This is a genomic window from Shewanella sp. ALD9 (assembly GCF_002836315.1).
In the GTDB taxonomy this organism is placed as follows: Bacteria; Pseudomonadota; Gammaproteobacteria; order Enterobacterales; family Shewanellaceae; genus Shewanella.
The window spans coordinates 57,672-257,852 of the sequence record NZ_PJCD01000043.1 but is presented as its reverse complement, the minus strand read 5'-3'; the positions used below and the strand labels follow the sequence as shown (position 1 = coordinate 257,852).

Genomic DNA, 200,181 nt, shown 5'->3' with positions numbered 1-200,181 from the left:
CAACGTTCCCGGTATTGCTTTGCATTCATCCAATCTATTTGGACGGTTGACTCTCAATCAATAGAAAGTGACCCGTCACGCCGGGGGTTTAGGTCCACTCTTATTATCATTGTCTGCTTTGTCATGATATCAAAGTCTCGTCTAACGACGAGGCTTTTTTTGTATCTGAAATTTACGTGTTATACCAATCTCATTAAATATCTGGTCAGTTCAGCGTCTCTCAGGTTTTTCAATTCAAGGCGCATTGATGTAGAAATGGTTGTTGCCTTTTTAATCGATGTAACACAGAAGTGGAATAACTGAGAGACTCCATTCTGGCGGGTTTCAAAGTCCTTTATGCTTTGTTAGATGTTTTCAAAATACGACGGCATGGTATATTTTTTTCCATAAAAAATAAGACATCCCCACCATCCATGGCGGTCAGATGCTGGAGGTAGAGTAACGCAGGAGCTTATTACCGAGAATCACTATTCGATTCAATAATCTGCCTTGCCTACAGCACTTTGAACTCCCGCTGAAAGATCACATATTTAATAGGATTGGTATTAACTCCAAATTGATATACATAGCTAAAAGCTGAGTGTTAGTTAAGTTAGATTAAAAGTTTATCGAGATTGTGTACCATTTATTATTGGGTGTGGATTATAGAGATAATAAAATAGTCTTTGTCGTATGGGCCGCTGGTTCATTGTTTATTGCTGTAGTTAGTTTTAGGGAATACTAATTGTTAACTAATTAAGCAGAGGAAAATGTTTGAATACAGACACTTGCTCGGTATTGGTACTGCAGATAACGAATATGATATTAATAGTTATCCGCAGTTATATACCATGCAGGTTACTTTTATCTGCATGGCATGAGTTTGTTAGTAATCGCTTAGACGTTCTACGATAAAGTCGACAAAACCCGTTCGGTTAATATTAAACAGTACTTTTGCATTGTGCGGTTTACCGGTTAATTGATAGCGATCAACCACTGTCATTCCCTGTGTATATTCCCCCTTAGTTTCAACACCTACCCAACAATCAACCGTAGTAAACAGTGATGGATTAAGTAACCATGCGATGGTGCAAGGGTCATGTAGTGGTGCCCCAGTGAATCCCCATTTAGGGTCGCGGTGATAAATCATAAAGAAGTCGAGTAGTTCCGCAACACATTGCGCGATAGGATTATTAATGGCTCTAATTCGCTCAATATCCTCATCCATAATCTGGGCTTGGTGGGTGACATCTAGTCCGCACATTACGATTGGCAAGCCAGATTTGAATACCATATCTGCAGCTTCAGGGTCGACAAAAATATTAAATTCAGCAGCTGGTGTCCAATTGCCCACACCTGCAGCGCCACCCATCAGAACGATACTATCTATGTTGTGATGTAACTCAGGATGAGCAGCTAGAAACAGCGCAATATTAGTTAACGGTCCAGTTGGAACAAGTGTGACGGGTTGCTTACTGTTACGCACTTTTTCGGCCATCAGTTCAATAGCCGTTTGTTCTACAGGTGCAAAGGCTGGATCGGGCAATTTGGGTCCATCCAGACCACTCTCGCCGTGAACATTATCTGCAATGATTAGATCACGAGCTAATGGCTTAGGGGCGCCACTTGCAACGGGTATATCATGACGACCCAATAGTGTTAGTACACGTAAAGCATTGTTTAAGGTTTTGTCTGGTGTTTGGTTGCCTGCACTGGTGGTGACAGCTAATACATCAAGCTTTGTAGAGCTAAGCGCTAAAATAAGTGAGATGGCATCGTCATGACCGGGATCACAGTCGAGAATTACAGGACGTTTCATGGGTAATTTCCTTATTCTATAAGAGGGTATAATGTACCACTATGACTGTTGTGTGCTTAATGCTTAAGAACTAAAAATGTGATCTAATATACAATGGCATAGTGGTTGAAGAAATGCTCGAGAGTAACTTGCCTTAGCTCGGCGACTATTTCAATTATTCTCGATACCAATAATGTAATTAAACATGTCGTTAAGAGTACATTCTTGTAAAATACAGTGCTTTTTATTTAGTGGGTAAAGTTATGGATTGTCGTTTGGGTTGTGGTGCCTGCTGCATTGCGCCTTCTATCACTAGTGCAATACCAGGCATGCCAATGGGGAAACCTGCTGGGGTGCGTTGTATTCAATTAAATGCCGATAATCTGTGTATGATTTTTGGTCAACCAGAACGTCCAGATGTTTGTGCTGAGTTTAGTGCAAGTATTGATGTGTGCGGCACCACAAATGAACAAGCTTTATGGTTGATCACTGATTTAGAGTCTTCAACATGCTAATCTGCGTTTATTACTTACCTTGGATATTTTAGATCATGCAATTAACCCGATATACAGATTTTGGTATTCGCATTTTGATGTATCTTGCGGTGCAATCTGAACGCGAAAGTTTGTTTCGAATAGCTGAAGTGACTAGTGTGTTTGACCTTTCTTCAAACCATGTAGCCAAGATTATCCATCAATTGGGAAAAAAGGGATATTTGCAGACGGTCAGAGGTAAAAGTGGTGGTTTTAGATTAGCAAAAGCTGCTGATGAGGTGTTAATTGGGCAATTGGTCCGTGATTTAGAGCATTCACTATCACCTATTGATTGTGACTCACCTTATTGCCGATTTACGCCAATATGTCAATTAAAAGGCGTGTTGGGTCAGGCTGTTACAGCTTATCTGGCGGTACTTGATCAATATACCTTAGCTGATATTGTATCCAATAAAACGGAAATTTTATCTACACTACCTGACTTATCTATTTCAGTGTTGCAGTTGGATTAGGCAGACTTGCTGTCGTGACATTCATATCATCAAATAATTGAGACGTTGGTACTAATGTGATGTCATTATCGTTCAAACGAGCTAAATTAGCGTTTAAAAATCGAATGGTCTCTGGGTAAGGATGTGCAATAACAACCAGCTTATCTTGCCGTTTGGATTGCGTAATCATCTGCTGAAACTGACGTTCAAGCGCACGTTCACTAATGTCGTTATCTAAAAATATGTGTCTTCTCAGTGATGGTACTCCAAGCTGCATCGCTTTGTTGCTGGCTTTGGTATATTTAGTGGTAAAACTATCGACAAAAAACAACTGCTGCTGTTTTAAACTCTGCATTACCCATAACATCGGTTCATCCATTTGAGTCAGTAAACTCCCCATATGATTATTAGCCCCTTTAGCAAACGGGATATTAGAGAACGCACTTTGTAACTGTTGTTTAATTTGTGTCTCATTCATATCATTGGTTAGCCCTCCAGGTCCTAAAGCTTTGCCATTTAAGGCTTGCATTGGTAGGTGTAACATTATTTCATGACCTTTATGATAACCATCTTGCGCAAGTTTTTGTCCTAGCGGAGTATGGGGCAACACCGATAAAGTGATCGAATTGGGTAATGACAATGCTGCTTCGTCAGTTAGGCGATAACCAATATCGTCAATGATAATGGCTAATTTAGTCGCTGTAGCGGGCATGATGCTACATAAGCATAGTAGGAGTAATAGTAGGTTTCGCACGAATTTAGCTTATCTGGTTGTGTGAGTTTTATTGTTCAATGATATCTATATAACGGCGTGATTATAGACACAGTTATGCCCGTTGATATAGTGCTAATTAATCGGGCCGTTAACCGCTTTCTTTGGCAAGGCATAATGCTATACCTTGTAATACGTTGAACCATTGAATATTAGCAGTACGTGTTTTGCTATTAACGACAATAATAGGCTGGGTCGACAGCCTTACCTTTATTACGGATTTCGAAATATAACCCTGGTTCGCTTTGCCCACCTGAACGGCCAACAAGCGCAATAGACTCGCCAGTTTTCACCATATCTCCAGGTTGTCTTAATAGTGTTTGGGCGTGACCGTATAGGCTCATATAACCCTTACCATGATCAATAACTAACACCATACCAAAACCACGTAACCAGTCGGCATAAATAACTTTTCCTGATGCCACTGCATTGATATTTTGTCCTTCAGGTGCGGCAAGTACAGTCCCTTTCCAAACAATTTGTCCAGAACGGTTGCTACCAAATCGTTTACTCACTCTGCCGTTAGTTGGCCATTTTAATTTGGCTTTTTGACTGACTAATCCATCCATGGTTGGATTGGCTTTTGCGGCAAGCATTGCTTGTTGCACTATACGTTTTAAACTTGCCTCTTCTATTTGCAGTTGCTCTAATTCCGCACCTTTACTGGATAAGGTTCTTTGTAGTTGAGTCAATGTTTGTTGGCGTTGGCCTTGCTCTTTGGTTAATTGCAGCGCTTGTTGCTTTTGATCTATCACTAAAGCATTGAGTTTTTGCTTTGCTGTTACTTGCTGTTGCTTAACTTTATTAAGATCAATGCTAGTTTGCTTGAGTTGTTGAATAGCTTTTATGCGGGCATTGTTGAGAAATTGATAATACGCCAGCATGCGCTCAACTGTGGCCGGATTTTGCTGATTCAGCATCATCTTAGTGTAATCATGATTACCTGCCAAATAAGCGCTAGATAACTGTTTTGATAAGGTGTCTTGCTGACTTTTTTTAAGCTTGGCTAAATCTATCTGCTGTTTATCCAAGTTGCTAAGTTTGGCGTTAACTTCAGTCAATGAATTTTGTGATTGATTGACTTTTTTAGCTGCTTTTGCAATCGCTTGCTCGTCACTTTTTAGTAACGCAATAAGCTTCTCGCGTTGCCTTGAGGTGTCTTTGAGCGAATTTTGTTGTTGGTTTATTTGTGCTTGAATAGACTTCAAAGCCGACTGGCGTGAAGACAAATCAGCACTATTTGCCGTAAATGAAAAGATTAGAAAGCCAGCAACAATGCTGGCTTTAATAAATAAACGAGTTATCACGAGTTAATGTTTACTCTTTAAGGTCAATGATACAGCGTCCACTCATTTCTTTCGGGATGCTTTGGCCCATTAAGGTTAACATAGTTGGCGCAATATCGCTCAAGCGTCCACCATCTTTTATCACGGCATCACGACCGACATAAACGAACGGTACCAAGTTACTGGTGTGAGCTGTAAATGCTTGTCCGTTAGAAGGATCTTTCATTTTTTCGGCATTACCATGATCGGCAGTAATCAAGCATTCGCCATCAACTTTAGCTAACGCTTCGACGACACGACCAATACATGCATCAACCGCTTCACACGCTTTAACTGCGGCATCAAAGTTACCGCTATGGCCGACCATATCACCATTTGGATAGTTACAAATGATGACATCATATTTTGTAGATTCTATCGCGGCGACCAATTTATCGGTTAATTCTGTCGAGCTCATTTCAGGTTGCAGATCATACGTTGCGACCTTAGGTGACTGAATTAAAATACGATCTTCACCTTCGAATGGCTCTTCTTTACCACCATTGAAAAAGAAAGTCACATGAGCATATTTTTCAGTTTCCGAAATACGCAGCTGGGTCTTACCCTGGTTTTGCAGGGTTTCGCCTAAAGTATTCACTAAATCACTCGATGGATAGGCTACCGGAGCATTAATGTCTGCAGCGTAGTCAGTTAACATCACAAAGTTGATTTTTGGTGTTTTATTACGTTTAAACCCGTCAAAATCTGGATTCACGAAAGTGCGGGTGATTTGGCGAGCACGATCTGCACGGAAATTCATAAATATCAGTGAATCATTATCGCTTAATACGGCAGCTTCGCCTTGCGCATCAACAATGGCAGATGCAGCAACAAACTCATCGTTTTCATCACGAGCATATGCCGCTTCAAGCGCTTCTGGTGCCGAAGCATAAGCGAACTTACCTTTAGCTTCGGTGATTAATTCGTAGGCTTGCGATACGCGATCCCAACGATTATCACGATCCATAGCAAAATATCGACCAATAATTGAGGCTGTACGGCCATGACCTAATTCAGCAAATAGCTCATCAAAATGGACTAAGCTATTTTGAGCGCTACGAGGTGGCGTATCACGGCCATCTAAAAAGGCATGTAAGTACACTTTTGTTGCGCCGCGTTCAACAGCCATACGACACATCGCTTCAATGTGCTCTTCATGGCTGTGTACACCACCGGCAGACAATAGCCCCATAATGTGCACCGCACCATTTGCGGCAATGGCTTTGTCTACTGCATCGCAAAGTGCTGCGTTTTGTTCAAACTCATGGTCTACAATTGCTTTACTGATGCGGGTGAGTTCTTGATAAACAATTCGGCCAGAACCAATATTGATATGGCCAACTTCAGAGTTACCCATTTGACCATCGGGTAATCCGACGTCAATACCAGAACCTGAAATAAGACTGTGAGGGTATTGTGCATTGAGCTTATCTAAGACAGGAGTGTTTGCATGAAAAACCGCGTTATCTTGCGTGTCTTCACTGTAACCCCAACCATCAAGGATAAGTAATGCGAGTGGACGTTTTTTAGCCATTTGCAAGTACCTTATTAAGTTAAAATAGAAGTGTTATAAAATTTCAATTGTATGAATATTACTACTTATCGATAGTGTGCAAAAGGCATATAGGTTTGAAGATATAACTAAAGCAGCTGATAACGAGGGGCGAGTCACGAATAACTCAGCGTAAACCGTTTATTTTAGGTGTTTCTTTAATGAAAACTGCCGAGCAAAACGATATACTCGAGGCCATCTCATCTTAGTCATCGTCAGAGAAATCAGTAATTATGCAAGAATATATGGAATTTTTTAAAGCGAATCCAATGTTAAGCTTAGCGTGGGTCGGCTTGTTTGTAGCACTTGTTGTTAGTGTCATTAAATCTGGTACATCAAAAGTGAAAAATGTCAGTCATCAAGAGCTAACACTCATGGTGAATAAGCAAGATGCCAAACTCGTTGATGTGCGTGGCAAAGAAGAATTTAAGAAAGGCCATATTGTTGATTCACTCAATGTGACCTTATCAGAAATTAAAAATAATCAAGTCACTAGCCTTGAAAAGTTTAAAACTAGCCCCATTATATTAGTATGTAACTCAGGTATGACATCGTCACAAGCAGCTCAACTTCTTACTAAACAAGGATTTGAAAACGTGTTTAACCTTAAAGGTGGCATGGGCGAATGGCAAGGTGCTAATTTACCAGTAGTTAAAAGCAAGCGTTAATATGGTTGCTTAATGGTATTCGGTGTTAACGAATTTGGGTATGAGTTAACACGGTTTATTATCAAGATCTTGTTCGTTATCATTTATCGAGCTGGATCAACTTTACGGGATAGCACTAATGTTAGATTAATTCTTTATGCATTGAGTGTGAAAGCCCAACACAATTAGCTTCACAGAAAAGCTAAATAACATTGATAGGTAGGAAATTATGGCTGAAGTAGCAAACAACGAAGCACAAGCACCACAGTTCAACATTCAGCGTATTTATACAAAGGATTTGTCTTTTGAAACGCCAAACAGCCCTGCTGTTTTCCAGAAAGAATGGAACCCAGAAGTAAAATTAGATTTAGATACTCGCAGCAACAAATTGTCTGACGACACATACGAAGTAATTTTATCACTGACTGTTACCGCTAAAAATGGCGAAGACACCGCATTTTTATGTGAAGTTCAGCAAGCGGGTATTTTCTCGATTGTGGGTTTAACTGAGCAACAACTTGCCCATTCTTTAGGTGCATATTGCCCTAACGTATTGTTCCCATACGCACGTGAATTAGTTGGCAACTTAGTTGGCCGTGGTACTTTCCCACAACTAAACCTTGCTCCAGTGAATTTTGATGCTCTATTTGCTCAGTACGTTCAACAGCGTCAAGCTGCTGCAACTGAAGAAGCAACTGCGTAATTTATGAATAACGCTGCCGAAATTACGGTATTAGGGGCGGGGTCTTATGGCACCGCCCTTGCTATTTCTTTAGCCAGCAATGGCCATAAGACATTGCTTTGGGGTCACGATCCTAAAAGCATGCAAGTATTAGCGGAAGGCCGCAGTAATGAACGTTTTTTGCCTGGCATTCAGTTTCCTGATTGTTTATCCATCGAAGCTGATTTAGGCAAAGCCTTAGCCGCCAGCAAGAATATTTTGGTTGTTGTACCAAGCCATGTATTTGGTGACGTGCTTAAGCAAGCAAAACCATTATTGCGTGACGACGCACGTATTGTGTGGGCGACCAAGGGCTTAGAGCCTGAAACTGGCCGTTTATTACAAGATGTTGCTCGTGAGCAATTAGGTGAACATTATCCACTAGCTGTGTTATCTGGGCCTACCTTTGCCAAAGAATTAGCCGCTGGTTTACCTACCGCTATTTCGGTTGCGGGTACTTGCCCACAGTTTACCCATGACTTAGTCGAATTGCTTCATAGTCCAAAACGCTTGCGTGTATACGCAAATGACGATTTTATCGGCATACAATTAGGCGGAGCGGTTAAAAACGTGATTGCCATTGGTGCAGGTATGTCCGACGGTATTGGCTTTGGTGCAAATGCGCGTACCGCACTCATTACTCGTGGTTTAGTTGAACTGAGCCGTTTAGGTGAAGCTATCGGCGCCGATGCATCAACCTTCATGGGTATGGCGGGTTTAGGTGACTTAGTATTAACGTGTACCGATAATCAGTCGCGTAATCGTCGTTTTGGTTTGGCTTTAGGTCAAGGCAAAGACGTTATCACCGCGCAAGAAGAAATCGGTCAAGTAGTCGAAGGTTATCGAAATACTAAAGAAGTGTTTACCTTAGCCAAGCGCCTAGGGGTAGAAATGCCGATCACCGAGCAAATTTACCAAGTCTTATACCAAGGTAAAGCACCGGTTGAAGCAGCAAAAGAGTTACTTAGTCGAGACAAGAAATCTGAAACGCTGAAAAAATAGTGCAACAGAGCGGCTAAGTTAACCGTGAATAGATACTAAAAAGGATGCTAAAATAGCATCCTTTTTTGCATTTAATATTTATCAATTAAATACAAAACAACCCATTTAAAGTGTGGAGTAAAACGTGAAACATCATGACGTAATTATTATCGGCGCCGGCGCGGCAGGATTAATGTGTGCTGCTACTGCGGGCTATCGAGGTCGTGATGTATTGGTGCTAGACAATGCCAAACAAGCTGGTAAAAAAATTCTTATCAGTGGTGGCGGGCGTTGTAACTTTACCAACCAAAAAGTTGAGCCACATCAGTTTATTTGTGGCAACCCACACTTTGTCAAATCGGCATTAGCTCGCTATCGTTCAAGTGATTTTATTGAGTTGGTTGAGCGTCATGGTATTGAATACCATGAACGTGAGCATGGGCAGTTATTTTGTAATGACTCAGCCAAAGAGATCGTTACCATGTTAATGACTGAATGCGAGTGGGCCGGCGTTAAGGTAAAGCTGCGTACTGAAATGCTATCTGTTACTAAAACGGATACAGGATTTAATTTAACTACCTCAAATGGTGATTTTAGCTGCGAGTCATTAGTGATAGCGACTGGCGGTTTATCCATGCCCAAATTAGGTGCTACGCCTTATGGCTATAAGCTGGCAGAGCAATTTGGTTTAACGGTGTTATCAACCAGTGCTGGTTTAGTTCCATTTACGTGGCATGCCGAACAAAAAGTGCGCTTTGAGCCGTTATCGGGTATTGCCGTGCCAACAACCATTACCGCCCAAGACGGCACTCAATTTAGCGAGGCCTTGTTGTTTACTCATCGTGGTCTATCAGGCCCAGCAGTACTGCAAATTTCTAATTATTGGCAACCAGGTGAAGCTATTTCTATCAATTTATTACCGGGTGAAAACGCGTTAGATAAAATTGAATTTGCACTGAAACATCATCCAAAGCAAAGCCTACGCAACACCTTAAGCCTGTGGTTACCTAAACGCTTGGTTGAAACACTATTTGACGAGTCTCAACTGGATAAAGCATTAAACCAACTCGGCCACGGCGAGCGAGAAAAACTCGCTAACGACTTAAACGACTGGTCTATTACCATGAATGGCACCGAAGGTTACCGCACCGCAGAAGTCACTTTAGGTGGCGTTGACACCAATGAATTGTCATCTAAAACCATGCAAGCGAATAAGGTCTCTGGATTGTACTTTATTGGTGAAGTAATGGACGTAAGTGGTTGGTTAGGCGGGTTTAATTTTCAGTGGGCTTGGAGCTCAGGTGTTGCTGCAGGATTGGCAGTTTAATTGTGTAGAGACAATAAAGTTTGCCCGTAAGCACTAAAGTTTGCCCGTAAGTGCAAATGACCCGTAGTGGCCAACTCATTTTTTAATGATGCTACATGCTGAATTCAGGACGACGTTAAACGAAAAGCTGATTAAAGGGTTTCCTTATGGGTAAACTCTTTTGTCATTATTTCGATCACTAATATTTTTTATTGTTCTGCACAAGATCTACCGCTCAAAAATTACTTAATATCTTATCCTGTAACATACTTTTTCAACTTAATCGTGTAAGTTAATCGTGTAAATTAATTGTGAACTTTTTATTCTTTAGTCAGTAAACTCTCACAATTGTCGTTAGCTTAATAAGGGAATTGTTGAAAATGTTAAAGTTGAACCTTGTTTCTTATTCCGTGCTATTAGCCTTTTTGGCTAGTTACAGTGCAATTGCCAACGAATCAAACTCTCTCGATCTTAGTCTGCAAGAGTTACTGAATGTCGAAGTCACTTCGGTATCAAAACAAAAGCAGCCTTTATCGAATTCACCTGCTGCAATCTATGTCATCACAAGCGAACATATACGTAATTCTGGTGCTACTTCTATCCCGCAAGTACTTCGAGATGTGCCAGGGCTGCATGTAGGGCAGATTGACTCTCAAAAGTGGGCTATCAGCAGCCGTGGTTTTAATGGGCGCTACAACAACAAATTACTGGTATTGATGGATGGCCGAACCCTTTATTCTCCAATATTTTCAGGTGTCTACTGGGAGGTTCAGGATACGCTGATGGCCGATATTGAACGCATAGAAGTTATACGTGGGCCTAGCGCGGCAATGTGGGGCGCCAATGCAGTAAACGGTGTGATTAATATTATTACCAAACACAGTGCAGATACATCTGGTGGTTATGCAGAATTTGGGGCTGGCGATTATGAGCAAGGATTTGCAGGTTTTCGTTATGGTTCCACATTATCAGATAATGCAACATCAAGAGTGTATGTAAAAGGCCATAGCAGAGACTCGCTTGAGTATAATTCGCAAGATCTCGATAGCGGTCTTGCGGAGCAATTAGCCACTGTTGATAAAGACAACGATTGGATGCATCTTCAAGTGGGAGGCCGCGTTGATATGGAGCTTGATACGGGCACAAGCCTTATGTTGAGCAGTGATGTGTACCGCACTGAAATGCAGCAGACCTCTTATTACCCTTCATTAGTTGGTCCGTCATATCGTGATTTTAATAGTAATGACATCAGCAGCGATGGCTTTAATTTATTATCAAAACTCACCAAAGCGTTATCTCCAACCTCTCAATACAGCCTTCAAGCCTACTACGATTATGCAAAAAGAGATGATGATTGGTATGGTTTTAGTAGTGAAACGGTTGATGTTGATTTTCAGCATCAGCTACTTGTTGGACAAAATCATAATATTATCTGGGGACTCGGTTACCGCTTTATTCAAGATGATTTCGACCAAAGCACTATTATTGTAAGTAGCGAGTCAGAATCAACTCGAACCAATTTGTGGAGCGCATTTATTCGTGATGAAATTACGTTAGTTGATGATGAGTTGTGGTTGACGTTAGCATCACGTTTCGAACACTATGACTACACAGGCTTTGAGGTTCAACCGAATGCTCGCCTGATGTGGCAGTTGAATAAAAAAAATAATCTGTGGGCCTCTGTTGCACGCGCAATCAGAACTCCGTCGCGGATAGAAAATAATCTATCGGTGAACTCACAAATCATACCGCCTTCAGTTCAGTCACCATTGGTTAGTATATGGGTGGCTGGTAACGAGGATTATAAATCTGAAGTCATCATTTCGTATGAGGTAGGTTATCGATTTACGCCCGCTAAAAAATGGTCATTTGATTCAACAATTTTTTATAACGATTATGACCAATTGCGCAATGCTCCAGCCGGTGCAACAGATTTCAGCACATTTCCCAATTACATTTCGCAATACTTAACATTCAGTAATGATCTTGATGGATATAACTATGGATTCGAGCTCTCATCTCAGTGGGCTGCAACTGATACTATCCAATTCAAAGTAAATTATAGTTTTACTCAAAATGAATTTGGTGCCAGTCAAAGTCAAAATACTGATGCCCCAGAGCATATGATATCGACAATGATGGATTGGAGCATTAGCGATAATGTTGATTTTAATCTAGTTTGGCGTGTTATTGATGAAGCTTACGTATTGAATATCAATGACCTTAGTACTAAGGAAATTGATAGCTATAGCGGAGTTGATTTAGGACTGCACTGGAAGGTTAAGCCTGATGTCATGTTATCAGCATTCGGGAAAAATTTACTTCATCCTGCAAACCTTGAGTTTGAAGGAGAAAGTTACCAACTCCCTTATCGTGTGGGACCAAGTTATTATATTAAAGCTACTTTGACCTTTTAGGGTAGCAACATTGAAAAACTCAAATTTAAGTCGACAGTTACTGTATTCATTATTGGTCGTGGGAGCTATTTTGCTTCCGCGAGTCTCTATGGCGCAGAACGCATTCGAGTTAAAAGCGGCATTAACCTATAACTTTGCTAAGTTTACTCAGTGGCCTGAAGCGCGTCTTAATACCTCATCTGCATGGAAAATATGTTTTTTCGGAAATCAATATCACGACAGTTTCATGGGACTTTCCGATAAAACGCTGGGAACTCAGTCTGTGATGGCCATTGAGTTATCTGGAATAAGCCAAATCGATCAGTGCGATGTTGTATTTGTAGACACTAACTCTAGGGAGTTAACCCATAGATTGTTAGTGGCTGTCGATAATAAGGCTATTTTAACGGTTTCGGATATCACAGGTTTTGCAATGCAAGGCGGGATGATTGAAATCGTCGAGCAAGATAAGCGATTATATTTTAAAGTTAATATGCAAGTGGTAGCAAAATCTGGATTAACTATCAGCTCTCAAGTATTGAAATTGGCACTTGAGGTTAAGCGATGAAAGTAATGAATTTGTCATCGAAGTTTATCGTTTAACATAATGCTTAGCGATATTATCGCGAGCAATAATCTATCAGCAATTATGTTTAATCCTTTCGAGGTAGTCAAAAGAGGTTAACTTGCTAATGATATTACTGGATTGGCCGATAGTCATATTTATGTCATCAAAAATTAACAGAAGATTAAAATTGAGATGTTTGACGATTCATTCTTGGTAGGTTGTTGATAAAATGTTAATGGATTTACCGTTAAACATACTTTAAACTTAATCGAATAAGTTGTTTGTGTGATATAGATTTTTTGAAAAATAAATTGGCATTGCTATCTTTGGCTTGGTGAAGGAATTATTGAAAATGTTAAAGCTGAAAATGACTTTTTATTCTGCATTATTTGTTTTTTCTGCGAGTTCTACAGCTATAGCCGCTGATTCTGACTCTTTAGATCTCAGTCTACAAGAGTTAATGAATGTTGAAGTGACTTCTGTATCAAAACAAAAGCAGCCTCTATCCAATTCACCCGCTGCAATCTATGTCGTCACCAGCGAAAGTATTCGTCGCTCTGGGGCAACCTCAATCCCACAAGCACTTCGCGATGTGCCAGGGCTGCATGTTGCGCAGATTGATTCACAAAAATGGGCCATCGGTAGCCGTGGTTTTAACGGCCGCTACAATAACAAACTATTGGTATTGATGGATGGTAGAACCCTTTATTCTCCAGCTTTCTCCGGTGTTTATTGGGAAGTACAAGACACACTCATGGCAGATATTGAACGTATCGAAGTCATCCGTGGTCCAAGTGCTGCTTTGTGGGGCGCCAATGCGGTTAATGGTGTGATTAACATTATTACCAAACACAGTGCCGACACATTAGGAGGCTATGCAGAGCTAGGTGCCGGAGATTATGAACAAGGTTTTGCTGGTTTTCGTTATGGTTCGACATTGTCTGACAAGGTCACGTCGAGAGTATATTTAAAAGGCCATGAAAGAGATTCGTTTGAGCTTGACCCAAATGATCTTGAGAGTGATTTACTGGTACCATTTGCTGATGCTGGCAAAGATAATAGCTGGCAGCATCTGCAATTAGGTGGGCGCATTGATATTCAGCTTGAGACAGACACAAGCCTCACGTTAAGCAGCGACTTTTATACGTCGAAGATGCAGCAAGCACCTAATATTGCATCAACAGACGCGCCGCTATACCGAGAGTATTATACTGACGAAGTCAAAAGTGATGGCTTTAATCTGTTATCAAAGTACACCAAAGCATTATCGGCAACCTCTGAATATAGCGTACAAACCTATTACGATTATGCAAATAGAGATGAAAATTTATATGGTTTAAGCAGTGAAACATTTGATGTTGATTTTCAACATCAGTTAATTGTTGGACAAAATCATAATGTTGTTTGGGGATTAGGATATCGTTATATACAAGATGATCTCGGCTCCAGCCCTATTCTAGAAAGTAGTGAGGCTTTCTCGACAAATACTGATTTGTGGAGTGCATTCATCAGTGACGATATTATGTTAGTTAAAGACGAGTTGTGGCTTACTCTGGCTTCGCGCTTTGAACGTAATGATTACACTGGTTTTGAAGTTCAACCCAATATTCGTCTTAGATGGCAGTTAGATGCAAAAAACAGTGTATGGACTTCTATTGCTCGAGCAGTGCGAACCCCGTCAAGATTAGAAAATAATATATCTGTAAATGGCCTGAATATACCGCCTTCTGACGAGGCCCCACTGGTTAAGGTATGGGTGTCGGGTAACGACAACTTTGAATCCGAAGAAATTATCTCATACGAGATGGGGTATCGTTTTATTCCGGCAAGCCAATGGTCTTTTGATACTACCGTGTTTTATAACGATTATGACAAACTGCGCAGTACTTCAATAGCTGCAACAGATTTCAGTACATTTCCTAATTACATTTCGCAACATTACCTATTTGGAAATAGCTTGGACGGATATAACTATGGGGCTGAGTTATCTTCGTTATGGGCTGCAACGGATGCGCTTCAGTTTAGAGTCAATTACAGCTTTATCCAAAGCGAATTTGGTGACAGTTTAAATCAGAATACCGACGCACCAGAGCATATGTTGTCGACCATAATTGATTGGAATATTACCGATGATGTTGATGTTAACTTCGTATGGCGTTTTGTCGATAGCACTAACTTAATAAGCCAAAACGGCACAAGTATAAAGACAATTTCTAGCTATCATAGTGTTGATATTGGAGTGAGTTGGGACATCACGCCTGAGGCTACACTATCGGCCTACGGGAAAAATTTACTTCACCCAGCCCACCTTGAATATGAAGGAGAAAGCTTACAATTCCCTTATCGGGTAGGGCCAAGTTACTTTGTTAAAATGACTTTAACTTTTTAAGGTCGCGACAATGAAAAAAGCTAATTTGAGTCGACAGATATTGTATTCATTATTGATTGTATTTGTGCTGCTTCCGCGTTCATCAATAGCCCAGGACTCGTTTGATTTAAAAGCGGCGTTTACCTATAACTTTGCTAAATTTACTCAGTGGCCTGAATCGCGTCTCCATGAAAAATCGGCGTGGAAAATATGTTTTTTTGGTAATCAATATCGTGACAGTTTTATTGAATTGGCTAATAAAAAACTGGCCGGTCAATCCATTGCAGTCATTCAACTTTCAGAAACAAGTGCTATCGCACAATGTGATGTGGTCTTCATTGATACCAACTCAAGAGATTTAACCCGTCGTTTGTTTTTGGCTGTCGATAATAAACCTATTTTAACGGTTTCGGATATCTCGGGGTTTGCAGTGCAAGGAGGCATGATTGAAATCATCGAGCAGGATAAACGATTATATTTCAATATTAATAGTAAGGTGTTAGAGGCATCAGGCTTAAACATCAGTTCACAGGTATTGAAATTAGCACTTGAGGTAAAGCGATGAAAATAATAAATTTTGCATCAATCCGAACAAAGTTGATTTTTTCAATGCTAGCGATCGCTATTATTGTCATTGTTATTATTTCTTCATCATTAATCACTAAACAATATGCCGTGACAAAAGAGAAGGCCGAACAAGGCTTGGCGGTGTTAAGTGATATTGTTGCGAGCAATAGCCTGTCAGCGGTTATTTTTAATGACCCAACATCAGCAGAAAAAACCTTATCTGCACTTATTGCTCAACCAGATATTATGCATGCGGCAATATATAACCCTACTGGGAGTCTATTTGCTACTTATCAGGGCAATAAGGCTTATCAAAGTAGTATTGATCAGCAAACGTTATTAAATATTATTTCTTCCAAGAAAAAACTGACGCAGTTTAATCAAGATGGCGTGCATTCATATACCCCACTAGTATTTGAAGGTGAGGTGGTGGGATTACTGCATATTACCGATAATATGAACGAATTCACCAAGCAACTAGACGACTATTTAGTACTTGTTTTATCCACCAGCATTTTTGCCATTTTTGCCAGCTTGTTGGTGATGTTTTGGTTGCAATCGTTATTCACCAAGCCACTTAATACCCTGTTAGAAGTGATAGAACATATCTCAAATAATAAAGACTATACGCAACGCGTAAACCTCAAGTCTAATGATGAATTCTCTCAGTTGGCGCACAGCTTTAATGTGATGATCGGCGAGGTTGATGCCCGAGGTAGACAATTAGAAACCATTAACCATGAATTAGAAAATCGAGTATCAGAGCGCACGTTTGAATTACAACAAACCCTTGAGATTGCCAAAAAAGCCAGCCAGGCCAAATCTGAGTTTTTAGCGGTAATGAGCCATGAAATTAGAACGCCACTCAATGGCATTGTTGGTTTTTCAGATCTACTGACCTCTTTTAAATTAAATAAAAATGTGTCCAACACGGTTCAAATGATCAACGACTCAGCACAAACATTGCTGGTGCTGTTGAATGAAGTGCTCGATTTCTCGAAAGCAGACGCCAATAAAATGGATTTAGACATTAAAGAATTTAATTTGCCCGATCTTGTCACTTCTGCATGCCATTCTCATAAAGTGTCGGCAGAGAAAAAGGGCCTTAATTTTGACGTGTTCATATCGCCATTGATCCACGAAAACTATTTGGGTGACTCCGTCAGAGTGCGACAAATTATTAATAACTTTGTCTCAAACGCTATAAAGTTTACACACCAAGGCGCTATTTCGGTACAGATAAGCGAGCACATGGAGGCTTCAGATACCTTTATTACGTTTACAGTTAAAGATACCGGTATTGGCATTGCGACAGCTAAACTAGAGAGTATTTTTACCCCCTTTATGCAGGCTGATAACTCTATTACCCGCGAGTTTGGCGGAACCGGCCTTGGTTTAGCCATTTGCCAACAACTCGTCGTATTGATGAATGGCCGTTACGGTGTAGAAAGCACCTTAAATGAAGGCAGCAACTTCTGGTTTAGCATTCCACTTGTACCACAAGACAACTCATTCATCGCTTCTCCTGCAGTAGTTGAACCGGATAAGAGTGTTCAGGCAACGTATCGATCAACAACCGTGCTTGTTGCTGAAGATAATGTGGTCAATCAGCTGGTGGTAAAAAGTCTGCTAGCGTCTTTGGGGCATCAGTGTGAAATTGTTAATAATGGCCAAGAAGCCATTGTCCGAGCGAGCGAGAAAAAGTTTGATTTAATCTTTATGGATTACCATATGCCAATAGCTGATGGAATAGTTGCAACTAAAGCAATCACTGAGTTAGGTCAGAATTGTATTAATAATGAAACCCCTATCATCGCACTTACTGCAGATATCCAACCAAGTGTTAAAAGGCTATTCCGTAATGCTGGCGCTAAAGACACGTTGTTAAAACCTTTTACCCGCCAGAACCTATCTGAATGTATGAATAAATGGGTGTTTGAACCTGCGAGTCTTTCCGAGGTTGTCGAAGATACTCAGGACGAGGCGTCGTTAGTATTTGTTGATGGACCGCTTGATGACATTCAACAAATTTCGCCAGATGACTCGTACGATCTTGTTAACAGCATAGTGGATTTGTACTTACAAAATGCACCTGAGTTAATTAAAAATATTATAGAAGGCGTAGTCGACAATAATGCCGACCAAGTCTTTAAATCTGCACACTCTTTAAAGTCCAGTTCGGCCAATGTCGGGGCGATAAAAATTCAAATGTTAGCGAGCCAAATAGAGTTGTTTGCACGTTGTGGTGACTTGAGCGATGCCAATCATCTCGCAGACACATTATTGCCCGTGTTTGAACAAACGAAAGAGGCAATATTGCTAAAGTTAGCGAGGTTTGTTTAATGTTATTAAATACACTTCAAGATGTGGTGCTAATCGTTGATGATGACCCTGTCATTCGGATTCTGATGCGTCGAGCATTAAACCAGTCAGTGGGTAGTATTATTGAGGCGAGTAGTGGTGAAGAGGCGATACAGCTTTTTTCTGAGCACTCTCCAGATTTAATATTACTCGATGTGTCGATGGATAACATGGATGGTTTTGAATGCTGTTCAATGATCCGTTCATTACCTGAAGGGGATAATGTCGCCATTATTATGGTGACAGCACTGGATCAGCCGCAAGATATTCAAAAGGCCTTTGATGTAGGTGCAACAGACTTCATGACTAAACCGGTTAAGTGGCCGCTGCTGAGTCACCGCATTCACTATGTGCTGAAAGCTAATAAAACAATCAAAGAGTTAACTAAGAGTAAAAACAAACTCGCCAGAGCACAAAGTATTGCTCACTTGGGCTCGTGGGAATGGGACTTCAAATCTAGTAAGTTAGACTGCTCTGATGAGGTGTATCGCATGCTGGGTATGCAACCTCAAGAGATTGATATTACGTTCTCCAAATTGTTAGAAATCATCCACCCAGATGACCGAGAATTCTTAAAGCTAACCGTTAAAACAGCCTTAAAAACCAGGCAGTCGTATGATATTGAATATCGTGTGTTACATGGTAGTGGAGAGGTGATTACCCTGCATGATAGAACCGATATCACTTACGATTTTGGTGAACCACGGATTAATGGCACTTTGCATGATATTTCTAGTCGGAAAAAGTCAGAGCAAGAAATCGCGTATTATGCCTATTACGATACCTTAACGGACCTGCCGAACAGACGTAAGTTTTTGTTGCAGTTGGACTCTGCGATTGCTCTAGCTAAGCGTCACACAACCAAATTAGCATTGTTGTTTATTGATTTAGATCATTTCAAAAGAATAAACGATACGTTGGGGCATAAAGCGGGAGATGAATTGTTATGCGAAGCAGCCACACGTATTAAAAACTCGGTACGCATGTCAGATGAGCTCAGTGTGGGGAGTCGGGGAGATTATGAAAATGAACACCTTGCCCGTTTGGGCGGGGACGAATTCACCCTACTTTTATGTGAACTAGAAGTGTTCGATAATGTAGCGGTTATTGCTCAGCGAGTGCTAGATGCACTCTCTAAGCCCTATATTATTCAGGGACAGCAAACGTTTATTTCAGCCAGCATAGGTATTTCGTTTTATCCTGATGACGGCGCTACCGGCGATATTTTGTTGCAGCATGCAGACACAGCCATGTACGAAGTGAAAAATAACGGCAAAAACGGTTATCAATTGTTTTCTCATGATATGCATAAGTCGTTAATGGATCGGCTTCAAATAGAAGCTGAACTACGTGAAGCGGTAAGATTAGGCAATCAACTTATGTTGTATTATCAGCCACAAGTTAACTCTGTGAATGGCAATATTATTGGGTACGAAGCATTGCTACGTTGGAATCATCCAACAAGAGGCTTGTTAGCGCCGATAGATTTTCTCGCGATTGCTGAAAGTAGCGGCTTGATTATTCCTATTGGAGAATGGGCTTTGCTTGAAGCTTGTAACAAAGCGAAGAAAATACACATTGCAGATGCGAATTTTCAGCGCATGGCTGTTAATCTATCGGCATTGCAATTCAACCATGCAAATATTTTTGACCACGTTAAGAGTGCACTTGTTGAAACCGGCTTACCACCAAGCTTACTCGAGCTTGAAATTACAGAATCAGCCATCATCAGTAACGTCGATGAGGCAATTGCTTTGCTGTTTATGTTAAAAAAACTAGGTGTGAAGTTAGCCATTGATGATTTTGGAACCGGCTACTCTTCATTAAATTACTTAAAGAGCTTTCCCATTGATACATTGAAAATAGATAAATCGTTTGTAGATGGCATTGTGAGTAATCAAAAAGATGCCGCTATTGCTCGCACAATTGTGCAGTTAGCACTTAATTTAGAGCTCAGTACGATAGCTGAAGGAGTCGAATTCATAGAGCAGCATGAGTTACTTAAGGCTATGGGGTGTACTAATTTACAAGGTTATTTGTATAGTAAACCCTTACCTTCGGAAATGGTTTGATTGTTATGTAATAGGCTCTCCAAATTGACCATTAACGTAAATTGGTGGCAGCAAAAAGGGCATATTTAAATGAGCGCGCCAAGACGCTTTTAATATCATTAATCCTTTAAGCCGATCAATTCATATTGAGTCGGTTTTTTTGTATCTCTACTTGTATATATAAACTTTCATATATACACTTGGTCGTATATTTTTAATTCTTGTTTATCCGTTATGAAAAAGAAAACTGTGTTGTTTCTATGTACTGGCAATTCGGCGCGTTCGCAAATGGCTGAGGCGTTGTTACGCAATAAAGCGGCTGATCAATTTGATGTGTTCAGTGCCGGGACATCGCCAGAGCAAGTCGATGTTCGAACTATTGAGGCTATTACTCGCTTTGGTATTGATGCGGGTGATTTAGTGTCTAAGCACTTGCAGACTTTTGCTGGCAAAGACTTCGATTATGTTATTACCCTTTGCGAAAAAGCTAATAATGAATGTCGTAGTTACCCTGGAGCAGGTAAACAATTGGCATGGGATTTCCCTGATCCTAAAACCCGTACAGGTAATCATCCATTTTCAAGCACCATGACCGAGCTTAACAATCGTTTGTCGATGTTTTTGCTGGTGGAAAATAAAGTCACTTCCAAGGCCTCGAATGAGATTGCCATAGAGACAAAAATCGAAGATCGCAATCAATCTGCCCCAGAACGATTAATCGATTTCGATCCCATTACATTTTATAAATGCCTTACCGATGACATTCGCCTAAAAAGCTTAATGCTGACCCATTACCACGGTGAATTGTGTGTGTGCGAGCTGATGGAAGCGCTGAATGAAGAAAGCCAACCAAAAGTATCGCGTAATTTAGCCTTGTTAAAAAAGGCTGCGATTATTAGCGACAGAAAACACGGTCAGTGGGTGTTTTATCGCATCAATCCTAACTTACCTCTATGGGCCAAATCAGTAATAGCAGAAACCACTGAAAACAACCTTGGGTTGATTATGTCGCCATTAGAGCGGTTAGACATCATGCAAAATAGACCGAACAAGGTGAGTTTTTGTCGTTAATGCTGTGTTGTAAAAAATATTATTAATATTTTTGTGTTGTACCCTCATTGTTTGGAGTCTTGTTATGGGCATGTTTGAACGGTTTTTATCGGTATGGGTTGGTTTAAGTATGTTGGCCGGAGTGTTGTTAGGTTTATGGCAGCCAGATATCTTTCAAGCTATAGCAAACCTTGAAATCGCCCACGTTAACTTGGTTGTTGCGGTATTTATTTGGGTGATGATTTACCCAATGATGGTGCAAATTGATTTTTCGGCAATGAAAGATGTGGGTAAAAACCCTAAGGGATTACTGCTGACCATTGTCATTAATTGGTTAATTAAACCCTTTACCATGGCGGCATTAGGATGGTTGTTTTTTAAGGTGTTGTTTGCCGATTTGGTCGACCCTGCATCTGCACAAGAGTATATCGCAGGGATGATTTTATTAGGTGTTGCGCCATGTACTGCGATGGTTTTTGTGTGGTCACAACTAACCAAAGGAGATGCTAATTACACCTTGGTGCAAGTGTCGGTTAATGATGTGATTATGATTTTTGCCTTTGCGCCAATTACCGCATTATTACTGGGCGTGAGCGATATTCAGGTGCCATGGGAAACCTTGCTTATTTCGGTATTACTGTATGTGTTGTTACCGCTATTGGCCGGAGTGACAACACGTTACTTGCTTAACCGCCGCCATGGATTAGCCGCAGTTAACTCATTTTTGGCTACCTTAAAACCATGGTCGATTATCGGCTTACTGGCCACTGTGGTGTTGTTGTTTGGTTTTCAAGCTGAAGTCATTGTGTCTGATCCGCAAACCATTGGCTTGATAGCTGTGCCTTTGATTATTCAAACTTACGGTATTTTTATTATTGCGTATATAGCCGCTAAATGGCTGAAATTATCCCATAACATTGCCGCTCCAGCTTGTTTAATTGGCACCTCTAACTTTTTTGAACTGGCGGTGGCCGTGGCGATATCGCTATTTGGGCTGCACTCAGGAGCCGCGTTGGCTACAGTGGTTGGGGTATTAGTTGAAGTGCCGGTGATGTTATCGCTAGTAGCCATTATTAATCGAACTCAACATTGGTTTAATCACTGATTTAGTCGCTTTGTGAGTTCAGTTTTATGAGCCAATTTGTTGAAAGCGTTTTTTAAGTTACTTTTTGGAGTTAACCATGCAACCTCATCATTATGATGTTTTAACGTTAGATAATGGCGCCAAACTGATTTTTACTCCGTGCCCTGGTACCAAAGATGAAGCTGTATCTGCGTCAGTTGCTACATTGAAGGCGGCAGGTACAAAAATGCTAGTCACCTTGATGTTCGATGATGAAATCGTACGCAATGCAGCAGAATATTTACCTGCAGAATGTACCAAACAAGCCATTACATGGGTGCAATTGCCCATTGCTGACGATGCCGCGCCAGGGCAAGAGTTTGAAACCCAGTGGTTAGCCCATAAAACCCAGATTATTGAATTGTTAAATAACCAAGGCATTATTGCAGTGCATTGCAAAGGCGGTTCGGGCCGCACTGGATTGGTGATTGGTCTGATATTAGTCAGCTTAGGCTGGCCTAAAGATAAAGTCATTAATGCAGTACAAGCATTGCGGCCCAAGGCGCTAGCTCATCCGGTTCAGCGTGAATATTTTGATGCATTTAATGGTTAGCATGTAGTGATGAACCTTTGAAACGATAACTTAACAATGAGAGCAAGCTCAGGACACCATTATGACGATAAAAATAGGTATTAACGGTTTTGGCCGTATGGGACGTTTATCAATGCGCGCAGCATATGATTGGGACGATGTAGAAATTGTACATATTAACGATCCTGCTGGCGATGCCGCCACGCTGGCACATTTAATGACCTTTGATTCAGTCCATGGCCGCTGGCACCACGAGGCAACACATGACGGTGATGCTATTGTTATTAACGGTAAAGCCATTCCTTGCAGCCGTAATGTTGCTACCCAAGACACTGATTGGTCAAAATGCGATGTGGTGATTGAAGCCTCAGGCAAGATAAAAACCAAAGCCTTGCTACAAGCTTACTTAGATCAAGGTGTAAAACGGGTTGTGGTGACTGCGCCAGTAAAAGAAGACGGCGTGCTCAATATTGTGATGGGCGTTAACGATGATTTATACGACAAAGCCATCCATCCCATCGTGACGGCAGCATCGTGTACCACAAACTGTTTAGCGCCTGTGGTAAAAGTGATTCATGAAAAGATAGGTATTAAGCATGGCTCAATGACTACGATCCACGATATTACCAATACTCAAACTATTCTAGATGCTCCCCACAAAGACTTACGTCGTGCCCGTGCGTGTGGCATTAGTTTGATACCCACTACCACTGGTTCGGCTACCGCAATTACTCATATATTTCCAGAGCTAAAAGGTAAGTTAAATGGTCATGCGATACGGGTACCGTTAGCCAATGCGTCACTGACCGATTGCGTATTTGAAGTGACTCGTGGAACAACGGTTGAAGAAGTAAACCAGCTATTGAAGCAAGCAGCTGATACTGAACTGCAGGGCATTATGGGTTATGAAGAGCGGCCATTAGTGTCGGTTGATTATAAAACCGACCCGCGCTCAAGCATTATCGATGCGTTGTCGACCATGGTGGTGAATGATACCCAAGTGAAACTGTATGTGTGGTACGACAACGAGTGGGGATACGCTAATCGTACCGCTGAGCTCGCCCGCAAAGTCGGCTTAGCAGACAAGGAATAAGCTTCATGGGGCTGGATACATTGCGTACCTTATCACCATCGATAAAACAGTACTTATTGATTACCGGTAATTACTGGGCATTTACCTTAACCGATGGCGCTTTGCGTATGCTGGTGGTGTTGTATTTCCACCAATTGGGTTACAGCCCTTTAAATATTGCGATGTTGTTTTTGTTTTATGAGATTTTTGGTGTCGTGACTAATCTTGTTGGTGGTTGGTTAGGCGCACGGCTTGGCCTAAATAACACTATGAATATTGGCTTAGGCCTACAAATAGTGGCACTAGTTATGCTAACTGTACCTGCTGACATGCTAACCGTCATGTACGTTATGGCTGCTCAGGCGCTGTCGGGCATCGCCAAAGATTTGAATAAAATGAGCGCCAAAAGCGCCATTAAAACCTTAGTGCCCGCAGATGCAGAAGGTAAGCTTTACCAATGGGTTGCGTTGTTAACGGGCTCTAAAAATGCCTTAAAAGGAGTGGGATTCTTTTTAGGTGGTGTGTTACTCACAAGCCTAGGGTTTACAGGCGCCATTATTTTAATGGCCACGTTATTAGGCATTGTATGGTTATGTAGTTTAGTGACCTTAAAAGATGATTTAGGCAAAGCGAAAAACAAACCTAAATTCAAAGATATTTTTTCTAAAAGTCAGGCAATTAATTTATTGTCGGCGGCGCGGATGTTTTTGTTTGGCGCCAGAGATGTATGGTTTGTGGTGGCATTACCGGTATTTTTAGCCACAACTTTTGGCTGGGATCATTGGTGGGTTGGTAGCTTTATGGCTAGCTGGGTGATTGGTTATGGTGTGGTGCAATCCATTGCACCTTATTTCACCGGTAAACGACAGGGAAAAGTGCCGAGCGGCCGAGCTGCTTTTACATGGGCAACTTATTTACTACTCATTCCTGCCGCGATTGCAGTCGCACTACATGCCGATTTTTATGTGCTAGAAAGTGTCGTCATCGGTTTATTAATGTTTGGCGCGGTGTTTGCGATTAACTCATCACTGCATAGCTACTTAATTGTTAGCTATGCTGGCAGTGATGGCGTGTCACTGGATGTGGGCTTTTACTATATGGCCAATGCCATGGGAAGGTTGATTGGAACGATACTGTCAGGTTGGGTCTATCAAGCCTATGGCTTAGAAGCTTGTTTATGGATATCGAGTGGTTTTATAGCTCTTGCTGCCTTAATTTCACTTAAGTTGCCTCATAAAAGGTAAACCATTACTACCACTAAATGCATTTTTGTTTACATATCGATATTTTGTTATCTAACCGTGATAGCCTGAAACTCTTACCGTATCATCGGTAAAAATTGCCTGTTCGCCTATGGCTTCTTCATTATTTTTTTTCTTACCTTAAATTTAAAACGTCTGTAAATCATGGTTTTATAGTTTTTTGTTGAAGTTGGCATGATGCTAGCTTTAACTAATACATAGTCGTGGTGTGAATCGTTAATTTTTACGATAGAGATAAGATATTTGTTTCAATCGTCAGCGTAAATTCAACGCACATCACAATGTAAACCGTACACCAAGGAGGTTTTTATGTTGGGCTGGACATTAATGTTTTTAGTGATAGCCGTTATAGCGGGTCTATTGGGGTTTACTGGTATTGCTGGTGCAGCAGCAGGTATCGCGAAAATTATTTTCTTTATTTTTATTGTGTTGCTAGTGATTTCGTTAGTAGCCAATGCGATTAGAGGCAAAGCTCCCCGAGGATAGTATTAACCCCTTACCTTAATCTAAGTTGAGGCTGCTTAAACAAGTTTATACGATTACAACCATCATCTAGGAGATGAATATGAATTTATTAAAACTACTGACAATGGCAAGTTTAATGGTGTTGTTAACGGCCGGTTTATCAGCATGTTCAGATAACAAAGCTGAAAATGCAGGTGAGAAAGTGGATGAAATGATCCAAGATGCCGGTAATGCAGTTGAAGATACATGTGAAGATGTTAAAGAAGGTATGAAAGCAGAAGATCCAGACTGCTAAGCATTATACCAATCACATTAACTATTTTATTTGTTTAAGTCGTTAAGTTTTACAACTCAAAATGCATTGTTCTAGGTAGAGTAACTCCATTTAAACCAATGTAAGTCGAGGTGGAATGTTTGACTGACAGCGACGAAATAACCAGATAGTTATTAAGATAAGTATTAGCCTAAGCAGCACACATGTGCTGCTTTTTTTACAACAGGAGGACCACAATGCTAACCCGTATTCATATTAAATATTATTATACTGTTGGCGCATTATTGGCTTTGTGCTTATGTGTGGCGCTTCCTTATGTGTTACTTAAGGTTATTTTTGCTTGGGTTGCATTATCTTTGGGGCTGGTGAGTTCAGCTTATTGGTTTAATAGCGCAGGCATTTTCCGAAAAAGCCAAGATGGCAGCATTCCTTGGTATATCAGTTGGAGTTTTGTTCCCTTTTTAATGGGGTGCCAGCTGTATAACGCCTGGGCAAGAAAGCATGACAAAGTGCCCGTAATCCAAAAAATAGATAAGCAGTTGTATTTAGCCTGCCGATTGTTTCCCAGTGATATTGACCGACTTAAGCATGAAAAAATTGATGCAATTTTGGATGTTACTGCCGAATTTGACGCATTAGAGTGGACCTTGTTTGATGAAAATATTGGCTATTTAAATATTCCCATATTAGATCACAGCGTACCGACTGTCGCACAGTTAAATCAAGCCATTAATTGGTTACACACTCAAGTCAGTAATGGTAAAAATGTAGTAGTACATTGCGCGCTAGGCCGGGGGCGTTCGGTGTTGGTATTAGCGGCTTATTTAGTCTGCCGTGAGAGAAATCGTAATGTTAATGATGTGCTTAAATCCATCAATAGTATCCGCCAAACGGCACGGTTAAATAAATGGCAGTTGGCTGCTATAGAAAAAATGCATAGTCAGCAACAAATTAATATTCACAAACGTGCTTGGTTGATTGTTAACCCAGTGTCTGGTGGTGGTAAATGGCATGATGAAGCAGACCATATTACCCAAACCTTGACGGATTACTTTCAGCTTGAAGTGCTGTATACCGCCAAAGATAAGTCTGCAGTGCAATTAGCCAAACAAGCTAAACAAAAGGGCGCAGATATTATAGTTGCCTGTGGTGGCGATGGTACGGTTAACGAGGTGGCATCAGTGATTGTTGATACCGATATTTTCTTAGGTATTATTCCGATGGGAACCACCAATGCACTAAGTCATACTTTGTTTGGCGCCGCCAGTAAATTGGTGCCGGTATCGCAAGCACTTGATATTTTGATTCAAGGTTATTCACAACGTGTTGATACTGCTACATGTAATGATGAGTTGATGTTGTTGCTGGTGGGGCTAGGCTTTGAACAAAAAATGATAGCGAAGGCTGACCGTGACCAAAAAGATGCCCTAGGACAATTAGCCTACCTTAATGGTTTGTGGGAGGCGGTAGGCGAAAACCAGCCATTGTCGATAAGAGTGCAGATCGATGGTGGCGATATTAAAGTGATTAACACCACTAGCCTAGTGATAGCCAATGCTGCGCCATTTACTAGCTTGTTAGCGCTAGGTAATGGCGAGCCCAATATTACCGATGGCTTGTTAGATATTACCTGGATTGAATCGAGTGAGACATCGCCACAACAGTTATTGAGTATGACCGAGTTGCTATTTGCAGGCTTAACTGGAGAACGTGAAGATAATCAACAGAGTCAAATTCATCATGAGCAAGCAAAAAAAATCTACTTAAACACAGATTCGTCTTGCCAATATGTGATCGATGGTGAGTTATTTGAATCAGAAGATTTGTGTATTAAAGTCAAACCCAGGTCATTAAATGTGCTTGTGCCAGAAGCGAGCAAACACGTTTAATGAATGGGCGTTTAATGACGCTATGGTTCGTCTGAACCGGTTTGGTCTTCGTATTTACTGAGTTTGTTGTAAAGGGTTTTGACGCTAATACCTAGCTGTTTGGCAGTATCATTTTTATTGCCCAATGAGTTGTCGAGCGCTTGATAAATAGCTACTTTTTCAAGTTCATCTAAGCGCATACCAGCAGGTATTTGTACGTCGTCAGCTAAAGGCTCAGTTGATGGTTCCAGAGGTGTCACCGTGATATGACTTGGTAAAATAGTATCTTCTGCCAAAATATATGCACGTTCTATTGCGTGTTTTAATTCGCGAACATTTCCGGGCCATTTTTGTTGTTGGATAAGTTTAATCGCATCATCTGAAAAGGTTTTAGTCAGTTTTTCAGCAGTATTTCGGTAGGCTAAAAAATGTTGTGCTAGGCCACTGATGTCATTGCTACGATCGCGTAATGGTGGCACTAGGATAGGGAAATGCGCTAAACGAAAATATAAATCTTCGCGGAAACGCCCAGCATCAATAGCGTCAGCTGGATCGCGATTGGTGGCAGCAACAATGCGAACATTGGCTTTTTTAAGCTGTTGTGAGCCGACAGAGCGATATTCATTGTTTTCGAGTACGCGTAACAATTTTACTTGATGTTCTAGCGGCATTTCGGTGACTTCATCAAGAAATAAGGTACCGCCTTCTGCTTGCTCGAATACACCACGGTGATCACGATGAGCACCGGTAAAAGCGCCTTTTACATGGCCAAACAGCTCACTGTCGACCAGTTCAGGGCTTAATGCACCACAGTTAATGGCGATAAATGGTTGGTTGATTCGGTGACTGGCCAGGTGAATGGTGTTGGCTACAAGCTCTTTACCCGCACCGCTTTCACCGACAATAAGTACGTTGCTTTCGGTTACGGCAACTTTACGAATAGTACGATACAACTTGTGCATTGCCCGCGATGAGCCAACCAACAAACCGTATTGGTCTAGTTCACTAGAAAATGGCTGTTGTTGTTTTGTCGATTGTGACTGCAAGTCTTGGGCAAAGTCTTCTAAGGTGTCGTTGATTGCGTCGGCATCGTAAGGCTGACGAAAATGATAACCAGCGCTTTTTGACATTAAGTAATCTAAGTTAGGATTCGGTTTACCTTCGCTTAAGAAGATGAACTCAATATCAGACATTAACGCACTGTCAGTTAACTCTGCGTATTCTAGTTGGCTTAACTGCGATAATTCAATAATAGCAACGTCTATCGAGTTACTGTGCAGCTGGTCTAACCAGGGCTGGTCAACTGAACTAGCAATCTTATTAAAGTGCTGGCAACTCGGTAAGGCCAGGAGCCGTGCTTCACCTTCTTGACGACGGTGTAAATGATAAAAAAGTGTTGGACGTGGCATACCGATTCACTCCCTGTGGTGTTAAGTCTAATGTTTACCAGTGATGTCGTGTTGACAATCACCAGTGATCATTCCGTGTAATTAGGTAATTAACTCAGACCCGGACAAATTATAATAACTTTAACTATTAGAAGGTTAATTAATTTTTGCCCATGTGCATGGGGTGTTCATGGTTTAGTTTTTGCTTAATAAGGTGTGCTGTACCCGTATATGTTACACAACCCATCCAACAAAGTGCCAGTAAAATTATCCAATGCAGGAGGATTTACGTTGAAATCATTTACTCGAGAAGAACAGGTTGAGTCCGATGTATGGCTATTACATGAGGCAATTGATTTATGCCAAGAAGGACAGCAATTTTATACCCAAGCTACATTAGGAGCTGACGATTACAACATCAAACGGATTTTTATCCGCATGGCCGACATTAGAAAATGCATGCTGGATCGTTTAACTCCTTTGTTTAGCGTGGTGCGAACAAGCCAAGCAAGGCCAATAGACAGTCAAACTTACCATCAACAATCCTCACATCGACACTATGCTAAGGCTGAGCAGGTTATACAGCATAAGCCGTTACCCCAAGCGATAGCGGTATTGGTTGAAACCGAACAACAGGTCTTGGCTCATTTAAAGCAAACGGCTAGAAAAACTAAAAACCAGCGTGTTGCTAGCCAACTTGCCGAAGGTATTGCTTGGCTACAAATGAGCTGTGACACCATGAAAAACCTCTCTTTTGCTCATACTTAGCCATCGGCGACACAAACAGCGTGTTTTAATGGATGTTAATTTGTGACTAGCGTGTGTTTACCTGACTGGCAGCATAATAGTTTTTTTGCCTACGGCATTAGCTATCTGTTCATTCTCTGGAGGGGTCATTTAATGCTAGAGCAGGCTATTCCGCGAATGCAATTGAGAGTCATTAATTCTCATCGCAACGATGAAAAATTTACCTAGCGTCGGTAAAAAAGTCCGATATTGTCATCTATCAGTAAGATGAAAATAACCATGAATACTTGTTAATTCATTATTAACAGATACTTATAACAATTGGCATGGTTCACGCATTGTATTCCTTGAGATTAACAACGGAGGAAAACTTTATGAACAAGACCACATTATCTGTAGTAATGAGCATTATGTTAGGTTCAATGGCATTCGGTGCAAATGCAGCACAAGATTGGCAAGATGATGCAAAAGATGCGTGGATCGATGGTAAAGCTGAAACCACACTTTTGTTAAATGCAAATCTGAACTCATTTGATATTAATACCGACGTGCATGATGGTAACGTGACCCTAACAGGTAAAGTTAACAGCAGTGTTGATAAGTCACTTGCTGGAGAGTTAATTAAAAGCTTAGATGGCGTAAAAGACGTTAACAATGAGCTTTCGGTGATGAAGCAGCACAGTGATAAAGACAGCAAAGATTTAAGTGACTCACTCACAGATTCGAAAGTTGCTACTGTAGTGAAAACCCGATTATTATTCTCTGCTGACGTGTCAGGTTCCGATATTAACGTCGATGTCGCTAATGGCGTAGTGACATTAAAAGGCACAGTGTCGAGTGATGCAGAACGTGATTTAGCTTTAACCATAGCTAAAAATACCGATGACGTAAAAGATGTAGTCGATGAGTTACGTGTAACAGGATAATCTATTCGGTTATACTCAAACCAGCCTTTGGGCTGGTTTTTTTATGCCTAAAAAGCATGTGTAGCACTTAATACCATCTCATTAAATATCTGATCAGTTCAGAGTCTCTCAGGTTTTTTAATTCAAGGCGCATTGATGTAGAAATGGCTGTTCCCTTTTAAATCGATGCAACACAGAAGTGGAATACCTGAGAGACTCCATTCTGGCGGGTTTCAAAGTACTTTATGCTGCGTTAGATGTTTTCAAAATAGAATCACTATTCGCTTCAATCATCTGCCTTGCCTACAGTACTTTGAACTCCCGCTGAAAGATCACATATTTAATAGGATTGGTATAACTTATGGATGCATTTTTCTGTGACAAACCATGTGATAAAACCGCTGTTAAATGTCATGCCGTGGTTGGCTTTGGCTAGTGTGTTACAGCTATCCGGCTGTGGCAATGTGTTGTGCCAAGCGCAAACCGATAAAGAAGTGGATCCCCTCAAGCAATATGAAGCCCAAAAGCGTTGTGAACAGTTGGTAGATAAGCATATGGACAATAGCTATCGTGATGGACGTGATGACAATATGCCGTTATTACAAGAGTCGATAGCCAATAATACCCATAGTGATTAATGCTGTTTCATTCAGAATGGTTCAAGCAATTTCTTACCATCTATTGACGGTCTTATTCGTTCTACTTTGCGTAGGCTTTTTTCTTATCAGAAACCTGACTGATGTTAATTACCTTTATTTTATGTTGAACACTTCTGTGGAGAAAACTGGGTTTAACGCAGCCGTATTAATAGATAATTGTTTGTTTCAAGGCCCGCTTACTGAGCTTAAGTCTTGTCGTAAACATGTTTAGGTTGTGTATATAGATGATGGGTTGATACGGAAATTGATCATTAAATAATTAATTTAGTAGAACAATTTATAGGTAAAAGCACATGTTTTTGTTTGTTCGCAACTAAAGTTAGCCGACTGGTCTATTCTTAGTTATCCTATCACTAAAAAAGGGAGGCTAAATGAATAAAAGTGCAGCGAGTAGACAGTCAATATGCGTCGTAGGTGAAAAGCTTTTTGCGTTACACGGTTATAGTGCAGTGGGGATTAAATTGATTCTCGACGAAGTGGGTATTCCTAAAGGTTCTTTTTATCATTACTTTGCCAGTAAAGAAGCATTTGCCACAGCCGTGGCCGAACATTATTTCCAGCAACGTATTCAACCTATCGCTATCGATTCAAGCGTAAACTTTAAAACCAATTTATCTACTGTGCTAAATGGATATCATCAACTCATTGACGAGCTGTTTAGTGGCAGTGAACCACGCGGCTGCTTGATGGGTAACTTGATGGTAGAGGTCAGTAGTCAGTCGCCGCAACTGCATCAAACCTTGAATCAGCTTTATGATCAATGGATCGGCCTATTGAGTGCACTTATTCAACAAGGGCAGCAACAAGGGCATATTCGTGCGGACTTACCGGCATCAACGTTAGCGAGTGTTTTTTGGTCAAATTGGCAAGGAACTATGCTACGCTGCCAAATTAAAATCGATAAAATGGCAGCTAAACGGGCTTTAGTGCAGTGCATACAAATGATGACTCGTTAACGCTAAGCGGTGCGGCGGTTATTTTTATTGTGTATTGCGGCAAAAATATTTATATTTCGGATGATTTTTCGGGGTTTGGAGTGGGTTGAATTGGCTAAAAGATTATTGTTTAGTTGTTTAGTGCTGTTGTTATCTGCATGTGCGTCTTCGCCTGCTGTGGTTATCGCGTCTAAGCCCGTGGTGGTTCCTCCCATGCTTAAGCCAGAACCACCTAAGTGGAGTGAGTCAAACCTACTGAGTTTTCATAATCAATGGAAAGGCACTCCATATCGTTTAGGTGGCCTGAGTAGAAATGGCGTAGATTGTTCAGGGTTTGTGTATTTGGCCTACTTGAATATTGTTGGCGACAAGTTACCTCGTACAGTGAACTCGCAACGTATTTTAGGTAAAGAAATACCGCGTAATCAGTTAAAAACTGGCGATCTCGTTTTTTTCAAAACCACCCGAACCGTTCGTCATGTCGGTATTTACATGGGCAATGACCGTTTTTTACATGCCTCGACTAAAAAAGGGGTAAAAATTTCGAGTTTGAATAATATCTATTGGAAACCTCGTTTTTGGTTTGCAAAACGCTTAAAAAACCCAACTGTTGAGCAAAATATGTCGATCGCTAGTCTTGTTGATCATGTTCAACAGCAAGACGATTTATAATTTGGCAGCAGTTTAACTAGCTGGTGCCGTTTTTCGCTTAAACGCTAGGCCTGTATCTGAAATGCAGATTTGATTTTCTACCGCCTAGCGTCAGTATATGCATGTTATTTATAGCTATTTTAGGCTAACGCCACGACATAAACGGACCCACTATGCCAGACTCCAAGCATTGGACCTTAAAAAGTATTGCCAAAGAATTAGGTGTGTCGAATGCGACGGTATCTAATGCGTTTAATCGTCCAGATCAGTTGTCGGAAAAACGTCGAATAGACATTCTAGCTGCCTGTAACGAGCTCGGATATTTTGGACCGAATAAAGCAGCGCAATCTTTAAGGCGTGGCAAATTTGATACGGTAGCATTAGTGTTGTCGGACAGTATTGAATACATGGTGTCTGATCCCGTGGCCAGTAAGTTTATGAAAGGCGTTGCGGCAGTTTTTGAGCAACATAAAATTAATTTACTGTTGTTTTCTGGCAGTTCTGACAATGTGAATGGCGTAAATGATTTTGTCGATGGTTTTATTTGTTATGGCCGTCCTCGCAACCGTTTATTGGCCGAGCAATTAAAAAAAATCCGTAAAAAAGTAGTCACTGTCGACTTTAATATTCATCGTAGTGCTTCGGTGAGTATCGATAATAAAGCCGGTGCCTATGAAGTGGCTAAATTGGCAATTCAATCTGAGCAAGATCAGGTCGCAATTCTTGGATTACGCTTGCTCGACACTCACTTAACCTGCCGCGTGTATGATATTCATTCTATGGAAATCGACACTTCAGTAGCACATCAGCGTTTGCAAGGCTATTTGGATGCCATTGGTGATACTGGGGTTAAGCTTGGTGATGATCGCATTTGGAATATTCCTGAAAGTAATGCCGACTTTGCTGCTATAGCAGCCAAAGAAGCGCTTAATTGTGTACCGCGTCCGAATGTATTTTTGTGCATGAGTGACCTAATAGCCTTGAGTTTAATGCGCGAGGCAATCCAACAAGGTTTGCGGATCCCTGAAGATATTCGTGTGGTGGGTTTTGATGGTATTGATGAAGGCTCACGAGCTATCCCGCCGCTGACAACCGTGTTCCAGCATTCAGAGCAAAAAGGCCGTAAAGCCGCAGAAATGTTTATTGCTGATGCCCATCATGCTGAAGTGTTAGGTTATGAACTTTCTCGTGGTGGCAGTTGTTGATGTAATATTGATGACCGGACGAATTTTGATACAAACAGTTTGATACAAACAGTTTGATACAAACAGTTCGATACAAATATATCGAGACAATCAGATCTAGACAATCATATCGAGACAATCAGATCTAGACAATCATATCGATACCAACAAGGCGCCTAATTAGGCGCCTTGTTTACGTTTAAGCTTAAATCAAACGGCAGATTATCCGCGGTGTTTAGCCAGTAAATCAGTCAGTACAATGTGAGTCGATTGCTGGGCTTCAACGATGTTGATATGGGCTTCTTTGCTGGCAAAATTAACGCTTAACTTGGCTGAACTGTCGCCATGCACCCAACAAAGATCTAACTGATTAGCCTGGTTTGTCATGGTGAACTCACCATTAAAGGCATCGACGTTATTACGTAGAGTAATCAGCTCACATAGCGCTTTAACAACCGGTTTTTGCATGGCGGTTTGAATGTCGCTTACCTGTAGATAAGGGCGGTTAATGTCACGACCTACCTGAGTTTGATTCAGCAATTCCATGGCATTAGGCACAGCCAATAAACCGGTGTAATACACCTGCGGAATACCTGGAGCAAAAAATTGCACGCTTCGAGCGATTAAATAATCAATGTCATTTTGGCCAAGTGCATCGTAGTAGGTGCAATTAACTTGGTATAGGTCGACATTGCTGGCTGCTGCGCCCGTTGCTTGCAGGCTTTCACCTTTGCTATTGCTATGGATGCGATTAACTAAGTTATCAATTTCTGCCGCTGTTAATAAACCTGCTTTATTGCCGACCGGGCCAGCGTCAATAATGCCAATGCCGTCATGAGTGTCTAATACCGTGACACAGTTGCGTGGGGCAATGGATAGCCAATGGCTTAATGCACTGGCATCTTGGCTAAATAAGCTGTGGAGAATCAATGGCGGCAGCGCAAAGTCGTACACCATGTCTACGCGCTTAGCAATATCGAGCTGGGTCATGTAATGCGAGTGAATTTCGGCAAGGGTGGTCATGCCTAGGCTGTTGGCTTTTTTGGCTAACTCATCGACAAATTCAAATGATTCTTCAATCATAAAACAGCTAGTGCCTGGTTTTTTAATGGCATAACCCGCAGCGTCAAGACGAATAAGATCGACTTTGCTTTCATGAAAACGCGTTAGCACCTTGTTTAAATGTGCCTGACCTGCAGCGGTATGCACATTAATATCAATTTGATTTGAGGTAAAAGTCGTCCAAAACTCGGCTTGTGTACCGTCGGCGAGTTTATAGGTGGTGAAACAACTCCCCGGACGTGGGCGATAAATTTTAGCTTGGTTTTCTGCACTTAAACCGTCTGGGAATACACTATCTTTGGTTAAAAATAAATCCCAGTAAGCAGAGTTTTTGCCGTTGGCAAGCACGTCTTGAAACTCGGTAGACTCTGCAGACATGTGGTTAACGATTAAGTCGGCCATGATGTCGTACTGTTGGCCAATCTGCTTTACGTCATTCCAATCACCAAGACGTTCATCTACTTTTGCATGGTCTATAGGGTCAAAGCCAGCATCGCTGCCGTCAATCGGATAATAAAAAGGTAACAGATGTACGCCACCAAAGAGATCATGCAGTTCTGTGTCGAGAACCTGTTTGAGTCCTTTTAAGTCTGAGTGCGCTATACGATCTACGTAAGTGATCAGCTGAACATTATTTTTCATGTTGGTGACTCTTAAAGTAAGTATTTAAAAAAAACTTAATCGATTAAGTTGTATATTTAACCAATATGAAACATTATTCAAGGGCTTTGTTTAAATATTGAATTCGTTTTCTGTGGGAGAAGACGAATGTGTCGCCATAAATAGACTGTGTGACCACAAAGAAAACATATAACAATAAGGTGAAAAGTATGGTTAACCATATGAAGAGTAATGAGAATAGTGGTAACACTAGGATAAGAATACTAACATATTTAATGTTTTTTATGTTCGCGATGACTTCTGATGCGGTGGGAGTGATTATTCCTGAGCTGATTAACACATTTGATTTATCGATGTCTCAAGCGAGTGCATTTCATTACATGCCAATGCTATTTATCGCATTAAGTGGGCTATTTTTGGGTTTTCTGGCGGATAAGTTAGGCCGAAAAATAACAATTTTAATTGGCTTACTGCTGTTTGCGCTAGCCAGTTTTATGTTCGCATTAGGTGAGTCATTTTATTATTTTCTATGTTTATTGGCGTTAGTCGGTATTGCTATTGGGGTGTTCAAAACGGGTGCGCTAGGATTAATTGGTGATATTTCAACTAACTCAAAACAACACTCAAGTACCATGAATACCGTCGAAGGCTTTTTTGGTGTGGGTGCCATGGTCGGCCCGGCGATTGTCAGCTATTTATTGATAACAGGGGTGTCGTGGAAGTATCTGTATTTTGGTGCAGGGGTGTTTTGTTTAATATTATGTTGGTTAGCTTATAAGGCTGAATACCCGCAACTTAAGCGCTCATCTACTCAAGATATTAATCTAGCCAGTACGTTTAGCATGATGAGGAACCCTTATGCATTGGGCTACTCTTTAGCGATTGGGCTTTATGTTGCTACTGAAGTGGCCATTTATGTATGGATGCCGACGCTATTACTCAACTATGAAGGTGAGTTGGCATTAATCGCGACGTATGCATTAACAATCTTTTTCACATTACGGGCACTGGGACGTTTCTTAGGTGGCTGGATCCTCAATCGATATAGTTGGCAGCAAGTGATGTTTTGGTTCAGCCTAGCAATTAGCCTATGTTATTTAGGTGCAATGATGTATGGCATTTCTGCGGCGGTTATTTTATTGCCTTTATCAGGCTTGTTTATGTCAATGATGTATCCAACATTAAACTCTAAAGGGATCAGTTGTTTCCCTGTTGACCAGCACGGTTCGGTTGCTGGGGTTATTTTATTCTTTACTGCGCTTTCTGCTGCATTAGGTCCATTGTTGATGGGAGTGGTAGGCGACATATTTGGTCATGTTAAATACGGGTTTTATTTAGCAACTGGCTTTGCATTTATGTTGTGCTTATTAGCAGCCTACAATCTGCTTCGTGATCCGTCAGGACATTTATTGACCGCTGACGCTAAATAATGAACCTCTGCGATTATAAATATTTAATCTAATAAACATCTACTTAGACGATTTTTTAATCCTGTTAACGATAATTGAACATAAATTGTACTTGCAATTTACTGTTTAGTTGCTAACTTGTAACTTAATCGATTAAGTAAAGGCTTGAATTTAACTTTAACCTTAACCTTTTGACTCGCTACTGAGCTAGTTTGGGGGCTTAGTTCGATTGATGAATATATTACTGATGTTGTTATGGGGAGATAAGACAACATCAATACACTCTATGTGGGGACATAAAAATGATAATAAGCACATCTAAAAAATTTGTATTGAGTACGCTAGCGGTGATGGTCAGTTCGAGCTTGTGGGCTGCTGAAGCAGATACTGCGGAAACCAAAAAAGACGCCATTGGCCTTGAGCGCATTGTGGTAACGGGTGTAGCCCGTGGTACACGTGTAATGGACTCGAGCGTGTCGGTGAGCAGTGTGTCGCCAGAAGATTTAGCGATTAGCTCACCTCGTTCATCAGCCGAAGCGTTCCGTATTATTCCGGGCATGAAGGTTGAATCGACTGGTGGTGAAGGTAACGCCAACATTGCGGTACGCGGTTTACCGGTTGCCTCTGGTGGAGCTAAGTTCTTGCAAATTCAAGAAGATGGCTTACCTATTTTACAGTTTGGTGATATTGCATTTGGTAATGCGGATATTTTCTTACGTATTGATTCTACAACACAAACTATTGAATCAATCCGTGGCGGTTCAGCATCAACAGCTGCCAGTAATGCACCAGGCGGTATTATTAACGTCATCAGTAAAACCGGTACCAGTGACGCTGGCAGTATTTCATCTACTGTAGGCCTAGATTACGATACTTTGCGTACTGATTTTGAATACGGCACCAGCATTAATGACTCGATGCGTTTTCACATCGGTGGCTTTGTGCGCACCGGTGATGGTCCGCGAGACCCTGGTTACACCGCAAACAAGGGTGGCCAAATTAAAGCTAACTTAACCAAAGAGTTTGATTCTGGTTATGTGCGTCTATATGTAAAGCACTTAAATGATAAAAGCATTGGTTATTTGCCGATGCCAATGTATTCCGATGGCAGCTCAATACCTGGATTTGATGCTCAATCTGATACGGTTCATTCAGCTAACATGTTATCAACCCTACGCTTGGATGCTAACGGCAATATTAGCCGTGGTGATATGCGTGATGGTATGAATCCGATTGTTAACTCGGTGGGACTAGAAGCCTCATTTGATTTAGGTGACGATTGGTTAGTAGAAAACCGTTTCCGTATCTCGGATGTGAGCGGTAATTTTATGTCGTTAATGCCTGCCGAAGTGGCTAACAGTTCAAGTATTGCTAGCAGTATTGGCGGCGCAGGCTCGACACTTATTTATGCTAACGGTGCTAAAGCAGGCCAAGCCTTTGACAGTGACTTAGCAATGCGGGTGCACAGTTTTGATGTGACCATGAATGACTTTGGCTCTATCGTCAATGACATGAAATTAACCAAGACGTTTGACGATTCTAACGTCACTTTTGGTTTTTATACTGCTACACAAAATATCAATATGACGTGGATGTGGAACTCTTACTTAATGGAAGTGCAAGGTGATAATGCCGCACTTTTAGATGTGGTTGCCGCAGATGGTACGTCTTACTCTGATAATGGTTTATATGCTTATGGCGTGCCTTATTGGGGCAATTGTTGCCAACGTAATTATGATTCAGACTACACCATTAAAGCACCGTATATTGCTGCGTCATCTAAGTTTGGCGATTTATCGTTAGACGGTAGCGTGCGCTATGACTCTGGCGATGCCAGTGGTTACTATGCGGGTAATGTGCAATCACAAGTGGACATGAACCGTGATGGGGTGATTTCTCAGCCTGAGTTAAGTGTGTCGTCAATTGATAATGCTAACCCACAGTTAGTGAATTATGACTGGGGATACTTATCTTACTCATTAGGTGCTAACTACCAAGTGTCTGAAGATTTAGCTGCATTTGGTCGTATCAGTCATGGTGGCCGTGCTAATGCTGACCGTTTATTATTTGGTAAGGTGAGTCCTGATGGTTCAGTTTCTGACGAAGACTCAGTGGATGAAGTAGACCAGTACGAAGTGGGTGTGAAGTATCGTTACGATAATATGTCGGTATTTGCGACAGCATTTTACTCTGAAACCGAAGAGCAAAACTTTGAAGCCACGAGCCAAATATTCTTTGACCGTAAATATGAAGCCAAAGGGATTGAGCTAGAAGGTGCTTACTACGTTGGCGATTTCGACTTCCGCGGTAACGTAACCTGGACCGATGCTGAAATTGTTAAAGATGCCCTTAACCCAGGCGTAATCGGCAACACACCACGTCGCCAAGCAGATTTTATTTACTCTCTAATGGGCCGTTATAACTTTGATAAAGGCTCTGTTGGGGTCAATTTGATTGGTACCACTGAGTCTTATGCTCAAGATAACAATGACCTAAGTTTTGATGGTTACACTCAAGTCAATGCGTTTGCGTCGTACCAGCTAACCGATATGTTATCGGTCGCGCTTAACGTCAATAACTTGTTTGATACTGTCGGTATTACCGAAGCTGAAGAAGGTTCGGTACCCGATAACAATATTATTCGTGCCAGAACCATTAACGGCCGTACAACCAGCGCTACCGTTAAGTACGAGTTTTAATCGTTTATTGTCATTGCCTTAGTTGTAATCAGCTAGTTTTAGTCAGCTAGTTGTAGTCATCTTATTTGCAATGGTATTAGTTGCATTAGTTTTAGAAATCCCTGTTAACAAGCCCATGCAAATGGGCTTTTTTTTGGACGTTTTATATGAGTACATTATTGAGTTTTGGTGAAGTATTAATTGATTTACTGCCAGTGGGCCATTCTGGTTTAGTGCACGAGCCTATCCCTGGCGGCGCGCCTGCCAATGTCGCTGTGGGTTACGCTAAATTAGGCGGTAAGAGCCATTTTGCTGGTGGCATTAGTGCTGACCATTATGGCGTGATGTTGCAAGATGCCTTGGCAGCACAAGGTGTGGATGTCAGTTGTTTAACAGTAGTGCCAGATGCTGCTACTGCCACCGTGTTAGTCAGTTTAGATGCTCAAGGGGAACGGTCGTTTAGCTTTAATCGGCAAAACACTGCCGACATGCTATACCGTGAAGCTGATTTTGATACTATCGATTGGTCTCAAATTGATATTTTTCATCTTTGTTCAAATACATTTACTGAAAAGGCCATTTTCACCGCGAGTCTCTATGGTGCTAAAAAAGCGCATAAAGAACAAACGTTAGTCAGTTTTGATGTCAATTTGCGCTTGTCACTATGGCAAGACACTCGGCTGTTATCGGCTCGAGTAGAGCAATGTTTTGGTTACACACACCTGTTGAAAATGAGTAAAGAAGAAGCACTCTATTTGGCTCTGGAGCGTGGGGTATCATTTGACGATTATTTAGCATTCTGTATTGCGCAAGGGGTGAGGTTAATTTTGGTCACCAATGGTGCTGAGTCCGTTTTATGCCACAGTGCTGAGTTTTCCTTTGAGTTGTCGGTGCCTAAAATTGTTGCCATAGATACTACTGCCGCCGGAGATAGCTTTGTTGCGGGGTTCTTATTTGAACTCGGCCGTGATGAAGGATATTTTACTCCTGGGCCTTTAGTGCAAAAATTGCTTAATCGAGTGAACGTTCAAACTGCTGCCGAGTTTGCAATTAAGTGTGGTGCGATAACGTGTACGACAAAAGGTGCTTTTCCTGCGCTGCCCGTTTTGGCGCAAGTGCAATCGTGAATCAAATTTGTGTAAATGAGTTATTGAGCAATAAAAAAGAGGTCACCTTAGGTGACCTCTTTTTTATCATTGAATCAATAACGCGGTTAATCGTGCGTTATGGCCGATTCGGCTAACTCGGTTTTATTTTTGCCTCGTTTTGCGAGGGCATAATAAAACAGTGGCGTTAAGATAAGGCCAAAAATCGTCACCCCAATCATGCCTGAGAATACTGCAACACCCATTGCTTGACGCATTTCTGAACCAGGTCCGCTAGAAAAAACCATCGGTACCACCCCCATAATGAAGGCTATCGAGGTCATTAAAATAGGCCGTAAACGTAAGCGACCGGCTTCAAGTATGGCCTCCAATGGTTCCATGCCATCATCTTGTAACTCTTTGGCAAACTCAACAATTAGAATGGCATTTTTGGTTGCCAGCCCCACCAGTACAATTAACCCAATCTGGGTAAAGATATTGTTATCTCCACCGTAGATAAGTACCCCTGTTAATGCCGATAACAGTGTCATTGGGATAATCAGAATAATGGCTATTGGTAAGCTTAAACTTTCATATTGCGCGGCTAATACCATAAACACTAACAAGATAATTAATGGGTAAATATAGGCGCCCGCATTGCCTGCCAAAATTTGTTGGTAGGTGATCTCAGTCCACTCGTAGGTCATACCGTTAGGTAAGGTTTCAGCTAAAATCTTTTCAATTGCAGCTTGCGCCTCACCGCTACTAAATCCAGGTGCAGCACCACCATTTAATTCCGCAGTGGTAAAACCGTTGTAATGCATGACTCGGTCTGGACCAGATGAATTGGTGACATTAATAAATGAACCAATAGGCACCATTTCACCTTGGTTGTTACGTACTTTTAGTTGGGCAATTTGTTCAGGCGTTTGTCTAAACTGCTCATCTGCTTGTACGTTCACTTGATAAGTTCGGCCAAACTGGTTGAAGTCGTTGGCGTAAACCGAACCCATGTATCCCTGCAGGGTGGAGAACAATTCGTCTAACGACACCGATTGCTGCTTGGCTTTAGTACGATCGATGTTCACTTCAAGTTGTGGCACATTGACTTGATAACTCGAGAATACTCCCGCTAGCTCTGGCGTTGCCCATGCTTTTTGCATCACTTGCATGGTCACTTTATACAACTCTTCGTAACCGTAGTTAGCACGATCTTGAATTTGTAGTCTAAAGCCACCAATGGTGCCTAAGCCTTGCACTGGCGGTGGCGGGAAAATCGCAATAAATGCGCCATTAATCGAGGCGAATTTTTGATTTAACGCGGCAGCAATAGCACTTGCTGATAATGATGGATCTTTGCGATCGGCAAAGTCATCCAGCGGGGTAAATAAAATGGCGCTGTTAGTACTATTGGTAAAGCCATTAATGCTTAAACCTGGGAAGGCTACAGCATGGGCGACACCAGGTTGCTCAAGTGCAATACGTGACATTTCTTTCACGATAGCTTCAGTGCGATCTAATGATGCAGCATCAGGTAGTTGGGCAAAGGCAATAAGATATTGTTTATCTTGGCCAGGCACATAACCTGTTGGGGTATTGGCAAACTGTAAGCCTGTTAGGCCGACTAAACCGATATACAAAATACCAATGACAGCACCAAAACGAATGATTTTCTTCACTAACCAGCCGTAACCATTAGACATACGCGCAAATAGGCGATTAAACGGATTAAATAACCAACCGCCTAATAACTTATCCATACCGCGGGTAAGTGCGTCTTTTTTCTCGTGATGACCTTTAAGCAATAATGCCGATAAAGCAGGGCTAAGGGTTAACGAGTTAATTGCCGAAATAAAAGTGGAGATGGTAATGGTTAGCGCAAACTGTTTATAAAACTGTCCGGTTAAGCCTGACATAAATGCCGTTGGAATAAATACTGCCGCCAGTACCAATGTGGTGGCAATAATCGGACCGGTCACTTCTTTCATTGCCTTTTGAGTGGCAGCAACGGGCGATAATCCGTCAGAGATATTTCGCTCAACGTTTTCAACTACTACAATCGCATCATCGACCACGATACCAATCGCCAGCACTAAGCCAAACAGTGATAAGGCATTCAGTGAGAAGCCCATTAGGTGCATAAAGGCGAATGTACCCACAAGTGATACTGGAACCGCCACTAATGGAATAATGGATGCGCGCCACGTTTGTAAAAACAACACCACTACTAATACAACCAGCAATAATGCTTCAACCAGTGTTTGTACCACAGCTTTAATTGAGCCACGCACGAACACGGTAGGATCATAGACGATGTCGTAGGTTAAGCCTTCTGGAAATGACTTAGACAACTCAGCCATTTTAGAACGAACATCATCAGATATTTGAATCGCGTTAGAACCCGAGGCCTGGAACACAGGTAATGCAGCCGCGTCTTTATTGTCTAACATTGAGCGTAGGGCGTAAGTCGATGCACCTAATTCAACCCGGGCAACATCTTTTAAACGAGTGATCTGACCTTGATCACCCACTTTAACAATAATGTCTTCGAACTCTTCAACGTTGGATAAACGGCCTTTAACGTTAATCAGTAATTGGAAATCACTGTCGCCGCTAGGCTGCGCGCCTAAACTGCCGGCTGCGGCTTGTTGGTTTTGCTCACGAATAGCGGCAACAATATTGCTCGGTGATAATCCGATTGCCGCTACTTTGTTAGGGTCTAGCCACACACGCATGCTGTAGTCGCCAGCGCCAAACACACGCACAGCACCCACACCAGTAATACGGGCTAATTCATCTTTTACTTTTAATACCGCATAGTTAGACAGATACAACATGTCATAACGATCGTCGGGCGAGGTTAAATGCACCACCATGGTTAAGCTAGGTGATGACTTTTCGGTGACTATGCCTAAGCGTTGTACTTCTTCTGGTAAACGAGGTTTTGCTCGTTCTACCCGGCTTTGGACTTGGGTTTGAGCTAAATCAACATCAGTACCAATCGCAAAGGTGATGGTTAGCGTCATGCGCCCATCGGACGTGGCTTGCGAAGACATGTACAACATGTTTTCTACGCCGTTAATCTCTTGCTCTAGCGGAGATGCAACGGTTTCAGCAATGATTTTAGGGTTAGCACCTGGGTAGTTTGCCGTAACAACTACCGTTGGCGGCACCACTTCAGGGTATTCGGTAATGGGTAATTGCCATACTGCTAGCGCGCCTGAAATAAAGAACAGCAGCGACAGAACAGCGGCAAAAATTGGTCTTTTAATAAAGAATTGAGACAACATTATGTGGTTTCCTTAACCCTGACTTGCGTCATCAGCAACACGTGCTGTTAATGGCTGGTTATCGAGGAGGCGTTGTGCTTGATGTAATGCTTCTAATTTGTCGCTATCGGCCATGTCGGTGAGATTTGGCTCAATAGTGACGTTAGGGCGTACTTTCTGCAGACTGTTTACCACGATGGTATCGTTAGGGGATAAACCGGCAGTAATAATACGTAAACCGTGAAGCTTCTCACCTAGGCTAACGCTACGATACTCAAGGGTGTTTTTGTCATTTACTACCAGAACAAACTTGTTATTTAAGTCAGTAAAAATGGCTTTGTCGTCAATTAAAATACTGTCGTATGACTCGCTACCCGCAATGCTGATGCGGGCAAATAAGCCGGGTAATAATTGATTATCCTGATTGGCAAAGTTTGCTCGAACGCGGATAGTACCTGTTTGTTGATCAACCGAATTATCGACAAAGTCGATCACACCCTGGTGGTTAAAACTGGTTTCATTTGCCAGAGCCATCACCACAGCATTGTTGCCCAAACGTGGATTTTGACGTTTGTTCTCGAACGATAACGCGGAATATTTTAAATACGTTTGCTCATCGATATCAAAATAAGCGTACATATGCGACGTAGAGACTAAGCTGGTGAGATGTGTTTGTCCGGCGGTGACATAGTTACCTGCCGTTTCATTGGCATACGACACTCGACCAGTGATTGGGGCGGTAACATGGGTATATTCAACGTTAAGTTGGGCGCTAGTTAATGCTGCTTTAACTGATGCTACAGCAGCGGCAGTTTGATGCATATTAGAGCGACGAGTATCAATAAGCTCTTCTGAAACCGCTTTTTGATGGAACAGCTTATTGGCTCGTTCATAATCATTTTCAGCAAGTTGGTTAGCTGATATTGCACTGGTTAATTCTGCTTTAAGGCGTTCATATTCAGCAGTAAAAACACTCGAGTCGATGGTAAATAACACATCGCCTTTTTGCACTAACGCGCCTTCTTTAAAGTTAATCGATTCAATATAACCTGACACGCGAGGTACCAAAGTAACCTTTTCTGGTGCTTGTAAGCGTCCAGTAAATTGATCCCACTCGGTAATGCGTTCATAAAGTACGTTAGCAACATCCACCTTAGGCACTGCGGGTGTATTCGCTTGTTGTGCTGGTTGCTTTCCGCACGCCACTAATAGTAATGCCGTTAGGCTTACTAACAAAGTGATTTTAATTGATTTTAACGTCTTCATGGTGCTGTCCTCTAATCCATAGCATTTACGTTATTTAACAAGCTATTGGGTGCGTTACTTTTGTCTTTGGCTATGTTTTTATACCAACTGGTACAAATTGTTCTGTACCGCACGGTAATATATAGATTAAAATACAACTGTCAATTAGTTTTGTACCGATAGGTATTAAATTATTATGACAAGGTGATTAATAATCAACATGATGAAATAGCTTCATGGCATGCAAGCGTAGCTAGTGACGATGAAATAGCGTTAATCAATACTTGAAAAAGATGAAAAAAAGCGCTTAATCTGCTTATTATTAACCCTTTCTATGATTTAGCGTTGTGCTAAGATGTACGAATTATCTACCGTAAATTAGTCAGTTAACGTGATGAGAAATAATGATTCGTTAATATAAGAGGTACTATTGATGACAATAACTAAAGCAGCTTGTGTCGGCCGCCCTCGTGGGTTTGATATCGACTTTGCATTAGAGCAAGCGCTACATGTTTTTTGGCGTAATGGCTATGAAGGTACCTCTATAAGCGAATTAACTGAGGTGATGGGAATTAAAAAACCCAGCCTATATGCCGCATTTGGTAATAAAGAGCAGTTGTTCTTAAAAGCCATTGAGCTTTATGAAAATCGCCCAGATTCACTATTTAATACCGCCTTTAAACATGAGCATATTGCCGATGTTATTCGAGCTTTATTAGTAGGCGCGGCGGCGCAGTTCACCGATTGTAGCCACCCGCAAGGTTGTGCGCTAATCAATAGTGCGTTGTCATGCAATGAAGCAAGCGAAGGGATTAAAGAAGCGGTTCATCTGCTGCAAACTAAACATCAATCTGAATTAATTGATCAGTTTGCTGAGGCTAAACAAAGAGGCGAATTAGCTGATGATTGTCAGCCGAAAGTGTTAGCAACCTTGATCGTGACCTTATTTAAAGGCATGTCTATTCAGGCTGCTGATGGAGCGACACATGATGATTTACGCCATGTTGCTGAAATGGCAGTTACGGGCATTTTAGCCCAACATGTCATAGGGTATTCAGCCGTTAAATAAGCGTTGAAAGACGCTATTTTGCTGTGTTTTTATAACAAGATGCGTCATCTTTCTGTTTTGGTGTTAGCGGCCAAGTTCAAACCAAACAAATTTATGTCTTGCTTCTACAATTAACAGCCGCTGGTGGTTAGGGCATAAAATGTTGGATCAGCCGAAACAGATGAACCTGCCAAATAACGTAAGTTACAGTTTGCAAAAGAAGTGAATCCCTTAGGGTAAATAGATACTGATGGATTCGTGCCAGCATTATAAAAAATAGCCCAGTCAGCGGTAATATCCGTTTTACTTGCGTCAACAACTACCTCAAATGAACCATCAAGTGCTTTGGCTATATTGTCAGCCAGAGGCGTTATGTATCCCACAGTAGTGCTAATATTTACACCATTGAGTGTCACCGAACCTGGGTCGAGCTTTTCTTGACCCGACAATACCGCTTTTGAATAAACCAAGGTATTGGCTGACTTTAATGCCCCCTGGAATCCCTTCAAACTGGCAATAAGCGCATCACTTTTCAGATTAATAAACTTAGGCGCTGCAACTACAGCTAAAATGCCTAAAATAATAATGACTACCACCAATTCAATAAGGGTGAAACCACGTTGTTTGCTTGTATGCATAGAACTCACTCACTTTATGTTGTTACGCTATACCGATTGTTATTAGGTAATACATTATGACGGATCTCATGGCATTCATCGTTTATCGCTGGGCATATTAAATAGCTGCCAAACCAAAACATTAACCCGTATTACTCAGTTCAATTATTTCAGTATGAATACCCCACAGACAGAAGTCATTGTTTGCCTTGGTCAATGGAATCCTAAATCGGTGATCTATCTATCAGTTTAACATTTTGTGAATGTCGATTTTTTTGGTAGATTGTCGGCATATATTTGCATTACTGCTTTTACCCACATAAGGGAAAGATAACCATGAGCAAAGCTAAAATAGGTATCGTTACCGTTAGCGATCGTGCCAGTGCTGGCATATATGAAGATCTGTCTGGTAAGGCGATTATTGATGTATTGAATGAGTATTTAACCTCGGAATGGGAACCTGTTTATAAGGTGATCCCCGATGAGCGTGACGTTATTGAAGCCACATTGATTGATTTAGCTGACAATCAAGACTGCTGTTTAATCGTGACCACTGGTGGCACGGGCCCAGCAAAACGGGACGTAACGCCAGAAGCAACCGAAGCGGTGTGCGATAGAATGATGCCTGGTTTTGGTGAACTAATGCGCGCCGAATCATTAAAGTTTGTACCAACCGCTATTTTGTCTCGTCAAACAGCGGGTCTTCGTGCCGACTCGTTGATTGTTAACCTACCCGGTAAACCTAAGTCTATCCGTGAATGTTTAGACGCTGTATTCCCTGCAATTCCTTATTGCATCGATTTAATGGACGGACCGTTTTTAGTCTGTGATGAAGCGGTGATAAAGCCGTTTAGACCTAAAGCGAAGTAGTTAAAAACATTCAATTTCTGCCATGTTAAAGCGTGTCGTGAGGATAAAAAAATCCATACGATACGTTTTATAACCATTATGAGGTGGAGGTAAAGGTCTTTATATCCTATTTGATAATAGAAAATTAGAGGCATAGGTGTAAAATATAGATCTAAATATTGAAGGACTAAATCGTGAAAGCAAGGATGTTTTATGAGTAATACTTCTGCAATACCAAGTGATCTTGCTATACATATTGTTGAGAAGCGTATGGCGGTCAATGCATTGATCCTTGTGTTATACAACATGCCAACAAAAGAAACCTTTGAACATTTTAAATTTGTTAACTCTCATCTAATCGATGGTTTTGCTAAGCCTGGTCAAATCGTTTTAATTTCTCCTTTAAATACATTTCAGTGCACAATTGAAGAACAAGAGTTTCAAAAGTATGCGTTGGAGATTGATAAAAAGTTGAGGGAACTTGATGAGATTGAAAAAGAAGTTTTGGCTAAGCGGTACGACTTACTCAGTAATGTTGCTAAATATAACGGCTTATTATTAGGCGTAGCTAATAACACTTGGAACTCGCATGTTATCTTTGTAAAGGAGAACTTAAAAAATTTAGAGCAGATGTATATCAAAACTTATAATGTCAAAGGAAACTTGAGATCACCTGAGTTTCAGCATCGAAGAAAGATTATCTTTTCTAATTTAAATAATGCTTTAAGACGTTTTGGTCAGCCGGCGTTTGGTGAAAAATTAATGCCAGGAAATATTCGAACTCAATTAGGTTTAAGTAGCAAAAGTTTGATTAGGCGTTGGGATAAAATGGGCGGATATGCTCAAAATATTCCTGGTTTTGCTGACCATTATAAAACTGTAGCGAATATGGCAAAAAACTTAAAACGAGTTGGATATGTAGGCGTTGTATTAACGGGTGTTGAGGCAACTGCAAATATCCAACGAGCTTGTCTTGAAGGTACAGACCTTGAGTGTACTAAAGCTAAATATGTTGAAACGGGCAAAGGCGCTGGAGCTATTGCCGGTGGAGCTGGCGGTGGTTTTATTGCAAGTTATGGTTTATGTTCAATTGTTTTTGGTCTTCCTAGTGGCGGAACTAGTTTACTATGGTGTGGAATAGTCGCAGGTGGTGTTGGAGGATATTTTGGGGCAAAGCATGGGAGTCATTATATGCGTGATAAAGCAGAACTTCTGTATGAGGTGATAGAAAAATAATGTCAATAACAGATCTTATAGGACTTTTATTAGGTGGCAGCTTTGTATTTTTAGGTTTATTTGTTTTGTTTCCCATGTTGTTATATATATACAATAAACGTATTAAGCTAGTTGAAGATATACTAGAAGATGGGCGTGAGTATTTCTCATTAAATATTTTTTTAACTGGTCATGGAACACTTCATTATGCGAGTGTTTTTATGTTTGATTGGTATGCAAAGCGATATAATTTATTGCACTTGAAAGATAATGTCCCACCTAAAATCACAGGTATTTTTAAAATTTATTATGTCATTTTCATGATTGATATGCTCTGTTTTACTGCTATGATTATTTTAGATTACATATATCCAAATATAAAATAATTTTTATGATAAAGACTTAATATTTAGAATAAAGATTGTCTGAGTGTGATAAGAAGTCAGGTTGTATATAATTTATAAGCTATAAAAATAGTAAATTATTTTATTATGAATATTTTTATAATTTTCATGTCTATTTTCTTATTGCTAATCTGCTATCGGAATTACGTATTGACTAATCTTTAATATCATTGATGTTGTAGACGATAAAGATTTTAGTATTTGCTTTGAATATATTAACTGATTTAAAATTGGTTAATAGTTTATATATTACTAGTTTATTTATTTCAAACGAATGCGCTTCGTTAACAGGAATAGCAGATCACATTCCTTGTATAAAATGTTGGCATTTTAGCGCAAATACTACAGCTGTTTAAACTGCTGCTTTAAATCAAAATCACTGTCAGTTACTAATTTCTCTAATACTTGTACTCGTTCAATCAATGCTTGGTTTTGTGCTTGTAGATCGCTAACACTGCCCGTGTCAGTTTGCTGCTTATGCTTCATATAATACTTAAACATTTCAGATGCAGTGGTGCCAACCACAATAATGAAGACCAGCGCGATAATGGCGATATCATTTTCCATAATGACTCCTAATTAATGCTCTTTTGTTAATAGATTTTTGACTTTCTTATCTGACTTACTCTTATTAAAAGCGCTAGCTAATCTCTCTTGCTAATTACCTCAGCCTTATCTCTACTCGTTAAGGCTGAGGCTCGTCGTTATAAGCTAACGGTTATAAACCAAAGACGACTTTTTCACTTTTAAGCGACTTTTCTAAGCCCGCGGCTAATGCAATGGCAATGATCAGTGTGGTCACAGATGAAATAATTAATTGCATCATTGGAATCTCACGACCTTTAATAAAGTCCATTAATGCTTGTTGCTGGCCAGATACGGGTAACCACTGCAATACGTCTGGGGCGATGTTGTAACTGGCCGCCATTGACAGTGCTAGTGGTACAAATAACACCATGGTTAAGTATGATTGCGCCTCTTTAAAGGTTTTAGCCATAAACGATACATACAGTTGTAAGGTTGCGGCCATCAAGGCGACTGGAATACCCACAAGGAACATTAAGCCCATAAAGTCTGGAGTGATATTGACGGTAAAGCCAATTTCTTGCCACGGTACAAAGGGGTAAGCCACTTTTGATACCAGTAAAATCAAGATTAAGCCGAGCAAAGCAAAACAGGTTACGGCAATAATTTTACCGATGACTAATTCGCGGGTGCTCATTGGGTGGCTTAACAATAGTGCTAGTGAGTTACGCTCACGCTCACCTGCGCTGGTGTCGATAGCGAGGTTCATACCGGAAATAAATACCGAGTACATCATGGTGAAAATAGCGATGCCTAAAATCATCCCACCTTTAGAGTCTGGTGTGGCTTTGTCTTCGATATTGACCTTTAATGGCTGGGTTATCCGTGGATTAATACCGCGGGCAATTAAGCGAATGCTGCCCATTTCTGCACTATATGCTTGCAGTTGACGCTCTAGTCGACGAATTGATTTTTGCAGCTTCTCATCTGAATTGTCGGCTATTAATATCACTTCAGCTTGTTTAGCTTTGGCCATGTTGGCGGCGTAATCGTCACTAATGGTTAAGATTATTTTGTTCGCTTGTTCATCTTCACCGTGGTTGATGCCGTTATTACTTAAGTAGCGCACTAAATCTGGAGCGTTATCGGCATTGTTGATATTGATGTTTAAATCTTCTGGACTAGACAGCTGACCAATTAACACCATAAACATGCCGCACATGATCAACGGCGTACCAATGGCATAATATAAACCTGCCATAACAGATCGTTTATCTCGTGCGGCGTCGATGAGTTCTTTGCGCACCATTGCGAGTATCATTTTCATTATGCTGCAATCCCTTCGTCGGTACCGATAAGTTCGATAAATGCATCTTCTAGTGAGTCTTTACCTGTTTGCTGACACAGTTCGTCAGGGCTACCGATGGCAACCACTTTTCCATTAGCCATCACGATAACGCGATCACACAAGGCGGCGACTTCTTGCATCACGTGGCTTGAAAACAGCACGCAATGACCTTGGTCTTTGAGCTGCAATAAAATATCGCGCAACAAACGGGTACTCATCACATCAAGCCCGCGAGTAGGTTCGTCTAAAATGATGTTACTTGGCTTATGAACAATGGCTTGTGCTAATGCCGTTTTCATCCGCTGACCTTGAGAAAAACCTTTGCAGCGACGGTCACAAATGTCTTCCAGCTTGAGTTGTGCAATCACATCAGCGGTGGCTTTTTTAGCTTGTTTGCGCGACATACCGCTGAGTTCGGCAAAGAAGCTAATGTATTCACGCGGACTAAGGCGTTCATATAAACCAAAAGGGTCGGGGAATAAGCCTAACTGCTTTTTGGCGCCAATTGGATCAACTGCAACATCTATGTTATCAACGGTAGCTGTGCCTGAGTCTGGCTTAAGTAAACCAAATAAGGTGCGTAAACAGGTGGTTTTACCGGCACCATTTGGGCCAAGTAAACCGGTAATTTGGCCATTCTCAGCGCTAAAGCTTAAGTTATCTAAGGCCTGCACATCGCCAATTTTTTTTGTTAAGTTTGCAACAGTAATCATGACTATTCCTTATCCGCAGCGGTATTCGCTGGTGCTGTTGTTTCTATGTCAGTGGGCGTGTCGATAACCGGTAGTGCTTCTACGGTATTGGCATTAAGGTAAAAGCTACGACGGACATCTTTTTGTAAGCATTCACCGTTGATGTCTTTTACTGAACCTTGGTCAACTAACTGGGCGACGAGGTCATTGCCACAGCTTTGGCCTGCCACGCCATGGGTTGCGTAAGGTGCAATGAAGTGCTTTGATTTTGTCAGTTTTTCTTGTGCCAGTGCGCCCCAGTTTGGCGGTGTTGCCGGGTCGAGTTCGCCAGATAACAGTAAGGTGGGTATATCACTGAGAATAGGTTCACTAAAGTTGTCGTCTACTTGTGGTATCGGCCAGGCTTGGCAGGTTTTTTCTAATCCATCTAACATATTACCGCTGATGTACGACTCTTTTGCATCTTTCCGCATTTGATCGGTAATGCGGTGAATGTCTTCGCCACACACAACGGATGCGTGCATGCCCATCGCAATACCTGTGCTATCAGCGGTTAATGTGTAAATACCTAATATTGGTTGGTAGTTTCCCTGCGCTGCCTGATGAATAGCATGTGGGATAAGCGCACGAATATTTGCCATGTACATCGCCATTCTAATAGCGCCGCTAAACTTGCCGCGGGTGAGTAAAAACTCGCTGAGTTCATCTGTTTGTGGGTCACGTACTTGTTGGCTTATCGGAGCGGTTGCGAGCAGTTGATCGACTTTATTGTATTCGTCTGCTAAATCAGGAAATTGTTGCTGGCAAGCAGGGGTACTTATACAGTCGCGCCATAACACATTTAAACCACGTTCTATTGAATCACCAATCGCCACGACACTCTGTTGCATTGGCACCACGCCATCCAGTGTCACGGTTAATAAGGCTTCTGGGTAATGGCGCATATAAAGCTGTGCCATACGTGTTCCATAGGAAATACCGTATAAATGCAGTTTTTGGTAATCCAAATATTCGCGTACTGCTTCGAAGTCTGTTAACGCGGTATTACTACCGTATTGGCTTACATCGGCATCAATTTGACCTAGGCATTTTTCTGTCATGGCAATGATATCGAGATCGTCATCATTCATACTGAGTAATTCAGTGGTGTCATCGTCGCAAGATAAAATGTTCGATTTACCGGTACCACGCTGATCAATCAGTAAAATATCGCGTTGCTGACGAACTTTGGTCAACATGCGATTAAAGAAAGCGGCATTTTCAATGGCTGACTGGCCTGGTCCGCCTGCGATTGCCAGTAACGCTTCATTTGGGTGAGTGTTTTTAATGGCTGGCAAAATAGCAAAATGAATGTCGATTTGCTTACCGTCAGGTAGCTGAGGGTTTTCCAGTACAGTTATTTTACCGCACTGTAATTGCTCGTCTAAACCGTCTAAGTAACAAGCACTGGTTTTAGCGGGTGCTGCCACATTGGTTTGCGATGTGTCAGCATAACTATTGTTGGCGAGTAAAATAGCAATAGCGACCGCGAGCCATCGGCTAGTACGTGTTGCCGATTGGCATAACCCAGAGCGGGTTGACCGCTTGGCTAAGACTGTGTTGATAAACTTCCTGTTGATCATCGGAACGTTTCCTTTTTGCATTTCATGACGATTATGATACCTTAGCACTTAGTGTATGAGTGTATCAATGTATTAATACAGTTGTTAAAGGCTAATGTTAGAATTAATAAATGTCAACCCCAGCAGTGGTGAACCCATCTATCGACAGTTGCACGATCAAATCGTGCGCTTAATTGTCGGCGGGCAATTGCACCCCGAAGATGTTCTGCCTTCGGTGCGCCAACTTGCCGAGCATTTAGCGGTAAACCCGATGACGGTATCACGTGCTATGCAGCAACTAGTCGACCAAGGTTGGGTTGAGCGCCGCCGTGGTCAGCCGTCACGCGTGGCTGCCAGAACCGCGGCCAATAATGATTCTGGCAGCAGTTTGTTGGCACCACAATTAACGGCATTAGTTGAGCAGGCACGGCAGCTAGGGGTCGATTATGACCAGTTACAAGTATTGTTGGAACAATTTTGGAATAAAGAATAGCCACAGTTGAGCTAATTTTTAAGGACATTATCTAGGAAGTCGAAAATGGAATCCGAACAACAGCCCGTTTTACGCTTTAATCATGTGAGCAAAACCTTTGCTGCAAAACACAAGTCTGCAGCAGGTCATGCGGTGTTGGTCGATCTATCGATGACACTCTACCCAGGTATGGTGGTCGGGTTATTAGGCCAAAATGGTGCGGGTAAATCGACGTTAATGCGTTGCGCATTAGGCATTGTGGGCATCGAACAAGGCGACATTTCAACCCTTGGCGAACCGCCTACCGCTTTATCTATTCAAGCAAAAGAACGTATTGGTTACGTACCCCAGCAGCCTTTTGGTTATGAAGGCTTTACTATTGATAAAGCATTAGAGTTGCACCGTAGCTTCTATCCAAATTGGGATATGACACTCGAGCAAGATTGGCTTAAACGTTTTGATTTAGATGTTACGCAAGCGGTGCAAAAATTATCAGTGGGCCAGCGTCAATCATTAGCATTGATCATGGCTATGGCGTATCGGCCAACCTTACTATTACTCGACGAACCCGTTGCCAGCTTAGATCCCATTGCCAGGCGTCAGTTTATGAGCGACTTGTTCGATCTCGCGCTCGATTCAGGTTCAGCAGTGTTATTTTCATCGCATATCACCTCAGATTTAGAACGTGTTGCCAGCCATGTTGCCCTGATTAAAAAAGGCCAACTGATACTGTTTAAAGAAATCGACGCCTTGCGTGAAGAGGTTAAATTACTCAACTTAGCCGAAAACGCTCAGTTACCGTCACATTATAAAATATTGAGCCAAACCGGACAAAGTGTGCTGGTGGATACTCAAGGTAACCCATCGAATATTGCGGGTGTGCAGAGTGAAAAATCACTCAACCTAGAACAGTTATTTATGGAGCTGCATCGATGAATCAGTCGTTGCAAAACAGTCAACTTTCAGCATGGCGTAAACCTTACCGTGGCATGCTGCGGTTGTGGTTATATGACTTAGGCAGTGTCAGTTTTATTGGTACCGCAGGATTAGGCCTAGTGTTAGGGCTGCTGTGTTTTATCAACGGTAAAACCGAGGTTGTTAGCCTCGTTTTTTCCATGGCAACACTGTCTACTGCTGCGGCAATTGCTTGGCAGTTAAATCGCTTAGCAGCAACCGAGGTGACCGGTCTAATACCTGGCTATCAAAAGCACGTGCTCATACAGGCGGCGACCATCGCAGTGGGTATGTTATTGATACAGCTATTAGCCTGTATTGGTTTTGCTGCTTACGATGTCATCCCCAGACTACTGCTAGCCATTGTGGTCAGTTTGCTGTTTGTATGGGCCTGTTTATGGCGCAGTAACAGTTTTCATTTATCGTTTTTATTATTCATAACAGTGCCATTTTCAGATAAGTTCGCACTCACGATACCGACGTGGATGATGTTAATACTGGTTGCTGGGCTATTGTCTTGGGTGATCCATTTATGTCGCCAACTTAGCTGGAATAACGAGGCGCGTGTGGTGTACCTCAACGCCGTGCAAATGGGCTGGATGTGGCTGCCGAGCATAAAAGGATTTACCTGGATTACTCGTGTTGAGCGGTTGTTTCATCCGATGAACTTTTTTATCGGCCCAGTGCTAACGATGATGCTGCTTTGTTTACCGTTGATCACCCTTGGTTTAATACTGCTGTCGTGGCTATTTGATATTGATGTACCAGCATTATTTTTATTGGTGCAATTTACCGTGATCAGTTGTGCCATTGTTCATTGGAGCCGAATTCAGCGTTGGCGCGCGGCAGAAACGCTGTTTTTATTGCCTTGTTATAGCGGCTTGAGTGGATTGCGCGATGCATTTTACCGCAGCCAGTATCGTTTCATCGCTGTGTTAGTGGCTATGGTTAGTGTGCTAGGTTTTACCAATAGCTTGATTGATCCGCAATACGGTGGGCTTTTTGTACTGCATTTAGGCCTAAGTACTTTTTGGGGCTGTGCCATTATGCTGGGAATGGGTTCGGCAAGCCGTAATAGCCTGCAAGCCACAGCAGCAATGCTAATAGTGTTACTCCATTCGATATTGGTGTCGTTGAGCTTTGCAGCAGTGCGAGACGGTGACAGCTTATGGGTATGGTTGCTTATTGATGTACCGCTAATTATTGTTGGTGTTGGCGCATTAATTTGGGGTAAAAAACGTTTGTGGCAACATGGCGTTTTGGCCCCGTAAATCATCGAGCATAACTGACAAACGTGACCGTAAGCTCAAAAATAGAGCAAAAGCTCTTATGGTTTTTAGCGACTTCAGGTAGAATGCAAAAAGCGGAACACTTGTAAGCTAAAAGGCCACTATCATATGTCATTAGATCAATACCACGTAGTTCGACTCCTGCAACAGCAAGGTCAGTCATTAGGCAATAACATTGCCCTTGAAGGCTTTGACATGCCAGCTCCTTGGCATACCGTGACATGGGGCGCATTTGATACGGTTACAGACTCAGTCGCACAGTTGTTAATTGAGTTTGGCTTACAAGTGCAAGACAAAGTGGTGATTTTAGCGCAAAACTGTCCACAGTGGACCTGTGCAGATATTGGCGCCCTTAAGGCTCGTAATGTTGTGGTACCGGTATATCCAACCAGCACCATAGAGCAAGCGGTATTCATTGTTAACGACTCTCAAGCTAAATTAATTTTTGCTGGTAACCAACAGCAATACGACATGGCTTGCACAGTGGCAGCCCAAGCTGAGTGCGTGCAACACATTGTAGTCTTTGATGCTAACGTTACCCTTAATGCCGATAATCATGTGTATTTTGATCAGGTATTAGCGGCGCAATTTAATCCGCTGATTACCAATGAGCTCAATACTAGACTCGCCAATAGCAACCTAGACGACTTATTCACGCTTATTTATACCTCTGGCACCACCGGCAATCCTAAAGGTGTGATGCTCGACTACCGTAATTTTGCCTCGATGATTAAACAGCATGACAGTGAGTTGCCATTTACTGCGGGTGATGTGTCGTTGGCCTTTTTACCGCTTAGCCATGTGTTCGAGCGTGGTTGGAGTATGTATGTATTATGTCGCGGTGGCCACAATGTGTATTTAAACGACACTAATCGCATTAAAGAAGCCCTTATTGCGGTTAAACCACATACCTTGTGTGCTGTGCCGCGATTTTTAGAAAAAATTTACAGCGCTGTGCACGATAAAGTCGGCCAAGCGCCTAAAGCGAGACAAACATTATTTGCTTGGGCGATGCGGGTAGGTAAACGCCAATTTGAAGTTAGCCAAGGTCGTGCTTCAGGAAGTTTGTGGTTAAGTGCACAGTGGACGCTTGCTAACAAGCTGGTTTACAGCAAGTTACAGCAAGTGTTGGGTGGCCGGTTAAAGTTCATGCCCGTGGGCGGTGCCGCACTCGATATTAATGTGGCCAGCTTTTTTCACAGTATAGGTGTACCGGTATTGTGTGGTTATGGCATGACAGAAACCTGCGCTACGGTAACCTGTAATACTTTAGATAATCGTGTACCAGGTTCAAACGGTAAGCCGCTAGAGGCTATGCAAATCAAGCTTGGCAAAGACGATGAAATCTTAGTGCGTGGCGACACTGTGATGCGCGGTTATTACAATCGCCCCCAAGATACCGCCGAAGCCTTTGAAGACGGTTGGTTAAAAACCGGTGATGCAGGGCGTATCGATGAGCAAGGTAACTTGTATATTACCGATCGCATTAAAGAGTTAATGAAAACTTCAAACGGTAAATACATTGCACCACAGCGGGTTGAAGGTAAGGTAGCTTGTTGCCCATTTATCGAACAAGTCGCCATTGTTGCCGATGCACGCAATTATGTGTCAGCCCTAATCGTGCCAGCATTTGAAGCATTAAATACTTGGGCTAAAGCGCAAGGTATTCATGTTGAAAACCCAATTGAGTTGTTACGTCACTCACAAGTGGTGGCTCATTTCGAGCAGCGATTAATCGAGTTGCAACATGAGTTAGCTGGGTTTGAAAAAATCAAAAAATTCACCTTATTACATGAAGCATTTTCGATGGAATCTGGACTCATTACGCCGACATTAAAGCTGCGTCGTAAAATGATTTACAGCAAATATCACAGTGAAATTAATGCCATGTATGGCAAGTAATTAACCATCAATCTTTATACCAAAGGACGCATTAGCGTCCTTTTTCGTAATACTTAGTGATAATTGCCTGTATTTCCAATAGAGGTACAATACTCTATTTTAAAATTAGGCAACATAGAGGGAACTATGGAAATTATCACGGTAAATGGAAAGCCTGTTTTTAGATCTAGCACTCAGTCGTTTTATGACAATCAATTTAGCCAAAAAGTGCTAGCTAGTGGTATTTTTGAAGGGATGAGTGGTACATGATCAACAATCCACAGAGTGAAGATGTTGCTGTTGGGATATTTCCGCCCTTGTTGTCATTTATAACCTTTTTAATTGCTTCTGTGCTGATGACTATATCATTCGGAGTCGGGGCATCTGTTACATTGAATTTTTATTTTGACCCTTCACCAGAAGCGATTTTAGGCGTGTTAGCCGTTTTATCTATCATTTTTTTCTTGGTGAATTACCAAGTTATTCTAGGTTCATTTTTTGCCGTCAAGGTTCTAAAGCTATTCCAATATGCTCTCTTAGTTTTACTGATCCCTATTGTGATAATAGAAGACTTTTCCGTGGAATTATTTATTGTTAAATTGGTTTCAGCAGTTTTAGCGATGAGCTCAATTTTTATTTTAGACAGTAAAAAATATCGAATTTTTGTTCAACATCGATTAAATAGTGTTAAAGACTATAAATCTGTTCTTGCGGAGATAGCTGCTGAAGAAGGCGCTAAATATTAAAACCGCTCTTCGTTGATTAAACTCACTTGTAGATCTGTTTTATTGGTCAAAAAGTGTAATCAGTCCTTGGTCATTACCCGCCTTAATTTACCTGGTGCTTCAGGTAAATTAATAAAATCTATGGCTCGAAAAGGCAACATAAAAAAATATACAGGCAAACAAATTACCCATGCATTTCGTTTACATTTAATGGATGCTATTGGAGCTTCAATGAGCGTTTCTGGTAGCGCATTCAATGGAACAATTGGAACAATTGCTATTGGTATATATGAGGAGCTCGCTGATTAATGAAAAGACAAACTAAACTGAAAAGTGATGACGATATTGTCGGATTATTTCCACCTATGAAGTCTATAGCGGCTTTTTTAGCTGCGACACTATTCATGATGCTTGCCATATCGCTTTTAAATTTTCTCATTTTAGAGTTTTATTTTGGTATAGTTGATATAGGGAGCGAACTTCTGTTTTTATATTTTGCGGCATTAGTAATTATTTTCAGTGGCTTCAATTATGCAATTGTTAGAGGATCTTTCTTTGCTGTAAAAGTCTTAAAATGGTATTTCTGTATTTTATTTATTATATTTTTGCCGACAGTGTTTTTAATCGCAGAACAGGCAACATTTATTTATGCATATCTGTTAGCCGTCATTGTTTTGTTCATGTCACTTTACCTGTTACAGAGTAAATATTATCAAATTTTTGTTGAGTATCAATTTGATGCCTTAGAAGATATCAAAGAGGTTCGTGCTGAAATAGCGGCTGAAGTTGCTGCAGACAAAGCTAAACATGGAAATAAGTTCTAGTTGTTTGGCTTTAGAGTGACAATATTTTAAGCCGAGATTTGATGACATTTGTGCCTGTTTAGTTGATTTTGGCCATCATAGATGAGTACGATACCCAACCGAAAAAATAATTTTATTTAATTTTTTAGATGATTACTGTTTTCTCCCCTAACATACCCCCCCATAATTCCTTCGCAATACAGACTTTTTTGATGACCTTTAGTGAGATGTGTCGTTAGAATGGGCTAATGACATTTGTTCATCGAGCAAAACGTCAATGGACTCAAAATAATAATAAAGGATTCTTTGTGACAGACACTCAATTTAGCATGACCCTCAAACCGCGCTTTTGTGAAACCGATGCGTTAGGACACATTAATAACACGGTTATCCCAGTGTGGTTTGAAGCGGCTCGTGAGCCGATTTTTGAAATCGTAAATCCAGGGCAAGATTTAACCAAGTGGAACATGATCATTGCTGGTTTTACTATCGCGTTCACCGCACCAACGTATTATGGCAAAGAAGTTATCGTTAAAACGCACATTAGTCGTTTAGGCAATAGCAGCTTTGATATATTACAAAGCTGTTGGCAGCACGGTAAAAAAACCGCTGAAGCGACCACCACGATGGTGCATTACAATTACCAAACTGAAAAAAGCGAACCACTTGCTGAGCTTGTTCGTCAGCAATTGGCTGCATTAACCGGTGCAGCTTAGGGCTAACACAAAAGAAGGTGTTAACGTAAAAACTTGGCTACGTAACTGCAACTGGCACTGATGTTAAGTTTTTCTGTTTTCGCCCAAGCCAGTCCAGTTCTGACTAGCTTTTCAGCAATACCTTGGCCGCGTAAAGCGGGTGGTACGAAGGTGCGACTAAAATCAATATTTTGACCATCTAAGTGATATTCAAGTACCGCCTCAACACCTTGAGTGATAACTACAAAACGATATTGGCTAGCTTGGTGGTGCACGGTTACGGTGTCTTGATTGCTCATAGTGTGTTGTCCTATTACTTGTAATGCCGCTTGTTGATGTGGCTATTGATGTTATGACTCATACTGTTACTCATGTTCCAATAAGGCGTTGAGTAATTCTGGCGTGAGTTTAGCTTTTTTGCCGGTTTTAAAGTTAAACATCACCACTTTTGCCCAGCCGATAGTCGTCACTGCTTGCTGTGCTTTGCTGAACACGGTGTAATGCATCACAAAGCGGTCTTCATTGATATCGCTGATCTTTACCCCTACAACAATTGAGTCCGGAAAGGTTACTGGGCGCTTAAAGCGGGCATTGGTTTCGCTTAGTACCGGACCGACACCCGTAGTTTTTAGATCGTCGAGTAGGTTAATTTGGTTAAAGAAATCGAGACGAGCAGTTTCAAAATACTTAAAATACACCGAATTATTTACATGTTGCAGTGCATCCATTTCACCCCATGCTACTTGAATGTCTGTACTGATAGAATGTTGAGCTAAAAAGTCATTCATGGCGGTTCTCTGTTATGAATTAATAAATTAAACGCTTGTTTAAATTCTATCTGTTAATTTAACAGTCTGGACGATGAACAACAAGGGACAGTGGCTATTACAGTGAGTATATCCAGTGAACTTATAAGGATTTTCACCTTGCGAAAAGAGACTTTTTTAACAACATCAAATTTATGGATATCGTCATGTTGGACGGTGTTTAGTAGCCGATTTACTGAATTACAAACCAAACTGAGTTTGCCGCAGAAATTGTATTTGGTGGCGATAGTCTTACTGTTTGCCACAGACTCGGTGGCGTGGGTGGCCATTATCAGCGTGATAGCGATGTCGATTGAGTTCTGGAATGTATTTGAACGTATGTGGCACAGCTTGGCTGGCAAAGCGGTGTTGTTACTGTTTTATGCGATAGTGGCCAATTTTGCCCTGGCTAGCTCAAGTTCAGTGGTTAACGATGTGGTTGGCGTAGCAGCCAGTAGCTTTAATTACACCCATAACTTCGCCATTTTGCTCTACATTCCGGCATGGAGTGTGGTGATGAGCTGTATTGTGCTGTTATTACTACAGCTTATTTTTCCGCTAATGTTCGGTGTGTCTTTTATACTCCGTCCCTTTGGTGTGACCAACTTTCGCTTGATTAATCATGTGCATTTTCATCGTACAACTTTTTGGGTGCGAGTGATTCTTGCGGCAGTGGTGTTGTATCACCTCGCCATGCTGATGGACCTTTATGGTCAGGTTGAAAAAGCGTTGGATGATCCACAAGTGGTGCAATTAGTTGAAGCCGAAACCGAAGCGGAAATACTTGCTGATGATGGCTTGTCGATCATTGTCAAAACAGACCCTGCTAAGAAAGAACCACCCAAGTCTGAACCCAAAACAGCGAAACAAGTTGAACGCGAGCAAGAACTGGACGCCATTGATGAAATCGCCAAGCAGCCTTACAGTCATTTACGTAGCCAGTATTTTACCAGTGTGCGTAAAGCAATTGCGTTGTTTGCGTTTCAGTTGGAGGCTAATGCCAAATCCCGCTGTCAAAAACTACCGTTGTCGCATGTGGTCGAGCTTAATGATTATGAGATCCTTGAAATAACACCCGATATCAATGCGGAATATGGTTATCATTTTGAAGTGAAAAAATGTATTTCACCTGCATTTCCCAGTTAACAGGCACTTTGCAGACATAAAAAAAACGACCTAGATGGTCGTTTTTTTATGTCTAATCAGTCAGTGTTAATCGAACGCTAACTCACTAAAGCTGCTTATTTTTTTGCACGTGGCTTGGCGTTGGTCGGCGAAGCGGATCATTTGGCAAGTTGTCATGCCGGCGGCTTCTGCAGCTTTGAGCTCTTCTGCTACGTCCGATACAAATAAGATCTGCTTTGGTTTCAAGCTAATGGTGTTGCAAATATTACAGTAGGCTTGTTTGTCTAATTTATTGCCTGTGCGAGTATCAAAGTGACCATTGAACGAACCGGTTAAATCGCCTGCTTCGGTGTGGCTAAATAACAGCTTTTGCGCTTCGACAGAACCAGAAGAGAAGCTGTAAATACGAATGCCTTTTTCTTTAATGCGCTCAATGTTATCAATAAAGTCAGGGTAAATGTGGCCAGTAAACTCTACGCGGTTATAACCTTGTTTCCAGATTAATCCTTGTAGGGTTTTAAGTGGTGTTAGTTTACGGTCTTCATCGATCCATTGCTGTAAAATCTCAGTGACTCGTTCGAGTGTCGCGTCTGGTTCTAAGGCAATATCTTTAACATCGCTGATACAGTAATCAACCACAACGTTATGTTGGTTTTGCTCAAGAAATTCAGCCATCGCTTTTCTTGAGTAAGGAAATAACACATCCTGAATAAAGTTAAGATCGGTAGTGGTACCGGCGGTATCAACGATAATAGCTCTAATACTCATAAGATTTGTTACTCCAAAACAATAAATTAACGTAGTGATGATCCTAAGCTTTATTGGCGATTAAGGCTAGTGCTATTCGTGATATTGCACCCTAGTTAGATGACTTTGAATGCAAGATGTGAGCTAAGTTTAGATATTGCTAAATTGCCTTGTGTGATGTGGTCTGGTAGCTTCGGGTTAACTTAACTGTCACGTTTCACCAGGAAGGTACCATGCTTACAATAGGGAAAAAACGTTATTTCAAATGGCCGAGCTTATGGGCTAAAAGCCTGTCTATATGCGCATTATTACTAAGCTTTTTTCATGCTAGTGTGGTGTTTGCTACTGAAATGTTGCCGCCAACGACCGAAACCTTGAGTGTGAAGTCTGCTTTATTTAGCGAGCAAGCCGATTTTTTGGTGACCTTACCAAACAGTTATACCAAGCAAACCGATAAGCGCTACGTGGTGTTATTTGACTTACATCCTCGTAGCCATTTGTATTTAGCGGGTATGCATGACTGGATGAGTCATAATGGCGGCTGGCCGTGGTTAGAAACCATTATTGTTACAGCACCCGATGGCCATCAAGGCTTGGGAAAATTAAAACAGCGTGCGATAGAGCAGCAGGGCGATCAAGCACTATTGGACTTTTTTGAGCACGATTTACTGCCCGCAATTGATAAACGCTATCGCACCAATGGCTTTCGTATTTTTAACGGCTTCACTGGCAATGCAGGTTTAGTGCTATACAGCTTAATTAATCGCCCTAGCTTATTTAATGCCTATATTGCTGCCAGCCCAGTATTATCAACAGACTTTGCTTATGTGCTCAATGATGCGCCTAAAAATCTCAAAAAAATGGACGGCAAACCAAGATTTCTATTTGTTAGCACCAGTGATAGCGACTTTGAACAAAGGCAGCTGGATTCGTTTGCTAAGCTTGAAGATATTATTCAAACCAATGCCAATGCTAAATTGAACTATCAAATAAAGCGTTTTGACGGCAGCTATTATATGACTCAACCTATTTTGGCGACGGCATTAGGTATCGAGAAGATATTTAACGATGTTCACACTGTTCTAGCGGCGGATTCAGAAGTATCGCAACAAGGGACTAAAGCGATTCTAGCCTACTATAAACGGTTGTCTGATGAGGTTTATGGCTTTGATGTGCCAGCAATTGATTCGCTGTTAGCTTTAGGTAATAGTTTAGTTCAAGCAGCACCACAGCAAGCGATTGGGGTTTATCAAGATACGCTGAAAGCCTACCCTAAAGCGCATTCGGCCTACCATGAGTTAGCCAGTGTTTATGCTGCTACAGGCAAAATAACTCAGGCTATTGAAGCTGAACAACAAGCGTTAGCGAGTACCGACCATCCGTTCTATCAAAACAAATACACTAAGCAATTAGCCGCGTTTCAAAACCAAGCTAAATAAAACTGATTTAAGTTAAACCAAGTTGCAAAACGATAAATGACAATAAAGCCACAGCACGAGTATTCGCCCTGTGGCTTTATTGTCTAACCTGCTCAAACACTATTATTCTGAGCGGAAGCTTATTATTTCGAGCTGAGGTTGATTACGCAGCCGTTTCGCTGGCTAACCACTGATTAATTTTTTGCTCCATTAAATCTAATGGCAATGCGCCATTTTCTAATAAGCGATCGTGGAACACTTTAATATCAAACTTATCACCTAAGACTTGCTTGGCTTTGGTACGTAGTTCGATAATTTTCAGCTCACCCAACTTATAGCCGAGTGCTTGGCCTGGCCAAACGGTATAGCGTTCAATTTCGCCGGTGGCTTCCGACAAATGAATCCCTTCAGTTGCCACCGCGTAGTCAATGGCTTGTTCACGGCTCCAGCCTTTGGCGTGCATGCCTGTATCAACCACCAGGCGAACTGCACGATGTAACTCTGACTGCAAACGGCCAATGTTGTCGATAGGGTCATTAGCATAAATGCCCATTTCGGCAGCTAAACGCTCGGCATATAAAGCCCAACCTTCGCCAGCCGCATTGGAGTAAAACACTGTGCTTAGCAGTGGTAATTCATCAGATAAGCCAATAATGGTTTGTAAATGATGACCAGGATTGGTCTCGTGGTAGGTCAAGGTCTGTAATGAATAAGATGGCAGTGATGCCGTGTCATACAAGCTGATCCAGAAGGTGCCTTTACGTGAACCGTCTTGCGAAGGGGCATCGTAAAATGCGCCGCTAGTAGAAGCTGCACGGCTGTCTGGTACCGCTTCAATAGCCACATCTTGATTAGGCAAGCGACCAAACCACTGTGGTAATTTTGCATCAACCAAGGCTAAGTCGGCATCAATATCGGCCATTAGCTGTTGCTTACCTTCAGGGGTATTAGGGTAAAGATATTGTGGGTCGTTGAGTAACACCTGCATGCGCTCACCGACGGTGCCATTAACATAACCGACTTCTTTGAGTAGCCCGTCCATCTCGGCAGTAATCCGGGCTACTTCAGCTAAACCGAGTTGATGAATTTCATCAGCAGTTTTGGTCGAATTGCCTAAATGCTGGATAAGCGTTTGATATAACTTCGCCCCTTGGGGTAAACGCCCAATGCCAGCTTCATGAGTTGCTTTTGGACTTACCGCTTCTAAAGCTGCAATCAATTGGCGGGTGGCGGCATAGTATTTAGTCTCGACCAGTTCCGTAGCAGACTTTACCAATGTATCGCTATCGACCACTTTTGCTGCGTTAAGTTTAGCGTTGAAGCTGGTCACTAAAGGATGGCTGTTTACTGGGCCGCTGATTTGGGCCTGTAACCCACGCAGAGTGTTATCAATGACAAAGTCCGGTGGAATGACGCCTATGTCGGCATCATGGTTAAGCTTATCGATAAGCGTCCCCATCGCTGCAGGGTATATGCTTAAACGGTTTAAATAAGCGTTCGCTTCATCGGTATTGGTAACGGAAAATTTGTCTTCCATGTAACCGGGGAATTCAATTTGCAAACCCGATAAATGGTTTACGGCATAGGGTAAAAACCACACGCCATACTCGCCTAATACCGTGCCATAATTCACTGTTTGAGCAGGTAATAAAGCGCCTTTCACTTCAGACTTTATCGCGTTTAAGCTGATCGTTTCTGAGGGAGTTAAGCTTGTTGCATCAATATCGTTGAGTTGACTCAGTATTGCCTTAAGCCCTTTGCGACGATGGGTTTCACCCGATGGGCTGTAGTCGGTGAGTTTAGACATCACTTTGGCATTGATGCTTGCGTCGCTCACGCCATAATAAGTGGCAATTTCAGGTCTGAGTACAAAATAGTCTTTAGTGATCGACTCTACTTGCTGCTTAAGACTGAGCTTAGTAGCAGACTTTCCCGCTGTTGCGGTGATAGAGTTGGAATTATTTTCAGGTGTTGCTGGATCTGAACATGCGCTGACGAGCAGACTGATGATTAAGACATTGAGAAGTTTTTTCATTGATTACTCATTAAGTTAATAGCGGTATTCAAGTACGAATATAAGCATATCCTAACAGTTATAGCGGTTAAGCTGTTGCAGTTTTTATATGCTTGTTATTGAAAAACATGAGAGTAAGTTTGACGATAAGGTGTAAATATGGTCTAACATTATTAGACATTGACATGAAAAGGAGAGAAGTATGTTAGGTGAAAGCCATGCGTTATTAGTTGATTTCCCTGAGTATCAAGACAAGATTTCATTGTTAACCGCCAATGATACTGAGTTTGCTGAAGATGCGAAGCTGTATCATAAATTAGATACTGAAATTCGTAAGCTGGAGTTACGCAATACTCCAACAAGTGATGACTTTATTGAGCAAGCAAAGCTTGACCGTTTGGTATTAAAAGATAAGTTGTATCAGTTGTTTACCCAAGCTTAATTCGTTTATTCCGCGTTTGTTTTGGCTATGTCAGCATTTAGGTTGTGATGACATGGTCAATTTCTTGCTGCAATCTCAGTAATTCTTATTTGTTTTTATTATCTTTGATTTATGGCCTGCGGCCACTAAGGTCGTGGCGCTTCGCCCACACCAGATTTTCAAACTTCGTTTGAATTAAGATCGCAAGGTTCCACCCTGCACGGGCCAAAAGGGAGATCAACAGCAATCCCCCTCTTGGATCACCCCTGCCGTTCCGGCAACATTTTCGCTTTTTAACCAAACAACAGCAGCGAAAAAATTGCGACGGAAATTGATCCAGCTTTTAACTTCGTTTTAGTGTTCTTCGGCCTTATTCGAAAATGCTAACGCTTCCGATGGGGCGTCCCTTCCCCTCGAAAGCTAGCTGGCCGTCCATGGCCAGCTCACGCTATTTTCTTCAGCGGCCTCAATGCAGTTGTAACACTAATAGATTTAACTGCTTTACATCGAAGATAAAGCAAATGTAGGATGATATTAATCAATAATTTCAGCGGCCAAAGGATTATTAGTGAAATTGTTCCATTTTTTACCAGAGGTTTGGGCGTTAGAGGCAATTAACAAACAAAGGCTTAAAATTTCAAAATATTCGGATTTCAATGACCCATTTGAACTTACCGCTATGTCGTTAGGTGATCGGATTGATCGAAGGCTGATAAATGAGAGCAAAAGAAAGTTGGACGAAAAGTTGAGAGTTCTTTGTTGTAGCGCTAGCTGGAATAGTCCATTGCTTTGGGGGCACTATGGTGATAAACACAAAGGTGTAGCCTTAGAGTTAGAAGTTCCAGATAAAGCTGCTGAAGCAATCTCTTATCGGAAAAGCCGAGAACAGGTTGATCTTGGCGATTTATTTTCACAGCGAGATGAAGAATCTAAACGACGTTTTTTTAAACTTTGTAATACAAAATATATTGAGTGGGGCTATGAAGATGAGTATCGAGTTCAATTCACCCAAGAAGATTTTTACTCTGAGGGTGATCATGACTTTTACGATTTAGGTACTGAAATTAAAATTACAGGTATAGTTCTTGGTGCTTTAAATAAAACTCTAACCAAATCCAAAGTTCATGACGTTTTACCTCAAGGGCACGTGATTTCCGTAACGACGACTAGAACTGCTTTTACATCGTTTAATATTGTTCATAGAAAAGACAAGCCAGTCTATAAAGTGCAAGGTGAGAGCTAACCAGCAAATCAATTAGACCCTCGTAAAAAACAGCCATTTAACTCTGGCGAATTATTTGGGCGTTATACGTATAAAAAGGATTCCTCAGCATGGAGCATAATTTTGAAAAACTTAAAGAGCATATTTTGCCTTTATCCAATGCCACTGATTTCTATCAAGCAAAAAATGAGTGGAAACTCGTAGGTGTTGAAATAAACGAAGGTTGGGATAATTGTCCTTGCGGTCAATCTATCAAAGAGCTTTGTTGAACGAAGCCGCTCTGCGGCAGAAAAGATAAAAGCCCATCTTTCTCACCATCATAAATACTTACTAGACCCTGCCTACCTTGGCATTTATCTAGGAGTATTATCATGAACTCTCATGAACAACAACGCTTTGATTTTCTTTATGAACAACATCTTACCAATTTAACTCTGCAAGGCAAGCGGCCTGCGACTATCGATGCGTACAGTCGCGCCATTAGGCGCATTAGCGCTTATTTTGACTGTTGCCCTGATAACCTTTCAACCGATGACTTAAAGCGTTATTTTGCTGATTTAATTGCCTCTCACTCCTGGAGTACCGTAAAACTCGACCGCAATGGATTACAGTTTTTCTACCGGTATGTCCTTAATCAATCTTGGGAGTGGCTCAACATTGTTAAGCCGCCGCAGGTCAAACGCCTACCGGATATTCTAACCCCTGCCGAAGTCTCAATCGTCATTAGCCTCACCCATAAGCTGCGATATCAAGTGTGCTTTTTAACCTTATACAGTATGGGGTTGCGCCTCGGTGAAGCAATTTCATTACAGGTTGGCGATATCGATTCAGCGTTGATGCAGGTGCATGTTCGTGACGCCAAAGGCGGCAAGGATAGGCTAGTACCTTTACCACAACGCACATTGTTAGCGCTTCGGTATTACTGGCAAACCCATCGCCATCCTCGGCATGTATTTCCCGGTAAAGATGGCAAGCCAGACTCGCTGATGGACCGCGGTGGTATTCAAAAGGCCATGAAAAAAGTGATTTCTGAGTGCAACATTCACAAATCTATCAGTCCACATAATTTACGTCACAGCTATGCGACTCATTTGCTAGAGCAAGGATTAGATTTACGCTCAGTACAACACTTGCTCGGTCACAACAGCCTAAACACCACAGCAAGGTATACACGTCTCACTCATATTACCCGTAAAAACACGGCCTTGTCGGTTAACCAGCTCACTAATAATTTGGTGTTGAAGTGGGAGTGCGAGATATGAAGTTTATCGATATTTTACGTGACCATCTTGATGCGTTTAATCAAGCTTATGATGGCCAAATAACAACATCAATGCGCCATGCCATTAATGCCATGCTGAGCTGTCGCGTTCACACCCAAAGAGCTAGCCACTGGGTTTGTCAGGGGTGTACTCATACAGCAGATTTCCCGCTATCATGTGGTCATCGCAGTTGTCCCCAATGCCAGTACAACACCACAGCAGATTGGTTAGCTAAGCAACAGGCTAAATTGTTATCTGTCGATTACTTTATGGTGACATTTACTTTGCCATATGAGCTGCGTGTGGTTGCTAAATATCAACCGGAAGTACTCTATCCAGCCATGTTTTCAGTGGCTGCCAGTGTGCTCAAAGACTTTGCACTTAACTCACCAAAACTTGCCGGTGATATTGGTTTCACTGGCGTGCTGCATACTCACAGCCGGCGGCGAGATTTACATCCGCATATTCACTTTATTATTCCAGCGGGCAGTTTCAACAAAACCCAACAACACTGGAAAAGAATAAGGGCAAATACCTGTTCAACGCTTTCAATTTAGCTAAAGTGTGGCGCGCACGTTTACTGGAACAGTTGGCAAAACTGAATCTCAAACTGCCAATCTCACTGCCGAAAAAATGGGTGGTTGACTGCCAGCATGTGGGTAAAGGGTTGCCTGCACTGCAATATCTATCACGCTATCTTTATCGTGGTGTACTGCCTGACAAAAACATCAAAAGTGAAGTCGATGGTCTGGTGAGCTTCGAGTATGAAGACAATCAAACCAAATCGAAGAAAATTCGTACTCTACCCGCCACAGAATTTCTCTGGTTGATGCTCCAGCATGTGTTGCCTAAAGGGTTACGACGAGTGAGAGACTATGGATTACTCAGAGGCAATGCCAAAAAACTCAGGCTACAAATACAACTGATGCTGGCGGTTGCTGGGGCTGTATTTCCAATCATTCCCGAGATAAAGCGCAGATTAGCAACGCGCCGTTGCCCCTGTTGTCGGCAACCAATGCGCTTTATGGGCATAGTGAAACGACCGACAAACTTAATACCCTGAACCTAATGTTAAAAATGATAATAAGGATAATGGCTTAACTGAATACCGCGGAGGGTTAATTTAAGATACTGAAATATAGCGAGTTAACTAATTAGCAAAGAGGCTAAGGGAACTGGCTGCCTACTGAAAAGTAGCGAGCTAACAATCACATCAAACAGCGCGTTTTCTCGAGCTGTTAATTACATAATAAAAAGTCACATCTCACGTGTTCGGGCTTGTTCAACACTTAGGATAAGGACGCGGCTTCGCGCGGCCTATCCTTATTAGTTATATTGAAAATCAACTCAACAATCAGAAAACTTATGTAGGCAATGTTTGTATCAATAAATTTATTGGTATTGACACAGGTAATTTGTTTGCTGGGCTTAAGCGAATAGCAAAAGATGACTCAGCTAATGCAAATGAAGATCTAATAAGACATGCTTATAAATTAGGTTATATCTTCGAAAATGAATATAGCTTTCTTATGGAGACTAAGAATAAGCGCAAACTTTCGGAAAAGCAGCTTGCGTGGAAACAAAAAATTAATAACCGTATTACTAATCAAACAGTGGTTAGGGCAAAGCCGTAATGTATGGACATCACATTTGATCCTTCTATCAGTCAATAGAAGATCCTGTCTTATTTGACTGCTTTGCAGACAAATATAAATCAATCAACAAATTCATCTACTTCGTATGTCGGTTAGTTTTTGAATCGCGTACTTTTAATGATACAAACAAATACAGAGGTTCACTTATTGCAATTCTTTTAAATAAAGAGTGATGCCTGATTCTTTGGAATGTAAGGGGCACTTTGGGGCAAATAGATTTAGGAGGTAGAGCTATTTTTAGAGGGAGTTACCTCAGGTGTTTTGTGCGCAGTTAATATGACTCTAGTGAGTTCCCAAGACTTTTGGTTAATTAACTTAAGCTTGCTCTTACATCTGCAATGGTGATGAACAGTTTGTTTTCTGCGTCTTGAAAAGCCTGAAATCCATAGTGTTCGTAGAAGTGTGTTGCGCCATCTTTTGCGTCAACAATGACGACTGGGAATGCTACGCTATCACTTGCCGCTAGCAGTTTTCGTAGTGCATCAATAAGTAACCATTCGCCAAAGCCTTGTCCTTGGTAGCGGTCATCGATGGCTAAGCGGGCTATAAGGCCGCCAGAGGTTGATGATTGATACTTTTTCTGTAGTTTATCCGGCAGAGCCTTTAGGTCAATTGGTGTCATTGTTAAGGTATAAAAGCCAATGATATGCGAGTTATCGTTATCATCTTCTAAAATGAAAGTTCTGCTGTTGTCTTTCGTGGATTGCTGACTCGCCATGACTTTTAGGTAGTGATTAAGAGCGTCAATACCACAGTTGAATCGGTTTCTATCGTGTTTAGCTTTATCTAAAAGTACCGTATTCATTATTGGGTTTTGCTTTCGTAACGTTCCGAAGCCGTTTTGAGTTTTGAGTTTGGTGTTGCTGGACTGTCTAGTGCTTCCATAAGCAACATCGCATCTGTTTGACTTAGTTTTAGTACTTGTTCACGCTCAATGATTTGTTTGGCTTTTTCGATTGCGGCACTGAGTACAAATGAGTTAATGCTCGACATACCAGCGATAGCTGCTGCCTTTGTCAGTAAATCTTGGGTGTCGACATCAACTCTAGCGGTGATGCGAGGTAAAGTAGTCGCCATAATATAATCTCCATATGTGCCAAAATGTCACACAGCTATTATGGTGTTAAAACGTACAATAAGCAATGCCTGTGTCACTTTGGCACACAGGCAAAAACGTTATTAAAACCAATTCCACTTATCTTGTTTATCAATAAACCATACTCAACGCAGTTTACTCTTGTGCAAATACCTTGCGGCCGTTGACCCAGGTGGCGATGACTTTGTTTTGCCAGATCTGTTGTGGTTCGATTGTAAAATAGTCATCTTCGACTAGGATAAAGTCTGCTTTTTTACCGGGTTCTAATGAGCCTAAAAGCTGCTCTTGATGGCCTGCGTAGGCGGCGTCGATGGTGAAGCTTTTGAGTGCTTCGATACGTGATAGTTTTTCAGTAGCGAGCCAGCCGTCGAGTGGTTGGTTAACATGGTCTTGGCGAGTTACGGATGCATGCAATCCAAAAAATGGGTTTGGCGATTCAATAGGGAAGTCTGAACCGTTGGCGATGACGGCATTAGCGTTTAACAGCTTGCGCCATGCATAAGCACCGGCCAAGCGGGCTTTACCTAAACGGTTTTCGGCCATGTTTTTGTCGCTGGTGGCGTGGGTTGCTTGAATCGATGCGATAACCCCAAGTTGGGCAAAACGCGGTATGTCGGCTAAATCGAGAATTTGTGCATGTTCAATGCGATGGCGTAATGCTTTTGAGTCGGTTTCTGCAATGGCGGTTTGGTATTTATCGAGTACCACTTGATTGGCGTTGTCGCCAATGGCGTGGGTATTAACCTGAAAGCCTGCTTTCATCGACTGTAAAATCAGTTTGCCGAGTTGATCGTCTGAATACAGCATTAAGCCTTTATGGCCGGGTTGGTCTGAATATTCTTTGATTAACGCCGCACCACGGCTGCCAAGCGCGCCATCGGCTGATATTTTAACACTGTCGACTTTAAACATGTCATTAGCAGTGGTGATATGGCCTTGTTTTAAAATGCTAGTAAAGCGAGGGTCTTCCACTGACAGCATGCCATTAACCCGCACGCTCATGGCATTGTTCGCTGCTAATTGTTGGTATGCCTTGATGTTGTCGATGTTGATGCCGGCATCGTGCACACTGGTTAGCCCGTATGACGCTAGGCTATCCATCGCTAGGGTTAAGGTTGATTGTAATTGCTGCTGATTGAGATCGGGGACTATGTTAAACACTAAGTTCATCGCATTATCGATTAATACACCAGTAGGATTACCTTGATCGTCTTTGACAATTTCACCGCCTTCTGGTGCCACTGTGGTTGACGAAATTCCCGCGAGTGCTAACGCTTTGCTGTTAACCCAAATGGCATGACCGTCAACTCGGCCAAATGATACCGGATTAGCTTTAAAGGCTTTATCTAGGCTTTCTTTAGTCGGGAATTGTTTGCTGTCCCATAACTCTTGGTTCCAACCTCGGCCCATTAACCATCCATCAGTCGGGTTGTTTTTACTAAATGCTTGCGCGCGTTCAACGGCTTGTTGTTCGCTACTGGTATTGGTCAAGTCTGCGGTTAATAAACTCAAACCATAACCTAGCACATGACCGTGGGCGTCGATTAATCCAGGTAATAAGGTTTTACCTTTGCCATCAACTGAGGTGATATCAATTGCACTAGGTAAGGCTTGATTTAAGGTAAATAGTCGATCAATTTTGTCGTCAGTAAATTGGATAGCATTGAAGGTTTGCAGTTTTCCGTCGACGAGCGTGTAGCCATTAACATGATGCATCAGTGTGGTTTTTGCCATGGTGTTTGCGCTTAAACTAGCCAAACATAATGCCACTGATAGCGCTAAATATTCCTTTCTCATCTGTTTTCCCTTTTTATGACGACGATTAATCAGCATTCATTAAATGTTAATTAATGGTTAATGGCAAGGGGCAGTGCAAGTCGTCTTAAGGGGGGGGAGATTGATGGGGCTATATAGAAGGAAATACTCATTGCTGTGTAAATTTATCGCCCAGCTAATACTGGGCGATAATCGTTAAGGCTAGTTGAACTTAGCTAGGGTGCTGGCTAATTCGTTTACATCCAGTACGTTGTAGTCTGGTTGTGCTGCTAGTGGGAACAACACTTTACCTTGGCGACGAATAAAGGCGGTTTGTAAGCCTGCTTTATCTGCACCGGCAATATCCCAGCCGTGCGCGGCAACCATTAACGCTTCATTTGCATTAACACCTAAATCTTTAATGGCCCATTGGTACGTTTTTAAATGCGGCTTAAATACTCCAACAGACTCTATGCTTAAGTTGGCATCAAAATACTGGCTTAAATTAGCATTTTTAAGCTGTAAGGTTACGCCTTCCAATGATGAATTGGTTAAGGTGACTAGTTTGTAGCCTTGGGCCTTCAATTTAGCTAAACCTTCCGCAACATCTGGGTGAGCGGGTAATGAACGAAGTGGCGTTAAAATGGCGGTTTTAGCTTGTTCTGGTGTAATGGCAATGCCGTTGATTTCGGCGACCATTTGCAGTGACGCAACGCCAATGCTACCAAACGTTTGGTAATCACCTGTAGCTGAAACTACTAAAGAATGATGCAGCATGGTTGAGAACCATAATGGCAGTAAATCTTCACGGCCATTAAGCGCTTTACCCACAGAGGCGCGCATATTTTCAAGATCTAACAAGGTTTCATTCACATCAAAAATAATCACTTTAGGCTTAACTAATGGTGCTTGCACCGCAGTATCTGCTAGATCTTTAGCAAAAGCGCTACTGGTATTAAGCATAAAAAAAGCTGTCGCAAGCGATATTAAAACACGGATTTTCATAAAACCTCTGGCAATGTGATGTTGGTTGAAAAGAACTTATCGAGTATTCATCTCACTATTGTTGTCTGTGATACTGACGATAACAAGTTGAACGATTGTTCATTAATATAGTCAGCCTAAATGAAACTGACCTTAAAATCACGGTTTTATTGCCCAATAGTTTAATAAATCTGAACTCGGGATTTGAGGTGACGTACATAGCAGCGCCACTGGAGATAGACATTATCGCCAGTGGTACTGCTATTAGTAGTGAGTTTTAGTTGACGTTGTGGCTATTTGATTGAGAAAAGTTGAGCCCAATTGTTTAACTGTTTAACTGTTTAACTGTTTAACTGTTTAACTGTTTAACGGTTTAACTGTTTAATTGGGTAGCGCAACTACCTGACCATTTTTTACAACGGTTTTACACAGGTTCACTCCGTAAGCATAAGCTAATTGTGCTGGAGTGGTGATATCCCACAAACAAAAATCAGCTTGTTTACCTACGGTAATACTGCCGACATTATTGTCGATACCAAGTGCTTTTGCAGCATTAATGGTTACACCTTGTAAGGCTTCTTCTGGGGTGAGTTTGAATAAGGTGCAAGCCATATTGAGCATCAATAAAGTGGAGCAAATAGGCGATGACCCCGGATTAAAATCGCTGGCAATAACCATTGGCACCTTATATTGACGCAGTAAGTCGATTGGCGGTAATTGGGTTTCGTGTAAAAAATAAAATGCGCCGGGTAACAAGGTTGCACAGGTACCACTTTCGCTTATGGCTTTAATACCTGCTTCATCTAGAAACTCAATATGATCGACCGATTTAGCCCCAAGCTTGGCTGCTAAGGCGCTGCCGCCCATATTGGTTAATTGCTCAGCATGCAGTTTAATCTGCAGACCTGCCTGTTTAGCCGCAGTTAATACTCGCTCAGTTTGCTCAAGATTAAAGGCGATATTTTCACAAAATACATCGACGGCATCAGCAAGGTTTTCGGCGATTACCGCGGGGAGCATGTCATTAATGACGAGGTCGATATAGACATCTGCATTGTCTTTATATTCTGGCGGAATAGCATGGGCGCCCAAGAAGGTGGTGCTTATATCAATGTGATGATGTTCGCCTAGCTCACGCGCAACGCGCAATAATTTAAGTTCTGTTTCGGTGTTCAAGCCGTAACCAGATTTAATTTCAACCGTGGTGACGCCTTCTCTGGCTAGGGCGTTTAAGCGTTGTCGACCCAGTTCAAATAACTCAGCTTCATCAGCTTCACGACAGGCGTTAACGGTTGAGATAATACCGCCGCCAGCCCGAGCGATATCTTGGTAACTTGCACCTTGTAAGCGTTGTTCAAACTCATTGGCGCGATTACCGGCAAAGACTAAGTGGGTGTGTGCATCGATAAGCCCTGGTGTTATCCAGCCGCCTTTGCCTCTGTAAACTGGGGTTGCCAGTACATCAAATTCAGGTAGTTCACTGCGCGGGCCAACCCAAGCAATTTTGCCATCTTTTATTGCAATAGCCGCTAGAGGTATTACGCCGTAAGCCCCTTGGATATTGGTATCCATGGTGGCCACGTTTACATCAATCCACACTTGATCCCACGACATGAAAATCCCTAAAAATGCATTAATTATTGATTGCTAAACAATACTTGTTTTAGCTTGTATATACAAGGTAGGATGAATGATGTGTTTTTAAACAGCAATGACATTATTGTCTAAAAAACCGAGAGCTGCTGATATGGCCCAAGCAAAGTTTGCCCAGATAAAACAATTCATTTTGAGTCGTATTGAAACGGGCGAATGGCAAGAAAACGACCGAGTGCCGTCTGAAAATCAGTTAACTGAATTGTTCGCCTGTAGCCGTATGACAGCAAGGCGGGCGTTAACTGAGCTGGTGGACTCGGGCGTGTTAGAGCGCACTCAGGGAGTGGGCACGTTTGTTGCGGGATTAAAGTCGCAATCGTCATTACTGGCTATTCGTAATATTGCCGATGAGATAAAAGATCGTGGCCATGGCTACAGTGTTAACCAGCTTGAATTGAGACAAATCGAGGCCAGCACAACAGTGGCTAATGCATTGGGGCTGGAATTGGGCAGCCCTGTATTTTATTCGGTGTTGGTGCATTGCGAGCAAGGCTTGCCATTACAAGTTGAAGAGCGTTATGTAAACCCACAGCTGGTGCCTGATTACCTACAACAAGATTTTAGCTCACATACTCCCCATGAATATTTGTCGGCCGTAGCGCCACTGACAGAGGCCAAGCATACCGTTGAAGCCATTATGGCTAACGAGCTGTTACAACAAAGGTTGTCGATTGCTGCAACGGAACCTTGCTTACAAATTTTACGTCGTACCTGGTCGCGCCAAGGTGTGGTCAGTTTTGCTCGTTTAGTTCATCCGGGTAGCAAATTTAAACTAGGCGGCCATTTAACCTTTGCGCGTTAAAAGGTGGTATCGAAAATGAAAACCGTAAGACATTAAAAATACACAACAAGACCAATAAAAAACCAAACTGAATAAACTCGGTTGAAGAGGAACATATGGATAAACGACACGACCCAAGCCGTCGCATTATTGCGCCACACGGTACCCAATTACAGTGTAAAAGTTGGCTAACCGAAGCCGCGATGCGCATGTTAATGAACAACTTACACCCTGATGTTGCCGAACGCCCAGAAGACTTAGTGGTGTACGGCGGCATTGGCCGCGCCGCGCGCGACTGGCAAAGTTACGACAAAATTATTGAAGTGCTTAAACGCCTTGAAGACGATCAAACCTTATTGGTGCAGTCGGGTAAACCTGTTGGGGTGTTTACCACTCATAGCAATGCGCCACGGGTCATTATTGCTAATTCAAACCTAGTGCCACATTGGGCTAACTGGGAACACTTTAACGAACTGGATAAGAAAGGTTTGGCCATGTATGGCCAAATGACTGCGGGTTCGTGGATTTATATTGGTTCGCAAGGCATTGTGCAAGGTACTTACGAAACGTTTGTCGCCATGGCTAAACAGCACTTTAATGGCTCGTCAGCGGGTAAGTGGATTTTAACCGGCGGTTTAGGCGGCATGGGTGGCGCACAACCACTGGCTGGTACTATGGCGGGTTATTCGGTATTAACCTGTGAAGTAGATGAAACCCGTATCGATTTTCGCATGCGTACTGGTTACGTCGACAAAAAAGCCACTTCATTAGATCAAGCATTAGCGATGATTTACGCAGCAAACCAAAGCGGCAAGCCTGTTTCAGTCGGCTTATTAGCCAATGCTGCCGATGTGTTTACTGAGCTAGTGACCCGCGGCATTGTGCCTGATGTGGTAACCGATCAAACCTCCGCGCACGACCCATTAAACGGCTATTTACCTCAAGGCTGGAGCTTAGAATACGCTGCTAAAATGCGTAAAACTGACGAAGCGGCAGTCGTTAAAGCGGCGAAGCAATCAATGGCGGTGCAAGTTAGAGCAATGTTGGCATTGCAGGCAGCCGGTGCAGCAACCACAGATTATGGTAACAATATTCGCCAAATGGCCTTTGAAGAAGGCGTAACGAATGCGTTCGACTTCCCTGGGTTTGTGCCAGCATATGTGCGGCCGTTATTTTGTGAAGGCATTGGACCATTCCGTTGGGTAGCCTTGTCTGGCGATCCGGAAGATATCTACAAAACAGATGCCAAAGTCAAAGAGCTTATTCCAGATAATCCGCAGTTACACAATTGGCTCGACATGGCGCGTGAGCGTATTGCGTTTCAAGGCTTACCTGCACGTATTTGCTGGGTAGGGCTTAAAGATCGTGCCCGCTTAGCGTTAGCTTTTAATGAAATGGTCAAAAACGGTGAGTTATCGGCACCAATTGTTATCGGTCGTGATCACTTAGATTCTGGCTCAGTTGCCAGCCCAAATCGAGAAACAGAAGCCATGTTAGACGGCTCTGATGCGGTGTCAGATTGGCCATTAATGAATGCCTTACTCAATACGGCTAGTGGTGCAACTTGGGTGTCATTGCATCATGGTGGCGGCGTTGGTATGGGCTTTAGTCAACATTCTGGAGTGGTGATAGTGGCCGACGGAACCGATGAGGCTGCGGTACGTTTAGGCCGAGTATTGTGGAACGACCCTGCTACTGGGGTAATGCGTCATGCAGATGCTGGCTATGACATTGCAAAAAATTGTGCCAAAGAGCAAGGCTTAGACCTGCCAATGTTAGGAGCTTAATCCATGTCGACTTATTCATTTGAACTTATTCCAGGTACGCTGACATTAGCGCAGACTCGTGCGATCAGCCGTAATAGTGTCAAGCTGACCCTTGCGAAAGAAGCGATTAAAGACATTAATCAAAGTGCTGAAATCGTCCAGCAAGTATTACGTGAAGGCCGTACTGTTTACGGTATCAATACTGGCTTTGGCTTGTTAGCCAACACTAAAATTGTTCCAGAAGATCTGCAATTATTGCAACGCTCTATTGTATTGTCCCACGCAGCTGGCATTGGTAAATACATGCAAGATGCTACCGTGCGCTTAATGATGGTGTTAAAAATTAACTCATTAAGCCGCGGTTTTTCAGGTATTCGTTTAGAGGTTATCGAGTTTCTCATTCAGCTAGTGAATGCCGGAGTGTATCCGTGTGTGCCAGAAAAAGGCTCAGTCGGGGCATCGGGTGACTTAGCGCCATTAGCTCACATGTGTTTACCTTTGTTAGGTGAAGGCGAAATGAGCTATCAGGGGCTGATTATCTCAGCAGCGGAAGGTCTTGAGATTGCTGGGCTAAAACCTATTGAATTAGCAGCCAAAGAAGGCTTAGCGTTACTGAATGGTACGCAAGCCTCAACAGCGCTGGCGCTTGAAGGTTTGTTTAATGCAGAAGACTTGTTTGCCGCCAGTTCAATTATTGGCGCCATGAGTGTTGAAGCCGCTATGGGCAGTCGTAGTCCGTTTGATGCGCGTATTCATGCTGCGCGTGGACAAAAAGGCCAAATTGATTCAGCAGCCATTTTCCGTCATTTGCTCACTAATGAATCGGAAATTAGCCTAAGCCATACCAATTGCGAAAAAGTACAAGATCCATACTCACTGCGCTGTCAACCACAGGTCTTAGGTGCGTGCTTAACCCAAATCCGTCAAGCAGCAGAAGTGCTTGGCGCTGAGGCAAACGGTGTTACTGATAATCCATTGGTGTTCCAAGATACGGGCGATATTATTTCGGGCGGTAATTTCCATGCCGAACCCGTTGCGATGGCGGCTGATAACCTCGCGATTGCGATTGCTGAAATGGGCTCTATTTCGGAGCGCAGAATGGCGTTGTTGATTGATTCTAGCTTGTCTAAGTTACCACCATTTTTGGTGGATAACGGTGGGGTGAATTCTGGCTTTATGATTGCCCAGGTCACTGCAGCTGCACTCGCATCGGAAAACAAGACCTATGCGCATCCGGCCTCGGTAGACAGTTTACCGACATCGGCAAACCAAGAAGATCACGTGTCGATGGCGACATTTGCTGCACGACGTTTACGCTACATGAGCGAAAATACCCGTGGAGTATTGGCTATTGAGTTGTTAGCTGCTGCGCAAGGGTTAGATTTTAGAAAGCCGTTGCAACCAAGCGCAGCTGTGGCGCTGGCCAAAGCTGAACTGCGTGAAATAGTGACGTTTTATGATAAAGACCGTTACTTTTCACCTGATATCGAGAACTCGGTCGACTTGTTGTATGGCGCCAGTTTTAACCGATTGCTACCGCAGGGCATGTTACCGAGTTTTTAATTGAGCGAAACTACATGTCATGAACAGGATATGTTTAGAGTAATTTGATAAAGGACCGCAAGGTCCTTTTTTATTATCTTTTATTGCCCACGCGTCAAAGCTAATTTTTGTTTAATCTTGTTTGGGTATACTCACATTCATTGCAACTGTTAACATAATCGTGAAAATAGTAACTTGCATTAAATTTATCATCTTGACCGATAGAGTCGATGTTTCGGTAACGTTATACATCAACACCATGCATAATGAGCACACTGATAAGCCTGTGAATGTTTGCTTGCATTTATGCGGTTTAATTTACGTCTTTTGATTGAGTAAAGGGCAAACGTGGCTAAGGATTTGTTTGTGAATACAGAAGTGCGGATTGAAATTGCGGCTTGGTTAACCCGTTTGGGTATTAATAGCCAACCATCGGATGGTGTCGCAACATCGATATTAATTTTGGCTTGTGTGGTTGTGGCAGGTTTAAGTTATTACATTACCCATCGATTTGTCGTTCACGGTGTGAATGCTGTGATCCGCCGATCCTCGGTGACTTGGGACGATATTTTCATGCGCTTTAATGTGTTTGAACGTCTCGCTATTTTGATCCCCATTTTAATCCTCGATTTATTGATCCCTATTGTGCTCACCGAGCATGAGTTGATTAGCGCTTTTATTGACCGTTTCCTTAGCGCGTTGTTAGTGTTTTTTATGATTCGAGCTGTGTATAGCGGGTTGAATGCGATTGATGAAATTGCTGATATTAATCATGTTAATCGCCGTTTACCGGTAAAAAGTTTTGTGCAGCTGACTAAGTTGTTTTTATTCTTCATTGGTTTAATTGTTGTCTTTGCTATTCTAGCCGACCAGTCGCCTATTTATTTCTTTAGTGGTTTAGGGGTTGCTACCGGTTTGGTTATGTTGGTGTTTCGAGACACAATTCTGGGTTTTGTTGCTGGAATTCAACTTGCTGCTAACCGCATGGTGAGTAAAGGCGATTGGATCCAAATGGATAAATACGCTGCAGACGGCGCCGTTGAAGATGTAACCTTAACCACAGTTAAAGTACGAAACTGGGACAATACCATCACCATGATCCCAGCTTATGCATTAGTGTCTGATGCATTTAAGAACTGGCGCGGCATGTCCGAGTCGGGTGGCCGACGGATTAAGCGCTCAATCAATATCGACGTCAATAGCATTCAGTTTTTGACCGATGAAGAACGTATTCGCTTAGGCAAAGTCAATTATTTGAAAGAGTATTTACCGCAAGTATTCAGTGAAATCAGTGTTGCTAATGCCAACATAAGTGATATTGAGATGAAGGTGAATGGCCGTCATTTAACCAATATCGGAACATTTAGAGCATACTTACAAGAGTATTTACGTCGTCATGACAAAGTACATAAAGACATGACATTGATGGTAAGGCAGCTTGCTCCAACCACTGAGGGCTTGCCGATAGAATTATATATTTTTACCAATGACATTCGTTGGACCTATTATGAAGCGATTCAGGCAGACATTTTTGATCACATTTTTGCCGTGTTACCTGAGTTTGGTTTACGTGCGTTTCAAAGCCCAACAGGTACTGACATTCGCAGCATAAAGCAATGTACCGAACAGCATTGATAAGCCGCCAGATAAGCGATATTTGCAGTGGTTAAATTCCTGGTATTAATATCATTGCTGTTGCTGTGGTGGGCGATGCCCGTGCAAGCTAATTGGTTTAATGATATCAATAGGCAAGTTCGCTCAATAGGCGCTGTAAAACCACTGACAGCCGAGCCATTAACAACCGCAGAGCTAGCTGATTACCCAACAAACTATCAATTTGAACGAGTGATAATACCAAGCCATCAAACTCCGCTGTTTGTGTTACAAGCAGGGCTTGAGCACCGTGACACTGTGGTGCTTATTCACGGTTTAGGTGAGTTAGCCTCTAAAGACTGGTTAACGGTTATTCCCGCGTTAGCAAAGCAGTATCATGTTGTTGCTATCGATTTACCTGGTTTTGGCTTATCGCAAGGTGCGGTATTTACCTATTCACCCAAAGAATATGCCAAGGTGATCGATTGGGTCATTAGCCATTATCGTCATCCAAACGCTCAGGTACATCTTGTAGGACATTCGATGGGGGCGGCGATTAGCTTATATTATGCGAGCCAGTACCCAGGCAAAGTTGAGCAACTCGTACTGGTCGATGCCGCCGGCATTTTGGACCGGACTGCGTATCTAAAACAGATTTCTAAACGAGGTATGGCTAGTAGCGAATTACCACAAGGCTTACGCCGAGTGTTAGCCCGGGTTGATAACTTTGCCGATAAGATACTAGAGAAAACTGGAACCGGGTTAGATCCAACGAAATGGTTAAGTCACAATGAGTCTATTCGTAATATGACCATTGGCGAACAAACCAACACTAATGCGGCATTAGCATTAATGGAACAAAACTTCTCTGTGCTTAATTACCAACAGATGCCTGCGACGCAGTTAATTTGGGGCGCAGATGATCAAGTTGCGCCACTACGGACCGCTCAAGCACTGCTACATGTATTACCCACAGCACAACTGCAGGTTATTGCTGGTGCAGGGCATGTACCGATGAAATCGCATCCACACATCTTTAATCAAATGTTATTAACGGGCCTTGCATCGACTTCTACTTTTCCTTCTAATGCTAATGTTTTGGCTCGTGAGCAACATTCAGAAAATAGCAGTAAGCGTATTGGCAAATGCTATCAAGAAAGCCAACAATATTTTTCTGGGCATTATGATCAGCTCATTATTGAAGACTGTAAATTGGTGTTCATTGACAATGTTGATGTAAACCAGCTCACGATGAGTGACTCGATTGTAACCATCAAGTCTAGTCGCATAGGTATGCAGCAGAAAAAGATGAAGATCGCCCGCAGTACTATTAGTGCCACAGACACTCACTTTTTGGGTGAGATTAACAGTACTCGCAGTCGGTTTGATTTAGCTGGGGTAACCTTTTGGGGTGAGTCTCCGGTGTTCATCTCGCAAGAGTCTACTAGGCTAGTGCTATCTTTAGTGCGGATCCATACGCCAACGCACGTTATACGTTTAGGCGGCAGTTATGTGCTAGCCGCTGAGAGTTTAGAAAGCGTGTTATAAAAACCGCTGAATGCTGTGTAAGACACCTCTTGTATATCCAACACTGTCGCACTTCTGATTAATCAATATAAGCTAATTGAGCGTTAATTATTGCAGTACTATTTCTGCTGATAATCAGGAACCATTTTTGGATGATAACCTTTGATTGAACGGTAAAAATCCATTAACTGATTTATTTCGCGTTCAATATCTCCCGTCGGTCTTAACGGTTTGGCAATCACAACCGCTTTGCGGCCAAAATCTAATCCGATTGGCACTATATCAACATCCGCTTTGGCTGCAATATGGTAAAAACCACTTTTCCAACGAGTTACAGGGCTACGTGTGCCTTCAGGTGCTAAGGCCAGTTTATAAAGTGGATCTTGTTGGAATAACAGCACCACGCCATCAACTAAATTATTGTATTTACGTCTATCGACAGGGCTACCGCCCATGGCGCGAAATAGCCATCCCCAGGGCGGAATAAACAGCTGATGCTTGCCTAAAAAATGAATTTTGGTGCCTAAGGCGCTGCGGGCGATAATGCCAATGATGAAATCCCAATTACTGGTATGCGGGCCAACAATAATGACGCATGGCTTAGTATTATCGAGTTGGCCATCAAATTCCCAACCCAGTATTTTGAGTAATCCTAAGCAAAGTGAACTGAACATAGTGTGACCCCAATCATTGAGCTTTATTAAGCTTCTTGTTATTTCAATTTGTCAGCCAAACTGGTGTGGTTAATTGACGTTAATTTGTTGCTGGCATCTGCTGATGCTTACTTTAGCTGATGTGTTATCAGCATAGCCTGCAATCGTACTCATTTCATGCTTAACCTCAATTCAGCTAAGGCATGAGATAAATGTGATTAGTTAAGTTGCTGCAAACTTGTCATTGGCTAGCCTATTGACGCGTTATTTCATCTTGTTAGCAGAATAAATAACAAGTTTGATAGCGATAGTGACTAAGATTGTGTTTTTTATTATGACCTCCTGAACTCTTATCTCGAGTTCAGGTTAACTAATATGTTGCGCTAATGAGTGGTTGGCTTATCAAACTCGGCTATGTGTTTTGCTTCGTCTAGAATAACCTGTTCTAACTCTGCTTCTGATTTCATCCGCTCAAAATCAAACTTCATCCGTTGTTGTTTTGGTAGCTCATTACGCGCTTCCATGATGGGATGGTTTCTAATCAGCTCATAATGGGTAAACAGGTTAGGGAAGTCTGCCACAACTTGTTCTGACAAGGATAATGCATCAAATAATTTACCTATGCGCATAACGCCTTCAGACAGTTCACAACGATCTTCTAGCATTGCTGCGGCAATGTAACGGATATCAGTCAGTATTTGTTGTCTACGTTCTTCAGCTTTAGCCTTACGTTCAGAAAGTGCTTGTTGATTAGCTTGTGTTGTACGTTTAAGCGTTAACAGTAAGTGTGTTGCGTAGGTAGCAAGGGCTACAATGATGAGTAGAGCAATTACGATGGCGGTTGTAGACACAATTTATCCTTTTTTGAATACAAAACTGGCGCGATTTGCGCCAGTTTTTTGATATCAAACCAAGAAATAGCTTGGTATTACTTTCATCGAACAGATTAATCTTTCTGCTGATAATCTTTAAGCATATCGGCACCTGATTCAAAACGATTTAATAGTTCATCGTCACTCAGTTGCTTTTTAGGACTTTGTGTTGGCGTATCATCGCCTTCAGTTAGGCCTAAGCTCAACATCAGTTGCTCAATTTTGTCTAATTGAATATTCAACCACTTTTGATCAGTGTCAGATAAATCACGACCTTCTTCAAGTTGGTCAAGTAACTGATTTAGTCTTGGATCATCTTCAAGTTTCAGTAACTTCTGTTCGTCAGTCAGTTTAGGCTGTTTAGGCTTAACCACTAATGGCGCGGTAACAGACGTAGGTAAAGTAAGTGCTACCGGCTTTTTGCTGCCATGACGGACATCTTTACTCTTAACCGAAGTGTTACCTGATGCTTGTTTAAGCAACGTTTCATTGTGACGGCTGCCTGATTTACGGCCGGTTTCAGATTTTTTACCATCGACCGCGTTGCGATCAACTTTTTTTACTCTAGGTGCAAACTTAGCGCCGTTTTCGCCGCCTTTGCGAGTTTTTTTACTGCGAGCCATGATGTTCTCGTTAGGTTTTCTAAACACGTCCTTGCAGAGCAATTTCTACAAGGCACTAAATAAGGATGCGCTTTATATCAGATTTTGATGATTTTTGCATCAAAACCAGATCTTTCGATGCAAATAATAGCTCAAAATCACTATTTAATGCTAAATATTCGAATGTCTGCTGCTGGTAAAAGCTTACATGAGTTGGATTGTTTTTGTAATGCCATTTGGCAAAATGGTCTTGATCGGTCAATAAAGGCGTGCCTATTGCTAACCAGCCATTGGGTTTAACCAGTTGATTGAGTAATTTCCATTCACGGTGTGGATGACGAAAGTGTTCGAATACCCGGTAACAACATACAAAATCATAGCTATGTTGCAGTACCGACTGATCTGCAGCAAAGAATGGGTCGTACTGATTAACAAGATGACCAGCATCAACAATGGATTGTCTGCTCTGTTCGTCAAGTAAGCGGCCAAAATTAAGACCAGTTAACGCACCGCTCTGTTGCTGAGATATTTGGGCTAATAGTGGCAGAATAAATTGCGATAATGGTTTCTGACTCGATGACTTTTGCGATCGACCGTAACGCTGACGCTCAACATCTGGCATAAGATGTGATTTTGGGTTAGCAAAGACTAAGCCACACCGTTCGCAGATGTAGAAAGCTCTTTTTTTGTCTTGAACAAAAAAATCAGCACTATGATTACAAAGCGGACATACGTTCATCAAATACAGCATTACCTAAGTATTGACTTAATAAACGATTATATAGCGAATGCGGTTAATTTAAAGTAAGTATTTGAAATGAAGTTGATATTGATGCTATTTGGGCATAAAAAAAAGCGGCAGTATAAACTGCCGCCTCGTAAAATAGTGCCTAACGCACTTTATTCTGATTCCAAGTATCCGTACTTGCTATGTGACTATCCCGGTCAGATCTTTATTTCTTCTGCTTTCCATGCCGTTTTTAATTGTTATTGGTCATCAATGACGCTTTTTTATATTCTGTTGCCGTCCTGACTACAGCTTCCGTAGATGGTCTTCAATGACGCATCATTATCCTAATTGTCTTCAATGACATTAGTTAACCATCCTTGTTACTTTATACCTTCGAGCGATAAAGCTTCCAGCGGGTGCATCCTCAGCAATAAGCTTTGTTTGCCATTATTTGAATCCTTCAAATAATACTCTGGGTTATCAGTCACTCTGTTGTGTAAGGCAGTGCTAAATAGCATGTCGACCAATCGGTCTATTCCTTACAAATTCTGCGACCAGTATTTCAAAATGAAATCTCGACTCATATTATTATTATTAGTGAGTGGTCTTAAATTATTATTATTATGAATTATCTTTATTCTTATATCTTAAATGTATCAGTCCGAAACCTGCTTGATGTTATTAGATTTATGTTACAAACAGTTGGGTTTACCTCGGTACGGGGTGTATTTAACGCTAAAAGTGTGAACACTGTCAAGCAATAATCGATGAAGCTTACGTCAACGTCAACTTGGTGGCATAAAAAAAGGGCTAGAAAGCCCATTTTTTTATTAGTAAATATTCAAGGGTATTAGTGCTTAATACTTGAAATATATTTAGATAATGCTTCGATATCAGCATCAGATAATTTTTTAGCTACATCTTGCATCATGCCATTTAAATCGTTGTGACGAACTCCATCACGAAATTGTGTTAGCTGAATTTTGATATAGTTAGCATGCTGACCACCCACGACAGGGAAGCCTGCAGCAGCTGCGCCTTGGCCTTCAGGACCATGACAGGCAACACATGCTGTAATACCACGAGCGGCGTCACCGCCTTTATACAGTTTTTCACCTGCTGTGGGTACGTCGGCAACATCGGCGACAACTTGTACTTGGCTTGCAAAGAATGCTGAAACATCAGCGATGTCTTCATCACTGAGCCCCATTGCAAAACCGATCATAATTGGGTTCATGCGACCTTCAGCACCACCGGTTTTAGCAGCAAGACGAAATTCTGTTAATTGTTTTTCAAGATAGGCAGGGTGTTGTCCTGCTAATTTAGGATACATATCAATCATGCTATTGCCGTCAGCACCGTGACAGGCAGAACATACGATTGCTTTAGTTTTGCCTGCTTCAGCATTACCTTCAGCCATAACTGATGATGACATAGCGGCGACTACAGACAGCGCAAGAGCTAACTTTTTCATGGCGTTCCAACTTCTAGTTAATTTATTGTCCTGAGCTTACTAGGAAGACCCGCAAGCGTGGTAAAATGTTTTTTCCAAGCGCTCTGATGTAGTTTACGATGCTCGTGAAGAGCTAGATCATTTATGACTACATCACACATATCAGCGTTGCTTGGGTATATAATGTGATCAGGCTAATATTTTACACGAAAATGTGCAAAAGTAAGCAATTGTTAAAAATTTATGGTAATGCGTTTACTAGAAGTAATTTAATTGGAGTTAAGAGTGACAGAATCTCGTATCGATTTCCGTAGGGCTAAGTTTTTAATCAGTGCGCCGGATATTGCGCATTTAGATCAGTATCTTCCTGGGGATATCGGGGTGGAGATTGCGTTCGCTGGGCGCTCTAATGCCGGTAAGTCCAGTGCGCTAAATGCGCTTACTGAACAAAAAAGTTTAGCTCGAACCAGTAAAACGCCAGGTCGAACCCAATTGATCAACGTGTTTCAGCTAGATGATGATCGTCGTTTAGTCGATTTACCTGGCTATGGTTTTGCGCAAGTTCCTTTAGCATTAAAACATAAATGGCAAGAAGCGCTTGGCGAATATCTACAAAAGCGTGCTTGTTTAAGTGGTGTGGTGGTATTGATGGATATCCGTCATCCATTGAAAGATCTCGATATGCAAATGATTGAGTGGGCAGTATTAAGCAACATTCCTGTATTAGCATTGCTAACAAAATCGGATAAATTGACTCAAAGCGTCAAAATGAAAACCGTTAATGATGTGCGTGCAGCCTTAAAAGATTTTGGTGATAAAGTGCAAGTTGAGACACTATCGTCGCTAAAAGGCACCGGTAAGCCCAAAGTGTTGAGCATCTTAAATGATTGGTGTCATCCAGAATGGTTAGCTGAGCAGAAGGCAGAGCAAGCGTCGGAGTCGGAGTTAGCACCAGAGTAGCGGTCGAGTGATATAAAAGATTAGCAAAATTAAGAACCGGCAAATATGTCGGTTTTTTTTCGTCTGAGTTTTCTACGTTGTAACAATGGCGATTTTTAAGCAAAAAAAAACCGATAACCAAACGGCCATCGGTACAAATAAATTAGCTCTTTTGGGGAGAAGCTAAATTCAACAAGACTCAAGTGCCATCAACTCAATTTGATGACTCTCAATAACCGTATAATAACTGTTTTTTAACCAACATTAAAGTATTTACTCTAAATATTTTTAATGATGAAAAAAAATCAAAAAAAAAGCCCCAGCAACCTAAGTTGCTGGGGCGCCGAATTTGGCTAGTCACTATCGCTAGTGAAATAAAGGTTTGAAAGATTGAACATCTTAACCTCTGTACCCTACAACGAATATAATAGCTTATTCGCCTTAAAATGAAAAACTGTTTTTCATAAAAAGATATAATAACTGTGACTGCAAACTCAAAATAGTCTTTATTTGCCGCTTAGAACGATGAACTAGTCGGTTATATATCATTAAATTGGTCATTGAGGCATAGGTTGAGTAATAGAGGATGCATAGGTGGTGAGGATATTTATTGCGCTAAGCGTTCAGTTCAGTTCAGTTCATTTCATTTCAGTTTAGCCATAGTTACAATGTCCAAATAAAAATACCGCATTCTAATGAATACGGTATTTTTGTTTTAGCTACAGACGTTTATTTTGCAAACATAACCTAAGCCAATGACTAGTGGGCTTCATTCCAGTTGTCGCCAATGCCAGCCTCGGCTAATAATGTCACGTCTAATGACGCTGCTTGCGCCATTAAATCGCACACTTTGGTTTTGAGGGTTTTAGCCTGGGCCTCATCCACTTCAAATACTAATTCATCGTGTACTTGCATTATCAGGGTAATTTCACCTTGAGTGTCTTGGTTAATCCACTGGTGAATGGCTATCATGGCTTTTTTGATGATGTCTGCTGCTGTTCCTTGCATCGGAGCGTTAATCGCTGCACGTTCAGCTGCCTGACGACGCATTGCATTACGGTCGTTGATTTCAGGCAAGTATAAACGACGTCCGAATAATGTAGATACGTAACCTAGCTCAGCGGCGATGGCTCGGGTTTCTTCCATGTATTTGAGTACACCGGGATAGCGAGCAAAATACGTGTCGATATACTTTTGTGCTTCATTGCGTGGAATATCGAGCTGTTTGGCTAAACCAAACGCAGACATTCCATAAATTAAGCCAAAGTTAACCGCTTTAGCGCGGCGACGTTGCTCAGTGGTGACTTCTTCAAAGTGCACTCCAAAGACTTCCGCTGCGGTAGCTTTATGAATGTCTTTGCCTTCTGCGAATGCGGTTAGCAAGCCTGCATCTTGAGATAAATGAGCCATGATCCGCAGTTCTATTTGCGAATAATCGGCAGCTAAAATTTTACGACCTGCGGGGGCAATAAAGGCTTGGCGAATACGACGGCCTTCTTCAGTACGGATCGGAATATTCTGTAAGTTTGGCTCACTTGATGACAAACGACCGGTTGCAGCATTAGCTTGGTGGTAACTAGTATGCACTCTGCCAGTCGTGGCATTAACCATAAGCGGCAGTTTGTCGGTATAAGTGCTCTTTAATTTGGCTAGGCTACGATGTTCAAGAATAACTTTAGGTAAAGGGTAGTCAAGTGCCAGCTCCACTAATACATCTTCTGCTGTTGATGGCGCACCTTTAGGGGTTTTCTTCTTTATTGGATAACCTAGTTTTTCAAAAAATAGCGTTTGTAGTTGCTTTGGTGAAGCGAGGTTAAATTTTTCTTCGGCAATTTCGTAGGCTTTATTTTCCAAATCATCAAGCTTTTTGGCTAACTCACCACTTTGTTGACTAAGTAGCATTGAATCAATCAATACACCTTGGCGCTCTACATCAGACAATACTTGTATTAATGGTAATTCTAGCTCATTAAATACACTGGCCAGTTCTGGTTCTTTTTCAAGCCTTGGCCATAGATGTTGATGTAAACGCAGAGTGATATCGGCATCTTCAGCGGCGTATGGCCCAGCAATATCCAAATGAACTTGATTAAACGTCAGCTGCTTTGCGCCTTTGCCAGCGACTTCTTCAAAACTAATATTTTTATGGCCAAGGTATTTTAACGCTAAACCGTCCATGTCGTGACGCGATGCGATTGAATTAAACACATAGGATTCGAGCATAGTATCGAAGCGTATACCTTTGAGGGTAATACCTGCGTTGGCTAAAATACTCATATCGTACTTCAGATTTTGACCCACTTTTTGTGGTTTTTCGCCTTCAAGGATCGGACGCAACTTTTCAAGCGCTATGGTTTTATCAATTTGCTGCGGCGCATCAAGGTAATCATGTGCTAACGGTAAATAGGCTGCTTTACCTGCTTCGGTAGCAAATGATAAACCGACAAGTTCCGCTTCCATGTAGTTGAGACTTGTGGTTTCGGTATCAATCGCTATCAGTTCGGCGCTATTAAGTTTTTCAATCCATTTATCAAGCGCTTCTATGGTCAGAATCGTTTCATACTCAGCTTCAATGGTTGGCGATACGGTGATTTCTTCTTCGCTATCTTGGCTGATGGTACCGCGGGGTTGCTTATTATCGAGTACTTCCGCTAACCAACGCTTGAATTCCATTTCACCGAAGCATTTAATGAGTTCATCACGGTCTTGAGGCTTAACCGTCATTTGATGCCAGTCTTGTGCTAACTCGACATCGGTTTTAATGGTCGCCAGTTCATATGACAACTTTAACATGTCGGCATTTTCGATGATTTTAGCCGGCATGGTTTTCGAGCCTCTAAAGCCAACTTCAACGACGCTTTGTGGATCGGCTAAAATATTTTCTACACTTCCTACACCAAGCAGCATCGCCAGCGCGGTTTTCTCACCAACCCCAGGTAAACCTGGAATGTTATCGGACTTGTCGCCCATGAGTGCTAAGAAGTCGATTATTCTATCGGGACTGACACCATATTTCGTTTTGACCTCTTCAGGGCCCATAATGGTATCTGTCATGGTATTGATTAACGTGACATGCTCATTCACTAGCTGTGCCATGTCTTTATCGCCGGTACTGATTAATGTCGCCCGGCCTTCTTTACTCGCTTGAAGGGCGATGGTACCGATCACATCGTCGGCTTCCACACCAGAAATGCTGATCAAAGGTAAACCCATTGCGTGAATGATTCTATGTAATGGTTCTATTTGATTACGCAGATCATCGGGCATAGGTGGGCGCTGGGCTTTGTATTCACTGTACATATCGTTGCGGAAAGTTTTGCCTTTAGCATCGAAAACAACAGCGATATGACTAGGACTGTAACGGCTTAATAAACTACGAAGCATGTTAACAACACCGTAAACCGCGCCTGTTGCTTCACCTTTTGAATTGGTTAAATGAGGCGGCGCATAATAAGCGCGATAAAGATAAGATGAGCCATCAACTAAGATGAGCGGGTTATTGGGAATTGTTGGCATAATTAATATTCGTGTTCAGTATTTTGCGAGACTAATAGGATGACATTATACCCATAGCACCTCAAGATGCTTGTGCGATTGTCAGTTATTTACCCAAGATAGTGTCAATAATCGTAACGTTTGACTCGTTGTGTATCCAGTGAGGTTTTTTGGGCAATTTTATAGAGAAAAGCCAACAATCAGCCACGCCAAAAGACTCTCAGCCTGTGGATAAGTCTGTGAGTGAATTAATCAACGTTGCTGGATAGATTTTCTTACGGCTTGAAATGAAATCAGTAACTAGTTGAGTTATATGTTCTTTTTTATTTTTTGTGAGCTAAATATTATTTCTAATAAATATTACTAATTTGTGGACTTTTTTATTGATGTCAGTTAAGTCACAATCGAATTCAGTGATGTTTTATGACTAAAAAAAAGGCATCTAGCAAATTCGACGTTCTAAGTTAGCACGATTTTTAATCAGATCAATCGTTTTGTTGGTTTTTTGTTGTAAATTTTACATTATCAATTAAAAGTTGAAGGAAGATGTCATGAAAAAGATTGCTGTTTTACTGAGTGGCTGTGGTGTATTTGATGGGACTGAAATTCACGAGGCTGTATTAACCCTACTGGCGATTACGCGAGCGGGTGCTCAATATCAATGCTTTGCTCCAGATATTACCCAAATGCATGTGGTGAATCATTTAACCGGTGAGGTCAACACCGACGAAACCCGTAATGTATTAGTTGAGTCTGCACGGATCGCTCGTGGGGAAGTGCTTAATGCCAGTACATTAGAGGTAAGTCAATTTGATGGTTTGGTGATCCCTGGTGGTTTTGGTGCGGCTAAAAACTTATCCAATTTTGCAACCACAGGCAGTAATTGCCATATTCAGCCAATTGTAGAAAACTTTATTCGTGAGTTTGCGTTAGCGCATAAACCTGTCGGTTTTGTGTGTATTTCACCGGTGATGATCCCTCATATTTACGGCGCAGGTGCTATAGGCACAATTGGAACTGATTCTGAGACGGCTCATGCATTTACTGAAATGGGCGGTAAGCATAAAAATGTGCAAGTTGAAGATATTGTCGTTGATGAAGTCAATAAAATCGTCAGTACACCTGCGTATATGCTAGCAACGTCGATTTTAGAGGCACATATTGGCATTGAGAAGTTGGTTAATAAAGTACTCGAAATGGCTTAGTGATTTGGGCTGAGATGCATTGTGAATATGAGCGGATTAATGATAAAAAGAGTGCCACCTAAAGTGGCATTTTTATTTATAGTTAGCTGGTTTTAGTGGTAGGTGAGGTTCTACTATCAAATAATGCTTGGGCTAACCCAACACAAAGCCCTGCAATGTGGGCGCCATTCGCAATTGGCATGCCTAACACATCAGTAAAGCCGAGAACCAACCAAACGAGCATAAATCCCATATAAGATTGCGGCAAACGAATACCGCAGCTAGGTTTACGAATACCCATTAGCCAAGTGTAACCTACCACAGCGTATACGACGCCAGACAAGCCACCAAAATTAGGCCCTGTCATGTAAAACTGCACAATATTAGGCAAAGTGCCCGCGACAACTAATAAAAAAAGTAACGGTCGAGTACCCAAATTGGTTTCAATTTTACCGCCTAAGTACCACCACCACAGCAAATTAAAGATAATATGCATAGCAGAAAAGTGCATTAAGCTTGGGGTGAATACCCGCCACACTTGGTTTACATCACTGTCCGCAACGGCACTAAAAAAAGATAACTTAGTGAAGATGGCATCGGCAAAACCAAGGTTCATGCCCGCGAAAACGGCAACACAAGCAAAAAAGCACACTAATGTCAGTGGGCCTGCACCTGTCATAAACTGTTGAATTAAGCCTTTAGTTCCTGGGCCATAGTCAAATTTGGTATCCGTTGCACCGTTGTCCCAAGAGGCTTGCAAGTATTTACTATCGTATGGGTTTTTAGCAAACTCAATTAACTCGGCGCGAGCTTGGTTTTCATCGGCGGGGTTAGTGATTATTAGGCCAACACCTTGAGAATGAGTCACGGCATGGCATTGAATATTTAACCCTTTGAGGTGGTCAATAAATGCTTGTGCTGCACGTGCATTAGGTAGTTGGCCGATTTCTATCATGCGTGAGCCAAGCTCCAGGCACTATAACCACCATCTAAACTGTAGATGTCGTCAAAACCTTGTTCGTTTAAATAACTGGCTGCGCTTTGGCTGCTCATTCCATGGTAGCAGACAACGACTACCGGCTTGTCCATATCAGCACCGCCAATGAAGTCAGCTAGGTTTTCGTTGCTTAAATGGGTCGCACCTTCAATATGGCCAGCGGCAAAACTCGCTGCGTCGCGAATATCAACAACTTGTATGTCGTTAGATTCAGTCGACATATGGATAAGCTCATTAATAGACAAATGTTTAAAACCAGACATGATATTACCTATAAAAATATACAAATAGCGATGTGCTTAGCGTCAGTTTGCAACAAGGGGTTGTATTAATACAACCCCTTGTTGGTGTACTGACTCGTTAAGCCACAATACTGAGACAGTAAAGCTTAATCCCAGTTCAATATAACTTTACCTGACTGGCCTGAGCGCATTGCATCGAAGCCTTTCTGGAAATCATCAATACTAAAGTGATGAGTAATGATAGGTGACAAGTCTAAGCCTGATTGGATTAAGCTTGCCATTTTGTACCAAGTTTCGAACATTTCACGGCCATAAATGCCTTTGATGATCAACCCTTTAAAAATGATTTTGCTCCAGTCGATGGCCATCTCGCCGCCAGGAATACCTAGCATGGCAATTTTACCGCCGTGGTTCATGGTGTCTAACATCGCGTGGAATGCCGATGGTACGCCTGACATTTCTAAACCGACGTCGAAGCCTTCTGTCATGCCAAGTTCTTTCATAACATCTTTAAGGTTTTCTGTTGCGACGTTAACCGCGCGAGTCGCACCCATTTTTCGGGCAAGATCAAGTCGGTATTCATTTACATCAGTAATCACAACATGACGAGCGCCGACGTGTTTACAAACCGCTGCAGCCATAATACCAATAGGACCCGCACCGGTAATCAACACATCTTCGCCGACTAAATCAAACGATAATGCAGTATGTACCGCATTACCGAATGGATCGAATATAGCCGCTAAATCATCTGGAATATCCGCAGGAATTTTGAAGGCGTTAAACGCTGGTAACACTAAATATTCGGCAAACGCACCATCACGATTCACACCAACGCCTGAAGTATTACGGCATAAGTGGGTACGACCAGCACGACAGTTACGACAATAACCACAAGTGATGTGACCTTCTCCAGATACACGATCGCCAATACTAAACCCACGTACTTCCTGGCCAACATCGACCACTTCGCCGACATATTCATGGCCGGCAATCATCGGAACTGGAATGGTTTTTTGTGACCATTCATCCCAGTTGTAGATATGCACGTCAGTACCACAAATCGCTGTTTTACGAATTTTAATTAGCAGGTCGTTGTGACCCATTTCTGGTTTTGGTGCATCGACCATCCAGATGCCTTCTTCAGGCTTTAACTTACTTAATGCTTTCATGTTGATGACCTATTTTTAGTCTGAGCTATCGTTAACCACTGTTACGCGATGCTGTTATTAATCTATGCTTCTATTAACCTATGCTTTTATTAGTCAAGTTAGCTTAGATAATGCCCATATCTTTACCAATACGGGTAAAGGCACCGATAGCATGATCAAGTTGCTCGCGAGTGTGCGCAGCAGACATTTGGGTACGAATACGCGCTTGGCCTTTTGGTACCACTGGGAATGAAAAGCCAACTACGTAAATATGCTCTTGTAATAAACGGTTAGCAAAGTCGCCGGCCAATTTAGCATCGCCAATCATGACTGGAATAATGGCATGGTCTGCACCACCTAAGGTGAACCCAACCGCAGACATTTGCTCACGGAAATAACGACTGTTTTCCCATACTGCTTCACGCAAGTCTTGACCTGTTTTTAGCATTTCAAGCACCCGGATAGACGCACTAACAATAGAAGGCGCTAATGAGTTTGAAAATAGGTAAGGGCGAGAGCGTTGACGTAACCACTCAACGACTTCTTTTTTCGCTGCAGTAAAACCACCCGATGCGCCGCCTAATGCTTTACCTAAGGTACCGGTAATAATGTCGACACGATCCATGACATTACAGTATTCATGGGTTCCACGACCATTTTGACCGATAAAGCCTACTGCATGAGAGTCATCGACCATCACCAATGCGCCGTACTTATCTGCGAGATCACACACACCTTGAAGGTTAGCGATTACGCCGTCCATTGAGAACACACCGTCAGTGGCGATCAAAATGTTGCGTGCACCAGCAGCTTGAGCTGCAATGAGCTGAGTTTCTAAGTCGGCCATGTCATTGTTGGCATAACGGAAACGCTTAGCTTTACATAAACGCACACCATCAATAATTGAAGCATGGTTTAGCGCGTCGGACACAATAGCGTCCTCGGCATCTAATAAGGTTTCAAAAAGACCCGCATTAGCGTCGAAGCAAGACGAGTACAAAATGGTGTCCTCCATACCTAAAAAAGCACTTAGGCTAGCTTCTAATTGCTTATGAATGTCTTGAGTACCACAAATGAATCGTACCGATGCCATACCAAAACCGTGACTGTCTAAACCGGCTTTTGCGGCTTTGATAAGTTCAGGATGATTGGCTAAACCTAAATAGTTATTGGCGCAGAAGTTAATCACTTCTTCACTGTTAACTTGAATAGCTGTTTGCTGAGCGGAAGCAATGACGCGCTCACTTTTGTATAAACCATCGGCTTTTACATCGACAATTTGCTGATTAATTCGGTCGTAAAAAGAGGTAGATGCCACCTGTGTTCTCCTAAATATGGTTATTATGCTTATCCAAATCACGCAGTAAAACACCGCGATAAATGACAGGGTGTTTTGGAGTTATTGGCATTCTAACCTTTATTTTTGCAGCTCTACAGCGTTTTTTTTAGTCGTCAGACCAACATGAGTTAGATTAGGGGTATCGACTTATTCACATTAAAAAAACTAATCATTAACATGGTTGGTGACTGGATATGAAAGGCGGGTGATAACCCTAAGTTAATCCGCTAATAACTGATTCAATTGTAGTTAGTTATTGGCGGATTGGAAATTCTGTAATCGATGCGAGGTAAACGAAATACTTCGCTTATGTTTGCGCGACGCTATGGCGTTCTTGGCTGGCTATGTCTAAGTAGTGTTGCTCTAAACGACAAAATGTTGCGCTTGAAGTGGGAGTAGAGTAAGCCTGAAAAATCATCAAGACTCTTAATAGTCCATCGTATAGCGTGGCTTTAGTGATGGTTGATGTACTCGATTGAGTTAATTGATAGCTAATCCAGAAACTGACCATCATTTTAATGGTGTCGGCAAGCGCGGTTACTTTATTATCATCGACGTCTAGGAAACCGTCTTTTTTGAGTTTGCGCAGTACATCACTTGAGCGAGTCAGTACTTGTTGTTGAGCATGTAAGTAGCGTTTCTTTAGCGCATCATCACGGCTTAAAATATCGGCTAAGTTGGCATACATAAACCTAAACTGCCATAAGGTATAGAACATGGCATCAAAATAACCCATTAATAATTCAATCGTAATAGGCACATCATCATAAGGCTTAAAGCCTGACTCTAAATGACTTTCATATAGACTGAAAATTGAATTAATAATGTCTTCCTTATTGCGAAAGTGGTAGTACAAATTGCCCGGACTAATGCCTAAATGCGCTGCAATATGGTTGGTGGTAATACTACGCTCACCGTGTTCATTGAATAGTTCTAAGCTGGCAAAAATGATTTTATCGCGGGTTTTCATGTGATTTCCATATTCATTATTGACTTATTGTCGCTCAAATAATTCGTTAAGCCGACTTAATATGAGTATGTTAACATTGTGCTTATCTGACAAGCAAAAATCGATGACCCATCTTACATGAACCGTATTGTTTATTCTTTGTTCCTATATTTGTTGTTTCCGCTGGTGATTCTTTATTTAGCATTTCGTGCCATAAAAAGTGTCGACTATCGTAGCCGTTGGTCTGAACGTTTTGGTTTTGCTAAGTTAACCAAAACGGATGTGTTGATCCACTGTGTGTCGATGGGAGAAACGTTAGCGGCGATTCCGTTGATTAAGCAGCTGATGACTGCGCACCCAGATTATGCTTTTACCGTTACTACAACCAGTCCAACAGGGTCTGCTGAAGTGACTAAATCATTTGGCGATACAGTTCAGCATTGCTATTTACCGTTTGATTTTTCATATGCAATTAAACGATTTTTACGCCAATTACAGCCCAAAGTATGCATTATCATGGAGACCGAGTTGTGGCCAAACTTAGTCCACTTTGCAGAGCAGCAACAAGTGACTCTGATTTTAGCCAATGCACGCTTGTCGCAAAAGTCCGCTGATAAATACGCTAAAAAGCGTCGTTTGGCTGTGCCGATGTTAAACAAACTCAACTTGATTACCGTACAAACTAAAGCTGAAGCCGAACGGTTTATTACCCTAGGAGTGACTCGTCAGCGCATACATGTTTGTGGCAGTTTAAAGTTTGATCTCACTATTGATCCCATCAAAAAACAACAAGCTAATACGCTTCGTGCCAAGTGGGATCGGGTTAATTCACATATTTGGGTTGCAGGGAGTGTTCACCCCGGCGAGTTTGAGGCCATTTTGAGCGCCCATAAACAGCTACTAGCTTGTTTCCCTAATGCATTATTGATTATGGCGCCCCGACATCCTGAGCAATTTAATTTAGCGGCTATTACCATTACCCAATCTGGATTGGTATTAGCTAGACGCAGTATGAATGATGAAGTTAACAGCCAGACTCAAGTGTTACTTGGTGACACTATGGGGGAGCTAGTGATGCTATACGGTACAGCGGATCAGGCATTTGTTGGCGGGACACTGATTAATAATGGTGGTCATAACCCGCTTGAACCTGCTGCCATGGGGCTACCTGTATATGTCGGCCCCAACCATTGGGATTTTGCTGAAATCACCCAGTTACTTGCCGATGCTGGTGCATTAATCTGTATTAGCTCTACAGATGAATTGGCGCAAGAATTACAAAATAAGTTTACCAATAGCCATATGTATCAATCAGCGTCCTTTGCTGGATTAGCAGTCGTTGAGCAAAATCGGGGCGCGCTTTTAAAGCAGTTTACCCTCATTAACGAGCTCATCGTGTAACATTTTTCTGTCAGTCATTTGAACAAAAACGTATAAAAATAGACGCAAGTTAGCGTCTGTTTTTATCACTACCCCATACCAGAGTTAGCTTTAGATTGGGTTGATGCTTTGATAACCGGCAAGTAATTGCTGCCAATGCTGTTGACTAAATTGCAGCGTAGTCAGTTTAGCGTGCTCTTTGTTAAAAGAACGTAGCAAGCGGTCTAAATTGGCCTGTTGCCATGTAGGCTGTGGTGTGCGTAATTCACCTCTATCAAAGTCAATTAAATAGAATTTTCCGTGTGCAAGTAAGATGTTTTTGGCATTTAAATCGGCGTGATATACCCCACGTTGATGAAATTTGGCAATGGTTTCGCCTAGTAAATACCATTGCGATTCTGTCATTGGGTTATGGCTTAAGTAAGCCACTAAATCATTTGCACCAGCAACATGTTCAATAATTATATCGGCTCGATACCATAAACCAAAACGTTCAACATTCGCCGCAATAGGGCGTGGTACCGCAAATCCTTCTTGATACAAAACTTCAAGAATCGCTAACTCTGCTACAGCACGGGTTCGTTGTAGGCCGGTATAGAAGTAGGCATCACGGCTGAATTTTTCCATCATTCCACCGCGCCAATAATGGCGTAACACCCATGTTTGCGGGTTGTCCGAGTTATCGGTTTTGACAAACCATGTGGTGTAACGGCCTTTGGACTGACCCACCACTGCATTTTTTTCTCGCCAACCATCAACCGCGAAGTCTTGCGGTGCTAAGTGTTGGGCAGTGGTTTCACACCATGCAATATGGCCAAGTTGGGTGTTTTTTATTTGCATCTAATTATCAATAGCATTGGTTAGATTGTGGATCGAAATAACATTATACCTTAAGATCACTAACTTGCCTTCACCGCTTTAATTCTTCACTCAAGCATATTGGATAATCAATGAAAGCTGACTTTAGTGCGATACGTTCATTATGTTTACTGCGTTTGTCTGCCATTGGTGATGTTTGCCACGCAGTAGCAATGGTGCAGGCTATTCAAAAACAGTATCCAGACCTGAGTATTACGTGGATTATTGGTAAGGTTGAATATCAATTACTTAAGCATTTGCCTGGGATCCAGTTTGTTATTTTCGACAAGTCCAAGGGCTGGCGTAGCTATGTTCAGTTACGTCGTGATTTACAAGGCCAACGTTTTGATGTGCTGCTACATATGCAAGTTGCACTTCGTGCCACCATAGCCTCATTAATGATCAAGGCGCGAATTCGGGTCGGATTTGATAAGGCCAGAGCCAAAGAAGGCCAGTGGTTGGTGACCAATCATGCGGTTGACCCCTTGGCCACACCGCATGTATTAGATGGTTTTATGGGCTTTGCTAAAGCCATTGGTGTAGAAGACTTAACGCCACGCTGGAATATTCCTGTACCACAAGCCGACACCGACTTTGCCAAACAACTGGTGGGCGATGATAAAGTCATGGTGATTTGCGCAGCAGCCAGTAAGGCCGAACGCAACTGGCTGCCAGAGCGTTACGCTGCCGTTGCTGATTATGCTATTACGCAGGGATTTAGAGTGATGTTGTGCGGCGGCCCAACAGCGTTAGAAAAAAATCTAGCGGATGTGATTCAATCGCATAGCCAACAGCCATTGGACAACCAAGTAGGCAAGACATCTTTGACTCAGCTGCTTGCAGTGTTAAAACAAGCCAAGTTAGTGCTGGCACCTGATACTGGCCCATTGCATATGGCTGTTACTCAAGGTACGCCAGTGATTGGTCTATATGCTCACTCAAACCCTGGACGAACAGGACCTTATCTGTATCGCCAGTACACTGTCAGTGTTTACCCGCAAGTGATAGCCAAGCAATTTGATGCACCTGTTAAGTGGGGCACGCGTGCTAAAGGTGAGCATTTAATGGTGATGATAGAAGTTGATGACGTTAAGGCTCAGTTTGATCAATTCATTAAGCAGTAAAAAAGCTCGCCTTGAAGCGAGCTGTCATTATCTGAATTAGGATTTAATATTTATACTTGCCACGGAATAAACCAAATATCGCACTCAAAAGTGCTACAGGTAACTTTGTTTTTCGATGTTGTTTGAGTATGTACCAATTCCAAGCTTGTTTTTTATACTCAAGAATTTGTTCATTTGTTAATGTATCGTTGAACATATCGCAGAAATCGATAATGTATTTCAATTCTCTCATCGGGATATTTTGGCGGTAACCTCTACCTGAATAATGAATGAAATCTGCTTTTTGATAATCATCATGTCCTAAAAGCTGCATACGATTAAAGTTAGCTTCCACACCTATGCTTTTTATATTATCTCTCCTGATGAGATAGTTAATATAGGTTTGGTCGTAAAATTTAACGTTGTTACAAATGGCCTGCATTTCTTCAATATTGGCTTTATCAAATAGTCCGGTTTCTTTAGATAGCAAAAACATCCCAGAGTTGTAATAAACTATTTTATTGTCTTCTTTTGGCCAGTCGACCTCGCCTAAGATATTATTAATTTGCACCGCTTGGTCACCGCGATCGCGATGAGCCCCTTCGTTGAACATATAAACCGTATCAAGGTCAGAATATAGTTCAAATATATCTCGTGCCCATGGTGTCACGATAATATCTGCGTCTAGATACAGTACTCGATCATATTCTTTGAGTATCTCTGAAATATATAGCTTTTCAGACCATGCCGGGCTGGAGTCAAATTTAGGGTTACTGACATGAATTTTATAATGCAGTTGATCTGAAACGATGACATCAGCCCCAATTCTTTTACCATAAGCTTTAAAGCTGGCAATGGCAGCGCGATACATTGGGTTATCGCCAATAGCGAGTGTAAAAATAGCCTTCTTCATCCGTTCACCTTGCGTATATTTATGTATTGGGTGTTAAGTCTTTAACCGAGAGAGTTCATTTTTTTATATTGTTGGAATACTCGGTCAACGCTGATGTCTTCAATGTGGCCTCTACCTTCTGTTGCATACATGACATGCGATACCTCACTTTCTGGTGGTGCCCAATAAGGCTTTTTCTCACGCATCATTGCTAATAAAGGACGTTGAGCAGCAAAAGCAAAGTGTAATATTGCCGTATCGACTGTTATCACAAAATCGGAGTGTGCAATGAGTGATGGTAGTTCAAAAAAATGTTCGTTAACGGTGAAAACAGCCGTTTGCGTATTTGTTCGAGCCGTAAATTTTTCAGTTTCAATACTAACAGAGTCAAAGTTTTCTTGAGTGACATTAATAATGAAACGTTGGCTAGAATCAATTGCCGATATTTTTTCAATGAGGGAGAATAATTGTGATAATTTCCAATCTTTTTTGTCATTGGTTGATAAGTGATTTAAAAATATGAGTTTCCCTTGTTTTTCTGGGTCACTAAATTTGGAGTTTAACCACGACTGAGTAATGGGTTCAATTGCGTCTGGGGTCTTTAACGTCGGCATTAATTGCTCGGAAGTTAAGGTAAGCCCCAAAACTTCACTAAATATCATATTGTATCTGTCAGTAATGTGGTGCGACTTAGGTAAGTTACTCTCATCTAAAATAAAAGTATGGTCTGAATGGCGAAAAAATATCTTGTTTAACCATCCAAATGAAGCACTTTTAGGGATGCTCGACACGATAAACGCTTTGTCGTTTATGCTGCGAGCGATTTGTGAATATTGTCGACTTTTACTGACAGAATGACAAAAAATAATGTCATATTTACGCAGTTTGGCTTGCTCCACATGGCTTTGCATTGCTAATTTTGAATCAGTGCAGCCGTAAGTGAGCTTAAAGGCGCCCTCTGTATCCATCCATTGTTGCAAAATTTTGCTTCTAGATAAGCGCCAGCTATCACTATTACAACGAATATCATCTAACCATATGTCGATTTCAATATGAGCATATTGCTTTTTTAAAGCGATAAGAAAGGTTTTTAAGTAAAGAAAGTCACCTAACGCAACTGGTGAAATAAACAGTAAGCGTTGACATGTTTGCAATTGCTTTATAGACACTATTGGCATATGAATAGACAGCTTTGTTGATAGTTATACTTGAAATAATACCTTGAAAAGAGGGCTTTTTGAATCAATACCTTGAGAAAAGCGAATAGATGTATTGATTTCATTTGATATCAGATTGGTCGGTTGAGAGGATTAGATGTAAATTGAGGCGTGTTATCATTTATACTAGTGCTCTTTGCAAATTCTGATGCGGAATTATTAATAGGAATTGACTTGCGATGATTTGTTTTGATGTTTTACATCCCTATTATTTACCACAATACTTTCCTGTCGCTGCAGAGCTACAGAAGCGTTCGGTTCCTGTGACATATGTTATCTACAAGAGTGTTGATCAGCAGTCGGTATTGGAAGCGCTTGTAAGTAAGCATCAGCTAAATGTTGTCTGGGTTAATGATGAATCAGAAGCGCTTGAATTTTATTTGTTGAACAAGCCTCAATGGGTTGTGTTCGGTAATGCATTTGCTTCAGCGTCACGATTAAAAGGGATCAGTCAGACCGCTTTGATGCAGCATGGTGTCGGGCCAAAGTCGGTATATTATACTGTTTCAAAAGGCGATATTGAAGTTCGCTTTGTGGAAGGGCAATATCGTTTAAAGCGATTACAGGAGATGTTTCCTGAAAAAGTGTTCATTGATACTGGTTATGCCAAGCTAGATCCAATTATCCAAGGAGATGAACAGGGTTTAGACTTAGCTTCTTTAGGATTAGATACTAATAAAAAAACCTTGTTATATGCGCCGACATTTTACCCAAGCAGCATTGAAGAAATGGCTAAAAATTGGCCATCTCAATTTTCTGAATATAATATATTGCTCAAACCACATTATTTTTCATTGAGTAAATCAAATTATAAAAAACAAAAAGCGCTGCTAACTCACTGGGCTAGTTTCGACAATGTTTATTTAGCGCCTGCTGAAGAAGCAAATTTATTACCTTTTATGGTCTCTGCCGATGTATTAATTAGTGATGCTTCATCTGCCTTATTTGAATTTGCCGCATTAAATAAACCTGTTGTATGGTGTGATTTTTATCACTTACGTTGGTCTTATCGTGGGATTTTTAAATTCAGGTTTAAGAATCGTGTCGATCAAGATTTATACCGCTACGCAGACATTGCTGCGCATGCCAGAACATATAAAGATTTAAAGCAAGTTGTTGATCAACAGATAACACATCCAGAGTTGTTTGCGCCTCAACGGACGCAATATACGGCAGAGCTAGTGGGTGTTGTTGATGGCCTTTGTAGCCAAAGAATTACTGATTATTTATTAGAATAAGGATTTAGATGAACATTATTACATTCGGTACTTTTGACATGTTTCATATTGGTCATTTAAATATTTTAGAAAGAGCGAAAGAGTTAGGCGGTAAGCTGGTTGTTGGGGTGTCATCTGATGCTCTTAATTTTAGTAAAAAACAACGAAACCCTATTTGCGATGAAATCGATCGAATGAGAATTGTCGCGGCTCTATCCTGTGTAGATCAAGTTTTTCTTGAAGAGTCATTAGAGCTTAAAGCAGAGTACATTCAAAAGTATCAAGCTGATTATTTAGTGATGGGGGATGATTGGGAGGGACGTTTTGATCATCTATCTCATCTATGTAAAGTAGTATATTTACCAAGAACCCCTGCGATTTCAACAACAATGTTAATTGAGATCGTTAAAGAAATTAGATAGTTAGTTAATCATTTCTATGAAACAGGAACATGCTATGGATAAAAAACGCCATAGCATGTTCCTGTTAAGCTAGTTTTCGCTTCGTAAGAGCTATAAACCGTTATTGACCAATAAAATGTTGGGTTTTAAGCCAATCTAAATATTCAGGTACAGCTTGCTCAACCGTTTTAAACTCAGCTTGATAACCAGCCGATCTTAATTGAGTTAAATCTGCTTGGGTATAACTTTGATAAGCGCCTTTCAATTTGTCTGGGAAAGGAATGTATTCAATGTGCCCTTTACCATGATAAGCAATCACAGCATTGGCAACATCATTAAAGCTTTGCGCTTGGCCTGTTCCGCAGTTATATATGCCCGATACAGATGGATTCTGCCATAGCCATAAATTGACTTTAACCACATCTTCGACAAACACAAAATCACGAAGTTGCTGACCATTTTCATAACCATCAACACCTTCAAACAAACGACACACGCCATTAGCGTTAATTTGATTGTTAAAGTGGAAAGCCACACTGGCCATGCCGCCTTTGTGTTGTTCACGCGGACCATAGACGTTGAAATAACGTAATCCTGCCACTTGACCAGTGAGTTTTTGCTGTCTTACATACTGATCGAATAAGAACTTAGAGTAAGCGTAGACATTGAGTGGCTTTTCAAGTTCACGTTGCTCAATAAACTTTTCGCTGCCACCATAGACAGATGCAGAAGAAGCATAAATAAATTGGCAGTTATTAGCTTGGCTGTAATGCAATAATGTTTTTGAATACTCGAAGTTATTGGCCATCATAAACTTGCCATCCCACTCGGTGGTCGATGAGCAAGCGCCTTGATGGAAAATGACTTCAAGTTTGTTATCAAAATCGCCCGCTTTGATTTGCTTGATGAAATCATCTTTATCAAGATAATCAGCAATTTCACAATCGGCTAAATTGAACATCTGGGTGCCGTCGGTTAAGTCGTCTACCGCAATAATGTCATTTCGGCCCATGGCATTAAGTTGTTTTACTAAATTACTACCAATAAACCCGGCTGCGCCTGTCACAACTATCATATTTGTATTTCCATTATTGTTGCTCGCGATGAGCTAATTTAACACACTGCGACAATCTAAGATTGTTTGTTCAAAAAGTCGGTTATTTCATTCGATACCTGATCAAAATTGATTAACGCCATATTACGACCCGTTCTTTTTCCTACTGGAGGCGTATAAGCAAATCGTTTGCTTGGTTCAGATAATGTTCCCCATCTAATATGGGGTGTTGAGCGTCTACCGGCGTAAAATCCAACAGTAGGCACATTATGTAAGCCCGCGATATGCAGAGGCCCTGTTGAACCTGCAATAAACATGTCTGCTGCAACCAATGATTCGGAAAAATCAATCAAACGGTCTAACGGCTTAGCCAGCGATATTTTAATTGAGGTATTGGCCAGCAAAGTTTGAATTTCTTTTGCTAGCTCCAGTTCACTTCCGTTAAATGTTAAAATAAAATGACATGGTGATTGAGTCAGTTGATCAACATTTATCATTAACTGAACTAACTTTTCTACAGGTACGCAACCAGAAGAGCCGCCGGTACCTGGATGAATAAAAATTAGCTTTTCGTTGGTTAACTTTTGGTAGTGTTGTTGCCAATATTCTTTGCGATCACTCATATCCCAAAATCTATCAGGTAGTTTAGGGATGGCATAACCGTGATGAGTTAAGAAGTGCTCTACCAGCATACATGCACCTCGCCAGCATCCTTCACTGTTTAAGTATTCGTTGCTTGCTCGATGTTTATATAAATATTGATACCAATTATGTTTAGGTACTAATTTATATGGAATATTGCTTTTGCTAAGCATTTTATAAATTCGAAATTCTGACAATAGTATGATTACAGCATCGTAATTTTGCTTCGCAATTTGCTCAGCAATGTCTGTATCATCTTTTGAGTCGATAATAGTGTTGTCTACATATGGACAGGCTTCAGCAAAGGACTTAACAACCGGTGCGACAAATACATCAATAGTAGCTTCGGGCATTGCTTTTCTGAGTAAATAAAGTGCTGGCCATGTCAGTACAAAATCGCCAATTTTATCGTGTTTGATGACTAAGATTTTTTTCATATGACTGTCTGAAAGATAAAATATTAACTTAATTCCATCAGATGATGGGGCTTATTGTATTGTGACTTTTAACGATTTTCTCAACGACCATGATGATTGGCGCAAGAGCTGTCACAGAGTATATCAACTCAAGACCGTTTGTTCATCGTTTGCATGCGGAATTGTATCAAGGGTTAACAAATATCGGTTGCTATTGTTAACTAATCTAGCCATTGTTATGAATTTTTTGACAACAAGCTAAAGCCAGAATATTAATGATATACTCCCAAACCTCTCACTGTAAAAATGGTGAAATGCATGTGAGTGAAAGGACGCAAAACAACCACGGTTTTCATAAGGGTTGTTTTAAATTTATTCAATGGATTAAATCAAATGTCACTAGTAAAAGTAACCTAACGGTAGCATCAACCATTTTATTCAGCAGATGTCGCCATTACTGAATATTCTAGGGTTAAATATCAGTAGTTGAACATGATTAAATTGGGTGTTTGGGTTAGTAATATATGAAATTTAAAGTTTTTCTCATTAATTTAGATAACAGTACTGAACGATTTACGTTCATGGATGAACAACTAAAACAATTAGGTGTCGAATACCAACGTATTTCCGCCGTTTACGGTAAAGATTTACACGATACCGAGATTGCGAAAGTGTATGATCCGCAAACAAACCTTCAAAAATACGACAAAAAGCTTAATTTGGGTGAAATTGGCTGCTACCTAAGCCATGTCCAATGTTGGCAAATGATTATTGAACAACAGTTAGATTACGCTTTAATTCTTGAGGATGACTCGATCCTAGATCCTGCGTTAATGACGGTGATACAACACATTAATAATCTTTCTGCTGATTGGGATTACATTAAATTGTGTCACGGGCGTAAGCCCAAAGGTATTGTAAAATCGATTGTGCTTGATGAGCGCTTTAGTTTATCCACATGTTTAAAGTTACCAGCTTCAACCCGCGGCCAATGCGTATCATTTGCTGGAGCACAAAAATTATTAGCAACGGCATACCCTATTGCCCGTCCTGTTGATATTGATATTCAATTTTGGTTCGAAAAACAATTACGTTGCTTTGTTGTAAGACCTTTTCCTGTGATTGGAACCGATTTAGACAGTGATATTAATCGACAAGGTAGACGTACTCATGTTGAACGTCATCATTTATTGCGTATTTGGCAAAAAGTGAAGTTCGAGCTGAAATTGTTGAAACATAAACAACATCTGCCATCACTTCCTAGATTCAACAGCAATAAACCATAGTGATTTTACAAGGTAAGTAATCTGAACTTTAGATAATTTACCACCATAATTGTGTTTTATACCGCTAGCCTAGTTGGTTCCATTTAATAGTAATTGATTCACTTCTGAGGAGGATGAATTAATTTGCTTTGTTATCAAGGTTTGGACTCACATGCAGGTTTTTCTGGAATACTGAATTTGAAAAAATGCTTAATTTTTTCTTCATTTCTTATTCTGAGTTCTGGTGAAAGAAGGGTAGTGATTGCTTTTTGTATTTTAATGGGGACGATGTGAAGTTATTCATATCGCCCCTCATTGGCATTTATTTTGTTGTAGAAGGCTTATTTAGCCAAGGTGCTCGGGCATCAGTACCGCCATATAATTCAAATTTACGTCCTAACTTTTGGCCACCATCACGAGTTAATGGCTGCCAAGCAAGATTTCCGCGATTAGTTACTGGCGTAGGTAATATGGCATCAAACGGGATCGAGATATAAAATCCTTTGGTGAAACTACCTTCGCCGAATTGATCAGCAGACAAGTTTGTCTTAGAGGCGAATGCACCCACAATTACCCCACTATCAAATTGCTTAGAAAAATCTACAGTAACACCGCGATCTTCTGCTAAGTACTGACCATAGCTAACCTTAAGTAGTACATCATCGAACCAGCTTGGTTGATAATATACGCTAGCATGACCAGTGAATGTACCTGTTTGGGCACGGTAAAAACGTCCTGAGTCAGGATCAAAGTTTATTTCTTGATCAAAGAACCCGAAAAGATTATCTGGGTCGCGTTGTTTCACGTAGTTTACATCTACCCCAAATGCCCATTCACTGTTCATCGGTCTGTATAGTACTTCGCCACCAACACCACCAAACATCATTTCTAGATAGCCTACATACGCTTGGGCATAGATATTTTCACTGAGTTTATCTAACCAAGTTAGTTGTAGATTATCAACACGAACTGGATTATCTGATACGTATTGTCGGACCAAAGTTCTGACACGTTTTAAGTCAGTACCATCTGGTGGTGTTTCATATTTAAATTGGTCGTAGTTATCAAACAAGTTGATATAAATAGAGCTACTTACTTCTAAATTGTCTGTTAACCAACGGCCTGCAGATCCGTTGATACCTAAGTTAAAGAGGTAAAAATTTTCTGAACCACCAAAAGATTGAGCTAGTTTTGGCGCAAAGCCATAGTTCCATTGGTCAGGCGTTTCCCAATCGGGTTTTTCAGTAGGTAGAGTGGGTTCGATTACTTTAGTGCTATCTTCAATATTTGCATTAATGTAGTTATACTGAACAGCATCTTTAAATTTCTGAGCATCAATATCTGTTTCAGTTGTAGGTAAATGTGCAGTATTTTCAATAATTTTGAAGGTCTTGGCGCTAGGAAACTGATTCACTAAAATACGTCCAGCCTGATTGTGTGCGTATTTTCTGTCACGATATTTTGTTTGAGTTGCTACTACGGTGACTTCATCATTTTTGATGTAAATCTTGGCGCCTTTGTATCCTGCATCATAAGCCAGTCGTTTATTTAATTCTGGTAAATCAACTTTGCGATCGGCTATATCAGGTTTATCTTTAATAGCTTGCTTTGGTGTGTCACGCCAGTTCGATTTTAAGGTATTAAAATTAGTCGCTAAACTAAAGCCTAATGTCCAGGTGTTACCGCGTTCATAACTCAACTTAAAGTCGCCCCAGTTACTCACTTTATACAATAAACCATAGTTTATTGGGCTACTTTGTTTAAGTTCATTACCAGTACGTAAAGCGGCAAAGTCAGACTTATAATCATTACCATCGTACTCAACCTTTATACGTAAAGGATCCCAAGGCGTTTGATATTCTATACCAGCGAAAACTGCACTACAGCCTTTAAACCAACGTTCAAAGTCAACATTGCCGCCTTTGCCTTTGTAGCCGGTATTTCGATTGCAATCGACAGATGACGATTTGTTAGCGTTGGTTAAATTACCGCGGTTACCTATATAACCCCAACCCATACCAATAGTTGCATCGAACGGACCAAATCCTTTGGTCATAGCAATATATTCGCTATCGAATAAGCCGGTACCGCCGATATCTCGTACGCCGATAGACGTTTCAGGTACCCAATAGCTTTCTTCTAGTAAGCGCAGTTTTACGTCGATACCTTTGTCGGTGTAATAAGTATCACCACTAAATTCAGGGTCATTACTGTAAAGCACATCAGGAACTTGAGTGTAACGAATAGTGGTTTCTAACCAAGGGAAAAGTTGGATTGATAATGCACCGTGATAATAATCTTCGTTAAAAGTGGCGTTAACACTAAACTCACCTTCAGCGGCCATTCTACCTGTAGGCATTTGAATCAGACCTACACCGCCAAAGTCATATTGTGAAGGAGTAACTTTCTGTTTAGATAACTCATCACCTAGCGCTTTTTCGGATACAAGTACACTGCTAAACATAAAAGGAATGGCGAAAAGGTAACTAACATTCTGCTTGACATTGCTCATGGTTAACGTATCCAATATTTTAATAATTCAATCACTTGTTGATTTAATACTTGTTCATTTTCTTGAGCACCTTGAAATTCAAGGTAAATAATTGCCCCCGGCGCAATATCAATATGGTGATTATTCCAATAGGCTATTGGGTAATGTTCAACTTTTCCATCAGGTTGAATTAACCATGCAAAACTGTTGTTTGAATCATCTATTGGTAAAGCCCAATCGAGGTATTTCGTTGCATTTTGCCTGACTCGAAACGGTTGTTTGCCATTTTTCTCTACTGCACCTAATACCATTACATATCCAGGTTTGGTTGGTAATGAGAATAAATAGTGTCCTGAAATAAGTGGATTTAGTTCTTCTTTAAGTCTTGCTGAGTCAAAGTCCAAAATAATTGCTTCACGTTTTGCGAATTCATTAACCGTTATCCAATCTGATAATGCTTTTATTGCTTGAATATTTTTTGGCTTATTTTTATTGGAATCTTGGTTACTCAGTAAATGTAAAACTTGTTGTTGCTGGTTTTCTACTGCCGTGGCGGCGGATAGGTCATAAAGTCCGGCAGATGACCAATAGATAGGTTGTGGCTGGATGTCATTTTGAGAAACTAATTTACTAATGTTTGCCAAACTGTCTTCAACAACTTGCACCAATCGTACAGGTTGTGAATATTCAAGCGTTAATGTTCTTGTTGCTGTTGCTGATTGTGTGACGGTAATTGTTGTTTCAGCGCTGACACTCCGAGCAAGAAAAATTAATAAAAACGGTAGTAATCTAATAAACAGCGTCATTTTATATCCTCAAATGTATAAGGCTTTAACAGCGTGATATCAATATAAGGGAGATTGGGAGCAATTTTTTGGTTGCTTTTAAAGACCACTCCAGAAGTGGCATCAATCCAAAACTGGTTGTTGTATTCGATACCTAATTTGGGAATAAATACATGTTCATCAAACCTTTTCAATAGCATGGGACTCTCATTGATGATTACGGTCTCATCAGCAATAAAGGTAAAGGTTGATTGCTGCTTGTAACTAAAATGGTAACCGGGTTGCCAATCAATGGTACTTTGCCATTGCATTGGTGTGCTGGTTAAATGAAGTCCTAATGAAATTGGATCGATTTGTTCGCTGCTAAGGGCGATAAGGTTGCCATCAAACAAATTAACTGTTTTCAGTAAGCGACCGTTGCGAGTAACGAGCATCGCAGCATCAGATGATACCCACTTTAATTCAGCATTTTTTTTTGAAAATGGCGTAGCAGGGATTGTCTGTGGTGCTTCAGCAAAAGCAAGTAATACATAGGCTTGAGAAGACTTATTTACTCTGACGTAGATACTGGCATATGGACTACTTTCAATTTTGCTTGCTGAAATGACCGAGTCAGGCGGTCCGATAATATTTTCTTTAACCATATCAGCAATTTGGGATGAAGTGTTACTGCAACCAGATAAGGTGATCAAAGAGATAACAAATAGAGTTTTGCTATTTAAAATAAAAGGCATACTAGCTCAATTCCTTAAGCTTTATAATATTTATGGAAAATAAAAAAAGCACATTAAAAATGTGCTTTTTTATTTTACTAACGACTTTAGTTTGTAACTGAAGTTGTAGTAGTGCCTGTACCAGTGCTCGTTGTTGTTGTACCAGTGCCAGTACCAGTACCTGTGCCATTCTCAGAATTACTATCATTCACAGACACAGCAACTACGCTAACAATAACTCCAGTAGCAACAGCAATACCACCTACAGCTACAGCACCTAAGCCACCAGCACCAGCACCAGCACCAGCACCAGCACCAGTACCAGTACCTGCAGTTTCTTCAGCCGCTTGAGCTGAACTAACCATTAATAAAGCAGTTGTTAACGCTATAGCTAATTTTTTCATATTCAAAGTATTCCCGTAAAATATCCAAACAAACCTATGATAGATTAGCATACAATCAATTCACTTCCATATTAAATTCGATATTATTGGTTAATAAATATTCAATGATGTTGAGATAGTAATTTATTGGATTTCAATTTTTTTACAAAAAATGTTTAATTAATTGTTGATGACAAGTGTGTTGAGACATAATAAGCAGATAAAATCACTGAACACTAATCAAAATGGCATTATTATGCACAGAAGAGCTATTTATCCTGGTACGTTTGACCCAGTGACCAATGGTCATGCCGATTTAATTGAACGTGCAGCACGCTTATTCAAGCACGTGATTATCGGTATAGCGTCAAATCCTTCTAAGCAACCTCGTTTTTCTCTTGAAGAGCGTGTCGCTCAAGTCAATTTAGTGACAGCACATTTAGATAATGTTGAAGTTGTTGGCTTTACTGGTCTATTAGTTGATTTTGCTAAAGAGCAACATGCTAGTGTCTTGGTGCGTGGATTGCGAGCGGTATCTGATTTCGAATACGAGTTTCAGTTGGCAAATATGAATCGCCGTTTGAGCCCTGATCTTGAAAGTGTGTTTTTAACCCCAGCGGAAGAAAATTCATTTATTTCGTCAACGTTAGTCAAGGAGGTCGCATTACATGGGGGGGATGTAAGTCAATTCGTTCATCCACAGATCGCAGCTGCATTGAAACAGAAAGTGGCACAAATTCAAGCCGAAAATAAAGGTAAGTAATCGTATGATAAAGGGATTTAGTTTGATCAAGGTTGCCGTCACGCTTGGCTTAAGTACTATGATTATCACAGCGGATAGTGCTCAAGCCGCACCATGGGTAGATACCTCCGATATCTATTTGCGTGCAGATATTCAAGCGTTAGCTGATGCCGGAGTGATTAGTGCACCTATTAATACATTCCCATTAATGTGGTCTGGTATTGGGACTGATTTGGCTCAAACTGAACCTGCTTTGTTAACGCCTGATTTAGTTGATGCTTTTGCACGAGTTAATTTTTACTACCAAAATGCTGTTGGTAATCGTGGTAACACCAGTATAAAAGTGGCTGCCGCATCTGATGAGGCACGCTTTCAACATTTTGGCTCAGATTATCGTGAAAAGGGCCAGTTACAAGGCTCACATGAATACACTGGAGAGCGATTTTCTTATAAGATTTCTGCATCGGCTAATTATAACCCTGCGGACGACGAGGAAATCCGTTTAGATGATTCTTATATTGCGGTAGTGCTAGGCAATTGGATTGTCACAGCCGGTAGCGTCGGCCAATGGTGGGGGCCTGGATTTGATTCCTCACTCCATAAATCAAATAATGCTCGCCCAATGCCATCTTTAATGGTCAGTCGTAATAATTCACAAGCATTTGAAACGCCTTGGCTGTCATGGATAGGCGATTGGAGTTTAACGGGCGGTGTGAGTATGACCGAGGAAGATCGTTATGCTTCGCATACCCTATTATGGAATCTTCGTGGGGCAATTAAGCCACTTAAGCAGTTAGAAATTGGCTTATCTTGGACTACTCAGTTTTGTGGTGAAGGTCAGGAGTGTAGTTTTAATAGTGCAGTTAAATCTATTACCGGGCAAAGAGATTGCCGAATTGATACTGAGTTATATGAAGGTTGTTCGAATTATGGTAATCAAATGGCGGGTTTTGATATTCGTTATGCAGACGAGTGGTTTAATGTTCCAGTAGGACTTTATTTTGAAAGAACCTGCGAAGATTCAACTGGCCAGCCATGGGAAATCGCTGATTGCGCTAAAATGGTTGGTGTTGACACAAGGATTAACTTTAATAGTCAGCAGTATAAATTATTCTTAGAATATACCAATACTTTGGTGTATTGCTTTGAAAATGAAACGGATGCAAATTCAAACTGTTTTTACGAACATTCAACCTACCTCAGTGGCTCACGTTATTATGGTCGTGCTTTTGGAAGCACCTACGACAGTGACGCTAATGTGTATGTTTTAGGGTTAATAGGCCAATTTGATAATAGTCATGGGTTTACTACGTTACTACGATATGCTCAGCTTAATAAAGACGGTGAAAACTTTGATAGTGTTTGGGCTCCACAGCCATTGAAAGAAGATATCATGATGCTGGAATTGTCATATCGTTTGCCTATGTTTAACGGCATGTTGACCTTAGGTGGCAGTGTGGCTAATTCGGAGTTTGAAGTGCAAGACGATGACACTCAAGGTACGGTTTTTTCGACTTACGAATATAAGTTTTAAGCGTTAATGGTTGATTAACCCGAGTTGAGGTTGATGATATGAGGGAGCCCAATGGCTCCCTTTTTTATGCGTAAATTGACATGCGATTTAGGCGTTATTTATCCGACTAACGCTGTTGGCATAAACCACAGAAAACCGTGGTACGTTGGCCCAGTTTTATCTCACTTAATAAATTGCCACAGGCTGTACAAGTTTTGCCGCCACGGCCATAAACATGTAGCTTTTGGGCAAAATAACCTGGCTTACCGTCTGCATTAGTAAAGTCTTTTAATGTTGTGCCGCCTTGTTCAATGGCGTGTGCCAAAATTTGTTTAACTTCACTGACAAGAATTGTTAGCCGTTCTAAATCAATACTTCCTGCCGCGGCTTCGGGGTGGATCCCGGCAGCAAATAAAGCTTCGTTGGCGTAAATATTACCGGCTCCAACCACGATGTGATTATCCATTAAGCACAGCTTAATCGCCTTTTTCTTGCCAGCAAGTGCTGCTTGTAATTGTAATGGCGTGAAATGAGGACTTAGTGGTTCTGGGCCAAGCTTTGATAGCAGTGGATGGGCTTCTTCTGGTAATTCATACCACAACCAAGCACCAAAGCGACGTGGATCGTTAAATCGCAACATGCGCCCATTTTCGAGTACTAAATCAATATGGTCATGTTTTTCGATTGGGGTATTGCGCGGTAAAATACGTAAGCTGCCTGACATGCCTAAATGCACTATTGTCATTCCTGCATTGGTATCAATGAGTAAGTATTTCGCTCGTCTGCGGACATTGGTAATACGCTGACCAACAATGTTTTGAGCAATAGCCGGCACAGGCCAACGAAGCGAGGCATTGCGCACAATCAATTCACTTACCGTTTGTTCAATAAGGTATGGACTGATCCCTAGGCGGGTTACTTCAACTTCTGGTAATTCAGGCATAATGACTCATTATTTTGGTTGAGGAGGTATGGCTAATATAGGTTGTAACCCGGCCCGTAAACTCGGCGGTACTAGATACCAATTTTGACTGGACGATTGTAACAAGCCTTCATTTGGAAAGTAGCGCCATAATTGTGTTGTTTGCATATTATCGATAGCAATAGACAGTGTTTGCTCTTTAAGGCTATGTTCAGGCTGATTTTTTAATGGTGATACACTAATATTTTGCCATGATAAAGCCCATTGCTGACAATTGAGCACCTGCGAATGACACTGCCACTGTCCGTCTTGTTGACTTAACCAAATACCATCAAGTTGTAATTGTTTCAACGGCAGCTGCAGATCAAATAAAGGCACGGTATCATCCGGGACATTGGCGGTTTTGTCATTGATAAAAGACAACACCGCAATCATAAATACACTGGCACCAATAATAATATAGTTCCAACTTTTACGTGACAGAGCCATAAATCACCTTAATGTGGATTAAAACTATCTCAAACTGGTAATGTAACGCGCAAGTTTGAAGCGGAAAATCATGGCATAAGTGTACCATTGACGATAGCAAAAACAATTAACCGCCAGTGGCATTCATAAAGCGTAGTATTTGTGGCGCAGCGTTGAGGTTAAAGTGGTGAGATTGCGGCTTGTATTGCATTCCATCGGTAATGGCTTGTTTAAGGCGTTCAATATCGGCGGGGAATTGTCGCACAATTGATTTTAAATCAATGGCATTGTCATTACCTAAGCACAAGAGTAATTGCCCTTCAACAGTCACTCTTACGCGATTACATTGATGACAAAAGTCATTGCTGTGTGGCGATATAAATCCGATCCGAATCGTGCTGTCGGCCATCTTTACATATCGAGAGGGGCCGCCTGTGCGTTTAGATGAAGCGATTAAGGGATAGCGCGTTTCTATAATGTTTCGGACTTCGTCACTTGAACAATGACGGTGACGATGGCGATCATCCATGAGTCCAATTGGCATTTCTTCAATAAAAGCAATATCGAGTTGGCGTTGGCGACAGAACTCAACTAAATCTAATACTTCATGATCGTTTTGCCCCCGTAGAATGACCGTATTAATTTTGATGTTACGAAAGCCAGCCGCTATTGCGGCATCAATGCCAGCGATGACACGCTCCAGTTTACCGTTACGTGTTAGCTGCGCAAACACATCGGGGTTTAAGGTATCAAGGCTGATATTCAATCGGCTAAGGCCATTATCAAACAGTGGCTGCGCTAGCTTAGATAATCGAGACCCATTAGTGGTCATTGAGAGTTCTTCAAGACCAGGCAATTGCTTTAACAATTTGACCAGTTTGTCACAGTCGGATCGCACTAGTGGCTCGCCACCAGTGAGGCGTATTTTTTTTACCCCTAGCTCTGTAAAAGCTTGGGCTATCCACGATAATTCTTCCAAACTAAGAACATGTGATTTAGGTAAAAAAGTCGGATCTTCACTCATGCAATATACACAGCGAAAATCGCAACGATCAGTTACCGATAAGCGTAAATAATCTACTTTTCGCTGAAAACGGTCGATAAGTTGGCTCATATCAGCACTTACAGTAAATCAGCAAAGGGTTGAATAAACACAGACTCGCCAGCAGGTATGCTGGCAGTATCATCACCAATAACAATTAAACAATTAGCGCTGACCATTGAGCTGAGCATGCCAGACCCTTGCGCACCCGTGGTACTTACCTTGATTCTGCCATCTGACCCAATAGCATAAATACCGCGTAAAAATTCAGTACGCCCCGTTTTACTGCGTAATGCATGCTGTGCAATGGCAGGAATAAACTGAGGTTGCCAGTGAAGTTCGCCAGCTAATTTACGGATAGCAGGTTGCACAAACTGTAAAAATGCCACCATAACCGCCACAGGGTTTCCCGGTAAGCCAAAAAATAGGCTTTGGTCAATATTCCCTACCGCGAGAGGGCGACCTGGTCGCATGTTAATTCGCCAAAATTGAGTGTTGCCCACATTGGCGAGTGCCGTTTTAATGTAATCGGCATTACCCACCGATACGCCGCCAGAGCTGATGACGATATCTGCTTGCTCTGCCGCACTGCGTAACGTCGCGGTGAGTATGTGTTCATCATCTTCAATAATGCCTAAATCGATAACCTGACAACCGAGCTTTTTAGCCATCGATAATACGGTATAGCGATTTGAGTCATAGATGCAGTTTGGTTTGAGTGTTTGTCCTGGTTGGCTGACTTCATCGCCAGTTGAAAATACCGCGACGGTAGGGCGTTTAAATAAAGGTAGTCGATCAAATCCAAGTGATGCTAATAGACCTAGTTCAGCGGCACCTAAGCGTTTTCCTGCCGCTAAAGCGACGTCACCGCTAGCAATATCTTCACCTGCTAGACGTACATGCTGACCTTTAATAATGTGTTCATGTTCAAAAAGGGTTAACAGGTTATCTTGTTCGTTTGCTAGCTCTCGTGGCTGAATGGTGTCAGCGCCTTTTGGCACTGTTGCTCCGGTCATAATGCGCACGGCTTCGCCGTCTTGCAGCATATTGGAGTAATGATGTCCTGCTAATACTTCTGCCACGATTTTAAGAGGTTTATTAGATAAGTTACTAAACGCAAAGGCATAACCGTCCATTGCTGAGTTAGTTTGTTGAGGTACGTTTATTTCAGAAATAATATCATGTGCCAGTACGCGATTATCAATATCGAAAAGACTGACTAATTCAGTGTCCACAATAGGGGTAACTTGACTTAATACCGCCGCAACGCCTTGGGATACACTAATGCCATGTGGACTGTTTTCCGTATCGTCCATTTGAGCTGCTTTGCTCGCATCAATCGGCAAGCGGACCTCTTCTGCCTGCCAATTTTGTTGATAGTGTTGTACAAAATCAGCAATTTGCGCCACGTTGTTTAAATCTAAGCGCGTTAATGAATCAGGTACTGTGGTTTCATCACAACAGGCAATCGCAACGATATTGTCATCATGTATATGAATCAAAGGTTTATTATGTGCTGCACGGTGTAATTCAATTTTAGGTAATGCCAGTTTTTTAAAGCCTTCTACCAGTACGATATCGACTTTTTCTGCTTCAATTTGACGCAGTAAATGTTGTAATTGTGGGTCGTCATCAACAGGATCTTCAGTCATTAATGCCCAGCGTATATGAGACGCTACCAATACTTGCCTTGCCCCAGCTTTGCGCATTTCGAAACTGTCTTTACCCGGAACATCAACATCAAAATTATGATGTGCGTGCTTAATAACGGCTAAACGTAAACCGCGTTCAATTAAGGCCGGAATAAGCTGTTTAAGTAGAGTGGTTTTACCTGTGCCACTGTATGCACAAAATCCCAAAACGGGAATGGACAATGGATTAGAAAATAATGCTGTCATGAAGTACCTCTACTGAATTACTTGGCAATTTGCGTTGCTAACTGCTGTTTTTGTTCTGGTGTATTGATGTTAACGAATGCATTGGGTTGGTCAGCAAAACTTTCTACTGCCACTTTATGTTGGCGATACCAAAAATCAATTTTGCGCTCTCCCGCATCTAAAAAAGCCTGCATCGATGCTGCCAGATGTGGTTTTAGCAATAACACTACGGGTTGTTCATATTCACCATCACTAGCAACAGCAAGGTCGGCTTGTTGTTGCTCTAAAGCCGCTAATAACCTTGCTGTTAAGTCGGTTGGCAGCATAGGACAGTCACAAGGGACCACAAGTAAATAATCAGCTTGAGTCTGTTTTAAGGCGGTAACCATTCCAGCTAAAGGGCCTAAATAACCGCTGTCTTGATCGCTGAAAACGGTGTAACCCCATTGCTCATATTGAGCTTGGTTTCGATTTGCGTTAATCAGGATCTGATCCACTTGAGTCGACAGCTTATTAATGGTATGACAAATCATCGCTTGGCCATTGAGATCCACTAAGCCTTTGTCATTGCCGCCCATTCGTCTTGCCATGCCGCCAGCTAAAATCACCGCATCAATTTGTGGTGCCATAATGTAATTCCGTTGTGTGGGTATCATGTAAATCATCTGTTTGGGGTACATGAATACTGGTATGAATTGTGCGTTGCTTTATATGCCAATGTTGTTGACACAACGCGGTCAGGCCACAGGTTTGATGACTGCTAATTAGCAGTCCTGTGCCGTCTTGTTTGAGTTGATTAATCATCGCGAGCACTAAGCGCTGTGAGTGTTTATCCATATTCGAAATCGGTTCATCAAGCATTAACAGTTTAGGTTGTGCTATCCAAGCTCTGGCAATGGCAAGACGTTGTCTCTCGCCCCCCGATAGATCGCTAGCATTATGATTCAGTAAATCGGTGAGTTGAGCCATATGAATGGCCTGTTGGATCCGTTTTTTACGTTGTTCAGGCGCTAAAGCCCGCTGATCCAAGGCGTAGGTTAAGTTGTACTTTACTGTGCCTTCAAAAAGATAAGGATGTTGATGTAAATAAACCGCTTTACCTAAAAGAGATGACGGTCGCCACCACGTTTGAGGCGCAAAACCCTGGCTGGTGATCTGGCCTTGGTTTGGTTTAATCAATCCAGCGAGGAGTTTCATTAAGGTCGATTTACCCGAGCCATTGTCACCTTGCAGGTAAATGACATCACCTTGGCTAAAATGTAAATCAGTTGCGCTAAAGAGTCTCTGCTGATTAAAGGTTACCAGTAGGTTAGTTGCATGAATACTGGCCAAAGAGGTGTCTGAGTCATGTGATAATGTCATTTTAATGACTCCTCGGGACGGCTTTGCCTCGCAATGAACCTAAGATGAAGTTTAACACTACCGCTAATATCAATAAGACTAATCCTAGCGCGATAGCTTGTGCAAAATCGCCTTTGCTCGTTTCAAGTGCTATTGCGGTGGGAATATTACGGGTGACATTCATAATATTACCCCCTACCATCATCGAGCAACCTACTTCAGTTAAAATGCGACTAAACGCTGCAATAATGGCGAGTAGTAAGGGGCCCCGCAGTTCACGACATAAGGTCCAAACCGCGCGTAGCCATGAGGCTCCTAATGTACGAGATGTTTCCCACGCTCTACGATCTACACTGGCAAAAGCGGCTTGCGACAATGCGATTAATACTGGAGCACAAATTAACATCTGTCCTAAAATCATTCCTTTTTGGGTGAATAGCCACTTTAAATCGCCTAAGACACCATTGCGAGTTAACAATAAATATACTAATAAACCAATCACGACAGTGGGAATGGATTGCAATGTTTGCACTAAATTAGTGACGATCCAACGGCCTTTGAAATGACTAAACGCGAGGATAAAACCTAACATCATCGACGGAACAATGGTGATCAACAGCGCGGCAAAAGACACCGAAAATGAGATGTTAATAATTGCCCACACATGTGGGTCAAAAGATAGCAGCAAACTAAATGCTTGCTGCAATAGGGCTAACCAGCCGTCACTCATTTTTTATAAGTTGCCTTAAACAATTGCTCTCCTTGCACTTTATAATTATTGATCATAGTTTGCGTTGCAGGGCTAATAAACCAATCGCTTAATGCTCTTGCCCCTTTATGATTCAAGTCTGGGTATTTTGTAGGGTTGATCAAAATAATTTGGTAAGGGTTAGCTAATTCCGCGCCACCTTCAAAACTAATATTAAGGTCTAGCTTAGCTTTATAAGCAATAAACGTACCGCGATCCGCTAATGTATAAGCCTGAAACTCATTGGCCATTAATAAGGTTTTACCCATGCCTTGCCCAACGGAGGTATAGCCGCTAAATTCAGGTTTAACGCCCGCATCTTTCCAAATGGCTAACTCTTTCATATTAGTACCAGAGTTATCACCACGAGAAATAAATTTACTTGGCTTATGAGCTATTTTGCTAAATGCTTCAATGGCATCTTTGCTCGACTTGAGCCCAGCCGGATCATTTTTAGGCCCTAATACAATAAAATCATTTTCCATAATTCCGCGAGGCTCAATACCATAACCGTCAGCAACAAACTGTGCTTCGGCTTCTGGAGCATGAGTCATAACAACATCAACATCTCCCTGACTTGCCAGCTTCAATGCTTTACCTGTACCCGTAGCAATCACTTGTACACTATAGCCTGATTCCGCTTCAAATTTTGGCAACAGCGCCCCAAGTAATCCTGAGTTTTCAGTACTGGTTGTGGTCGCTAACTTGATCACTTCATTTGCGAGTGCAGTTTGGCTGAACATTGCTCCACTGAGTACCGATGCCGCCAACAGAATACTAACGCTTGCTTTGAGTTTTAACATTGCCGCTCCTTGATATATTAATAATCATGATGTTCATACTGAAAACTTGTACAAAACATTAAGCCGTTTTGCTTAATTACTAATGCAATAAGCAAGTTAGATGCCAAGCAGTGTTAATGCAAATACAGTTCACGCATAAAATCGAAACTGTGAACTTGCTCCCAAGCTTTAATCATTTATCTTAGACAAATTGTCCCACGATCACTTTTCTGTGGTTCATAGTGACCAAGTGTTGTGATTTCGATGATACAGTAGTGAAAAGCGCGTCAAAATGTCCAAATAAGAGTCCATTTATGAGTCCAAATGAACATATTTCCCCAGTAAGCAAGACCACTATGTCGGTTCTTATCGTTGATGATGAGCCTGGCATGCGTAGTTTTTTGATGAAAGCCTTGGCAAAGAAGTTTGCCTTGGTAGAAACCGCCTCCACAATTGCCCAAGCAGAAGAATTACGCAGTCACGGCCATTTCGATTTATTGATTGTTGATATTCGATTGCCCGATCGTTCAGGTATCGAGTGGCATGAAGCGCTAGATGATCCAGATCGTCAATCAGATATCATTTTTATGACCGGTTATGCTGATATGGATGTGGCAATCAAAGCATTACGTGCTGGCGCCTCTGATTTCATTATGAAACCGTTTCACTTAGAACAAATGATTACCGCCGTTGACCGCTGTATCGAGAAACGATTGCTAAAGCGTGAAAATTTTATGCTAAGGCGAGAACTATCGCACGGACAGTCTTCCACCATTATCGGCAACAGTGAAGCTATCCGTGATGTGAAAGAGGTCATTGAACGCATCGCACCGACAAACGCAGTTGTATTAATTGAGGGCGAATCAGGCACAGGCAAAGAGCTGGTGGCCAGACAATTACATCAACAGAGTGGCCGAAGTGGTGCATTTGTCCCAGTAAACTGTGGTGCCATCGCCCCTGAATTGTTAGCCAGTGAACTATTTGGCCATACAGCGGGCGCATTTACCGGGGCTAAAGGTAATCGTGAAGGGTTATTTAGTTATGCCTCTGGTGGTACGATATTTTTGGACGAAATTGGCGAAATGCCGATGAACATGCAAACCGCTTTACTCAGAGTGCTTGAGCAACGAGCTATTCGTCCTGTAGGAAGTGAAAAAGAAATCGATATTAATGTGCGCGTTGTCGCGGCCACTAATCGTTTATTAATTGATGAAGTTGAAGCGGGTCGTTTCAGACGTGATTTATTTTATCGTCTGAATGTATTAAACATTGTTATTCCATCTTTGCGCTCTCGGCCAGAAGATGTTGTTGAGTTGACTCATTATTTTACCTTGCAGTTGTCACAAGAGCTGGGTATTAAAGATGTTATTTGGAGCCACGAAGACCTACAAGTACTGCAACAGCATGATTGGCCCGGTAACATTCGTGAACTGCGAAATATGATTGAACGTTGCATCTTATTAGGCAAACCGCCTGCGGAATATTGGAAAAAACCAGTGTCAGTTATGGTGAATGATGCGATGGGCTACCCGCTAAATTGGCCATTAAAAGAAGTTGAAAAACAACATGTGACCAAAGTGGTCGATAGCCATAGTGGTAATAAATCTGCTGCAGCGCGAGATTTAGGAGTGTCACGAAAAACATTAGATAGAAAATTTAAAGATTGGCTAACCCATGAAAAACAAGGCCTTGAGGAAGAATAATAGTGGTGCATTCTACTGGTATTTTTACGCGAGTTTTCGGTATTAGTTGGCTGCAAATGCAAGCCAAAGTGCGTTATCGGATTTTGTTTTTGACATCATTACCCATCTTATTAACCTTAATTAGCTTAGTATTTATTACCATTTACTGGAATGTCATATACACAGGTAAGCAATTGTTTATGAAGGTAAAGGCTGACTTAGTTGTCGCTAATAGTACCTTAGTGCAAGTGCAGGAACGCCAACAAGACAAGCTCGACTCGATAAGTGAATCATGGGATTTTCAACATGCATTTAGGCTAATAAAACACAGTGAGCAACAACCTAATCCAAGTGCGATAAGTGCATTAAATATTCTATTGGCACAACAGAAAAAAGAGTTAGGGTTAGACTTTTTACGTTTAATTAGTGTTGCCGATGCCGCTGGAGACCCTGATTTACGTTTGATGTTACATCAAACCAAACAGAAGGTTTTTTCGGGTTTAATGGTATTGCCAGCCAAACGTCTCGAAAGAATTAACTCAGGTTTAGCAAAACAAGCTCAAATTACATTGATCCCGACATTACATGCTAAAAACCCTAAACAAACCATGGAAACCCGAGGTTTATTAAGTCGAACGCTACTGCCAATAGCCGATCAGTCGGGAAATGTATTTTGGTATTTAGATGGTGGGATGTTGTTTAACCACAATACCGACATAGTCGATAATATTCGTGACTTAGTATACGGCAAAGGCACTTTGCCTGAACGTTCAATCGGTACCGTAACCCTTTTTTTGGATAATATTCGCATTAGCACCAACGTGCCTATGGAGTTGTTTCCAAAAGACAGCAATAAATCCAATAGAGCCTTGGGGACCTTAGTGTCTGATGAGGTTTATCAGCAAGTACTCATTGAAGGCGAAACGTGGATAAATCGTGCCTTTGTACTTAATGATTGGTATATCTCGGGTTATCTACCTTTACTCGATGTTCGTGGCAAAAGGGTTGGGATGGTGTATGCGGGCTTCTCTGAGTCGCCTTTTTTACATAATTATTTACTCAATATTATCGAGCTCGGCACTATTTTAGTTTTCGTGTTATTGATTTCAGGGTTTTTAGTTTATCGCGCTGCTAATAGTTTACTTCAACCTATTGAATATATTCACCAAGTTGTTACTGCAGTACAGTCTGGTCGAAATGTCAGAATTGGTAAATTAGACATCAACGGTGATAACGAGTTGGCGCATTTAGCCGAGCAATTTGACCGGATGTTAGATCAGTTGCAGCGACGTAATGCTCAGATTCAAGCGGCAGCAGAGCAGCTGGAAATAAAAGTAGAACAACGTACCCGCAGCTTGCAAGATAAAACAGAAGAGCTCGAACGTAATGTTGCGTTGTTGCATGCCACCAGACAGCAATTAGTGACTAACGAAAAACTCACCGCACTGGGCGAACTGATTGCCGGTATTGCCCACGAAATTAATAATCCTACTGCCGTTATCTTGGGGAACATGGAGCTATTAAAATATGAGCTGGGTGACAATGCTGCGATAGTCGAAGAAGAAATTGAATTGGTTATTCAACAAGTCGGTAGGATAACGACTATCATTCGTAGCCTGCTGCAATATAGCCGTCCTGGTGAATTTAATGCGCCGATAACATTACAACCTGTGACGCCAATTGTTGAAGAGATGCTGTTATTAGCGCGTCACTCTATTGAGCAACAAGAAGTGAAATTGATCAAGGAGTTTACGGCTACAGGTTCAGTAGAAGTCAATCGACCTCAACTATTACAAGTGCTGATTAACTTAATGGTTAATGCTGCCCATGCGATTGAGAATAAAGGTCGAATTTGGCTACGAACCTACGACTGGCTAGAAGACGGAATCGCTATTGGGGTAAAAATTGAAGTTGAAGATGAAGGGATGGGGATTTCGAAACAAGATTTGAGTCGTATCTTTGATCCATTTTATACCACCCGTAAAGATGGTACTGGTTTAGGGTTATCTCTGAGTTATGGGATTATTAAACGACTTGGCGGGATGATCGAAGTGAATTCGACGGTAGGCACTGGCACTATATTTACCATTGGGCTTTACCATAAAGCCAAAGATGATCAGCAGCTTGGGCCTTATGAAGGCCTACATTTTGGTGACAGTACACAGTAAAATACTTTACTAAATAGGCAAGAAATAGACAAAAAACAGGCAAAAAAAAGCCGGGTGATTAACCCGGCCACAAAGAGTGTGTGAGCAATGTCGTGCTTGCGAACTCTGCAGACTAATTAAAGGTGATGAAGTCTCTATTTAGTAAACCGAGCTTTGGAACGCAAGTTAATAGTAATCATTCTCATTTGTATTTGCAAGTGTTTATCGTCATAAATTTCATTTTTATATAACTTCTTAAAATCATTAGATTAGTTATTGATTAATAGAGAAAATATCTTTCTCTATTAGCCTTTTGCCTTTCTATTTAGATGGGGTTATTAAATGAAACTATTTTTATGTGGATTTAAGCGTTGTTTAGCGTAATGGAAAATGGATTTGTGCTGTCGGAATATACTATTAGCCTTACTAGAGCTACTGCGCAGAGATATAGAGTGAAGTTCTGTGTAAATCCGCTTTAATCTACACTATTTAGTTATATAGCCTCAGGTGAGAATTAGAACGGAATGTCGTCATCCCAGCTGTCGAAAACATTGTAAACGCCGCATCAATGTCGCTTACTGTCGGCATAATTAATTAAGCCGACAGTAAGCGACATTGATTAACTGCTTATGTAAATCAAGCAATCATTTAAATAAACCTATTATCTAGATTAAACCTATTATCTAGATTAAACCTATTATCTAGATTAAACGTTTACGCAAATACTATGATGCTCACTTACTTACTTGGATAACAACGTTGTCATTATCGTTGCTGTCATTAAGTAGAATCTTGTCTTGCAGCACTTTTAGTAACACACCATAAGCGGGCAAAAACAAACCTAGGCTCACTATCAGCTTAAAGGCGTAATCCACCGTGGCTATTTCTGGCCAGTGTGTTGCCATAAACGCATCGTTTGAGGCATAAAACGCTACACTGAAAAACACTAAGGTATCAACTAAGTTACCAATTAATGTTGATGCAGCAGGTGCGACCCACCAAGCTTTGGCCTGACGTAATTTTGCAAATACAGTGATATCCATGAGCTGACCAATTAAGTAAGCCACAAAGCTGGCAAAGGCGATGCGAAATACAAAACTATTCCACTCAGCTAAGGCGCTAAAAGCTTGTAATTGACCTTGATGAAACAATACGCCGACTAAATACGACACTACAAGTGCCGGTATCATGGCTTTGAGGATAATGCCTCTAGCGGCTTGCTGACCAAACACTCTCACGGTTAAATCGGTTGCTAAGTAAACAAATGGAAAGCTAAAAGCACCCCAAGTGGTGTGGTAGCTAAACAGCTGAAATGGCAGTTGGACAAGGTAGTTGCTTGCGCAAATAATTAAGATATGAAAACTGACTAATAGCATCAGTGCTCGGCGATATTTCGCCTGGGTTAACGTCAACATATTGTGGCCTTTTTAATTGGGTTAGCGCGGGGTGAGGGAACCCGCTATTAGTTTGGTTAACAGTATTTACTGGTGTTAACGAGGCTATTTAGCCGCCGTTAAACAGATAAGCTAATGTCTGTTATAGAGATTATTATTATTTTAGTTTATTGGCCGAGTTTACGTTACACACATCCATTAGTTAGGCCATATTGAAGGCAATACCAAGGTGTTGGCAAACGCGGGGCGAGATAATAGCATGTGCTTTGCACAAGCGAAAGATTTCGTCGAGGATAACGCTATTGGTTTTAGTTCGCTTAGGAAGATTAAAAGTCGATTAAAATAGACAGAACTGTGGCTAACTTATTTTCCAGTTCTTGCCATTCAGCTTCAGGATCTGAGCCTGCAACAATGCCTGCGCCAGCAAATAAATTGATTCTTCTCGGCTCTATCAGTGCACTTCTAATTGCGACTGAAAACTCTGATTCATGGTGATTTAAATAACCACAAGCTCCAGCATACCAACCTCTAGCGTAACCTTCACGCTGGCGAATAAAGTTCAGTGCAGCCTCGCGCGGTAATCCACCCACTGCGGGAGTGGGGTGCAGTGCGCGTAATAATTCAAAATCACTAACGCCCGGCTTTAACTGCGCTCGAATAGCGCGGTGCAAATGTTGAATATGATTAAGCTTGAAAATTTTAGGTTGCTCATCAGCACCTACATATTGGCTTAACGGTGTGAGCACATCGACAATATGTTTTCTGACTAACTGATTTTCATGGCTATTTTTAATGTCATCTAATAATGCCTGTGCCAGTACATTATCTTCTTCTGGATTGAGCCCTCGGACAGTTGTTCCTGCTAATGCTTCGGTAAACAGTTCCTGTTGGCGACGTAAATATAACCGTTCTGGTGAGCAAGAAATAAATGCGCGTTCAGGGCTAAATTGGAATCCAAATTGAAAACTATTCGGATTACGGCCTTGCCAACATGCTAGTACTGTCCACGGGTCAATATTGTCATCTACATCTATTTGGCTGTGGCGTGATAATACGACTTTAGGTGTTGAGTTGATAAAATTTGCTTGAGTGACTTGTTCAACTAACTCTTTCCAACGTGAAAAATTAGGTAAATCACTCCGACCCATTAATGTGAGTTTATTCGGCGGCGACAAAGGACGTGGCTTTTGCACCATTGCGATAGCATTTAGGGCAGATTGTATTTCGTCTTCAGGCTCACCATTTTCAAAATTAAGATTCACTAATACTCTGACGTGATTACCGCTACGGCGTAATTCAATTCTGGGTAATATAAAGTGCGCACGACCAAACTCAGGCCAACATTCTACAGTGCGATCAAACGCTAAACCGCCATAATAACGAATATCTTGATGATTGGTTTTATTGCGTTGCTGTTGATAAATTTGCGCTAGGGCATTGTCGTCAACTTGGTCGGCAAAATAAAACGTTTTGCATGAGCCTATGGCGGCGACATCTTCGTTTCTATCGCGGCCGTGCCAATAGATTTTTGGGTATATGGTTTGAGCGCTTAACCAAGATATTAATGGCAGCGCAGCAGTCTCTACAGATAACTGCACGATAGGGTCACAGATCGGCACATTGCGAAGTTGTTCGAGCTTAGTAATTAACTCGCTAAATTGTGATGAAAAAAAGTGACCAGCCAATCTATACCTCTCGTATAACAACATAAGAGTTAACGTTAATAAACCTATTAAATTGTGTCAATTGGCAAGATGAAAGCGTGTGATCTGAATTGCTAATATAGCGTACTCTTTACCAGCATCTTTGTACTGTAAATGATGCGGCAGCAAGTTACTCAATATCATCAACAACAGCTTGATTGTTTCTCGTTGAGATTTTTACAGAGATCGTGAATCGGAATGTGACCATACGGTAATATTTCCCTAAAAGAAGTAGGCGAACGAGCTAAAGTAGTTCAAAATATAGCTAGTATTATGTGAGCTAGATCCCGTTATTAAAGTTCTCTTTCGGAGTAATTGTTACAATGAATGATTCTGTGGAATCAAGCAATGTCATTAAAATCCCCATCGATAAACTTGCTTTAGGCATGTTTGTGACGGCAATAGATCATCAGCAAAGTAAGGTGGCTATTCGTAATCCCGGACAAATCAAACATCGTGATGCAATTTTAAAGCTGAAAAAAAATAACATTCTGCTTGTGTGGGTTGATGTTGATCGATCTTCAGATACTTGCGGGCTAAAAACAGCAGGTAAATCGAGCTCTGCTAGCAGTTTATTGGTACGTAAAGCGACCGTCACTCGAGATGGTCAACAAGTGCAGGCAAAAAAGCTACTTGCTGAAGCAAAAGGCTTAATTCAAAAAGTGATGTCGGAAACCTTCAGCGGTAAAGCCATTGAAGTCAGTCAATTTGAAGATGTCGCCGACAAAATGATTGAGTCTGTTATGGACGATGCGGATGCATTTAAGTGTATTTCTGCACTGCGTACCAAAGATGCTTATTTGCTTGAACATTCTATTAATGTTGCCTTTTTATTGGTGACTTTTGGTAAACATCTTAAGCTTGATCGTGAACTGCTAAAGCAGATGGCTGTGGGGGGGATTTTGCATGATATTGGCAAAATCCAGGTCGATAACGAAATTTTGCACAAACCAGGTAAGCTAACCCCAGAAGAATTTGAGCACATGAAATTGCATCAGTTTTATGCAATTGAAATCATGAATGAAACAAAAGGCTTATCGCAAGTGAGTAAAGATGTGTGCTTAATGCATCATGAAAAACTCGATGGCCGTGGTTACCCTAATGGTTTAAAAGATGAACAAATTCCTCAACATGGGCGTATGAGCTGTATTGTTGATATTTTTGATGCATTAACTGCTTCGCGTTGCTACAAAGAAGCCATGAGCCCGGCGGCAGCGTTTAAAATTCTGATAAGCTTGACCCCATTTCATCTTGATCAAAAGCTTGTTTATGAGTTCATTCGCTGTGTGGGAATATATCCAGTCGGTTCATTGGTGCAGCTATCGGATGAACGAGTCGGAATAGTATGGGACTCTAAAGGGCGTGATGCGTTGCATCCTATTGTTAAGTGTTTTTATTCGATTAAACATAAGCGCTACACTGAAGTGACTATGGTTGATTTGCTTAAATCGGAATTGCATATTGAACGTGGCGTATCACCAAGTATGCTTGATGTCGATCCCAGCCAGTTTTACTAATCGGTTATCATCATAAACGGTTGCACAACTAATGTTCGATAATATCTTGATACAGTGGTGCTAATTTAGCCAGTAATGCATTGCGGGTTGCTAGTGGGATATGCTGTTGTTTAAGTGCTTCGATTAAATGACCCACAACGGCATCAAAGTCAGCTTGGCTAATGTGTAATCCAATATGTGCATCAAACATGGATGCACCTTGGTACACGCATTCACCGCCACTGATTACACATAAATGCTCAATAAGCCGTTGGCGGAAAATCTGAATATCAGTTTGTTCAAAATGATGCAGAATGCGTTTGTCTTGGGATAAATGGGCTAGAAAGTCATCGGTAATCATACTGACGCCTTTATCTCCTCCCAGTTGCTGATATAGAGTTGTGGGTTGGCTTGCACAGGCAACAGACAGGAATAACAATGCGCCCAAAACGACGATATGATGTTTAATAATATTAACCATTACAGCGTTCCCTCTACAGATAAATACCACCCTTGCTGTTGCTCAAATCCGGCAATGCTGCCTAAATCAACATAAGCGCCTACAACAGAAAGGTGTTTATTAACAAACCAAGCCATAAAAATATCCTGCCAATCATTTTCTTCTGCAAAACCAAGTTGATCAGGCTTTTGTTTGTATTCATAACCCAGTGCAATATTATCGGTTAATAACACTGCAATAGAGGCTTCAGCTTGCAGTTGGTAATCGTTGTTCGTCGCAGTACCAAAACCAAGCAAACCAGTTTGGTTAGCTTTGGTTGCTCTGAGGGTTAAGTTAGTCACCAGATTACGGCCAGCAATGGCATCAAAATAGACTTTACTGGCAGCTAAATAGATATCAACTCCCCAGTCATCCCTTGCCCCAACAGCTTGCGGTAATGCAAAGTCGTCCACCCGTTTATATTGTAGCCCTAAGCTAATTTGTGGCATGGCGGTGTATAGCACTTCACCGGCTAGTTTGTATTTTACGCTAACAATATCTTGGCCCAGTTTGCCGCCTAGGGTGTCTAGATCAAAAGTTTGCTTAGCCATACTGAGTTCAAAGCGGTTATCAATGCTTAAGGATGCGCCAATAGAATGTAAGGTAAAATCGTCAACATAGACGGCAGTATTCATTGCTGTGAAAGACCATTGGTCTGAGCTTGCATAACCATTAATGACTGCCCAAGACACTATTCCTCCGCCAGCACTACCCTCAATAGTTGTGGCGCCACCAGTAGCGATTACTTTACTTGTCTCAGCGTGAGCAGAAGCACTGATGAGGCTTAATAGCACCGATAATAGAATGCACATTAGTTGATACATTAACGTAGCGTATCCTTAACTGGGGGGCTGATTGTTAGATTGATTAAATTGCTGGAACCACACAATAAAATCATCTGCGTTAAGCGGTTTTGAATACACATAACCTTGAATTATATCGCAATTAAGTTCGCGCAAAATATTGATGCCTTCTTCAGATTCTACCCCTTCAGCCACGACGGATAAATTAAGCCCTTTAATTAATCGAATGCTGCTATCCACAATCATTAAATCAGTTGCATCGGTATGAATATCTTTAATAAAACTGCGATCAATCTTCACTTCATTAACGGGCAGTAACTTTAAGTAAGCTAATGAAGAGTGCCCGGTACCAAAGTCGTCGATGGCAATGGCTAAGCCGATATTTCTAAACTGCTGTAAAACAGCAATCACCGTTTGTGCATCTTTCATCACAGCACCTTCGGTCACCTCTATCGACAGAGCGTTAATCGGTAAATTATTGCTAATCAGTAACTGTTCAATGTCTAACGGCAGCTGAGGATTAGTGAGATCATGGGCAGATAAATTAATCGCCACCGTCAGCGAAATACCTTGTTGCTGCCATTTGGCTAGCTGCTTAATGGTGGTATTTAATACCCAGTCGCTGATCATCGAGATATTACCTGAGTTTTCCGCTAAACGAATGAACTCATCCGGCGGGATAAACCCCAGTTCAGGATGCTGCCAGCGGATCAGGGTTTCTGCGCCATGGCAATGATTGCTCTGAATATTCACTTTAGGTTGAAACACCAAATGCAACTGCCCTTGTGCTAAGGCAATCGGTAAATCACGGATAATCATTAATTCACGTAAATAGCGTTCATCTTCACCTTGTTGATAAGTGGCTATGCCTAGGGATTCCACTCGGGCTTGATTTAATGCAATTTCAGCATGGCGAATTAAAGTATCAATATCATTACAGTCATAGTCACTGGATAAATCAACAATCCCTACCCGCACATTGACACTTATTTTTGAGCCCTGAATGGAAAATGGATTAGTTAATTGTCGTAGATAGTTATCAAGCTTTTCAAGCGGAATACTCGGTTGGAATAGCAACAAAAACGAGTCGCCATCCAAGCGCGATATTAGTTGGGCCGTTGGGGATAAGCTTTCTAAACGGCTGGCAAACAACACCAATAAATCGTCGGCATTGGCAAATCCAATGATGTTATTTAAATGGCGAAAGTTTTTAATGTCTATCATCACTAAACTGCCATGCATTTTACTCAGCAGCAGGCTGAGTTGTTGTTTAGCGGCCAAGCGATTATATAAACCCGTGAGGTTATCGTGTTGTGATTGATAAACTAAATCGTTTTCGCGCGATTCAATATTTTCACGCATTATCGATAAGGTGTTGGCTAATACTTGTAACTCAGCGGGTGCACCTTTAATCGGCGGAGGGTTTTCACCTTGGCCGACTTTGCGAGCAAAATTAACTAATGCATAAATGGGTTTCGTTAAGCCGCCAGAAAACCAAGCGGCAATCATAAACGCCAGTAAACACGTTATCGCGAATATAATTAACATGTTATTGCGCAGGGCATCGTAATTTTGCTGCCACTTAACATTTGATTGATGTAGTACCGCCCACTGATGACCACTATTTTTATCTAACGCAATGGTGGTCGATAAGTAGTTTGATGGTATGTCATCGCTGACCTTATCCACTGTTTTTGCTAATAGGTTAATACGCGCTAAAACATCTTGTTGTTGAGCTTGGGCTAGGGTCGAGACAATTTCAATTCTGCCAGCGGACTGGTTGATAAAACTGATATCAATTCCGGTAATGGTTTTGGCTTGGTCTGCGACATTCTTGTCCATAGTGAAGCCCATGCCGACCCACGCTATTAATGTTGGCGCTTTGACGGGTTGCAACACAAATTGGTAACTACTGTGGTCATAATTGAAAATTTCGAACGTGGTTGAGCGATTCTTGGTTAATGCAAATAACTCATCTACATTAGCTGCAGTGAGCCCTTGCAAGCTTGATGACAGTAGTTTTCCCTGTGGAGATAATAAAATAGCAGCGTCAGCATTAATGCGCCTGCCATGGTTGGCTAACACTGACGATATTGTATCTTGCTCGCCAGTGGCAACGGCGCGTTTAAAACCAAAGTCCGCACTGAGTAACGACAAACTTTGATTTAGCTGATCGCTTCGGTTCGATAACATTTCGACAAAAATATTGGAACCAATATTAAGGTTTTGAGTTTGCTGTTGGCGAAAATCTCGCTGAGTTGCGCTTAATACAAACAAGGCAGTGGTTAACTGCATTAAGGTCAGTATTAATAGGAAAGCTATTATCAGCCGGTTGCGAAAACTAGTAGGCATGCTATCCCGTGACATCGCTTGCTTGAGGGTAACTACCAAAGCCGCTAGGTGGCGACGATGGTTTATCTTGGTGTTCAACATCAATGCTAAACGTTAACTGATTATCGTCATTGCTTACAATGACCAAAGATGAAGCTGTTGCCGTTATTTGCCAAGGATGCCAAATGTTGACCTGGTATTCGCCTGCAGGTAAATCTGTTAATTGGAGTTTACCTTGTGTATCACTCACCGAAAAATAAGGACTGCTGGCCACATAAATAAAGGCCTGCATGTAATCATGAATATTGCAGCCTATGGCAACTAAACCAGGTTTATCAAATGTAATCGGGTCTTCAGTTGTGCCTACATACAATTTTAACTCAAATTGTTTGGCTTCAGAAAATGAATAAACATGGTGCCGAGTGCGATCTAAATTAGGAAAATCAACCTTGGCACCTTGCGGCACTGCCAATACAAAAGGTGAGAACACTCGATTTTGTTGGCGCATTTGGTAAGGAGCTAAGGTCGATGGCGTTGTATTAGATGGTGACATAGAAATTAACTCTACCACGCTATCGCTTAGCATCACGCCTTGCGCATCGGTAACATTAATCGTCAAAGTAGCCGCAGTCACTGCCGCTGAAAAAAAATACGTTAAACACAACAAACATGTCGTAAATGGATTTATTGGCATGTATTGGCCTCATTATTAAGAGTGTAGCAAGAGTGCCGCGTAGTGGTTAATGGTCTACGTAATATGGCATCATAACCTACAAGAATCAAAATACAGCATCATCACAGCTTAATGCGACTATTTGTTTCGGTATACATCAGCAAACGAGGTGTTCATGAAAATGTATGTATCCATCAGTTTAGTACTGATATCGTTAATCCTGCTTATTCCCGGCGTGACAGAACCGATGTTAACGATAACAGGCACCATTGAAAAGTCGCAGTTAGTGGATACGGGTAAGGATATGTTAATCCAAGATTTAACGGAAGACTCTCGTGCTAATACCCGTGGAATATTGGATATTGCCGCCAGTATGTTAGGGCTAGATACGCTAGAAGGTGAAGTAGAGGTTTTTCGTAATAGCCGCAGTATCATTGATACCATTTCAGCACTATACCAATCACATCATTTCGTCGTTGCCATGTTGGTCGGGTTATTCAGTATTGTGATCCCTGCCGTTAAGTTAATCACCATGCTCATATTACTGCTGCCAGTGCCACCCTTAATTAAGCAAAGATTGAGCAAAATGATCAGTGGTATCGGCAAATGGTCTATGGCCGATGTGTTTGTGGTCGCAATTATTGTGACTTACATGGCAGGTAATGCGTCAGCTGGAATGGGCGACATGCTTAAGACTCAATCTCAGTTTGAAATCGGTTTCTATTATTTTTTAGGTTACTGTATTTTTTCAATCGCCAGCCAGATGATGGTCGACATGACACAAATGCAAAAGTCGCAGAATACCGCTCGCTAATATAGACAACCGAGGCTACTAGATTTGTGAGCTGGCGACATTGAAATTCGACGTTAACGTAAAAAAGGCTTAAATCAGCTTATTATTTTGATGATTCATGGGAATCACGATAACAAGTCATTATGGTTAAGCGAAGTCGCGATATTTCGCGACTTATGTTTTACAATGGTTATAATGAGTCTATGTACTAGTAACCTTAAGATTGGCTATGACTGACTCTACAACCCCTGAATATATTGGCTCCGATCATTTTTTGCCTAAAAATACTCTGTTGCTTAATGCCATGACAGAGGGCGTGTATGGTTTTGATTTAGCCGGTAATGCGGTGTTCATTAACCCCGCAGCAGAGCAAATGACAGGCTGGAAAAGTGCCGAATTAATTGGCCGAAATATTCACGACTGCCATCATCATAGTCATGCAGATGGTAGTCATTATCCTCAACATGACTGCCCCATTTATCGCACCTTACAAGATGCTATTCCTCGGCAAGTGAACGAAGATGTATTTTGGCGTAAAGATGGCAGCAGTTTTCCGGTGTATTACAGCTCAACCCCAGTATATGATCAGCAAAAACTCGTCGGTGTTATCGCGATATTTCGTGATGTAAGCATGCAAAAACATACCGAGCAATCATTGAGACAAGCATTGGCACAAGTGCAGGCCTTGTCAGAACGGTTAGCATCAGAAAATCAATATTTACTCACTGAGCTACAAGGTCAGCAAGGCGCGTCAGGAATATCGGGTAATAGCCAACCTATCAATCAACTCATGCAACAGATCCACTTAGTAGCCAATACTGACAGTACCGTACTCATTTGTGGTGAAAATGGCACCGGCAAAGAGTTAGTTGCGCGTAACTTACACCGATTAAGTCATCGCAAAGACCAACCAATGGTGAGTGTTAACTGCGCCGCATTTTCGACGGCATTGCTAGAAAGTGAGCTGTTTGGTCATGAAAAAGGCGCATTTACTGGCGCCATAACACGTCGCAAAGGCCGATTTGAATTAGCCCATAATGGCACCTTATTTTTAGATGAAATTGCCGAGCTGAGTTTATCGGCACAATCTAAATTGCTACGGGTGATCCAAGAGCAAAGCTTCGAGCGCGTTGGCAGTAGTGAAACCATTAAGGTCAACATTCGCTTAGTTGCTGCCACCCATCACGATTTAGCCGCGCGAGTGGAGCAAGGCTTGTTTCGCATGGACTTATATTACCGCTTGAACGTATTTCCAATTACCGTGCCTCCTTTACGAGAACGCCGCGAAGATATTCCACCTTTGGTCAGTGATTTAGTCGAATCAATGAGTAAAAAGCTCGGTAAAAAAATCACTAAAGTGAGCGCCAAAGGGCTGAAGAATTTACAGCAATATGCTTGGCCTGGTAACGTGCGTGAGCTGCAAAACTTGATTGAGCGGGAAATGATTTTATCGCAAAGCGGCCATTTATTGTTTAATACTTTACCTGTAGCGGTTGCCACTCCGTTAGCTACCCGCACGTTAACCATGGCACAAGCCGAAGCTGCGCATATCATTGCGGTATTAAATGCTAGTCACTGGCGTATCTCTGGTCCGTATGGCGCAGCTGCAATGCTAGAGATGCCGGCGAGCACTTTACGATCTCGGATGAAAAAATTAGCCATTACGCGCTAATTTTTATGATTGGTTTTATTAGATCGCGATATATCGTGTAAAAAGTGATATATCGTGACATTATTCTATAAGTATTTTATTTTAATCTTTTTAAATCAAATAATTACAATTATATCTAAGTTGGCTTAGTCTTTGCTATAACAGGGCAATATTGTGTTATAGGAATACATTTATGCCCAAATCATCATCTCAAACTCCGGCAGCGACTGTGCCAGTTGATAAAGCTGCCGTTTCACAACGGATTCCAGTGGTGCAAATTGCTACGCCGTCGACAAAAATTCAGGTTCGAGAACAGAAGGGTGTATTTCAACGGCTGCGTCAGCACAGTAATACGTTACTGATTGCGATTTTTTTCATGATCCCATTTATCAATTACCAAGGCCGGCAAGCCATTCTGTTTGATGTCACCGAACAGCAATTCTTTTTCTTCAATATCACCCTGTGGCCACAAGATTTTACCGTTTTAGCGTGGTTTTTTATGGCCGCGGCTTTTGCATTGTTTTTTGTCACGGTTTACTGGGGCCGAGTTTGGTGTGGTTTTTTGTGTCCGCAAACCGCGTGGACTTTTATATATATGTGGGTAGAAGCCAAGGTAGAGGGCAATCATCATCATCGAGCGGCATTAGACAAAGCACCATGGTCACTGAGTAAAGTGCGTAAACGAGTGACGAAGCATGCGGTGTGGATGGTGTTTGCCTTGCTAACTGGCTGCGGGTTTATTGGTTATTTTATGCCTGCACGCGAGTTGTATGTTGATATTTTTAGCATGAGTAGTGGTTTTTGGACTGGCACCTGGGTGTGGTTTTTTGCCATATGCACTTATTTAAATGCCGGCTGGATGCGTGAAATGATGTGTTTGCATTGCTGTCCTTACTCGCGTTTTCAAGCGGTGATGTTTGACGCCAACACTAAAACAGTGAGCTATGATGCTGATAGAGGGGAATCTCGTGGGCCACGTAAGCGCTCACAAAAAACGGAACTAGGTGACTGTGTAGATTGTAATTTGTGTGTTGACGTTTGCCCCACTGGGATTGATATTCGTAATGGCTTGCAATACGAATGTATTAACTGCGGTGCCTGTGTTGATGCATGTAATCAAACCATGGAAAAGTTTGGCTATGCACCCAATTTAATCAGCTTTACCAGCGAAAATGCCTTAAAAGGACAACCAAAAGCCAGCCTGTTGTCGCTAAAATCGCTTGGTTACGCCAGTGCATTACTGATCATGATTGTGCTGATTATTAGCGATTTAAGTCACTTAAGTCATATACAGCTCAATGTAATCCGCGACCGCCAAACCTTGTATCGTCAAGTGGGTATCGATAAAGTTGAAAACAGTTATCAACTTAAAATTCGCAATAAAACTCAACAAATGGCTTTTTATCAAATCAGTATCAGCAATGACGATCCCCAAAAGCAAACATTGCAAATAGTCACCGACAGTTTGATTGCGATAAAACCTGCAGAACAACTGGATTATCCGTTGACCCTCAGTGGCCGCCTGAGTAACCGCACGAGTGATAGCACCCAACAAACAGTGCAATTTAAAGTGACCCAAATTCAAAGCTTGGAAAATCCAACGCCAACAGAACCTGCTAATGATATCTCACAAACATCACGCTTCTTTTGGCCATAATCTCAGTATCTCATTATCTCAGTATGGCGGCATAAACGCGTGTCGGCATTATTGGATGCTACGCAGCAAAATGGTTAAGTAACAAAAAGGCTTGTCGCATTATTAATGGGACAAGCCTTTTTTGCTAAACGTTCGCAGTGTAATCGCGATAAGCCATTAACGCTGATGTAACGCGTAGTCGCTACCATCTTTAGCGGTAAACACTTTACAGTTGCCTTCAGTTGGCTGGCAGCCTGTGTGGATTAAGCTAATCCATTGCTTGTATGGCGTCGGCAAATTCTTAATTGGAATCGCAACTTGAATGTCTTCAATATTAGCCTGGTCTGTGGTACCCATTTGTCCTTGGCGGTCGAAACAAATCTCAACATGGGTATCATTATTCTTTAATACAACAGATGTTGGTTCACTTTTGTGACCCGTCAATGCCACAAATTGACATGGATTTTGTAAACCACACTGAGAGCCGTCTTTTAAAAATGCCAATAAGTGAGTGTAGTAAACTACATAGCTGCTGACATCTTGGTGCGAGCCTTCAGTTAATGGAAATTGTGCATCCAAAAAGTCTTTGGCGTTCGTGGTACGATCCTGTTGATTCGTCGTTGCCACAAATTGCTCACCAATGAAGCGGTTAAGGTTTTGGGTGGCTGTTGCGCTTGCTTGAGTAGACATATTCATCGCCTTATTCCTCTTCGTATTGTTGTAGGTCACAAAACCTTTTTCAGTATTGTTTATCATTAAGCCTTGTTCGCAGCTTGATTTTTAGTCTATGCTATTTTTACAAACAATTTCACAATAAAAATTTTACAGTGTGAATTATACAAAATGAGAAATGATAAAAGCTTAATGCGAAAGACCCATTTTTTGGGCACAAAGATAAGAAACTTGCGTAAACGCAATAACTTAACCATGGAAGACTTGTCTGCTCGTTGTATGCGTGTTGACTCAGGTAACTCGCCGTCAGTGTCATACTTATCAATGATCGAGCGCGGAAAACGTGTTCCAAGCGCTGATATGTTGGCGGTAATTGCAGTGGTTTTTCAAAAAGAAGTGGAATGGTTTCTTGATGATGTGCCAGAAGATGAAGCGATTACGCCTGAAAAAGGCAATAAAGGCGGCATTAGTGGTATGCCGCTAGAGCCGAGTTTTTTGTTCTCCAATGACATTTTGCAAATTGCCATTCCTGAAATGTTGTCGCAAACTGGCACCAGTGGCCGCCAATTTGCTCATTTACTGATCCGCGCGCACCAAGAGCATCATCAAAACCATTTTCCTGATTTAGAGCGTGCCGCCGAAGAAGTCGGCTTAAAACGTATGCCGCTTGCCACCGAAGATATTATCGATATTGCCAAAGGCATGGGCTTAAAAATTAAATGGATCGACCGTGCGCCTAAAGAAGTTATCAACGAAATGGGCTTGAGTTCTAAGCAGTTGGTTACCTCATTTTTTGAGCCACCGGGAACCATTTATATCAGTAATATTCTGAAAAATAGACCCAGCAGATTGAGATATGACTTGGCCGTGCACATAGGTCATTGTGTGTTGCACAATAAAGACGGCTTAAAAAGTGTGATGATGTCTGGTCGCCGTGATGATTTTGATGATGCGCTGGTCCCTCAGTCAAACACCTTGAATGCACAAGATATTTTGCATGCGTGGCGTGATTTTGAATCAAGCTTTTTTGCGGGTGCTTTGCTGTGTCCTAAAGTGCCGTATCGGCAGTTACTTGACCGACATGGCTATGAGATTAGCGTGCATAAACAACTGCAAGTGTCAGCGTCTGTTGCTATGCGCCGCATGACGGTAGTGTCGCCTTATCCGCACTGGCATTACTTTGATGCCTACGCACCGGGTAAGCTAAAAGCGGTTTATCGTGGTAATGGCATTCCTTTGCCTTGGGGTAACATGCGCCTGGTAGAGGATCCTTGTCAGCACTGGGCTGTGTTTAGAATGATTAACGAGCCAGTAGCAGGCACGTCTGCGCAAATATCAATTTTAAATGTCGGTAATGAACCGCGTATTTATTGCTGTGAATCGATTAAGGTTGATGACTCGGCAGGTAATCCGCATGTGTTATGTGCGGGTATTGATTTAAATCCGGCGATTGAAGCGCAAGGCAAAGATGCGCAGTCGATTGCACATGAATTAAAACAAGCTTGCTCAACGGGCGGCGGCTCAATCATTATCCCCAAACATATCCAAAAGGATCTCATCAGTGTGGCGAAAATCCTTAATATTAACTGGATTGAGCGTGGGATTAAAAAAGATGCACAGCTAATTTGCTCGCGTGGAGCAGTGTGCCCACGTCAGCCAAGCTGTTATGCCGCAGGGCGTAATTTATGCGAGGGAGATCAAGGCTAAGTTGACCTTTGTTGATGCCGCATCAGCATAAGTTGATGCGGTATAACAGGCGTGATTAAACGGCACCTCAATCCTGTTAAAGAGCAAACTGCACTGTAATACAAAGCCCGCAGTTATTGACGGCATCGGTTGGCGCTAAGCTAATTTTTGCGTCCATTTGCTGCACAATACTCGCCACAATCGCTAATCCTAAACCTGAGCCATATTCGTTACTGCCCAAGACTCGATAAAAGGGTTCAAACACTTTTTGAGCTTCATCTGTGGCGATACCAGGACCAGTGTCTTTGATGGTCATCTCAATGTATTGATCTGTTTTAGTAATGCTTAAATCAATTTTACCGCCATTTGGGGTGTAGCGAATCGCATTGTCGATAAGGTTGTGAATTAAGGTTTTTAAACGAACGGGATTAGCATTGAGTTCGGCGTCGTTATCTTGGCTAAAGCCCAAATCAATCTCTTTCGCTTCTGCAAGTGGGTACAGATCTTCAATCACCTCAACGAACACCATTTTTAACGATATTTTTTGAGGTTGTTGGACGCTGTTATCTTGTTGACGCGCCATCGACAATAGTTGTTCTAGTAGATGAATACTGCGACCTATTCCAGCTTGTAGTGCATTAAGCTTCTGGCGCGCATCGTCCGTTAACTCTGTCTGCTGAAGACGTTGTGCCTGTAACGACAGTGCAGTTATGGGCGATCTTAATTCATGAGCAGCATCGGCAATAAAGCGCTTTTGGCTAGCAATAACCTGGCTATTTTTGCTGAGTAAACGATTAATTGCCTCAACAAAGGGCACTATTTCACTCGGTAATTGAGTGGTGGGAATTAGCTGTAGGTCGTGCTCAGTTTGACGGTCAACTTCGTGGGCTAAAATACTAATCGGGCCAAGAATTTTGCCTAAAATATACCCCAGTAATAACAGTAAAATTGGAATTAATACTAACAATGGCATCAGAGTGTGCAGCGCGGTTTCAAACGCAATATCGTCACGAATAGCAGTATCTTGGGCGATGGCGATACGTTGAGTGGATGACAAGGTGCGTACAAACACTCGCCAAGATTGGGTGGCTAAATTAACCGTATGAAATCCATCGGTTAAATTGTTCGGCAAGGCTAGGGTATTTTGGGCTAAGGCATTGCTTGCTGAGTTACTACCCAATAACTGCACTGAAACCTGAAACTCCAACTGATCTTGGCTTAACGGGGTGAGTGTTCCGTCGTTTAGCGTAAGCGAGTAATGGTCAAACAGCACGGCCATTTGTTGCAATACATCATCTTGGAGCTCATGGGCTTCTTCAAAGGCACTGCTAAAGGTAAAGCTGGCTGCTATTATCGCAACAGACAAAATGGCTGCTGAAATCCAATAAGATAAGCGTGTTTTTAACGAATTACTGGGGCGTTTTTTGACACCATCCATCCTACACCTCTGACATTTTTAATGGTTTCTGTACCCAATTTTTTACGCAAACAATGAATTAAAAACTCTACAGTATTACTTTCTACCTCTTCACCCCAGCCATAAATTCGTTCTTCTAAATCACTTTTTGAATGAATCGAACCGGGTCGAATAAGCAATGTTTGCAGTAGGGCGAACTCGCGGTTAGACAGTAAAATATTATCTTGAGTGAGGGTTTTGGCTTCATGTGTGGCTGGATTTAGCCAAACAATATTATTGGTTAATTCTGATGTATGTTGGTTGGCATTGCGCCTTGTTACTGCACGAATGCGTGCCAGTAGTTCGGTTATATCGAAGGGCTTAACGAGATAATCATCGGCACCTAAATCGAGCCCTTTGACTCGGTCTTCTAGGCTGTCTCTGGCGGTAATAATGATCACCGCCAGTGCGGGATGCTGAGCTCGAATATATTGCATTACTTGCAAACCATCCAGTTTCGGTAAGCCAAGGTCGAGCAACACCACATCATATTGCTGGCAACGTAAACTGTGTAAGGCCGCTTCGCCGTCGCATATCCAATCGACCGCATAGGCGACATCTTTTAAGGCGCTTTGCATGGCATCGCCAATCATTTTATCGTCTTCTACTAATAAAATACGCATAGCACCTCAATCGGACATAATGACACAAAATGAAAAGTCTTGATTAATGATGTGTTGTCGCGGCTTGCTGCTTAAATAGCATTAAACACAACACCATACCAAAGAGTAATGCGGCCGACGCACTAAAGCGACTAAATTCTAATCCACCATGACTAATGGGTTTATCTAAAAAGTCACCTACCGCTGCACCTAAAGGTCTGGTTAAAATAAAGCTTAACCAAAACAACAGAGTGCGAGATATAGAGCTCCAAAAATAGGCAGCTAATAACACTAATAACAGGCTACCAAAGATTAACGCACTGACATCATAACCAAGGCCAGCACTGTCTACTGTCCAGTCGCCTAGCGCTGTACCTAAGGTTTGTGACAGTAAAATCGTCACCCAATAAAAACATTCGGTTTTGGTATTGTTTATCGACTGATTCGACAGGCTACCTGCACTGACGTACCAAATTGAAAATGACATACACAACAAGCTCACTAGTAGCAATGTGCCGCCGGTATAACCTATGCCTAGTGAGCGGTCGGCAAAGTCAGCCATCGTTGTGCCAGCCGTCGTTGTAGCAATAATAGTGGCCCAATAAATACTCGAAGAATACTGTTTACTGCGAATTTGTATTGCTACCGCTATCGCGAATAAACCGATAAAAATAACTGAGCTAACTAAATAGCCGAGGTTAAGCGACATCGATAACGCATCACCTGCCGTTTCGCCTAAGGTGGTGGCCAGTATTTTTACCAACCAAAATATTAAGGTGACTTGTGGCACTTTAGTCAGCGCCTGCTTTTGTAGTGTGTCCATATCGATGCTCACTTATGTTGATAGATTATTGGCTTTTTTGCTGTTTGGCGCGAACGGATAGGTATGCCACAAGTGCAATAATAATCACTAAAAACACAATGCTGGTGCTGGTGGTGCCAAACCCTAGGCCGCCTTTACGAATGGGTTGTGACAGTAAGTCGCCGATAGATGCACCGAGTGGACGAGTTAATATATAAGCCAGCCAAAAGCACAATACGGCATTCGCCTTGAAGCGATAAAAGGCTAGGCTTATCAGCGTAATTAACCCACCAAATACGATTGCCGACATGCCATAACCTACATTCATATCTTCCGACACCCAATCGCCCACAGCAGTACCAAGTGCGAAGGTAAATAGAATGGCCAACCAATAAAATAGCTCACGTTTAAGCGTGACAATGGAGTGGATGGATAAGGTGCGTTCTTTACTGAACCAGTATGCAAATGTTGCCGCTAATAATGCGCTAAACACCGCTGTCGATACCGGTAGAGGCACATCGAGTTTGTCTGTGAGAATGTCGGTGACTAAGGTGCCAAAAATACTGATAAGCACCACAACACTCCAATATGCACCTGGGCGATATTGGCTTTGTTTAAGTTGCACCCATAAGGCGAAAAGTAAAAATACTCCCATGATGATGCTGGTATTAATCATGCCTACGTGAAGATGGAAGCTAAGATAATCTGCTGCGGTTTCACCAACGGTGGTCGACATCATTTTTATGACCCAAAAAATCAACGTGATTTCAGGTACTTTGTTGAGCCAACTGTGTTGCGGTGCATTGCTGCTATTTAGGGTATTGCTGGTTACTGGTGTTATGACTATTGGTTTCATGTGGACTCCTGATCCAGTAGTGAAACATGCTGTAGTCATATAATGCCGAGCAATACTTAGCCCAAACATAGGGCTAAGTATAGAGCGACTTTTTTCGGTTATTTTTTAGCGATAGCGTTTGGCTTGGTTATTAGACTAAGACATATAGATAAACCATTTCGTTAAGCACTTACGGAGGTACTTTCATCAAATACTTTTGTGAACCATTACGGCGCATTGATAATTTTTATGCAGTTCTAGGCGCCATATATTGCGCTATAGATTACACCTAATTTTCAACAAAAGTGCTCAGTAAGTAGCTTAAAAAAGAACGGTTCGAGAGTATCTTGCATAGCGTGAGTGTGCGGTGTGTTAGTTACAGGGCACTCATCACCAAAATGACTGACGAGTTGCCCTATTTGCGCGGAATTCCATTCAGGATGAAACTGCAAACCAATAGCCTGTTGGTGGTGATACATTTGCACATTACACTGTGCTGAACGAGCTAGCGACACAATACTGTCAGGTAAGTTAATGGCTTGATAATGCCACTGCGGCACAGCCATTATCGTACCATCAGCAAAGGTTACCTCATGCCAACCCAGTTCAGGATTAGGCATATCAATGACTTGGCCACCAAGTTCAATTGCCAATAACTGCGCGCCCAAACAAATGGCCAATAAAGGGACTTGTTGAGTTAATGCCTGTTTAATTAATCTTGACTCGGTTTGCATCCAAACAGGGTTATCCACCACATTCATCGGCCCACCTAAAATAATTAATCCTCGGTAAGCATCGAGATTTTCGGGCAAAGATTCTGGTGCATAAAAACACTCAAGTTCGGTAATGTGTTGTTTAGCCCACAGTGCCATTCTACCGACGCCTTCGGCAGGGTGATGCTGAAATACTGCAATAGTTTTGTGGATCATTTCAGTTCATCCAACTCTATATACACTCTTGAAACCGTAGTCATTGGACGAGTGATGTTTGGCTTTGTGTTTGGGGCCACTAGAGAAGTGTTTCTAGGTGTTGTGTCGGGCAATGCAGCACGAAGTTGGGCTTCATTGTTAAATAAGTTTGCCGAATCAATAGGAATAACAATTTCTGCGGGTAAGCTATTGCCGACATTATCGAGGCGTACAATGTGATCGGCATCTGGTCGAGTCGTCAGGCGTTTAACAAGAAACTGCACTTTATCGTCAGGGGTATTATTAACCTTAAGATAAGTATTGTTGCTGGTTTTTTGTTGCTCGAACTGGATATCTAATTCATTGAATATTATTATTTTATTTACGGTTAACCCTTGGTTTTTCCATTGTATTTCACCGCCGCGTTCAAAATGGCCTTTAACAATATCCACGTTTAAATGTTCAATATGGCTAGGGTGATCAGGAGATAACATCGATAGGTCAAATTGTTGCGGCACTATGGTCCAAATTGGATATCCACTAGCAGCCGATAACGTTAAGCCGTTGATTACTGCAGTGTTGATTTGAGGATCGTCAAAGGTTAGCTGCAACACGACTTGAGCATTATGTGGGGTATGAAACATCGGTAAATGCGAGGCAAATAAACCATATTCACTGCCAAACAACAGCATGCCGTGAAGTCCAACTCGAACTTGAGGCGTTATAGGACTATTCGATGAGGTATCAACTTGTGTCGCGTTGGTGGTCAGTGGCAGTAGCATCAAAATGGCCAATAAACTCCGACTGAAATATTTGTAAAAGCGGCGTATGGATAATGGCGAAAACACTGTAGTGATATAGCGATTTAGTAGCATATTAGCGGCTCTTCTGTGTAGATGGCAGATGGGGCCGTCCCCGATGTGAATACCTGTCGATGAAAAGTGGTGCATGTCAGGCTGAGGTCGTCCTCAATGGGTTAATCATATCGATTAAATAAAGAATAAACCAGCTGTTATGCGGGGCGGTTCACAATTTGGATTCAATTCCAAAAGCAAGCCTATGCAGTAATTTCCTTGAAAGTCCTACCTACAATTGATTAGTCGATATTCGCTGTTATTTTCACCAAACATTAACAATAGTTCCCGTTTTGGAATTGATTCCATCGCTATGATGAAGCGTCAATAATATAAAAAGGGGTGATAACCTATGAGCAATATAGATCTATTAGGGCGCCGTAAGTTTATTGCAGGTCTAGGTATTGCTGCTGGTGCAGCGATGGTAGCACCAGCAATGGCAGTGTCTGAAAAGGCGGATGGTGTTAAATGGGACAAAGAAGTTGAAATCGTCATTATTGGTTCTGGTTTTGCGGGTTTAGCTGCCGCAATCGAAGCCACCAAACATGGTGCAAAAGATGTCCATATATTTGAAAAAATGTCCTATTTTGGTGGTAACTCGGCTATTAACGGTGGGCTTTTTGCCGCACCAGGCACGCCGATGCAAAAGAAAGAAGGTGTTGAAGACTCGGTAGACAGAATGGTTAATGACCAATTATTGTCTGGCCGTGGCATTGCCGATGAAGGGTTATTACGCCATGTCGCATCTCACGCGGTTGAAGCGTTACAAATGACCTTAGATGCGGGTTCTGAATACCATCCTTACTTACAACAACTAGGCGGTCACTCGGTTGCACGTACTTACCAAACCTCAGTAAGTTGTGGTGCTGGTATCACCCAACCATTGTACAAAGAGTGTAAACGTATTGGTGTAAACACCCACAATCGTTCAAAATTTGAAGGATTTCTCGTCGGTAATAAAGGCGAAGTTGTTGGTGTTAAAATGCGTCAAAACTATCATTTTGGCGAAGACCAGCCTGGTAAAGTCCTCAATATTCGCGCCAAACGTGGTGTGATTATGGCTACCGGTGGCTTTGCGCAAAACGTTGATTTACGTATGGCGCAAGATCCAACCTTAACGGCAGACGTTGGTTGTACCAACGCACCAGGTGCAACAGGCGAGGGTATGTTCGAAATGTTCCGTTTAGGAGCTATTCCTGTGCATTTGGCTCACATTCAATCAGGCCCTTGGGCTTCACCTGATGAAGGTGGCTTTGGTTATGTGTCTAACTATTCAATTTTCAACTTACCTCATTCAATTGCTGTTAGCCGCACAACCGGTAAGCGTTTCATGAATGAAATTGCCGATCGTAAAACACGTGCTGATGCTGAATTAAGTAACCGTGATGAAAAAGGCAATCCTGTACCACCACTGTTGATTTCAAGCTTTAAAGACTCTAAAGCACATCCAAATACCGAAAAAGTGATTAAGTACAATGTCGGTTGGAAGTTTGAAAGCCTTGAAGAGTTGGCAACACACTTTGGTGTCCCTCTAGCTGGGTTAAAAGCACAAATCGCTGAATACAATGGCTATGTAAAATCTGGCGAAGATAAGCAGTTTGGCAAAGATATGACGTTGGCGAAAAACAAAATGATCGAAGCGCCATTTACTGTCGTTCGCTTGTGGCCAAAAGTGCATTACTGCCAAGGTGGTGTAAAAGTTAATACCAAAGCCGAAGTAACAGATAGCTTTACTGGTAAGTCTATTACTGGTCTTTATGCCGCTGGTGAAGTGTGTGGTGGTATTCATGGCGTTAGCCGTTTAGGTAGTTGCTCTATTCCAGAATGTATGGTGATGGGTATGACTGCTGCTAGAAGTCTTATGAACGTTTAACTAGACCAGTGAACAAGAGGAATCATTAATGAAAAACTTTAATATTATACTTGGGCTGGTACTACTTGGATTAACCAGCTTATCAGTACAGTCAGCAGAGATCCGTGACTACCACAAAGAGGTTATCGGTAAAGACTGTAAAACTTGTCATGATAATGGCATCAAGCAGTTTCCATCTGATCAGTCCTGTTTGCAGTGTCATGATGTTGATGACTTAGCAAAGAAAACCGCCAGAAGTGAAGAAGACAAGTGGCAGAACCCACACAATAACCTTCACTATGGTAAAGATGTACCTTGCCAAGAGTGTCACAGCGAACATAAAACCAAACAACCGTTATGCAGCAATTGTCATACGTTTAAGTTTGATAAGCATAAAGGGTAAACCACAGCCCATTCTATCTATTCATTTCCGTGTAAATGCCAATCATTGATTGGCATTTTTCTATTTTCATCCCCGTTAACATCTCTGCTCCATCACAGCTTTTTCAGTTAACTGACCAATAAACCTGCAGACAAAACACCTCTTTTGGCTTGCAATGCAGTTAATTGATCCACGTCTACATTCGTAAAATCCCAACAGAGTACTATCACGATCTCTAAAGCAGTAATCCCTGCTATTTCATTCAAGACATTTAGGTTTTAAATAGAGTTAACACTATGATGATATTAGAAATAATTATTGTGCTTGGGGCGATTTACCTCGGCGCAAGAATGGGCAGTATAGGGATAGGTTTTGCTGGAGGTGTAGGGGTATTAATTCTTACCGTTGGATTAGGGTTAACGCCAGGTGCTATCCCCATCGATGTAATGCTGATTATTATGTCGGTTATTACCGCCATAGCTGCGATGCAAGAAGCGGGTGGCATGGACTATTTGGTATCTATTGCTGAAAAATTACTGCGTAAGCACCCGAAACACATTACTTTTTTAGCACCAATAGTGACTTACACTATGACCTTATTTGCCGGAACTGGTCATACAGCATTTTCGACGCTGCCTGTGATTGCCGAAGTGGCTAAAGAGCAAGGCATACGACCATCTCGGCCGTTATCTATTGCCGTAGTGGCATCACAAGTGGCGATTACTGCATCGCCTATTTCTGCTGCCGTGGTATTTTTCTCGGGTATTTTAGAGCCGTTTGGGGTGGATTATTTAGTGTTGTTGGCTGTGTGTATTCCATCGACGTTTATTGCTTGTTTAATGGGTGCAGCAGTTGCGTCGATACTCGGCAAACCGTTAGCACAAGATCCTATCTATCAACAGCGTTTAGCCAGCGGATTGGTGAAAACCCGTGGTGAAACTCAAGTCACGTTATTACCGGGTGCTAAGCGATCGGTGGCCATATTCTTGATTGCGATAGTGGCGGTGATGTCTTATGCCACTGCGATATCTGACAAAGTGGGCTTAATTACACATCCAGTGCTGTCGCGCGATGTGGCTATTATGTTGTTTATGCTCTCTGCCGCAGCAGCAATAACGTGGTTTTGCCGTTTAGATGCCAGTAAAATTTCTAACGCATCAACATTTAAGTCTGGCATGTCGGCGTGTATTTGTGTGCTGGGTGTAGCCTGGTTGGGTGACACTTTTGTGTCTAATCATATTGACGAAATTAAAAACGTTGCAGGAACCTTACTTCAAAGTCAGCCTTGGCTGTTATCGGTAGCGTTATTTTTTGCCTCAATGTTGTTGTATTCACAAGGGGCAACCACTAAAGCGTTAATGCCTGCTGCATTGGCGATTGGAGTGAGTCCATTAACGGCAATAGCCTCATTTGCAGCGGTTAGCGCGTTATTTGTATTACCTACTTACCCAACGCTGTTGGCTGCCGTAGAGATGGATGACACTGGCTCAACGCGGATTGGCAAGGCGGTTTTTAACCACCCATTTTTGATTCCTGGCGTGGTGACAATTACGTCGAGTGTGTTATTGGCCTTTTTGTTTGGCAGCCTAATGTTGTAAGTCACAGTAGAAACGATAGTAGATATGTAGATATGTAGATATGTAGATATGTAGATATGTAGATATGTAGATATGTAGATATGTAGATATGTAGGTATGTAGGTATGTAAATAGTAGAGCAGGCAGAGCTGGTTGATGTGAGAACTGGCTAGTCGAGTTGATAGCCCTTGTGCTCGACATTGGCTTTAATCAAATTAATCAGCTGTAACGTAGCGTAGGTTTGCGTATCTGGGTTGAGATAAAGCGATTCATTAAACATGGGCAGTATAGGTAATCCATGTTCAATCGGGTCTAGCACCTGCATTTGGTCGGTGATTCTAAATTCGGCTATTGGCGCAATCACTAAGTCGTTCTCGACAGCCATGCATAAGGCTTGTGGTGATGGGGTCGACAGCAATACATTAATGGGCCGCATCGAGAGTCGATGGTTAGCAAACACTTGCGCTCTAATCGGGCAATTTTCTGGATATAAACCCATCAGGATCGTCTTGCGCTTATGAGCTTTGCCTTCGACCGCCGCAACCCACTTAAAGCGACGAGTAAAGAGTAATTCGCCGTTAGTCGGTAGTTGCCAATGGGTTGCGACAATGACGTCAAATTCCCCTTGGTGTAAGCGTTTGTATAAGTTACCACTTACGTCAGTGTCGATAACAAGCTCTATGTTAGTAAATTCGCGGATAAATTCTAATAAACAGCTGCTTAAGTAGCACTTTATAAAGTCGGTGGGTACACCAAGGCGGATCACTTCACGGTTTTGGCAATCTTTTAACTCATCAATAGCTTGTGAATTAAGTTGCATCATTTTATAGGCGTAGTTAAGCAGCGTTTCACCAGACTCGGTCAAGGTCACGCCTTTGTTGTCTCTAATCAGCAAGGTTTGGCCGACACTTTCTTCAAGTTTTTTAACTTGTAGGCTAAGTGTTGATTGGGTTCGGCAAATTTTATCGGCTGCTTTAGACAAGTTGCCACATTCAGCAATAGCAATAAAACTTTCTAATAATTCTATTTTTAACATGGGCTATTGAATAAGTTCATAGTGGTATCAGTATTACTCAATAAAGGGTATCCACAAAGCTTGCTATAGTGTAAATGTGAACTGTTAACGCTTTATTAACCCAAATAAGATGAGGCCCGAAATGAGCAGCTGGGAACAACGTGGCAACTATCTGATAGAAGTATCACAACGTTGTTTAAAAGGGCATAAAACCTTTGATTTATGCCGCTCGCATTTAGTTCAAGCTAGCCAGATATCTAAAGGCACCATCTACAATCACTTTACCTCAGAGGCCGACTTAATTATTGCCGTTGCCTGTGCGGACTACCGCAATTGGCTGATGCAAGCTGAACAAGACACGCAGCAGTATAGCGACCCTTATTTACGGTTTATTTTTCATCATTGCCAACGTTTGTATCGTATTTTGTCTGAGCAAGCATTTGTCATTGCCCGAGTGGTTCCTAACGAGGCCGTTTTATCACAAGCGAGTGATTACTATCGTGAGCGCTTTGATCGCGTGCTTGAGCAATATAAACAGTGGAATGCACAAACCTTAACGGAAATTGGTGAGGTCAGTGGTTTTAACCGTAGTGAGTTACTGTGTGACTATTTACGCGGTGCGATGATCAATAGTGATGATGCGCAAAAGCACTATAACGATGCAGAAATGTACTATCAACATAGTTTTGCTATGACGCAACTTATGGGGCATTCACAAAAGCGTCCACCTAATATTAAGGTGTTTGTACAGTGGTTGGCTGACAAAAAGGCATAAAAAAACCGTGTTTAATAACACGGCTTTTTATTAACTATTAGTAACTTAACGCATAGTAACAAACTCTTCTGCGCCAGTAGGATGTATCGCAACAACTGAGTCAAAGTCTGCTTTGGTTGCGCCCATTTTCATTGCCACGCCAAAACCTTGCAGTATTTCATCCATGCCAAAACCGATACCGTGAATACCGACAACCACTTCATTATCACCCGCACAAACCAGTTTCATTTTGCAGGCTTGGCGATGTGCTGTAACAGCTGAGTACATAGAGGTAAACGTTGAGGCGTAAACCTTAATATTGTCTTGGCCATACTTTTCAGCGGCTTCTGGTTCAGTTAAGCCCATGGTGCCGATGGGTGGATGGCTAAATACCACTGTCGGAATTAAGCTATAATCCATTTTGGCATCAGGTATGTTGCCGAATAAACGTTCTGACAATAAACGACCCGCTTTAATCGCGACGGGAGTTAATTCAACACCGCCCGCCATAATGTCGCCAACACAATAAACACCTTTCGCGGTGGTATTTTGCTGCTCATCAGTAATGACATAGCCTTTAGCATCTAACTGCACATCGGTATTTTCTAAGCCGATATTGCCCGTTGATGGTGAACGACCAATAGCCCAAATTAGGCAGTCAATCGTTAAGCTTTGGTCATTTTCTAATAGTAACGTCAGACTACCATCAGCATTTTTGGTGACCGATTTAGGTACGCTGTGAGTATGAAGCGTTGGGCCATCGGCGGCCATAGCATCAACTAATGCGTCGGTCAAAATTGGGTCAAAGTTACGTAGTGGTGCATGCTTACGTACTAATAAATGCGTTTCGCTGCCTAGTGCATGTAACACACCCGCAACTTCAACAGCTATATAACCGGCACCCACAACGGCTACACGCTTAGGTTGTTCACGTAATGCGAAGAAACCGTCTGAGTCGATACCGTATTGTGCACCAGGAATGTTAGGAATTGTTGGTGTTCCGCCAGTGGCAACCACAATATGGTCGGCAGTGTAGTGCTCGCCATCAACGTCAATGGTGTTGTTATTAATAAAGCGACCATAGCCATTTAATAAAGTGACTTTATTGCTCGCAAATCCACGGCTATAAGCATCATGAATGCGACTAATGTAGGCTTCACGATTGTCGACGAGTGTACTCCAATCGAATTTATTGACGGTAACATCAAAACCATAGTCTTTAGCGTAGAGGTTCAGCGCTTCAGCGACATGAGCGCCATACCACATGACTTTCTTAGGGACACAGCCGACGTTAACACAAGTGCCGCCAACGTGTTTTGCTTCAATAATTAATACTTTTGCGCCACGCATTGCTGCACGGTTTGCTGAGGCGATGCCGCCACTGCCTGCGCCAAGCGCGATATAGTCAAAATGTTGAGCCATGATGATCTCCACTAGTTTAATGTATCCATTGTAGGGGGGATTGTGTTTGCAATCTAGTCGTTAAACCAATGCATTGTTAACGTTTATGTTGGCATTCACCACGGTCAACGTTATTAGGGCCGCTGGTTGCGCACTTAAGACAGGTCCACTCGCTTTCCCTAATATCAATTTCATCTTGATAATGACTAAATTGACTGTTTTGGGTCTGACGTTGTTTTTTCTGAAGATGTTTTATGCGGTTATTGAGCCAGCGACAACTTGGATCATTGGCGATTGTTTTACTGGCTATAGCCGTGTTGGTTATGGTGGAGTGCTTTGAGATTGATGAGCGCGTGTTGTTTTGTTTGGTTGTTGGTTTTTTGTGGCTTGGTTTAAGGTAAATATCGTCGGCTCGATATTCTAACGCTGAGCGGTGCTCTGTGGGGATAACAATCACATTACCTTGATGATCGGTCGCGTATTGCGACGGGAGTGAGTTGGCATTGTCATTGGTTAATGGGGGGCGTTTATCGGGCTCTTTGATAATCAGTTTAGTGAGCTCGCTGGCAAGTAATGAGGTACTGAGTAGCATCATCAAAACCGCAAATAATACAAATAGCATATTGATAAGTCGAGTTAACATAAGCTTCCTTGCTTGAGTAAAGGTGGCATCCAGTAGCCCCTTTAGTCTAGTCTTGGATTGCTAAAATGCTAGCAAAGCTTAAAAACTCAGTTTGAAATGCACCCCTGCATAGGTTTGATCTAAGCTGCCCTGAATATCGTCGGCACTGGCTTGTTGCTTAATGTCCCCCTGGGCAATGCTGTGGCTAATGTGCGCAGACAATGCCATTGAATCATTAAGTTTCTGTTCGGCTTCTAGTCCAAATTGGAAATGGTTAGCACCGTTGTGTTCTTCACTGCTGTATTGAAAATCAAACCCCTGAACAATGTAAGGTGTCAAAGTGAAGTGTTGAGTGATTTCCCATGGACTATGTATGCTCAGTTCAATGAAATAGCCGCCAGCTTCGGTTGCATAAGTGTAGTTAACCGCGGGTACAAACCACGTTAATCCATTAACCGTTAACGCGCCGAAAAATTCATTATCAGAACAGCGCTCATCGCCATAAAATTCTAAGCGCTGATAGCCTACAGTGGCATCAATATTATTAGTGAGATGTAAGGTATATTCTAACCCTAGGTTCCATTCCACATAGTTCACCTGGTCTGCTCGACCTACAATGGCATAAACCGCTAGGTCGTTTTGTTCAATATTGCCCACTGCCCATGCAATACCGCCATGCTCTAAATTATTACGACCTTGAGTGACATAATTATTTTCCCAAGCAACATCAACCCCTGCAGTCGGCTGGTATTCTGCCGTGGCGAATGCTGACGAGGTTGTCAGTAAACACATCATAATAGCCATTGTGCGATAAAAGGCGCGGCTACAATGGTTACGGTTTGATAGGCAAAAATCAAAGGTCATGTTTATTGAACTCATAATAGAAAAATGGAACAGTGCTTTTAATAAAGCGAATGGTAGTCCTTTTAGTGGGAAAATAAATGATAATCAGTCTCGTTTGGGATCTGCCTGTCAATATTAGTGGTGTAAATAAAATGTAAAATTAAATTGGGATCTGAGTCACTCTATTTATTGAATAAACCAGCTAGGTAGTAGAGCTGGTTATACGTTGAATCAACGATAACATGGTCAAATTTGGCGATAAGAAGGTCAGAGTATCGCCTCGAAACCGAGGTTATATTTATTAGGATAATTGTTTCTACGCTTGAAAACGGCAACATTTAACCCAATATAGGCTAAATACTCACGCGACATATTTCGAGGAATCTTTATGAGCAATCCATTGCTAAGTAGCGCAGAATTACCAGAATTTTCAAAAATTAAACCTGAACACATTCAGCCTGCAGTTGAGCAAGCCATTGCCAAATGTCGTGAGACTATTGAAGTACTATTAGCAAAAAATAGCCAATACACTTGGGACAATCTCATTGAGCCTCTTGAAGACGTTGATGATGAGTTAAGTAAAATGTGGTCGCCGGTGTCGCACATGAACTCGGTGATCAGTAGTGATGAATTACGTGATGCTCACGATGCTTGTTTGCCGTTGTTGTCAGATTACGGCACCTATGTTGGCCAGCATCAAGGTTTGTACGAGGCGTATAAATCGATTCATGAATCGACAGACTTTGCCCAGTTAACTCAAGCGCAAAAAATGGTGATAGAGCAGAGCTTACGTGATTTTGAATTGTCGGGTATCGGTTTGGATGACAGTCAAAAAGCGCGCTATGGCGAAATGGTTAAACGCTTATCTGAACTCACCAGCAACTTTTCTAATCAACTGTTAGATGCCACCGAAGCGTGGACTAAGCTTATTACCGACGAAGCAGATTTAGCGGGTTTACCTGAGTCAGCCATCGCCGCAGCTAAAGCTATGGCCGACGCTAAAGAGCAAAAAGGTTGGTTATTCACCTTAGACTTTCCGTCTTATTTACCCGTAATGACCTATAGCGAAAACCGTGAGTTACGCGAAGAGTGTTACCGTGCATTTGTGACTCGCGCATCTGACCAGGGCCCGAATGCCGGTGAGTTTGATAACACCAATAACATGAATGAAATTGTGGCATTGCGTCATGAGTTAGCCAATTTACTCGGTTTTGCCAGCTACGCAGATAAATCGTTAGCCACCAAAATGGCAGAAAATCCAGCACAAGTATTGGGCTTTTTAAACGAGTTAGGCGAACGGTCTAAAGACCAAGCGTCAACTGAATTAGCCGAACTGCGTGCCTTTGCCAAAGACCATTACAACGTGACCGAAATGGCCTCATGGGATTTGAGTTTTTACGCTGAAAAACTGCAGCAACACAAGTACGAAGTGTCGCAAGAAATATTGCGTCCGTATTTCCCAGAAGACAAAGTCTTGTCAGGCTTGTTCTATACCGTTAATCGCTTATTTGGTTTAACTATTAGCGAACAAAAAGGCGTAGACACTTGGCATAAGGATGTTCGTTTCTTCCATATTCATGACGCCGATAAAGTACATCGTGGCAGCTTCTACCTAGATTTGTATGCTCGTAGCGGTAAACGTGGCGGCGCATGGATGGACGATTGTCGCAGTCGCCGGGTTACCTCTACTGGTTTGCAAAAGCCGGTGGCCTATTTAACCTGTAACTTTAATGGTCCTGTCGATGGCAAACCGGCGTTGTTTACCCATGACGAAGTCACCACCATGTTCCATGAGTTTGGCCACGGCATTCACCACATGTTAACCAAAGTGGATGTGGGCGGAGTGTCGGGTATCAATGGTGTACCTTGGGATGCAGTAGAGCTGCCAAGTCAGTTTATGGAAAACTGGTGCTGGCAAGAAGAAGCATTAGCGGAAATTTCTGGCCACTATGAAACGGGCGAACCATTACCAAAAGCATTGTTAGACAAAATGCTAGCGGCCAAAAACTTCCAGTCGGGCATGATGATGGTGCGCCAACTTGAGTTTTCACTGTTCGATTTTAGAATGCACCACGAGTTTGACCCCGCTAAAGGCGTCGATATCCAAGGTATTTTAGACCAAGTTCGCAGCCAAATTGCGGTATTAACCCCGCCAAGCTTTAACCGTTTTCAACACGGTTTTGCCCACATTTTTGCGGGTGGTTATGCCGCAGGTTATTACAGCTATAAATGGGCCGAAGTATTATCGGCAGATGCGTTCTCGCGTTTTGAAGCCGAAGGTATTTTTAATGCTGAAACAGGTAAAAGCTTCCTAAATAACATTCTTGAAATGGGGGGAAGTGAAGAGCCAATGGAGCTATTTAAACGCTTCATGGGCCGTGAACCCAATACAGATGCTTTATTGCGTCACTGTGGTATTGCTGTGTAAACCAAGCAAAATACATGGTTAAAAAATTAACAGCATAAACGCGAGTTTATGCTTTTTTTTTTGCTGTTCAATCGACAATAAGTATACCCATTTCGCACTAAATTCATCACAGCCAGTAAACTACAGCATCTACTTTAGGTATTAAATTCAACAAACTGATCTTGCTGTTCACGTTATATATATCGTTACGGCAAACTTAAAAGTATCGTTTATCGATAATTTTTTGCTGATAAAAGGTTTGTGTGTTAACTTCAGTTTAACATTAACCAGCTTAGAATGATCATGGATAGAATTGTCTCGTTAAGTAAATGGATTAAATTGCTGATTGTATTTTTAGCTTTATTACAAGTCACTAGTTATAGCGGCACTATGGTGTTCGGAGAATTCCAAGCGGGTGAATATGTGTTAACCATTGATTGGTGGGGTTGGTTTAGTAGTTATCTAGCTGTCGACTTTGGTACACCTTGGCAAGCTCTCGCTCAAAGCCTTTATGATGCGGGATTTCATCCTGGGATCATTCTGGGCAGTGTTGAAATTCTACCTTACCTGTTTATTTACTCTTTTCTCTACCAACTTTTTGGTCTGTATCAGCAAGGTCATGTGTTTACTCCACGTAACTTCCGCTGCTTGAGCCGTATTGCCTTGGTATTTTTAGTCTGGATTTTACTCAGCCTTTTCTACCCGATGATCATCGCATTTACATTGCACTTTAGTGGTACATCTAGTGCGGTACCTGTTTATTTTAGCCTTGGCAGTCAAGAATTAAAGTATGCACTTTTCGGAATGATTTTTTACTGTGTGGCATGGGTAATGAAGCATGCAACTGAGCTTCAAGAAGAGGCGGAGTTGACAATTTAATGGCCATAATTATTGAGCTGGATGTGATGTTGGCAAGGCGAAAAATGAAGTCCACTGAACTAGCTGAATTGATAGGTATAACCCCTCAAAATTTGTCGGTGCTTAGAAGTGGCCGCGCAAAAGCGATTCGATTTTCGACACTAGACGCTATTTGCCAGCATTTACAATGCTCGCCAGGTGACATTTTAGTCCACAAGGACGATGAATAAATTAAGGACAATAATATGCAAAATTTGCTTAAAAAAATAACCACAGTTGCAATGTTAGGCACCACAATGCTGGTTACTTCAGGGTGTACTATGCGCCTAAGTGAAAGCACCTTTATTGCCAGCGATGAAGTCCCCGCAGCCTTTACCGCTGAGTTTACTCAAGAATTACAGCAGGCGATGCCTAATCATTTGATTACCCCAGTCAGCTTAGAGTCAATTGATCACGTTAAGTTAAATGGTTTTTATATCGATAACCCCAATAGCCTTACAACCTTGGTCTTTTATCAAGGCAACGGCATGAAAATCGAACCACATGGCCTGTCGGTACTGACCACATTATCAACGCTCAATACCGACATTTTAGTAATGGATCGTCGTGGATTAGGGGCAAGTGAAGGCCAACCAAGCATTAACAATATTATTGCAGATGCACAGCAACAACTGGATTATTTACATCAGCAATATCAGCCTGAAAAAGTGATATTGCACGGTTACTCACTAGGCAGTTTTATTGCCGCTGATTTAGCAAAAAATAATAAAATAGATGCGCTGGTTTTACACGGTTCAGCAACTAATGCCGACGACTGGGTTGATGAAAAAACACCGTGGTATATGGCACCGTTTATGACTTTGGAAATGTCAGAAGATTTTCGTAAAACAGATAATAAGCAAGTGGTAGCGCAATATTATCAAGGGCCATTATTGGTGATTGCGGCAGAAGATGATGAAGAAGTCCCGCCTGAACTGTCTGAAAAACTGTTTGTCGCTAGTCAGTCAGCCAATAAGCAGTTAATTATGGTGCCCAACGTTGGCCATCAAGGCATGTTAGACGATGCCAATACCATGAGTCAGTATCAAACGTTTATTACGGCATTGTGATTTAGTTTGTCTCCAAATTAATTTCACATGGATGTGAACAGATTCATTAAGCCACAATAGTTGCTATTGACCTAAAGGCGGCTGCCATAACTCGACTTTATTACCTTCAGGATCGATGACCCACGCAAACTTGCCGTATTCAGATTCATCTATTTTATCGAGGACATTACAGCCTTCTGCTTTGAGGGCTGCTATGACAGCGTGAAGGTCTTCAACGCGATAGTTGATCATAAATGGGGCTTGGCTTGGGGAAAATTGGTCGCTTTTCTCTGAACTCACCGCCCAGATAGTGGTTCCACCTACGGGCTTGTTATTTGAGTCGCTCCAAGAAAAAGCCGCGCCGCCCCATTCTTGAACATCAATGCCCAGATGACGCTTGTACCAAGCCTGCAATGCAGGTGCATCTTTTGCTTTAAAAAATATGCCGCCGATACCAGTGACGCGTTTCATGTGAACCTCCATATATCATGTTTAAAACCATGTTCTGCTATAGGGCTAGTGTCCTAATATTGGTTGCTGAGTAATATGTTAACGTTACAAATATGCTTTTTTTAAAGTGTTATAACCAATTTTTTATGTGGGTTGGAATGAGTCTATGAGCTGCTAATTTGCATAAAATATTCGTGCTGATCTTCACCGGTAATTTCAAACCCTAACCTTTTGTATAGTTGCAACGCAGGGTTCTGTTTTAATACAGTTAACTCAATCAATTTTGGCTTCGAGTCTGTGATAATTTGTTGTAATATTTTTTGACCAAATCCTTGCCTTTGAAACAATGGATGGATTTGGATCTGCATGATTTCGACTGTAGCTTCACTGACTCGATATTTTAACGTCCCGATTAACTCGTTGGCGTACATGACCAGATAAGAGCATTCATAAGCATCGTTTAATCTATATTCATGTTGCGCATCAGACAAGAACTGCCCAGACTTTTCTAAATGCTCAACCATGGTTAATTTACGTAAATCGAGTAGGTAGGTTTTGTCTTTTTCGGTGGCGGGAATAAATTCACATCTCATTTATACCTCGTTGCGCATCGGTTATGACGTTTGACTTGTAATATGACATTACTATAAGCCAAATAGAACTTAATCTATATTTAAGATATTTTTTATAACTTATTAGATGTAAAAAAAGAGGCGCCATTTAATAATGCGCCTCTTATTTTTATCTGATAGTGCGTCACTCTTGTGACAGCCTATTAATAACTTTATTAATTACGCCAGCTTTAAATCATACTGGTTACGGTACATCACCATGTCTTCGATGGTGAGTACAGGCATGTTGTGCTTAAGGCCAAAGGCGATAATTTCTGGTGTTTTGGCCATGCTGCCATCTTCGTTGGCCAGTTCGCATAATACGCCAGCGGGCATTAAGCCTGCCATTTGCATTAAGTCGACAGTGCCTTCGGTATGACCGCGACGAGACATCACTCCGCCAGCGCGAGCACGTAATGGGAATACGTGTCCAGGATGAGCCAAGTCAGATGCTTTGGCATCGCGGTTTGCGGCAGTTTTAATGGTGGTCACGCGATCTTGAGCGGAAACGCCAGTGGTAACACCGTGCTTTGCTTCAATGGAGATGGTAAACGCAGTTTGATTGGCGCTGTTGTTATTAATAACCATTGGCGGCAATTGTAACTTGTTGGCGTGTTCGTCAGTTAAGCATAAACACACAATGCCGCTGCATTCGCGGATCATTAATGCCATTTGGGCTGTGGTTAAATACTCGACAGAATAAATTATGTCGCCTTCATTTTCACGATCTTCATCATCGAGTAGTAATACGCCTCGGCCTTCTCTAAGCGCTGCTAATGCGTTTTCTACACGGGTGATTGGTTCGCCAAATTCGGCAAGTAGTGATAACTGATTCATGGTTGTACTCCTAAAATGACCAGAATCAGGGCTTGTAAAGAGGGATATAAATCCAAAACAAATTGCATCAACAAGCCGGGGCTAATTGATGTATCTCTATTCTCTCTCATCCGGACTATAACCGTCGGCTCTGGACTGTTAGGCATTACTCATGAGTAAAACCTAAGTCACCAGATCTGCTGACCTCGACGAATCGAGCGCTCGCGGGCTCACTTTTTCAAGTTTACCGCCGGTGGGGAATTGCGCCCCGCCCTGAGAATTATAAACAATGTGTTTGCGCTGATTTGGCTGTAATCGACTCAACGACTACGGCGTTATTGTTAGTAAGTTACGTGAAACTCAGTTAACTCACTGTCAATTTAATCAAAACGCCTCGCTATGTTAATCAGTTAAGCCACAGATGAAAAGGGGGATAAGTCTCAAAAAGAGTAACAAATAAAGTGTAATGCCAATTTTGTGCTACCAAATACAGCTAAAGCCGCTTGCTCGCTGGTATGACCTTTGTTAGCCTGTCGCGCTTACATTAGGAGTAACCGTGCATGAATCTGTATTTTCGTATTATTTTGTTGTTTTTATGGCGAATAGGTCATTGTAAAAGTATTGGTTTTTTAGGCACTAGCCGAATTGATTATCGTGCTTTACCGTTAGATTGCGATATCAATATGCATTTAACTAACTCGCGTTATCCTGCTTTTATGGATTTAGCGCGCACCTATTTGATTGCCGAAATGGGTTTGATGAAACAGTTTCTAAAAAACAAATGGTTACCGATAGTGAATGCGGCAGAGTTTACTTATATCCGCGATATTAAGCCGTTTGAAAAGTTTACCATTGAAACTAAAATCGTTGGTTGGGACGAAAAATACTTTTATATTGAGCATCGTATGGTTACCGCCCGTGGTTTACATTGCATTGCGCATGTTCGTGGTGTGTTTGTATGTCGAGGTAAACAAGTGCCTATTGAAACCTTAATTGCTGCTGCCGGTTACACAGGTGACACACCTGAAATGCCTGCTGAAGTGGTTAAATGGAAACAGTTTTTACAACTTAAAAAAGAACGTAATATATAGCGTTAGTTGTTTTTGGTATCAATGTTAATGTTTAAAGATCAACAAGCCTTTATCTGCCGTATTGGCAGATTATCGATTGGGTTAAAGGAGCTACGCGGTGGCATTAGAAAAGTTCAGTGATATTTGGGCGCGAGCATGTGAGCGTAAAGGCGGGCCGGCGGCAGTTAAGTCATTGCTGCCTGGCACTCTCGATGCCGATGAAATCAGCGAATATACTGATGCGCAGTTATTGTCTGTTATGAGTAAACGCGTGTTTCAAAGTGGCTTTGTGTGGCGAGTGGTTGATAACAAATGGCCAGCTTATGAAAAAGCCTTTTTTGACTTTGAACCAATGAAAGTGCTGATGCTGTCACCCGATCAAATTCAACAGCGGGCAACCGACCCAGTGCTTATTCGGCATCAAAAGAAAACCCAGGCGATTGTTGATAACGCTTATATGATCCAGCAGATTAATGCTGAACACGGCAGTTTTGCGGAATTTATTGCGAATTGGCCAAGTGATGATATTACTGGTTTGTGGCAAGTGCTTAAAAAGCGCGGCACCCGTTTAGGTGGCAATACTGGGCCTTATTTTTTACGTGCAATAGGTAAAGATACCTTTTTATTAAGCCAAGATGTGCAGTCATATTTAACTGCTCATAACGTCGTTGATGCTGGCTTTACATCGCAAACCGCTTTACGCCAAACCCAAGCTGCATTCAATCATTGGCAACAAGAATCTGGCATGAGTTTAGCGCATATCAGCCGTATTATTTCATTCGGTGTGGGTGATAACCGAGTGTAGAGTAGCCAACAATGGACTTATGCCTGATAACGACATAAAAACATGGTAACGATGCTTGCGGCAATGTCATCTTTTTGTAGTTCGTTTAATGGCTCTTCGACTTGAAATATTAATGGCCAAAAACATTGGCCTTTAATCAAGCTTTGCACTTCTGTTTGGGCCCGTTCCACATTTTTCACTGTTAAGCGTCCGTCCAGCGTTGCTGCTTTAATCCAGCGCAAAATAGCCGTTTCTTCTTTAATTACCTTTTGTAATTCTTCTTGCATTTCAGTGGTATAAAACAGATGGCCAATCACCATTCGCGATACTTCAACGTGCTCTTCTGATTGAATATAATCCATATCAAAACGCACCAACTGTTGCAGTTGTTCAGCCAAAGGTTGATGTGAGTCATATACCACAGAGGGTTGAGATAATGCTTGTTGCCATAAATCAGTCATCAAGGTCATCACCAAAGCTTCTTTGGTGGCAAAGTGGTTGTACACTGTTCGCTTAGACACTCCAGCTACTTCGGCTAATTTATCCATACTCGTTGCCGCAACCCCTAATTCTTTAAAGGTTGTTCTAGCTGCTTCAATAATCGCGGCGCGTTTAATCTGGCTGCGTGTTTGCTTTTCTGTGTTCATTGGTTTCATCTAATCAATCTTATTGTAATATTTTACACTGAGTAGTTTACTTTTCAACAAGGGATTATTAAACTACACCGTGTAGTTTACTTTTGGAAGCGATAGATGAAAATATTAATGAGTCTTTTAGTCGCGCTTGGTGCATTGATTGTGATTATTTTGATCAATAAATATTGGACTGAATTGCGTGGAAATAAGACACAAATCTTCAGCAATACCGAGAAAGTCTATCAAGCGGGTATTAGCAGCTTATGGCCAATTGCCAAAGCCTATTGGTCGACAAAGCGTCAAGCGCCCATTCCCCAAGGTGTGATCCCATTAGAAGCATTAACCCCAGAGATATTGGCTCAATCGACACAAGATACCGTTTATCGTTTAGGTCATTCGACGTTATTGATGCGTCTTGATGGCGAATATTTATTGATTGATCCGGTATTTAGCGAGCGAGCATCACCGGTGCAGTGGGCAGGACCGAAACGTTTTCATCAATCGCCAATCAGTATTGCTGATTTACCGGCAATAAAGGCGGTGATTATTAGCCATGATCATTACGACCACCTCGATAGCGCTGCCATTGAGCAATTGGCTACCAAGGTGCAACATTTTGTTACCCCACTTAAAGTGGGTAAGTACTTAACGGCTTGGGGCGTTGATCCTATTCAAGTGACCGAACTGGAATGGTGGCAGTCTGTTGAATTAAATGGCTTGAGTATTACCGCGACACCAGCGCAACATTTTTCAGGCCGTGGCTTGCTTGATCGGAACCAAACCTTATGGGCGAGTTGGGTTATTCAAGGTTTACAACATAAGGTGTTTTTTAGCGGAGACAGCGGCTATTTTAGTGGATTTAAAGAAATTGGTGAGCGTTATGGGCCATTTGATCTCAGCATGATTGAAACGGGCGCCTATAATGAATTGTGGAGTGATATTCATATGTTGCCAGAGCAAAGCCTACAGGCGCATATTGATGTTAAAGCAAAGGCAATGATGCCAGTACACAATGGCACTTTTGATTTAGCGTTACATGATTGGTTTGAGCCTTTTGAACGTATCAACCTGTTAGCTAAACAGCAAAATGTCACCTTGTTAACGCCAAAATTTGGTCAAGCGGTGATGTTAGCCAATCCGCAAGCTAGCGAGTTGTGGTGGCGTGCCATTATGCTTGACCCACAAAAAACAGATGAATTAAATAAGGTTGTCATCAACAATAACTAAGTTAATGTATTAACAGTGAACGTAGGCATGGATAGTTAATCCATAAATTGACTTTACCAGCATGTTACCAGGTAGTGTATTTAATGACTTAATAGGTAATGTTTGTTTGATTACCTGCGTATCGATTACAGTTTGATAACATATTCAATATATTTAACTGAAACTTATTATTTATTTACAATTTATTCGCATTAGCTTAGTTGTTTGAATTTTATACCTATGCGATAAAGTACACAGAAAATTTAACAGTTTAATTTTAGCTATTTTCAAATGAAATTCCTCAAGACTGAGGTGTCATATTGAAAATAAATTGGAGTAGGAGCACTCATGCACAAAGCATTGAAAGTCGCCGCAGTTATTTCTGCTGCATTATGGATTACCGCATGTGGTCAAGGGGATGAAAATGCCCAGTCACAGCAACCGCGACCACCTACACCCGTTGGCGTGATGACAGTTGAAGCAATTTCGCAAGCGATTAAGGTTGAATTACCGGGTCGAAGCCGTGCCTTTTTAGAAGCTGAAGTGCGTCCACAAGTGTCAGGTATTATCACTAAGCGTGCTTTTACCGAAGGCACCGAAGTTAAACAAGGTCAATCTCTGTATCAAATTGATGCAGCCACTTATAAAGCGGCATTAGTGAGTGCAGAAGCCGATCTTGCTAGCGCAAATGCGGGTTTAGCCTCAGCAAAAGCCAAAGCGGCGCGTTATGCCAAATTAGTCAAAACCAATGCAGTCAGTAAGCAAGATTTTGACGAGACGGAAGCGTTATTTAAAGAAGCACAAGCTTCAGTAGCGGTAGCGAAAGCCGCTATTAATACCGCGACCATCAACACCGAATATACTGAAGTTAAAGCACCGATCTCTGGTCGTATTGGTAAGTCATCTGTTACTGCTGGCGCGTTAGTGACCGCTAATCAAAGTAATACCTTAGCGACAATTCAACAGCTTGATCCGATTAACATCGACATCGTTCAGTCAAGTGCACAATTATTGCGTTTAAAAGCCAATTTACGTTCAGGCCAGTTATTGAAAAGTGACAATGCTAAAGTGACCTTAATTCTTGAAGACGGCAGAACATACGATCAACAAGGTATATTACAATTTGCTGAAGTGAATGTAGACGAAACTACTGGTTCAGTGACGTTACGTGCCGAGTTCCCTAACCCTGACGGTACCTTGTTACCCGGTATGTATGTGCGTGCGCTATTAAATGCTGGCCAAGATCCACAAGCTATTTTAGTGCCTCAACGTGCCATTACCCGTAATTCCAAAGGCCAAGCGGTTGCAATGATAGTAAACCAAGACAGTAATGTTGAAATGCGCGTGGTACAAACCGCTGAAGTGATTGGTCATCAATGGCGTATTGTCGATGGTTTGTCTGTTGGCGATAAGTTAATTGTCGAAGGATTACAAAAAATCCGCCCTGGTGCACCGGTTTCTGCACAGGTGTTAACGGCTGACCAACCACAAAAGTAGGGAATCATTATGGCTCGTTTTTTTATTGATCGCCCTATTTTTGCGTGGGTGATTGCACTATTAATTATGCTTGCAGGTGTGTTAGCCATCAGAGGCTTACCCATTGCACAGTATCCAAGTATTGCACCGCCAACCGTAGTGATCAGTGCTTTCTATCCAGGTGCGTCTGCCAAAACCATGGAAGACACAGTCACTCAGGTGATTGAGCAGCGCATGACTGGGCTTGATCACTTACGCTATATTTCTTCAACCAGTGACAGTTTTGGTAATGCGAAGATTACCCTAACGTTTAATGCTGAGGCTGATCCAGATATTGCTCAAGTACAAGTTCAAAATAAGCTGCAAGCGGCTACGCCCTTGTTGCCTACTGAAGTTCAACAGCAAGGTGTACAAGTTAACAAGTCCAGTTCTGGATTTTTAATGGTACTTGGTTTTGTGTCTTCTGACGGTTCGATGGGCAAAAGCGATATTTCTGATTATGTTGCTGCCAACGTTCAAGACCCAATGAGCCGTGTACCTGGTGTGGGTGAACTCACGCTTTTTGGTGCGCAGTATGCGATGCGTATTTGGTTAGACCCGTTTAAGTTAACTCAATACAAATTAACCAGTATTGATATTATTGCGGCAATACGTGAGCAAAATGCCCAGATATCAGCAGGACAATTAGGTGGTGCCCCTTCGGTTGCAGGTCAAGAACTTAACGCGACCGTATCAGCACAGAGCCGCTTACAAACCCCTGAGCAATTTAAGCAAATTATTGTTAAATCTGACTCATCAGGTGCCAATGTTTATTTAGGCGATGTCGCCAGAGTTGAGTTAGGTGCAGAAAGCTACGCAGTAGACTCATATTACAATGGTAAACCAGCGTCGGGCCTTGCATTCAAGCTGGCTACAGGCGCGAATGCGTTAGACACGGCAGAAGGCATTAAAGCCAAAGTTAATGAGATGAAAGAGTTTTTTCCTCAGGGACTTGAAGTCGTTTATCCCTATGATACAACGCCATTCGTAGAGCAATCGATAGAAGGTGTAGTGCACACATTGATAGAAGCCATTGTGTTGGTATTCTTGATTATGTATCTGTTCTTACAAAATTTTAGAGCAACGCTTATTCCTACCATCGCTGTACCAGTAGTATTGCTAGGTACGTTTGCTGTGCTATCAGCAGCAGGTTTCACCATCAACACCTTAACCATGTTTGCCATGGTGTTGGCCATTGGTTTGCTGGTGGACGATGCGATTGTGGTGGTGGAAAACGTCGAACGCGTGATGTCGGAAGAAGGCTTAAGTCCGCTGGAAGCCACCCGTAAATCGATGGACCAAATTACCAGTGCGTTAGTGGGTATTGGTTTGACCCTGTCAGCTGTATTTGTACCAATGGCATTTATGTCTGGGTCGACAGGGGTTATTTATCGTCAGTTCTCGATCACCATTGTATCGGCTATGGCCTTGTCGGTGTTTGTGGCAATTGTACTAACGCCTGCGTTATGTGCCACCATGCTAAAGCCTGTTAAAAAAGGCCATACTCATGCAGATACCGGTTTCTTCGGTTGGTTTAACCGTAAATTTGATGCCATGACATCACGTTATGAATCAAGTGTTGGCAGTATTTTAAAGCGTTCATTTCGTGTCATGTTGATCTACGTTGGTTTGGTTATCGCAGTGGCCTGGATTTTCTTACGCATGCCAACTGCATTTTTACCCGACGAAGACCAAGGTATCTTGTTTACCCAAGCTATTTTGCCAACCAACTCAACCCAAGAAAGCACGGTTAAGGTCTTAAAAGAGGTATCCGACTATTACCTTACCGAAGAAAAAGAACTCGTAAATTCAGTGTTTACTGTGGCGGGCTTTAGTTTTGCGGGTTCTGGTCAAAACATGGGTATTGCGTTTGTGAGCCTAAAAGATTGGTCCACACGTGAAGCGCCGGGTGAAGATGTTAAGTCGTTAGCGGGTCGAGCTATGGGTCGCTTTATGCAAATTAAAGAAGCCTTAGTGTTTGCCTTTGTGCCGCCATCAGTGATTGAACTTGGTACCGCAAATGGTTTTGACGTTTACTTAAAAGACTTAAACGGTCAAGGACATGCCAAGTTAATTGAGGCGCGTAATCAATTATTGGGCATGGCTGCGCAAAACGCTAATCTTGTAGGGGTTCGTCCAAATGGACAAGAAGATGCGCCTATCTATAAAATTAATGTTAATCACGCCAAATTACGTGCTTTAGACATTGATATTAATAGTGTGAACAGTGTCTTGGGTACCGCGTGGGGTGGGTCGTATGTGAATGACTTTATCGACCGTGGCCGAGTTAAGAAAGTTTATGTTCAGGGTGAGGCTAAATACCGTATGCAACCTGGCGACTTAGACTCTTGGTATGTGCGTAACAATAATGGTGAAATGGTGCCGTTTTCGGCATTCGCATCAGGTTCCTGGGAGTTTGGTTCACCTCAGTTACAACGTTTTAACGGTGTGCCTGCGGTTAACATTCAGGGCGCTACAGTCCCGGGCTACAGTACCGGTGCGGCGATGGATGCACTTGAAAAAATGGCTGAGAAGCTTCCACCTGGCTATGGCTTAGAGTGGAATGGTTTGTCGTACGAAGAGCGTTTATCGGGTAACCAAGCGCCTAGCTTATATGCGTTATCTATTTTAATCGTATTTTTAGTGTTAGCGGCATTGTATGAAAGCTGGTCGGTACCATTATCGGTCATTTTAGTTGTTCCACTCGGGATTATTGGTGCCTTACTGGCAATGAGTGCCCGTGGTCTGCCTAATGACGTATTTTTCCAAGTAGGCTTGCTAACCACGGTGGGCTTGGCGACTAAAAATGCCATTCTAATTGTCGAGTTTGCTAAGGAATACTACGAGAAAGGCTCAGGCTTAATTGAGGCAACCTTGCATGCTGTTAGAGTACGTTTACGCCCAATTCTAATGACCTCTTTAGCATTTGGTCTAGGTGTTGTGCCATTAGCGATTAGCTCAGGAGTAGGCTCTGGTAGCCAAAATGCCATCGGTACTGCGGTATTGGGCGGTATGATGACCTCCACCTTCTTAGGTATCTTCTTTGTGCCGTTATTCTTTGTGGTGGTTGAACGCATTTTCAGTAAGCGTGAAAAACCGACTGAAGAGGAAAATGAAAAAGTGGATAATGATAGAAAAGATATTTAATTTTTTACATTATTGATTGTCAAAAGCCCAGTTTTGCTGGGCTTTTTTGTGACTATTGTTTCTCGATAGATGCAGCTGCTAATAAATAGCCTTAATGGTGTTAAGTCAGCATTATTAAACGATATTTTGATTATTTGTGCAGGGGAAACTGTAAATGTGTTTAAAAAACACTCTTGTGCGAATGGTTTTAGGTAGTTGATAAAACTAAAGATTAAAATTTTAACTGTATAGTATTCAACCGTGCTAGTACTATTTTTTGTGTTATAGTTAAGATCTGAATCAAAACAGTTTATTAACATCTATTGGTGTTTGGCTTACTCTTTTGTGGTTTATTTTTAGTAAAGGTATCGCCGATAAAGATGAACTTTTGATTAAATAATGATTATGATAGTGAATAACAATAATAAAGGATGTCACCATGCAGGTGCTTTTTATAAGCTTCACTTTAGCCGCTATTCTGGCTTATCTTTGGTATGCCAGTTTACTCAAAAAACGCACTTCAGCCATTGAAGCGCTAAAAGTGATCGACTCAAAAATTGATAAAAGACTGACATTGTTTACCGAGCTATGTCAGGAAAAACCATCTTATCCACGCCCTTTAACAGATGACCAACAAGCCCAGTTGGAGCTACTAAAACAGTTACAGCCCGAACATGATTGGGAACAACCGATTGAAGAGTCAAATATGGCTGGTGGCTCGTTGTCTGTATCGATAGCCGCTTGGCAACAGATTGATCAAGGTTTAGAAGCATTATTAGCTACGGTGAATAAAGACAAACTGTGTGCCGATCAGCTCGCCGAATATATACAGCTAGAGCTCGACTTTGTGCACGCAGAAGACTTTTACCGTAAAGCCGTAGATGAGTTAAACAGTGGGGTTAAAATTTTCCCAGGTTCGGCGGTGGCAAAATTCGCCCGCATCGCGCCGATGCCTATATTCGATCAAGTGCAGGAATAGTCAAATGACATGGCGTAATCGGCAGACGCTATTAGGTATCGCTACGTTGTTGGCTTGTATTTGTGTCCCTATACAAGCCAAGCAAGTGGTTTATCCTGCCGTGGAAGACGTTGAAAAGCCGCAAATTAAAGCTAAGTATATTCCTCAGCAAGCCGCAGCAAAAAAGCAGTTATCGTTACAGCAATCTCAAACTACCACAGCTGAAAATCACCCAGCGCCAACGATAGAAACATATAACGTGTTGAGTCGCCGCAACACTAAGCCTGCCGATGAGCAATCAATTAATGATCAGCTGTCGTTGAATGCTGGCTATGTGGGCGATAAACAAAAACCGCGTACCTTAACCAATAATTATTCGTTAACAAAAACGGGCTCAGTATCGAGTAAGCCTCGCGTTAAGGCCAGTTACTCCGAAAATGGTATTGTCAGTGATTTAGGCGTGGAAAAGCGTAAAGTGTTTCAATACAAGCAAACCAACGGGGTGATGGTGTTTAGCGATCAACAACCGCTGGATGTAGACTACCAAGTATTATTGTATGAATGTTTTGCATGCCGGGTCGATTCGGTTATTGATTGGTATAAAATCCCATTATTTACCTCACATTTTGCAACCGATGTGGCTTTAGCCGCGCGGCAGTATCAGCTTGATCCAGCACTTATTCGAGCTGTGATCCATGCAGAATCAGCGTTTAAAATTGGCGCATTATCCAAAGCAGGTGCCAAAGGATTAATGCAATTAATGCCAGGTACTGCTAGCGATATGGACGTCGATGATCCTTTCAATGCTCAACAGAATATTCGTGGTGGCAGTCGTTATCTTGCGCAGCTATTAAGCCAATTTAACGGCGACATTGACCTTGCTTGTGCGGCATACAATGCCGGCCCAACGACGGTGATGCAATACCGCGGTATACCGCCCTATCCTGAAACACAAGCTTATGTGAAGCGCGTAAAAATATTATTAAAACGCTACCAAAAAGCATTAGCCAGTTAATTTAAGGTATTTATTAATGAACCATGTAATTCATAAAGTACAACCTAAGCGGGTCAAACTCAGTCGTAACAACGGTTATTGTTTAGCGGGTATGGCCGGGTTGCTGATATTGGGTGCTGTAACCGTGCCAGCATTTGCTGCCGACAAATCAACGTTTGTTGCCCCATCACAAGAAGATGTGCGTTTATACGACATTGCTACCGCACCACAAGCTAAGCGGATTGAACAAGATATTCGTACCTTAGTCGGTTTTGGTACTCGGCACACTTTGTCTAATACCACATCTGACACTCAAGGTATCGGTGCTGCTAGGCGCTGGATTGAAGCTGAGTTTAATCGTATATCAAAAGAATGTGGTGGCTGTTTAGAAGTGGTGACGGTTAGTGACACTGTTCAAGGTAAACGAATCGAAAATCCAACCGAAGTAGTTAACGTTATCGCGATTCAGCGCGGTAAAACGGATCCTAAGCGTGTAGTGATGATGAGTGGCGACATTGATTCTCGCGTTAGCGATGTGTTGGATGCCACCTCAATTTCTCCTGGTGCTAACGACAATGCATCGGGTGTGGCTGGGGCGCTAGAAGCTGCACGAGTATTATCAAAATATCAATTTAACGGCACTATCGTTTATGCTGCATTGTCGGGCGAAGAGCAAGGTTTGTATGGCGGCAATATTTTAGCTGACTATGCCAAAACGCAAAATTGGCAGGTTCAAGCAGTATTAAATAATGACATGATTGGCAATATATCTGGCATTAATGGCGTGGTGAATAACAGCAGTGTACGGGTGTTTTCTGAAGGCGTACGTTTTGCCGAAACCGCAGATGAAGCCAAAGAACGCTATTTTAGTGGCGGCGAAAATGATTCTGCTTCACGCAATTTAGCTCGTAAAATTAAATCGCTAGCCGACCAGTACATGACTAATTTAGAGGTGATGTTGGTGTATCGACTCGATCGTTTTGGTCGTGGTGGGCATCATTTACCGTTTAATCAGGCTGGTTTGCCTGCCGTGCGGATTATGGAAACCAACGAGAACTATAATCGTCAGCATCAAGATATACGGGTAGAAAATGGTATTGCGTATGGTGATGTGATTGAAGGTGTTGATTTTGGATTTACCGCCAAACTGACCGCACTTAATGCGCTAAGTTTAGCGTCACAATCATGGGCACCCGCGCCACCAACCAAGGTGACCATTGCAGGGCAAGTATCGCCGAGTACCACCTTAAGTTGGGCCAGTAGTGACGACAAAACCGTTGTCGGTTATCGCGTATATTGGCGCTCAACAACGGTAGCAGAATGGACTCATAGCCGCTATGTCGGCAAGGTTAATCAGTTCACGTTAGATAATATGGTTATCGACAACTATTTGTTTGGTGTCGCGAGTGTCGCCGCGAATGGCAATGTTAGCCCAGTGGTATTCCCTGGTGCGGCAGGCGCGTTTTTTAAGTAACGCTCTGTAACAGCAATTAAAGATAACCAACAAAAATGCCCAAACCGTTGCAGCGGTTTGGGCATTTTGCGATTTGGGCATTTTTATATAATCAGTAATCATTCACATTGCACAGCAACATAAACCCTGTAAAGGGTAAATTATTCGTCCACTTCCCACTTCACAGTAGTATGACCGTCAGCACGGCCTAATAGTGGCGTCAAATAATCTAATGCTTCTTTAGCCAATACATCCAATTGCCAAGGTGGGTTTATTACCCATAAACCCGCGGCCGTCATACCAAACTCGTCACTGTCAGCACTCACCGCTTGTTCAATACGCAGTTGTCTCTTAATGCCACTATTTTTTAGTAGCGTTAACATTGCTTCTGTTTGCTCACGTTTGACCACTGGATACCATAAAAGAAATGTCCCAGTTGCAAAGCGTTTGTGGGCTTTAATGATGGCTTGAGCAACATCTTGATAGTCGGTTTTCATTTCATAACTTGGGTCGATTAATATCACTCCACGACGTTCTAATGGCGGTACCGCGGCAATTAAACCCTGTAAACCATCACCTTTAATGACTTTGACTTGTTTGTCTTCAACAAAATAATCTGCCAGTAATTCATGGTCAGTACCGTGGAGTTCGTGTAACACCATACGATCTTGCGGACGAAGCTCAACATCTACTATAGCGGGTGAGCCAGGGTACACGGTTAACTCGCCATCAAACTCAGCGTTAAAGTGCTGCACAGTTTCAACATAGTTGGCCAATGCGGTGGGTAAATTAGCGTGGTCCCATAGCTTGGCAACACCCTCTAGATACTCTCCGGTTTTTTGGGCGAACTCATCGGTTAATGAGTAGGCACCCGCGCCTGCATGAGTATCGATATACACATAAGGTTTATCTTTTTTCTGCATGGCTTTTAATACTTGAATAAGCATAGAGTGCTTAAGTACATCGGCATAATTGCCTGCATGATAACCGTGGCGATAACTGAGCATGGGCATTTCCATTTACTAAATGAGACAGCAAAAACTGTGTAATAGCGACATTATAAGTTTTCTAGCGCGCGAGGTATAGGTGTTCACTGGTGATGGCTTTTGGCATAATGGCGTAGTTTCTTACATTGACATGGTAATCATCTTGTTGCAGACACCTATCTTCTTTAATCAGCAGTATCCCTCATTAGTCGATATAGCCCAGCGCTGGCAGTTGGTGTGGGACAAATACGCCGCTTTTGAATTGCGTTTCGAGCAAAACTGCTTGAGTTTGCATAAGCGAGATGAGCCTAAGCTTGACGGCATTAGCGTTGACTTTGTGTCTGGTGCTGTGGCGCATCGACGTAAGTTTGGTGGTGGACGCGGTCAATCGATTGCTAAAGCTGTCGGGCTAAAGCAAGGCGTAACGCCCACCGTAGTTGATGGCACCGCAGGGCTTGGTCGAGATGCTTTTGTACTGGCAAGCCTAGGCTGTAAAGTGATTATGGTTGAACGTCATCCTGTAGTGGCTGCATTGCTTGAAGATGGTTTACGCCGCGCTTATGAAGACGCTGAAATAGGCGAGTGGATGCGCGATTTGATGAGCTTATTTCACGGCTCAAGTATCAGCGCGTTAGCCGACGCCGCGAAGTCGTCTGGCACCGAGATCGATGTTGTTTATCTTGATCCTATGTACCCACACCGCGAAAAATCAGCACTGGTTAAAAAAGAAATGCGCGTGTTTCAAACTCTGGTCGGCGCAGACTTAGATGCCGATGGGCTGTTAACACCCGCAATAGCACTCGCCACTAAGCGCGTGGTAGTAAAGCGTCCTGATTACGCAGAAGACTTGAATGGTGTTAAACCGAGTATGGTGTTAGCGCAGAAAAAAAACCGCTTTGATGTCTATGTAAAATCCGCGATGAAATAACGGTAGGTTTGGTGTCTTATATTCGCGACAATAAGTATACGTTTTATGGCGTTATTGCCATTTTGCTGTGGAGTACCGTCACGGCATTAATCCGCGATTTATCCGAATTATTTAGTCCCATTGCTGGTGCTGCAATGATGTATACCGTCAGTGCGCTATTTCTAATGTCGGTCATGGGAATACCCAAAATAAAAGATTACCCTAAACGATATTTATTTATCGGCGGCGGGTTATTTGTCACTTATGAAATCTGCCTCGCATTATCTTTAGGCATGGCCAATAGCCGACTTCAAGCAATGGAAATGTCGATTATTAACTACTTATGGCCTGCGCTGACGATATTGTTAAGCGTTATTATTAGTCGTAACAAAGTGAATGTTTTGGTTTACCCGAGTATTTTGTTGGCATTTACAGGTGTTGCTTGGTGTATTGCTGGCGACCAGGGTATTTCACTTAGTCTGTTGTTAAGTAATATTTCGGACAACCCATTAACCTATTCTATGGCCTTTTCTGCGGCATTTATTTGGGCGATTTATTGCGTAGTCACTCAAAAAATCAGTAACGGAAAAAATGCCATTACACTGTTTTTTAGTGCGACAGCGACAACGTTATGGATACAATATTTTTTAAGTAATGAACCCAGTTTACACTTCACCTTACCATCAACTTTTACACTATTACTTGCTGGTATGGTAATCGGCACCGGTTATGCTTTGTGGAACCAAGCCATTATTGGTGGAAATATTATATTGTTAGGCACCTTGTCATATTTTACCCCAGTGTTTTCGACCATGTTTGCTTCTGTCTATTTGTCGATTTCGCTCACGGGGTCATTTTGGCAGGGCGTAGCATTGGTCACGTTAGGCTCTCTTATTTGTTTTTTAGTCACTAGAACCAAAAAACCGTCTTTATCTCATTAATATTCACATCATTAGATCATCACGAGATCACTAAAGTAGCATTACCTTATTTCCAAGAGGATTTTGGTTAGGTGTAATTGCAATTGTGTTTCTTTAGCGCTAATTTGCTGCTCGCAACCGTATTCCGCAGATCACACACTAATAACGCATCACTCTATTTCACTCGGATTAACATAATGAGATTCTATTTTACTCGCATGCGATCAAAGGATATTTGTCCTCCCAGGCAACCGCTTAAGAAAATTATTTGGTCATGGATTGGCGCATTTTGTGGTATTTATTTAGTTGCAGGCTTAGCGTTTTATACGGCCGCGAATCCTATGGGGAGCATGTTTGTAATAGGGTCTTTTGGTGCGTCAGCAGTGTTGGTTTACGGTGCCCCCTTAGCGGAGTTTTCTCAGCCCCGTAATTTAATAGGTGGTAGCGTAATATCAGCGTTAATTGGTGTTGCAGTTTATCAAGTTTTTACTGATTATATCGTGCTTGCCTGCGCTTTGGCTGTATCACTATCTATTGCGTTAATGTACTTTACCAGAACCCTTCATCCGCCCGGCGGTGCCACAGCATTGATTGCTGTTATTGGTGGTGAAAACGTGCATCAGCTAGGCTTTCTTTATGCCTTAATGCCAGTTTTTTTAGGTACGGTATTACTCCTGATCGTCGCGTTAGTGGTCAATAACCTTTCCACAGACCCCAAGCGTCACTATCCTGTTTATTGGGTGTAAGCGTCCGGTGCGGTAGATACTCTGTCGTGACCGCAACTCGTTTATCTCAATGATTTATTTTTGAAGTGACCTACAACATTTTCGGCTTGACCTGATGTTGCTCAATATCGTTTTTCTCCAATGAAGTTTGCTTGATCGGGATAGTGATATTAAGTGTATAACTCAGTAATCAAGCCGTGTATTTCTAGTTAACCGACTTATGTAATGTGGTGTTTCTGCCGCCACCTAAACCACATAGTGCACACAGCACACCAGCAATCGCACATAACCATAATGGCGCATCCCAACTGCCTGTTGAAGTGTGCAACGCGCCCGCTACCATAGGCCCAACGGCTGCCAGTAAATAGCCCACACTTTGTGACATACCAGAAAGCGATGCGGCTTGGTGCGGATCATCGGTGCGTAAACTAATAAACGATAGTCCCAAAATAAAACAGGCCCCAGAGCAAAACCCCAGCATTAGTGTCCATACAAAAGCAAAGTGAGGCATGTAAAGCAGCCCAAGTGCACTGCCTGCACTGAGTAGTGCCAAAATAAAACTTAGCGCGCTTTGATCTTTTAATTTAGCCAGTAACGGAATTAATATTAAGCCAGGAAGTGCTGTCGCAATTTGAAAGGCACCATGATACGCCCCCGCTTCAACGGCCGAGTGGCCGGTGTCGGTCAATATGCTTGGTAACCACGTAATGATGATGTAATTCAGAAATGAGTTTAGGCCTAATAACAAGCTAATTTGCCAGGCTAGTAGATAGCGCCATACACTTTTCGAGGGTGCCGATTGATGTGCAGAATAAGTTGGTTTCGTGTGTTTACCCAGCTGAGCGGTCCACACAATTAAGCTGGCAACTGTGATGATGGCTGCCGAGCCCAGTGCCAGTTGCCAGCCTAAGCCATTGAGTTGACTAAGCGGAAATACCAGAGCCGAAAACCCACCTGATACCACTCCCATCGTGAGCACGTAGGCTGAGGTCATGATCGCAATTTTAGTGGCAAAATCTCGTTTTATCAGACTGGGTAGTAACACGTTTGCAATTGCGATACCGACGCCAATAATGGCAGTACCAATGAGTAACATGGCTGATGAGTCGACAAATCGAGCTCCAATACCGAGCAATATCAGTATTAGCGCGGCAAACAAGGCATGTTCTAATCCTTGTTTTCGGGCAAAAAAAGCCGCCATAGGTGAAACAATCGCAAAGGCAATTAGTGGCAGAGTGGTTAAAAATCCAGCTTGAGATCCGCTTAGGCCAAAGTGACTAATAATTTGCTCCAGCACAGGAGCAATGCCGGTAAAAGGCGCGCGTAAATTAGCTGCAATAAGCAAAATTCCTATTACGAGTAATGCGCCAGAGAATCGAGACTGTGGTTTAGTATTGTCAGTTTGTAACGTCATTAGCTGCTTTAGATTTCACTTAATAATGGTTGCTAGTATAAAGATTTGTCGAACGATATAATTTAGAGATAGTGACATTAAATAACGAAAAACTGACAAAATTATGTTTGAAGTAATTGGCTGGGATGAAATAAAGAATTTTGAATATATGCCGCAACCCATTATTGCCAAGATAGAGCACGCCTGTGCCAGCCATGAGATCCCTTTACACACTCACCCTAAAGGCCAGTTAATTTTAGCTTTGCATGGTTATGTTACCTGTGAGGTATCGGCAAAAATGTGGATGGTGCCAACCCATAGCGCTATCTGGATCCCTGCAAATAAAGATCACAGTAATCGCGCCTCAGATAATGCTGAGCTCTGTCATGTATTTATTGATGGCAGCATGCAAGGAATGCCGCAAAATACCTGTACATTGGCTATTACGCCTTTAGTTAAAGAGTTGATGTGCGCGCTTGCTGGTATCGATCAGCATTATCGTGTAGACAGTAAAACCGCACGGCTTGCACAGGTACTATTTGAGCAACTCATTGAGATGCCTATTCAACATTTAGACTTTGTTCTGTCTAAAAATGTGGTGATTCAAGCGATGAGCCAACAATTGATAAATCAGCCTAACGATAGAAAAACACTGCCGCAATGGGCCAAGCAATTTGCCTTAACAGAGCGTACATTGGCGCGACTGATCATAAAAGAAACCGGGATGACATTTGGAAAATGGCGCACTCAACTGCATATCATTATTTCACTACAAGCGCTTTCAGATAAACAGAGTGTGCAACAGGTGTCTGAGTTATTAGGCTATGAGTCGGTAAGCGCATTTATTACCATGTTTAAAAAAGTAATGAAAATATCACCGATGAAATACATGAACGAGTTAAATGCTTACTGATAATAAGTATGCACAAGTTGGCTAGGTGATTGTTATTTTGTGTTTAGCTATGTCGGTATTTATCTACATCTACATTTACTCCTTAACCAACAACGGTCGTCATACGACAACTTCAGTCGATTTTTTGAGCAAGGTTATCAATGTGTAATTTTTCAGTTGCATTAAGTGTCTTTTTTTCCGTTTTTTGCGTGATCTAGATGCCAGTTTTGTCATTTAGAAATACCTGCTAACGACAGTCATATATTATTTCTGATAATTGACCGAATGACGTCTTCTCTTATATCAATATTACCTGCTGAATAAGATAGGTGATGCGCCACTCTCGGTAATCACTGATCATTTTTATTGGAGATATCATCGTGAAACAAGTTGCATTTCGTTGGATAGATAAGTATTTAATTAACGTAAAATTACATGAAAATTTTCTTGTTCTTTTTTTTACTGCTGTGCTCGCCGTTGTTGTCATGGGTGTTTGTTTCGTCGATGCGGCGTCTTCACAAAGAACAGTAGAAGCACAAAAACAAGTGGATGTGATTGCCAAATTAGCATCGGCTACTCAGCTATCTGCATCTGATTTGGCGCCCTTACTGCAAAATACAGCGATTAATATTGGCCGTAATACAGATATATCCGCGCAGGTTTCAGGGCTGGACTATTCATTGAGCTATGTTGATGACACTAGTTTTCTGACTGGGTTAGGTTTATGGCACATCACTGCCATTAGCTTGAGTTTATTGTTGATGTTTGTTTGCTCTTATTATGTAAATACCTTCATCGGTGGCAGTCTATTCGATATTTATGGAGCATTGAGAAGGTTAGCCGAGGGTGACCTTGCGTCTCGCATTGGTTACACACCTGCTCGTAATGAATTTAATTTGATTGCAAGAACGGTTGATAGAGTCACAGAACGTGAACATCTGTTGGTGAAAACCACTCAAGAAGCAGTTGCTTTGATCCAACAAATTAGTGCTCAGTTACGTGTTCGTAGTGATGAAAATACTCAGTTAGCCAGCGTGCAGCAAGACCGTATTGATTCGTTAGCGAGCGCAACGGAAGAGATGGCGGTATCGATTCGAGAAGTGGCTAGCCACGCGCAAGAATCATCTACACAAATATCGCGCGCCACTGAGAAAACCACACAAGGCCAAGCTCAGATTAAAAAAACCTTGGTTGAGATTAATCAATTAGCAGGGGAAGTACGTGGTACCTCAGTTGCTGTTGCAGAACTTGATTCTAGCGCGACTGAAATTGGTGAGGTAATAGCAACAATTAATGCCATCTCTGATCAAACCAACTTGCTCGCCCTTAATGCCGCGATTGAAGCGGCAAGAGCCGGTGAGCAGGGCCGTGGATTCTCAGTGGTTGCAGATGAAGTAAGAACCTTAGCGGGTAGAACTCAAGCTGCTACGGTTGAAATTCAAAAAATTATTGAAACGCTGCAGACCAATAGTCGTGGTGTGATGAACGTGATGGCTAAAACGGTAAAAGAAGCTGAATCAAGTGAACAGCTAATGACAAGTGCAAGTCAAAATATTAATGAAATAGCAGAGCAAAACCAGCATATTTCGGATAGAAGCTTGGAAATTTCAGCGGCTGCCGAGGAACAAGGGGCTGTGGCTGATAATATTGCCAATGATGTCGACTCTGTTAGAAGTAGCTCTATTCAAGTGATGGAGCTAGTGAATATGACGGCAAAGGAAATCGAGAGTTTGAGCCGTCAGGCAGATGTGCTGGAAGAGTTGATGAAGGATTTGATTGTTTAACGTTTATTGGGCGGTGTTATTTAGATTGGCTGCATGCATGTGTGTTGCTAATCTGACCGTGGCTGTAGTGGCCATCTAAATCTGCTCGGCGGCAATTCCGTTTCTATTTATCATTGATGAAAGAGCTGGATGTCCTCGTTTCGATAACCATTAAGACCATCAATACGATCATCAATAAAACAAAGCCTCAACATTAATGTTGAGGCTTTGTTGGTTTACAACATGCTGACTATTATTCAGTTAAAGCTAAAGACATCCATCTTAACAACCTTGCTCGATTAGAAGGTGTAACCGACATCTAAGCTCAGTGATCTTCCTGATGCAGGCACTCGTCCTGCAGGAGACACATCTAAGCCTCTAAAGTAGTATTCGTTATCAAATAGATTATTGACGGATAATCCCACTTTTAGGCCGTGATTATCTTGTTTGAAAAACTCAGTCCCAATATTGAAGTTAACCACGGTGTACGCTGGCACTTCACCCGATGTACCAGATACATTCTCTTCAACTGTGTTAGCCAGGTCGGCAAATGATTTGCTGTAATAAAATGCCATTAATCCTAAATCGACATCCTTAATACTGTATAAAGCGCTGGCAGAAAGTTGATGTTTAGACACATAAGCCAATTCGTTACCGGCAAATTCTCCATCAAGTTGCTCAGTATCTAAATAGTTGTAGGCACCCGTTAGAACCAGATCTGGTAGCGACATCGGTGAGTAAGTGCCTTCTAGCTCAATACCTTGATTACGAGTTTGGCCAATATTGACGAACAGACTAACGTCACCGTCGTACTCGATTTTATTTTCAAAATCGATACGGTAAGCGGCAATACTTAAGTTACTGCGTTCTGTTGGGGTAAAGCGTACGCCTGCTTCATAGTTCCAAGATAGCTCTGATTCTAGAGTTTGATCTTTAGGCCATAATTGCGAAATCTGCGGGGTTCTCAATGAGCGTTGAGCATTAGTATACGCAAACCAATTTGAACTGAACTCATAACCCAAGGTGATGCCAGGAAGCCACTCGGTTACGTGATTATCTTGGCTATAATCTTGGCCAACATTGGTGAAGGTCATGCGCACATCTTCATATCTTATGCCAGGGGTAACCGATAGTGTGTCGTCAAAGAATCCCACTTTATTACTCACATAATAGGCCATGGCATTGGTATCCATTTGCCAGTCACGCGGACGAGTTGCTGTTTGAGTCGATTTTTCTATGTGGTTGAGTTGGTAGCTAATGTCTTCATTAATATAACGAGCGCCAGCGATAATGTGCTGACTAATATCACCATCAATAAGCAAGCTTGCTGTTGGCTCAATGCCAAACACGGTAAAGTCGCGTGGAGAGTTACGCAGATGAGTAGCATCCTGGGTGGTATCACTCCAGCTAGTACCTAAATTACCGTCGGTGTCTTTGCTTGAGTCATAAAAATCCCACTGAAAATTACGTGAACTTTTATTACCAAATACTCTGAGATCAATCTCACCATAATCGATAACTTTCGAGTCATCGAGAACATGGCTGTATTTCAATGACACTCGTTTAGTATTGGCATTAAATTCATCATTAGGGCGTAGAGATTGCTCGCGATCAGCTTCATATGCGGAGGTATTTAATGCTCCTGGTAGCTCAGAAAAAGCATCGTAATATTGTAGCGTGGCATCTAAGCTGTTTTGCCCATCGATATTCCATAGGGTCTTTAACATTAGGTTTTTAATGTCGGTTTCGGAGTGTTCACGAAACGATTCCCCTTTGGTAATGTTGCCATCAAAACGCATCGAAAAATCTTCATTTACTGCGCCGCCAGTGCTGATGTTGGTATCAAATAAGGTATTACTGTCACCAAAGAAGGTCATGCGTTCATTAACGCTAGTTTCCCAGTCGGTTGGGATTGACTTTGAAATGAGGTTAATCACGCCGCCAACGTTGTTAGGACCGTACTGAATCGATGCTCCGCCGCGTGCTACATCAATTCTATCTATCATGAATAAGGTGGCAGGGAATAATGACTGGCCGGTGTGCCCATATGGCGCAAGTGTCATTGGGATCCCATCGAGTAAGAGCTGGGCGTAGCCACTGCGGCTGCTGTCTAGGCCTCGTACTGATATATTAGGTAAAACCCCTGTTCCGGTTTCATCTTTAATTTTAATGCCAGGGACTTGCTGTAATGCGGTGTCAATTGACCTCGCTGCAGTACGCTCTATTTGATCAGAAGTAATGATTGAGCGGTTACCGGTATACGTTTTTAAATCTGCAACTTCAGAATTGCCTAATAAGCTCCCCGTCACCACAATGACTTCAGGTTTAGCTTCAGTCTGACCTTTGTCGTCAGCAAATGCTGCCGAGCTAGCAAAACTGGCTGCAATGGCCACAGCAATGGTGGTCAAAGTGAATCTGGACTTTTCAGTTAACATGCATATTCCCTATGTTTCGTTTGGTCTGTTTTAAAGTGATAAGTTGGCTGTAAACGTGTTAAAGACTATTCCCCCGATCTTCAGTAATCTCGATCGTCAGCAATCAAAGATGCTTTGGTGTAAACAAGTGCGATGTTTAAGCGTTTTATCGATGGCGCAATATGGAGTGTTTTTTGGCGGGGGGAGAAAGGGCTGAATTTACGATTCCAAAAATAGTGTCTTGGTTACTTGGTGCTAACTTCAATGAGCTGGAGGTAAACATAATGGTCAAAACATATTTTTGGTATTGATTTTGATAATTATTCTCATTTGAGCCGTGGCCGTCAAGGTATACACCAGTACTTATGGTGTTATTACTGTAGAACTCTTTGTTTCAATAAAGTTATTAAGATATATTTTATAATTTAATCAATGTGATAGGGTATTTTCTATTAGTTGCTTTTGTGAGTGTAAACTTTTAGTAAATAGTCAGTCAGTGTGAACTTGCCGTACTAAATATCATTGATAGCAGGGCAATTCACTCATACTTGTTTTTATCCTAAATAGAGGGGATTCTCTTCGGCCTGTGTTTTAATAAATAATTGTATTTAAAGGTTATTAAATATTGAGGCTACAATTATTCTATTTGCTGTGACCTAAATCAATAACCTGTAAATGTAATGTATAACAACACGGTCGTTTTCGCTCTCCTTGTGTACTATTTGGATATATCAATAGATTAAAATGTTATAGCTGCTAATGAGATTTATTGATGAATACTTGTGCAAAATTTTGGCGTTCTGATATCGTTCGCGAAATAGAGCATAGGGTTGTGTACCAAGACATTTTGCCGCAATAACCGCTCTGAAACTTGCATATTAACGCTGTATTTTTTAGGTAGCCTATTATGGTTAGCTTACTGAGTTGTCGTACTTCGGTCTCATCTCACACTGTAAAAAAAGCGCTAACGCGTTTGTCGTTAGCCATGGCCGCAGGGCTTTGTTTTAATCTTGCTGCACAAGAACCCACTCCGCCTATTATTACACCCACATCGCCAAGTGTGACTATACCGCTGCAAACTTATGCTGATGAACAATCGACCGTTAAATCAGCTAATAATCTGAATACAGAAACCAAAGTCCGTTTTGCCAAAACAGCTAACTTTGATTCTGATTCTGTGGTTAAGATTGCCCGCCGATTAGCGCAAAAACCGTATGCGGAACTTAAAGATCCATTACCGCCAGGGTTGGCTAAAATTTCCTACGATGAATACCGCGATATTCGCTTTAAGCCAGAAGCTTCTATTTGGAAAGCTGAAGGTTTGCCGTATCAAATGCAGCTCTTTCATCGGGGTTTTTATTTCCAAGACTTGATTGAAATTGCCCTAGTTGAAGGTAAGCAAGCCAACCATTTAGCCTATAACTCAGAGTTCTTTACTGCAGGTGATGTGTTAAGTCAGCGTTTACCGACCCAAGATATTGGCTATTCTGGTTTACGCATCCATTATCCACTCAATAACCCTGCATATTTTGACGAGCTTATGGTATTCCAAGGAGCGAGTTATTTCCGTGCTTTGGGTAAAGGCAGCGATTACGGCTTGTCTTCAAGGGGCTTAGCATTAAATACCGCTGAACCAGAAGGCGAAGAGTTTCCGATATTTCGTGCCTTTTGGGTTGAACGCCCAAACACCGACAGCAACTTAATTGTGGTGCACGCCTTGCTAGACAGCCCTAGCGTATCAGGAGCATATCGATTTTCTGTTAGACCCGGCGATAACACCCATATCGATGTGGAAGCGACCTTATTTCCACGCGTGGATTTAGTTAAAGTTGGCTTAGCGCCTAGCACCAGTATGTTTTTACATTCAATGAATGGTCGCCAAAACACCGATGATTTTAGACCCGAAGTGCATGATTCTGATGCGCTATTGATCTTAAATGGTCGCGGTGAACGATTATGGCGTCCGCTAGCTAATCCAAAGCAATTGCAAGTCAGTGCCTTTATGGACAACTCGCCTCAAGGGTTTGGCTTAATTCAGCGTGAACGTAGTTTTGATGCGTATCAAGATCTCGAAGCCCATTATGAGCGTCGCCCAAGTTTATGGGTTGAACCGGTCGGAAATTGGGGCGCGGGTGAGGTGGTGTTAACCGAAATTCCAACAGACTCTGAAATTCATGACAACATCGTCAGTTACTGGAAACCTAAACAACCTATCGCAGCCGGTAGCGAGTTTCATTTTACTTATCGGTTAATTTGGGGCAGCGAGCCCGAAGTTGATGATGGCACTGTGATTGTGGCCCGTACCGCCAGTGGCCGGGCTGAGATTGCTAAAGCCACACCGAGACGCTTGTTTGTTATCGACTATCAAGTTAAAGAAGGTAATAACGACGAAATCCCGGTCGCCAAAGTGCAGAGTTCTGCTGGGGCAGTAACCAATGTGGTGGTGTCTCGTCAGCCTAAAACCAATGGCTATCGTTTGGCGTTTGAAATGGATCCACAAGATGCTGAATTGATCGAGCTACGTGCTGAGCTGAAGTTTACTGGCCCACGCGATGTCGAAACTTGGCTTTATCGTTGGACGCTTTAAGCATGAACATGATGCAGCCTGATGCTGATATTAGTGCCGTCGACCCTATGTTGGTCGGTGGTGCAGCAATGCCGTTAGAGCGACCAGGCCCAATGGAACCGCAAAGTTTACGTGCGTTGTCCGAAGGCATGCCACGTAAAAGTATTATTGCCAATGGCGTAAAGTCAGACGGATTACGCCGTCTCTTAGTGGTTGGCAGCGCTTTTATCATGTCGGTTATGGCTATTTACGAGATGGTATCGGTGTTTAATGTCGGTGGAGTCACGCCACTTGAATACATCGTTTTAGTGTTGTTTGCGGTTAACTTTTGCTGGATTGCATTGGCATTTAGCGGCGGTATAGCCGGCTTTATTATGCTACTCAAAAAGCCCACGACAGAAACTGCCGAAAGCATAAAGTTGCATACCCGCACCGCGATATTAATGCCGACTTATAACGAATCACCCGATCGCGTTTTTGCCGCGGTCGAAGTGATGGCGATGGCATTGGTTGCATCGGGCGAAAGCCATGCGTTTGACTGGTTTATATTAAGCGACACGACCGATCCCGATATTGCGTTGGCAGAAGAGCAGGCATTTTTAATATTGCGTCACCAAGTGAGCAAAGATGCGCGGGTGTATTACCGCCGTCGGCGTAAAAATGATGCCCGTAAAGCCGGTAATGTGGCCGACTTTTGTAAACGCTGGGGCGCTCGATACGACCATTTGTTGGTGCTAGACGCCGACAGTTTAATGGAAACCCACACTATCGTTAGTTTGGCGAGACGGATGCAGGCAGATCCTGATGCCGGGCTTATCCAAACTATTCCGTATTTAATTAATGGCAATACCTTAATGGCGCGACTACAGCAATTTGCTGCGCGAATTTATGGTCCGGTAATTGGTACAGGTTTATCTTGGTGGACCCACAAAGAAGGTAACTTTTGGGGCCACAATGCCATTATCCGCACCCAAGCTTTTATGAGCGCCGCAGGGTTACCCAACCTTGCAGGTAGACCGCCATTTGGTGGTCATATTATGAGCCACGACTTTGTTGAAGCAGCCTTGATTCGACGTGCTGGTTGGAGCGTGGTCATTGCCGCAGACCTTCCAGGGTCTTATGAAGAATGCCCACCGTCTATTGTCGATTTAGCGGTGCGCGATCGCCGTTGGTGCCAAGGCAATTTACAACACTCACGGGTGTTGTTTAGTAAAGGATTACATTGGGTTAGCCGCTTACATTTACTCACGGGGATAATGGCTTATTTGTCATCGCCTTTTTGGTTAATGTTAATTTTGTCGGGTTTAATGCTGGCATTACAAGCGCACTTTATTCGCCCTGAGTATTTTACCGACCAGTTTTCACTATTTCCCACTTGGCCAGTAATGGACTCAGACCGTGCACTACGGTTGTTTTATATCACCATGGGCATATTGTTTGGTCCTAAAATCCTTGGGATCATATTGTTACTAAAAAATAGCATCATGAGTAAGCAATTAGGTGGCAGAGGCAAAGCCATTATTAGCGTGGTAGTTGAAGTGATATTGTCGGCACTGATTGCGCCAATAATGATGCTTATCCACTGCGGTGCTGTGATGTCTATTTTAGCCGGACGCGACAGCGGTTGGGCGCCACAACGACGTGACGACGGCAGTTTACCTTGGCTAACCCTGATTTATCGTCATCGTTGGCACATGTTAATTGGTGCGTTATTAGGTTACGCCGCAGTGCTTGATTCGCTTACCTTGTTGGCGTGGATGAGCCCAGCGCTAATTGGTTTGTGGCTTGCGGTACCACTTTCTGCCATGACAGGCTCAGAGCGATTTGGCTTATGGGTCAAGCACCTAAAAATATTGGCAACCCCGGAAGAGGTGTGTGCGCCGAAGCTGAGCCTAGATTCACAACAACGCCGTAACGAATACGTTAACGCCATTGCACAGCCGTGGACCTTATCAAGGCTATTGAAAGACTCAGAGCTAATGGATTTACATTTAGCCATTATTGACAAAAAGCCGCATCGTTTGCCAGGTTCAGCGGTTGAATCACTCGAAGCCATTACTCGGGTTAAAGTACAAGAAGCACAATGCCAGCATGACATTGTAAAGCTGTTTACCCGTCAAGAATTGGCATATTTACTGGGCAATCCTTTACTGCTAAAACAATTACAAAAGCTTCCTGAAGAGTTTGTTATCGAGGGCTTAGTGTCCTTCTGTTAGGTGGGTTTAATTTTTTGTAGATGTGCAGAAGCCCTGTCGGTTTATATCGACAGGGCTTTTGTGTTTAATAAGTTTATACCAGCACAGTGCGCACTTATGCTTACAATCACAATAGTGGATTATGTGATCGTCATAGATTGTTAGCTGGGCACTTATCAGCCATACTTTTAAACATTAACGCTAACTTGAAACGTCAATTTGTGGCGTTAATCCGTGACGTAAACCCATAACCTTAATCAGTTACTTAGCAATGGCGTGCATTCATACATCTTATGGCTTTAGAACCTTCATCTAGCAGCAATAATCCTTGTTCGCGCAGTCGTGACAGACTGTCGTGGCTTCGGTGCACCCTACGCCGCAGCCAGCAAGAGGCGGTTGCATCGTCAACCATGACCGCCACCAGTGATAACTTTTTTAATGCTTATGCCATATTCTTAGGGGCTAGTTTAGGCCAAATGGGCTGGGTAACTGGCTTACCCCAGTTGTTTGGCTCACTGGCGCAACTGTTGTCAGTATGGCTGGCTAGTCATTTTAGTCGTCGGCAATTTATAGTGGCATGTGCAGTGTTACAAGCCGTAGTCGTGTTAGGTATGGGCGCGTTAGCGGCATTTAGACCTGATAATGCAGTGTGGTTATTTATTGGCTTAGCGGTATTGTATCAAGGGTTTATCAATCTTATTCAGCCGCATTGGCGTGCCTGGATGGGCATGATTGTACCGCAGCGCCGCCGAGGAGCTTTTTTTGCCTCACGTACTCGATTAACTATGATGGCCTCGCTAAGTGTGTTCTTTGTCGGTGGCGGTATTTTAACCTTAACCGACTCAATGCAAATGGCATGGTTGGGTTTTAGTTTACTGTTTTCGATTGCGGCAATGGGCCGGTTTACTTCAGCCTGGTTGTTACTGCAAATGCACGACCCCGAGCCTAGAATTGCCAAAGCGTCTGGGGTGTTTAAACAAACATTTGGTAATTTTCGTGAAGCCTGGAAAGACAAAACCTTCCGCCATTACAGTTTATTTGTTGCGGGTATGCAGTGTATGGTCGCCATTTCGGCACCGTTTTTTGCGGTATACATGCTGGAAGATTTGCATTTTACCTATTTTGAATTTGTGCTTTCCAGCGTAGCGTCTATTGTTACGCAGTTTATTACTTTGCGATTTTGGGGCCGATTCAGCGATCTATACGGTAATAGGTTAGTGATGATCATCACCAGCTGCTTAATACCCAGCTTGCCGTTATTGTGGCTATTTTCCGACAACTATCTTTATATATTGGCGATTCAAGCTTTTTCCGGTTTAGCCTGGAGCGGCTTTACCTTAAGTACTGCCAATTACCTCTACGATATTCGACCTTTTCGCAGTGACTTTGCCATTTATGCCGCATTACAGGCGGCATTGAGTGCGGGTTTTGTGTTTGTTGGTGCGATGGTGGGGGGCGTCATTGCCTCGTATGCAGCAGAGTTTTTAATCTGGACAGGTTTAAACGCTTGGTTAACCAACCCAATATTTTTGGTGTTTATGGTATCGACCACCATGCGATCGCTGGTGGCATTATGGTTTATTCCGCGCTCAGTTGAACCCAAAGCACGCCCAAGGCCGCAATTACTGACACTTATTTTCCGCATCCGTGGTTTTAATGCCATATCGGGTGTGAGTTTAGATTGGTTAACCGTTGCTAAGAAAAAGCGTTCTAAAAATAAAGACTAAGAAAGGATAATTAACAATACTATTCTAGGCGGTAATCAAAAAACTTACGTTTATCTGGCCCAGAAGCATTAGCGCTAATTTTGTTGGGGTGTTTATATTCATCCCAACTGGCCACATTACGGCCCATATTTAACTGTGGAAAGTTCAGTTGCGGAAAGTTAAGCTGTGGAAAGCTCAGCTGCGGAAAGTTTTGCGGCTGAGATTGAAGTTGTGGATATTGAAGCTGCCTAAGTTCAGCCGTATCGGGCTTTGGTAAATTGATAAATTGCAGCAATTTAGCAAAGCTTCCTGTCACACTAATATCAATGGCAATAAAGTCATCTCGCCCTGCAAAATAACTCATTGCTTGTTGCTGGTGGCGCTGATAACAGGCCGTTAAATGCGCTTCATCAAACACATCCTCAACCTGCCATATATCAAAGCTATGATTAAAGCTGCGCTTCATTACCGGATGAAAGCGGCCCTTGTCTTTATCTAAATGCACTAGCATTCTGCCCAGTAACATTTGTATCGACGGCAACCACTTATCTAACGGCCTATCTAAATAGACAAACTTAGCGTTGGGAAATAACTTATCTAATTGCTGATAATCACTAAAACATGGCGCATCAGATACCGCATCGGCCAACATAAACGCCTGCTTAGTAAAGGCTTGGTGGGCAACCGTTAATCCTTGTTCAAGCAACGCCACACTCACACTCGTGGTGCCCGTACGCGGCAGGCCAATAATAAACACTTTATTTGCCTGTTCATTTGCCACAGTGGGTTTAGGCAAAGCGGCTTGTGGCTTAGTGGCTTGTGGTGATGTCGATACTTCAGTCAGCTTGGATGTCATTAATTACAGTCGCATTGAGTTATAAAAATTGAAGGTTATTGAATCAGTAAATGATTATACCGAAATGCCAGCCAAGGTGTTATCGAGCTTGCTAATGGGAGCCATGAGGCAATTAATCATCCTATTCGCCTCATTCTGTGAGGCGAATAAATTGCTATTTGCCTCATATGGTGAGTAGAATAGGCTGGTATTTGCATCAAAACAGTATTTAAGTCAGCTAAACAGGGGTTAATATGTGGATTTGGCAACAGCAAGAATGGCCAGAGTTTGTATGGGATAATGCTCGTATAAGTGCACTATTGAGGCCAATTCAATTTAACCAGGGTTTGCTGCTGGGTAAAATAGGTTCTGAATCCGCTAGTCAATGGACACTCGATACCATGCTGGCCAATATCGTTTATTCAAGTGCTATTGAAGGAGAAAAGCTTAACGCATTTTCTGTACGTTCCTCTTTGGCGAATAAGCTTGGCGTGAGTGAAGAAAAACCTTATCCCACCACGACGCAAACTGATGGTTTAGCTGATATCACCTTAGATGCGCTACAAAACTGGCAACAGCCACTTAGCCTAACGCGTATTTTAGATTGGCATGCTCTGTTGTTTCCGAGTAACCAAGCCGTGTTTAATCCTGTTATTGGCGGTAAGCTAAGCGGCGATGAGCCTATGCAGGTGGTATCGGGGCGTTTAGACAAACCGACAGTGCATTTTGAAGCGCCTCCTCGAGATACGCTAGACCAAAGTTTAACGCAGTTTATTGAGTGGTTTAATCAATCACGAAAACAGGCTGACCTTGATCCGCTAGTACGAGCAGCCATCACTCATTTGTGGTTTGTCACCTTGCACCCGCTTGATGATGGTAATGGACGTATAACGCGTTTACTCACCGACTTAGCGCTCGCGCAAGCTGAGCATCGTTCTATTCATTTTTACACAATGTCAGTTAGTATTCTTGAGCGACGCAAAGCCTATTACGCAATATTAGAGTCTACCCAGCAAGGTGGCTTAGATATCACACCTTGGCTGCTGTGGTTTTTAGACACCTTAAATGACGCTATTCAACACACGCTCAATAGCATTGAGCAAACTACTGCTAAAACCCAATTCTGGCGTCGAGTGGACCAACGCTTACTCACCCCAACATTAACAACAGAACAAGTTAAGGTACTTAACCGGCTGCTTGATGGTGATTTTAGTGATGGGATCAGCAGTAGCCAATATCAAAAAGTGGCTAAAGTCAGCCGCGCCACTGCCACCCGACATTTGGCTCAACTAGTTGAACAACAATGTTTGGTCAAAACCGGCGCGGGCGGTAGAAGCACAAGGTATGTGTTGGTGCGCTAATTTAATATCAACGGATTGAGATTTCCGGAGGTACTAAATTGACAATTTACTTGCTCAATCATTTGCAGCTGTTAAGATTTCACTCCATGTATAAAGATCCAGTTTTTGGGTTGAAACAAAGCTGATTCAGATAACTGTGAGCCATAATTCTGCTTTAGGGATGTCTTGACGTTCTGGTGTTGCTCTATTTAACTTTTAGTTAGGCATCTAGGCTGAATCTGTATTGTAAAAAATGTGTATAACTGCACTCTATTTTAGAGTCGATCGCTTCTCCTATTGTGCATAACTATGTTCCGCAGTGGTCGATTACTTAGGCATTGATTCTTTGATGGATTTTATTCCACAGAACATCCTAATCACGCTTACAAATCATCAAGAGTCTTTAGTAGTTAGTAATGAAAAATAAATTAGAAATGCTTCAAATATCAGAAGAACTTATTGCGCCATTAGCATTGTCTCATGTTCCAGAGGGAACGGACATACAAGCTGTTATTGATCAATGGATACATGCTATTGCTACGGACAGTCACTTTTATTGTAATCCTAGTATTTCAGAACCCAATCAGCTTAAAAAACAAGTGCTTTTAATACTTAAAGAAAAGAAACTTTTTAACAATCGGAGTGAATTCTTCGAACAAGTATTTAGTGAATTAAAATTAAAACCTGAAAAGAAAACATCTTTTAAATTCATCGACTTATTTGCTGGTATCGGTGGTGTGAGGTTAGGCTTTCAAAATGCTGGTGGCGCTTGTGTTTTTTCTTCAGAGTTTGATAAACACGCTCAGAAAACTTACCAGAAAAATCATGGTGAATATCCATTTGGCGATATAACCCTTATCGATCCCCAAAGTATCCCAGATCATGATGTTCTACTGGCTGGTTTTCCTTGCCAACCATTTTCACACGCAGGATTAAAATTAGGGATAGATGATACGCGTGGCACATTGTTTCACAATATAGCCAGTATAATTGAACAGAAACAGCCTAAATTTGCATTATTAGAAAATGTTAAGGGTTTAATTAGCCACGATAAAGGTTATACATTAAAAGTGGTATTAAAGACCCTGACTCGTATTGGTTATAGCTGTAATATCCCGAAAGAGATGATTGAACATGGCAGTATTAAGGACATCCAAGCTTTAGCGAAAAAAATGGTGCTCAAGTCGATTGATTTTGGTATCCCTCAGAATCGTCAAAGAATATATATAGTGCTCTGGAAGGATGGGGTCATTGAAAAATTTGATTACCCTAAGCCTCTTGGTCTGGAAACCAGAGTTGGTAATTTGTTAGAGATAAATCCGGATCCAAAACTGACTATTTCCGCTCGTCTATGGGCTGGACATCAGCGACGTAAGATTCAAAATAAACTAAATGGTAAAGGTTTTGGCTTTGGTTTAGTAACACCAGATTCACCGTATACTAATACAATATCTGCTCGATATTACAAAGATGGTAGTGAAATATTGATTGCTCAGGGCGATGACAATCCTCGAAAAATAAGCCCTAAAGAGGCGGCGCGGCTACAAGGTTTTCCTGACGATTTTGAACCAAGTGATTCAAACGTGCAGGCTTATAAGCAATTTGGAAATAGTGTCACTGTGGCTGTTATTGAAGCAATCGCAAACAAGTTTAAGGATAAATTTTAGTAAAGGACAAGTATGTTAAAATTGCTTAGTGAAATCACTCTGGAAACCCCTTTAGTTATTGAAGCCGGTTTAACGGATTATAAGCTACCAACTAGTGTGAAACAACAATTAGAGTTGATATTAGGGGGCTTAGGCTATGGATTTGATACTTATACTTCATATGCGATAACCGATAAAGCTCGTGAGGATAAGGCCGCAAATTATGCCATTATTCCTAATCAATATTTTGTTTTTGCAAGCAAAATGTTTGATTTTGCAACAGAACTATATAAATACTTTGTTCTTTATGAACGGTTAAGACCACATGCAAGTAAATTGGTTGGTGATGAAAGTTATATCATCAAACAAATTAATGCTGACCCAGATATTGTTAAATTGTTTGATGATAATAATGATATTGCCCTTTTTGCAAAGTTTCTCGATAAGGATAACTCAAAATATCGTCTAGGCTCTAAGCGTTTGATTAATGATAATGGTGTTCCAAGAGGTTCTAGGGATTGTTTTGGTTCTGTGATTTTGAAGGAAATTAATTTACCTGATGCATCATCTAGCATCTTGGGTCGTTTAGTTTTTGACCTATGTGCTAATCCTTCGATTTATGATGTCCTTGTTCAATTATATTCAAACGCTAAAATTGACAAAGATGTTGAAGAAAATAAAGTTTTGGAATTATCGAGTTCTACTATTAGAACTTTTATTAGTGATGTTTTTACTTATTTGTTTAGTAATAAAATTGAAGATGTACTGTTCGACATTTTAGAAAATGTCATTACGTCAAATGGAAAAGTTTACAAAGAATTGGTGATAGGCGATATAAAGATTTATCATTTACTACTGGAGTCAGAAGTTCCTTTAACAGAGCAGGATTTAACTTCAGGTCAAAACATTAGGTATTTTACGCAACCATTTGAGCGAGAAGGTAAGTTTTTTTATCTTACAAACCAATGGGAAGATAATTCCTATGTTGCGAAAAACAGTCGTAACATAACGTCATTTGCTATCATTTTTAACCAGATATATACCAATTTAAAGATTATAAAAGAAAATGATGTTTATAAACTCATCAACACCGCATTTGTGAATAATTGTTTTGATTCACTTTCAAAACCCTTTCTTCTCCTCGCCGGAATCTCTGGTACAGGCAAAACTCGCTTTGTGCGTGAGCAAGCAAAAGGAACCGGTAGTCTTACGGAAACGTATTGTTTAACTTCAGTACGTCCTGATTGGCATGAGCCGAGTGATTTATTGGGTTATATCTCACGCTTAAGTGGCCAAGCTGAATATGTCACTACGGATGTACTGCAGTTTATGGCTAAGTCATGGCGTGCGATAGTTGATGCTGGTTTAATTGTCTCTGCAAAGTCTGTTGATGAACAAGGTGACGTATTAACAGTCTCAGGTGATAAAGCTCAATTAGATAGAGTGTTACCTTATTGGTTGTGTTTAGATGAGATGAATTTAGCGCCTGTTGAACAGTATTTTGCTGATTATTTGTCGGTGGTTGAAACCCGAGAATGGCGCTGGCATGCAGAATCTTTTACGTACCAAAGTGACCCATTATTAAAAAAGAATGTCATTATGCAATTTGATGCTAATGGTGCTCCTGATCTAATATATAACGCAAAACTACGAAGTGAATTAGGTTTTGTGGGCGCAGCTTACGATGATGTTTGGGCACTGTTTGGTCAATATGGTTTAGGTGTCCCTTTTAACCTTATTGTTGCTGGTACAGTGAATATGGATGAAACCACCCATGGTTTCTCGCGTAAGGTGATTGATCGCGCCCTGAGTTTCGATTTTGGTGAATTTTTCCCGAACGACTTTGACTCTTTCTTTGTTCCGACAATTACTCATAAGACCTTAAGTTACCCGATTTATTCACATGCACAGCTTGATGATTTACCTGTTATTGATCGTGATGGAAATAAAACTATTGGTTTTTTAAACGAGATTAATAGCGTGTTGGATAACACTCCGTTTAAGTTAGCGTTTCGTGCGCTGAATGAGTTATTACTAGCCGTGATAACAACTCAACCAACAGATGAACTGCAGCTAAAAGCCGTTTGGGATGATTTTTTAATGTGTAAAGTTCTACCGCGCATTGAAGGAGATAGTGATAAGTTGGCGAGTAAAAGTGCTGACAGGAGTTTGTTAGAACAACTGGCTATATTACTGCAACAAGAATTTTCTGTATTTTGGGATGAGGATAAAAATTCAGTAAAGGCCCGCCCAGATTTATATCGTGAAAATGCAAAGGGAAGCGATAAAGTAATCCGGGTTGCGTGCCGTAGCAAAGCTAAAATTGAATGGATGGAAACTCGATTAGCGCGATCTGGTTTTACTAGCTTTTGGCCGTAACTATCGGAGTTAATGTCTATGCCTGAGCTATTTAGAATACAAACTGCACATTATGAATTTACTGTGTGGGCAAGTGATATCTCTAAGCGTCAACAAGCTCATCAACAGACTTTGGACAAGCGTGGTATCTGTGCTAATCAACAGCCTGCTATAGTTCACTTCTCGCCTACTTTGCTTATCACTGAGGCTTCTGTATTGGAGTCGCTTGTCGTCCAAACTGCTGAACATTTGAATTGTTTAACGTTAGATAGAGCTTTATTTTTTGAAAATATGCAGTATCAATTTGAGTGGATATTTTTAGATGAGGTTACTCATGCTGAATTAGGTCATAGGCTTAAATCAGTGAACGATAGTTTTCGTTTTGCTAAAGCTAGAGGGCGAATGCCTGCTCGTTTAACCGGTACCATTAACACCCAAAATGATGTTGGTTGGATGCGGTTACCTTTACGTTACCAACGCGCAGGAATAAAGCTGGAGTGCAGTTTTTCATTTGAAGTGTTACCCACTAAAATGGATTTGCACAGTGATTTACCCGCTATGTATAAAACCATAGATCAGATATATCCATTATGGCGTTTTAGTCTTGCTGAAAAAACAGAGCAAGGAGTTGCGAAAAGTAAGCAAAGAGATCCTTTCCCATTATTTTGGCTTGCCCACTTTAATACTTTGAGGAAAAAATTAGAGCAAGGACTAAAGATCATTTCGCAATCGCCTCATAGTCGCTTACAGCCTCAAGTGTCTCATGTCCGTGCTGATCGCTTAAAAGGTCGTTTATCACCTCGACTTGTCACTCGGGTGAAACAGGACCTTGTCAGTGGCATATTTGATAAACGCTATCGAGTTGAAAAAAAACATTTAAGTGTTGATACTCCCGAGAACCGTTTTATTAAAATGGTGGTTACGCAATGTAAAAAGCAGTTAGGTAAGTTTGAAACTCAACTAAGAAAAAATAATAGGGCCCCGGATAAACAACGTATTTCAGATGCTTTTCTAGCGGAGTTAGCAAGCTGGCAATTACCTTTACAACATATTCAAAATCAGAGCTTTTTTAAAGAACTAGGGCCCTTTAATGGTTTAGCTAGTGAATCTTTGGTGTTACAACAAAAAACGGGGTACAGCGCGGTATACCAGGTATGGCAAGAGCTTAAATTTTATTTAGATGTACTTGGGAATCAATCAAGTGTGTCAATGAAATCGGTTGCTGAGATTTATGAAGTATGGTGTTTCTTGATGGTGCGTCGTATTTTGATTGACGAGCTGGGTTTCATTGAAAAGGTATCAAAGAAAAAAAGTTTGAAGCTAAAGGACTTTTTTGAATATCAGCTAAAAGATGGCTTTACCGGAGCATTTGAATTTGAAAGAAGTGATGGCGTTAAAATCAGGCTTGCGCATGAACCACCTTTTAAGAAGTATGCGGATAAGGTACGGACCTATTTAGTGAGTCAGCAACCAGATATTTTGTTAGAGGTGACTTTTCCGAAGCCGAGCGATAAAAGTTTTATTTGGCTTTTTGATGCTAAATATCGTATTAAAACTGAAAACAATCGTTTTGATCATGACGATATTGATGTGTTAGATCACGTGCCTGACGATGCTATTAACCAGATGCATCGTTACCGTGATGCATTAATTAAAGTGACTGAAGGTTTACATTCAACGAATAGCAATAAAAGTCGTCCTGTATTTGGAGCTTTTGCACTTTATCCTGGTTATTTTGATCAAGAAAATGAGGTAAACCCTTACCATCATGCTATTAAAGAAATTGGGATAGGAGCATTTGCTTTGTTGCCAAGCATGGCAGGAGAAAAGCAAAATATTAACGGACACTTTTGGTTATTAAATTTTTTGCGTGAGCAAATTGGTGACAAGCCTAATTTAAAAGTGCATTACAGTAGCAACACTCTAGAAGAGCGCCTTTATGTACAAGAGGCGGCGCGTATTCCTTATTATGGTATGAAGCAAATGCTGTATCAGGATTTGACTATGACAATAGCGCTTGGTCATTCGGAAGGGAGAGCACCAGAATATTATGATGGATTTATTAACGATTCTGCTAGCCATTATCATATGCCAGAAGCAACGTTTAAATTAAAGTTTAAAGACCATGTATTAAAAGAGATTTGTTACTTAGCGTTAGTGATTAAAGATGGCCAAGATGCTGTGATTTCTAAAGTTTGGCCAGTAAGGTCAGTAAAAAGAATGAAGCGAAATTTACTTAAGATTGACCAAACAGGTAAGCAAAGTAAGTCGGATGAAGTGTATTTTATTTTCGAATTAGGCAATCCACTCAAGTTAAAATTTGAAGTAAGGTCTATCCCCCAAAACTCGTTTCGTGCGTCAATGAAGCTGACTACATTAAACTTGTTGGAAAAAACTAAAATATTCAGTGAACTTGAATCTGTCTATGATGAAGCGCTCGTTTAAACATTCAGGTGTAAGACTATGTTTTCTGTAGCCTCATTAAAAGCATCATCCACAGTAAAAACCAACCCAGAATCCAACTCTGCATCATCCTTAGAAACCGACCAAATATAGCCTTCACCGTGATGGTCGGGATTAGGCTCTATATAAATATCAAACCCCTCAATAGTCTCTTCAACAATTTCGGTGTATGAATTATCACACATGGTGTTATCTCCAATAAAATCTATGTCTTATTGTCGCTGTAATAGGTAGGGAGATCCACGGACTATGAGTCACATTGACTGCCGATCCCTACAAATCGATTTTTGGTTAGCAATGTGTGTGAACTCACTAATTTGAATAGTATCTAGGTGTAAACATAGACGTGCTACGAAGACACGTATAAAATAAGAAAGTAATTAATTTCAATCATATAGATTGCATCCAAGGACGGTTTATGACAGTAATAAGCAAGATAGATTTATTTTTTACCAATGTAGTAGCATGGCTAATTTACAAGATAGGTTATGTTTTGGTTGCTCTAATTGGTATCACCGCAATTATTTCAATCCCGCTTACTTTCCTTGAGTATTCGGAAGGGTTTGCAGATCTCGATTTTTTGGAAACGTCCTTAATCGCTCTCTTTTTTATTATGATCTGGCGTTTCGTCAAAAAATCTAGAACCGCAGAGTTAAGTTACTGGTCTGCAATAAAAAAACTATTCATTGTACTCACTTTAGGTTTGTTATTTTTGAATTTAATTGAAGCTAGCTTTATGTATTTCCTTCTTTACGATCAGGGAAATCTTACTGTTGCTTTTGTAGAACGCTATGATGATAGGATCACCTTTTTTGACTCAATAGTCTT

Annotated in this window: 171 protein-coding genes, 3 pseudogenes and 1 riboswitch (1 of these 175 cut by a window edge); of the genes and pseudogenes, 98 read left to right on the top strand and 76 right to left on the bottom strand. The window is 41.8% G+C overall.

All coding sequences use genetic code 11. From position 1 onward, the window contains the following. Positions 1–865: 865 nt before the first annotated feature. Positions 866–1,798, bottom strand: a complete 933-nt coding sequence (gene rihA / locus CXF88_RS20825; protein ID WP_101088682.1) for a pyrimidine-specific ribonucleoside hydrolase RihA — start codon at positions 1,796–1,798, stop codon at positions 866–868. Positions 1,799–2,040: 242 nt separating this feature from the next. On the opposite strand from rihA, the gene CXF88_RS20820 reads away from it, so the two are divergent. Then, complete coding sequence (locus CXF88_RS20820; RefSeq protein ID WP_011639430.1) at positions 2,041–2,292, top strand: YkgJ family cysteine cluster protein; 252 nt, start codon at positions 2,041–2,043, stop codon at positions 2,290–2,292. Between the two features lie 35 nt (positions 2,293–2,327). Then, a complete protein-coding gene (locus CXF88_RS20815) occupies positions 2,328–2,783 on the top strand; it encodes an Rrf2 family transcriptional regulator (protein ID WP_101088681.1) in 456 nt (151 codons plus the stop codon). On the opposite strand, the gene CXF88_RS20810 is transcribed toward CXF88_RS20815, so the two are convergent. The 3 genes from CXF88_RS20810 to gpmM form a co-directional block, all read right to left on the bottom strand. Then, complete coding sequence (locus CXF88_RS20810; RefSeq protein WP_101088680.1) at positions 2,758–3,474, bottom strand: divergent polysaccharide deacetylase family protein; 717 nt, start codon at positions 3,472–3,474, stop codon at positions 2,758–2,760. The two genes, CXF88_RS20815 and CXF88_RS20810, sit on opposite strands and share 26 nt — an antisense overlap. 233 nt (positions 3,475–3,707) lie before the next feature. Continuing rightward, positions 3,708–4,841 (bottom strand): peptidoglycan DD-metalloendopeptidase family protein, encoded by a 1,134-nt coding sequence (locus CXF88_RS20805; protein ID WP_101088679.1) that lies wholly within the window; start codon positions 4,839–4,841, stop codon positions 3,708–3,710. Positions 4,842–4,851: 10 nt separating this feature from the next. Then, positions 4,852–6,393 (bottom strand): 2,3-bisphosphoglycerate-independent phosphoglycerate mutase, encoded by a 1,542-nt coding sequence (gene gpmM, locus CXF88_RS20800; protein WP_101088678.1) that lies wholly within the window; start codon positions 6,391–6,393, stop codon positions 4,852–4,854. 251 nt (positions 6,394–6,644) lie between these two features. Between gpmM and CXF88_RS20795 the strand changes: the two genes are divergently transcribed. The 18 genes from CXF88_RS20795 (at position 6,645) to CXF88_RS20710 (ending at position 28,044) form a co-directional block, all read left to right on the top strand. Further along, complete coding sequence (locus CXF88_RS20795; protein WP_101088677.1) at positions 6,645–7,079, top strand: rhodanese-like domain-containing protein; 435 nt, start codon at positions 6,645–6,647, stop codon at positions 7,077–7,079. Positions 7,080–7,287: 208 nt separating this feature from the next. Further along, positions 7,288–7,761 (top strand): protein-export chaperone SecB, encoded by a 474-nt coding sequence (gene secB / locus CXF88_RS20790; RefSeq protein ID WP_011639424.1) that lies wholly within the window; start codon positions 7,288–7,290, stop codon positions 7,759–7,761. A gap of 3 nt (positions 7,762–7,764) precedes the next feature. Continuing rightward, complete coding sequence (gene gpsA, locus CXF88_RS20785) at positions 7,765–8,781, top strand: NAD(P)H-dependent glycerol-3-phosphate dehydrogenase (RefSeq protein WP_101088676.1); 1,017 nt, start codon at positions 7,765–7,767, stop codon at positions 8,779–8,781. Between the two features lie 124 nt (positions 8,782–8,905). Next, entirely contained in the window at positions 8,906–10,087 is a 1,182-nt protein-coding gene (locus CXF88_RS20780) for an NAD(P)/FAD-dependent oxidoreductase (RefSeq protein ID WP_101088675.1), read from the top strand. A gap of 359 nt (positions 10,088–10,446) precedes the next feature. Then, positions 10,447–12,483, top strand: coding sequence for a TonB-dependent receptor (locus CXF88_RS20775; protein WP_101088674.1), 2,037 nt, complete (start codon positions 10,447–10,449; stop codon positions 12,481–12,483). A gap of 10 nt (positions 12,484–12,493) precedes the next feature. Next, complete coding sequence (locus tag CXF88_RS20770; protein ID WP_011639416.1) at positions 12,494–13,030, top strand: YfiR family protein; 537 nt, start codon at positions 12,494–12,496, stop codon at positions 13,028–13,030. Between the two features lie 352 nt (positions 13,031–13,382). Then, positions 13,383–15,419, top strand: a complete 2,037-nt coding sequence (locus tag CXF88_RS20765) for a TonB-dependent receptor (RefSeq protein WP_101088673.1) — start codon at positions 13,383–13,385, stop codon at positions 15,417–15,419. 10 nt (positions 15,420–15,429) lie between these two features. After that, on the top strand, positions 15,430–15,963 hold the full coding sequence (locus tag CXF88_RS20760; RefSeq protein ID WP_101088672.1) for a YfiR family protein: 534 nt from the start codon (positions 15,430–15,432) through the stop codon (positions 15,961–15,963). After that, on the top strand, positions 15,960–18,308 hold the full coding sequence (locus tag CXF88_RS20755; protein ID WP_101088671.1) for an ATP-binding protein: 2,349 nt from the start codon (positions 15,960–15,962) through the stop codon (positions 18,306–18,308). Before CXF88_RS20760 ends, CXF88_RS20755 begins: the two co-directional genes overlap by 4 nt. After that, positions 18,308–20,398, top strand: coding sequence for an EAL domain-containing protein (locus CXF88_RS20750; RefSeq protein ID WP_101088670.1), 2,091 nt, complete (start codon positions 18,308–18,310; stop codon positions 20,396–20,398). Before CXF88_RS20755 ends, CXF88_RS20750 begins: the two co-directional genes overlap by 1 nt. Positions 20,399–20,611: 213 nt before the next feature. Further along, positions 20,612–21,448, top strand: coding sequence for a metalloregulator ArsR/SmtB family transcription factor (locus CXF88_RS20745; RefSeq protein ID WP_101088669.1), 837 nt, complete (start codon positions 20,612–20,614; stop codon positions 21,446–21,448). 64 nt (positions 21,449–21,512) lie between these two features. After that, positions 21,513–22,532, top strand: coding sequence for an ACR3 family arsenite efflux transporter (gene arsB / locus CXF88_RS20740; protein WP_101088668.1), 1,020 nt, complete (start codon positions 21,513–21,515; stop codon positions 22,530–22,532). Positions 22,533–22,608: 76 nt separating this feature from the next. Further along, on the top strand, positions 22,609–23,103 hold the full coding sequence (locus CXF88_RS20735) for a tyrosine-protein phosphatase (RefSeq protein WP_101088667.1): 495 nt from the start codon (positions 22,609–22,611) through the stop codon (positions 23,101–23,103). A gap of 61 nt (positions 23,104–23,164) precedes the next feature. Continuing rightward, entirely contained in the window at positions 23,165–24,175 is a 1,011-nt protein-coding gene (locus tag CXF88_RS20730; RefSeq protein WP_101088666.1) for an ArsJ-associated glyceraldehyde-3-phosphate dehydrogenase, read from the top strand. Positions 24,176–24,180: 5 nt separating this feature from the next. Continuing rightward, positions 24,181–25,398: an organoarsenical effux MFS transporter ArsJ gene (arsJ, locus tag CXF88_RS20725; protein ID WP_101088665.1), complete on the top strand. Its 1,218-nt coding sequence runs from the start codon at positions 24,181–24,183 to the stop codon at positions 25,396–25,398. Positions 25,399–25,725: 327 nt separating this feature from the next. Then, positions 25,726–25,902 carry a DUF1328 family protein gene (locus CXF88_RS20720; protein ID WP_101088664.1) on the top strand — a complete coding sequence of 59 codons (177 nt, stop codon included), beginning with the start codon at positions 25,726–25,728 and terminating at the stop codon, positions 25,900–25,902. A 79-nt stretch (positions 25,903–25,981) separates the two neighbouring features. After that, positions 25,982–26,176: a hypothetical protein gene (locus CXF88_RS20715; protein ID WP_101088663.1), complete on the top strand. Its 195-nt coding sequence runs from the start codon at positions 25,982–25,984 to the stop codon at positions 26,174–26,176. A gap of 215 nt (positions 26,177–26,391) precedes the next feature. Further along, a complete protein-coding gene (locus CXF88_RS20710) occupies positions 26,392–28,044 on the top strand; it encodes a diacylglycerol kinase family protein (protein ID WP_101088662.1) in 1,653 nt (550 codons plus the stop codon). 20 nt (positions 28,045–28,064) lie between these two features. Here the strand turns inward: CXF88_RS20710 and CXF88_RS20705 are convergent, their stop codons facing one another. Continuing rightward, positions 28,065–29,432: a sigma-54 dependent transcriptional regulator gene (locus tag CXF88_RS20705; protein WP_101088661.1), complete on the bottom strand. Its 1,368-nt coding sequence runs from the start codon at positions 29,430–29,432 to the stop codon at positions 28,065–28,067. Positions 29,433–29,642: 210 nt separating this feature from the next. Here CXF88_RS20705 and CXF88_RS20700 point away from each other — a divergent pair, with 210 nt between their 5' ends. The 6 genes from CXF88_RS20700 (at position 29,643) to CXF88_RS20675 (ending at position 34,513) form a co-directional block, all read left to right on the top strand. Further along, positions 29,643–30,179: a glutamyl-tRNA reductase gene (locus tag CXF88_RS20700; protein WP_101088660.1), complete on the top strand. Its 537-nt coding sequence runs from the start codon at positions 29,643–29,645 to the stop codon at positions 30,177–30,179. A gap of 353 nt (positions 30,180–30,532) precedes the next feature. Next, entirely contained in the window at positions 30,533–31,084 is a 552-nt protein-coding gene (locus CXF88_RS20695; RefSeq protein WP_101088659.1) for a BON domain-containing protein, read from the top strand. 356 nt (positions 31,085–31,440) lie between these two features. Beyond that, positions 31,441–31,701, top strand: coding sequence for a hypothetical protein (locus CXF88_RS20690; protein WP_157822843.1), 261 nt, complete (start codon positions 31,441–31,443; stop codon positions 31,699–31,701). 392 nt (positions 31,702–32,093) lie between these two features. Next, positions 32,094–32,678, top strand: coding sequence for a TetR/AcrR family transcriptional regulator (locus CXF88_RS20685; protein WP_101088657.1), 585 nt, complete (start codon positions 32,094–32,096; stop codon positions 32,676–32,678). Positions 32,679–32,738: 60 nt separating this feature from the next. After that, positions 32,739–33,329 (top strand): NlpC/P60 family protein, encoded by a 591-nt coding sequence (locus CXF88_RS20680; RefSeq protein WP_101088656.1) that lies wholly within the window; start codon positions 32,739–32,741, stop codon positions 33,327–33,329. Between the two features lie 152 nt (positions 33,330–33,481). Then, a complete protein-coding gene (locus tag CXF88_RS20675; RefSeq protein ID WP_101088655.1) occupies positions 33,482–34,513 on the top strand; it encodes a LacI family DNA-binding transcriptional regulator in 1,032 nt (343 codons plus the stop codon). Between the two features lie 201 nt (positions 34,514–34,714). Here the strand turns inward: CXF88_RS20675 and gtfA are convergent, their stop codons facing one another. Continuing rightward, positions 34,715–36,196 carry a sucrose phosphorylase gene (gene gtfA, locus CXF88_RS20670; protein ID WP_101088654.1) on the bottom strand — a complete coding sequence of 494 codons (1,482 nt, stop codon included), beginning with the start codon at positions 36,194–36,196 and terminating at the stop codon, positions 34,715–34,717. 188 nt (positions 36,197–36,384) lie between these two features. On the opposite strand from gtfA, the gene CXF88_RS20665 reads away from it, so the two are divergent. The 3 genes from CXF88_RS20665 to CXF88_RS20655 all read left to right on the top strand — a co-directional run bounded on the left by CXF88_RS20665 (position 36,385) and on the right by CXF88_RS20655 (position 41,389). After that, on the top strand, positions 36,385–37,605 hold the full coding sequence (locus CXF88_RS20665; RefSeq protein WP_101088653.1) for an MFS transporter: 1,221 nt from the start codon (positions 36,385–36,387) through the stop codon (positions 37,603–37,605). A gap of 281 nt (positions 37,606–37,886) precedes the next feature. Next, entirely contained in the window at positions 37,887–40,283 is a 2,397-nt protein-coding gene (locus tag CXF88_RS20660) for a TonB-dependent receptor (protein ID WP_101088652.1), read from the top strand. 146 nt (positions 40,284–40,429) lie between these two features. Next, a complete protein-coding gene (locus CXF88_RS20655) occupies positions 40,430–41,389 on the top strand; it encodes a carbohydrate kinase (RefSeq protein WP_101088651.1) in 960 nt (319 codons plus the stop codon). A gap of 86 nt (positions 41,390–41,475) precedes the next feature. On the opposite strand, the gene CXF88_RS20650 is transcribed toward CXF88_RS20655, so the two are convergent. After that, a complete protein-coding gene (locus tag CXF88_RS20650) occupies positions 41,476–44,637 on the bottom strand; it encodes a multidrug efflux RND transporter permease subunit (RefSeq protein ID WP_101088650.1) in 3,162 nt (1,053 codons plus the stop codon). A gap of 12 nt (positions 44,638–44,649) precedes the next feature. After that, entirely contained in the window at positions 44,650–45,882 is a 1,233-nt protein-coding gene (locus CXF88_RS20645) for an efflux RND transporter periplasmic adaptor subunit (RefSeq protein WP_101088649.1), read from the bottom strand. Between the two features lie 412 nt (positions 45,883–46,294). On the opposite strand from CXF88_RS20645, the gene CXF88_RS20640 reads away from it, so the two are divergent. Beyond that, positions 46,295–46,930: a TetR/AcrR family transcriptional regulator gene (locus CXF88_RS20640; protein WP_101088648.1), complete on the top strand. Its 636-nt coding sequence runs from the start codon at positions 46,295–46,297 to the stop codon at positions 46,928–46,930. Positions 46,931–47,040: 110 nt separating this feature from the next. On the opposite strand, the gene CXF88_RS22215 is transcribed toward CXF88_RS20640, so the two are convergent. Continuing rightward, positions 47,041–47,547: a type II secretion system protein gene (locus CXF88_RS22215; protein WP_101088647.1), complete on the bottom strand. Its 507-nt coding sequence runs from the start codon at positions 47,545–47,547 to the stop codon at positions 47,041–47,043. 315 nt (positions 47,548–47,862) lie between these two features. Here CXF88_RS22215 and mog point away from each other — a divergent pair, with 315 nt between their 5' ends. The 3 genes from mog to CXF88_RS20620 all read left to right on the top strand — a co-directional run bounded on the left by mog (position 47,863) and on the right by CXF88_RS20620 (position 49,976). Next, complete coding sequence (gene mog / locus CXF88_RS20630; protein ID WP_011639389.1) at positions 47,863–48,396, top strand: molybdopterin adenylyltransferase; 534 nt, start codon at positions 47,863–47,865, stop codon at positions 48,394–48,396. 192 nt (positions 48,397–48,588) lie between these two features. Further along, the gene (locus CXF88_RS20625) at positions 48,589–49,611 is read left to right on the top strand and encodes a hypothetical protein (protein ID WP_101088646.1); all 1,023 of its coding nucleotides are present in this window, start codon (positions 48,589–48,591) and stop codon (positions 49,609–49,611) included. Next, positions 49,611–49,976, top strand: a complete 366-nt coding sequence (locus tag CXF88_RS20620; protein ID WP_101088645.1) for a hypothetical protein — start codon at positions 49,611–49,613, stop codon at positions 49,974–49,976. Before CXF88_RS20625 ends, CXF88_RS20620 begins: the two co-directional genes overlap by 1 nt. 360 nt (positions 49,977–50,336) lie before the next feature. Here CXF88_RS20620 and CXF88_RS20615 read toward each other — a convergent pair whose 3' ends face one another. From CXF88_RS20615 to CXF88_RS20600, 4 genes are all read right to left on the bottom strand, one after another. Then, positions 50,337–50,561, bottom strand: a complete 225-nt coding sequence (locus CXF88_RS20615) for a hypothetical protein (RefSeq protein WP_101088644.1) — start codon at positions 50,559–50,561, stop codon at positions 50,337–50,339. 151 nt (positions 50,562–50,712) lie between these two features. Then, on the bottom strand, positions 50,713–51,846 hold the full coding sequence (locus CXF88_RS20610) for an ABC transporter permease (protein WP_101088643.1): 1,134 nt from the start codon (positions 51,844–51,846) through the stop codon (positions 50,713–50,715). Further along, positions 51,846–52,580 (bottom strand): ATP-binding cassette domain-containing protein, encoded by a 735-nt coding sequence (locus CXF88_RS20605; protein WP_101088642.1) that lies wholly within the window; start codon positions 52,578–52,580, stop codon positions 51,846–51,848. Before CXF88_RS20605 ends, CXF88_RS20610 begins: the two co-directional genes overlap by 1 nt. Before the next feature lie 2 nt (positions 52,581–52,582). Further along, positions 52,583–54,181 (bottom strand): alpha/beta fold hydrolase, encoded by a 1,599-nt coding sequence (locus tag CXF88_RS20600; RefSeq protein WP_101088641.1) that lies wholly within the window; start codon positions 54,179–54,181, stop codon positions 52,583–52,585. Positions 54,182–54,275: 94 nt separating this feature from the next. Here CXF88_RS20600 and CXF88_RS20595 point away from each other — a divergent pair, with 94 nt between their 5' ends. The 8 genes from CXF88_RS20595 to CXF88_RS20560 all read left to right on the top strand — a co-directional run bounded on the left by CXF88_RS20595 (position 54,276) and on the right by CXF88_RS20560 (position 61,000). After that, entirely contained in the window at positions 54,276–54,653 is a 378-nt protein-coding gene (locus tag CXF88_RS20595) for a GntR family transcriptional regulator (protein WP_011639383.1), read from the top strand. Positions 54,654–54,698: 45 nt separating this feature from the next. Then, on the top strand, positions 54,699–55,568 hold the full coding sequence (locus CXF88_RS20590; RefSeq protein ID WP_101088640.1) for an ABC transporter ATP-binding protein: 870 nt from the start codon (positions 54,699–54,701) through the stop codon (positions 55,566–55,568). Continuing rightward, positions 55,565–56,857 carry an ABC transporter permease gene (locus CXF88_RS20585; RefSeq protein WP_101088639.1) on the top strand — a complete coding sequence of 431 codons (1,293 nt, stop codon included), beginning with the start codon at positions 55,565–55,567 and terminating at the stop codon, positions 56,855–56,857. The genes CXF88_RS20590 and CXF88_RS20585 overlap by 4 nt, the downstream gene beginning before the upstream one ends. A gap of 126 nt (positions 56,858–56,983) precedes the next feature. Continuing rightward, the gene (locus CXF88_RS20580) at positions 56,984–58,777 is read left to right on the top strand and encodes a long-chain fatty acid--CoA ligase (RefSeq protein WP_101088638.1); all 1,794 of its coding nucleotides are present in this window, start codon (positions 56,984–56,986) and stop codon (positions 58,775–58,777) included. 245 nt (positions 58,778–59,022) lie between these two features. Next, positions 59,023–59,502, top strand: a complete 480-nt coding sequence (locus CXF88_RS20575) for a hypothetical protein (RefSeq protein WP_101088637.1) — start codon at positions 59,023–59,025, stop codon at positions 59,500–59,502. A 66-nt stretch (positions 59,503–59,568) separates the two neighbouring features. Then, the gene (locus tag CXF88_RS20570) at positions 59,569–59,790 is read left to right on the top strand and encodes a hypothetical protein (RefSeq protein WP_242445217.1); all 222 of its coding nucleotides are present in this window, start codon (positions 59,569–59,571) and stop codon (positions 59,788–59,790) included. Next, on the top strand, positions 59,790–60,305 hold the full coding sequence (locus CXF88_RS20565; protein WP_011639378.1) for a hypothetical protein: 516 nt from the start codon (positions 59,790–59,792) through the stop codon (positions 60,303–60,305). The genes CXF88_RS20570 and CXF88_RS20565 overlap by 1 nt, the downstream gene beginning before the upstream one ends. Positions 60,306–60,592: 287 nt before the next feature. Continuing rightward, entirely contained in the window at positions 60,593–61,000 is a 408-nt protein-coding gene (locus CXF88_RS20560; protein ID WP_197708484.1) for a thioesterase family protein, read from the top strand. Between the two features lie 20 nt (positions 61,001–61,020). Here the strand turns inward: CXF88_RS20560 and CXF88_RS20555 are convergent. Then, positions 61,021–61,296, bottom strand: a pseudogene (locus CXF88_RS20555) (GNAT family N-acetyltransferase); the annotation flags it as partial. Between the two features lie 48 nt (positions 61,297–61,344). Then, positions 61,345–61,767, bottom strand: a complete 423-nt coding sequence (locus CXF88_RS20550; RefSeq protein ID WP_101088634.1) for a thioesterase family protein — start codon at positions 61,765–61,767, stop codon at positions 61,345–61,347. A 138-nt stretch (positions 61,768–61,905) separates the two neighbouring features. On the opposite strand from CXF88_RS20550, the gene CXF88_RS20545 reads away from it, so the two are divergent. After that, on the top strand, positions 61,906–62,931 hold the full coding sequence (locus tag CXF88_RS20545; RefSeq protein ID WP_101088633.1) for a hypothetical protein: 1,026 nt from the start codon (positions 61,906–61,908) through the stop codon (positions 62,929–62,931). Between the two features lie 66 nt (positions 62,932–62,997). On the opposite strand, the gene mtnC is transcribed toward CXF88_RS20545, so the two are convergent. Continuing rightward, entirely contained in the window at positions 62,998–63,678 is a 681-nt protein-coding gene (mtnC, locus tag CXF88_RS20540) for an acireductone synthase (protein WP_101088632.1), read from the bottom strand. Between the two features lie 212 nt (positions 63,679–63,890). On the opposite strand from mtnC, the gene CXF88_RS20535 reads away from it, so the two are divergent. Beyond that, a complete protein-coding gene (locus tag CXF88_RS20535; RefSeq protein ID WP_101088631.1) occupies positions 63,891–65,096 on the top strand; it encodes an alpha/beta hydrolase-fold protein in 1,206 nt (401 codons plus the stop codon). 142 nt (positions 65,097–65,238) lie between these two features. On the opposite strand, the gene CXF88_RS20530 is transcribed toward CXF88_RS20535, so the two are convergent. After that, on the bottom strand, positions 65,239–67,110 hold the full coding sequence (locus CXF88_RS20530; RefSeq protein WP_101088630.1) for a DUF885 domain-containing protein: 1,872 nt from the start codon (positions 67,108–67,110) through the stop codon (positions 65,239–65,241). A gap of 181 nt (positions 67,111–67,291) precedes the next feature. On the opposite strand from CXF88_RS20530, the gene CXF88_RS20525 reads away from it, so the two are divergent. The 5 genes and pseudogenes from CXF88_RS20525 (at position 67,292) to CXF88_RS20510 (ending at position 71,057) form a co-directional block, all read left to right on the top strand. Beyond that, on the top strand, positions 67,292–67,531 hold the full coding sequence (locus CXF88_RS20525) for a YdcH family protein (RefSeq protein ID WP_101088629.1): 240 nt from the start codon (positions 67,292–67,294) through the stop codon (positions 67,529–67,531). Positions 67,532–68,078: 547 nt separating this feature from the next. Beyond that, the gene (locus CXF88_RS20520) at positions 68,079–68,753 is read left to right on the top strand and encodes a DUF2971 domain-containing protein (protein ID WP_101088628.1); all 675 of its coding nucleotides are present in this window, start codon (positions 68,079–68,081) and stop codon (positions 68,751–68,753) included. 89 nt (positions 68,754–68,842) lie between these two features. After that, entirely contained in the window at positions 68,843–69,001 is a 159-nt protein-coding gene (locus CXF88_RS21940; RefSeq protein WP_157822842.1) for a hypothetical protein, read from the top strand. Between the two features lie 102 nt (positions 69,002–69,103). After that, positions 69,104–69,994: a site-specific integrase gene (locus CXF88_RS20515; protein WP_101088627.1), complete on the top strand. Its 891-nt coding sequence runs from the start codon at positions 69,104–69,106 to the stop codon at positions 69,992–69,994. Then, a pseudogene (locus tag CXF88_RS20510) lies at positions 69,991–71,057 on the top strand (IS91 family transposase). Before CXF88_RS20515 ends, CXF88_RS20510 begins: the two are co-directional and overlap by 4 nt. Before the next feature lie 902 nt (positions 71,058–71,959). On the opposite strand, the gene CXF88_RS20500 reads toward CXF88_RS20510, so the two are convergent. The 5 genes from CXF88_RS20500 to hutI form a co-directional block, all read right to left on the bottom strand. After that, positions 71,960–72,457 carry a GNAT family N-acetyltransferase gene (locus CXF88_RS20500; protein ID WP_101088626.1) on the bottom strand — a complete coding sequence of 166 codons (498 nt, stop codon included), beginning with the start codon at positions 72,455–72,457 and terminating at the stop codon, positions 71,960–71,962. After that, entirely contained in the window at positions 72,454–72,726 is a 273-nt protein-coding gene (locus CXF88_RS20495) for a DUF1778 domain-containing protein (RefSeq protein ID WP_011639367.1), read from the bottom strand. Before CXF88_RS20495 ends, CXF88_RS20500 begins: the two co-directional genes overlap by 4 nt. Before the next feature lie 154 nt (positions 72,727–72,880). Continuing rightward, positions 72,881–74,542, bottom strand: coding sequence for an amidohydrolase (locus tag CXF88_RS20490; RefSeq protein WP_101088625.1), 1,662 nt, complete (start codon positions 74,540–74,542; stop codon positions 72,881–72,883). A gap of 180 nt (positions 74,543–74,722) precedes the next feature. Continuing rightward, positions 74,723–75,463, bottom strand: coding sequence for a haloacid dehalogenase type II (locus CXF88_RS20485; protein ID WP_197708483.1), 741 nt, complete (start codon positions 75,461–75,463; stop codon positions 74,723–74,725). 402 nt (positions 75,464–75,865) lie between these two features. Continuing rightward, positions 75,866–77,098: an imidazolonepropionase gene (gene hutI, locus CXF88_RS20480; protein ID WP_101088623.1), complete on the bottom strand. Its 1,233-nt coding sequence runs from the start codon at positions 77,096–77,098 to the stop codon at positions 75,866–75,868. Positions 77,099–77,231: 133 nt separating this feature from the next. Between hutI and hutC the strand changes: the two genes are divergently transcribed. The 5 genes from hutC to CXF88_RS20455 all read left to right on the top strand — a co-directional run bounded on the left by hutC (position 77,232) and on the right by CXF88_RS20455 (position 84,367). Beyond that, positions 77,232–77,939, top strand: a complete 708-nt coding sequence (hutC, locus tag CXF88_RS20475; protein ID WP_101088691.1) for a histidine utilization repressor — start codon at positions 77,232–77,234, stop codon at positions 77,937–77,939. A 95-nt stretch (positions 77,940–78,034) separates the two neighbouring features. Beyond that, positions 78,035–79,705, top strand: a complete 1,671-nt coding sequence (gene hutU, locus CXF88_RS20470; protein ID WP_011639362.1) for a urocanate hydratase — start codon at positions 78,035–78,037, stop codon at positions 79,703–79,705. 3 nt (positions 79,706–79,708) lie between these two features. Beyond that, positions 79,709–81,247 carry a histidine ammonia-lyase gene (gene hutH / locus CXF88_RS20465; protein WP_101088622.1) on the top strand — a complete coding sequence of 513 codons (1,539 nt, stop codon included), beginning with the start codon at positions 79,709–79,711 and terminating at the stop codon, positions 81,245–81,247. Between the two features lie 345 nt (positions 81,248–81,592). After that, positions 81,593–82,861, top strand: coding sequence for a mechanosensitive ion channel domain-containing protein (locus CXF88_RS20460; RefSeq protein ID WP_101088621.1), 1,269 nt, complete (start codon positions 81,593–81,595; stop codon positions 82,859–82,861). Positions 82,862–82,942: 81 nt separating this feature from the next. Then, entirely contained in the window at positions 82,943–84,367 is a 1,425-nt protein-coding gene (locus CXF88_RS20455) for an alpha/beta hydrolase (RefSeq protein ID WP_157822841.1), read from the top strand. A 98-nt stretch (positions 84,368–84,465) separates the two neighbouring features. Here CXF88_RS20455 and CXF88_RS20450 read toward each other — a convergent pair whose 3' ends face one another. The 5 genes from CXF88_RS20450 to CXF88_RS20430 all read right to left on the bottom strand — a co-directional run bounded on the left by CXF88_RS20450 (position 84,466) and on the right by CXF88_RS20430 (position 88,677). After that, entirely contained in the window at positions 84,466–85,020 is a 555-nt protein-coding gene (locus CXF88_RS20450; protein ID WP_101088619.1) for a lysophospholipid acyltransferase family protein, read from the bottom strand. Positions 85,021–85,382: 362 nt separating this feature from the next. Continuing rightward, positions 85,383–85,850, bottom strand: coding sequence for a DUF2489 domain-containing protein (locus tag CXF88_RS20445; protein ID WP_101088618.1), 468 nt, complete (start codon positions 85,848–85,850; stop codon positions 85,383–85,385). Between the two features lie 95 nt (positions 85,851–85,945). Next, a complete protein-coding gene (yihI, locus tag CXF88_RS20440; RefSeq protein WP_101088617.1) occupies positions 85,946–86,494 on the bottom strand; it encodes a Der GTPase-activating protein YihI in 549 nt (182 codons plus the stop codon). A 55-nt stretch (positions 86,495–86,549) separates the two neighbouring features. Beyond that, positions 86,550–87,212, bottom strand: a complete 663-nt coding sequence (locus CXF88_RS20435; RefSeq protein WP_101088616.1) for a methyltransferase domain-containing protein — start codon at positions 87,210–87,212, stop codon at positions 86,550–86,552. An 841-nt stretch (positions 87,213–88,053) separates the two neighbouring features. Then, the gene (locus tag CXF88_RS20430) at positions 88,054–88,677 is read right to left on the bottom strand and encodes a c-type cytochrome (protein WP_101088615.1); all 624 of its coding nucleotides are present in this window, start codon (positions 88,675–88,677) and stop codon (positions 88,054–88,056) included. Between the two features lie 264 nt (positions 88,678–88,941). On the opposite strand from CXF88_RS20430, the gene yihA reads away from it, so the two are divergent. Further along, a complete protein-coding gene (gene yihA, locus CXF88_RS20425) occupies positions 88,942–89,616 on the top strand; it encodes a ribosome biogenesis GTP-binding protein YihA/YsxC (RefSeq protein ID WP_101088614.1) in 675 nt (224 codons plus the stop codon). Positions 89,617–90,354: 738 nt separating this feature from the next. Here yihA and polA read toward each other — a convergent pair. Next, on the bottom strand, positions 90,355–93,111 hold the full coding sequence (gene polA / locus CXF88_RS20420; protein WP_101088613.1) for a DNA polymerase I: 2,757 nt from the start codon (positions 93,109–93,111) through the stop codon (positions 90,355–90,357). A 530-nt stretch (positions 93,112–93,641) separates the two neighbouring features. Here polA and elbB point away from each other — a divergent pair. Then, complete coding sequence (elbB, locus tag CXF88_RS20415; RefSeq protein ID WP_101088612.1) at positions 93,642–94,295, top strand: isoprenoid biosynthesis glyoxalase ElbB; 654 nt, start codon at positions 93,642–93,644, stop codon at positions 94,293–94,295. Positions 94,296–94,377: 82 nt separating this feature from the next. Here the strand turns inward: elbB and glpG are convergent, their stop codons facing one another. The 5 genes from glpG to CXF88_RS20390 form a co-directional block, all read right to left on the bottom strand. Further along, positions 94,378–95,229, bottom strand: coding sequence for a rhomboid family intramembrane serine protease GlpG (gene glpG, locus CXF88_RS20410; RefSeq protein ID WP_101088611.1), 852 nt, complete (start codon positions 95,227–95,229; stop codon positions 94,378–94,380). Beyond that, positions 95,226–95,534, bottom strand: coding sequence for a thiosulfate sulfurtransferase GlpE (gene glpE, locus CXF88_RS20405; RefSeq protein WP_101088610.1), 309 nt, complete (start codon positions 95,532–95,534; stop codon positions 95,226–95,228). The genes glpG and glpE overlap by 4 nt, the downstream gene beginning before the upstream one ends. A gap of 125 nt (positions 95,535–95,659) precedes the next feature. Next, a complete protein-coding gene (tdh, locus tag CXF88_RS20400) occupies positions 95,660–96,685 on the bottom strand; it encodes an L-threonine 3-dehydrogenase (protein ID WP_101088609.1) in 1,026 nt (341 codons plus the stop codon). Positions 96,686–96,788: 103 nt separating this feature from the next. After that, positions 96,789–97,982: a glycine C-acetyltransferase gene (locus CXF88_RS20395; protein ID WP_101088608.1), complete on the bottom strand. Its 1,194-nt coding sequence runs from the start codon at positions 97,980–97,982 to the stop codon at positions 96,789–96,791. 328 nt (positions 97,983–98,310) lie between these two features. Further along, a complete protein-coding gene (locus tag CXF88_RS20390) occupies positions 98,311–98,973 on the bottom strand; it encodes a TetR/AcrR family transcriptional regulator (protein WP_059747035.1) in 663 nt (220 codons plus the stop codon). 117 nt (positions 98,974–99,090) lie between these two features. Between CXF88_RS20390 and waaA the strand changes: the two genes are divergently transcribed. Beyond that, the gene (waaA, locus tag CXF88_RS20385) at positions 99,091–100,353 is read left to right on the top strand and encodes a lipid IV(A) 3-deoxy-D-manno-octulosonic acid transferase (protein ID WP_101088607.1); all 1,263 of its coding nucleotides are present in this window, start codon (positions 99,091–99,093) and stop codon (positions 100,351–100,353) included. A 90-nt stretch (positions 100,354–100,443) separates the two neighbouring features. On the opposite strand, the gene CXF88_RS20380 is transcribed toward waaA, so the two are convergent. Continuing rightward, a complete protein-coding gene (locus CXF88_RS20380) occupies positions 100,444–101,172 on the bottom strand; it encodes a 3-deoxy-D-manno-octulosonic acid kinase (RefSeq protein ID WP_101088606.1) in 729 nt (242 codons plus the stop codon). A gap of 110 nt (positions 101,173–101,282) precedes the next feature. Between CXF88_RS20380 and CXF88_RS20375 the strand changes: the two genes are divergently transcribed. Beyond that, on the top strand, positions 101,283–102,314 hold the full coding sequence (locus CXF88_RS20375) for a glycosyltransferase family 9 protein (protein WP_197708479.1): 1,032 nt from the start codon (positions 101,283–101,285) through the stop codon (positions 102,312–102,314). Between the two features lie 43 nt (positions 102,315–102,357). On the opposite strand, the gene CXF88_RS20370 is transcribed toward CXF88_RS20375, so the two are convergent. Together CXF88_RS20370 and CXF88_RS20365 are read right to left on the bottom strand one after the other, a co-directional pair. Then, a complete protein-coding gene (locus CXF88_RS20370) occupies positions 102,358–103,206 on the bottom strand; it encodes a glycosyltransferase (RefSeq protein ID WP_101088605.1) in 849 nt (282 codons plus the stop codon). Positions 103,207–103,247: 41 nt separating this feature from the next. Continuing rightward, positions 103,248–104,363: a glycosyltransferase family 9 protein gene (locus CXF88_RS20365; protein WP_101088604.1), complete on the bottom strand. Its 1,116-nt coding sequence runs from the start codon at positions 104,361–104,363 to the stop codon at positions 103,248–103,250. A 218-nt stretch (positions 104,364–104,581) separates the two neighbouring features. On the opposite strand from CXF88_RS20365, the gene CXF88_RS20360 reads away from it, so the two are divergent. Together CXF88_RS20360 and CXF88_RS20355 are read left to right on the top strand one after the other, a co-directional pair. Then, positions 104,582–105,640, top strand: coding sequence for a CDP-glycerol glycerophosphotransferase family protein (locus CXF88_RS20360; RefSeq protein ID WP_101088603.1), 1,059 nt, complete (start codon positions 104,582–104,584; stop codon positions 105,638–105,640). A gap of 8 nt (positions 105,641–105,648) precedes the next feature. After that, positions 105,649–106,041, top strand: coding sequence for an adenylyltransferase/cytidyltransferase family protein (locus CXF88_RS20355; protein WP_011639339.1), 393 nt, complete (start codon positions 105,649–105,651; stop codon positions 106,039–106,041). 100 nt (positions 106,042–106,141) lie between these two features. Here CXF88_RS20355 and rfaD read toward each other — a convergent pair whose 3' ends face one another. Together rfaD and CXF88_RS20345 are read right to left on the bottom strand one after the other, a co-directional pair. Next, entirely contained in the window at positions 106,142–107,095 is a 954-nt protein-coding gene (gene rfaD / locus CXF88_RS20350) for an ADP-glyceromanno-heptose 6-epimerase (RefSeq protein WP_101088602.1), read from the bottom strand. A 56-nt stretch (positions 107,096–107,151) separates the two neighbouring features. Continuing rightward, entirely contained in the window at positions 107,152–108,153 is a 1,002-nt protein-coding gene (locus tag CXF88_RS20345; protein WP_101088601.1) for a glycosyltransferase family 9 protein, read from the bottom strand. Positions 108,154–108,656: 503 nt separating this feature from the next. On the opposite strand from CXF88_RS20345, the gene CXF88_RS20340 reads away from it, so the two are divergent. Next, complete coding sequence (locus CXF88_RS20340; protein WP_101088600.1) at positions 108,657–109,418, top strand: glycosyltransferase family 25 protein; 762 nt, start codon at positions 108,657–108,659, stop codon at positions 109,416–109,418. Positions 109,419–109,719: 301 nt separating this feature from the next. Here CXF88_RS20340 and CXF88_RS20335 read toward each other — a convergent pair whose 3' ends face one another. The 4 genes from CXF88_RS20335 to CXF88_RS20320 form a co-directional block, all read right to left on the bottom strand. After that, complete coding sequence (locus tag CXF88_RS20335; RefSeq protein WP_101088689.1) at positions 109,720–111,861, bottom strand: YjbH domain-containing protein; 2,142 nt, start codon at positions 111,859–111,861, stop codon at positions 109,720–109,722. 50 nt (positions 111,862–111,911) lie between these two features. After that, positions 111,912–112,694, bottom strand: coding sequence for a capsule biosynthesis GfcC family protein (locus CXF88_RS20330; RefSeq protein ID WP_101088599.1), 783 nt, complete (start codon positions 112,692–112,694; stop codon positions 111,912–111,914). After that, positions 112,691–113,407: a YjbF family lipoprotein gene (locus CXF88_RS20325; protein WP_101088598.1), complete on the bottom strand. Its 717-nt coding sequence runs from the start codon at positions 113,405–113,407 to the stop codon at positions 112,691–112,693. Before CXF88_RS20325 ends, CXF88_RS20330 begins: the two co-directional genes overlap by 4 nt. Positions 113,408–113,493: 86 nt before the next feature. Beyond that, a complete protein-coding gene (locus CXF88_RS20320; RefSeq protein WP_101088597.1) occupies positions 113,494–113,790 on the bottom strand; it encodes a hypothetical protein in 297 nt (98 codons plus the stop codon). Positions 113,791–114,025: 235 nt separating this feature from the next. Here CXF88_RS20320 and coaD point away from each other — a divergent pair, with 235 nt between their 5' ends. Both coaD and CXF88_RS20310 read left to right on the top strand, forming a co-directional pair. Next, positions 114,026–114,532: a pantetheine-phosphate adenylyltransferase gene (gene coaD / locus CXF88_RS20315; protein WP_101088596.1), complete on the top strand. Its 507-nt coding sequence runs from the start codon at positions 114,026–114,028 to the stop codon at positions 114,530–114,532. Positions 114,533–114,590: 58 nt separating this feature from the next. Continuing rightward, entirely contained in the window at positions 114,591–116,045 is a 1,455-nt protein-coding gene (locus CXF88_RS20310; RefSeq protein ID WP_242445219.1) for a capsule assembly Wzi family protein, read from the top strand. A 106-nt stretch (positions 116,046–116,151) separates the two neighbouring features. On the opposite strand, the gene mutM is transcribed toward CXF88_RS20310, so the two are convergent. The 8 genes from mutM to CXF88_RS20270 form a co-directional block, all read right to left on the bottom strand. Then, on the bottom strand, positions 116,152–116,967 hold the full coding sequence (gene mutM / locus CXF88_RS20305) for a bifunctional DNA-formamidopyrimidine glycosylase/DNA-(apurinic or apyrimidinic site) lyase (RefSeq protein ID WP_101088594.1): 816 nt from the start codon (positions 116,965–116,967) through the stop codon (positions 116,152–116,154). 9 nt (positions 116,968–116,976) lie between these two features. Continuing rightward, positions 116,977–117,435: a hypothetical protein gene (locus tag CXF88_RS20300; RefSeq protein WP_101088593.1), complete on the bottom strand. Its 459-nt coding sequence runs from the start codon at positions 117,433–117,435 to the stop codon at positions 116,977–116,979. 106 nt (positions 117,436–117,541) lie between these two features. After that, entirely contained in the window at positions 117,542–118,528 is a 987-nt protein-coding gene (gene moaA, locus CXF88_RS20295) for a GTP 3',8-cyclase MoaA (protein WP_101088592.1), read from the bottom strand. 8 nt (positions 118,529–118,536) lie between these two features. Continuing rightward, positions 118,537–120,354, bottom strand: a complete 1,818-nt coding sequence (locus tag CXF88_RS20290) for a bifunctional molybdopterin-guanine dinucleotide biosynthesis adaptor protein MobB/molybdopterin molybdotransferase MoeA (protein ID WP_101088591.1) — start codon at positions 120,352–120,354, stop codon at positions 118,537–118,539. 17 nt (positions 120,355–120,371) lie between these two features. Beyond that, complete coding sequence (gene mobA / locus CXF88_RS20285; protein ID WP_011639329.1) at positions 120,372–120,962, bottom strand: molybdenum cofactor guanylyltransferase MobA; 591 nt, start codon at positions 120,960–120,962, stop codon at positions 120,372–120,374. Continuing rightward, positions 120,946–121,695: an energy-coupling factor ABC transporter ATP-binding protein gene (locus CXF88_RS20280; RefSeq protein WP_101088590.1), complete on the bottom strand. Its 750-nt coding sequence runs from the start codon at positions 121,693–121,695 to the stop codon at positions 120,946–120,948. The genes mobA and CXF88_RS20280 overlap by 17 nt, the downstream gene beginning before the upstream one ends. Position 121,696: 1 nt before the next feature. Further along, entirely contained in the window at positions 121,697–122,404 is a 708-nt protein-coding gene (locus CXF88_RS20275) for an ABC transporter permease (protein WP_101088589.1), read from the bottom strand. Beyond that, positions 122,401–123,225 (bottom strand): substrate-binding domain-containing protein, encoded by an 825-nt coding sequence (locus tag CXF88_RS20270; protein WP_101088588.1) that lies wholly within the window; start codon positions 123,223–123,225, stop codon positions 122,401–122,403. Before CXF88_RS20270 ends, CXF88_RS20275 begins: the two co-directional genes overlap by 4 nt. Positions 123,226–123,518: 293 nt before the next feature. Between CXF88_RS20270 and CXF88_RS20265 the strand changes: the two genes are divergently transcribed. After that, on the top strand, positions 123,519–124,907 hold the full coding sequence (locus CXF88_RS20265; protein WP_101088587.1) for a sigma-54 dependent transcriptional regulator: 1,389 nt from the start codon (positions 123,519–123,521) through the stop codon (positions 124,905–124,907). Between the two features lie 56 nt (positions 124,908–124,963). Further along, positions 124,964–127,054, top strand: coding sequence for a HAMP domain-containing sensor histidine kinase (locus tag CXF88_RS20260; protein WP_101088688.1), 2,091 nt, complete (start codon positions 124,964–124,966; stop codon positions 127,052–127,054). 713 nt (positions 127,055–127,767) lie between these two features. On the opposite strand, the gene CXF88_RS20255 is transcribed toward CXF88_RS20260, so the two are convergent. Both CXF88_RS20255 and CXF88_RS20250 read right to left on the bottom strand, forming a co-directional pair. Then, positions 127,768–128,448, bottom strand: a complete 681-nt coding sequence (locus CXF88_RS20255; protein ID WP_101088586.1) for a 7-cyano-7-deazaguanine/7-aminomethyl-7-deazaguanine transporter — start codon at positions 128,446–128,448, stop codon at positions 127,768–127,770. 305 nt (positions 128,449–128,753) lie between these two features. Continuing rightward, positions 128,754–130,136, bottom strand: a complete 1,383-nt coding sequence (locus CXF88_RS20250) for an isochorismate synthase (protein ID WP_101088585.1) — start codon at positions 130,134–130,136, stop codon at positions 128,754–128,756. A 317-nt stretch (positions 130,137–130,453) separates the two neighbouring features. Between CXF88_RS20250 and CXF88_RS20245 the strand changes: the two genes are divergently transcribed. Beyond that, positions 130,454–131,647 carry an HD-GYP domain-containing protein gene (locus tag CXF88_RS20245; protein ID WP_101088584.1) on the top strand — a complete coding sequence of 398 codons (1,194 nt, stop codon included), beginning with the start codon at positions 130,454–130,456 and terminating at the stop codon, positions 131,645–131,647. 28 nt (positions 131,648–131,675) lie between these two features. Here the strand turns inward: CXF88_RS20245 and CXF88_RS20240 are convergent, their stop codons facing one another. From CXF88_RS20240 to CXF88_RS20225, 4 genes are read right to left on the bottom strand one after another with little or no spacing between them, the layout of a single operon-like run. Continuing rightward, positions 131,676–132,107 carry a group 1 truncated hemoglobin gene (locus CXF88_RS20240; protein WP_101088583.1) on the bottom strand — a complete coding sequence of 144 codons (432 nt, stop codon included), beginning with the start codon at positions 132,105–132,107 and terminating at the stop codon, positions 131,676–131,678. Next, positions 132,107–132,949, bottom strand: coding sequence for a DUF3034 family protein (locus CXF88_RS20235; RefSeq protein ID WP_101088582.1), 843 nt, complete (start codon positions 132,947–132,949; stop codon positions 132,107–132,109). Before CXF88_RS20235 ends, CXF88_RS20240 begins: the two co-directional genes overlap by 1 nt. Before the next feature lie 15 nt (positions 132,950–132,964). Next, entirely contained in the window at positions 132,965–135,280 is a 2,316-nt protein-coding gene (locus CXF88_RS20230; RefSeq protein ID WP_101088581.1) for a bifunctional diguanylate cyclase/phosphodiesterase, read from the bottom strand. 1 nt (position 135,281) lies between these two features. Then, on the bottom strand, positions 135,282–135,953 hold the full coding sequence (locus CXF88_RS20225) for a methylamine utilization protein (RefSeq protein ID WP_101088580.1): 672 nt from the start codon (positions 135,951–135,953) through the stop codon (positions 135,282–135,284). A 154-nt stretch (positions 135,954–136,107) separates the two neighbouring features. On the opposite strand from CXF88_RS20225, the gene CXF88_RS20220 reads away from it, so the two are divergent. The 3 genes from CXF88_RS20220 to ccoG all read left to right on the top strand — a co-directional run bounded on the left by CXF88_RS20220 (position 136,108) and on the right by ccoG (position 140,033). Further along, the gene (locus tag CXF88_RS20220) at positions 136,108–136,746 is read left to right on the top strand and encodes a paraquat-inducible protein A (protein WP_101088579.1); all 639 of its coding nucleotides are present in this window, start codon (positions 136,108–136,110) and stop codon (positions 136,744–136,746) included. Between the two features lie 208 nt (positions 136,747–136,954). After that, positions 136,955–138,397: a sigma 54-interacting transcriptional regulator gene (locus CXF88_RS20215; protein WP_101088578.1), complete on the top strand. Its 1,443-nt coding sequence runs from the start codon at positions 136,955–136,957 to the stop codon at positions 138,395–138,397. Positions 138,398–138,569: 172 nt separating this feature from the next. Next, positions 138,570–140,033 (top strand): cytochrome c oxidase accessory protein CcoG, encoded by a 1,464-nt coding sequence (ccoG, locus tag CXF88_RS20210; RefSeq protein WP_101088577.1) that lies wholly within the window; start codon positions 138,570–138,572, stop codon positions 140,031–140,033. A 156-nt stretch (positions 140,034–140,189) separates the two neighbouring features. Here ccoG and CXF88_RS20205 read toward each other — a convergent pair whose 3' ends face one another. Next, the gene (locus CXF88_RS20205) at positions 140,190–140,702 is read right to left on the bottom strand and encodes a hypothetical protein (RefSeq protein WP_049763561.1); all 513 of its coding nucleotides are present in this window, start codon (positions 140,700–140,702) and stop codon (positions 140,190–140,192) included. A gap of 153 nt (positions 140,703–140,855) precedes the next feature. Here CXF88_RS20205 and CXF88_RS20200 point away from each other — a divergent pair, with 153 nt between their 5' ends. Continuing rightward, a complete protein-coding gene (locus tag CXF88_RS20200) occupies positions 140,856–142,391 on the top strand; it encodes a DUF3612 domain-containing protein (RefSeq protein ID WP_101088576.1) in 1,536 nt (511 codons plus the stop codon). Positions 142,392–142,467: 76 nt separating this feature from the next. On the opposite strand, the gene CXF88_RS20195 is transcribed toward CXF88_RS20200, so the two are convergent. From CXF88_RS20195 to CXF88_RS20170, 6 genes are all read right to left on the bottom strand, one after another. Continuing rightward, positions 142,468–143,808: an ATP-binding protein gene (locus CXF88_RS20195; protein WP_101088575.1), complete on the bottom strand. Its 1,341-nt coding sequence runs from the start codon at positions 143,806–143,808 to the stop codon at positions 142,468–142,470. Continuing rightward, on the bottom strand, positions 143,772–144,449 hold the full coding sequence (locus tag CXF88_RS20190; RefSeq protein WP_101088574.1) for a response regulator transcription factor: 678 nt from the start codon (positions 144,447–144,449) through the stop codon (positions 143,772–143,774). Before CXF88_RS20190 ends, CXF88_RS20195 begins: the two co-directional genes overlap by 37 nt. A gap of 43 nt (positions 144,450–144,492) precedes the next feature. Continuing rightward, positions 144,493–145,251, bottom strand: coding sequence for a hypothetical protein (locus tag CXF88_RS20185; protein WP_101088573.1), 759 nt, complete (start codon positions 145,249–145,251; stop codon positions 144,493–144,495). Positions 145,252–145,276: 25 nt separating this feature from the next. Further along, on the bottom strand, positions 145,277–146,086 hold the full coding sequence (locus tag CXF88_RS20180) for a hypothetical protein (RefSeq protein WP_101088572.1): 810 nt from the start codon (positions 146,084–146,086) through the stop codon (positions 145,277–145,279). A 275-nt stretch (positions 146,087–146,361) separates the two neighbouring features. Next, a complete protein-coding gene (locus CXF88_RS20175; protein WP_101088571.1) occupies positions 146,362–146,994 on the bottom strand; it encodes a type 1 glutamine amidotransferase in 633 nt (210 codons plus the stop codon). Continuing rightward, positions 146,991–147,848: a hypothetical protein gene (locus tag CXF88_RS20170; protein WP_101088570.1), complete on the bottom strand. Its 858-nt coding sequence runs from the start codon at positions 147,846–147,848 to the stop codon at positions 146,991–146,993. Before CXF88_RS20170 ends, CXF88_RS20175 begins: the two co-directional genes overlap by 4 nt. Positions 147,849–148,179: 331 nt before the next feature. Here CXF88_RS20170 and CXF88_RS20165 point away from each other — a divergent pair, with 331 nt between their 5' ends. The 3 genes from CXF88_RS20165 (at position 148,180) to CXF88_RS20155 (ending at position 151,659) form a co-directional block, all read left to right on the top strand. Beyond that, positions 148,180–149,700: a flavocytochrome c gene (locus CXF88_RS20165; RefSeq protein ID WP_101088569.1), complete on the top strand. Its 1,521-nt coding sequence runs from the start codon at positions 148,180–148,182 to the stop codon at positions 149,698–149,700. A gap of 28 nt (positions 149,701–149,728) precedes the next feature. Then, entirely contained in the window at positions 149,729–150,082 is a 354-nt protein-coding gene (locus CXF88_RS20160) for a cytochrome c3 family protein (protein WP_011639305.1), read from the top strand. A gap of 275 nt (positions 150,083–150,357) precedes the next feature. Further along, on the top strand, positions 150,358–151,659 hold the full coding sequence (locus CXF88_RS20155) for an anaerobic C4-dicarboxylate transporter (protein WP_101088568.1): 1,302 nt from the start codon (positions 150,358–150,360) through the stop codon (positions 151,657–151,659). A gap of 148 nt (positions 151,660–151,807) precedes the next feature. Here the strand turns inward: CXF88_RS20155 and CXF88_RS20150 are convergent, their stop codons facing one another. Then, complete coding sequence (locus tag CXF88_RS20150) at positions 151,808–152,674, bottom strand: LysR family transcriptional regulator (protein WP_101088567.1); 867 nt, start codon at positions 152,672–152,674, stop codon at positions 151,808–151,810. 121 nt (positions 152,675–152,795) lie between these two features. Here CXF88_RS20150 and CXF88_RS20145 point away from each other — a divergent pair, with 121 nt between their 5' ends. Continuing rightward, positions 152,796–153,428: a TetR/AcrR family transcriptional regulator gene (locus CXF88_RS20145; RefSeq protein ID WP_101088566.1), complete on the top strand. Its 633-nt coding sequence runs from the start codon at positions 152,796–152,798 to the stop codon at positions 153,426–153,428. Between the two features lie 45 nt (positions 153,429–153,473). On the opposite strand, the gene gorA is transcribed toward CXF88_RS20145, so the two are convergent. The 3 genes from gorA to CXF88_RS20130 all read right to left on the bottom strand — a co-directional run bounded on the left by gorA (position 153,474) and on the right by CXF88_RS20130 (position 156,294). After that, positions 153,474–154,829, bottom strand: a complete 1,356-nt coding sequence (gorA, locus tag CXF88_RS20140; RefSeq protein WP_101088565.1) for a glutathione-disulfide reductase — start codon at positions 154,827–154,829, stop codon at positions 153,474–153,476. Between the two features lie 76 nt (positions 154,830–154,905). Beyond that, positions 154,906–155,451: a hypothetical protein gene (locus CXF88_RS20135; RefSeq protein ID WP_101088564.1), complete on the bottom strand. Its 546-nt coding sequence runs from the start codon at positions 155,449–155,451 to the stop codon at positions 154,906–154,908. 78 nt (positions 155,452–155,529) lie between these two features. Continuing rightward, positions 155,530–156,294: a hypothetical protein gene (locus CXF88_RS20130; protein WP_242445216.1), complete on the bottom strand. Its 765-nt coding sequence runs from the start codon at positions 156,292–156,294 to the stop codon at positions 155,530–155,532. A gap of 367 nt (positions 156,295–156,661) precedes the next feature. On the opposite strand from CXF88_RS20130, the gene prlC reads away from it, so the two are divergent. The 4 genes from prlC (at position 156,662) to CXF88_RS20110 (ending at position 160,647) form a co-directional block, all read left to right on the top strand. Beyond that, entirely contained in the window at positions 156,662–158,701 is a 2,040-nt protein-coding gene (gene prlC, locus CXF88_RS20125; RefSeq protein ID WP_101088562.1) for an oligopeptidase A, read from the top strand. A 282-nt stretch (positions 158,702–158,983) separates the two neighbouring features. Beyond that, the gene (locus tag CXF88_RS20120; RefSeq protein WP_242445215.1) at positions 158,984–159,559 is read left to right on the top strand and encodes a DUF2975 domain-containing protein; all 576 of its coding nucleotides are present in this window, start codon (positions 158,984–158,986) and stop codon (positions 159,557–159,559) included. Beyond that, a complete protein-coding gene (locus CXF88_RS20115; protein ID WP_011639279.1) occupies positions 159,559–159,768 on the top strand; it encodes a helix-turn-helix transcriptional regulator in 210 nt (69 codons plus the stop codon). The genes CXF88_RS20120 and CXF88_RS20115 overlap by 1 nt, the downstream gene beginning before the upstream one ends. A 15-nt stretch (positions 159,769–159,783) precedes the next feature. Beyond that, positions 159,784–160,647, top strand: a complete 864-nt coding sequence (locus CXF88_RS20110) for an alpha/beta fold hydrolase (protein WP_101088560.1) — start codon at positions 159,784–159,786, stop codon at positions 160,645–160,647. A gap of 63 nt (positions 160,648–160,710) precedes the next feature. Here CXF88_RS20110 and CXF88_RS20105 read toward each other — a convergent pair whose 3' ends face one another. The 3 genes from CXF88_RS20105 to ribB all read right to left on the bottom strand — a co-directional run bounded on the left by CXF88_RS20105 (position 160,711) and on the right by ribB (position 162,524). After that, positions 160,711–161,097: a VOC family protein gene (locus CXF88_RS20105; protein WP_101088559.1), complete on the bottom strand. Its 387-nt coding sequence runs from the start codon at positions 161,095–161,097 to the stop codon at positions 160,711–160,713. A gap of 143 nt (positions 161,098–161,240) precedes the next feature. Continuing rightward, positions 161,241–161,669, bottom strand: coding sequence for a GNAT family N-acetyltransferase (locus CXF88_RS20100; RefSeq protein WP_101088558.1), 429 nt, complete (start codon positions 161,667–161,669; stop codon positions 161,241–161,243). A gap of 198 nt (positions 161,670–161,867) precedes the next feature. After that, on the bottom strand, positions 161,868–162,524 hold the full coding sequence (gene ribB, locus CXF88_RS20095; RefSeq protein WP_101088557.1) for a 3,4-dihydroxy-2-butanone-4-phosphate synthase: 657 nt from the start codon (positions 162,522–162,524) through the stop codon (positions 161,868–161,870). Between the two features lie 94 nt (positions 162,525–162,618). Then, positions 162,619–162,788, bottom strand: a riboswitch (FMN riboswitch). A gap of 275 nt (positions 162,789–163,063) precedes the next feature. Between ribB and CXF88_RS20090 the strand changes: the two genes are divergently transcribed. Next, positions 163,064–163,594 (top strand): thioesterase family protein, encoded by a 531-nt coding sequence (locus tag CXF88_RS20090; RefSeq protein WP_101088556.1) that lies wholly within the window; start codon positions 163,064–163,066, stop codon positions 163,592–163,594. Between the two features lie 97 nt (positions 163,595–163,691). Continuing rightward, positions 163,692–164,378: a DNA-3-methyladenine glycosylase I gene (locus CXF88_RS20085; protein WP_101088555.1), complete on the top strand. Its 687-nt coding sequence runs from the start codon at positions 163,692–163,694 to the stop codon at positions 164,376–164,378. A gap of 17 nt (positions 164,379–164,395) precedes the next feature. On the opposite strand, the gene CXF88_RS20080 is transcribed toward CXF88_RS20085, so the two are convergent. Beyond that, complete coding sequence (locus tag CXF88_RS20080) at positions 164,396–165,013, bottom strand: TetR/AcrR family transcriptional regulator (protein ID WP_101088554.1); 618 nt, start codon at positions 165,011–165,013, stop codon at positions 164,396–164,398. Between the two features lie 96 nt (positions 165,014–165,109). Between CXF88_RS20080 and CXF88_RS20075 the strand changes: the two genes are divergently transcribed. The 6 genes and pseudogenes from CXF88_RS20075 (at position 165,110) to CXF88_RS20050 (ending at position 174,265) form a co-directional block, all read left to right on the top strand. Further along, on the top strand, positions 165,110–166,219 hold the full coding sequence (locus CXF88_RS20075) for an MBL fold metallo-hydrolase (protein ID WP_101088553.1): 1,110 nt from the start codon (positions 165,110–165,112) through the stop codon (positions 166,217–166,219). 327 nt (positions 166,220–166,546) lie between these two features. Next, positions 166,547–167,695: an efflux RND transporter periplasmic adaptor subunit gene (locus CXF88_RS20070; RefSeq protein WP_101088552.1), complete on the top strand. Its 1,149-nt coding sequence runs from the start codon at positions 166,547–166,549 to the stop codon at positions 167,693–167,695. Between the two features lie 9 nt (positions 167,696–167,704). Continuing rightward, positions 167,705–170,860 carry an efflux RND transporter permease subunit gene (locus CXF88_RS20065; protein WP_101088551.1) on the top strand — a complete coding sequence of 1,052 codons (3,156 nt, stop codon included), beginning with the start codon at positions 167,705–167,707 and terminating at the stop codon, positions 170,858–170,860. A gap of 418 nt (positions 170,861–171,278) precedes the next feature. Next, positions 171,279–171,818 (top strand): hypothetical protein, encoded by a 540-nt coding sequence (locus tag CXF88_RS20060; protein WP_011639270.1) that lies wholly within the window; start codon positions 171,279–171,281, stop codon positions 171,816–171,818. Positions 171,819–172,191: 373 nt separating this feature from the next. Beyond that, positions 172,192–172,812 (top strand): annotated as a pseudogene (locus CXF88_RS22150) (lytic transglycosylase domain-containing protein); the annotation flags it as partial. Positions 172,813–172,828: 16 nt separating this feature from the next. Next, positions 172,829–174,265, top strand: coding sequence for a M28 family peptidase (locus CXF88_RS20050; protein ID WP_101088549.1), 1,437 nt, complete (start codon positions 172,829–172,831; stop codon positions 174,263–174,265). A gap of 140 nt (positions 174,266–174,405) precedes the next feature. Here the strand turns inward: CXF88_RS20050 and rlmJ are convergent, their stop codons facing one another. Further along, a complete protein-coding gene (gene rlmJ / locus CXF88_RS20045) occupies positions 174,406–175,251 on the bottom strand; it encodes a 23S rRNA (adenine(2030)-N(6))-methyltransferase RlmJ (protein WP_101088548.1) in 846 nt (281 codons plus the stop codon). Between the two features lie 130 nt (positions 175,252–175,381). Between rlmJ and CXF88_RS20040 the strand changes: the two genes are divergently transcribed. The 3 genes from CXF88_RS20040 (at position 175,382) to CXF88_RS20030 (ending at position 177,803) form a co-directional block, all read left to right on the top strand. Next, complete coding sequence (locus CXF88_RS20040) at positions 175,382–176,158, top strand: class I SAM-dependent methyltransferase (RefSeq protein WP_197708482.1); 777 nt, start codon at positions 175,382–175,384, stop codon at positions 176,156–176,158. An 11-nt stretch (positions 176,159–176,169) separates the two neighbouring features. Continuing rightward, positions 176,170–177,078 carry an aromatic amino acid DMT transporter YddG gene (gene yddG, locus CXF88_RS20035; protein WP_101088547.1) on the top strand — a complete coding sequence of 303 codons (909 nt, stop codon included), beginning with the start codon at positions 176,170–176,172 and terminating at the stop codon, positions 177,076–177,078. A 176-nt stretch (positions 177,079–177,254) separates the two neighbouring features. Next, the gene (locus CXF88_RS20030) at positions 177,255–177,803 is read left to right on the top strand and encodes an HPP family protein (protein ID WP_101088546.1); all 549 of its coding nucleotides are present in this window, start codon (positions 177,255–177,257) and stop codon (positions 177,801–177,803) included. A 184-nt stretch (positions 177,804–177,987) separates the two neighbouring features. Here CXF88_RS20030 and CXF88_RS20025 read toward each other — a convergent pair whose 3' ends face one another. Then, positions 177,988–179,196 carry an MFS transporter gene (locus CXF88_RS20025; RefSeq protein WP_101088545.1) on the bottom strand — a complete coding sequence of 403 codons (1,209 nt, stop codon included), beginning with the start codon at positions 179,194–179,196 and terminating at the stop codon, positions 177,988–177,990. 103 nt (positions 179,197–179,299) lie between these two features. Here CXF88_RS20025 and CXF88_RS20020 point away from each other — a divergent pair, with 103 nt between their 5' ends. After that, entirely contained in the window at positions 179,300–180,088 is a 789-nt protein-coding gene (locus tag CXF88_RS20020) for a helix-turn-helix transcriptional regulator (RefSeq protein ID WP_101088544.1), read from the top strand. A 359-nt stretch (positions 180,089–180,447) separates the two neighbouring features. Beyond that, the gene (locus tag CXF88_RS20015) at positions 180,448–181,851 is read left to right on the top strand and encodes a methyl-accepting chemotaxis protein (RefSeq protein ID WP_101088543.1); all 1,404 of its coding nucleotides are present in this window, start codon (positions 180,448–180,450) and stop codon (positions 181,849–181,851) included. A 278-nt stretch (positions 181,852–182,129) separates the two neighbouring features. Here CXF88_RS20015 and CXF88_RS20010 read toward each other — a convergent pair whose 3' ends face one another. Next, on the bottom strand, positions 182,130–184,265 hold the full coding sequence (locus CXF88_RS20010) for a TonB-dependent siderophore receptor (RefSeq protein ID WP_101088542.1): 2,136 nt from the start codon (positions 184,263–184,265) through the stop codon (positions 182,130–182,132). Positions 184,266–185,151: 886 nt separating this feature from the next. Between CXF88_RS20010 and CXF88_RS20005 the strand changes: the two genes are divergently transcribed. The 3 genes from CXF88_RS20005 (at position 185,152) to CXF88_RS19995 (ending at position 190,732) form a co-directional block, all read left to right on the top strand. Continuing rightward, entirely contained in the window at positions 185,152–186,831 is a 1,680-nt protein-coding gene (locus CXF88_RS20005) for a glucan biosynthesis protein G (protein WP_101088541.1), read from the top strand. A gap of 11 nt (positions 186,832–186,842) precedes the next feature. Then, positions 186,843–189,026, top strand: a complete 2,184-nt coding sequence (mdoH, locus tag CXF88_RS20000) for a glucans biosynthesis glucosyltransferase MdoH (RefSeq protein ID WP_197708481.1) — start codon at positions 186,843–186,845, stop codon at positions 189,024–189,026. A 272-nt stretch (positions 189,027–189,298) separates the two neighbouring features. Continuing rightward, a complete protein-coding gene (locus CXF88_RS19995) occupies positions 189,299–190,732 on the top strand; it encodes an MFS transporter (protein WP_197708478.1) in 1,434 nt (477 codons plus the stop codon). 19 nt (positions 190,733–190,751) lie between these two features. Here CXF88_RS19995 and CXF88_RS19990 read toward each other — a convergent pair whose 3' ends face one another. Then, positions 190,752–191,567: a sulfotransferase family protein gene (locus tag CXF88_RS19990; RefSeq protein WP_101088539.1), complete on the bottom strand. Its 816-nt coding sequence runs from the start codon at positions 191,565–191,567 to the stop codon at positions 190,752–190,754. 233 nt (positions 191,568–191,800) lie between these two features. Here CXF88_RS19990 and CXF88_RS19985 point away from each other — a divergent pair, with 233 nt between their 5' ends. The 4 genes from CXF88_RS19985 (at position 191,801) to CXF88_RS19970 (ending at position 199,335) form a co-directional block, all read left to right on the top strand. Beyond that, complete coding sequence (locus tag CXF88_RS19985) at positions 191,801–192,907, top strand: Fic family protein (protein WP_101088538.1); 1,107 nt, start codon at positions 191,801–191,803, stop codon at positions 192,905–192,907. Between the two features lie 395 nt (positions 192,908–193,302). Further along, a complete protein-coding gene (dcm, locus tag CXF88_RS19980; protein WP_101088537.1) occupies positions 193,303–194,553 on the top strand; it encodes a DNA (cytosine-5-)-methyltransferase in 1,251 nt (416 codons plus the stop codon). 12 nt (positions 194,554–194,565) lie between these two features. Beyond that, positions 194,566–196,911 carry a restriction endonuclease gene (locus CXF88_RS22020; protein ID WP_197708477.1) on the top strand — a complete coding sequence of 782 codons (2,346 nt, stop codon included), beginning with the start codon at positions 194,566–194,568 and terminating at the stop codon, positions 196,909–196,911. A gap of 18 nt (positions 196,912–196,929) precedes the next feature. Beyond that, the gene (locus CXF88_RS19970) at positions 196,930–199,335 is read left to right on the top strand and encodes a restriction endonuclease-like protein (protein ID WP_101088536.1); all 2,406 of its coding nucleotides are present in this window, start codon (positions 196,930–196,932) and stop codon (positions 199,333–199,335) included. Here CXF88_RS19970 and CXF88_RS19965 read toward each other — a convergent pair. Next, positions 199,332–199,538: a hypothetical protein gene (locus CXF88_RS19965; protein WP_101088535.1), complete on the bottom strand. Its 207-nt coding sequence runs from the start codon at positions 199,536–199,538 to the stop codon at positions 199,332–199,334. The genes CXF88_RS19970 and CXF88_RS19965 overlap by 4 nt on opposite strands. Before the next feature lie 233 nt (positions 199,539–199,771). On the opposite strand from CXF88_RS19965, the gene CXF88_RS19960 reads away from it, so the two are divergent. Next, positions 199,772–200,181: the 5' portion of a hypothetical protein gene (locus tag CXF88_RS19960; RefSeq protein ID WP_101088534.1), read on the top strand. 142 nt of this gene lie beyond the right edge of the window; only the first 410 of its 552 coding nucleotides appear in the window; it begins with the start codon at positions 199,772–199,774; its stop codon lies off the right edge, out of view.

Bases quoted from the DNA above. Each gene is read 5' to 3' on its own strand.
- rihA (WP_101088682.1), bottom strand. From the start codon at position 1,798: ATGAAACGTCCTGTAATTCTCGACTGTGATCCCGGTCATGACGATGCC.
- CXF88_RS20820 (WP_011639430.1), top strand. From the start codon at position 2,041: ATGGATTGTCGTTTGGGTTGTGGTGCCTGCTGCATTGCGCCTTCTATC.
- CXF88_RS20815 (WP_101088681.1), top strand. From the start codon at position 2,328: ATGCAATTAACCCGATATACAGATTTTGGTATTCGCATTTTGATGTAT.
- CXF88_RS20810 (WP_101088680.1), bottom strand. From the start codon at position 3,474: ATGCCCGCTACAGCGACTAAATTAGCCATTATCATTGACGATATTGGT.
- gpmM (WP_101088678.1), bottom strand. From the start codon at position 6,393: ATGGCTAAAAAACGTCCACTCGCATTACTTATCCTTGATGGTTGGGGT.
- CXF88_RS20795 (WP_101088677.1), top strand. From the start codon at position 6,645: ATGCAAGAATATATGGAATTTTTTAAAGCGAATCCAATGTTAAGCTTA.
- secB (WP_011639424.1), top strand. From the start codon at position 7,288: ATGGCTGAAGTAGCAAACAACGAAGCACAAGCACCACAGTTCAACATT.
- gpsA (WP_101088676.1), top strand. From the start codon at position 7,765: ATGAATAACGCTGCCGAAATTACGGTATTAGGGGCGGGGTCTTATGGC.
- CXF88_RS20775 (WP_101088674.1), top strand. From the start codon at position 10,447: ATGTTAAAGTTGAACCTTGTTTCTTATTCCGTGCTATTAGCCTTTTTG.
- CXF88_RS20765 (WP_101088673.1), top strand. From the start codon at position 13,383: ATGTTAAAGCTGAAAATGACTTTTTATTCTGCATTATTTGTTTTTTCT.
- CXF88_RS20760 (WP_101088672.1), top strand. From the start codon at position 15,430: ATGAAAAAAGCTAATTTGAGTCGACAGATATTGTATTCATTATTGATT.
- CXF88_RS20755 (WP_101088671.1), top strand. From the start codon at position 15,960: ATGAAAATAATAAATTTTGCATCAATCCGAACAAAGTTGATTTTTTCA.
- CXF88_RS20750 (WP_101088670.1), top strand. From the start codon at position 18,308: ATGTTATTAAATACACTTCAAGATGTGGTGCTAATCGTTGATGATGAC.
- CXF88_RS20745 (WP_101088669.1), top strand. From the start codon at position 20,612: ATGAAAAAGAAAACTGTGTTGTTTCTATGTACTGGCAATTCGGCGCGT.
- arsB (WP_101088668.1), top strand. From the start codon at position 21,513: ATGGGCATGTTTGAACGGTTTTTATCGGTATGGGTTGGTTTAAGTATG.
- CXF88_RS20735 (WP_101088667.1), top strand. From the start codon at position 22,609: ATGCAACCTCATCATTATGATGTTTTAACGTTAGATAATGGCGCCAAA.
- CXF88_RS20730 (WP_101088666.1), top strand. From the start codon at position 23,165: ATGACGATAAAAATAGGTATTAACGGTTTTGGCCGTATGGGACGTTTA.
- arsJ (WP_101088665.1), top strand. From the start codon at position 24,181: ATGGGGCTGGATACATTGCGTACCTTATCACCATCGATAAAACAGTAC.
- CXF88_RS20720 (WP_101088664.1), top strand. From the start codon at position 25,726: ATGTTGGGCTGGACATTAATGTTTTTAGTGATAGCCGTTATAGCGGGT.
- CXF88_RS20715 (WP_101088663.1), top strand. From the start codon at position 25,982: ATGAATTTATTAAAACTACTGACAATGGCAAGTTTAATGGTGTTGTTA.
- CXF88_RS20710 (WP_101088662.1), top strand. From the start codon at position 26,392: ATGCTAACCCGTATTCATATTAAATATTATTATACTGTTGGCGCATTA.
- CXF88_RS20705 (WP_101088661.1), bottom strand. From the start codon at position 29,432: ATGCCACGTCCAACACTTTTTTATCATTTACACCGTCGTCAAGAAGGT.
- CXF88_RS20700 (WP_101088660.1), top strand. From the start codon at position 29,643: ATGTTACACAACCCATCCAACAAAGTGCCAGTAAAATTATCCAATGCA.
- CXF88_RS20695 (WP_101088659.1), top strand. From the start codon at position 30,533: ATGAACAAGACCACATTATCTGTAGTAATGAGCATTATGTTAGGTTCA.
- CXF88_RS20685 (WP_101088657.1), top strand. From the start codon at position 32,094: ATGAATAAAAGTGCAGCGAGTAGACAGTCAATATGCGTCGTAGGTGAA.
- CXF88_RS20680 (WP_101088656.1), top strand. From the start codon at position 32,739: ATGATTTTTCGGGGTTTGGAGTGGGTTGAATTGGCTAAAAGATTATTG.
- CXF88_RS20675 (WP_101088655.1), top strand. From the start codon at position 33,482: ATGCCAGACTCCAAGCATTGGACCTTAAAAAGTATTGCCAAAGAATTA.
- gtfA (WP_101088654.1), bottom strand. From the start codon at position 36,196: ATGAAAAATAATGTTCAGCTGATCACTTACGTAGATCGTATAGCGCAC.
- CXF88_RS20665 (WP_101088653.1), top strand. From the start codon at position 36,385: ATGGTTAACCATATGAAGAGTAATGAGAATAGTGGTAACACTAGGATA.
- CXF88_RS20660 (WP_101088652.1), top strand. From the start codon at position 37,887: ATGATAATAAGCACATCTAAAAAATTTGTATTGAGTACGCTAGCGGTG.
- CXF88_RS20655 (WP_101088651.1), top strand. From the start codon at position 40,430: ATGAGTACATTATTGAGTTTTGGTGAAGTATTAATTGATTTACTGCCA.
- CXF88_RS20650 (WP_101088650.1), bottom strand. From the start codon at position 44,637: ATGTTGTCTCAATTCTTTATTAAAAGACCAATTTTTGCCGCTGTTCTG.
- CXF88_RS20645 (WP_101088649.1), bottom strand. From the start codon at position 45,882: ATGAAGACGTTAAAATCAATTAAAATCACTTTGTTAGTAAGCCTAACG.
- CXF88_RS20640 (WP_101088648.1), top strand. From the start codon at position 46,295: ATGACAATAACTAAAGCAGCTTGTGTCGGCCGCCCTCGTGGGTTTGAT.
- CXF88_RS22215 (WP_101088647.1), bottom strand. From the start codon at position 47,547: ATGCATACAAGCAAACAACGTGGTTTCACCCTTATTGAATTGGTGGTA.
- mog (WP_011639389.1), top strand. From the start codon at position 47,863: ATGAGCAAAGCTAAAATAGGTATCGTTACCGTTAGCGATCGTGCCAGT.
- CXF88_RS20625 (WP_101088646.1), top strand. From the start codon at position 48,589: ATGAGTAATACTTCTGCAATACCAAGTGATCTTGCTATACATATTGTT.
- CXF88_RS20620 (WP_101088645.1), top strand. From the start codon at position 49,611: ATGTCAATAACAGATCTTATAGGACTTTTATTAGGTGGCAGCTTTGTA.
- CXF88_RS20615 (WP_101088644.1), bottom strand. From the start codon at position 50,561: ATGGAAAATGATATCGCCATTATCGCGCTGGTCTTCATTATTGTGGTT.
- CXF88_RS20610 (WP_101088643.1), bottom strand. From the start codon at position 51,846: ATGAAAATGATACTCGCAATGGTGCGCAAAGAACTCATCGACGCCGCA.
- CXF88_RS20605 (WP_101088642.1), bottom strand. From the start codon at position 52,580: ATGATTACTGTTGCAAACTTAACAAAAAAAATTGGCGATGTGCAGGCC.
- CXF88_RS20600 (WP_101088641.1), bottom strand. From the start codon at position 54,181: ATGATCAACAGGAAGTTTATCAACACAGTCTTAGCCAAGCGGTCAACC.
- CXF88_RS20595 (WP_011639383.1), top strand. From the start codon at position 54,276: ATGTTAGAATTAATAAATGTCAACCCCAGCAGTGGTGAACCCATCTAT.
- CXF88_RS20590 (WP_101088640.1), top strand. From the start codon at position 54,699: ATGGAATCCGAACAACAGCCCGTTTTACGCTTTAATCATGTGAGCAAA.
- CXF88_RS20585 (WP_101088639.1), top strand. From the start codon at position 55,565: ATGAATCAGTCGTTGCAAAACAGTCAACTTTCAGCATGGCGTAAACCT.
- CXF88_RS20580 (WP_101088638.1), top strand. From the start codon at position 56,984: ATGTCATTAGATCAATACCACGTAGTTCGACTCCTGCAACAGCAAGGT.
- CXF88_RS20575 (WP_101088637.1), top strand. From the start codon at position 59,023: ATGATCAACAATCCACAGAGTGAAGATGTTGCTGTTGGGATATTTCCG.
- CXF88_RS20565 (WP_011639378.1), top strand. From the start codon at position 59,790: ATGAAAAGACAAACTAAACTGAAAAGTGATGACGATATTGTCGGATTA.
- CXF88_RS20550 (WP_101088634.1), bottom strand. From the start codon at position 61,767: ATGAATGACTTTTTAGCTCAACATTCTATCAGTACAGACATTCAAGTA.
- mtnC (WP_101088632.1), bottom strand. From the start codon at position 63,678: ATGAGTATTAGAGCTATTATCGTTGATACCGCCGGTACCACTACCGAT.
- CXF88_RS20535 (WP_101088631.1), top strand. From the start codon at position 63,891: ATGCTTACAATAGGGAAAAAACGTTATTTCAAATGGCCGAGCTTATGG.
- CXF88_RS20530 (WP_101088630.1), bottom strand. From the start codon at position 67,110: ATGAAAAAACTTCTCAATGTCTTAATCATCAGTCTGCTCGTCAGCGCA.
- CXF88_RS20525 (WP_101088629.1), top strand. From the start codon at position 67,292: ATGTTAGGTGAAAGCCATGCGTTATTAGTTGATTTCCCTGAGTATCAA.
- CXF88_RS21940 (WP_157822842.1), top strand. From the start codon at position 68,843: ATGGAGCATAATTTTGAAAAACTTAAAGAGCATATTTTGCCTTTATCC.
- CXF88_RS20515 (WP_101088627.1), top strand. From the start codon at position 69,104: ATGAACTCTCATGAACAACAACGCTTTGATTTTCTTTATGAACAACAT.
- CXF88_RS20495 (WP_011639367.1), bottom strand. From the start codon at position 72,726: ATGGCGACTACTTTACCTCGCATCACCGCTAGAGTTGATGTCGACACC.
- CXF88_RS20490 (WP_101088625.1), bottom strand. From the start codon at position 74,542: ATGAGAAAGGAATATTTAGCGCTATCAGTGGCATTATGTTTGGCTAGT.
- CXF88_RS20485 (WP_197708483.1), bottom strand. From the start codon at position 75,463: ATGCTTAATACCAGTAGCGCTTTTGCTAAAGATCTAGCAGATACTGCG.
- hutI (WP_101088623.1), bottom strand. From the start codon at position 77,098: ATGTCGTGGGATCAAGTGTGGATTGATGTAAACGTGGCCACCATGGAT.
- hutC (WP_101088691.1), top strand. From the start codon at position 77,232: ATGGCCCAAGCAAAGTTTGCCCAGATAAAACAATTCATTTTGAGTCGT.
- hutU (WP_011639362.1), top strand. From the start codon at position 78,035: ATGGATAAACGACACGACCCAAGCCGTCGCATTATTGCGCCACACGGT.
- hutH (WP_101088622.1), top strand. From the start codon at position 79,709: ATGTCGACTTATTCATTTGAACTTATTCCAGGTACGCTGACATTAGCG.
- CXF88_RS20450 (WP_101088619.1), bottom strand. From the start codon at position 85,020: ATGTTCAGTTCACTTTGCTTAGGATTACTCAAAATACTGGGTTGGGAA.
- yihI (WP_101088617.1), bottom strand. From the start codon at position 86,494: ATGGCTCGCAGTAAAAAAACTCGCAAAGGCGGCGAAAACGGCGCTAAG.
- CXF88_RS20435 (WP_101088616.1), bottom strand. From the start codon at position 87,212: ATGAACGTATGTCCGCTTTGTAATCATAGTGCTGATTTTTTTGTTCAA.
- CXF88_RS20430 (WP_101088615.1), bottom strand. From the start codon at position 88,677: ATGAAAAAGTTAGCTCTTGCGCTGTCTGTAGTCGCCGCTATGTCATCA.
- polA (WP_101088613.1), bottom strand. From the start codon at position 93,111: ATGCCAACAATTCCCAATAACCCGCTCATCTTAGTTGATGGCTCATCT.
- elbB (WP_101088612.1), top strand. From the start codon at position 93,642: ATGAAAAAGATTGCTGTTTTACTGAGTGGCTGTGGTGTATTTGATGGG.
- glpG (WP_101088611.1), bottom strand. From the start codon at position 95,229: ATGATAGAAATCGGCCAACTACCTAATGCACGTGCAGCACAAGCATTT.
- glpE (WP_101088610.1), bottom strand. From the start codon at position 95,534: ATGTCTGGTTTTAAACATTTGTCTATTAATGAGCTTATCCATATGTCG.
- tdh (WP_101088609.1), bottom strand. From the start codon at position 96,685: ATGAAAGCATTAAGTAAGTTAAAGCCTGAAGAAGGCATCTGGATGGTC.
- CXF88_RS20390 (WP_059747035.1), bottom strand. From the start codon at position 98,973: ATGAAAACCCGCGATAAAATCATTTTTGCCAGCTTAGAACTATTCAAT.
- waaA (WP_101088607.1), top strand. From the start codon at position 99,091: ATGAACCGTATTGTTTATTCTTTGTTCCTATATTTGTTGTTTCCGCTG.
- CXF88_RS20380 (WP_101088606.1), bottom strand. From the start codon at position 101,172: ATGCAAATAAAAAACACCCAACTTGGCCATATTGCATGGTGTGAAACC.
- CXF88_RS20375 (WP_197708479.1), top strand. From the start codon at position 101,283: ATGAAAGCTGACTTTAGTGCGATACGTTCATTATGTTTACTGCGTTTG.
- CXF88_RS20370 (WP_101088605.1), bottom strand. From the start codon at position 103,206: ATGAAGAAGGCTATTTTTACACTCGCTATTGGCGATAACCCAATGTAT.
- CXF88_RS20365 (WP_101088604.1), bottom strand. From the start codon at position 104,363: ATGCCAATAGTGTCTATAAAGCAATTGCAAACATGTCAACGCTTACTG.
- CXF88_RS20360 (WP_101088603.1), top strand. From the start codon at position 104,582: ATGATTTGTTTTGATGTTTTACATCCCTATTATTTACCACAATACTTT.
- CXF88_RS20355 (WP_011639339.1), top strand. From the start codon at position 105,649: ATGAACATTATTACATTCGGTACTTTTGACATGTTTCATATTGGTCAT.
- rfaD (WP_101088602.1), bottom strand. From the start codon at position 107,095: ATGATAGTTGTGACAGGCGCAGCCGGGTTTATTGGTAGTAATTTAGTA.
- CXF88_RS20345 (WP_101088601.1), bottom strand. From the start codon at position 108,153: ATGAAAAAAATCTTAGTCATCAAACACGATAAAATTGGCGATTTTGTA.
- CXF88_RS20340 (WP_101088600.1), top strand. From the start codon at position 108,657: ATGAAATTTAAAGTTTTTCTCATTAATTTAGATAACAGTACTGAACGA.
- CXF88_RS20335 (WP_101088689.1), bottom strand. From the start codon at position 111,861: ATGTTTAGCAGTGTACTTGTATCCGAAAAAGCGCTAGGTGATGAGTTA.
- CXF88_RS20330 (WP_101088599.1), bottom strand. From the start codon at position 112,694: ATGACGCTGTTTATTAGATTACTACCGTTTTTATTAATTTTTCTTGCT.
- CXF88_RS20325 (WP_101088598.1), bottom strand. From the start codon at position 113,407: ATGCCTTTTATTTTAAATAGCAAAACTCTATTTGTTATCTCTTTGATC.
- CXF88_RS20320 (WP_101088597.1), bottom strand. From the start codon at position 113,790: ATGAAAAAATTAGCTATAGCGTTAACAACTGCTTTATTAATGGTTAGT.
- coaD (WP_101088596.1), top strand. From the start codon at position 114,026: ATGCACAGAAGAGCTATTTATCCTGGTACGTTTGACCCAGTGACCAAT.
- CXF88_RS20310 (WP_242445219.1), top strand. From the start codon at position 114,591: ATGATTATCACAGCGGATAGTGCTCAAGCCGCACCATGGGTAGATACC.
- mutM (WP_101088594.1), bottom strand. From the start codon at position 116,967: ATGCCTGAATTACCAGAAGTTGAAGTAACCCGCCTAGGGATCAGTCCA.
- CXF88_RS20300 (WP_101088593.1), bottom strand. From the start codon at position 117,435: ATGGCTCTGTCACGTAAAAGTTGGAACTATATTATTATTGGTGCCAGT.
- moaA (WP_101088592.1), bottom strand. From the start codon at position 118,528: ATGAGCCAACTTATCGACCGTTTTCAGCGAAAAGTAGATTATTTACGC.
- CXF88_RS20290 (WP_101088591.1), bottom strand. From the start codon at position 120,354: ATGACAGCATTATTTTCTAATCCATTGTCCATTCCCGTTTTGGGATTT.
- mobA (WP_011639329.1), bottom strand. From the start codon at position 120,962: ATGGCACCACAAATTGATGCGGTGATTTTAGCTGGCGGCATGGCAAGA.
- CXF88_RS20280 (WP_101088590.1), bottom strand. From the start codon at position 121,695: ATGACATTATCACATGACTCAGACACCTCTTTGGCCAGTATTCATGCA.
- CXF88_RS20275 (WP_101088589.1), bottom strand. From the start codon at position 122,404: ATGAGTGACGGCTGGTTAGCCCTATTGCAGCAAGCATTTAGTTTGCTG.
- CXF88_RS20270 (WP_101088588.1), bottom strand. From the start codon at position 123,225: ATGTTAAAACTCAAAGCAAGCGTTAGTATTCTGTTGGCGGCATCGGTA.
- CXF88_RS20265 (WP_101088587.1), top strand. From the start codon at position 123,519: ATGAGTCCAAATGAACATATTTCCCCAGTAAGCAAGACCACTATGTCG.
- CXF88_RS20260 (WP_101088688.1), top strand. From the start codon at position 124,964: ATGCAAGCCAAAGTGCGTTATCGGATTTTGTTTTTGACATCATTACCC.
- CXF88_RS20255 (WP_101088586.1), bottom strand. From the start codon at position 128,448: ATGTTGACGTTAACCCAGGCGAAATATCGCCGAGCACTGATGCTATTA.
- CXF88_RS20250 (WP_101088585.1), bottom strand. From the start codon at position 130,136: ATGTTGTTATACGAGAGGTATAGATTGGCTGGTCACTTTTTTTCATCA.
- CXF88_RS20245 (WP_101088584.1), top strand. From the start codon at position 130,454: ATGAATGATTCTGTGGAATCAAGCAATGTCATTAAAATCCCCATCGAT.
- CXF88_RS20240 (WP_101088583.1), bottom strand. From the start codon at position 132,107: ATGGTTAATATTATTAAACATCATATCGTCGTTTTGGGCGCATTGTTA.
- CXF88_RS20235 (WP_101088582.1), bottom strand. From the start codon at position 132,949: ATGTATCAACTAATGTGCATTCTATTATCGGTGCTATTAAGCCTCATC.
- CXF88_RS20230 (WP_101088581.1), bottom strand. From the start codon at position 135,280: ATGCCTACTAGTTTTCGCAACCGGCTGATAATAGCTTTCCTATTAATA.
- CXF88_RS20225 (WP_101088580.1), bottom strand. From the start codon at position 135,953: ATGCCAATAAATCCATTTACGACATGTTTGTTGTGTTTAACGTATTTT.
- CXF88_RS20220 (WP_101088579.1), top strand. From the start codon at position 136,108: ATGAAAATGTATGTATCCATCAGTTTAGTACTGATATCGTTAATCCTG.
- CXF88_RS20215 (WP_101088578.1), top strand. From the start codon at position 136,955: ATGACTGACTCTACAACCCCTGAATATATTGGCTCCGATCATTTTTTG.
- ccoG (WP_101088577.1), top strand. From the start codon at position 138,570: ATGCCCAAATCATCATCTCAAACTCCGGCAGCGACTGTGCCAGTTGAT.
- CXF88_RS20205 (WP_049763561.1), bottom strand. From the start codon at position 140,702: ATGTCTACTCAAGCAAGCGCAACAGCCACCCAAAACCTTAACCGCTTC.
- CXF88_RS20200 (WP_101088576.1), top strand. From the start codon at position 140,856: ATGAGAAATGATAAAAGCTTAATGCGAAAGACCCATTTTTTGGGCACA.
- CXF88_RS20195 (WP_101088575.1), bottom strand. From the start codon at position 143,808: ATGGATGGTGTCAAAAAACGCCCCAGTAATTCGTTAAAAACACGCTTA.
- CXF88_RS20190 (WP_101088574.1), bottom strand. From the start codon at position 144,449: ATGCGTATTTTATTAGTAGAAGACGATAAAATGATTGGCGATGCCATG.
- CXF88_RS20185 (WP_101088573.1), bottom strand. From the start codon at position 145,251: ATGGACACACTACAAAAGCAGGCGCTGACTAAAGTGCCACAAGTCACC.
- CXF88_RS20180 (WP_101088572.1), bottom strand. From the start codon at position 146,086: ATGAAACCAATAGTCATAACACCAGTAACCAGCAATACCCTAAATAGC.
- CXF88_RS20175 (WP_101088571.1), bottom strand. From the start codon at position 146,994: ATGATCCACAAAACTATTGCAGTATTTCAGCATCACCCTGCCGAAGGC.
- CXF88_RS20170 (WP_101088570.1), bottom strand. From the start codon at position 147,848: ATGCTACTAAATCGCTATATCACTACAGTGTTTTCGCCATTATCCATA.
- CXF88_RS20165 (WP_101088569.1), top strand. From the start codon at position 148,180: ATGAGCAATATAGATCTATTAGGGCGCCGTAAGTTTATTGCAGGTCTA.
- CXF88_RS20160 (WP_011639305.1), top strand. From the start codon at position 149,729: ATGAAAAACTTTAATATTATACTTGGGCTGGTACTACTTGGATTAACC.
- CXF88_RS20155 (WP_101088568.1), top strand. From the start codon at position 150,358: ATGATGATATTAGAAATAATTATTGTGCTTGGGGCGATTTACCTCGGC.
- CXF88_RS20150 (WP_101088567.1), bottom strand. From the start codon at position 152,674: ATGTTAAAAATAGAATTATTAGAAAGTTTTATTGCTATTGCTGAATGT.
- CXF88_RS20145 (WP_101088566.1), top strand. From the start codon at position 152,796: ATGAGCAGCTGGGAACAACGTGGCAACTATCTGATAGAAGTATCACAA.
- gorA (WP_101088565.1), bottom strand. From the start codon at position 154,829: ATGGCTCAACATTTTGACTATATCGCGCTTGGCGCAGGCAGTGGCGGC.
- CXF88_RS20135 (WP_101088564.1), bottom strand. From the start codon at position 155,451: ATGTTAACTCGACTTATCAATATGCTATTTGTATTATTTGCGGTTTTG.
- CXF88_RS20130 (WP_242445216.1), bottom strand. From the start codon at position 156,294: ATGACCTTTGATTTTTGCCTATCAAACCGTAACCATTGTAGCCGCGCC.
- prlC (WP_101088562.1), top strand. From the start codon at position 156,662: ATGAGCAATCCATTGCTAAGTAGCGCAGAATTACCAGAATTTTCAAAA.
- CXF88_RS20120 (WP_242445215.1), top strand. From the start codon at position 158,984: ATGGATAGAATTGTCTCGTTAAGTAAATGGATTAAATTGCTGATTGTA.
- CXF88_RS20115 (WP_011639279.1), top strand. From the start codon at position 159,559: ATGGCCATAATTATTGAGCTGGATGTGATGTTGGCAAGGCGAAAAATG.
- CXF88_RS20110 (WP_101088560.1), top strand. From the start codon at position 159,784: ATGCAAAATTTGCTTAAAAAAATAACCACAGTTGCAATGTTAGGCACC.
- CXF88_RS20105 (WP_101088559.1), bottom strand. From the start codon at position 161,097: ATGAAACGCGTCACTGGTATCGGCGGCATATTTTTTAAAGCAAAAGAT.
- CXF88_RS20100 (WP_101088558.1), bottom strand. From the start codon at position 161,669: ATGAGATGTGAATTTATTCCCGCCACCGAAAAAGACAAAACCTACCTA.
- ribB (WP_101088557.1), bottom strand. From the start codon at position 162,524: ATGAATCAGTTATCACTACTTGCCGAATTTGGCGAACCAATCACCCGT.
- CXF88_RS20090 (WP_101088556.1), top strand. From the start codon at position 163,064: ATGAATCTGTATTTTCGTATTATTTTGTTGTTTTTATGGCGAATAGGT.
- CXF88_RS20080 (WP_101088554.1), bottom strand. From the start codon at position 165,013: ATGAAACCAATGAACACAGAAAAGCAAACACGCAGCCAGATTAAACGC.
- CXF88_RS20075 (WP_101088553.1), top strand. From the start codon at position 165,110: ATGAAAATATTAATGAGTCTTTTAGTCGCGCTTGGTGCATTGATTGTG.
- CXF88_RS20070 (WP_101088552.1), top strand. From the start codon at position 166,547: ATGCACAAAGCATTGAAAGTCGCCGCAGTTATTTCTGCTGCATTATGG.
- CXF88_RS20065 (WP_101088551.1), top strand. From the start codon at position 167,705: ATGGCTCGTTTTTTTATTGATCGCCCTATTTTTGCGTGGGTGATTGCA.
- CXF88_RS20060 (WP_011639270.1), top strand. From the start codon at position 171,279: ATGCAGGTGCTTTTTATAAGCTTCACTTTAGCCGCTATTCTGGCTTAT.
- CXF88_RS20050 (WP_101088549.1), top strand. From the start codon at position 172,829: ATGAACCATGTAATTCATAAAGTACAACCTAAGCGGGTCAAACTCAGT.
- rlmJ (WP_101088548.1), bottom strand. From the start codon at position 175,251: ATGCTCAGTTATCGCCACGGTTATCATGCAGGCAATTATGCCGATGTA.
- CXF88_RS20040 (WP_197708482.1), top strand. From the start codon at position 175,382: ATGGTAATCATCTTGTTGCAGACACCTATCTTCTTTAATCAGCAGTAT.
- CXF88_RS20030 (WP_101088546.1), top strand. From the start codon at position 177,255: ATGAGATTCTATTTTACTCGCATGCGATCAAAGGATATTTGTCCTCCC.
- CXF88_RS20025 (WP_101088545.1), bottom strand. From the start codon at position 179,196: ATGACGTTACAAACTGACAATACTAAACCACAGTCTCGATTCTCTGGC.
- CXF88_RS20020 (WP_101088544.1), top strand. From the start codon at position 179,300: ATGTTTGAAGTAATTGGCTGGGATGAAATAAAGAATTTTGAATATATG.
- CXF88_RS20010 (WP_101088542.1), bottom strand. From the start codon at position 184,265: ATGTTAACTGAAAAGTCCAGATTCACTTTGACCACCATTGCTGTGGCC.
- CXF88_RS20005 (WP_101088541.1), top strand. From the start codon at position 185,152: ATGGTTAGCTTACTGAGTTGTCGTACTTCGGTCTCATCTCACACTGTA.
- mdoH (WP_197708481.1), top strand. From the start codon at position 186,843: ATGCAGCCTGATGCTGATATTAGTGCCGTCGACCCTATGTTGGTCGGT.
- CXF88_RS19995 (WP_197708478.1), top strand. From the start codon at position 189,299: ATGGCTTTAGAACCTTCATCTAGCAGCAATAATCCTTGTTCGCGCAGT.
- CXF88_RS19990 (WP_101088539.1), bottom strand. From the start codon at position 191,567: ATGACATCCAAGCTGACTGAAGTATCGACATCACCACAAGCCACTAAG.
- CXF88_RS19985 (WP_101088538.1), top strand. From the start codon at position 191,801: ATGTGGATTTGGCAACAGCAAGAATGGCCAGAGTTTGTATGGGATAAT.
- dcm (WP_101088537.1), top strand. From the start codon at position 193,303: ATGAAAAATAAATTAGAAATGCTTCAAATATCAGAAGAACTTATTGCG.
- CXF88_RS22020 (WP_197708477.1), top strand. From the start codon at position 194,566: ATGTTAAAATTGCTTAGTGAAATCACTCTGGAAACCCCTTTAGTTATT.
- CXF88_RS19970 (WP_101088536.1), top strand. From the start codon at position 196,930: ATGCCTGAGCTATTTAGAATACAAACTGCACATTATGAATTTACTGTG.
- CXF88_RS19965 (WP_101088535.1), bottom strand. From the start codon at position 199,538: ATGTGTGATAATTCATACACCGAAATTGTTGAAGAGACTATTGAGGGG.